At 62.5% G+C, this 222,922-nt stretch carries 196 protein-coding genes, 3 tRNA genes and 2 pseudogenes; 97 read left to right on the top strand and 104 right to left on the bottom strand.

Translation table 11 applies throughout. The features are described from left to right. The 4 genes from aceF to PC358_RS24685 form a co-directional block, all read left to right on the top strand. Positions 1-1,146: dihydrolipoyllysine-residue acetyltransferase (aceF, locus tag PC358_RS24670; protein ID WP_033703121.1), on the top strand; the 1,146-nt coding region annotated here is incomplete at its 5' end. 314 nt (positions 1,147-1,460) lie between these two features. Then, positions 1,461-4,151: a sensor domain-containing protein gene (locus PC358_RS24675; RefSeq protein ID WP_033703122.1), complete on the top strand. Its 2,691-nt coding sequence runs from the start codon at positions 1,461-1,463 to the stop codon at positions 4,149-4,151. Positions 4,152-4,253: 102 nt separating this feature from the next. Then, complete coding sequence (gene msrA, locus PC358_RS24680; protein ID WP_033703123.1) at positions 4,254-4,922, top strand: peptide-methionine (S)-S-oxide reductase MsrA; 669 nt, start codon at positions 4,254-4,256, stop codon at positions 4,920-4,922. Positions 4,923-4,925: 3 nt separating this feature from the next. Continuing rightward, the gene (locus tag PC358_RS24685) at positions 4,926-5,549 is read left to right on the top strand and encodes a glutathione S-transferase (RefSeq protein ID WP_033703124.1); all 624 of its coding nucleotides are present in this window, start codon (positions 4,926-4,928) and stop codon (positions 5,547-5,549) included. A gap of 187 nt (positions 5,550-5,736) precedes the next feature. Here the strand turns inward: PC358_RS24685 and creD are convergent, their stop codons facing one another. From creD to rloA2, 4 genes are all read right to left on the bottom strand, one after another. Beyond that, positions 5,737-7,065 (bottom strand): cell envelope integrity protein CreD, encoded by a 1,329-nt coding sequence (gene creD / locus PC358_RS24690; protein ID WP_033703125.1) that lies wholly within the window; start codon positions 7,063-7,065, stop codon positions 5,737-5,739. A gap of 100 nt (positions 7,066-7,165) precedes the next feature. Further along, positions 7,166-8,599, bottom strand: a complete 1,434-nt coding sequence (gene creC / locus PC358_RS24695; protein ID WP_033703126.1) for a two-component system sensor histidine kinase CreC — start codon at positions 8,597-8,599, stop codon at positions 7,166-7,168. After that, positions 8,599-9,279: a two-component system response regulator CreB gene (creB, locus tag PC358_RS24700; RefSeq protein WP_033703127.1), complete on the bottom strand. Its 681-nt coding sequence runs from the start codon at positions 9,277-9,279 to the stop codon at positions 8,599-8,601. Before creB ends, creC begins: the two co-directional genes overlap by 1 nt. 177 nt (positions 9,280-9,456) lie before the next feature. Further along, on the bottom strand, positions 9,457-9,957 hold the full coding sequence (gene rloA2, locus PC358_RS24705) for a retropepsin-like aspartic peptidase RloA2 (RefSeq protein ID WP_033703128.1): 501 nt from the start codon (positions 9,955-9,957) through the stop codon (positions 9,457-9,459). Between the two features lie 182 nt (positions 9,958-10,139). Between rloA2 and PC358_RS24710 the strand changes: the two genes are divergently transcribed. The 3 genes from PC358_RS24710 (at position 10,140) to PC358_RS28505 (ending at position 13,423) form a co-directional block, all read left to right on the top strand. After that, positions 10,140-11,030 carry an acyltransferase gene (locus PC358_RS24710; protein WP_033703129.1) on the top strand — a complete coding sequence of 297 codons (891 nt, stop codon included), beginning with the start codon at positions 10,140-10,142 and terminating at the stop codon, positions 11,028-11,030. Positions 11,031-11,243: 213 nt separating this feature from the next. After that, positions 11,244-12,614 carry an APC family permease gene (locus PC358_RS24715; RefSeq protein WP_033703130.1) on the top strand — a complete coding sequence of 457 codons (1,371 nt, stop codon included), beginning with the start codon at positions 11,244-11,246 and terminating at the stop codon, positions 12,612-12,614. Between the two features lie 65 nt (positions 12,615-12,679). Further along, the gene (locus PC358_RS28505) at positions 12,680-13,423 is read left to right on the top strand and encodes an RHS repeat-associated core domain-containing protein (protein WP_077068767.1); all 744 of its coding nucleotides are present in this window, start codon (positions 12,680-12,682) and stop codon (positions 13,421-13,423) included. Positions 13,424-13,461: 38 nt separating this feature from the next. Here PC358_RS28505 and PC358_RS24720 read toward each other — a convergent pair whose 3' ends face one another. The 3 genes from PC358_RS24720 to PC358_RS24730 all read right to left on the bottom strand — a co-directional run bounded on the left by PC358_RS24720 (position 13,462) and on the right by PC358_RS24730 (position 14,727). After that, on the bottom strand, positions 13,462-14,037 hold the full coding sequence (locus PC358_RS24720) for a DUF2780 domain-containing protein (RefSeq protein ID WP_033703132.1): 576 nt from the start codon (positions 14,035-14,037) through the stop codon (positions 13,462-13,464). Between the two features lie 152 nt (positions 14,038-14,189). Beyond that, positions 14,190-14,462 carry a DUF3077 domain-containing protein gene (locus PC358_RS24725; protein WP_033703134.1) on the bottom strand — a complete coding sequence of 91 codons (273 nt, stop codon included), beginning with the start codon at positions 14,460-14,462 and terminating at the stop codon, positions 14,190-14,192. Positions 14,463-14,478: 16 nt separating this feature from the next. Next, positions 14,479-14,727 carry a hypothetical protein gene (locus tag PC358_RS24730; protein WP_033703136.1) on the bottom strand — a complete coding sequence of 83 codons (249 nt, stop codon included), beginning with the start codon at positions 14,725-14,727 and terminating at the stop codon, positions 14,479-14,481. 413 nt (positions 14,728-15,140) lie between these two features. Between PC358_RS24730 and PC358_RS26690 the strand changes: the two genes are divergently transcribed. Both PC358_RS26690 and PC358_RS28510 read left to right on the top strand, forming a co-directional pair. Continuing rightward, positions 15,141-16,058, top strand: a complete 918-nt coding sequence (locus tag PC358_RS26690) for an RHS repeat-associated core domain-containing protein (RefSeq protein WP_050506180.1) — start codon at positions 15,141-15,143, stop codon at positions 16,056-16,058. Between the two features lie 72 nt (positions 16,059-16,130). Beyond that, complete coding sequence (locus PC358_RS28510) at positions 16,131-17,075, top strand: RHS repeat-associated core domain-containing protein (RefSeq protein ID WP_420847913.1); 945 nt, start codon at positions 16,131-16,133, stop codon at positions 17,073-17,075. 100 nt (positions 17,076-17,175) lie between these two features. On the opposite strand, the gene fdhA is transcribed toward PC358_RS28510, so the two are convergent. Next, positions 17,176-18,375 (bottom strand): formaldehyde dehydrogenase, glutathione-independent, encoded by a 1,200-nt coding sequence (gene fdhA, locus PC358_RS24745; protein ID WP_033703138.1) that lies wholly within the window; start codon positions 18,373-18,375, stop codon positions 17,176-17,178. 388 nt (positions 18,376-18,763) lie between these two features. Between fdhA and PC358_RS24750 the strand changes: the two genes are divergently transcribed. Further along, on the top strand, positions 18,764-19,201 hold the full coding sequence (locus PC358_RS24750) for a hypothetical protein (RefSeq protein WP_033703140.1): 438 nt from the start codon (positions 18,764-18,766) through the stop codon (positions 19,199-19,201). 55 nt (positions 19,202-19,256) lie between these two features. On the opposite strand, the gene purU is transcribed toward PC358_RS24750, so the two are convergent. The 6 genes from purU to PC358_RS24780 form a co-directional block, all read right to left on the bottom strand. Continuing rightward, on the bottom strand, positions 19,257-20,114 hold the full coding sequence (gene purU / locus PC358_RS24755; RefSeq protein ID WP_033703141.1) for a formyltetrahydrofolate deformylase: 858 nt from the start codon (positions 20,112-20,114) through the stop codon (positions 19,257-19,259). A gap of 10 nt (positions 20,115-20,124) precedes the next feature. After that, positions 20,125-20,757, bottom strand: coding sequence for a sarcosine oxidase subunit gamma (locus PC358_RS24760; RefSeq protein ID WP_033703142.1), 633 nt, complete (start codon positions 20,755-20,757; stop codon positions 20,125-20,127). Positions 20,758-20,940: 183 nt separating this feature from the next. After that, positions 20,941-23,958, bottom strand: coding sequence for a sarcosine oxidase subunit alpha (locus PC358_RS24765; RefSeq protein ID WP_033703143.1), 3,018 nt, complete (start codon positions 23,956-23,958; stop codon positions 20,941-20,943). Then, positions 23,955-24,290, bottom strand: coding sequence for a sarcosine oxidase subunit delta (locus PC358_RS24770; protein WP_027594307.1), 336 nt, complete (start codon positions 24,288-24,290; stop codon positions 23,955-23,957). The genes PC358_RS24765 and PC358_RS24770 overlap by 4 nt, the downstream gene beginning before the upstream one ends. Positions 24,291-24,304: 14 nt before the next feature. Then, positions 24,305-25,555 (bottom strand): sarcosine oxidase subunit beta family protein, encoded by a 1,251-nt coding sequence (locus PC358_RS24775; protein WP_008089646.1) that lies wholly within the window; start codon positions 25,553-25,555, stop codon positions 24,305-24,307. 15 nt (positions 25,556-25,570) lie between these two features. After that, positions 25,571-26,824: a serine hydroxymethyltransferase gene (locus PC358_RS24780; RefSeq protein ID WP_033703144.1), complete on the bottom strand. Its 1,254-nt coding sequence runs from the start codon at positions 26,822-26,824 to the stop codon at positions 25,571-25,573. A gap of 320 nt (positions 26,825-27,144) precedes the next feature. Here PC358_RS24780 and PC358_RS24785 point away from each other — a divergent pair, with 320 nt between their 5' ends. Further along, the gene (locus PC358_RS24785) at positions 27,145-28,185 is read left to right on the top strand and encodes a threonine aldolase family protein (protein ID WP_033703145.1); all 1,041 of its coding nucleotides are present in this window, start codon (positions 27,145-27,147) and stop codon (positions 28,183-28,185) included. A gap of 84 nt (positions 28,186-28,269) precedes the next feature. Here PC358_RS24785 and PC358_RS24790 read toward each other — a convergent pair whose 3' ends face one another. From PC358_RS24790 to PC358_RS24800, 3 genes are all read right to left on the bottom strand, one after another. Beyond that, the gene (locus PC358_RS24790) at positions 28,270-30,207 is read right to left on the bottom strand and encodes a methyl-accepting chemotaxis protein (RefSeq protein ID WP_033703146.1); all 1,938 of its coding nucleotides are present in this window, start codon (positions 30,205-30,207) and stop codon (positions 28,270-28,272) included. Between the two features lie 121 nt (positions 30,208-30,328). Then, positions 30,329-30,631, bottom strand: a complete 303-nt coding sequence (locus tag PC358_RS24795; protein ID WP_033703147.1) for a cell division protein ZapA — start codon at positions 30,629-30,631, stop codon at positions 30,329-30,331. Then, positions 30,628-30,858, bottom strand: a complete 231-nt coding sequence (locus PC358_RS24800; protein ID WP_033703149.1) for a hypothetical protein — start codon at positions 30,856-30,858, stop codon at positions 30,628-30,630. The genes PC358_RS24795 and PC358_RS24800 overlap by 4 nt, the downstream gene beginning before the upstream one ends. A 285-nt stretch (positions 30,859-31,143) precedes the next feature. Here PC358_RS24800 and PC358_RS28515 point away from each other — a divergent pair. The 3 genes and pseudogenes from PC358_RS28515 to PC358_RS24810 all read left to right on the top strand — a co-directional run. Continuing rightward, positions 31,144-31,899, top strand: a pseudogene (locus PC358_RS28515) (MCP four helix bundle domain-containing protein); the annotation flags it as partial. Further along, positions 31,891-32,754 (top strand): methyl-accepting chemotaxis protein, encoded by an 864-nt coding sequence (locus PC358_RS28520; RefSeq protein WP_371925455.1) that lies wholly within the window; start codon positions 31,891-31,893, stop codon positions 32,752-32,754. The pseudogene PC358_RS28515 and the gene PC358_RS28520, both read left to right, overlap by 9 nt. Before the next feature lie 440 nt (positions 32,755-33,194). Then, positions 33,195-33,650, top strand: coding sequence for an REP-associated tyrosine transposase (locus tag PC358_RS24810; RefSeq protein WP_033703151.1), 456 nt, complete (start codon positions 33,195-33,197; stop codon positions 33,648-33,650). 81 nt (positions 33,651-33,731) lie between these two features. Here the strand turns inward: PC358_RS24810 and gbcB are convergent, their stop codons facing one another. Next, positions 33,732-34,832: a glycine-betaine demethylase subunit GbcB gene (gbcB, locus tag PC358_RS24815; protein ID WP_033703152.1), complete on the bottom strand. Its 1,101-nt coding sequence runs from the start codon at positions 34,830-34,832 to the stop codon at positions 33,732-33,734. A gap of 295 nt (positions 34,833-35,127) precedes the next feature. On the opposite strand from gbcB, the gene gbcA reads away from it, so the two are divergent. Beyond that, complete coding sequence (gene gbcA, locus PC358_RS24820; protein WP_033703154.1) at positions 35,128-36,420, top strand: glycine-betaine demethylase subunit GbcA; 1,293 nt, start codon at positions 35,128-35,130, stop codon at positions 36,418-36,420. Positions 36,421-36,428: 8 nt separating this feature from the next. Here the strand turns inward: gbcA and PC358_RS27610 are convergent, their stop codons facing one another. Continuing rightward, the gene (locus PC358_RS27610) at positions 36,429-37,253 is read right to left on the bottom strand and encodes an RHS repeat-associated core domain-containing protein (protein ID WP_081874772.1); all 825 of its coding nucleotides are present in this window, start codon (positions 37,251-37,253) and stop codon (positions 36,429-36,431) included. Positions 37,254-37,749: 496 nt separating this feature from the next. Between PC358_RS27610 and PC358_RS24825 the strand changes: the two genes are divergently transcribed. Further along, the gene (locus PC358_RS24825) at positions 37,750-37,968 is read left to right on the top strand and encodes a cold shock domain-containing protein (protein WP_033703155.1); all 219 of its coding nucleotides are present in this window, start codon (positions 37,750-37,752) and stop codon (positions 37,966-37,968) included. A gap of 61 nt (positions 37,969-38,029) precedes the next feature. Here PC358_RS24825 and etfB read toward each other — a convergent pair whose 3' ends face one another. From etfB to PC358_RS24855, 6 genes are all read right to left on the bottom strand, one after another. After that, entirely contained in the window at positions 38,030-38,800 is a 771-nt protein-coding gene (gene etfB / locus PC358_RS24830) for an electron transfer flavoprotein subunit beta (RefSeq protein ID WP_033703156.1), read from the bottom strand. 10 nt (positions 38,801-38,810) lie between these two features. Then, positions 38,811-40,043, bottom strand: a complete 1,233-nt coding sequence (gene etfA, locus PC358_RS24835; RefSeq protein WP_033703157.1) for an electron transfer flavoprotein subunit alpha — start codon at positions 40,041-40,043, stop codon at positions 38,811-38,813. Next, positions 40,043-41,995, bottom strand: a complete 1,953-nt coding sequence (gene dgcB / locus PC358_RS24840) for a dimethylglycine demethylation protein DgcB (RefSeq protein WP_033703158.1) — start codon at positions 41,993-41,995, stop codon at positions 40,043-40,045. Before dgcB ends, etfA begins: the two co-directional genes overlap by 1 nt. Positions 41,996-42,203: 208 nt before the next feature. Continuing rightward, positions 42,204-44,264: a dimethylglycine demethylation protein DgcA gene (gene dgcA / locus PC358_RS24845; RefSeq protein ID WP_033703159.1), complete on the bottom strand. Its 2,061-nt coding sequence runs from the start codon at positions 44,262-44,264 to the stop codon at positions 42,204-42,206. A gap of 15 nt (positions 44,265-44,279) precedes the next feature. Further along, positions 44,280-44,810, bottom strand: a complete 531-nt coding sequence (locus PC358_RS24850; RefSeq protein ID WP_033703161.1) for a DUF5943 domain-containing protein — start codon at positions 44,808-44,810, stop codon at positions 44,280-44,282. A gap of 76 nt (positions 44,811-44,886) precedes the next feature. Then, positions 44,887-45,864, bottom strand: a complete 978-nt coding sequence (locus tag PC358_RS24855; protein WP_033703163.1) for a dipeptidase — start codon at positions 45,862-45,864, stop codon at positions 44,887-44,889. A 296-nt stretch (positions 45,865-46,160) separates the two neighbouring features. On the opposite strand from PC358_RS24855, the gene PC358_RS24860 reads away from it, so the two are divergent. After that, entirely contained in the window at positions 46,161-46,562 is a 402-nt protein-coding gene (locus PC358_RS24860) for a lysozyme inhibitor LprI family protein (RefSeq protein ID WP_033703164.1), read from the top strand. Between the two features lie 116 nt (positions 46,563-46,678). Here PC358_RS24860 and PC358_RS24865 read toward each other — a convergent pair whose 3' ends face one another. After that, entirely contained in the window at positions 46,679-47,623 is a 945-nt protein-coding gene (locus tag PC358_RS24865; RefSeq protein ID WP_033703165.1) for a GlxA family transcriptional regulator, read from the bottom strand. A gap of 146 nt (positions 47,624-47,769) precedes the next feature. On the opposite strand from PC358_RS24865, the gene choX reads away from it, so the two are divergent. The 4 genes from choX (at position 47,770) to PC358_RS24885 (ending at position 51,212) form a co-directional block, all read left to right on the top strand. Then, positions 47,770-48,714 (top strand): choline ABC transporter substrate-binding protein, encoded by a 945-nt coding sequence (gene choX, locus PC358_RS24870; RefSeq protein WP_033703167.1) that lies wholly within the window; start codon positions 47,770-47,772, stop codon positions 48,712-48,714. A 121-nt stretch (positions 48,715-48,835) separates the two neighbouring features. Beyond that, the gene (gene cdhC, locus PC358_RS24875) at positions 48,836-49,720 is read left to right on the top strand and encodes a 3-dehydrocarnitine:acetyl-CoA trimethylamine transferase CdhC (protein WP_033703168.1); all 885 of its coding nucleotides are present in this window, start codon (positions 48,836-48,838) and stop codon (positions 49,718-49,720) included. A gap of 18 nt (positions 49,721-49,738) precedes the next feature. Then, positions 49,739-50,704 (top strand): L-carnitine dehydrogenase, encoded by a 966-nt coding sequence (locus tag PC358_RS24880; RefSeq protein WP_033703169.1) that lies wholly within the window; start codon positions 49,739-49,741, stop codon positions 50,702-50,704. A gap of 10 nt (positions 50,705-50,714) precedes the next feature. After that, positions 50,715-51,212 carry a thioesterase family protein gene (locus tag PC358_RS24885; protein WP_033703170.1) on the top strand — a complete coding sequence of 166 codons (498 nt, stop codon included), beginning with the start codon at positions 50,715-50,717 and terminating at the stop codon, positions 51,210-51,212. Here the strand turns inward: PC358_RS24885 and PC358_RS24890 are convergent. Together PC358_RS24890 and PC358_RS24895 are read right to left on the bottom strand one after the other, a co-directional pair. Continuing rightward, positions 51,190-51,378, bottom strand: coding sequence for a hypothetical protein (locus tag PC358_RS24890; protein WP_033703172.1), 189 nt, complete (start codon positions 51,376-51,378; stop codon positions 51,190-51,192). The two genes, PC358_RS24885 and PC358_RS24890, sit on opposite strands and share 23 nt — an antisense overlap. A gap of 4 nt (positions 51,379-51,382) precedes the next feature. Beyond that, positions 51,383-52,738, bottom strand: a complete 1,356-nt coding sequence (locus PC358_RS24895) for a zinc-dependent metalloprotease family protein (RefSeq protein WP_050506182.1) — start codon at positions 52,736-52,738, stop codon at positions 51,383-51,385. 381 nt (positions 52,739-53,119) lie between these two features. Here PC358_RS24895 and PC358_RS27615 point away from each other — a divergent pair, with 381 nt between their 5' ends. Beyond that, complete coding sequence (locus PC358_RS27615; RefSeq protein ID WP_033703173.1) at positions 53,120-53,377, top strand: hypothetical protein; 258 nt, start codon at positions 53,120-53,122, stop codon at positions 53,375-53,377. 67 nt (positions 53,378-53,444) lie between these two features. Here the strand turns inward: PC358_RS27615 and gbdR are convergent, their stop codons facing one another. After that, a complete protein-coding gene (gene gbdR, locus PC358_RS24905; RefSeq protein WP_033703174.1) occupies positions 53,445-54,551 on the bottom strand; it encodes a choline metabolism transcriptional regulator GbdR in 1,107 nt (368 codons plus the stop codon). A 393-nt stretch (positions 54,552-54,944) separates the two neighbouring features. Beyond that, on the bottom strand, positions 54,945-56,321 hold the full coding sequence (locus tag PC358_RS24910; RefSeq protein WP_033703175.1) for an L-serine ammonia-lyase: 1,377 nt from the start codon (positions 56,319-56,321) through the stop codon (positions 54,945-54,947). Between the two features lie 453 nt (positions 56,322-56,774). On the opposite strand from PC358_RS24910, the gene PC358_RS24915 reads away from it, so the two are divergent. From PC358_RS24915 to choV, 3 genes are all read left to right on the top strand, one after another. Continuing rightward, complete coding sequence (locus tag PC358_RS24915) at positions 56,775-57,722, top strand: choline ABC transporter substrate-binding protein (protein WP_033703176.1); 948 nt, start codon at positions 56,775-56,777, stop codon at positions 57,720-57,722. An 81-nt stretch (positions 57,723-57,803) separates the two neighbouring features. After that, positions 57,804-58,652, top strand: coding sequence for a choline ABC transporter permease subunit (choW, locus tag PC358_RS24920; protein ID WP_177326490.1), 849 nt, complete (start codon positions 57,804-57,806; stop codon positions 58,650-58,652). Continuing rightward, positions 58,649-59,827, top strand: coding sequence for a choline ABC transporter ATP-binding protein (choV, locus tag PC358_RS24925; protein WP_033703178.1), 1,179 nt, complete (start codon positions 58,649-58,651; stop codon positions 59,825-59,827). Before choW ends, choV begins: the two co-directional genes overlap by 4 nt. A gap of 127 nt (positions 59,828-59,954) precedes the next feature. Here the strand turns inward: choV and hisF are convergent, their stop codons facing one another. From hisF to PC358_RS24955, 6 genes are all read right to left on the bottom strand, one after another. Beyond that, on the bottom strand, positions 59,955-60,725 hold the full coding sequence (gene hisF / locus PC358_RS24930) for an imidazole glycerol phosphate synthase subunit HisF (RefSeq protein ID WP_033703179.1): 771 nt from the start codon (positions 60,723-60,725) through the stop codon (positions 59,955-59,957). Positions 60,726-60,836: 111 nt separating this feature from the next. Further along, a complete protein-coding gene (gene hisA / locus PC358_RS24935) occupies positions 60,837-61,568 on the bottom strand; it encodes a 1-(5-phosphoribosyl)-5-[(5-phosphoribosylamino)methylideneamino]imidazole-4-carboxamide isomerase (RefSeq protein WP_033703180.1) in 732 nt (243 codons plus the stop codon). 27 nt (positions 61,569-61,595) lie between these two features. Then, complete coding sequence (locus tag PC358_RS24940; protein WP_033703181.1) at positions 61,596-61,856, bottom strand: DUF2164 domain-containing protein; 261 nt, start codon at positions 61,854-61,856, stop codon at positions 61,596-61,598. Then, positions 61,857-62,495 (bottom strand): imidazole glycerol phosphate synthase subunit HisH, encoded by a 639-nt coding sequence (gene hisH / locus PC358_RS24945; RefSeq protein WP_033703182.1) that lies wholly within the window; start codon positions 62,493-62,495, stop codon positions 61,857-61,859. Then, the gene (hisB, locus tag PC358_RS24950; RefSeq protein ID WP_033703340.1) at positions 62,496-63,089 is read right to left on the bottom strand and encodes an imidazoleglycerol-phosphate dehydratase HisB; all 594 of its coding nucleotides are present in this window, start codon (positions 63,087-63,089) and stop codon (positions 62,496-62,498) included. It lies immediately after the preceding gene. Positions 63,090-63,259: 170 nt separating this feature from the next. Continuing rightward, complete coding sequence (locus PC358_RS24955; protein WP_033703183.1) at positions 63,260-64,921, bottom strand: OFA family MFS transporter; 1,662 nt, start codon at positions 64,919-64,921, stop codon at positions 63,260-63,262. 330 nt (positions 64,922-65,251) lie between these two features. Here PC358_RS24955 and PC358_RS24960 point away from each other — a divergent pair, with 330 nt between their 5' ends. The 5 genes from PC358_RS24960 to ppk2 all read left to right on the top strand — a co-directional run bounded on the left by PC358_RS24960 (position 65,252) and on the right by ppk2 (position 70,274). Next, positions 65,252-67,501, top strand: a complete 2,250-nt coding sequence (locus PC358_RS24960) for an AsmA family protein (RefSeq protein ID WP_033703184.1) — start codon at positions 65,252-65,254, stop codon at positions 67,499-67,501. Next, complete coding sequence (gene mutY / locus PC358_RS24965) at positions 67,498-68,565, top strand: A/G-specific adenine glycosylase (protein WP_033703185.1); 1,068 nt, start codon at positions 67,498-67,500, stop codon at positions 68,563-68,565. Before PC358_RS24960 ends, mutY begins: the two co-directional genes overlap by 4 nt. Next, positions 68,562-68,834, top strand: a complete 273-nt coding sequence (locus PC358_RS24970; RefSeq protein ID WP_033703186.1) for an oxidative damage protection protein — start codon at positions 68,562-68,564, stop codon at positions 68,832-68,834. The genes mutY and PC358_RS24970 overlap by 4 nt, the downstream gene beginning before the upstream one ends. A 90-nt stretch (positions 68,835-68,924) precedes the next feature. Further along, positions 68,925-69,000, top strand: a tRNA-Phe gene (locus PC358_RS24975). Positions 69,001-69,293: 293 nt separating this feature from the next. Beyond that, positions 69,294-70,274, top strand: a complete 981-nt coding sequence (ppk2, locus tag PC358_RS24980; protein WP_033703187.1) for a polyphosphate kinase 2 — start codon at positions 69,294-69,296, stop codon at positions 70,272-70,274. 9 nt (positions 70,275-70,283) lie between these two features. Here the strand turns inward: ppk2 and PC358_RS24985 are convergent, their stop codons facing one another. Continuing rightward, positions 70,284-70,817 carry a hypothetical protein gene (locus PC358_RS24985; RefSeq protein WP_050506183.1) on the bottom strand — a complete coding sequence of 178 codons (534 nt, stop codon included), beginning with the start codon at positions 70,815-70,817 and terminating at the stop codon, positions 70,284-70,286. A 129-nt stretch (positions 70,818-70,946) separates the two neighbouring features. Here PC358_RS24985 and PC358_RS24990 point away from each other — a divergent pair, with 129 nt between their 5' ends. Continuing rightward, entirely contained in the window at positions 70,947-71,384 is a 438-nt protein-coding gene (locus PC358_RS24990; RefSeq protein WP_033703188.1) for a hypothetical protein, read from the top strand. A gap of 75 nt (positions 71,385-71,459) precedes the next feature. On the opposite strand, the gene gabP is transcribed toward PC358_RS24990, so the two are convergent. Then, positions 71,460-72,845: a GABA permease gene (gene gabP / locus PC358_RS24995; RefSeq protein ID WP_033703189.1), complete on the bottom strand. Its 1,386-nt coding sequence runs from the start codon at positions 72,843-72,845 to the stop codon at positions 71,460-71,462. Positions 72,846-73,483: 638 nt separating this feature from the next. Between gabP and PC358_RS25000 the strand changes: the two genes are divergently transcribed. From PC358_RS25000 to PC358_RS25020, 5 genes are all read left to right on the top strand, one after another. After that, the gene (locus PC358_RS25000) at positions 73,484-74,257 is read left to right on the top strand and encodes an ABC transporter ATP-binding protein (protein WP_027917578.1); all 774 of its coding nucleotides are present in this window, start codon (positions 73,484-73,486) and stop codon (positions 74,255-74,257) included. A gap of 13 nt (positions 74,258-74,270) precedes the next feature. Then, positions 74,271-75,032, top strand: a complete 762-nt coding sequence (locus tag PC358_RS25005; RefSeq protein WP_033703190.1) for an ABC transporter substrate-binding protein — start codon at positions 74,271-74,273, stop codon at positions 75,030-75,032. Between the two features lie 55 nt (positions 75,033-75,087). After that, positions 75,088-75,783: an ABC transporter permease gene (locus PC358_RS25010; protein ID WP_033703191.1), complete on the top strand. Its 696-nt coding sequence runs from the start codon at positions 75,088-75,090 to the stop codon at positions 75,781-75,783. Further along, positions 75,780-76,469, top strand: coding sequence for an ABC transporter permease (locus PC358_RS25015; RefSeq protein WP_033703192.1), 690 nt, complete (start codon positions 75,780-75,782; stop codon positions 76,467-76,469). The genes PC358_RS25010 and PC358_RS25015 overlap by 4 nt, the downstream gene beginning before the upstream one ends. A 97-nt stretch (positions 76,470-76,566) precedes the next feature. Beyond that, a complete protein-coding gene (locus PC358_RS25020; RefSeq protein ID WP_033703193.1) occupies positions 76,567-77,778 on the top strand; it encodes a methyltransferase in 1,212 nt (403 codons plus the stop codon). 236 nt (positions 77,779-78,014) lie between these two features. Here the strand turns inward: PC358_RS25020 and PC358_RS25025 are convergent. Next, positions 78,015-78,285: pseudogene (locus tag PC358_RS25025) on the bottom strand (DUF3077 domain-containing protein). After that, on the bottom strand, positions 78,282-78,548 hold the full coding sequence (locus tag PC358_RS25030; RefSeq protein ID WP_033703194.1) for a hypothetical protein: 267 nt from the start codon (positions 78,546-78,548) through the stop codon (positions 78,282-78,284). The pseudogene PC358_RS25025 and the gene PC358_RS25030 overlap by 4 nt, the downstream one beginning before the upstream one ends. A 648-nt stretch (positions 78,549-79,196) precedes the next feature. Between PC358_RS25030 and PC358_RS25035 the strand changes: the two genes are divergently transcribed. From PC358_RS25035 to PC358_RS25045, 3 genes are all read left to right on the top strand, one after another. Continuing rightward, the gene (locus PC358_RS25035; RefSeq protein WP_033703195.1) at positions 79,197-79,445 is read left to right on the top strand and encodes a hypothetical protein; all 249 of its coding nucleotides are present in this window, start codon (positions 79,197-79,199) and stop codon (positions 79,443-79,445) included. 98 nt (positions 79,446-79,543) lie between these two features. Further along, positions 79,544-79,619 (top strand) — tRNA-Thr (locus tag PC358_RS25040). Between the two features lie 163 nt (positions 79,620-79,782). Beyond that, positions 79,783-81,102 carry a tyrosine-type recombinase/integrase gene (locus tag PC358_RS25045; RefSeq protein WP_033703196.1) on the top strand — a complete coding sequence of 440 codons (1,320 nt, stop codon included), beginning with the start codon at positions 79,783-79,785 and terminating at the stop codon, positions 81,100-81,102. 916 nt (positions 81,103-82,018) lie between these two features. Here PC358_RS25045 and PC358_RS25050 read toward each other — a convergent pair. Beyond that, a protein-coding gene (locus PC358_RS25050) for an IS5 family transposase (protein ID WP_156056807.1) occupies positions 82,019-82,875 on the bottom strand; the annotation gives its coding sequence in 2 pieces (ribosomal slippage) (positions 82,019-82,531 and positions 82,534-82,875; 855 coding nt in all). Positions 82,876-83,466: 591 nt separating this feature from the next. On the opposite strand from PC358_RS25050, the gene PC358_RS25060 reads away from it, so the two are divergent. From PC358_RS25060 to PC358_RS25065, 3 genes are all read left to right on the top strand, one after another. Then, positions 83,467-86,052 (top strand): TIR domain-containing protein, encoded by a 2,586-nt coding sequence (locus PC358_RS25060; RefSeq protein ID WP_033703199.1) that lies wholly within the window; start codon positions 83,467-83,469, stop codon positions 86,050-86,052. Next, positions 86,049-86,933: a DUF4231 domain-containing protein gene (locus tag PC358_RS27485; protein WP_077068772.1), complete on the top strand. Its 885-nt coding sequence runs from the start codon at positions 86,049-86,051 to the stop codon at positions 86,931-86,933. Before PC358_RS25060 ends, PC358_RS27485 begins: the two co-directional genes overlap by 4 nt. Positions 86,934-87,345: 412 nt before the next feature. After that, positions 87,346-87,660, top strand: coding sequence for a hypothetical protein (locus PC358_RS25065; RefSeq protein ID WP_033703201.1), 315 nt, complete (start codon positions 87,346-87,348; stop codon positions 87,658-87,660). A gap of 137 nt (positions 87,661-87,797) precedes the next feature. Here PC358_RS25065 and PC358_RS25070 read toward each other — a convergent pair whose 3' ends face one another. Beyond that, on the bottom strand, positions 87,798-88,250 hold the full coding sequence (locus PC358_RS25070) for a DUF2442 domain-containing protein (RefSeq protein WP_033703203.1): 453 nt from the start codon (positions 88,248-88,250) through the stop codon (positions 87,798-87,800). Between the two features lie 207 nt (positions 88,251-88,457). Here PC358_RS25070 and PC358_RS25075 point away from each other — a divergent pair, with 207 nt between their 5' ends. After that, the gene (locus PC358_RS25075) at positions 88,458-88,664 is read left to right on the top strand and encodes a DUF3079 domain-containing protein (protein WP_033703342.1); all 207 of its coding nucleotides are present in this window, start codon (positions 88,458-88,460) and stop codon (positions 88,662-88,664) included. 117 nt (positions 88,665-88,781) lie between these two features. On the opposite strand, the gene PC358_RS25080 is transcribed toward PC358_RS25075, so the two are convergent. Then, on the bottom strand, positions 88,782-91,079 hold the full coding sequence (locus tag PC358_RS25080; RefSeq protein WP_033703205.1) for a TonB-dependent siderophore receptor: 2,298 nt from the start codon (positions 91,077-91,079) through the stop codon (positions 88,782-88,784). A gap of 140 nt (positions 91,080-91,219) precedes the next feature. On the opposite strand from PC358_RS25080, the gene PC358_RS25085 reads away from it, so the two are divergent. The 3 genes from PC358_RS25085 (at position 91,220) to PC358_RS25095 (ending at position 95,111) form a co-directional block, all read left to right on the top strand. Then, positions 91,220-91,939: a response regulator gene (locus PC358_RS25085; protein WP_033703206.1), complete on the top strand. Its 720-nt coding sequence runs from the start codon at positions 91,220-91,222 to the stop codon at positions 91,937-91,939. Then, positions 91,932-93,308: an ATP-binding protein gene (locus tag PC358_RS25090; RefSeq protein ID WP_033703207.1), complete on the top strand. Its 1,377-nt coding sequence runs from the start codon at positions 91,932-91,934 to the stop codon at positions 93,306-93,308. The genes PC358_RS25085 and PC358_RS25090 overlap by 8 nt, the downstream gene beginning before the upstream one ends. 141 nt (positions 93,309-93,449) lie before the next feature. Continuing rightward, positions 93,450-95,111 carry an FMN-binding glutamate synthase family protein gene (locus PC358_RS25095; protein ID WP_033703208.1) on the top strand — a complete coding sequence of 554 codons (1,662 nt, stop codon included), beginning with the start codon at positions 93,450-93,452 and terminating at the stop codon, positions 95,109-95,111. 142 nt (positions 95,112-95,253) lie between these two features. Here the strand turns inward: PC358_RS25095 and PC358_RS25100 are convergent, their stop codons facing one another. Then, the gene (locus PC358_RS25100; RefSeq protein WP_033703209.1) at positions 95,254-96,573 is read right to left on the bottom strand and encodes an OprD family porin; all 1,320 of its coding nucleotides are present in this window, start codon (positions 96,571-96,573) and stop codon (positions 95,254-95,256) included. 471 nt (positions 96,574-97,044) lie between these two features. Here PC358_RS25100 and PC358_RS25105 point away from each other — a divergent pair, with 471 nt between their 5' ends. After that, complete coding sequence (locus PC358_RS25105; protein ID WP_033703210.1) at positions 97,045-99,132, top strand: TonB-dependent receptor; 2,088 nt, start codon at positions 97,045-97,047, stop codon at positions 99,130-99,132. 51 nt (positions 99,133-99,183) lie between these two features. On the opposite strand, the gene PC358_RS28200 is transcribed toward PC358_RS25105, so the two are convergent. Continuing rightward, on the bottom strand, positions 99,184-99,381 hold the full coding sequence (locus PC358_RS28200) for a hypothetical protein (protein WP_077068774.1): 198 nt from the start codon (positions 99,379-99,381) through the stop codon (positions 99,184-99,186). 184 nt (positions 99,382-99,565) lie between these two features. Then, the gene (gene aguA / locus PC358_RS25110; protein ID WP_033703211.1) at positions 99,566-100,672 is read right to left on the bottom strand and encodes an agmatine deiminase; all 1,107 of its coding nucleotides are present in this window, start codon (positions 100,670-100,672) and stop codon (positions 99,566-99,568) included. A gap of 303 nt (positions 100,673-100,975) precedes the next feature. Between aguA and rfbB the strand changes: the two genes are divergently transcribed. Genes rfbB through PC358_RS25145 form a run of 7 tightly spaced genes read left to right on the top strand, consistent with a single transcriptional unit; the run spans position 100,976 to position 108,040 of the window. Beyond that, positions 100,976-102,058, top strand: a complete 1,083-nt coding sequence (gene rfbB, locus PC358_RS25115; RefSeq protein ID WP_033703212.1) for a dTDP-glucose 4,6-dehydratase — start codon at positions 100,976-100,978, stop codon at positions 102,056-102,058. Beyond that, on the top strand, positions 102,055-102,930 hold the full coding sequence (rfbA, locus tag PC358_RS25120) for a glucose-1-phosphate thymidylyltransferase RfbA (protein WP_033703213.1): 876 nt from the start codon (positions 102,055-102,057) through the stop codon (positions 102,928-102,930). Before rfbB ends, rfbA begins: the two co-directional genes overlap by 4 nt. Then, positions 102,927-103,472 (top strand): dTDP-4-dehydrorhamnose 3,5-epimerase, encoded by a 546-nt coding sequence (gene rfbC / locus PC358_RS25125; RefSeq protein ID WP_033703214.1) that lies wholly within the window; start codon positions 102,927-102,929, stop codon positions 103,470-103,472. Before rfbA ends, rfbC begins: the two co-directional genes overlap by 4 nt. Next, the gene (rfbD, locus tag PC358_RS25130; protein ID WP_033703215.1) at positions 103,469-104,329 is read left to right on the top strand and encodes a dTDP-4-dehydrorhamnose reductase; all 861 of its coding nucleotides are present in this window, start codon (positions 103,469-103,471) and stop codon (positions 104,327-104,329) included. Before rfbC ends, rfbD begins: the two co-directional genes overlap by 4 nt. A 38-nt stretch (positions 104,330-104,367) precedes the next feature. Then, a complete protein-coding gene (locus PC358_RS25135; protein WP_033703216.1) occupies positions 104,368-106,182 on the top strand; it encodes a sensor histidine kinase in 1,815 nt (604 codons plus the stop codon). Beyond that, complete coding sequence (locus tag PC358_RS25140) at positions 106,179-107,588, top strand: sigma-54-dependent transcriptional regulator (RefSeq protein WP_033703218.1); 1,410 nt, start codon at positions 106,179-106,181, stop codon at positions 107,586-107,588. Before PC358_RS25135 ends, PC358_RS25140 begins: the two co-directional genes overlap by 4 nt. Continuing rightward, positions 107,585-108,040: a thioesterase domain-containing protein gene (locus PC358_RS25145; RefSeq protein ID WP_033703219.1), complete on the top strand. Its 456-nt coding sequence runs from the start codon at positions 107,585-107,587 to the stop codon at positions 108,038-108,040. Before PC358_RS25140 ends, PC358_RS25145 begins: the two co-directional genes overlap by 4 nt. A 15-nt stretch (positions 108,041-108,055) precedes the next feature. Here PC358_RS25145 and cysQ read toward each other — a convergent pair whose 3' ends face one another. Both cysQ and nudE read right to left on the bottom strand, forming a co-directional pair. Further along, complete coding sequence (cysQ, locus tag PC358_RS25150; RefSeq protein WP_033703220.1) at positions 108,056-108,892, bottom strand: 3'(2'),5'-bisphosphate nucleotidase CysQ; 837 nt, start codon at positions 108,890-108,892, stop codon at positions 108,056-108,058. Next, positions 108,889-109,455, bottom strand: a complete 567-nt coding sequence (gene nudE, locus PC358_RS25155; RefSeq protein ID WP_033703221.1) for an ADP compounds hydrolase NudE — start codon at positions 109,453-109,455, stop codon at positions 108,889-108,891. The genes cysQ and nudE overlap by 4 nt, the downstream gene beginning before the upstream one ends. Positions 109,456-109,519: 64 nt before the next feature. Between nudE and yrfG the strand changes: the two genes are divergently transcribed. After that, complete coding sequence (yrfG, locus tag PC358_RS25160; RefSeq protein WP_033703223.1) at positions 109,520-110,182, top strand: GMP/IMP nucleotidase; 663 nt, start codon at positions 109,520-109,522, stop codon at positions 110,180-110,182. A gap of 107 nt (positions 110,183-110,289) precedes the next feature. On the opposite strand, the gene lysM is transcribed toward yrfG, so the two are convergent. Beyond that, positions 110,290-110,730 (bottom strand): peptidoglycan-binding protein LysM, encoded by a 441-nt coding sequence (gene lysM / locus PC358_RS25165; protein WP_033703224.1) that lies wholly within the window; start codon positions 110,728-110,730, stop codon positions 110,290-110,292. A gap of 175 nt (positions 110,731-110,905) precedes the next feature. Between lysM and fdhD the strand changes: the two genes are divergently transcribed. From fdhD to PC358_RS25180, 3 genes are all read left to right on the top strand, one after another. Next, positions 110,906-111,736 carry a formate dehydrogenase accessory sulfurtransferase FdhD gene (fdhD, locus tag PC358_RS25170; RefSeq protein WP_033703225.1) on the top strand — a complete coding sequence of 277 codons (831 nt, stop codon included), beginning with the start codon at positions 110,906-110,908 and terminating at the stop codon, positions 111,734-111,736. Between the two features lie 5 nt (positions 111,737-111,741). Then, the gene (locus tag PC358_RS25175; protein ID WP_033703226.1) at positions 111,742-114,087 is read left to right on the top strand and encodes an FdhF/YdeP family oxidoreductase; all 2,346 of its coding nucleotides are present in this window, start codon (positions 111,742-111,744) and stop codon (positions 114,085-114,087) included. Between the two features lie 216 nt (positions 114,088-114,303). Continuing rightward, positions 114,304-114,783 (top strand): glycine zipper domain-containing protein, encoded by a 480-nt coding sequence (locus tag PC358_RS25180; protein WP_033703227.1) that lies wholly within the window; start codon positions 114,304-114,306, stop codon positions 114,781-114,783. A gap of 55 nt (positions 114,784-114,838) precedes the next feature. Here PC358_RS25180 and PC358_RS25185 read toward each other — a convergent pair whose 3' ends face one another. The 3 genes from PC358_RS25185 to hslO all read right to left on the bottom strand — a co-directional run bounded on the left by PC358_RS25185 (position 114,839) and on the right by hslO (position 118,078). Further along, positions 114,839-115,279, bottom strand: coding sequence for an acyl-CoA thioesterase (locus PC358_RS25185; protein ID WP_033703228.1), 441 nt, complete (start codon positions 115,277-115,279; stop codon positions 114,839-114,841). A 178-nt stretch (positions 115,280-115,457) separates the two neighbouring features. Continuing rightward, the gene (locus PC358_RS25190; protein ID WP_033703229.1) at positions 115,458-116,999 is read right to left on the bottom strand and encodes a phosphoenolpyruvate carboxykinase; all 1,542 of its coding nucleotides are present in this window, start codon (positions 116,997-116,999) and stop codon (positions 115,458-115,460) included. 179 nt (positions 117,000-117,178) lie between these two features. Then, entirely contained in the window at positions 117,179-118,078 is a 900-nt protein-coding gene (gene hslO / locus PC358_RS25195) for an Hsp33 family molecular chaperone HslO (RefSeq protein ID WP_033703231.1), read from the bottom strand. Between the two features lie 119 nt (positions 118,079-118,197). Between hslO and PC358_RS25200 the strand changes: the two genes are divergently transcribed. Further along, positions 118,198-118,992, top strand: a complete 795-nt coding sequence (locus PC358_RS25200) for a phosphatase PAP2 family protein (protein ID WP_033703232.1) — start codon at positions 118,198-118,200, stop codon at positions 118,990-118,992. A 26-nt stretch (positions 118,993-119,018) separates the two neighbouring features. Here the strand turns inward: PC358_RS25200 and PC358_RS25205 are convergent, their stop codons facing one another. Then, entirely contained in the window at positions 119,019-119,420 is a 402-nt protein-coding gene (locus PC358_RS25205; RefSeq protein WP_033703233.1) for an RNA-binding S4 domain-containing protein, read from the bottom strand. 109 nt (positions 119,421-119,529) lie between these two features. Here PC358_RS25205 and rimB point away from each other — a divergent pair, with 109 nt between their 5' ends. Next, positions 119,530-120,012 (top strand): retropepsin-like aspartic endopeptidase RimB, encoded by a 483-nt coding sequence (gene rimB, locus PC358_RS25210; protein ID WP_033703343.1) that lies wholly within the window; start codon positions 119,530-119,532, stop codon positions 120,010-120,012. After that, on the top strand, positions 120,009-120,914 hold the full coding sequence (gene rimK, locus PC358_RS25215; protein WP_012316721.1) for a 30S ribosomal protein S6--L-glutamate ligase: 906 nt from the start codon (positions 120,009-120,011) through the stop codon (positions 120,912-120,914). Before rimB ends, rimK begins: the two co-directional genes overlap by 4 nt. A 113-nt stretch (positions 120,915-121,027) precedes the next feature. Here the strand turns inward: rimK and PC358_RS25220 are convergent, their stop codons facing one another. Next, positions 121,028-122,341, bottom strand: a complete 1,314-nt coding sequence (locus PC358_RS25220) for an ATP-binding protein (RefSeq protein WP_033703234.1) — start codon at positions 122,339-122,341, stop codon at positions 121,028-121,030. 13 nt (positions 122,342-122,354) lie between these two features. Beyond that, positions 122,355-123,095, bottom strand: a complete 741-nt coding sequence (gene ompR, locus PC358_RS25225) for an osmolarity response regulator transcription factor OmpR (protein WP_033703235.1) — start codon at positions 123,093-123,095, stop codon at positions 122,355-122,357. Positions 123,096-123,322: 227 nt separating this feature from the next. Between ompR and PC358_RS25230 the strand changes: the two genes are divergently transcribed. The 5 genes from PC358_RS25230 (at position 123,323) to PC358_RS25250 (ending at position 133,630) form a co-directional block, all read left to right on the top strand. Continuing rightward, positions 123,323-125,647 carry a Tex family protein gene (locus PC358_RS25230; protein ID WP_033703236.1) on the top strand — a complete coding sequence of 775 codons (2,325 nt, stop codon included), beginning with the start codon at positions 123,323-123,325 and terminating at the stop codon, positions 125,645-125,647. Beyond that, positions 125,647-126,030 carry a PaaI family thioesterase gene (locus tag PC358_RS25235; RefSeq protein WP_050506185.1) on the top strand — a complete coding sequence of 128 codons (384 nt, stop codon included), beginning with the start codon at positions 125,647-125,649 and terminating at the stop codon, positions 126,028-126,030. Before PC358_RS25230 ends, PC358_RS25235 begins: the two co-directional genes overlap by 1 nt. A gap of 153 nt (positions 126,031-126,183) precedes the next feature. Further along, the gene (gene gshA, locus PC358_RS25240) at positions 126,184-127,761 is read left to right on the top strand and encodes a glutamate--cysteine ligase (protein WP_077068775.1); all 1,578 of its coding nucleotides are present in this window, start codon (positions 126,184-126,186) and stop codon (positions 127,759-127,761) included. After that, on the top strand, positions 127,761-128,396 hold the full coding sequence (locus tag PC358_RS25245) for a TetR/AcrR family transcriptional regulator (RefSeq protein WP_033703238.1): 636 nt from the start codon (positions 127,761-127,763) through the stop codon (positions 128,394-128,396). Before gshA ends, PC358_RS25245 begins: the two co-directional genes overlap by 1 nt. 86 nt (positions 128,397-128,482) lie before the next feature. Further along, positions 128,483-133,630, top strand: a complete 5,148-nt coding sequence (locus PC358_RS25250) for a dermonecrotic toxin domain-containing protein (RefSeq protein WP_033703239.1) — start codon at positions 128,483-128,485, stop codon at positions 133,628-133,630. Positions 133,631-133,708: 78 nt separating this feature from the next. Here the strand turns inward: PC358_RS25250 and PC358_RS25255 are convergent, their stop codons facing one another. The 8 genes from PC358_RS25255 to PC358_RS25290 all read right to left on the bottom strand — a co-directional run bounded on the left by PC358_RS25255 (position 133,709) and on the right by PC358_RS25290 (position 140,791). Continuing rightward, a complete protein-coding gene (locus PC358_RS25255) occupies positions 133,709-133,924 on the bottom strand; it encodes a TOBE domain-containing protein (protein WP_008095172.1) in 216 nt (71 codons plus the stop codon). Between the two features lie 44 nt (positions 133,925-133,968). Next, complete coding sequence (gene ssuB / locus PC358_RS25260) at positions 133,969-134,781, bottom strand: aliphatic sulfonates ABC transporter ATP-binding protein (protein ID WP_033703240.1); 813 nt, start codon at positions 134,779-134,781, stop codon at positions 133,969-133,971. After that, positions 134,778-135,575 (bottom strand): aliphatic sulfonate ABC transporter permease SsuC, encoded by a 798-nt coding sequence (gene ssuC / locus PC358_RS25265; protein WP_033703241.1) that lies wholly within the window; start codon positions 135,573-135,575, stop codon positions 134,778-134,780. Before ssuC ends, ssuB begins: the two co-directional genes overlap by 4 nt. Positions 135,576-135,585: 10 nt before the next feature. Beyond that, positions 135,586-136,734, bottom strand: a complete 1,149-nt coding sequence (gene ssuD / locus PC358_RS25270; protein ID WP_033703242.1) for an FMNH2-dependent alkanesulfonate monooxygenase — start codon at positions 136,732-136,734, stop codon at positions 135,586-135,588. A 60-nt stretch (positions 136,735-136,794) separates the two neighbouring features. Beyond that, a complete protein-coding gene (locus PC358_RS25275; RefSeq protein ID WP_033703243.1) occupies positions 136,795-137,760 on the bottom strand; it encodes a sulfonate ABC transporter substrate-binding protein in 966 nt (321 codons plus the stop codon). Positions 137,761-137,844: 84 nt separating this feature from the next. Next, positions 137,845-138,438: an NADPH-dependent FMN reductase gene (gene ssuE, locus PC358_RS25280; protein ID WP_033703244.1), complete on the bottom strand. Its 594-nt coding sequence runs from the start codon at positions 138,436-138,438 to the stop codon at positions 137,845-137,847. A gap of 220 nt (positions 138,439-138,658) precedes the next feature. Then, positions 138,659-139,297 carry a peroxiredoxin gene (locus PC358_RS25285; protein ID WP_033703245.1) on the bottom strand — a complete coding sequence of 213 codons (639 nt, stop codon included), beginning with the start codon at positions 139,295-139,297 and terminating at the stop codon, positions 138,659-138,661. Between the two features lie 165 nt (positions 139,298-139,462). Continuing rightward, positions 139,463-140,791 (bottom strand): OprD family porin, encoded by a 1,329-nt coding sequence (locus PC358_RS25290; protein ID WP_033703246.1) that lies wholly within the window; start codon positions 140,789-140,791, stop codon positions 139,463-139,465. A gap of 514 nt (positions 140,792-141,305) precedes the next feature. Between PC358_RS25290 and tauA the strand changes: the two genes are divergently transcribed. From tauA to tauD, 4 genes are read left to right on the top strand one after another with little or no spacing between them, the layout of a single operon-like run. After that, positions 141,306-142,277, top strand: coding sequence for a taurine ABC transporter substrate-binding protein (gene tauA / locus PC358_RS25295; RefSeq protein ID WP_033703247.1), 972 nt, complete (start codon positions 141,306-141,308; stop codon positions 142,275-142,277). A 13-nt stretch (positions 142,278-142,290) separates the two neighbouring features. Further along, on the top strand, positions 142,291-143,079 hold the full coding sequence (gene tauB, locus PC358_RS25300; RefSeq protein WP_033703248.1) for a taurine ABC transporter ATP-binding subunit: 789 nt from the start codon (positions 142,291-142,293) through the stop codon (positions 143,077-143,079). Beyond that, entirely contained in the window at positions 143,076-143,915 is an 840-nt protein-coding gene (gene tauC / locus PC358_RS25305) for a taurine ABC transporter permease TauC (protein WP_033703249.1), read from the top strand. Before tauB ends, tauC begins: the two co-directional genes overlap by 4 nt. Positions 143,916-143,958: 43 nt before the next feature. After that, entirely contained in the window at positions 143,959-144,792 is an 834-nt protein-coding gene (tauD, locus tag PC358_RS25310; protein ID WP_033703251.1) for a taurine dioxygenase, read from the top strand. Positions 144,793-144,913: 121 nt separating this feature from the next. On the opposite strand, the gene betT is transcribed toward tauD, so the two are convergent. Together betT and epsC are read right to left on the bottom strand one after the other, a co-directional pair. Further along, positions 144,914-146,875, bottom strand: coding sequence for a choline transporter BetT (betT, locus tag PC358_RS25315; protein WP_167334472.1), 1,962 nt, complete (start codon positions 146,873-146,875; stop codon positions 144,914-144,916). A 333-nt stretch (positions 146,876-147,208) separates the two neighbouring features. After that, positions 147,209-148,141, bottom strand: coding sequence for a serine O-acetyltransferase EpsC (epsC, locus tag PC358_RS25325; RefSeq protein WP_033703256.1), 933 nt, complete (start codon positions 148,139-148,141; stop codon positions 147,209-147,211). Between the two features lie 271 nt (positions 148,142-148,412). On the opposite strand from epsC, the gene tcyJ reads away from it, so the two are divergent. From tcyJ to PC358_RS25370, 9 genes are all read left to right on the top strand, one after another. Further along, positions 148,413-149,207 carry a cystine ABC transporter substrate-binding protein gene (gene tcyJ / locus PC358_RS25330; RefSeq protein ID WP_033703257.1) on the top strand — a complete coding sequence of 265 codons (795 nt, stop codon included), beginning with the start codon at positions 148,413-148,415 and terminating at the stop codon, positions 149,205-149,207. Then, complete coding sequence (tcyL, locus tag PC358_RS25335) at positions 149,204-149,872, top strand: cystine ABC transporter permease (protein WP_033703258.1); 669 nt, start codon at positions 149,204-149,206, stop codon at positions 149,870-149,872. The genes tcyJ and tcyL overlap by 4 nt, the downstream gene beginning before the upstream one ends. A 2-nt stretch (positions 149,873-149,874) precedes the next feature. Beyond that, positions 149,875-150,633, top strand: coding sequence for an L-cystine ABC transporter ATP-binding protein TcyN (gene tcyN / locus PC358_RS25340; RefSeq protein WP_033703260.1), 759 nt, complete (start codon positions 149,875-149,877; stop codon positions 150,631-150,633). Between the two features lie 265 nt (positions 150,634-150,898). After that, positions 150,899-152,140, top strand: coding sequence for an SfnB family sulfur acquisition oxidoreductase (locus tag PC358_RS25345; protein ID WP_033703261.1), 1,242 nt, complete (start codon positions 150,899-150,901; stop codon positions 152,138-152,140). 139 nt (positions 152,141-152,279) lie between these two features. Continuing rightward, positions 152,280-153,461, top strand: coding sequence for an SfnB family sulfur acquisition oxidoreductase (locus tag PC358_RS25350; RefSeq protein WP_033703262.1), 1,182 nt, complete (start codon positions 152,280-152,282; stop codon positions 153,459-153,461). Continuing rightward, on the top strand, positions 153,461-154,852 hold the full coding sequence (locus PC358_RS25355) for an LLM class flavin-dependent oxidoreductase (protein WP_033703263.1): 1,392 nt from the start codon (positions 153,461-153,463) through the stop codon (positions 154,850-154,852). Before PC358_RS25350 ends, PC358_RS25355 begins: the two co-directional genes overlap by 1 nt. After that, positions 154,845-155,645, top strand: coding sequence for a MetQ/NlpA family ABC transporter substrate-binding protein (locus PC358_RS25360; RefSeq protein ID WP_033703264.1), 801 nt, complete (start codon positions 154,845-154,847; stop codon positions 155,643-155,645). Before PC358_RS25355 ends, PC358_RS25360 begins: the two co-directional genes overlap by 8 nt. Before the next feature lies 1 nt (position 155,646). Continuing rightward, positions 155,647-156,756, top strand: a complete 1,110-nt coding sequence (locus PC358_RS25365) for a methionine ABC transporter ATP-binding protein (protein ID WP_033703265.1) — start codon at positions 155,647-155,649, stop codon at positions 156,754-156,756. Then, a complete protein-coding gene (locus PC358_RS25370) occupies positions 156,746-157,390 on the top strand; it encodes a methionine ABC transporter permease (protein WP_033703266.1) in 645 nt (214 codons plus the stop codon). The genes PC358_RS25365 and PC358_RS25370 overlap by 11 nt, the downstream gene beginning before the upstream one ends. A gap of 48 nt (positions 157,391-157,438) precedes the next feature. Here PC358_RS25370 and dibA read toward each other — a convergent pair whose 3' ends face one another. Then, a complete protein-coding gene (gene dibA, locus PC358_RS25375; RefSeq protein WP_033703267.1) occupies positions 157,439-159,334 on the bottom strand; it encodes a phosphodiesterase DibA in 1,896 nt (631 codons plus the stop codon). A gap of 147 nt (positions 159,335-159,481) precedes the next feature. Between dibA and desA the strand changes: the two genes are divergently transcribed. The 3 genes from desA (at position 159,482) to PC358_RS27495 (ending at position 162,502) form a co-directional block, all read left to right on the top strand. Then, a complete protein-coding gene (gene desA / locus PC358_RS25380; RefSeq protein WP_033703268.1) occupies positions 159,482-160,666 on the top strand; it encodes a delta-9 fatty acid desaturase DesA in 1,185 nt (394 codons plus the stop codon). A gap of 100 nt (positions 160,667-160,766) precedes the next feature. Next, positions 160,767-161,798, top strand: a complete 1,032-nt coding sequence (locus tag PC358_RS25385; protein ID WP_033703269.1) for a GGDEF domain-containing protein — start codon at positions 160,767-160,769, stop codon at positions 161,796-161,798. A 248-nt stretch (positions 161,799-162,046) separates the two neighbouring features. Beyond that, entirely contained in the window at positions 162,047-162,502 is a 456-nt protein-coding gene (locus tag PC358_RS27495; protein ID WP_077068776.1) for a type II toxin-antitoxin system PemK/MazF family toxin, read from the top strand. A gap of 174 nt (positions 162,503-162,676) precedes the next feature. On the opposite strand, the gene PC358_RS25395 is transcribed toward PC358_RS27495, so the two are convergent. The 5 genes from PC358_RS25395 to PC358_RS25415 form a co-directional block, all read right to left on the bottom strand. Then, positions 162,677-163,939: a response regulator gene (locus PC358_RS25395; protein ID WP_033703272.1), complete on the bottom strand. Its 1,263-nt coding sequence runs from the start codon at positions 163,937-163,939 to the stop codon at positions 162,677-162,679. A gap of 136 nt (positions 163,940-164,075) precedes the next feature. Further along, the gene (gene gabT, locus PC358_RS25400) at positions 164,076-165,353 is read right to left on the bottom strand and encodes a 4-aminobutyrate--2-oxoglutarate transaminase (protein ID WP_033703273.1); all 1,278 of its coding nucleotides are present in this window, start codon (positions 165,351-165,353) and stop codon (positions 164,076-164,078) included. 182 nt (positions 165,354-165,535) lie between these two features. Continuing rightward, positions 165,536-166,978 (bottom strand): NADP-dependent succinate-semialdehyde dehydrogenase, encoded by a 1,443-nt coding sequence (gene gabD / locus PC358_RS25405; protein ID WP_027595154.1) that lies wholly within the window; start codon positions 166,976-166,978, stop codon positions 165,536-165,538. A gap of 340 nt (positions 166,979-167,318) precedes the next feature. Continuing rightward, positions 167,319-168,995, bottom strand: coding sequence for an aryl-sulfate sulfotransferase (locus PC358_RS25410; RefSeq protein ID WP_033703274.1), 1,677 nt, complete (start codon positions 168,993-168,995; stop codon positions 167,319-167,321). A 17-nt stretch (positions 168,996-169,012) separates the two neighbouring features. Then, the gene (locus tag PC358_RS25415; RefSeq protein ID WP_033703275.1) at positions 169,013-171,349 is read right to left on the bottom strand and encodes a TonB-dependent receptor; all 2,337 of its coding nucleotides are present in this window, start codon (positions 171,347-171,349) and stop codon (positions 169,013-169,015) included. A gap of 193 nt (positions 171,350-171,542) precedes the next feature. Here PC358_RS25415 and PC358_RS25420 point away from each other — a divergent pair, with 193 nt between their 5' ends. Continuing rightward, positions 171,543-172,457 carry a LysR family transcriptional regulator gene (locus tag PC358_RS25420; RefSeq protein WP_033703276.1) on the top strand — a complete coding sequence of 305 codons (915 nt, stop codon included), beginning with the start codon at positions 171,543-171,545 and terminating at the stop codon, positions 172,455-172,457. A 77-nt stretch (positions 172,458-172,534) separates the two neighbouring features. Here PC358_RS25420 and PC358_RS25425 read toward each other — a convergent pair whose 3' ends face one another. Beyond that, entirely contained in the window at positions 172,535-173,440 is a 906-nt protein-coding gene (locus PC358_RS25425; protein WP_033703278.1) for a TauD/TfdA dioxygenase family protein, read from the bottom strand. 36 nt (positions 173,441-173,476) lie between these two features. Then, the gene (locus PC358_RS25430) at positions 173,477-174,514 is read right to left on the bottom strand and encodes an ABC transporter substrate-binding protein (protein WP_033703279.1); all 1,038 of its coding nucleotides are present in this window, start codon (positions 174,512-174,514) and stop codon (positions 173,477-173,479) included. A 296-nt stretch (positions 174,515-174,810) separates the two neighbouring features. Here PC358_RS25430 and PC358_RS25435 point away from each other — a divergent pair, with 296 nt between their 5' ends. The 4 genes from PC358_RS25435 to PC358_RS25450 all read left to right on the top strand — a co-directional run bounded on the left by PC358_RS25435 (position 174,811) and on the right by PC358_RS25450 (position 179,335). Next, complete coding sequence (locus PC358_RS25435; protein WP_241380714.1) at positions 174,811-176,406, top strand: ABC transporter permease; 1,596 nt, start codon at positions 174,811-174,813, stop codon at positions 176,404-176,406. Then, positions 176,403-177,266 carry an ABC transporter ATP-binding protein gene (locus PC358_RS25440; RefSeq protein ID WP_050506186.1) on the top strand — a complete coding sequence of 288 codons (864 nt, stop codon included), beginning with the start codon at positions 176,403-176,405 and terminating at the stop codon, positions 177,264-177,266. Before PC358_RS25435 ends, PC358_RS25440 begins: the two co-directional genes overlap by 4 nt. A gap of 100 nt (positions 177,267-177,366) precedes the next feature. Continuing rightward, positions 177,367-177,443: transfer RNA gene (locus tag PC358_RS25445), tRNA-Arg, on the top strand. A gap of 161 nt (positions 177,444-177,604) precedes the next feature. Beyond that, positions 177,605-179,335, top strand: coding sequence for a dipeptidase (locus tag PC358_RS25450; RefSeq protein WP_033703280.1), 1,731 nt, complete (start codon positions 177,605-177,607; stop codon positions 179,333-179,335). Between the two features lie 39 nt (positions 179,336-179,374). Here PC358_RS25450 and PC358_RS25455 read toward each other — a convergent pair whose 3' ends face one another. From PC358_RS25455 to PC358_RS25465, 3 genes are read right to left on the bottom strand one after another with little or no spacing between them, the layout of a single operon-like run. Then, positions 179,375-180,208 (bottom strand): hypothetical protein, encoded by an 834-nt coding sequence (locus tag PC358_RS25455; protein WP_033703282.1) that lies wholly within the window; start codon positions 180,206-180,208, stop codon positions 179,375-179,377. Further along, positions 180,205-181,821 (bottom strand): hypothetical protein, encoded by a 1,617-nt coding sequence (locus tag PC358_RS25460; protein WP_033703283.1) that lies wholly within the window; start codon positions 181,819-181,821, stop codon positions 180,205-180,207. The genes PC358_RS25455 and PC358_RS25460 overlap by 4 nt, the downstream gene beginning before the upstream one ends. Positions 181,822-181,843: 22 nt before the next feature. Beyond that, positions 181,844-183,394: an OmpA family protein gene (locus PC358_RS25465; RefSeq protein ID WP_033703284.1), complete on the bottom strand. Its 1,551-nt coding sequence runs from the start codon at positions 183,392-183,394 to the stop codon at positions 181,844-181,846. Between the two features lie 254 nt (positions 183,395-183,648). On the opposite strand from PC358_RS25465, the gene PC358_RS25470 reads away from it, so the two are divergent. Continuing rightward, positions 183,649-184,086: a CBS domain-containing protein gene (locus PC358_RS25470; RefSeq protein ID WP_033703285.1), complete on the top strand. Its 438-nt coding sequence runs from the start codon at positions 183,649-183,651 to the stop codon at positions 184,084-184,086. Positions 184,087-184,092: 6 nt separating this feature from the next. Here the strand turns inward: PC358_RS25470 and PC358_RS25475 are convergent, their stop codons facing one another. The 3 genes from PC358_RS25475 to PC358_RS25485 form a co-directional block, all read right to left on the bottom strand. Further along, positions 184,093-184,731, bottom strand: a complete 639-nt coding sequence (locus tag PC358_RS25475) for a hypothetical protein (protein ID WP_033703287.1) — start codon at positions 184,729-184,731, stop codon at positions 184,093-184,095. A gap of 69 nt (positions 184,732-184,800) precedes the next feature. After that, positions 184,801-185,043 carry a DUF2789 domain-containing protein gene (locus PC358_RS25480; RefSeq protein ID WP_033703288.1) on the bottom strand — a complete coding sequence of 81 codons (243 nt, stop codon included), beginning with the start codon at positions 185,041-185,043 and terminating at the stop codon, positions 184,801-184,803. A 61-nt stretch (positions 185,044-185,104) separates the two neighbouring features. After that, complete coding sequence (locus PC358_RS25485; RefSeq protein WP_033703289.1) at positions 185,105-185,563, bottom strand: aminoacyl-tRNA deacylase; 459 nt, start codon at positions 185,561-185,563, stop codon at positions 185,105-185,107. 97 nt (positions 185,564-185,660) lie between these two features. On the opposite strand from PC358_RS25485, the gene PC358_RS25490 reads away from it, so the two are divergent. Further along, positions 185,661-187,001 carry an NfeD family protein gene (locus PC358_RS25490; RefSeq protein WP_033703290.1) on the top strand — a complete coding sequence of 447 codons (1,341 nt, stop codon included), beginning with the start codon at positions 185,661-185,663 and terminating at the stop codon, positions 186,999-187,001. Between the two features lie 2 nt (positions 187,002-187,003). Further along, positions 187,004-187,756 carry a slipin family protein gene (locus PC358_RS25495; RefSeq protein ID WP_027595137.1) on the top strand — a complete coding sequence of 251 codons (753 nt, stop codon included), beginning with the start codon at positions 187,004-187,006 and terminating at the stop codon, positions 187,754-187,756. A gap of 69 nt (positions 187,757-187,825) precedes the next feature. On the opposite strand, the gene PC358_RS25500 is transcribed toward PC358_RS25495, so the two are convergent. The 3 genes from PC358_RS25500 to PC358_RS25510 form a co-directional block, all read right to left on the bottom strand. After that, positions 187,826-188,458 (bottom strand): LysE family transporter, encoded by a 633-nt coding sequence (locus PC358_RS25500; RefSeq protein ID WP_033703291.1) that lies wholly within the window; start codon positions 188,456-188,458, stop codon positions 187,826-187,828. A 124-nt stretch (positions 188,459-188,582) separates the two neighbouring features. Further along, entirely contained in the window at positions 188,583-189,170 is a 588-nt protein-coding gene (locus tag PC358_RS25505) for a mechanosensitive ion channel family protein (protein ID WP_033703292.1), read from the bottom strand. Next, positions 189,170-191,080: an ATP-binding cassette domain-containing protein gene (locus tag PC358_RS25510; protein WP_033703293.1), complete on the bottom strand. Its 1,911-nt coding sequence runs from the start codon at positions 191,078-191,080 to the stop codon at positions 189,170-189,172. Before PC358_RS25510 ends, PC358_RS25505 begins: the two co-directional genes overlap by 1 nt. Before the next feature lie 50 nt (positions 191,081-191,130). On the opposite strand from PC358_RS25510, the gene PC358_RS25515 reads away from it, so the two are divergent. Continuing rightward, positions 191,131-191,613 (top strand): TIGR02444 family protein, encoded by a 483-nt coding sequence (locus PC358_RS25515; RefSeq protein ID WP_033703294.1) that lies wholly within the window; start codon positions 191,131-191,133, stop codon positions 191,611-191,613. Here PC358_RS25515 and PC358_RS25520 read toward each other — a convergent pair. Continuing rightward, on the bottom strand, positions 191,589-192,644 hold the full coding sequence (locus PC358_RS25520; RefSeq protein WP_033703295.1) for an AlgP family protein: 1,056 nt from the start codon (positions 192,642-192,644) through the stop codon (positions 191,589-191,591). The two genes, PC358_RS25515 and PC358_RS25520, sit on opposite strands and share 25 nt — an antisense overlap. Positions 192,645-192,872: 228 nt before the next feature. On the opposite strand from PC358_RS25520, the gene PC358_RS25525 reads away from it, so the two are divergent. Further along, positions 192,873-193,523 (top strand): FKBP-type peptidyl-prolyl cis-trans isomerase, encoded by a 651-nt coding sequence (locus PC358_RS25525; RefSeq protein ID WP_033703297.1) that lies wholly within the window; start codon positions 192,873-192,875, stop codon positions 193,521-193,523. A 9-nt stretch (positions 193,524-193,532) separates the two neighbouring features. Here PC358_RS25525 and PC358_RS25530 read toward each other — a convergent pair whose 3' ends face one another. The 7 genes from PC358_RS25530 to PC358_RS25560 all read right to left on the bottom strand — a co-directional run bounded on the left by PC358_RS25530 (position 193,533) and on the right by PC358_RS25560 (position 200,056). Next, positions 193,533-194,003: an Rsd/AlgQ family anti-sigma factor gene (locus tag PC358_RS25530; RefSeq protein WP_033703299.1), complete on the bottom strand. Its 471-nt coding sequence runs from the start codon at positions 194,001-194,003 to the stop codon at positions 193,533-193,535. 231 nt (positions 194,004-194,234) lie between these two features. Then, positions 194,235-194,735 carry a disulfide bond formation protein B gene (locus PC358_RS25535; protein ID WP_033703301.1) on the bottom strand — a complete coding sequence of 167 codons (501 nt, stop codon included), beginning with the start codon at positions 194,733-194,735 and terminating at the stop codon, positions 194,235-194,237. A gap of 232 nt (positions 194,736-194,967) precedes the next feature. Continuing rightward, on the bottom strand, positions 194,968-196,206 hold the full coding sequence (locus PC358_RS25540; RefSeq protein ID WP_033703302.1) for a heme biosynthesis protein HemY: 1,239 nt from the start codon (positions 196,204-196,206) through the stop codon (positions 194,968-194,970). Further along, a complete protein-coding gene (locus PC358_RS28205; RefSeq protein ID WP_033703304.1) occupies positions 196,203-197,303 on the bottom strand; it encodes a uroporphyrinogen-III C-methyltransferase in 1,101 nt (366 codons plus the stop codon). Before PC358_RS28205 ends, PC358_RS25540 begins: the two co-directional genes overlap by 4 nt. A gap of 45 nt (positions 197,304-197,348) precedes the next feature. Beyond that, positions 197,349-198,116: a uroporphyrinogen-III synthase gene (locus PC358_RS28210; RefSeq protein ID WP_033703305.1), complete on the bottom strand. Its 768-nt coding sequence runs from the start codon at positions 198,114-198,116 to the stop codon at positions 197,349-197,351. Then, positions 198,113-199,054: a hydroxymethylbilane synthase gene (hemC, locus tag PC358_RS25555; RefSeq protein ID WP_033703306.1), complete on the bottom strand. Its 942-nt coding sequence runs from the start codon at positions 199,052-199,054 to the stop codon at positions 198,113-198,115. Before hemC ends, PC358_RS28210 begins: the two co-directional genes overlap by 4 nt. A 258-nt stretch (positions 199,055-199,312) precedes the next feature. Next, complete coding sequence (locus PC358_RS25560; protein ID WP_033703307.1) at positions 199,313-200,056, bottom strand: LytR/AlgR family response regulator transcription factor; 744 nt, start codon at positions 200,054-200,056, stop codon at positions 199,313-199,315. A 308-nt stretch (positions 200,057-200,364) separates the two neighbouring features. On the opposite strand from PC358_RS25560, the gene argH reads away from it, so the two are divergent. Continuing rightward, positions 200,365-201,759: an argininosuccinate lyase gene (gene argH, locus PC358_RS25565; RefSeq protein ID WP_033703309.1), complete on the top strand. Its 1,395-nt coding sequence runs from the start codon at positions 200,365-200,367 to the stop codon at positions 201,757-201,759. A gap of 115 nt (positions 201,760-201,874) precedes the next feature. Here the strand turns inward: argH and PC358_RS25570 are convergent, their stop codons facing one another. Beyond that, positions 201,875-202,537 (bottom strand): glutathione S-transferase, encoded by a 663-nt coding sequence (locus PC358_RS25570; protein WP_033703310.1) that lies wholly within the window; start codon positions 202,535-202,537, stop codon positions 201,875-201,877. A 147-nt stretch (positions 202,538-202,684) separates the two neighbouring features. Between PC358_RS25570 and PC358_RS25575 the strand changes: the two genes are divergently transcribed. Next, positions 202,685-202,984, top strand: a complete 300-nt coding sequence (locus PC358_RS25575) for a hypothetical protein (protein WP_033703311.1) — start codon at positions 202,685-202,687, stop codon at positions 202,982-202,984. 69 nt (positions 202,985-203,053) lie between these two features. Beyond that, positions 203,054-203,299, top strand: coding sequence for a TIGR02647 family protein (locus tag PC358_RS25580; protein WP_033703312.1), 246 nt, complete (start codon positions 203,054-203,056; stop codon positions 203,297-203,299). Between the two features lie 181 nt (positions 203,300-203,480). On the opposite strand, the gene PC358_RS25585 is transcribed toward PC358_RS25580, so the two are convergent. Further along, entirely contained in the window at positions 203,481-205,424 is a 1,944-nt protein-coding gene (locus PC358_RS25585) for a cytochrome c/FTR1 family iron permease (protein ID WP_033703313.1), read from the bottom strand. Between the two features lie 45 nt (positions 205,425-205,469). Between PC358_RS25585 and PC358_RS27815 the strand changes: the two genes are divergently transcribed. Next, entirely contained in the window at positions 205,470-205,745 is a 276-nt protein-coding gene (locus PC358_RS27815) for a hypothetical protein (protein ID WP_156056809.1), read from the top strand. A gap of 192 nt (positions 205,746-205,937) precedes the next feature. Here the strand turns inward: PC358_RS27815 and PC358_RS25590 are convergent, their stop codons facing one another. The 6 genes from PC358_RS25590 to PC358_RS25615 all read right to left on the bottom strand — a co-directional run bounded on the left by PC358_RS25590 (position 205,938) and on the right by PC358_RS25615 (position 211,944). Further along, complete coding sequence (locus PC358_RS25590; protein ID WP_033703314.1) at positions 205,938-207,359, bottom strand: efflux transporter outer membrane subunit; 1,422 nt, start codon at positions 207,357-207,359, stop codon at positions 205,938-205,940. Then, positions 207,356-208,231 (bottom strand): efflux RND transporter periplasmic adaptor subunit, encoded by an 876-nt coding sequence (locus PC358_RS25595; protein WP_033703315.1) that lies wholly within the window; start codon positions 208,229-208,231, stop codon positions 207,356-207,358. The genes PC358_RS25590 and PC358_RS25595 overlap by 4 nt, the downstream gene beginning before the upstream one ends. Then, entirely contained in the window at positions 208,228-208,440 is a 213-nt protein-coding gene (locus tag PC358_RS25600) for a DUF1656 domain-containing protein (protein WP_033703316.1), read from the bottom strand. Before PC358_RS25600 ends, PC358_RS25595 begins: the two co-directional genes overlap by 4 nt. Continuing rightward, complete coding sequence (locus tag PC358_RS25605) at positions 208,437-210,524, bottom strand: FUSC family protein (RefSeq protein ID WP_033703318.1); 2,088 nt, start codon at positions 210,522-210,524, stop codon at positions 208,437-208,439. The genes PC358_RS25600 and PC358_RS25605 overlap by 4 nt, the downstream gene beginning before the upstream one ends. Next, complete coding sequence (locus PC358_RS25610; RefSeq protein ID WP_033703319.1) at positions 210,521-210,973, bottom strand: MarR family winged helix-turn-helix transcriptional regulator; 453 nt, start codon at positions 210,971-210,973, stop codon at positions 210,521-210,523. Before PC358_RS25610 ends, PC358_RS25605 begins: the two co-directional genes overlap by 4 nt. 176 nt (positions 210,974-211,149) lie before the next feature. Next, complete coding sequence (locus tag PC358_RS25615) at positions 211,150-211,944, bottom strand: tetratricopeptide repeat protein (protein WP_033703320.1); 795 nt, start codon at positions 211,942-211,944, stop codon at positions 211,150-211,152. Positions 211,945-212,150: 206 nt separating this feature from the next. On the opposite strand from PC358_RS25615, the gene PC358_RS25620 reads away from it, so the two are divergent. Continuing rightward, complete coding sequence (locus PC358_RS25620) at positions 212,151-212,711, top strand: WYL domain-containing protein (RefSeq protein WP_033703321.1); 561 nt, start codon at positions 212,151-212,153, stop codon at positions 212,709-212,711. 75 nt (positions 212,712-212,786) lie between these two features. Here PC358_RS25620 and PC358_RS25625 read toward each other — a convergent pair whose 3' ends face one another. From PC358_RS25625 to PC358_RS25650, 6 genes are all read right to left on the bottom strand, one after another. Then, positions 212,787-213,650, bottom strand: coding sequence for an ABC transporter permease (locus tag PC358_RS25625; RefSeq protein WP_033703323.1), 864 nt, complete (start codon positions 213,648-213,650; stop codon positions 212,787-212,789). A 14-nt stretch (positions 213,651-213,664) separates the two neighbouring features. Continuing rightward, positions 213,665-214,528 carry an ABC transporter ATP-binding protein gene (locus PC358_RS25630; protein WP_033703325.1) on the bottom strand — a complete coding sequence of 288 codons (864 nt, stop codon included), beginning with the start codon at positions 214,526-214,528 and terminating at the stop codon, positions 213,665-213,667. A 6-nt stretch (positions 214,529-214,534) separates the two neighbouring features. Then, entirely contained in the window at positions 214,535-215,554 is a 1,020-nt protein-coding gene (locus PC358_RS25635; protein WP_033703326.1) for an ABC transporter substrate-binding protein, read from the bottom strand. Between the two features lie 18 nt (positions 215,555-215,572). Beyond that, positions 215,573-216,472 (bottom strand): TauD/TfdA dioxygenase family protein, encoded by a 900-nt coding sequence (locus tag PC358_RS25640; protein ID WP_033703328.1) that lies wholly within the window; start codon positions 216,470-216,472, stop codon positions 215,573-215,575. Between the two features lie 202 nt (positions 216,473-216,674). Next, on the bottom strand, positions 216,675-217,016 hold the full coding sequence (locus tag PC358_RS25645) for a hypothetical protein (RefSeq protein ID WP_033703347.1): 342 nt from the start codon (positions 217,014-217,016) through the stop codon (positions 216,675-216,677). 163 nt (positions 217,017-217,179) lie between these two features. After that, on the bottom strand, positions 217,180-222,922 hold a 5,743-nt coding region (locus tag PC358_RS25650), incomplete at its 5' end, for an immunoglobulin-like domain-containing protein (RefSeq protein ID WP_156056811.1).

Below are 222,922 nucleotides of genomic sequence, written 5' to 3' on the forward strand. Positions count from 1 at the left end.
CCCGCCGCTGGCGTGGTCAAGGAAGTGATCGCCAAGCTGGACGACGAAGTCGGCACCGGTGACCTGATCATCAAACTGGAAGTCGCGGGCGCCGCCCCGGCTGCTGCGCCAGCGCCTGCCGCTGCTGCACCGGCCAAGGCTGAGGCGGCAGCGGCCGCCGCACCGGCTGCCGCTGCCCCCGCTGCTGCCCCTGCACCGGTCGCTACCGCACCGGCTGCCGGCAACAACGCCAAGGTTCATGCAGGCCCCGCTGTTCGCCAGCTGGCCCGTGAGTTCGGTGTCGAGCTGGGCGCGGTTGCCGCGACCGGCCCGCACGGCCGTATCCTGAAAGAAGACGTGCAGGTTTACGTCAAGGCGATGATGCAGAAGGCCAAAGAAGCACCGGCAGCTGCCGGCGCGACTGGCGGCGCTGGCATCCCGCCGATCCCTGCCGTGGACTTCAGCAAGTTCGGCGAAGTGGAAGAAGTGGCCCTGACCCGCCTGATGCAGGTCGGTGCCGCCAACCTGCACCGCAGCTGGCTGAACGTGCCGCACGTCACCCAGTTCGACTCTGCCGACATCACCGAGCTGGAAGCCTTCCGCGTTGCGCAGAAGGCCGTGGCCGAGAAGGCTGGCGTCAAGCTGACCGTGCTGCCACTGCTGCTCAAGGCCTGCGCCTTCCTGCTCAAGGAACTGCCGGACTTCAACAGCTCGCTGGCACCAAGCGGCAAGGCCATCATCCGCAAGAAGTACGTGAACATCGGCTTTGCCGTGGACACCCCGGACGGCCTGCTGGTCCCTGTGATCAAGAACGTCGACCAGAAAAACCTGCTGCAACTGGCTGCCGAAGCCGCTGCACTGGCCGAGAAGGCGCGCACCAAAAAGCTGTCGGCCGACGACATGCAAGGCGCCTGCTTCACCATCTCCAGCCTCGGCCACATTGGCGGCACCGGCTTCACGCCGATCGTCAATGCGCCAGAGGTGGCGATCCTCGGTGTGTCCAAGGCAACCATGCAGCCGGTGTGGGATGGCAAAGCCTTCCAGCCGAAGCTGATGCTGCCGCTGTCGCTGTCCTACGATCACCGTGTGATCAACGGCGCTGCCGCCGCGCGCTTCACCAAGCGCCTGGGCGACGTGCTGGCGGATATCCGCACCCTGCTGCTGTAAGGCGGCAAGCTGCCCCTCGCAAGAGGGGCAGTACCCTTTTCGAGCTGCCACGCTCGTACCTCAACCCCGTCATTTGACGGGGCTTTTTTTTGTCCGCCGATAGGGTTGTGGCGTCTGTGAGATCGAGCGCCGCGCGGGCGGCGCTCGATCTCACAGACGCCAAAATTCTCAAGGCGAACTAACATTTCCGGCCAAACAGCCGATAACCCGTACACAGCATCACGCATGGCCGCTTGCCAGCCCTCGGGACATGATGCAACCTTGCCAGATACGCCGCCGCCCAGGCCGTGTCACCCTCTTCAAGCGAGTCTTCGATGAAAAGCCAACCCGATGCCGCCAGCCGTGTGGCGGCCGAGGTCGTCACGCAGCTACCCGTGCCCTCGCGGCTCGGCATGCTGCGTTTCGAAAGGCTCAACGAAGCCACCTGGGCAATGCTCTACCTCGACCCTGCCTGCGAGCGCCAGTTCGGCCTGCAGGCCGGCGAACTCTGTGCCCTCGTCGATGCGCCCTATGCCAGCCTGATGGAGCCCGAGGCCCGCTACAGGTTGCACGATGAAATCCAGTCGCAACTGGCCCGGCGCGGCTATTACCGGGTGCGCTACACCTTGCATGGCCCTGGTGCATCGCTGCGCCTGGTGGAAGCCGGCGAGGCCTACAGGCAGCACAATCGCCAACTGCTGCGCGGCTACCTGAGCGTGCTCGACGACCCGCCCGACGACGCCAACGACGCAGACCCCAGCGAGCTGGAGTCACGCAACACCCGCCTGCAGCTGGCCCTGCAACTCAACCAGCGCGCCCAGCAAGAACAGCTTGAACACCTGGAGCGGGTGCGTGGCCAGCAAGACCTCATCCTGCGCCTGGCCCGCCAGCGCTACAGTGCCGGGAACTCGCTGCTCGAAGCTGCCGAGCTGATCACCCAGAGCGCCTGCGAAATCTACAAGGTCGACAGCGCCAGCATCTGGCACCTGGAAGACCAGCGCCTGGAGCCGATCAGCGCCTGGTATCGCCACGAGCAGCAACACCGCCTGCCCGAAGCCATCGATGCCAGCCGCTTTCCCGACTACCTCGACGCCCTGCACGCCAGCCGCGCCATCGACGCCCACAACGCTAGCCACGACCCGCGCACCCGCGCCCTGACGCAAAGCCTGCGCCCCGACAACAAAGCCATGCTCGATGCCAGCGTGCGCGTCGATGGCCAGGTCATCGGCGTGTTGTGCCTGGAGCAGAGCGGCCAGCCGCGGGCCTGGCAGTCTGACGAAATCGCCTTTGCCGGTGAGCTGGCCGACCAGTTCGCCCAGGTCATCACCAACCACAACCGGCGCACGGCAGCCAGTGCCCTGCACCTGTTCCAGCGCGCCGTAGAGCAAAGCGCCAGCGCCTTTTTGCTGGTCAACCGCGATGGCGTGGTGGAGTACGTCAACCCAAGCTTCACCGCGATCACCCAATACAGCACCGACGAAGTCCAGGGCCGCCAACTGGCCGAACTGCCCGCCCTGGAAAACCTCAGCGAGCTGCTGTTCGATTCGCCGTCGAGCCTGGCCATGGGCAACAGTTGGCAGGGCGAATTCAAGAGCCGGCGTAAGAACCTCGAGCCCTACTGGGGCCAGCTGTCGATTTCCAAGGTGTATGGCGACAACCGCGAGCTGACCCACTACATCGGCATCTACGAAGATGTCACCCAGACCAAGCTGGCCCAGCAACGCATCGAACGCCTGGCCTACACCGACAACCTGACCAACCTGGGCAACCGCCCGGCCTTCATCCGCAGCCTCGACGAGCGCTTTGCCCGCAACGACGAGCATTCCATGTGCCTGCTGCTGGTGGACATCGACAACTTCAAGCGCATCAACGACAGCCTCGGCCACCAGACCGGCGACAAGCTGCTGGTCAGCCTCGCCCGCCGGTTGCGCAACAGCCTCAGCGCCGGCGGCATCCTGGCGCGCTTTGCCAGCAACGAGTTTGCCGTGCTGCTCGACGACACCCACCTGGAAGATGGCCAGGGCGTCGCCCAGCAATTGCTGCGCACCCTCGACAAACCGATGTTCGTCGACAACCAGCTGATCAACGTCACCGCCTCGGTGGGCCTGGCCTGCGCGCCATTGCATGGCATCGACCCGGCGAGCCTGATGAAAAACGCAGGCCTGGCCCTGCACAAGGCCAAAGCCAACGGCAAGCACCAGGTGCAGGTGTTTACCGAAGTGCTCAATGCCGAGGCCAGTTACAAGCTGTTCGTCGAGAACAACCTGCGCCGCGCCCTGACTCAGAACGAGCTGGAGGTGTTCTACCAGCCCAAGCTGTGCCTGCGCAGCGGCCGCCTGCTGGGGCTGGAGGCACTGCTGCGCTGGAATCACCCCGAGCGCGGCATGATCCGCCCGGACCAGTTCATCAGCGTGGCCGAGGAAACCGGCCTGATCATCCCCATCGGCAAGTGGGTGGTGCGCCAGGCGTGCCGCATGAGCCAACAGCTGCGCGAGGCCGGCATGGGCAACCTGCACGTGGCCATCAACCTGTCGCCCAAGCAGTTTTCCGACCCTGACCTGGTGGCGTCGATCAGCTCGATCATCAAGGAGGAGGCCCTGCCCCCGCACCTGCTGGAGCTGGAGCTGACCGAAGGCCTGCTGCTGGAAGCGACCGAAGACACCCACCGCCAGCTCGACGAGCTCAAGGCCCTGGGCCTGACTTTGGCCATGGACGACTTCGGCACGGGCTATTCGTCGTTGAGCTACCTGAAGAAGTTTCCGATCGACATCATCAAGATCGACCGCAGCTTCATCAACGAAATCCCCGACAACCAGGACGACATGGAGATCACCTCGGCGGTGGTGGCCATGGCCCATAACCTCAAGCTCAAGGTGGTGGCCGAGGGCATTGAGACCCCGGCGCAATTGGCGTTTCTGCGCCGGCACCGCTGCGATGTGGGCCAGGGCTATCTGTTCGATCGGCCGATTCCGGGGCGTGAGCTGGCCGAGAAACTCAAGCGCTATCCGCGCGGCCCGGTGGCCTGACAGCAGCGCCAACCTCGTGCACTATAGAGTCCATTCGGGCCCTTTCCCGGCCCACACTTATCTATCTGACAAACAGATATCTGAAAAAAAAGAGGAACGGCCATGGTCCTGCGTTCGGAAATCCTGGTGAACAAAAACGTCATGCCAACTGCGGAGCAGGCGCTGCCTGGCCGCGAAACCCCAATGTCCCTGCCCGAGTTCCACTATGTGTTCGAGGGCACGCCCCTGCTCGGCCCGTTCTTCGAAGGTGACATCGACTTCGCCATCTTCGGCCTGGGCTGCTTCTGGGGCGCCGAGCGCCGCTTCTGGCAGCGTGAAGGCGTGGTCAGCACCGTGGTCGGCTATGCCGGCGGCTTCACCCCCAACCCCACCTACGAAGAGGTCTGCTCGGGCCTGACCGGCCACACCGAAGTGGTGCTGGTGGTGTTCGACAAGAACAAGCTCAGCTACCGCGAGTTGCTGGCGATGTTCTGGGAACTGCACAACCCGACACAGGGCATGCGTCAGGGCAACGATGTCGGCACCCAGTACCGCTCGGCCATCTACTGCACCTCGCCGCAGCAGCTCGACGAAGCCAAGGCCAGCCGCAACGCCTTCCAGGCCGAGCTGAACAAGGCCGGTTTCGGCGAGATCACCACCGAGATCGACCAAGCGCCAACCGTGTACTTCGCCGAGGCCTACCACCAGCAGTACCTGGCCAAGAACCCGGGCGGCTACTGCGGTATCGGCGGTACCGGCGTGTGCCTGCCGCCCAGCCTGCAAGGCAACTGAACCATGGCCACGATGACGCTGTTCCACTCGCCGCTGTCGCCCTTCGTGCGCAAGGTCATGGTGGTGCTGCACGAGACCGGCCAGCTTGACCGCGTCACCCTGCAACCGGTGAACATCAGCCCGGTGAGCGGCGACGTGCAACTCAACCAGGGCAACCCGATCGGCAAGATCCCGGCCCTGCGCCTGGACGACGGCACGGTGCTGCACGACAGCCGGGTGATCTGCGAGTACCTGGACCTGCAGCATGTGGGCATGCCGTTGCTGCCGCGTGAAGGCTCGGCGCGCTGGCGGCGCATGACGCTGGTGTCGCAGGCCGATGCGATCATGGATGCGGCGGTGTCGTCGCGCTATGAGAGCTTCCTACGGCCTGAAGGCAAGCGCTGGGACGGCTGGCTTGAAGCGCAGGGCGAGAAGATCCGCCGCAGCCTGGCCAACCTGGAGCAGGAGCACCTCGCGGAGCTGATCTCGGGCTTTGATCTGGCGGCAATCGGTGTGGCGTGCGCACTGGGATACCTGGATTTGCGCCAGCCTGATTTTGGCTGGCGTGAGCGCCAGCCTGGGTTGGCGGCGTGGTATGCCGAGGTGGCCAAGCGGCCTTCGATGGTCGCCACAGCACCGACAGCCTGACAGGGCCATTCGCGGGGCAAGCCCGCTCCCACAGGTCCTTCACAGACCTTGAATACTGTGGGGGTCCTGTGGGAGCGGGCTTGCCCCGCGAATGGGCTGCAAAGCAGCCCCAAGCCTTACTTGGGTATCACAGGAAACAACTGCCCGACCCTGCGGGCCAACCAACGCCCGATTTCTCTATCCTCCCTCATGCCGCCCTCCCCACCCGTGCCCAGTCCAGCCGCCGGGTCAGCACCATGAACACGCCCAGCAAGCCAAAGCACAGTAGCGAGCCCATCAGCAGCGCATAGTCCTCGGCGCTGAGCAGCCCATAAAGCATCGCGTACAGCGCTGCCAACCCTGCTGCAAACCCCACCCCACGCCCGAGGCTGTGCAACACGTGGCTCAGGTAGAAGCCAATCAGCAACACACAGGCCGAAGCCGACAGCCCATACGCCGGGCCGAAGCCAATGTGCTCGGACAACGACAGCAACAGCAGGTAGAAGAACGCCAGCGCCACTCCCACCAGGATGTACTGCACCGGGTGCACGCTGAGGTTTTTCAACACCTCGAACAGGAAGAAGCCGGCAAAGGTCAGCGCGATGAACAACAGCGCATATTTGATCGCCCGCTCGCTCTTCAGGTACTGGTCCACTGGGTCGACGAAGCTCACGCCGAAGGTCCGCTCGCTGAAGTCCGTGCACTCCCCCACGCTGGCGCACTGGCGCAGGGCGTCTTCGAGGTTGGTGGCGAAGAACGACGTCTGCCAATGGGCACTGAAGCCCTGGGCATCGATGTCGCGACGGCTGGGCAGGTAGCTGCCGATGAAGCTTGGGTGCGGCCAGTTGGCGCGCAGGTCGACACTGCTGGTGCGGCCCACCGGCAATACCTGCAGCTGGCCAGTGCCCTGCAACGCCAGGTCGAAGCCATAGCTGAACTCGCGCGCCTGCAGGCCATCCAGCCCTGGCAGACTGGCATGCACGCCCGCGCGCATCCAGCTGAGCCCGGTGCCGGCTTCGAACGGCAATTTGCGCTCGTCGAAGGTCAGCTCCAGGCCGTTCTCGATGCCGCGGATGTCGCTGATGCCCACCACCAGGAAGGGTTTGTCGAACTGGTAGTCGTCAAAGTCCTTGTCGATGCCCCACCGCTCGGGCAGTTTGAAGCGGCCACTGATACGGCCCTTGGCGTGAAACAGCCGCGCCTGGTAGATACCGCGTGCGCGCAGCTCGGTCTCGACACCCAGGTCAGCGTCGAAGGTTTCCGGGAGGAAGTACAGGTGGCCGGCGACGGTGCTGGTCTCCTGGGTACGCTCGCCGTCCTTGTCGATCCAGCGCCGTTGGTACTTGCGATAGGGCACCACCAGCAGCGGGCCGCTGAGCTGCTGGTCGAAACTGGCGCTCTGGGCGATGTCCCGCACCACACTGTCACGCAGGCTCTGGCGCTCGTCGATAAGGCCGTTGATCAGCAGCAGGGGGATCAGCAACAGCAACATCAGCAGGGCAATCATGCCGAGCTTGAAACTCAAGGTCTTGTTCATGGGGCCTCCTATGGCAGTGGGCGCAGTGTCTGCGCCTTGCATGGAGGCTTTGGGGAGACTCTATGGAGATTGCGTGTTTTTGCGCGTAGCCCCAGCAACCTCAGCTGATACGCCGCATCGGCAGCCACAACCGCACCCGCACCCCGCCGTCAACGTTATCCACCGCCAACGTGCCGCCATGCAACTGCATCACCTCAGCCACAAAATTCAGCCCCAGCCCGGTACTCTTGCGCCCGCTGCCCGGCCGTGGCAGTGAGTAGAACCGCTCGCTGACCCGCCCGATGGCATACGCCGGGATAGCCTGCCCCTGGTTGAACAGGCTCAATGCCACGCGCCCGCCCTCGCGCTCCAGCTCGAACAACAGCGCCCCGCCCGCCGGGGTAAAGTCCAGCGCGTTATCGAGCAGGTTGGCCAGCGCCTGGCGCATCAGAAACGGATCGCACAACAACCGCAGCCCCACCGGCACCCGCTGTCGCACCTGCAAGCCAGCCCCTTCGATACGTGCCGCATGGGCCAGCAGCAGTTCGTCGACCAGCGATGCCAGCGCCACCTGCTGTTCGTCTTCCAGCGCCTGCATCTGCTCGACCCGCGCCAGGTTGAGCAGGCGCTCGATCATCTGTTGCAAGCGCTCGCTCTCCCGTTCGATGTTGCCCACAAAGCGCGCCCGCTGTTCGGCCGGCATCTCGCCCTGCAGCAACTCGGAAGCACCGCGAATGGCCGCCAGCGGGCTTTTCAGTTCGTGGGTCAGGGTATGCACGTAGCGCTCGACGTACGCTTTGCCTTCCAGTTGCGTACGCATGCGCTCCACCGCATTGGCCAGGTGCGCCAGCTCACCGCCCTTGTAGTGCGGCAGCGCCGCGCGTTCGCCTTCGCTGACGGCCTGGGCGTAGCGGGCCAGCCTGCGCAGCGAGCGCGCCAGCCACCACGACAGCGCGGCACCGATCAACAGGCCCAGGCCGATCAAGCCCAGGCCCAACGTCAGCAAGCGCTGCTCGGAGCGGTCGATGTAGGGTTGCAGCGAGCTGTTGGGCTTGGCCACGGTCACCACGCCGATGATCCGGCCGTCATCGATGATCGGCGCGGCCACGTGCATCACCGAGGTGCTTTCGTCATCAGCGACGCTGCGCGTGGAGCGGGCACCGTATTCGCCGCGCAGGGTGAGGTAGACATCGTTCCACTTCGAATAGTCCTTGCCCAGGCCTTCACCGCTGGAGTCGAGCAGGACGATGCCTTTGGCGTCGGTCACGTAGATGCGGTGGCTGACCTGGTTCTTCGCCAACCCCCAGATCTGCGCGCCCGGGCTACGCGAGCCGTAGGCCTTGAGCACTTCGGGCAGGCGGCTCTGGCCGAGGGTGCCGGCCTTGACGTCATCGTGCAGGATCTCCGCCAGCAGGTTGGCGGTGTCTACCAGGGTTTCCTCGGACGACTGGCGCACCACCGGGCGGATCTGCTCGCGCACTGTGTTGAGCAGAAAGTAGCCCGCCAGCCCGACGAACAGGAAGTACACCAGGAAGATCCGGATGCCCAGGCGCATCAGGCGTGATCCGGGCTGTAGCTGTAGCCCAGGCCGCGGTGGGTCTGGATCGGCTCTGCCGCGCTGGCCACCAGGCGCAACTTGGCGCGCAGGCTCTTGATATGGCTGTCGATGGTGCGCTCGTAGCCCACGTCGGAGGCCACCCCCAGGGCATCGAGCAATTGCTCGCGGCTGAATACCCGCTGGGGCTGCTCCAGCAGGCATTGCAGCAGTCGGAACTCATGGCGGGTCAGGGCCAGCGGCTGGTTGCGGTAGCTGATCTGCATGCGCAGGGTGTCGAGCTGGAACAGCGTTGCCGCAGCAGCAGGCTCAGCCCTTGGCGCCATGCGCTTGAGGATCGCCCGCACGCGCGCGGCCACCTCGCGCGGGCTGAAGGGTTTGACCACATAATCGTCGGCACCGATCTCCAGGCCTACGACTCGGTCGATTTCACCGTCGCGGGCGCTGAGGAACATCACCGGCACTTCGCTGAAGCGGCGTAGCTGGCGGCAGGTTTCGAAGCCACTGATATCGGGCAGGCCGATGTCGAGGATGATCAGGTCGGCCGGGCGCTGGCGTTGCTTATCGAGGGCCGCGCTGCCCAGGGTCACCCATTCGGTGCTGTGGCCATCGGCCTGCAGGGCGTAGACCAGCGTGTCGGCGATGGCGGCTTCGTCTTCGACGATGAGGATATGGGGCATGGTGCGCGGCCTGTGCAAATGTCGATGGCGACGCACTATTGTGTAGGAGCGGCCTTGCGTCGCGATAGGGGTGCGTAGCGGCCCCAGGTTTTCTGTAGTGGCATAAATCGCCGGGGCCGCTACGCAGCCCTATCGCGACGCAAGGCCGCTCCTACGATGGGCCAGTCAGGTTCCAGGTCAGCAGTCCGGTTTGCCAGCGGTAAACTTCTTGGCCGGGTTGACCGCCGCCTTGAACTCACGCAACGCCTTTGACCCGATCAACAGCGGGTAGTTGAAGCTGCTGCGGTCTACCAGGTTCACCTCAACGGTGCGCTTCTCATCACCCAGGCACAACTCCAGGTCCACCACCGGGCGCTTGGAGATTTCCGGCGGATCGCCTTCTTCCTCTTCGTCGGCACGGCCCTTGATCTTGCTGATGCGCGAGACCTTGTGCTCGTAGACCTTGCCGTCGGACTCCTTGGTCGCCAGACGGAAGCGCACCCACTCATCGCCATCGCGGGTGAACAGCTCGATGTCCTTGGCCGACAGCGATGCAGTGAAGGCGCCAGTGTCCATCTTGGCCTTCAGCGTTTCGCCGATTTCCGGCAGGGCAATGTTTTCGTAACGGCCATAAATCGTCGGCTCAGCGGCCATGACCGGCAAGGCAAACAGCGACAACAGGGCAAGCAGTGATTTCACGGGTTACGCTTCCTTGATTGCAGACAGTGCTTAGACTGCACACGTTGAATAGGTTCGTCGTTACAGGGTAATCAACACAATGTGAAACATTTGTACCCGCCGACGGGCACTGGAAATTTGGCGTGGGGCGCATCGCTGCTTATCATTGCCGACCGCGTTTATCTCACAACAAGAGTTTCTTTATGCGTCGCCTGCTGACCGGCATTCTCACAACCCTTCTGTTGCTGCTCAACACCGTGGTGTTGATCTGCCCGCTGCTGGTGTTTGCCCTGCTCAAGCTGGTGCTGCCGGGCCGTGGCCGCGACTACGCATCCGCCGCGGTGATGTGGGTGGCCGAAACCTGGTCGGAGATCGACAAAGCGATCTTTGCCCTGTGCATCCCCACCCAGTGGGACATCCGCGGCGTCGAGCGCCTGCGCAAGGACACCTCGTACCTGGCCGTGAGTAACCACCAGAGCTGGGTCGACATCCCCGCGCTGATCGAAAGCCTCAACCGCCGCACGCCGTTCTTCAAGTTCTTCCTCAAGAAGGAGCTGATCTGGGTACCGCTGCTGGGCCTGGCCTGGTGGGGGCTGGATTACCCGTTCATGAAGCGCTACAGCAAGGCGTTTCTGGACAAGCACCCCGAGCTCAAGGGCAAGGACCTGGAAATCACCAAAGCCGCCTGCGAGCTGTTCAAGCGCCAGCCGGTGACCGTGGTCAACTACCTCGAAGGCACACGCTTCACCGAGGCCAAGCGCCAAGAGCAGCAATCGCCTTACCGTCACCTGCTAAAGCCCAAGGCCGGGGGCGTGGCTTTTGTGCTGGCGGCGCTGGGCGAGCAGCTGGACGCGCTGCTGGACGTGACCATCGTTTACCCCGGCAACAAGGCGCCCGGCTTCTGGGACTTGCTCAATGGCAGCATTAGCCGGGTGATTATCGACATTCGAGTGCGTGAGCTGGACCCGGCATTGTGGGATGGGGATTATGAAAATGACCCGGCCTTCCGGCAGACCGTGCAGGCATGGGTGAACCAGCTGTGGCTGGAGAAGGATCAGCGGATCGAGCAGTTGCGTGGGGAATTGGCTAAGTAGTAAGCCTGGGCCGGCCTCTTCGCGGGGCAAGCCCGCTCCCACGGTCAGTGGTCGGCCTGTGGGAGCGGGCTTGCCCCGCGAAGACGCCCCCCCAGATAAACTCGATTAAAAGCCTGGCTAATAATCAGCATAAGGATTACTTCTTTGTCATCATCCCCATAAGTGGATAAAAATCGATCAAAGCACAATTACAAAAAATGCCTGGATCGATCAATGGCCAACCAACCTAGCTCCGCCCCCGCCCAGCTCCGCCGTGTCCTCGGCCTGCCCGCCCTGGTGTTTTTCGGCCTTGTCTACATGGTCCCGCTGACCATCTTCACCACCTACGGCATCGTCACCGAGCTCACCGGTGGCCGCACCGCTGGCGCCTACCTGGTCACGTTGCTGGCCATGTCGTTTACCGCCACGTCTTACAGCTACATGGTCAAGCGCTTCCCGGTCGCGGGTTCGGCGTACTCCTACACCAACATGGCCTTTGGCCCTAACGTGGGCTTTCTCGCCGGCTGGTCGCTGCTTCTCGATTACCTGTTCATCCCGATGATCAACTACCTGCTCATCGGCCTGTTCCTCAACATCGCCTTCCCCGCCATCCCAGCCTGGTCCCTGATCCTTGCCTCGGTCGCGCTGGTGACCGTGCTCAACGTGATCGGTATCCACTCGGTGGCCAAGGCCAGCAACCTCATCGTCGGCGCGCAGATCGTATTCATCGGGGTGTTCGTGGGGCTGTCTTGCCAGACCCTGGCCGGCCAGCCGGTGGACTTGCTGTCACCGCTGATGGGTGACGGCACCCAGCCTGGTTTTGGCCCGTTGATGGCCGGTGCTGCGGTACTGTGCCTGTCGTTCCTCGGTTTCGATGCTGTCTCGACCCTGGCCGAAGAATGCCGCGACGCCCGCCGCGACGTGCCACGGGCGATCATCCTGACCACGCTGTTTGCCGGCGTGCTGTTCACCGTACTGGCCTACGTCAGCCAGCTGGTGTTCCCGGGCAGCACCTTCGTCAATGCCGATGCGGCGGCGAACGAGGTGATGTTCAAGGCGGGCGGGCAGTTCCTGGCCAACTTCTTCACGGCTGCGTTCGTTGCCGGCAGCCTGGGTTCGGCGCTGGCCTCGCAGGCGGCGGTGTCGCGCATCCTGTTCACCATGGGACGTGACAAAGTGCTGCCACAGCGCACATTCGGGTATCTGTCGCCACGCTTCGGCACGCCAGTGTTCGCCATCCTGCTGGTGTCGGCGTTCTCGTTGCTGGCGCTGGTGATCGACCTGGCCACCCTCGCCTCGTTGATCAGCTTTGGCGCGCTGGTGGCGTTTTCGGCGGTGAACCTGGCAGTGGTGAAGACGCACCTGATGAACGACAGCGCGCAGCGTAACCTCAAAGGCTTGCTGTGCTATGGCGCGGTGCCGTTGGTGGGGTTGAGCTTGACCCTGTGGCTGTGGACCAGCTTGTCGGCGCTGACGTTGGTGATTGGGCTGTGCTGGTTTGCGTTAGGGCTGGCGTATCTGGCGGTGCTGACGGCTGGCTTCCGCCGCCCGGTGCGCTTGGTGGATTTTTCAGAAGCAGGGGAATCAGAAAGAATGACCTGGTAATTCTGCCAGTTGCTCGATCGCCGACACGACTGCAGGCTTTTAGCACCTCAGGAGTGCTAAAGGCCATGAGCATGAATACCTCATCGAATACCCGCGCCTACACCGTTTATGGATGGACGAACTGCGATCTCCCGGAGGTGCTGCTGGGCTTCAACGGCGAGTACCTCGACCCTCTTACTCACCATTACCCTTTGGGCAAGGGCCACCGTGCATTTTCTCCCAGGTTGATGCGGTTCTACTCACCGGACGTGCTTAGTCCCTTTGATAACGGTGGTCTGAATGCCTATGCCTACTGCGCAGGGGACCCAGCGAATCTTGTAGACCCTACAGGGCTGGCACCGACGACATACCGGTTTCCGGGCATACACTCCGTCACATCTCGAAAGCCTACTGCGCTAACCGCAAAGATCACGGCTGGCCAAAGACGACCCGCGCCAGGTTTGGCTGAAAGAAGGCCGCCTGATTACACCTGGGCTACAGCAAAAAAGCTTCAACAAGATGAGACAATCCCCCCCTACAGCAAAACCCCTAAGGAAAATCAGCGCACATTGAATCTCAACTTGGGACATCATGATACGACAACGCCACTGAGAGAAGCTGAGGCCAAAGAACTTCGACTAAAGCTTACACAGCAGGCGATGGTTGCTGATGAAGCACAGGCCGCCGGTCCGCGTGGTAATGATTACGCTGAATTCGGTGAAACGCTCGTAGCCGTTGAGGCTGTTATCAACTCCGTGGATTTGGGCCGAGTCGCAATAAACCATCGGCTGTACAATACGGCCTCACAGCTCCGGTCTATCAGACGCTAAAAGGGTAGGCTACATGAGGACCATTCAGCGCCTTCTGTTCACACCGACGGCTGGGCCAAGGGGGTAGGGTTAGTCCACAGGCTACCCAAATTCTGCAGCAACGACCCGGCAATCCCCTGCTGCCCCAGGTATTGCAGAATCAGCGGCGCAAACTGCCCGATCATGCCGGTGTCCATCCCAAGCGCCTTGAACGCACTGTCCAGGTCGCCGCGGTTCTCGACGTTGTTACCCAGCGCATTGCTCAGCGCCGAGTGGCTTTCGCTGTTCTTGCCCAGCATTTCACCCAGCCCACTCAACCCGCCCAGCGCATTGGCGCCCGACAGCAGGTCCAGCCCAGGCACCGCTTTGGTCAATTGGCCGTAATCGTCAGCGCTCAGGTTATTGCGCGCCAGCCCCAGCATCGCCCCTGCCCCGCCCACGGCCTGCTCCGGGGTGATGTTCAGTTCGCTGCCCAAAGTGTTGAGCAAATTGGCCTGCGCCTCGGGCGCCTGCACCTGGCCCTGCTGTTTCTGGTTCTGCATGGCCGACACGGCGTTGGCGGCGTCGCTGAGGTTGAAGGCGAACACCGGGCTTGCGGCCAGGGTCATCAGGGTTGCCAGGGTGAGAGCTTTCATCGGGAGGGACCTCGTAGGCCGGAATGGCCTGGGAAACGAGGCATTCGACTGAGAGATTGAAGGTTTGTTCCAGGCCGCAGATCGGGATCCTGTGGGAGCGGGCTTGCCCCGCGAAGGGCCGCACAGCGGCCCCCGCTAACAGACTGGCCCAGTCAGTGCCTTCTGTTCCGAGCAAGCTCGATGTCATCCATGATCGCCTTGGCAAACGCACTCAGGTAATCCGCAGCACCGAGCAGCTTATGGTCATCCTCCATATCCCCTTCGCGCACCAGGTGCTTGATGTACCCCAGCAGTACCGAAACCTGCTCATAGGCATGCTCGAACGGCACACCAGGCATCACCCGGAACAGATGGCTGGGCTGTTCACCAGCCTCGCAGAAGGTCTTGGCGCCCACCGTAACGTTTGCTTGTCTATCGTCGCTCATCGCACTACGCCCTCCTTCACATACGCGCCAGCGCGTGCTCGATCAACGCGTGGGCTGTATCGGCGGAATGGATTGCATTGGCCAGCATGTGCAGGCCCGGCTCACCGGTATGGATGCGGCGGTACTCGTCGACGGTTTCTGAGATACCCAGCAGCATCTCGCTGGCGACAGACAAGGCGTCGAGCGGAATCAAATCGGGGTGGATGGAGGAATAGAGGGTGTTGAACAGTTTAAGGCGGGGTGGATCGGGGACTATTTTGTTCATGATTCAACTCGATAGTGATGGGAAAGCCACCAACCTCGTTTCCACACGAATGGAGGCAGCTGAACGCGGGGTGGAAAACCGGTCATCGAGCAACCCGGTAGGCCAAACGGCCTCCCGCGCACAGCCGCCATAACGGCATGTCGATCGATGACTACCAGGGTTTCCACACCCCCATCGCTGAACCGTTCAGCGACCCAACGAGCCTACGGACCGGGGCTCACAGGGGCAATCAGACGCGATTCGACAGACTGCGTAGGGTATTTCCTGCGGATTCGTAGAGTAAGCAGGAAATGGCCCATAGCCATGTAGGCAATTTCCGCATACCTATCATTTTTGCCAGTAGCCAGCCGCTCCACTCCTGACCAATATCCTGTTATAGGCCCATCAGCGGTGACTGATAACAGGAGCGCTTCATGAAAAACCAGGCGAACGCTACACAGTTTTTCTACCGGAACGGAAAGCTCATCACCGTGCAAACAAACCAGAACCGTCGGGCGATCTTTCAGGCTAAGGGGATACCCCTTGCAGAACTGTGTAGTGAACACGCCAGGCTGCTGGCCACCGAAGAGAAAGGCTCCATATTGCAGACAGACACTAGGGAAGATGATTCTCTGGCCTACACAGCCTATGGCCACGCGTCAAACTTAAGCAGGCTGCAAACCTTGCTTGGTTTTAACGGCGAACCATTCGAGGCGGTGTCAGAAAACTATTTACTTGGCCCCGGCTACCATCGAAGCTTTAGCCCAAGGCTTATGCGTTTTCAGTCACCTGACGACCTCAGCCCATTCTACAAGGGGGGGCTTAATGCTTATACATATTGCGTTGGCGACCCGATTAATAATATAGACCCTTCTGGGAAATCCTTTGTGAAATGGTTAAAAAACACGTTTAGCCATAGAGTCGAAAGAAAAATATCACGCATAACGGCTTTCAACGAAAAAGTCAAAAATAGAAACGAAGCACTCAATGAGATCATTAACAATCCTCACTACCTCAAGAACAATAAGCCCGTACCGGCCACTTCTCAGAACCTTATGCACCTTGCCGAGATAAGCGCCAACATCAAAACAATGAAGAGCACTTTAAAATCTCCTACACCACTATCCACGAAGGATATCAATTACGCGCGAAAGCACAAAATGAGAATCAATATCTCAGACTCCAGATTGGAAGCTGAGTACTCAAACGCCCTAATCTTTATAGACAGTCTCAATCAAAATAATAGAATGTCTAATACATCAAAAGCCATTCGACAACCGCCTGAAAACCCTACGATAGGCGTCCCACCCGAGAGAAACAGGGACAGGTTTGGGTATAACCCTGACAATTGAGTTATTCAAACTTCCGCATAACATGCTAAAGGGATCGACGTCATGTTTAATTCCTTAAGTAACTCACTCTTCATGTACCGAGGCGGCAAGCTCGTTACCGTGAAGCAGGGCAAGCATCATCGCACCATCTTCCGCAGCGCGGAGATACCACTGGCCGAGCAGCAAAGGGGTGGCACGCCAGGCATCGGGCTACTGGCAACCGATGACAAGGGTTCCGTTCTCAAAGTGCAAGCCGAAGCCGATGTGGAGAATCACTATTACTCAGCCTATGGCGATGCCCCTACACTGCCTTCAGCTCTTACACTCTTGGGATTTAACAGCGAGCTCCTAGAGGCGAACCATCGCTGCCAAATGTTAGGCAATGGCTACCGAGCCTACAGCCCGCAGCTGATGCGCTTCCACTCGCCAGACAGTTGGGCGCCCTTCAATCAAGGTGGGATAAACGGCTACGCCTACTGCAGCGGGGACCCTGTTAACCGGTTCGATCCCAGCGGACACTTTTTTTTACATATCAGGCCCGCCCAGCATCCCATCCTGAAGCCTTCGAAACCCAATTTGCTTAAGCCGAGGCGACTCCCCATCGTGCGAAGCGTAAGGATTGATCACTACGAGTCGCTTACCAGGACGACCCTGAGGCCCGGGGGCAAAGGTGAAAATATGGTGACCACGGCTGAGACTTCGACTCGCAGAACACTCCGAACGACAGAAGTATTCGAGGTGCTTTCCGATCCACAGAGAAGCTCGGCAACCGTCCATGTGACCAGGACAAGCCTAGACAACTACCTCGCGATCAGTAATACCCTACAAAACGCACAAGCAGCTAATGCAATGAGTGCCCCACACAGCACTGTTAGCGCGGCATTCTTGAACAATCTCGAAAATAGCCGCATAGGGCTAACACTCGTTGGAGAAGCGTTATTCCGACGTGCCAATAACCCTCGTGACTTAACGGCCTACCCGCAAGGTCAGTTCAGGGTCAGTGCAGGTGCCTCTGAAATCAGGCGCACGACCAGATAACACAGTGCCCCTCCTATAGAGGGGCACTGTTTCATTGCAGCTAGTTTCTGGGCCTGTTCCGTGGCCACGGTGTGCTGGTCAAGAAGGACTGAATTGCGCGTCAGGCCGCACTGAACGTCTTGTGCGGATCAATCACAAACTTCTTCGGCACCCCAGCATCAAACTCGCCATACCCTTCCGGCGCCTGATCCAGGCTGATCACCTGCACGCCAACCACTTCAGCAATATTGATGCGATCCCACATGATCGCCTGCATCAGCTGGCGGTTGTACTTCATGGTGGGGGTCTGGCCGGTGTGGAAGCTGTGCGATTTCGCCCAGCCCAGGCCAAAGCGGATGCTCAGCGCGCCGATCTTGGCAGCGGCATCTACCGCGCCCGGGTCTTCGGTCACGTACAGCCCTGGGATACCGATGTTGCCGGCAACGCGGGTCACTTGCATCAGCGAGTTCAGCACAGTAGCCGGGGCTTCGTGCTTGGCACCTTCGTGGCCATGGCCGCGTGCCTCGAAGCCGACGGCGTCAACGGCGCAGTCCACTTCCGGCTCACCGAGGATATCGACGATCTGCTCGTGCAGCGGGGTGTCCTTGGACAGGTCGACCACTTCGAAGCCCTGCGACTTGGCGTGTGCCAGGCGCAATGGGTTGAGGTCGCCGACGATGACGCAGGCAGCGCCCAGCAGGCGGGCCGAGGCAGCTGCAGCCAGGCCGACCGGGCCGGCACCGGCAACGTAAACGGTACTGCCTGGGCCAACGCCGGCCGTCACAGCACCGTGGTAGCCAGTCGGCAGAATGTCGGACAGGCAGGTCAGGTCACGGATCTTTTCCATGGCCTTGTCGCGATCCGGCAGTTTCAGCAGGTTGAAGTCAGCGTACGGCACCAGCACGTATTCAGCCTGGCCGCCGGTCCAGTCGCCCATGTCGACATAGCCGTAGGCGCCACCGGCGCGGGCCGGGTTGACGGTGAGGCAGACGCCGGTGTGCATCTCTTTGCACGAGCGGCAGCGGCCGCAGGCGACGTTGAACGGTACCGACACCAGGTCGCCCTTTTTCAGGCGTTCGACGTCACGGCCCAACTCGACGATTTCACCGGTGATTTCGTGGCCCAGCACCAGGCCGACCTGGGCAGTGGTGCGGCCGCGGACCATGTGCTGGTCGGAGCCGCAGATGTTGGTGGAGACCACCTTGAGGATCACGCCGTGCTCGATCTTCTTGCCACGCGGGTCCTGCATTTTCGGGTAGTCGATATTGCGTACTTCGACCTTGCCGGCGCCGAGATATACCACTCCACGATTGCCAGACATGCTCTTACCTCGCTTGGTTTTTATTTATGCAGCGTTGGTTGAAGCGCCGCCATCCATGGGCGGCATGTGTTACTGGAATGCTGGAATTGTGGGCTTGATGGGCATGACGGCGCTGACTGGAAACGACAGAGAGATGCCTTTTTACGGCAGGCGCATTGAGGGAGCCCTTCGCAGGCAAGCTGTCAGCCAACAAGCGCCGACTTGCCAGCAGCTGCAAGTCATTTTTTACAGTCATGCCAAGCGGTTTCAGCGGGGCCACCTGGCATTTCTGCCAGTTGTGCAGCCATTGCGTTGGGACGAAAGTCACTGCTGCCCATTCGCATGCCTGAAACGGTAAGCGGAATGCCCACGGGCTGGCGGCTCCCCCTATAGCTTGGAGTAGCATTCTATGAAAATTGTCGTGAAGACCGATGAAGGTGTTTGTTATCCGAATACCGAACTGGCGCTGCAAATACGCACCGATGATGAAATTCAGGTCGCTTGGACGGACGAACATGCAACACGCTATACGATCGCTCCCGTACAACGGATCATCGTCCCTGAAACGGTTACCCTGGTGACCACCATGAGCCCTGGACGCAGCAGCAGCAAAAGCCAGCCTTTGAATATTGGCGAGCCGCCACTTTCAAACGTGGCACTGCACTTGCGAGCGTCGGACACATGGGAATATGTCCACGACGCGAACGCCATGAAAACGATGGCCACCTTGGCCAATAATGAAAAGTTCGAGTACAAGGGTGAGGCGTACACTGCCTACTTCAGGATTGCCCATCTATGGGTCGACAAAGACTGGTTCGTCTGGCAAATCATCGCTGACAAGCGCTGAATGCCCTGGCTGACAAGTGCAATCGCCGGCTTGCCGGCGATTGAACCCGACGCCACTACAAAACGACAGTCCTGTTGGCGTTCAGGAACACCCGTCGTTCAATGTGGTACCCCACCGCCCGCGCCAGCGTCAGGCATTCGATATCCCGTCCCTTGGCAATCAGGTCCTCGGGGTAATGGCTGTGGTCCACCACTTCGACGCCCTGGGCAATGATCGGCCCTTCGTCGAGGTCGTTGTTGATGTAGTGCGCCGTGGCGCCGACCATCTTCACGCCTTTGTTGTACGCCTGGTGGTAAGGCTTGGCGCCCTTGAACCCTGGCAACAGTGAGTGGTGAATATTGATCGCCCAGCCATCCAGGCGTCGGCACAGCTCGGGCGACAGCACCTGCATGTAGCGGGCAAGGATGACCAGCTCAGCGCCGGACGCCTCGATCACCTGCAACACCTTGCGCTCTTGCCCAGCCTTGTCGTTGGGGTCGAGTGCAAAGTGGTAATAGGGGATCTTGTGCCAGTGCGCCAGTGGCTCCAGGTCGGGGTGGTTGGACACCACCGCGACCACGTCCATGCTCAGTTGGCCAATGCGCTGGCGATACAGCAGGTCGTTCAGGCAGTGGTCGGCCTTGGACACCATGATCACCACCTTGGGGCGGTGGTTGGGCGCGGTCAGCTCGAAGGCCATGCCGAACGCTTCACTGCGCTCGGCGAGGCCGGCACGAAAGCCGACCTCGTCAAAATCGTCCGGCTGGCGGAATTCGACGCGAATGAAGAAGCGCCCCGACTGCCGGTCATCGAAGGAGTGGTGCTCCGTCACGTAGCAGCGCTGCTCGAAGAGGTAACGCGTCACCACGTCGACGGTACCGAGCATGCTCGGGCAGTCGGCGGTGAGAATCCAGGTATCCGGTGCCCGACTCATGTCTTTCTCCTTAGGCTTCGATGCTCAGACCGTATTCGGCCGAAGCGTCCTGCAGCCACAGCCACCAGTAATCGGCAAAGCTGCGGCGAATCACCAGTTCCCAGGTGTCTTCGGCGGTGCGGCGGATCACCAGTTGCGACTTGGCGAATACGGTGCCGACAGCCTTGCCCACCGGGAAGTTGTTCGGGTGCACATCATAGCTGGTGGACTTCATCAGCACTTCGCGCACATTCGGGCCGCGCAGTTCCAGCAGGCTCTGCCCACCGCTGACGTTGACCACCTGGATGTGCAGGCCTTCGAGGGCCGCGCGCAGTTTTTGCTCGACGGCGAACTCCTGGCCGCCCGGGACGATCAGCAGCCACTCGTCGGGGCCCATCCACTGCAGCGACATCTCGTTGTTGGCGACCACGGTCAGGGCGACCGGCAGCTCCAGGCCCAAGGCCTTGTGCACGCCTGCGGCAAAGGCCGGATCATGGCCGTCGCCGCGCAGGGTCAGGTGGCCGAGGAATTTCTTTTCACGCAGGGTCACACCTGCGTTCTTGCGGCCCTTGCCAACCAGGCTGGCCAGGTCGGCGTGGTGCAGCGGCGACTGGGCCTTGGCTTCGGCGCCGGGGTTTTGCTGGAAGACGTTGATAGCGCTCATTTCTTACCTGCCTTGAATTCTGTTGTCCGTAAGACCAGAGGTCAGATGCAATGCCCGAATGCTAATGGGGGCCCAGTGGGAGCGGGCTTGTCCCGCGAAGAGGGCGGTGAGGCCACCAGCGCATTCGCGGGGCAAGCCCGCTCCCACAAGGTTTGCATTCCAATTCAGGCCTACCGGTGGGCCTTAGACGTTCTGCCGCTCACCCTTCGGATCGAAGAACACCGAAGACACGATCTCCGCCTCGATCACGCTGCCGTCGGCCTGCGGCGAGAACACACGCTCGCCCATGCGCTTGAGGCCGCCCTTGACCACACCCATGGCGAACGAATAGCCCAGGGAGTTGGCTGCGTAGCTGGAGGTAACGTGGCCGACCATGTCCATCGGGATCGGTTGCTTGGGGTCGAACACCAGCTGAGCACCTTCCGGCAGCCACTGGGTCGGGTCCACAGGCTTGAGGCCGACCAGTTGCTTGCGGTTGTCGCGCAGGCAGTCTTCGCGGTTCATGCCACGCAGGCCGATCCACGAGAACGGCTTGTTGCGGCCCACGCACCAGCTCATGTTGAGGTCGTCCGGGTTCATCGAGCCGTCCGTGTCCTGGCCAACGATGATGAAGCCCTTCTCGGCACGCAGTACGTGCATGGTCTCGGTGCCATACGGGGTCAGGTTGTATTGCTTGCCTGCCTCGATGATCTTTTCCAGTACGCCCATGGCGTAGTTGGCCTGCACGTTGACTTCGTACGACAGCTCACCGGTGAACGAGATACGGAACACCCGGGCCGGTACGCCGCCAACAGTGCCTTCCTTCCAGGTCATGAACGGGAAGGCGTCCTTGTCCAGGTCGATGTCGTCGGTCAGCGCGCTCAGCAGCTTGCGGCTATTGGGGCCGGACAGGGTCATGGTCGCCCAGTGGTCGGTGACCGAGGTGAAGTACACCTTCATCTCTGGCCATTCGGTCTGGTGGTACAGCTCCAGCCACTGCAGCACACGGGCGGCGCCGCCGGTGGTGGTGGTCATGTAGAAGTGGTTGTCGCCAACGCAGGCAGTGACGCCGTCGTCGAAGACCATACCGTCTTCCTTGCACATCAGGCCGTAACGGGCCTTGCCCACGTCGAGCTTGGTCCAGGCGTTGCTGTAGATGCGGTTGAGGAACTCGCGTGCATCCGGGCCCTGGATGTCGATCTTGCCCAGGGTCGAGGCGTCGAGCAGGCCCACGCTGTCGCGCACAGCCTTGCACTCGCGGGCCACGGCGGCGTGGATGTCTTCACCGGCTTTGGGGAAGTACCACGGGCGCTTCCACTGGCCGACGTCTTCGAACTCGGCGCCGTTCTTCACGTGCCAGCCATGCAGGGCGGTGAAGCGCACAGGCTCGAACAGGTGGCCACAGTGCCGGCCCGCTACCGCACCGAAGGTCACCGGCGTGTAGTTCGGGCGGAACATGGTGGTGCCCATCTCCGGAATGGTGATGCCGATCGAACGGGCGGCGATGGCCAGGCCGTTGATGTTGCCCAGCTTGCCCTGGTCGGTACCGAAGCCCAGCGCGGTGTAGCGCTTGACGTGCTCGACCGACTCGAAGCCTTCACGGGTAGCCAGTTCGATACCGGCGGCGGTCACGTCGTTCTGCTGGTCGACGAACTGCTTCGGCCCCTTGGTGCCCTTGTCGTGCGGCACCTGGAACAGCGCCACGGTGGCCTCTTCCTTGCGTGCCACGGTTTTCGGCAGGGTGCCGGCAGTGGCCTTGAAGCCGGCTTCGGTGGCTGCGCGCACGCCGCCTTCGAAGCCGTCGGCAATCACATCACCGAGGGCATAGATGCCGTGGATACCGCCGACGCACACGCGTTTCTGCGGTGCATCACCCGGCACGAAGCCGAGGATGTCTTCACGCCATACCGGGCGACCGCCCAGGTGCGAAGCCAGGTGGACGATCGGGCTGTAGCCGCCGGAGGTAGCGATCAGGTCGCACTCAAGGGTTTCGCCAGGGCTGGTGACTTTATGTGCCTGCACGTCGATGGCGGCCACGCGGGCGCCGGTCACGTGCTTGCTGCCCTTGGCCTCGACCACGGCGCTGGAGGTGAGGATGCGGATGCCCTTGGCACGTGCTTCCTCGACCAGCGAACCGCGCGGGTTGTGGCGGGCGTCGGCGATGGCGACCACTTGCAGGCCAGCGTCGTGCCAGTCCAGCGCGGCGCGGTAGGCGTGGTCGTTGTTGGTCGACAGCACCAGCTTGCGGCCCGGGGCCACGCCGTAGCGGCGCACGTAGGTGGAGACAGCACCGGCCAGCATGTTGCCCGGCACGTCGTTGTTGCCGTACACCAGCGGGCGCTCGTGTGCGCCAGCGGCCAGTACCACACGGCCGGCACGCACACGGTGCACGCGGTGACGCACCTGGCCGATCGGGGCGCGGTCACCGAGGTGGTCGGTGAGGCGCTCGTGGATGGTCAGGAAGTTGTGGTCGTGGTAGCCGTTGACCGTGGCGCGTGGCAGCAGGGTCACTTCCGGCAGGCTTTCCAGCTCTTTGACGATGCTGCTCACCCACTCGGCGGCAGGCTTGCCGTCGAGGGTCTCGCGGCTGTCGAGCAGGCTGCCACCGAACTCTTCCTGCTCGTCGGCGAGGATCACCCGCGCACCGCTGCGGGCAGCGGCCAGGGCGGCAGCCAGGCCAGCAGGGCCAGCACCGACGATCAGCACGTCGCAGTGCTGGTTCATGTAGTCGTAGCTGTCCGGGTCGTTCTGCAGCGGTGCACGGCCAAGGCCTGCCGCCTTGCGGATGTACTTCTCGTAAGTCATCCAGAACGATTTCGGGTACATGAAGGTTTTGTAGTAGAAGCCCGGCGGCATCATGCTGCCGCCGACCTTGCCGAGGATGCCCATGACGTCATTGTTGACGTTCGGCCAGCCGTTGGTGCTGGTGGCGACCAGGCCGGCGTAAAGCGCCTGCTGGGTGGCACGCACGTTAGGGATCTGGGTGGCTTCGCTGGAGCCGATCTGCAGGATGGCGTTCGGCTCTTCGGTACCGGCGGCGATGATGCCGCGCGGGCGCGAGTACTTGAAGCTGCGGCCGACGATATCGACGCCGTTGGCCAGCAGCGCGGCGGCCAGGCTGTCACCGGCATAACCCTGGTAGGTCTTGCCGTTGAAGGTGAAGTTCAGGACCTTGCTGCGGTCGATACGGCCGCCGCTGGCGAGGCGATAGGTCTGGCTCATACTTTTTCCCCTTGGCCTTTGACGGTCGACGGTGCGCTGTTCTGCTTGCCGTTGGCGGTCACCTGCGGCTTCTCGCCAATCTTGTAGGTTTCCAGAATCTCGTAGGTCACGGTGTCACGGGTGACGTTGAAGTACTGACGGCAGCCGGCAACGTGGTCCCACAGTTCATGGTGAATACCGCGCGGGTTGTCGCGGAAGAACATGTAGGTGCCCCACTCTTCGTCGGAGCAGGCGGCAGGGTCCAGCGGGCGGGCGATGTGCGCCTGGCCGGAGGCGTGGAACTCTTCTTCGGAGCGCAGCTCGCCGCAGTGGGGACAGAAAATATGCAACATGACGGTGTCTCCGGTTAGTGGGCGACGGCGGCGGCGCCGTGTTCGTCGATCAGTGCGCCGTTGTAGAAACGGTCCATGGAGAACGGCGCAGCCAGCGGGTGCATCTCGCCTTTGGCCAGGCTTGCGGCAAAGACGTTGCCCGAACCCGGGGTCGCCTTGAAGCCGCCGGTGCCCCAGCCGCAGTTGAAGAACATGTTCTTGACCGGGGTCTTGGAGATGATCGGGCAGGCGTCCGGCGAGGTGTCGACGATGCCGCCCCACTGGCGGTTCATGCGTACGCGCGAGAGGTTGGGGAACATCTCGACGATCGCCTGCAGGGTGTGCTCGATCACCGGGTACGAACCGCGCTGGCCGTAGCCGACCCAGCCGTCGATACCGGCGCCGATCACCAGGTCGCCCTTGTCGGACTGGCTGATGTAGCCGTGCACCGCGTTGGACATGATCACGCTGTCGATGATCGGTTTGATCGGCTCGGACACCAGTGCTTGCAGCGGGTGCGATTCCAGCGGCAGGCGGAAGCCGGCCAGCTTGGCCATGTGCCCGGAGTTACCGGCAGTGACCACACCGACGCGCTTGGCGCCGATGAAGCCTTTGTTGGTTTCCACGCCGATGACCGCGCCGTTTTCCTTGCGGAAACCGATCACTTCGGTCTGCTGGATCAGGTCGACGCCCAGGGCATCGGCGGCACGGGCGTAACCCCAGGCCACGGCGTCGTGACGGGCGACGCCACCACGGCGCTGAACGGTAGCGCCGAGGATCGGGTAGCGGGTGTTCTTGGAGCAGTCCAGGTACGGGATTTCGGCTGCGACCTGGGCGGTGTTCAGCAGTTCGCCATCGACACCGTTGAGGCGGTTGGCACTGACGCGGCGCTCGGAGTCACGAATGTCCTGCAGGGTGTGGCACAGGTTGTAGACGCCGCGCTGAGAGAACATCACGTTGTAGTTGATGTCCTGGGACAGGCCTTCCCACAGTTTCATGGCGTGCTCGTACAGCTGCGCCGACTCGTCCCACAGGTAGTTGGACCGCACGATGGTGGTGTTACGGGCGGTGTTGCCGCCGCCCAGGTAACCTTTCTCGATCACCGCGACGTTGGTGATGCCGTGTTCCTTGGCCAGGTAGTAGGCCGTGGCCAGACCATGGCCGCCACCGCCGACGATGACCACGTCGTAGACCTTTTTAGGGGTCGGCGTGCGCCACATGCGCTGCCAGTTTTCGTGGTGGCTGAGGGAGTGCTTGAAGAGGCCGAAGCCCGAGTAGCGTTGCATGGTCGTTTACTCCACTCAGCGGTAAACAGGGAAGTCTGCGCACAGGGCGGCGACGTTCTTCGCCACATCGGCTTCAACGTCGGCATCACCGAGGTTGTCGAGGATGTCGCAGATCCAGCCAGCCAGGGCCACACACTGGGCGACTTTGAAGCCGCGGGTGGTGACAGCCGGGGTGCCGATGCGCAGGCCCGAGGTGACGAACGGTGACTGCGGGTCGTTGGGCACGGCGTTCTTGTTGACGGTGATGTGCTCTCGGCCCAGGGCGGCGGCGGCATCTTTACCGGTGAGGCCCTGGCGGATCAGGCTGACCAGGAACAGGTGGTTGTCGGTGCCGCCGGACACCACGTCGTAGCCGCGGTCGATGAACACCTGGGCCATGGCCTGGGCGTTTTCGATGACCTGCTGCTGGTAGCGCTTGAACTCAGGCTCCAGCGCTTCCTTGAAGCACACGGCCTTGGCGGCGATGACGTGCATCAGCGGGCCACCCTGGGCGCCGGGGAATACGGCAGCGTTGAGCTTCTTCTCGATCGCTTCGTTGGACTTGGCCAGGATCAGGCCGCCACGTGGACCGCGCAGGGTCTTGTGGGTGGTGGTGGTGACCACGTCGGCGTACGGCAGCGGGTTGGGGTACAGGCCAGCGGCAACCAGGCCGGCGACGTGGGCCATGTCGACGAACAGCAGCGCACCGACCTTGTCGGCGATGGCGCGAAAGCGTGGGAAGTCGAGGGTTTTGGAGTAGGCCGAGAAGCCGGCAACGATCATCTTTGGCTTGTGCTCGACCGCCAGGCGCTCGACTTCGTCGTAGTCGATCAGGCCGGTGTCGGTGTTGATGCCGTACTGCACAGCGTTATACAGCTTGCCCGAAGACGACACCTTGGCGCCGTGGGTCAGGTGGCCGCCGTGGGCCAGGCTCATGCCCAGGATGGTGTCACCGGCCTGCAGCAGGGCCAGGTAGACCGCGCCGTTGGCGGAAGAGCCAGAGTGCGGCTGGACGTTGGCGAAGTCGGCACCGAACAGCTGCTTGGCGCGCTCGATGGCCAGCGCTTCGACTTTGTCGACGTGCTCGCAGCCGCCGTAGTAGCGCTTGCCTGGGTAGCCTTCGGCGTATTTGTTGGTCAGGCCGCTGCCCTGGGCCTGCATGACGCGCTTGCTGGTGTAGTTCTCCGAGGCGATCAGCTCGATGTGATCTTCCTGGCGCTGTTCTTCGGCATTCATCGCCGCCAGCAGTGCGTCGTCGTAACCCTGGATCTGGTCTTGCTTGCTGAACATCTTGTTGTCTCCCGGCAGCGATCGTTTCTTGTCTGTAAGGCACTGTGGCCCTTTGTGGCGATGGTATGACTGGCCGGGGTGGGTCAGATGCCTGCGCACGCCTTGCAATGGCGCGTTTACGACATTGGCTTTGTGTTGCTGTTGCCGGCCGCTTCGCGGGGCAAGCCCGCTCCCACATTGATTGCTGTATGCAGGACTATTGTGGAAGCGGGCTTGCCCCGCGAAGAGGCCGACACAGATCCGACTGAAAGCAGGTTGTATAGGCAACTGCTGAATCGATGGTTTAGAGTGCAGTTCTGCGTCGTTCACAGGACCGTGTCATGACAGATAAGAGCCAACAATTCGCCAGCGACAACTATTCCGGCATCTGCCCCGAAGCCTGGGCCGCCATGGCCAAGGCCAACATGGGCCACGACCGCGCCTATGGCGACGACCAGTGGACCGAGCGGGCCGCCCAGTACTTTCGCGAGCTGTTCGAAACTGACTGCGAAGTGTTCTTCGCCTTCAACGGCACCGCCGCCAACTCCTTGGCCCTGGCCTCGCTGTGCCAGAGCTACCACAGCGTGATCTGCTCCGAGACCGCCCACGTCGAGACCGACGAATGCGGCGCGCCAGAGTTTTTCTCCAACGGCTCCAAGCTGCTGACGGCGGCCAGCGTCAACGGCAAGCTGACCCCGCAATCGATTCGTGAGGTCGCCCTCAAGCGCCAGGACATCCACTACCCCAAGCCACGCGTGGTGACCATCACCCAGGCCACCGAAGTGGGCACCGTGTACCGCCCCGATGAGCTCAAGGCGATCAGCGCCACCTGCAAGGAGCTGGGCCTGAACCTGCACATGGATGGCGCGCGCTTTACCAATGCCTGCGCGTTCCTCGGTTGCAGCCCGGCAGAGCTGACCTGGAAGGCCGGCGTCGATGTGCTGTGCTTTGGCGGCACCAAGAACGGCATGGCGGTGGGTGAGGCGATCCTGTTCTTCAATCGCGACCTGGCCGAGGACTTCGACTACCGCTGCAAGCAGGCCGGGCAACTCGCCTCGAAGATGCGCTTCTTGTCAGCGCCCTGGGTCGGGCTGCTGGAAGACGGCGCCTGGCTGCGCCATGGCAACCACGCCAACCACTGCGCACAGTTGCTGGCCTCGCTGGTGAGTGACTTGCCGGGGGTTGAGCTGATGTTCCCGGTGGAGGCCAACGGGGTGTTCCTGCAGATGCCAGAGCCTGCGATCGAGGCGTTGCGCGGCAAGGGCTGGCGCTTCTACACCTTTATTGGTAGCGGCGGGGCGCGGTTCATGTGCTCGTGGGACACCGAAGAGGAACGGGTGCGTGAGCTGGCGGCGGATATTCGCAGCATCATCACCGCCTGACAGGCCGCATTCGCGGGGCAAGCCCGCTCCCACAGCGCTGTACTTGTGGGAGCGGGCTTGCCCCGCGAAGAAGCCAACACCGATCTAGAGCCTGAACCCACCCATCTGCCGCGCCAGGTCATCGGCCAAACCACGCAAAGCCTGGCACTCCTCACGGCACCCTTGCACCTCAGCCGCCGTCTCCCGCGCCAGGTCGGAAATCCCCTGCACCGTGCGGTTGATCTCCTCAGTTACCGCCGACTGCTCTTCAGTCGCGGTGGCCACCTGATGGTTCATGTCACTGATATGTTCCACCTGATCGGTAATCGCCCCCAGTGACGCCCCGGTGCGCTGGCTCGATTCCACGCCACTGCCGGTCGCCTGCTGCCCCGCCTGCATCGAGCTCACCGCCGAACCCGCGCCCTGCTTCAGGCGTTGGATCATCTGCTGCACTTCATCGGTAGACAGCTGCGTGCGCCGCGCCAGCGTTCGCACTTCGTCGGCCACCACGGCAAAGCCGCGCCCCATTTCCCCTGCCCGCGCAGCCTCGATGGCCGCATTCAGCGCCAACAGGTTGGTTTGCTCGGAAATACTACGGATCACTGCTAGAACTTCATCGATCGAGGCGACTTCGTCGGCCAACTGCTCCACCGCATCCGCCGCCTTGCCGATATCCCCCGACATACCCTCGATGCCCTGAATCGAACGGCGCACCACTTCACGCGCCTGCAAGGCCTCATCACGCGCCGACTGCGAGGCCTGCGCCGCATCACCGGCATTGCGGGCAATGTCCTGCACCGTCAGCCCCATTTCGTGCACAGCGGTGGCCACCATCTCGGTCATTTCCTGCTGCCGTCCGGAACGTTCGGCGGTGTTGTCCACCACCTGGGTCACCTGCTCGACGGCCAGGTGCAGCCGTTCGGTGGTACGCAGCACCTCGCCGATCAACCCGCGCTGGCTGTCGAGAAAACGATTGAAGCCCCGCGCCAGGTCACCCAGCTCGTCCTGGCGCGAATCATCCAGGCGATGGCTGAGGTCACCGGCGCCACTGCCGATCTGCACCAGCGCGGCAGTGACCCGGCGGATAGGCCGCACCAGCCCACGTGCCAGCAACACCACCAGCAACAATGACAGCAGCGCCACGCCGCCACCGATCAACGTGGTCAGCCATACCGCCTGACGCATCTGCGCGTAGATCTCGGCCTCCGGCACCTCGGCGACCAAAGTCCAGTTCAGGTCGCGCAGTGGCAGGCCCAACGCCAGATAATCTTCGCCATCGCGCTGGAAGCGGCTGGTGCGCAGGCCCGGCTCACCATTCATCACCGCCTTGGCGGCGTGCGCATCGAGCTGATCGACCAGCTGGCGCTTGCCGCTGAAGGCGTTGTCCGGGTGCACCTGGATCAACCCATCGTTGCGCACCAGAAACACCTTGCCGTGCTCGCCAAAGCTGAAGTCATGGATCAGTTTCGACAGCTCGGCCATGCGCAGGCCCATGCCGGCGACGCCAACCAGCTTGCCGTCCTTTTCCACGCGATAGTCGATGAACAGCGCCAGCTCGCCGGTGGCACCGTCGATGTCGATATTGATCAGGCGCTCGGCGCCACTGTCGATGTAGCCGTAGAACCACTTGTCCTTGGGGTTGGCACGGCTGAGGGTGCGGTCCAGGCCATTCTCGTTGTAGTAATGGCCGGTTTCGGTAGCGGCGAACAACGTGGTGAAGGCCTTGTTGCGCTGTTTGGCGGCGTCGAGGTATTCGATGAAGCGCGGTGCTTGCGCAGGGTCTTCGCCCGCAGCAAGCCAGTCGCGCAGCAGGGTGTTGCCGGCAATGTCGGCCGCAGCCACCAGCGGCTGGCCGAGCATGCGCTCGATGTCGTTACGGATGGCTTCGACACTGGCCGGCAGCGCCGTGTCGACCAGGTAGCGTTCGGTCAGGCGGTTGAACGCCACCGTGAAGATGATCACCACTACCAGGATGCTCGCCAGCAGGGCCGCGCCCATGCTTGCGATCAATTGCCACTGGATGCTTCGCCGCCAGATACGCATGCCCTTGCTCCCCGCCAATTATTGTTTTGCGGGAAGTGTATACACTTACGTATCCAGTTATTCCAGTGATCTGGGACATTGCTTGGGGACCTTGGGGCCGCTGTGCGGCCCCAGGTGCCCATCAGGACTCGGCAATAGTCCGAACGATCGCGTCCACCGTGGCGTCGATCTGCGCCTGGGTGCGCGCAAGCGTCTGCTGATGCTCCTTCTGCAGCTCAACCTGCTTGGAGCACAGGTTCAGGGCAGCCAGCACCAGCAGTTTGTCGCCGATCAAGGTCGGGTACGAACGCTTGGTCTCGGCCAAGGCGGTGTTGAGCATTCGCACCGCCTGCGCCAAGGTTTCTTCCTGACCTTCAGGCGCCTTGATCGAATAGTCGCTGCCAAGGATCGACACGACATTGACCGGCTGCGCATTCAGGCTCATGCGTTGACGACACCCGCACTGGCGCGATCAACCAGCGCCTGGATGCGCGCGGCAGTGGCGCCGTTCTTTTCTTCCTGCTCCATCAGCGACAGCTGCAGGGTTTCGTTTTCTTCCTTGGCCTGGGCCAGTTGCTGGCCGAGGGTGGTGTTCTGCTCGGTGAGTTGAGCGTTTTTATGCATCAGGTCGCTGACCAGTTGCTCGATTTGATTCAGGGAGGCTTCAAGCATGGGGTCTATCTCAGGTTGTTGCAGAGGGCGCACACGATAAAGAAAAGTGTCGGCCCTCGCCATTAAATATCGGATTCTTAAGGTTTCTGCTGCGCAGATTGACAGGGTATCGGCCCGCTTGTTCCGACCTGGGTCAACCGCCGGTCAGGAAAAAGTTAGCGCGCTCACAAATTTCACCGGTCTCGCTCAAGACTGACCAGTCACGACCGATAGCCAGGCAAGTCATATTTCGTCGTGCTGTGTGCGACCCTCCCCTGCCTGGATCCCCCCATGTCCCTACGCAACATGAACATCGCCCCGCGCGCGCTGCTCGGCTTCGCGCTGATCGGCCTGCTGATGCTCGGCCTCGGCATTTTCTCGCTTATGCAGATGGGCAACATCCGCCAGGCGGGCGTCGCCATCGAGAGCATCAGCGTGCCCAGCATCAAGATGCTCGACGAACTTACCGCGCTGAACCTGCGCATGCGCACCCTCTCCTATCGGCTGCTGATCAACCGCGAGCCAGAGACCCAGCGCGACACCCTCAACCTGCTGGACCAACGCAACGCCCAGATCGACCGCGCCCGCCAGGCCTACCAGCCGATGATCGGCGCACCCGACGAGCAAGCGGCCTTCGACCAGTACAGCCAGTTGCTCAGTCAATACCGCCAGCTGGAGGCGCGCATGCGCAGCATGAGCCAGGCGGGCCGCACCGACGAGTTGCGCGACCTGCTCAACCGCGACCTGCTGGCCAACTCCGAGCAGATCAACAAGGTCATGGACACCCTGGTGCGCATCAACACCGACCAGACCCGTGCCACCAACGAAACCGCAGCCAGCCAGTATGCTGCCGCCTTCGCCCTGGTCATCGGCCTGTTGATCGCCGCCACCGTGCTGACGCTGCTGTGCGCGTTCCTGCTGACCCGCAGCATCGTCAAGCCGATCGAAGAAGCGCTGCAATGCGCCGAGCAGGTGGCCGACGGTGACCTGACCCACGTCATCCGTGCCGAAGGCACCGACGAAGCCGCCCGCCTGCTGCGCGCCATGGCCCGCATGCAAGACAAGCTGCGCGACACCCTGCAATTGATTGCCGGCTCCGCCACCCAGCTGGCGTCTGCAGCGGAAGAGCTCAATAGCGTCACCGACGAGAGCGCCCGTGGCCTGCAGCAACAGAACAACGAAATCGAACAGGCCGCCACTGCGGTCACCGAGATGACCAGCGCCGTGGAAGAAGTGGCGCGCAACGCGGTGAGCACCTCGCAGGCCTCGGGTGAAGCTAGCCGTTCGGCGGGCGACGGGCGCGACCTGGTGCTGGAAACCGTCGGCGCCATCGAGCGCATGAGCGGCGATGTGCAAGCCACTGCCACGCTGATCACCCACCTGGCCGAGCAATCGCGCGACATTGGCAAGGTGCTGGATGTGATCCGCGGCTTGGCCGACCAGACCAACCTGCTGGCGCTCAATGCCGCGATCGAAGCAGCCCGTGCCGGTGAGGCGGGCCGTGGCTTCGCCGTGGTGGCGGATGAAGTGCGGGCACTGGCCCATCGCACCCAGCAGTCGACCAGCGAAATCGAGCGGATGATCGGTAGCATCCAGGGCGGTACCGAGGAGGCGGTGGCGTCGATGCGTACCAGCACCGAACGCGCCGAGTCGACCCTGAACATCGCCCGTGGCGCGGGCATGGCGCTGGATACCATCGCCGGCGCGGTGGCGCAGATCAACGAGCGTAACCTGGTGATCGCCAGCGCGGCGGAAGAACAAGCACAGGTGGCGCGCGAGGTGGACCGCAACCTGGTGAATATCAATGATCTGTCGGTACAGAGTGCAACCGGGGCGCATCAGACCAGCGCGGCGAGTGCCGAGCTGTCACGGTTGGCGGTGGACTTGAACAACCTGGTGGCCCGCTTCCGCACCTGACAGTACTGGGGCCGCTTTGCGGCCCATTCGCACTCTCATGGCCTGCGGATAACCTGTGAGAGCAACTGCCTTGCTCAAAATTCTAAAACAGCCAGCCCCGTGGGAGCGGGCTTGTCCCGCGAACACGGGCGAAGCCCGTGCCATGCTCCGCGGTGCCTGCTTCGCGGGACAAGCCCACTTCCACAGGGATCATGCTACGCCTTGAGCCTGTGCTGTACTTCGACGCTTTGGCAGCTGCTGTTCTCGCCAGAGCATGCCTGTCCGGATCATCGCGTTAAGCTGCACGCCATGTACAACGAAGATACAAGCGGCGGTGCGGCGATCCGACTTGCCCCGCGAAAGGGCCAACACTGCCACCCAACATCCAGCAAACATTCCCCGCCGCACGCCACTGCCAGCTCACCTAATGTTCCTCTGAATCTTATTTCAGGGGGCATCACATGGAGCGTGCTCAATCCCATCTTCTGCGCCGTGGCCGTTGCTCTCAGCCTGGTGGGTTGTACTTGCTGACTACGGTAACCCATGAGCGCAAGCGGACCTTCACCCACCTTCATCTCGCCCGTGGCGTGATCCAGCAACTCAGACAGGCTGAGCTCGATGGGCATTGCCAATCCCTCGCGTGGGTGGTCATGCCGGACCATGTGCACTGGCTGATCGAGTTACGAAGCGGCACCTTGTGTCGCCTGATGCGCAGATTCAAGTCACGCAGCAGCCATGCGCTTTATCAGCGGGGCATGCGGCGCGAAAACATATGGCAGCAGGGCTACCAGGACCGAGCCTTGCGCCGGGAAGAAAGTGTGCTGCAGGTAGCGAGGTACATCGTTGCCAACCCCATCAGAGCAGGATTGGTTGACCGTGCGGGTGATTATCCGCATTGGGATGCAGTCTGGGTCTGATGCCATTCGCGGGGCAAGCCCGCTCCCACAGGCCTGTGGGAGCGGGTTTAGCTGTGAAGAATCCACACTCTTGAAGCTGGATCAGTAATCGATCCGCACATCTCCTTTAGGCACGCTGCAGCACGACAGGATGTAGCCCTCGGCCTCGTCTTCTTCGGTAATACCGCCGTTGTGCTCCATCTCCACTTCGCCGCCCAGCTTGAGCACCTTGCAGGTGCCGCATATGCCCATGCCGCAGGCCTTGGGGATCATCAGCCCGACCTTCGCCGCTGCCGCATGCACGGTCTCGCCCGGGGCAACGCGGATGCTCTTCTCGCTGCCGATGAACTCCACCAGGTTGAGGTCGGAGACATCCACTTCCGGCGCGTCGGCGGCCTGCTCGGCGTGCTCCACTGCATCGGCCTTGGCCTCTGCCGGCGTCGCGCCGAACGACTCCTCATGGTAGTTCTTCATGTCGAAGCCGACGGCTTCAAGCATGCGCTTGACCGCGCTCATGTACGGCGTCGGGCCGCAGCAGAACACCGTGCGCTCCATGTAGTCGGGCGCGATCAGCTCCATCAGCCGCTGGTTCAGGTACCCGCGGTAACCCGCCCAGGGCTCGCCCAGCCCGTGCTTCTCGCAAATGATGTGCAAGCTGAAGTTGGGGATGCGCGAGGCCATCTGCTCCAGCTCGCGGTGGAAGATGATGTCTTTCGGCGAACGGGCGCTGTGCACGAAGACCATGTCGACATTGGCGTTGGTGTCGTAAAACCAGCGCGCCATGGACATCACCGGGGTGATACCCACACCGCCCGAGAGGTACAGCACCTTGCCCGACGGGAAGTCGATGGCGTTGAACAACCCCACCGGGCCGTGCACCGGCAGCTCTGCGCCTTCGTGCATGGTGTCGTGCAGGTGGTTGGAGACATGCCCGCCTGGCACCCGCTTGACCGTGATCGAGAAGCTGTACGGCACCGACGGCGAACTGGAGATGGTGTAGGAACGCATCACCGGTTTGCCTTCGATCTCAAGTTCCAGGGTGACGAACTGCCCTGGCTTGAAGAAGAACATGATCGGTTGGTCGGCCATGAAGCAGAACGTGCGCACGTCCCAGGTCTCCTGGATGACCTTGACGCAGCGCACGATGTGGCGGCCGTTGGCCCAGGTCTGGGTGGTGACCGGATTGAGGAAGGTATCGGACATGTTCATCTCCAGCAGCCGACAATTGGCCTTTTTATGGCTGCGATAATGCGCAAGCTGAAGGCGACGTACATTCCTGCCTGCGACATCGGCGTACTTATCGCGACCAGCCCCATGCTACAAGGGCTAGGGCGTCGTAATTCAAATCGGCCATGTCGCCCATGGATACGGTTCATGACGCCTTCGGACGCACACTCCACGGCAAAAGAACACGCTGTTTTTTTTACGACAGCCTTGCGGCACCACAACAATGATTAGCCACCTTTTGCCGGCCGCACGCGGCCCCGAGGACCACACGATGGACGTCACCGCAACCCTGAGCCTGGGCGATCCACTGGAAGCAGCACGCAAGGCTACCGCCGAGATGCTGCAGACCCGCGAGCGAACCTACTCGCTGCCCCAGCCTTTCTACACCGACGAGCGTCTGTTCCAGATCGACATGCAGGAGATCTTCCACAAAGAGTGGCTGATCGCTGGCATGACTTGCGAGATTCCGGCCAAAGGCAACTTCATCACCCTGCAGATCGGCAAGAACCCGATCATCGTCATCCGTGGCGCCGAAGGTAAGGTGCATGCCTTCCACAACGTCTGCCGCCATCGCGGTTCGCGCCTGTGCACCAGCGACAAGGGCAAGGTGGCCAAGCTGGTCTGCCATTACCACCAGTGGACCTACGAGCTGGACGGTCGCCTGCTGTTCGCCGGCACCGAGATGGGCGCCGACTTCGACATGAAGGAATACGGCCTCAAGCCGGTGAACGTGAAGGTTGCGGGTGGTTACATCTTCATCAGCCTGGCGGAAAACCCGCCAGCCATCGACGAGTTCCTGGCCACTTTGGAGCATTACATGGAACCGTACGACATGGAGAACACCAAGATCGCGGTGCAGACCCAGTTGCTGGAAAAGGCCAACTGGAAGCTGGTACTGGAAAACAACCGCGAGTGCTACCACTGCAGCGGTTCGCACCCAGAGCTGCTGCAAACCCTGCTGGAGTGGGACGACACCAACGACCCACGCGCCAGCCAGGAATTCAAGGACCACGTGGCCGCCTCTGCCGCCGCCTGGGAAGCCGAGAAGATCCCGTACCTGCACAAGAGCCACGGGCTGCGTAACCGCATCGTGCGCATGCCGCTGCTCAAGGGCACCGTGTCGATGACCATGGACGGCAAGCAGGCCTGCCAGAAGCTGATGGGCCGCATCAAGAACCCGGACCTGGGTTCGATGCGCATCCTGCACCTGCCGCACTCGTGGAACCACTGCATGGGCGACCACCTGATCGTCTTCACCGTGTGGCCGATCAGCGCCCAGGAGACCCTGGTCACCACCAAGTGGCTGGTGCACAAGGATGCCGTCGAAGGCGTCGATTACGACCCGGAGCGCATGCGCAAGGTGTGGGACGCGACCAACGACCAAGACCGCCGCCTGGCCGAAGAGAACCAGCGCGGGATCAACTCCACGGCATACCAGCCAGGGCCTTATTCGAAGACCTATGAATTTGGCGTGGTGAACTTCATCGACTGGTACAGCCAGCGCGTGCTGGAGAACCTGGGGGCGGAGCCTGCGCCGTACTTGAAGGAAGTGCAGGCGCAGTAAGTATCCGTTCACGTGCGGCTAGTGGTGACCCCACTAGCTTGCTCACTGCCTGTTGCGTGTTGCGTCTTGCGTATTGCGCCTTGTCGTATGCTATTTCTCGATTCGGCAGACGGAGAAGCGGCGTCGGACGTCCATCTATTCATCCCGATCATCACAGGGGTACCCTGCAGCCATGGTTTCGCCTGAGCGAGGTCCCAAACCTCCTTTACCGACGTTCCCAGGGAAATCACGGTAAGGGTTGACAATGCCCATGTCTGCCAATCTTTTCCTGGCTCTACCAGGCGACTGATCCCCACTGCGATCCCTGCAACGGCACTGGCGCCACTGACCACCGAAAGCGCCCAATCACTTCGCGATGAGACAGGCAAGAGCCCTACCGTGTCGTTGACAGCGGCTGCTTGTAGGGCCATGCCTCGATGCGCCTGACGTGTTCGCCACATTGATCGAAGCTTCAGACCACTGGTGAAGAAACCCGTTAAGTTGGTAAGAATGCTGAGGATAGGAAACAGGTACTCACTGGCTTCCTGCCCTGTCGGATCGCGGTAGTTGATCGGGTCACCGAGGCAGTATGCATATGCGTTGAACCCACCCGCAGCGAACGGGCTGAGCCGATCTGGCGAGCGAAAGCGCATCAGTTGCGGGCTATAGGCACGATGCCCATTGCCCAGCAGGTAGCAGCCACTGGCTTGATCGAGGTGCGCATCAGAGAATGCCAGCCAAGGTCCAGCATCGGGTTGGAACCCAGCGTAGGGCGTATAGCGTCGATGCGGGGTAGCCTGCCCTCGCAGCACCGAGCGCTGGCGGTCAATTGCCAGCAGTGTGGTACCCGCCATTGCTACGCTCCCCAGGTCATTACCTGCCAGTACGTTAGCAAAGGGTACCTGTAGCGGTAACTGGCAAAAATGTCAGTTGCAGGGCAATGGTTTTCCACAGGCCAGGCGCCTACCTCGTCAGATCAATTTTTGATCAAAACTCTGCAAGCCTTGGCAGGCCTGGGCTGCAGCACTTCCCGAACAACTTGCCCACAGGTTGGCCAACAGACTTTGTGAGCAAGTCCGCCAATTCGCTTAAACACCCTGTGGGTAACTACACCAACCCCTTGAATTGCGGTATTTCTGAAAGCGTTTGCTGAAATTGATCATTATTTGTACGTATCGCTGCAAGGCCCGAAGCTATTGCGCTGCAGCGAAGCACGAACACTTTATCCACACCTTGGCGAACAGATTCCGGGGGTAAAACCCGGACCACCTGACATTTTTGCCAGTTTCCTCAAAACCCCGCTCATGATTGATTGAAAGCAATCATGATGGCAGCAGCACGAGGTCACTTATGCACAGTCGCCTGAAAGGCACTGTGAAGTGGTTCCATGAGGTGAATGGAGTAGGTGTAATAACGGCTGAGGACGGCAGTGGGGACTATTTCGTAGCGCGGTGTGCAATTCTGATGGTGGGCAGGGCGCGGCTACTGGAGGGGGAGCGGGTAAGCTTTGAACCCATAATCGATGGACTGGCCTTTTGGGCATTCAATGTTGCCGAGCTACAGCCTTGAAGGGCCTGTGGGCGCGCCACTCCCACAGGGCCCCTGCTGAATCAATGAGATTAAATGCACGTCAGCGTAGAACGCCTTCCTCAACCAGCAGCTTGAGAATCGCCTCGGCGCCTTCTTGCGGCGATACATCCTTGAGCACCTTGCCCCCGCCGCCGCTGGCCTTGGCCGTGGCCGCCTTCATCCGGTCGGCACCGCTCTTGGCCTTGATCACCTTCAGGCGCTTGGGCCGTGGGCGGGCAGGTTGCAGCTCAGCCTCGCCCAGCAGCTCGTCTTCGACAATGGCCACGTCATGCGCCGCCAGCACACCCCGCCGTGCCGGGCCGAAGGCACTCTGGCGCGGCTTGGGCGCTGCGTTATCCACAGTCGCCAGCAATGGCAGGCGGACCTTGAGGCGACGCCGCTGGCCCCGTGGTAGCGCTTGCAGCACCTGGGCGGTGCCGTTTTCGATGGACTCCACCTCTGCCAGGCCGACGATCAACGGCCAGCCCAGCTTCTCGGCCAGCAGAAACGGCAGCATGCCCGACCCTTCACCGGTTTCCGCCTGGCTGCCAGTCAGTACCAGCTGCGCGCCAGCATCGCGTAAATAGTCGCCGAGCACGCCCAATACATCCGCACCCGCCGGCTGTTCCAGCACGTCCAGGTGCTCCAGGCCCATGCCCAGGTAGGCGCGCAGCGCCTCTTCACGAGGGTCGCCGGCATGTACCACCTGCAAGTTATCCCCAGCCAGCTGCAGACCCAGCTCCACTGCACGCGCGTCCTGCTCGGCGCGGCGGGCGCGCCCGGAGCTTGGGTGGGCACCGATCGAAACCAGGCTGATGACTTTCGTACTCATGCTCGTGCCCTTATGCCGCGTCGCGCTGGCCGCCGCTGCGGTAGTTGTCCACAGCCTCGACCAGTGCCTGGAGAATTGCCGAACTGTCGCCAATCACCGACAGATCGGCCCGTTTGATCATGTCGCAACCCGGGTCCATGTTGATCGCCACCACTTTGTCGCAGGCGCCGATACCCTGCAGGTGCTGGATGGCGCCAGAGATACCCACCGCCACATAAACCCGCGCCGTGACCCAGGTACCGGTAGCCCCCACCTGGCGGTTGCGCGGCATGAAGCCGTCGTCCACCGCCACCCGCGAGGCGCCTTCGGTGGCACCGAGTGCCGCCGTGGCCTTGTGGTACAGGTCCCAGTCCTTGACGCCGTTGCCGCCCGAAACGATGAACTCCGCCTCGGCCATGGCGATGGTGGCCGGGTCGACCGCCACCGAGCCCAGGTCCTCGATACGCGACAGGCTGCGCACCACGCCTGTGGACAACTCCACCGGCAGCGCTTCGTGACGGGTTTCGCTGACCGGCTCGGCGCATTCCGCCGCCGCCAGGATCAAGCGCGGCACTGCACGCTGCAGGTCTTGCTGGCCGGCACCGGCGCGGCCGATGCACTGGCCATCCTTGACCTGCCACACCCGCGTCGCCGGGCGCTCGCCCAGGGCAGCGCCCAGGCGCCTGCCCAGCTCACCGCCACCGGTGCGGCTGTCGGGCAGCAGCCAGTGGCGCGGTGTGAACTGGTTATCCACAGCCCGCAAGCCTTGCACCAGTTGCTCTGGCGCGTAGCCTTCGAAAGCTTCGCCCTCGATGACCAGCAAGCGGTCGACACCGGCGTTGGCGAAGTTACTTTCCTTGTGCTCGCCAAACACGATCGCCAGCACCGCGCCGTCGCTGCCTGCCAGGCTGTGGGCCAGGCCGAGCAAGTCGCGGTCGTGGCTGCCGAGGCGGCCGCCGACCATGTCCGGCACCACGGCGATGTAGTACGCCGGCGCCGGCACCTGGTGCAGCGGCAGTTTCACTTCAGCCGCCGCCGTGCGCCGCCCGCCCACACCGGTGCCCTGCTGGGCGCCGCTGCGGTCGATACGCTTGATGCCAGCGGGGCCGATAAAGCCTGCGGCAATCGCGTGGGGGTTCTTGCGGATGACACCGTTTGGCCCCATCCAAGTGGTTTGTTGCGTCTGCATCGCCGCGTGCAGCGGATGCAGACGGTTACGGGCGATCCACTCGGCGCGTGGGTCGCGGCGGATGATGTCGCTCATCAGTGCACCTCCGCAGGTTCACGTTTGGCCGCTGGCGACTTGGCGTTCGCAGGGGCTTCGTCTTCGATCAGTACATCCGCTACCAACTCGGCCAGGTCCTTGATCTGTGGGCGCGGTTCGACCACACCTTCGAGCATGGCAGTGCACTGTGGGCAACCGACTGCCACCAGCTCGGCCTCGGTCTCACGGATGTCGTCCATGCGCATGTCGGGGATACGTTGCTTGCCCGGGATGTCGGTGATCGGCGCACCGCCGCCACCGCCGCAGCAACGGGAACGGAAGCCCGACCGCTGCATCTCGCGCACTTCGATGCCGAGCGCCTTGAGCACATCGCGCGGCGCCTCGTACTCGCCGTTGTAACGGCCCAGGTAGCACGGGTCGTGATAGGTCACGCTGCCGCCCTTGTGCTGGCCGAGGTTGAGCTTGTTGGCCGCGATCAGTTCGGCGATGTAGGTGCTGTGGTGCTGCACCTGGTACTCGCCGCCCAAGGCACCGTACTCGTTCTTCAGCACATGGAAGCTGTGCGGGTCGCAGGTGACGATGCGCTGGAAGCGGTACTTGGCCAGGGTCTGGATGTTGCGTTTGGCCAGTTGCTGGAAGGTCGCTTCATCGCCCAGGCGCCGCGCCACGTCACCGCTGTCGCGTTCTTCCAGGCCAAGCACGGCAAAGTCCACGCCCGAGGCCTTGAGCACTTTGACGAAGGCGCGCAGGGTGCGTTGGTTGCGCATGTCGAAGGCACCATCACCGACCCAGAACAGCACCTCGGTGGTGTTCACCTCCGACAGCAGTTTCAGGTTGAGGTCGGCCGCCCAGTTCATCCGCCCGCCAGGGGCGAAGCCGCCAGGGTTGTCGGTGGCGATCAGGTTGTCCAGCACCTCGGCGCCCTTGTTCGGGGTCGCGCCTTTTTCCAGGGTGAGGTGACGGCGCATGTCGACGATGGCATCGACGTGCTCGATCATCATCGGGCACTCCTCGACGCAGGCGCGGCAGGTGGTGCACGACCACAAGGTCTCGGCGTCGACCAGGCCGTTGACGATCGGCTGGTGCGGGTGGCCGCCATGCTCGCCAATAGGTTTGCCCGGGTAAGGGCTACCGGCAAACTTGGCGTCCGTGCCACCGGCCAGGCCGATGACCATGTCCTGGATGAGTTTTTTCGGGTTCAGCGGCTGGCCTGCGGCGTAGGCCGGGCACATGGCTTCACATTTACCGCACTGCACACAGGCATCGAAACCGAGCAGCTGGTTCCAGGTGAAGTCCACCGGTTTTTCCACACCCAGCGGTGCGTTCGGGTCTTCCAGGTCCAGCGGCTTGAGGCCGGTGGAGCGGCCGCCGCCGAAGCGCTCGGCACGGCGGTGCCAGGCCAGGTGCAGGGCACCGGCGAAGGCGTGTTTCATCGGGCCGCCCCAGGTCATGCCGAAGAACAGCTCCGACACGCCCCACAGCACACCCAGGCCCAGTACGCCGACCATCACCCAGCCACCGGTGTTGGCGGGCAGGATGCCGGCCACCGGCAAGGTGGCGACGAAGAAGCTCGCGGCGAACACCAACAGGCTTTTCGGCAGCCGCATCCACGGGCCCTTGGACAGGCGCGAAGGCGGGTTGAGGCGGCGTTTGAAGACAAACAACGCGCCTGTGAACATGATCACCGTCGCCACCAGCAAGGCGTAGCCGAGGATCTTGCTCTGCAGGCCGAAGCCGTGCACCAGGATCGCCAAGGCAGCCGACAGCACGAAGCCGCCCGCCGTGGCCACGTGGGTCTTGGACATGTACTTGTCGCGCTCGACCACGTGGTGCAGGTCCACCAGGTAGCGTCGCGGCATGGCCAGCAGGCCGCCGATCAGGTTGACCTTGGACGGCCGGCCACGCCGCCACATGCGCATACGGCGCAGGGCGCCGAGCACCGCCAGGCCAAGGGCAGCGAACAGCAGAATGGGTAGAAGGGTGTTCAACATGGGAGGCTCCCACAAACAGCTGAATTCTTGCGCCCCTCTCAAAGGTGGGCGCGGACCCCTGTAGGAGCGGCCTTGCGTCGCGAAAGGGCTGCGCAGCGGCCCCGGCAATGTGTAGCACTGCTAAATGCCAGGGCCGCTACGCGACCCTTTCGCGACGCAAGGCCGCTCCTACAGGGGGGCCAGTCCCGCCCCTACAGAGGCGGTGCGATCAGAAGTCCTTGCACAGGCGCAAGGCGTCGTAGATCGCCGCATGCACGTTGCGCTGGGCCACGCAGTCGCCGATGCGGTACAGCAGGTAGCCCTCGCCCGGCTGGCTGAGGATCGGCTGCGGCTTGATGGCGAACAGCGCCTCCACATCGATCTGGCCCTTGTTGCGCGAGCCTTCCTTCAGCGCGTAGTACAGTTCTTCATCAGGCCGCACGCCGTTCTCGATCACTACCTGGTCGACCACGCGCTCTTCCTTGGCACCGGTGTACTCGTTCTCCAGCACCGCCACCAGCTTGTCGCCTTCGCGGTAGACCTTTTCCAGCATCATGTCGCCGGTCATGATCACTTCTTTCGGGTACATGCTGCGGTAGTAGGTCGGGAAGGTCGTACCACCCATGGCCACACCCGGCTTGATGTCGTCGGTGACGATCTCGACCTGGCTGCCTTTGTCGGCAATGTAGTCCGCCGCCGACATGCCGGTGAACTCACAGATGGTGTCGTACACCAGCACGTTCTTGCCCGGCGCAACCTTGCCGTCGAGCACGTCCCAGCTGCTGACCACCAGCCCTTCGGCAGCGCCCCAGTGTTCGTTCTGCTCGACGAAAGGATGGCCGCCCACCGCCAGCACGATCACGTCCGGGCGCAGGTCCTGGATGGCGTCCACGCTGGCTGCGGTGCCCAGGCGCAGGTCGACCTTCAGCCGCGCCAGCTCTAGTTGGTACCAGCGGGTGATACCGGCGATCTGGTCACGTTGCGGTGCCTTGGCAGCAATGGTGATCTGCCCGCCGATCTGGTCTTTCTTCTCGAACAGGGTCACATCATGGCCACGCTCGGCAGCCACGCGGGCGGCTTCCATGCCGGCCGGGCCGGCGCCAACCACCACCACCTTGCGTTTGACGCCGGTGGTCTTCTCGATGATGTGCGGCACACCCATGTACTCACGGGAGGTCGCGGCGTTCTGGATGCACAGTACATCCAGGCCCTGGTACTGGCGGTCGATGCAGTAGTTGGCACCGACGCACTGTTTGATCTGGTCGATCTGGCCCATCTTGATCTTGGCGATCAGGTGCGGGTCGGCCATGTGCGCACGGGTCATGCCGACCATGTCCACGTAGCCGCCTTCGAGGATGCGCGTGGCCTGGTTCGGGTCCTTGATATTCTGCGCGTGCAGCACCGGGACCTTGACCACTTCCTTGATGCCGGCCGCCAGGTGCAGGAACGGCTCCGGCGGGTAGCTCATGTTAGGGATGACGTTGGCCAGGGTGTTGTGGGTGTCGCAACCCGAGCCGACCACGCCGATGAAGTCGAGCATGCCGGTGCCATCGTAGTAGGCGGCGATCTGCTTCATGTCCTCGTGGCTGAGGCCATCGGGGTGGAACTCGTCACCACACAGGCGCATGCCCACGCAGAAGTCGTCACCGACCTCGGCGCGCACGGCCTTGAGCACTTCAAGGCCGAATTTCATGCGGCCTTCGAAGGTACCGCCCCATTCGTCGGTACGCTTGTTGACCCGCGGGCTCCAGAACTGGTCGATCATGTGCTGGTGCACGGCCGACAGTTCGACGCCGTCCAGGCCGCCCTCTTTGGCACGCCGCGCAGCCTGCGCGTAGTTGCCGATGACGCGCCAGATCTCTTCCACCTCGATGGTCTTGCAGGTGGCGCGGTGCACCGGTTCACGGATACCCGACGGCGACATCAGGGTGGGCCAGTTGAAGCCGTCCCAGCGCGAGCGACGGCCCATGTGGGTAATCTGGATCATGATCTTGGCGCCATGCTTGTGCATGGCGTCGGCCAGGTTCTGGAAGTGCGGGATGATGCGGTCGGTCGACAGGTTGACCGACGCCCACCACTCCTGCGGGCTGTCGATGGCGACGACGGACGAGCCGCCGCAGATCGCCAGGCCGATGCCGCCCTTGGCCTTCTCTTCGTAATACTTCACATAGCGGTCGGTCGTCATGCCGCCGTCAGTGGCGTAGACCTCGGCGTGCGCGGTGCTGAGCACGCGGTTGCGGATGGTCAGTTTGCCGATCTGGATCGGCTGGAACATTGCTTCGAATGCCATGACGCTATCTCCGGCTTACAACGGCTTTGTAACGAACAGGCCATCTTCGTGGCCTTCTTCCGACCCGCCGTAGACCTGTTCGGCCACGGTGCGGATCTTGCTGCCGCGGGCAGCGAGAATCTGGTCCATTGCGCCGGCGAACCAGCCGGTGAACATGTAGTCGACCTTGCGGCCAACCTTGCCGTACACGTACACGAACGCCGAGTGCTTGAGCTTGACGCTGCAGGTGCCTTTGTCCAGGTCGATGTCCTGGATCTCGAACAGGCCCCAGCCACGCTGGGACAGCCGCTTCATGTAATGCTCGAACACCGCCACGCCTTCCAGGCCATGGCATTCGGCTTCTTTCTCGCACCAGTGCCAGGCGGACTTGTAGCCGGCCTTGTAGAGGATCTCGGCATAGGCGTCAGCGCCCAGCACTTCCTCGATGCCGATGTGGTTGTTGACGAAGAAATGGCGTGGCACGTACAGCATCGGCAAGGCGTCGCTGGTCCATACACCGGTCTCGGTGTCGACTTCGATTGGCAATTGCGGGGCGATCTTGGCCATGGAAACTCAACTCCATAAAATTTTTATTGGGATGCCCCGGCGTTGCTGGCAGGGGCTTTCAGGCTTGGAGAGCGGCTTACTCGCCCCAGACATCCTTGAGGACGTTTACCCAGTTCTCGCCCATGATCTTGCGCACCACACGCTCGGAGTGGCCGCGCTTGAGCAAGGTCTCGGTGAGGTTGGGGAACTCCCCGACGGTGCGAATGCCCAGCGGGTTGATGATCTTGCCGAAATTGGTCAGGCGACGGGCATAGCCCTTGTCGTGGGTCAGGTACTCGAAGAAGTCCTGGCCGTGGCCCTGGGTGAAGTCGGTGCCGATGCCGATGGCGTCTTCACCGACGATGTTCATGGTGTATTCGATGGCTTCGGCGTAGTCGTCGATGGTCGAATCGATGCCCTTGGCCAGGAACGGCGCGAACATGGTCACGCCGACGAAACCGCCGTGGTCGGCGATGAACTTCAGCTCTTCGTCCGACTTGTTGCGCGGGTGTTCTTTCAGGCCCGACGGCAGGCAATGGGAGTAGCAGACCGGCTTCTTCGATTCGAGGATGACCTCTTCGGAGGTCTTGGAGCCTACGTGGGACAGGTCGCACATGATGCCGACGCGGTTCATCTCGGCGACGATCTCGCGGCCGAAGCCCGACAGGCCACCGTCACGCTCGTAGCAACCGGTACCCACCAGGTTCTGGGTGTTGTAGCACATCTGCACGATGCCCACGCCCAGTTGCTTGAACACGTCCACGTAGGCGATCTGGTCTTCGAACGCGTGGGCGTTCTGGAAGCCGAAGAGGATGCCGGTCTTGCCCAGCTCTTTAGCCTTGCGGATGTCGGCGGTGGTGCGCACCGGCATGACCAGGTCACCGTTGTCGCGGATCAGCTTCTGGCTGGCGGCGATCTGGTCGACAGTGGCCTTGAAGCCTTCCCAGACCGACACCGTGCAGTTGGCCGCAGTCAGCCCGCCTTTGCGCATGTCCTCGAACAGTTCGCGATTCCATTTGGCAATGATCAGACCGTCGATGACGATGCTGTCGGCGTGAAGTTCTGCTGGGCTCATCAGGCTGTCCCCTTTTATTGACTGGGTTCTTGAGTGGTCCGCGCCTGAAGCATGTGCCGGCGCTTTGGGGCCAGCATATGCCTGCGGCCCGAGGCGCCCCGATGCAAAAACGACAGGGGGTTTGCCGAAAGCGTCAATGCGCGACAACAGGCGCTCTGCGGCGCTGTCTGGCGATGAGAGACAGTCTCGATAACGACATGTTCGAGGCTTTCATGAACATTTCGTCAGGGAGCTACCACGTCGCCTTCGGCTGAGCGAGAATCCCTGCGATTCGTCAGCCTGTTGAGGAGAAAAGGATGAAATCAATGGCATGGCTGGTACTGCTGGCCGTCGTTTCGGGCGCCCAGGCCGGTGAGGAAGAGAGCACCCCCTGCGACAACGTCGAGACCGACCAGCAGAGCTACGCGTGTGCGGCGTTCAACAAGCAGACCGCCGAGCGTGAGCTGAGGTCGGCTTACGATGACCTGACCCAGCGCATTCGCGACCAGTATGCCGACGAAGCCGACCAGGCCACCGCCTTGGTCGGGCGCATGGCGGCGGCAGAAACGCTGTGGGCACAGCTGCGCGATGCCGATTGCAAGGTCGAGACCTATGCCGAAAAGCCTGGCAGCAAAGCGTTCGAGGCAGCGTGGAATACCTGCGTGGCGCAGCGCAGTGATGACCGGTCGGAGTATTTGCAGTCCATTGGCCAGCAGTAAACCTGCACCGGCCTCATCTCGGGGCAAGCCCGCTCCCACAGGAGCTACGCGTCCCTTGGGACCATACCTATCCGTGGGAGCAGGCTTGCCCCGCGAAAAGGCCGGTATGACAACCCTCAAACCGCCCGGGCCAACCGATCCTCCCGCGGGCAGCGCTGGTACCGCGCGCGGTAACAGCGGGTAAAGTACGACGCCGACTCGAACCCGCACGCCACCCCCACCTCCAGCACGCTCATGTCGGTCTGGCGCAACAGCTGCCGCGCCTTGTCCAGCCGCAAGCGCAGGTAAAAGCCACTGGGCGTGTCATCCAGGTGCAGGCGAAACAGCCGCTCCAACTGGCGCCGCGTCACCTGCACGGTATCGGCCAGCAGTTGGGTATTGAGCGGCTGCTCGGTGTTGCGCTCCATCTCGCCGATCACCTTCACCAGCTTCTTGTTGCTGATGCCATAACGGCTGGCGATCTGCATGCGCTGGTGGTCCTGTCGCGGGCGGATACGCCCGAGCACGAACTGCTCCGACACCTGCACCGCCAACTCACTGCCGTGTGCCTGCCCAATCAGGTCGAGCATCAGGTCGATCGAGGCAGTGCCGCCGGCACAGGTGATACGCCGCCGGTCGATCTCGAACAGCTCCTGGGTCGCCTGCAGGCTCGGGTAGCGCTCCTTGAAGGCTTCCAGCGCCTCCCAGTGCACCGTGGCCCGGTGGCCGTCGAGCAGGCCGGCCTCGGCCAGCACCACCGCACCGGTATCGATACCGCCGAGGATGACCCCCTCGTGATCCAGACGGCGTAGCGCCTGCTGCAGTGGCGGGCCGAAGCAGGCCAACGGCTCGAAACCGGCGACGATCAGCACAATGGCGCCCGCCTCACCAGCGCCCAGCGCCGCATCGGCGTTCACCGACATCCCATTGCTGGCCTGCACCGCCCCACCGTCCAGGCTGAGCACGCACCAGCGATACAACGGGCCGCGAAAGCGGTTGGCCACGCGCAGCGGCTCCAGGGCACTGATGAAGCCCATCGCCGAGAACCCCGGCAGCAGCAGGAAGTGAACGGTATCCGCCATCGAATGCTCCACAAGAGAGGTGGTCGCCAGGGTGCAAGTGTTGGTCGCCAGGGTGCGATTTTCCACCCCGCGAGCGGCGTAGTTTAAGCAAACGGTCCGCAGAGGCCGCCCACCATAACAATATGCACTGCCGATGGAGAGCCACCATGCACAGCTTGATCCGCCGCAGCCTGTTGACCCTTGCCGTGAGCAGCATCGCCTCTACCCCGCTTTTTGCCGCCGAGCCCGCCGCCTGCCAGAACGTGCGCCTGGGCGTGGTCAACTGGACCGACGTCATCGCCACCAGCGCCATGGCCCAGGTGCTGCTCGACGGCCTGGGTTACCAGACCAAGCAGACCAGCGCATCGCAGCAGATCATCTTTGCCGGTATCCGCGACAAACGCCTGGATATGTTCCTGGGTTACTGGAACCCGATCATGACCCAGACCATCACCCCGTTCATCGACGCCAAGCAGGTGAAGGTGCTCGACAAGCCGAGCCTGGAAGATGCCCGGGCAACCCTGGCAGTGCCCAAATACCTGGCAGACAAGGGTTTGAAGACCTTCGCCGACATCCACAAGTACGAAAAGGAGCTGGGTGGAAAAATCTACGGCATCGAGCCGGGCTCGGGCGCCAATACCCAGATCAAGGCGATGATCGCCAAGAACCAGTTCGGCCTGGGCAAGTTCCAGCTGGTCGAGTCCAGCGAAGCCGGCATGCTCGCTGCGGTCGACCGCGCCGTGCGGCGCAAGGAGGCGGTGGTGTTTTTCGGCTGGGCGCCGCACCCGATGAACGTGAATATCGACATGGCCTACCTGGGTGAGAGCCAAGGCGCCCTCGGCCCTGACGAAGGCCGGGCCACGGTGTGGACGGTGACCGCGCCGGACTACGCCGAGCGCTGCCCCAACGCCCACCGCCTGCTGGCCAACCTGACGTTCAGCGCCGAGGACGAGAGCCGCATGATGCAACCGCTGCTCGACCACAAGGATGCACTGGCGTCGGCCCGCCAGTGGCTCAAGGACCACCCTGAAGACAAGGCCCGCTGGCTTGAGGGTGTGACCACCTTCGACGGCAAGCCGGCGGCGGACAACCTCAAGCTTACTGCCAACTGACAGGCCCATTCGCGGGGCAAGCCCGCTCCCACAGGATGTCCACTGAATCAGGGCCGCGCGCCTCCTGTGGGAGCGGGCTTGCCCCGCGAAAAAGCCAACACCGATCTCATAAGGAACCGCCATGAACCACGACGTCATCATCACCTGCGCCCTCACCGGCGCCGGCGACACCGCCTCGAAAAGCCACTTGGTCCCGGTCACCCCCAAACAGATCGCCGAGTCCGCCGTAGAAGCCGCAAAAGCCGGCGCCACCGTGGTCCACTGCCACGTCCGCGACCCGCAAACCGGTCGCTTCAGCCGCGACGTGAACCTCTACCGCGAAGTCATGGAACGCATCCGCGAAGCCGACGTGGACATCATCGTCAACCTCACCGCCGGCATGGGCGGCGACCTGGAAATCGGCCCGGGCGAATCGCCCATGGAATTTGGCCCTGGCACCGATCTGATCGGCCCGCTGGAACGCCTGGCCCATGTCGAAGCCCTGCTGCCGGAAATCTGCACGCTCGACTGCGGCACGCTCAACTTCGGCGATGGCAATTCCATTTATGTTTCCACCCCTGCGCAGCTGCGCGCTGGGGCCAAGCGCATTACCGAACTGGGCGTGAAGGCCGAACTGGAAATCTTCGACACCGGCCACCTGTGGTTCGCCAAGCAGATGATCAAGGAAGGCTTGCTCGAAGACCCGTTGTTCCAGCTGTGCCTGGGCATCCCGTGGGGTGCACCGGCAGACACCACGACCATGAAGGCCATGGTCGACAACCTGCCCGCCAACGTCACTTGGGCCGGCTTCGGCATCGGCCGCATGCAGATGCCGATGGCGGCCCAGGCCGTGCTGCTCGGCGGCAACGTGCGCGTTGGGCTGGAAGACAACCTGTACCTGGACCGCGGCGTACTGGCCAGCAACGGCCAACTGGTCGAGCGCGCGGTGGAGATCATCTCCCGCCTCGGCGCCCGTGTCCTGACCCCGGCCGAGGGCCGGGCAAAAATGAACCTCGAACGCCGCTGACCCCCTCTGGAGACCGATATGCCATTCATCACCAAGATCAACACCTTCGCCGCCCTGGGCAGTGGCGTGATCGGCAGCGGCTGGGTTGCCCGCGCCCTCGCCCACGGGCTCGATGTGGTCGCCTGGGACCCGGCACCGGGCGCCGAACAGGCCCTGCGCCAACGCATCGCCAACGCCTGGCCGGCGCTGGAAAAACAAGGCCTGGCACCGGGTGCATCGCAAGATCGATTGAAGTTCGTCAGCACCATCGAGGCGTGCGTGCGCGATGCCGATTTCATCCAGGAAAGCGCCCCAGAACGCCTGGACCTCAAGCTCGACCTGCACGCCAAGATCAGCGCGGCGGCCAAGCCGAACGCGATCATCGGCTCCAGTACTTCGGGGCTGCTGCCCAGCGAATTCTATGAGTCCTCGACCCACCCCGAACGTTGCGTGGTCGGCCACCCGTTCAACCCGGTGTACCTGCTGCCATTGGTAGAAATCGTCGGTGGCCGCGACACCGCGCCAGAGGCGATCGAGGCAGCGAAAACCATCTACACCGCCCTGGGCATGCGCCCGCTGCATGTGCGCAAGGAAGTGCCCGGCTTTATCGCCGACCGCCTGCTCGAAGCGCTGTGGCGCGAGGCGCTGCACCTGGTCAACGACGGCGTGGCGACCACCGGCGAGATCGACGATGCCATCCGCTTTGGCGCCGGCCTGCGCTGGTCGTTCATGGGCACCTTCCTCACCTACACCCTGGCCGGTGGCGACGCCGGCATGCGTCACTTCATGGCCCAGTTCGGCCCCGCCCTGCAACTGCCGTGGACCTACCTGCCGGCACCGGAGCTGACCGACAAACTGATCGACGATGTAGTGGACGGTACCTCGGAGCAGTTAGGCGAGCGCAGCATCGCCGCGCTGGAGCGCTATCGTGATGACACCCTGCTGGCGGTGCTGGAGGCAGTGAAGACCAGCAAGGCCGCACATGGCATGGCCTTTGGCGATTGAGGAGCAAGCAATGCCCGCACTGATCACCTACCGCACCCCAGTCCAGGAGGACTGGGTCGATTACAACGGGCACCTGCGCGATGCCTATTACCTGTTGATCTTCAGCTATGCCACCGATGCGCTGATGGAGCGTATTGGCCTGGACGCCGATGCGCGAGACCAAAGTGGGCATTCATTGTTCACCCTCGAAGCGCACATCAATTACCTGCATGAGGTAAAGCTCGGCAGCGAAGTGTGGGTGCAGACGCAGATCATCGGCTTCGATAAAAAGCGCCTGCACCTCTATCACAGCCTGCATCGCTCAGGGTTCGACGAGGCGCTGGCAGCCAGCGAACAGATGCTGCTGCACGTGGACTTGGCCGGGCCGAAATCCGCACCCTTTACAGAACTCAGCATTAGCTTGCTGCAGACGCTGGACGCGCAACAGCAGGATCTCCCCGCAGCCGAGTTCGCGGGCCGTATCATGCGCTTGCCAGGCAACCCACTTACTGCAGCTCCACCTGCTTGATCTGCCGGGTCAGGCTATTTCGATGCGGTTTCATCTCCATACCGGCAGGCAGGTCGATGGCGGCCGCCGACACTCCGTAGATATTGAAGTCGCCTGCGTAGGTATGGCTGATGTAGGTATGGCGAGCGAAAGTGTTGCCTAAGTAAAGGGTTTTTTGCGGGCCCATGTTCTCAATGCGTGCCGACCAGACCTTGTGATTCCAGCTTGCCCCACAGACGTTCTCTATCAAGGTAACCCGTGACGCGCACGGCGTTTGCTGGCGGGTAGAAGTTCTCGACAACCTCTCTGCGCTCGTTGAAGCGACGGGCGACATCATGGTTTGCCGCTGTTCCCAGAGGAATGCCCTGATAGGTCAAGCGTGGGTTGGAGTGATAGGCAATACGCGGGCAGGAGCCACCCGAACAGTCATAGGACATTTGCGTACGAAAGCGCGGCGTGCCGGTGTACCGGTAGCCGTACATGTAGGGCGGAGCACCTGCACTGTCACCCTCTTCCCAGTTGTGCGTAGCGCCCAAATTGTGTCCCATTTCATGCGCCAATGAGCCTAGGCAGGAAACAAGCGAATGGGCGTTAGCCTTGAATGCCGGCCGCCACGCCACACCACACACCGACGATACAGTGGAATATTGGACAACCAGATCCGCCCCCAACCTTTCCCGCTCGCTCAGCACCCGGTCAGAATAGGGCTTGGCGGTACGGATATCCCCCAACTGCTGAGTATGGGTTCTCCCGGCCTCGTCGTAGTCGCCATCGTAGTAGCCCGCCAACTGATACGTGATCTGCACGTCACTGTTTTTCATGTATTGATTGGCATTGTTCAGCGCTTGGGCCAATTCAGCTTTGTAGTTGGGGTTTCTGGCCCGCCTCTGATTGGTCGTGAGGAACAGCACTCGAATCGTGCTGTGTGCTGATTGTGCAACCCTGCCTGCGGTGTTATCGCGGGCTGACGCCTTGGAGTCCACCAAGGGTTCCGCCTCAGGCGGCAGTTTGGTCTCATCTACTTGTATCAGTGCATGCAGCCCAGGGCTGATAGAAGTGAGCCGATAGCGCTTGCCTTCAACCACCACGTCCCCCACCAGCTTATCGCCCTCACGCACGAGCGACAGGTAGTAGAACGGATCATTGTCGATCTCGGATGCCGCAGTCGGATGCGCCTGCTTCCACGCCGACGGTTTGTATCCCACCCAGCCATCGATCCCTGGCGTGATGGTGGTGAAGTCGCGCAAGTTGAACTGTGCCTTCTTTCCATCAGGCAGGCTGACCGCCAGTACTTTTGTCTCTTTACTCACCAGCGCCGTATCGGCCTTTACCAAGGTGATTTCAGCATTCGCAGTGTCAGCCAAAAGCGTGGCCAAGGCACCCGTGGCGGTGCTCTGCAACGTCTTGCGGTCCTGGGTGGGTTCAAGGGTGAACAGCTGAGGAGCTGCGCTGATGGGTGCATTGAACGTCGGTTTCGATGCGGAACACCCCCACACCACAAACAACGCTGAAGCTACCAGACACGTTTTCCAGATCGCCTTTTTCATATTTTCCGCTCCTGTGCAAGCCCATCCGCCACAGCAGAGCAAAACGACAAGGTCTTCGTCATCTGGCAGAAATGTCAGGTGTATGGATGAACAGGGGCAAGAAACGGATTAAAAAACAAAAAAATAACCCCGGAAAGCCGTGAGCATCCGGGGCCAAGAGCGAGCAACATCCACTGTGAACGAGCGAGGGTGACCAAACCCTCCGTTGCGGTAGATGGCTTGAGTGTGCGCACTTCATGGCGGGGAGATTTAGCCGTAAACGACCTGTTCTTAGCCAAAGCAGTCATGCCGACATTCTGTGGTTGCGGCCCTGTCGCAGGGGACACAGAATCGGTCGTAAATCACAGCAGCACTCTCTTAGCGATAAAAGGGACAACAGCCATGATGCATGCGGATTTGATTGATCAGGACGACCTCGCCGGCCACTTGCGCGCGCGCGGTTTCGAGATTCCCGCCGGGGCCAGTGCCGAGCAGGCTTGCGAGGCGGTGGTGCGCGGTTTGACCGAGCCTAATGCACGGGCGCTGAAGGGCATGGTCGAGCAGATGTATACCGGGAGCGCGACGATCCTGCCGGCGGTGCGCCAGGCGATCGATAAACAGCTATTGCCAGCCTTGGCGAGCTTCAACAACCGGGGCTGAAACATCACTTTGCAGGGTCTCTACCGGCCCCTTCGCGGCGATTCGACGCGAAGGGGCCGGTGCCGTATCAGAGCCTTACACTGGCAAACGTCGACTCGTTGCGCGCCTGGCTCAAAGCCGCCAACGGGCCGCTATGCGGTGCCAAGGTCAAGGCCTGCGGGATCGGCATCATCGCTACCTGCTGGGCCGTGTTGGAGCCCACGCGCTCATCACGCGGCGGGATGCCAAAGTACTCGCGGTAGCACTTGGAGAAGTGCGGCGTGGAGACAAAGCCGCACACCGAAGCCACTTCGATGATCGACATCGGCGTCTGCTTGAGCAACTGCCGTGCGCGGATCAGGCGCAGCTTCAGGTAGTAGCGCGACGGCGAGCAGTGCAGGTACTTCTGGAACAGCCGCTCGAGCTGGCGCCGCGACACCGCCACATACACCGCCAATTCGTCGAGGTCGATCGGCTCCTCGAGGTTGGCCTCCATCAGCGCGACGATTTCCTGCAGCTTCGGCTGGTTGGTGCCGAGCATGTGCTTGAGCGGCACACGCTGGTGATCCTGCTCGTTGCGAATGCGCTCGTAGACGAACATCTCGGAAATCGCCGCCGACAGCTCACGGCCGTGATCGCGGCTGATCAGGTGCAGCATCATGTCCAGCGGCGCGGTGCCGCCAGAGCTGGTGAAGCGGTTACGGTCGAGGGTGAACAAACGGGTGCTCATGTTCACCCGCGGGTAGGCCTCCTGCATGGCCGCCAGGCATTCCCAGTGCACGCTGCAATCGAAACCGTCGAGCAGCCCGGCGCAGGCCAGTGCCCAACTGCCGGTGCACACGGCGCCCAGGCGACGCGACTGACGGGCCTGCGCCTGTAGCCAGGTGACGTGTTCACGGGTGACGGTGCGCTGGATGCCGACGCCACCGCAGACGATCACCGTGTCGATTGGCGGTGCGCTGTGCATGGCCGCATCGGGGGTGATCTGCAGGCCATCGCTGGCCCAGACCTGGCCGCCATCGACGGTCAGGGTGTGCCAGCGGTAAAGCTCGCGGCCAGAAAGCTGGTTGGCCATGCGCAGCGGCTCGACGGCCGATGCCAGGGAAATGAGGGTGAAGTTGTCCAGTAGAAGAAACCCGATGGACTGGGGGGCTGTGCGGTTCTGGGTTGGGGTCCCGGAGGTGTACGACGTCATCGCGATTTCTCCTCACACAAATGCAGGGTGTGCCTCAGGCGGGCACTGATTTCTTGTTATGGCCCCTGTTTCGTGTTGCAGGGGCTTGTAACCAAACACAACGCAAACGCCGTGCCGGAACTTGAACGGCTATCCGAAAAAACCTGAAAACGACGCCTTCATCAGGCAAATCAGGCCCTTCGATCACGCCGGTCAAACTTCCAGAACCGGCGTACTAGGCGTGCTACGTGTAACTGCTGAGCACTTTGGTGACAGATGCCCCGGGGGTTGCCCAGAAACGACACTCTTAAGTGTCACCGACAATGCCCACACTCATCGCGACATCTGACGGCCGGTCATACACAAACGCCCCATAACGGGGCGTCGTGCTGCCATCAGAGCGAGATTAGCGCATCAGCATTCGATCGCGCTGACGGCCAGGCCGCCACGCGAAGTCTCTTTGTACTTGTCGTGCATGTCGGCGCCCGTATCGCGCATGGTGCGGATCACCTGGTCGAGCGAAATGAAGTGTTCGCCGTCGCCGCGCAGGGCCATCTGCACCGCGTTGATTGCCTTCACCGCAGCAATCGCGTTGCGCTCGATGCACGGCACCTGCACCAGGCCACCGACCGGGTCGCAGGTCAGCCCAAGGTTGTGTTCCAGGGCGATTTCGGCGGCGTTTTCCAGTTGTGCCGGCGTGGCCCCCAACACTTGGGCAAGGCCTGCAGCAGCCATGGCGCACGCCGAACCGACCTCGCCCTGGCAGCCGACTTCGGCACCGGAAATCGAAGCGTTCTTCTTGCACAGGATGCCCACCGCTGCGGCCCCGAGGAAGAAGTCGGTCACACTCGACTCATCCACCGCATCACTGAAGCGCATGTAGTAGTGCAACACTGCCGGGATGATGCCGGCCGCCCCGTTGGTAGGCGCGGTGACCATGCGCCCGCCGGCGGCGTTCTCTTCGTTGACCGCCAGGGCGAACAGGTTGACCCACTCCATGGCGCTCAGCGTCGAGCCGATTACATTCGGTTTGCCGACCTCCTGCAAACTGCGGTGCAGCTTGGCGGCGCGGCGGCGTACGTTGAGGCCACCGGGCAGCGTGCCTTCGTACTTCAAGCCGTTGCTGACGCAGTCCTGCATGGCTTGCCAGAGCGTGCGCAGGCCGGCGTGGATCTCTGCCTCGGTGCGCCAGACCTTCTCGTTGGCCATCATCAATTGCGACACGCTGAGGTCGTTTTGCTTGCACAGCCGCAGCAGCTCGTCGGCGCTGTTGAAATCGTAAGGCAACACCGTCTGGTCGGCATCCAGCACGCCACTGGCGGCCTGGGCGGCATCCACCACGAAACCGCCACCTACCGAGTAGTAGGTGTCACGGTGCAGCTCGCCCTGCGCGCCCTCGGCGACCAGGGTCATGGCATTGGGGTGGTACGGCAGGTTCTCGTCCAGCAGCAGCATGTCGCGGGCCCAGACGAACTCGATGGGCAGCCGGCCGTCCAGCAGCAGGATGTTGGTTTCGCGCAGGTCGGCAATGCGTGGGACGATCTGGGTCGGGTCGATGGCGTCAGGCCAGTCGCCCATCAGGCCCATGATGGTGGCGTTGTCGGTGCCGTGGCCGATGCCGGTGGCCGAGAGTGAACCGTAGAGCCGCACCTCGATGCGCTTGACCTGTTCCAGTTCGCCGCGCTCACGCAGCCCCTGGACAAACAGAGCGCCAGCACGCATGGGGCCGACGGTGTGGGAGCTGGAAGGCCCGACACCGATCTTGAACAGGTCGAACACGCTGATGGCCATTGTCGAATCACCTCTTGCTGGGCTTGTCTCTGCGCGCCATGCGCAGGGCGGGGCAACTGCTAGGCTGAAGCTGCGAGCCGCCATGAATGCACGCATCATCGGGCTTTTGCCTACCCCCTCGCCGTCTGCAACCGACGTACTTTTGTCCAGCTGCGCCGCGCTGTTTTTACCTGAGGTGCTGCCACCATTACGCCGCTTTCCAGTGGCCGGGTGACGCAAAAACGCGGCCGAGGGGGTGGAAAAATCCATATGCGACATCGCCCGTACTGGATACGACCCGTTGCGTACTGGATACGACCCCACCAGTAGGCGATTGCCCGGCGCTGGAGGATTATCGAAAGCGACTCGTAAAGCACGGCCACGCAACCTGCCCTCTGCAGGCCTGGTCGACCGGACCTTCAGAAAGCCCGGCGACCCATGCGAACCCGAAGACAAAATCTCAGGAGTCCATCCATGAAAGGTTCACCCTCGCTGTTGCTGGTTGCGTTGTTGTCCGCACCGATACTGGCCCAGGCCGCCGAGCCTGAGCAGTGCCAGACGGTACGTTTTTCCGATGTCGGCTGGACCGACATCACCGTGACGACAGCCACCACAAGCGTTGTGCTCGAAGCCCTGGGTTACAAGACCCACACCACCATGATCTCGGTACCGGTGACCTACAAGTCGCTGGCCACCGGCAAGGACCTGGACGTGTTTCTCGGCAACTGGATGCCGACCATGGAGAACGACATCAAGCAGTACCGCGACGCCGGCACCGTCGAGACCGTGCGCGCCAACCTGGAAAACGCCAAGTACACCCTGGCCGTACCCCAGGCGCTGTACGACAAGGGCCTGAAGGATTTTGCCGACATCCCCAAGTTCAAGCAGGAACTGGACGGCAAGATCTACGGCATCGAACCGGGCAACGACGGCAACCGCACCATCCAGAGCATGATCGACAAGAACGCCTTCGGCCTGAAGGACGCCGGTTTCAAGATCGTGCAATCCAGCGAAGCAGGCATGCTGTCGCAGGTTGACCGGGCGCAGAAACGTGGCGAGTCGTTGGTGTTCCTGGGCTGGGAACCGCACCCGATGAACACCCGCTTCAAGATGCAGTACCTGACCGGCGGGGACGACTACTTTGGCCCCGATTTCGGCAAGGCAACCGTATTGACCAACACCCGCAAGGGCTACGTGCAGGAATGCAGCAACGTTGGCCAACTGCTCAAGAACCTGTCGTTCGAGCTCAAGGATGAAAGCACCATGATGGGCTATGTCCTGGACGACAAGATGAAACCCGAAGCAGCCGCCAAGAAGTGGCTCAAAGACAACCCCGGCAAGCTGGATACCTGGCTGGCCGGCGTGACCACCGTTGATGGCAAACCCGGCCTTGAGGCGGCCAAGGCCAAGCTCGCGCAATAACGAACCACGCAATAGCGCTACCTCGGGGCGGGACCGTGCCCGCCCCGGACTGATTTCAATCTTTGCAGGTGGAAGCTCGCTATCATGCTTATCGATCAGAAAATACCCCTGGGCCAGTACATCGCGTCGTTCGTCGAATGGCTGACCCAGAATGGCGCCGATTATTTCGACGCCATCGCGCAAGGCCTGGAGTTCATGATTCATGGCGTCACCAGCGCCCTGACCTGGTTCAACCCATTCGTCCTCATCGCCCTGTTCGCCGCCCTGGCGCACCTCATCCAGCGCAAGTGGGCGCTGACCGCATTCGTCGCCCTGTCGTTCCTGCTGATCCTCAACCTGGGCTACTGGCAGGAGACCATGGAAACCCTGGCGCAGGTGACATTCGCCACGGTGGTCTGCGTGGCCTTCGGTGTGCCGCTGGGCATCCTCGCCGCGCATAAACCGATGTTCTATACCGCCATGCGCCCGGTGCTCGACCTGATGCAGACGGTGCCAACCTTCGTTTACCTGATCCCGACCCTGACCCTGTTCGGCCTGGGCGTGGTCCCGGGGCTGATCTCGACGGTGGTGTTCGCCATTGCCGCGCCGATTCGCCTCACCTACCTGGGCATCTGCGATGTGCCACAAGAGCTGCTCGACGCCGGCAAGGCCTTTGGCTGCTCGCGTCGCCAGCTGCTGACCCGCATCGAACTGCCGCACGCGATGCCGAGCATCGCCGCCGGTGTGACCCAGTGCATCATGCTGTCGCTGTCGATGGTGGTGATCGCGGCCCTGGTGGGCGCCGATGGCCTGGGCAAACCTGTGGTCAACGCACTGAACACCGCCGATATCTCCCTGGGCTTCGAAGCGGGCCTGGCGATCGTGCTGCTGGCGATCATGCTCGACCGTATCTGCAAGCAACCGGAAGTCACGGTAAGGGGTGAAGCATGAGCATCATTCGTTTCGAAGACGTCGACGTCATCTTCTCCAATAAACCGCGCGAGGCACTTTCGCTGCTCGACCAGGGCAAGACCCGTGAGCAGATCCTCAAGCAGACCGGCCTGGTGGTGGGTGTCGAAAAAGCCAACCTGGACATCGAGAAAGGCGAGATCTGCGTGCTCATGGGCTTGTCCGGTTCGGGCAAGTCGAGCCTGCTGCGCTGCATCAACGGCCTGAACACCGTCAGCCGCGGCAAGCTGTTCGTCGAGCATGAAGGCAAGCACATCGACATTGCCCACTGCACCCCGGCAGAGCTGAAGATGATGCGCACCAAGCGCATCGCCATGGTGTTCCAGAAGTTCGCCCTGATGCCCTGGCTGACCGTGCGCGAGAACATCAGCTTTGGCCTGGAGATGCAGGGCCGCCCAGAGAAGGAGCGGCGCAAGCTGGTTGACGAGAAGCTCGAACTGGTGGGCCTGACCCAATGGCGCAACAAGAAGCCCGATGAGCTGTCGGGTGGCATGCAGCAGCGTGTGGGCCTGGCCCGGGCGCTGGCGATGGATGCCGACATCCTGCTGATGGACGAACCGTTCTCGGCGCTCGACCCGCTGATCCGCCAGGGCCTGCAGGACGAACTGCTGGAGCTGCAACGCAAGCTGAACAAGACCATCGTGTTCGTCAGCCACGACCTGGACGAAGCGCTGAAACTGGGCAGCCGTATCGCGATCATGAAGGACGGCCGGATCATCCAGTACAGCAAGCCCGAGGAGATCGTGCTCAACCCCGCGGACGACTATGTGCGCACCTTCGTTGCCCACACCAACCCGCTCAACGTGCTGTGCGGGCGCAGCCTGATGCGCAGCCTGGACAACTGCAAACGGGTCAATGGGTCGGTGTGCCTGGACCCGGGTATCGACTCATGGCTGGACATTGGCGAAGGCGGCTTGCTCAAACGTGCACGCCAAGGCCAGAACGGCCTGGATATGCAGAATTGGGCGCCAGGGCAGAATGTAGAACTGCTGGAGCGCAGGCCTACGGTGGTGCACGCCGATATCGGCATGCGTGAGGCGCTGCAGATTCGTTATCAGACGGGCAACAAGCTGGTGCTGCAGGATAACGACAAGGTGGTGGGGATTCTTGGGGATACCGAGCTTTATCACGCGTTGTTGGGCAAGAACCACGGGTGATGCTGTTGGGGCCGCTGTGCGGCCCTTTCGCGACGCAAGGCCGCGCCTACAGGGACTGCGCTGCTCATGAACCTGTGGGAGCGGGCTTGCCCCGCGAATGGGCTGCAAAGCAGCCCCAATCAATGGATCAGCGAACGACGATCCCGCGCGAAGCCATGTAGGCCTTGGCCTCCGGCACCGTGTACTCGCCAAAGTGGAAGATACTGGCCGCCAGCACCGCACTGGCATGCCCTTCCACAATCCCGTCAGCCAGGTGCTGCAGGTTACCCACCCCACCCGAAGCAATCACCGGAATCCCCAGCGCATCGCTGATGGCCCGGGTAACCCCCAGGTCAAAGCCGTTCTTCATGCCGTCCTGGTCCATGCTGGTCAGCAGGATCTCGCCGGCACCCAGGCCTTCCATCTTCTTCGCCCACTCCACGGCATCCAACCCGGTCGGCTTGCGCCCGCCGTGGGTGAAGATTTCCCAGCGCGGTGCTTCACCGGGTGCGGACACCTTCTTGGCATCGATGGCGACCACGATGCACTGCGAACCGAAACGGTCTGCCGCCTCGCCCACGAACTCCGGGTTGAACACTGCGGCGGTGTTGATCGAGACCTTGTCGGCACCGGCGTTGAGCAGGTTACGGATGTCCTGCACAGTGCGCACGCCACCGCCCACGGTCAGCGGGATGAACACCTGGCTGGCCATGCGCTCGACGGTATGCAGCGTGGTATCGCGGCCATCGACGCTGGCGGTGATGTCGAGGAAGGTGATTTCGTCGGCACCCTGCTCGTTGTAGCGACGGGCGATTTCCACCGGGTCGCCGGCATCACGGATGTTCTCGAACTTGACGCCCTTGACCACACGGCCGTTGTCCACGTCCAGGCAAGGGATGATGCGTTTAGCTAAAGCCATGACTTCTCCTGGAACGGCAGCTTCAAGCTTCGAGCTTCAAGCTGCAAGAGAACAGCCTATCGCGGTCTGGCCTTTCTCTTGCGGCTTACAGCTTACAGCTTGCCGCTGCTCTTAATAGTTGTCGCAGAAGGCCTGGGCCTCGGCGACATCGAGGGTGCCTTCGTAGATGGCACGGCCGGTGATGGCGCCGATGATGCCTGGGGCCTTGGCGTCCAGCAGGGCCTTGATATCGCCCAGGTTGTGGATGCCGCCGGACGCGATCACCGGAATGCGCGTGGCTTCGGCCAGGGCTTTGGTGAAGGGCACGTTGCAGCCCTGCATCATGCCGTCCTTGGCGATGTCGGTATAGACGATCGCCGACACACCATCGGCCTCGAAGCGCTTGGCCAGGTCGATGACCTGAACAGTGCTGACTTCAGCCCAGCCGTCGGTGGCAACGAAGCCGTCCTTGGCGTCCAGGCCAACGATGACCTTGCCCGGGAACGCCTTGCAGGCCTCGGCAACGAACGCTGGCTGCTTGACCGCCTTGGTGCCGATGATGACGTAGCTGACACCCGCCTTGACGTAGTGCTCGATGGTTTCCAGCGAGCGGATGCCGCCGCCGATCTGGATCGGCAGGGTCGGGTAACGCTTGGCGATGGCGGTCACCACTTCGCCGTTGACCGGCTGGCCTTCGAAGGCGCCGTTGAGGTCGACCAGGTGCAGGCGGCGGCAGCCACCCTCGACCCACTTGGCGGCCATGCTCACCGGGTCGTCGGAAAATACCGTGGAGTCTTCCATGCGGCCCTGGCGCAGGCGCACGCAAGCACCGTCCTTCAGATCGATAGCGGGGATAATCAGCATCTTGGGAACCTGTCTATTTGTTGGGTTTCAGGGCTTCTCGAGTGCCCACAGGTCGCTCTCGATGCTCTCGAACCGCTCCTTGAGGTGCAGCTGAACATCGGCAATCGCCCTGTTGTAGTAATGGGGTGCAATCTCTTTGCTGAACAGGTCGAGGACCTCGGCCACTTCGAACGAGCCCAGCTGCAACTCGAAACGGTCTTCGAGAAAGCGCTTGAGGGTGTCGAGCGCCTCGCGCTCCTGCTCGGCGGCCAGGGTGATGACCGGGGCCTTGGTCTTCGCTCTGCTCATTTACCAGCGCCCGTCCCAGGCGACGAAGTTCTGCAGCAACTGCAGGCCATGGGTATGGCTCTTCTCCGGGTGGAACTGCACGGCAAAGCGCGAACCGTCGGCCAGCGCGGCGGCGAAGTCGACGCCATAGTGGCCGCGACCGACCACCTGGGCCGGCTTGCCAGCATCGATGTAGTAGCTGTGCACGAAGTAGAAGCGCGCGCGGTCAGGGATGTCGTGCCACAACGGGTGATGGATGGTCTGGCTGACTTCGTTCCAGCCCATGTGCGGCACCTTCAGGTGCTCGCCATCTTCTTGCAGGCCCTTGCCGAAGAAACGCACCTGGCCGGGGAACAGGCCGATGCAGTCGACGCCGTTGTTTTCTTCGCTGTGTTCGAGCAGCGCTTGCATGCCGACACAGATGCCCAGGAACGGGCGGTCCTGGCTGACCTCGCGCACCAGGCTGTCAAAGCCCAGGCGGCGGATTTCGGCCATGCAGTCGCGTATCGCACCCACGCCAGGGAACACCACACGGTCGGCCTCGCGGATCACCGCAGCGTCGCTGGTAACCAGGACTTTGCCAGCACCGACGTGCTCGAGTGCCTTGGCCACCGAGTGCAGGTTGCCCATGCCATAGTCGATTACGGCTACCGTTTGCATTTACAGGCATCCCTTGGTGGAAGGCATCTGCCCGGCCATGCGCTCGTCCAGCTCCACGGCCATGCGCAGGGCGCGACCGAAGGCCTTGAACACGGTCTCGATCTGGTGGTGAGTGTTGTGGCCACGCAGGTTGTCGATGTGCAGGCTCACCAAGGCGTGGTTGACGAAGCCCTGGAAGAACTCCTGGAACAGGTCGACATCGAAGCCGCCGACGCTGGCGCGGGTGTACGGCACATGCATCTGCAGGCCTGGGCGGCCGGAAAAATCGATGACCACGCGCGACAGCGCTTCATCCAGCGGGACATAGGCGTGGCCGTAGCGGCGGATGCCTTTCTTGTCACCGATGGCCTGGGCGAATGCCTGGCCCAGGGTGATACCGACGTCTTCGACGGTATGGTGATCGTCGATGTGCAGGTCACCCTTGCACTCGATGTCCAGATCGATCAGCCCATGCCGGGCGATCTGGTCGAGCATGTGTTCAAGGAAAGGCACACCGATATCAAATCGGGCCTTGCCGCTGCCATCTAGGTTGATCGAGGCCTTTACCTGGGTTTCCAGGGTATTGCGCTCGACGGAAGCCTTACGTTCGACCATCACCAGCTCCGCAAAATCATTGGGCGAAAAGGGTTCCATTATAGGCCCAGAACGCGCCAGCTTGAAACGCGGATGACATATGGCAGGGCAAGCAATTGCGGGGGCCGGATGCTGTTACAGGTCTATACAAGCAGGGATCCTGGGGCTGCTTTGCAGCCCCAGGCCCACCCTCAATGGAACAGCACAGCCGTCTTCTGCAGGGTAATCCACACGCCCCACGCCAACGGCACTACCACCGCCGCCCAAGCCAGCAGTACCCACGGCAAGCTCCCGGGCGCCGCATGCCACTCCAGCGACCGCGCACCCTCGGCGCCCTTGTCATGGCTCAACGCACGTTCGGCAGCCAGTTGCGCGTCGCTCATGAAGTACTTGTCTGCCACCGGCCGAATCAGCATGTTGCAGATGAACCCCAGCACCAGCAGCCCAGAGAGGATGTAAAGGGTCATGTCGTAAGCCGCCGCCCGTTCCACGCCCGCCGCCAGCTGAGACTCACGCAGGTAGGTGATCAGCACCGGCCCAAGCACACCCGCCGCCGCCCAGGCGGTCAGCAGGCGCCCATGAATCGCACCGACCATCTGTGTGCCGAACAGGTCGGCCAGGTACGCCGGCACCGTGGCAAAGCCACCGCCGTACATCGACAGGATGATGCAGAACGCCGCCACGAACAGCGCCACGTTGCCCAGGTGGCCCATGTTCGGCACCAGGCTGTAGAGGCCAACGCCCAGGGCGAAGAAGGCGAAGTAGGTGTTTTTGCGCCCGATGTAGTCAGAGAACGATGCCCAGAAGAAGCGCCCGCCGATGTTGAACAGGCTCAGCAAGCCGGTGAAACCTGCGGCGATCGCTGCAATCTGCGCCAGCTGCGCGGCATTCAACTCGCTGAAACGCAGCTCGTTGCCCAGCAACTTGCCGGCGAACACTTCCTGCAACAGCGGCGACGCCATGCCGAGAATACCGATGCCCGCCGAGACGTTCAGGCACAGCACCAACCACACCAGTGCGAACTGCGGGGTTTTCCAGGCAACGCTGACGTGCACATGGCGGTCGGTGACCATGCCATTGCCGGCCTTTTTCGCCGGCGCCGTCCAGCCCTCGGGCTTCCAGCCGGTCGGTGGCACGCGGTAACCCAGCGCGCCCGCCGACATGAACACGAAGTAGATCGCCGCCATGACCACGAAGCTCTGCCATACGCCAACATCCTGCGCGCTGCCGAAGTGGCCCATCAGCGCGGTCGCCAGCGGTGCACCTACCATCGCGCCGCCGCCGAAGCCCATGATCGCCATACCGGTGGCCATGCCGCGTTTGTCCGGGAACCACTTGATCAGGGTCGAGACCGGCGAGATGTAACCCAGGCCCAGGCCGATACCGCCAATCACGCCTGAGCCCAGCCACATCAGCCACAGCTGATGGGTCTTCACGCCAATCGCCGAAATCAGCATACCGCCGCACCAGCACACAGCCGATACCAGCCCGGCCTTGCGCGGCCCGGCGTGTTCCAGCCAGCCACCCAGCACCGCCGCCGAGCAACCGAGGAACACGAAGAACAGCGTGTAGATCCAGCTCAGCATCGAAATCGGCCAGTCACACTCGGCACTGAACAGGCGGGCGATGAAGCCCATGTCGGCCGAGCAGGCGAGCGGGGCGGTGATGCCGATGGCTTGCGACAGCGGCAACCAGAACACCGAAAAGCCGTAGGCCATGCCGATACACAAGTGGATAGCCAGGGCCGCCGGTGGCACCAGCCAGCGGTTGAAGCCCGGGCGGGCGATGATGCGCTCCTTAGACAGGAAGCTCGGCGCGCCGGCCAAGGTGCCCGCCGTGACGGTACTGCTCATGGGTTTGATCCTTTGTTATTGGGCCTGGACTGGGCAAGCGAACCGCGACAATGGGTCGCGGGCACACAAAAAACGGCGCAAGGTTACCAGTATCAGGTGGCATGAAAGCAATCTGATATCGTGGATTTTTCAGTCGCTGAAACGGTACGAGCGGGCTCGCCCAATCCTGTGGGAGCGGGCTGCCTCCGCGAAGAGGCAGGCTGACGAAAGCCGCACAATCTGAGCCATTCGTAGGTAAATGCCCTGTATCTCTTGTCGGATACGCAGATATAAGCACTGCGGCGCTATACTCTGCCGCTGAATTTCAAACTGGACTACAAGGACTCGCCCATGAAAGCGTTCGGCAAAATCCTGGGACTGGGGCTTCTCGGGTTGCTGCTGATCATCGTGGCGCTGGGCTTCGCCCTGACCCACCTCTTCGATCCCAACGACTATAAAGACGAGATTCGCCAGCTGGCGCGCGACAAGGCTCATGTCGAGCTGACCCTCAACGGTGATATCGGCTGGAGCCTGTTCCCGTGGCTGGGCCTGGAGCTGCACGAAGCAAGCATCGCAACCTTGAACAAGCCCAAGGAGCCGTTTGCCGACCTGCAGATGCTCGGTTTGTCGGTGCGTGTGCTGCCGCTGCTGCGCCGCGAGGTGCAGATGAGCGATGTGCGCGTCGAAGGCCTGAACCTGACCCTGGCCCGTGACGAACACGGCCACGGCAACTGGGAAGACATCGGCAAGCCATTGCCGGCTCAGAACGACGCGCCGGCCACCACACCGGCCCAGCCGTCGACCGAGCAGGCACCGGCACAAGCCGAAAGCGGCAGCGAGCGTGCGGTCAAACTCGACATCGACAGCCTGACCGTGAACAACGCCCGCGTGCAGTACACCGATGCCAAGAGTGGGCAAAGCTACAGCGCCGAAAGCATCCAGCTGAGCACCGGCCCGGTCCACGAAGGGGCGAACATTGCGCTCAAGGCCAGTGCATTCCTGAGTGCCAGCCAGCCGAACATCAAGGCACGCACCGAGCTTGCCGGCGAGCTGCGTTTCGATCGCAAGCTCAAGCGCTACAACTTCGAAGACATGCGCTTGTCGGGCGAAACCTCGGGCGAACCGCTGGCCGGCAAGACCGTGACCTTCGCCGCCCAGGGCCAACTGCTGGTCGACCTGGCGGCCAATGTGGCCTCGTGGAACGGCCTGAAAATCTCGGCCAACCAGCTGCGTGCGCTGGGCGAGCTGAACCTGCGCGAGCTGGACAAGGCACCGCAACTGAGCGGCGGCCTGTCCATCGCCCAGTTCGACCTGCGCAGCTTCCTCGACGGCGTCGGCCACCCGCTGCCCGCCACCAACGACCCGGCTGCCTTCACCAAGCTGGAACTGGTCACCCGCCTGCAGGGCACACCAAACAGCCTGGCCCTGGCCGACCTGGCGGTGAAGCTGGACGACAGCACCTTCACCGGCCGCGTAGCCGTCGAAGACTTCGCCAAGCAAGCCCTGCGCCTGCAACTCAAGGCCGATACCTTCGACGCCGACCGCTACCTGCCGGCCAAGAGCGAAGAAGCCAAGGGCGCTACCGCCGCCCGCCAGGCCGAGGTCAAGCAACAGGAAGCCAGCGCCGTGGCCGGTGCCGGCAGCTCACCGCTGCCCAACGCCCCGACCCAGGTCGCCTGGAGTGACGACAAGCTGCTGCCGGTGGACCGCCTGCGCGCCCTCGACCTGCAGGCCGACCTGGCATTCGGCGCGCTGACCCTGGACAAACTGCCCATTCAGGACGCCCAGCTCAAGGCCACCGGCCAAGGCGGCCTGGTGACCCTGCAGACCCTGCGCGGCGAGCTGTACAACGGCACCTTCGAGGCCAAGGGCACTGTCGATGTACGCCCCGCCGTGCCGCAGCTTGGCGTCAGTACCAAGATCGACCGGGTACCGGTGGAGCACTTCATCAAGACCGAGGGCAAGGAGCAGACGCCACCGGTCAAGGGCCTGCTGACCCTGACCAGCGACCTGACCGCCACCGGCAACAGCCAGAAGGCACTGGTCGATACCCTCAATGGCAACGCCAACTTCACCATCAACGACGGCGTGCTGGTCAATGCCAACCTGGAACAGCAACTGTGCCAGGCCATCGCCACGCTCAACCGCAAAGCGCTCAGCGGCGAGCCGCGCGGCAAGGACACGCCCTTCCAGGAACTGCGCGGCAGCCTGGTGGTGCGCAATGGCGTAGCCAGCAACCCAGACCTCAAGGCACGCATCCCGGGCCTGACCGTCAACGGCCACGGCGACGTCGACCTGCGCGTACTGGGCATGGACTACAACGTTGGCGTGATCGTCGAGGGCGACCAGCGTGCCATGCCGGACCCGGCCTGCCAGGTCAACCAGCGCTATGTCGGTGTTGAAGTGCCGCTGCGCTGCCGCGGCCCACTGGAGCTTGGCGCCAAGGCCTGCCGCCTGGACCAGGATGGCCTGGGCAAGGTCGCCGCGAAACTGGCCGGCAACCGCCTGAAAGACAAGATCGATGAAAAACTCGAAGAGAAACTCGGAGACAAAGTGAGCCCGGAAGTAAAAGACGCGCTCAAGGGGCTGTTCAAGCGATGAGCCCCGAGCAGTTCTCCAGCGCCGTGCTGGACTGGTATGACGAGCACGGCCGACACGACCTGCCCTGGCAACAGGGCATCACCCCATACCGGGTGTGGGTGTCGGAAATCATGCTGCAGCAGACCCAGGTCAGCACCGTGCTCAACTACTTCGACCGCTTCATGCAGGCCCTGCCCACCGTGCAGGCGCTGGCCGAGGCGCCGGAGGACGAGGTGCTGCACCTGTGGACGGGCCTGGGCTATTACACCCGCGCCCGCAACCTGCAAAAGGCCGCGAAGATCGTCGTCGAGCAGCATGGCGGCGAGTTTCCGCGCAGCGTCGAGCAACTGACCGAACTGCCGGGCATCGGCCGCTCCACCGCCGGTGCCATCGCCAGCATCAGCATGGGCATCCGCGCGCCGATCCTGGACGGCAACGTCAAGCGCGTGTTGGCCCGCTACACCGCCCAGGCCGGCTACCCTGGCGAGCCCAAGGTGGCCAACCAGCTGTGGGCCAGCGCCGAGCGCTTCACCCCGCTGACACGCGCCAACCACTACACCCAGGCGATGATGGACATGGGCGCCACGCTGTGTACCCGCAGCAAGCCCAGCTGCCTGATCTGCCCGCTGCAGCGTGGCTGCGAAGCGCACCTGCACGGCGAAGAAACCCGCTACCCAGAGCCCAAGCCACGCAAGGCGCTGCCGCAACGCCGGACGCTGATGCCACTGCTGGCCAACCACGAAGGCGCGATCCTGCTATACCGTCGCCCTTCCAGCGGCCTGTGGGGCGGTTTGTGGAGCCTGCCGGAGCTTGAGAACATCGAGCAGCTCGACGACCTCGCCTACCAGCACGGCCTGCGCCTGGCTGGCAGCCAGGCCCTGGATGGCCTGACCCACACCTTCAGCCATTTCCAGCTGGCGATCGAACCTTGGCTGGTACGGGTCGACCCGGTCGGCCAGCACGTGGCCGAGCCCGACTGGCTCTGGTATAACCTCGCCACCCCGCCGCGCCTGGGCCTCGCCGCCCCGGTCAAGAAATTGCTCAAACGCGCGGCCGACGAACTGATTGCAGGAGACGCCCGATGACCCGCACCGTGATGTGCCGCAAGTACAAAGAAGAACTCCCAGGCCTGGAGCGCCCGCCCTACCCCGGCGCCAAGGGCCAGGACATCTTCGATCACATCTCGCAGAAGGCCTGGGCCGACTGGCAGAAGCACCAGACCATGCTGATCAACGAAAAGCGCCTGAACATGATGAATGGCGAGGACCGCAAGTTCCTCCAGGCCGAAATGGACAAGTTTTTCGCCGGCGAAGATTATGCCCAGGCGGAAGGCTACGTTCCGCCGGCCGAATGACCCCAGAAAACGTAAGCGACGGAATTAATTTAAAATTTTTTCAAAAAGTCGTTGACGGACGGTCTGGAAATCTATTTAATTCACCTCGTCGCCCAGATAGCTCAGTCGGTAGAGCAGAGGATTGAAAATCCTCGTGTCGGCGGTTCGACTCCGTCTCTGGGCACCACCTTCAGCTTCTGGTGGTTGCAAAGTTACCCGAAGCGACAACAAGAAACCCGCCAAGTGCGGGTTTTTTGTTGTCTGCGATTTTTGTGTCAGGATCGGCTCGCGAGCCTCGAAAGTTTGGGATGCCGGGTTTGTCATGGCATCTGTAGCGCTCGATCTCACAGGCGCAGAAAATTCTAGGGGAACGTGCATATCACAACCCGCCACCACCGCCACGTTGACCAACATCAAAAAGCCACCCATCGCTCACCCTTAAAATGCCAGGTGGACATTCGACTACCCGCAAGGACTTCCATGAGCGAAGAATCCACCCTCCTGCTCCCCACCCCCAGCGAACCCACCCCCACTGCGCCGCGCCCGCGCCGGCCACGTCAGCGCAAGCCCGAACCCGCGATTACCCGGATCAGCCAGCAACCCGCCGCACTTGAAGTGGCCACGGCACCCAAAGGCAGCAACGAAGACAGCACCCGCGCACGCTTGCCTGCCAGCTACCCGTATCGCACCCGCCTGCACCGCCAGGAATACGAGAAGACCAAGCATGCCCTGCAGATCGAACTGCTGAAGGTGCAGAGCTGGGTAAAAGAAACCGGCCAGCGCGTGGTGATTCTGTTCGAAGGCCGCGACGCGGCGGGCAAAGGCGGCACCATCAAGCGTTTCATGGAGCACCTCAACCCGCGCGGCGCGCGGATCGTCGCGCTGGAGAAGCCTTCCGAACAAGAGAAAGGCCAGTGGTACTTCCAGCGCTACATCCAGCACCTGCCGACGGCGGGTGAAATGGTCTTCTTCGACCGCTCCTGGTACAACCGCGCCGGGGTCGAGAAGGTGATGGACTTCTGCACCCCGCTGCAGTACCTGGAGTTCATGCGCCAGGCACCCGACCTTGAGCGCATGCTGTGCAACAGCGGCATCCTGCTGTTCAAGTACTGGTTCTCGGTGAACCGCGAGGAACAGCTACGGCGCTTCATCTCACGCCGCGACGACCCGCTCAAGCACTGGAAGCTGTCGCCCATCGACATCAAGTCGCTGGATAAGTGGGACGACTACACCGCAGCCAAGGAGGCGATGTTCTTCCATACCGATACGGCCGATGCGCCATGGACGGTGATCAAGTCCGATGACAAGAAGCGCGCACGCATCAACTGCATCCGCCACTTCCTGCATTCGCTGGATTACCCGGGCAAGGACTCGGCTGTGGCACATGCCCCGGACCCCATGCTGGTAGGGCGCGCATCACGCGACTTCGAAGAGGACGAGACGCCAGCCACCGCCCACTGAAAGGGGCAATCAGAAGTTGGCCATGGCGCTGCAGTATTCAGCCTTGGTGGTCTTCACCGGCTGCTCTACGCCCAGCTGGCGCAGCTCGACGCCACAAGCGTTGTAGCCGCGCACCACCACTTCGTAATCGGCGCCTTTTTGCGGCACGAAATAGAACATGCCCAGGCAGTTGGTGACGCTGTTGTAGCTACTGCGCCCGCCGTCGAGAAAGTGCAAGGTGAACGGTTTGCCGGCCGGCACCAGCACTTCGCTGACCGCATCGCCCGCCGCCACAGGGGCGCTGGCAGGCATGCCCAGGGTTTCGCCATTGCGGTCGGCGAAGCCCTCCTTGGGCACTGCAATCACCCCTGCCCCGGGGCTGTACCAGTCGACGCAATCCTTGCCCGGCACAGCGCGCACCATGCCATCGGCAATCACCCGCAGGCGTGCGGTATCGCCCGACGTCGGCGAGCCATACGGGGTGTTGAACGACTTGACGGCGGCAATGTTGCCGCAGCCGGACAGCGCCACAGCCAGCAGGCCAAGCGAGATCGCTGTTTTCATCCGTGAATTCCTCATGAGTGGGTACCGGACATCCGGCAACCTGCCTAGGACCCTCGCTTGCCGCTTGGGTTTCGCAGGCAAGTACGATTCAATACGCGCACTTTTTCAGGCACCCCCAAGGACCTACCCATGGCCACCCCTACCAAGCAACAGAAACGCGCCAAACGCGCCGCCAGCAAGGCCAAGCAGAACCGCATGGTGCGCAGCGGCCAGACGGTCAAAGCCAGCGCCGGTGACAGCGCCAGCATCGAGCAGGTGTTCAACAAGGCCATGGAGTCGGACAGCTACAAAGAGCTGTTCGACAAGATGAAGGCGGCACAGGAAACCAGCCTGGTCGCGATGATCTCGGTGTTCCTGGTCGACCCGCTGCTGACCCTGGTACTCAAAGGCCACAAAGAAGAGCACGCCACCGACTACATCGTGCTGGTGTTCACCGCCTACCGCACCTGGCTCGATGGCGCCGACGAAGACACCACCATGGCCTGGCTGGAAAGCGACGCGTTCCAGGAAGCCTATATCACCGCTTCCGAAGTGGTGGCCAAGCAACAGCAGAAGCTGTACGGCTGACCTGCGAAAAGGCCAGACAAACAAAAAGGCCGCACCCAACACAGGGCGCGGCCTTTTCATTCATAGCAGCGCAGATCAGTTATCCAGCGCCACCCGCCCAGCCGCTTCGCGCTTGCGATGCACCAGCAGCCCTGCGGCCACCACACCAATGCTCAGCAAGGCAGTCGCGATGATCTCGGCACGGTGATCTTCACGCAGCCCCATCACCACCAGCACCGCAATGATGAAGGCAATGGTCGCCCAGGTCAGGCCCGGGAACAGCCACATCTTGAAGTCAATCTTCTCGCCACGCGCTTCACGCTGGCTGCGCATGCGCAGTTGCGAAACAGCGATCACCAGGTACACCAGCAGCGCGATGGCGCCGGAGCTGGCCAGCAGGAACTCGAACACCTGGGCCGGCGCAACGAAGTTGGCGAACACGCAGAGGAAGGCCGCGGCAGTGGACAACAGTACCGCCCAGTGCGGGGTGCCCGCCTTGGTGGTGCGCTGTGCAACAGCCGGCGCATCGCCACGTTTGCTCAGCGAGAACAGCATGCGCGAAGAGGTGTACAGCGCCGAGTTGAGGCAACTGGTCACGGCGATCAGCACGACGATGTCGACGATCAGCTTGGCATTCGGCACGCCGATGCGGCTCAGCACGGTCTGGTAGGAACCCAGTTCCGCCAGGGCCGGGTCGTTCCACGGCACCAGCGCCACGACCAGGAAGATCGACACCAGGTAGAACAGACAGATACGCCAGATCACCGAGTTGGTGGCGCGGCTGATCTGCTTGCCCGGGTCCTTGGACTCGGCAGCGGCGATGGTGACGATTTCGGTGCCCATGAACGAGAACATGGTGGTCAGCATGGCGGCCAGCACCGCGCCCAAGCCGTTGGGCATGAAGCCCTGGGTGTCGAACAGGTGGCTGACACCGCTCACCTGGCTGCCCGGCGCCAGGCCGAACATGGCCACGCAGCCCACCACGATGAAGCCGATGATCGCCAGCACCTTGAGCAGGGCGAACCAGAATTCGAACTCGCCGTAGTTCTTCACGCTGCACAAGTTGGTCAGGGTCAGCACCAGCGTGATGATCAAGGAGAAGGCCCACAGATCAACAGCAGGGAACCAGGCATGCAGAATGGCTGCGGCCGCGTTGGCTTCCAGCGGGATCACCAGCACCCAGAACCACCAGTACAGCCAGCCGATGGTGAAGCCGGCCCAACGCCCGATGGCGCGGTCGGCATACGTCGAGAAGGAGCCCGTGTCAGGCGAGGCAATGGCCATTTCGCCCAGCATGCGCATGACCAGCACCACCAGCGTACCGGCAGCCGCGTAGGCCATCAGTACGGCGGGCCCTGCGGCCGCAATGGCGTGGCCGGAACCCACGAACAGACCGGCGCCAATTACGCCAGCGATGGACAGCATGGTGACATGCCGCGATTTGAGCCCCTGAGCGAGGTCGTTGGAATTGTTACCGCTCATAAAACTACCTTTGTAAGGAGTGGACCACGCCGACTACGGGAACGAAGCGCGCCTGGGGTTGTTTAGGCGTCGCTGCAATCGGCGGTTTCCCAGTGGCAATAAGCGAGCCAGTTGCTGAATGCATTCGTCAGAAATCTCTGGCAACCATTAAGGGCGCGGCTTGCAGGGCTTTCGGCCATGCTTTGACCGAAAGGTCGCCAAAACCACCTTCCAAGTCGGGATTACGGAAATACCCACTTACAAACGCACCAAAGGTGCTCCCAGGTAACACCTTTGCACCGTTGCAATGCAAAAAAGTACAACCTCAAGGTACAACCCATTACCCACGTTCACCCTTTTGCAGGTAAACCGATTACCAACCCTGTGCCGGCGGGTTTACCCGCGAATGGTCCAAAACCGCTTCCAAGAGCGGGCCAAAGCTGGCACCATCGCGCCTTTTTTCATCAAGGCTCTGGTGTTGGGCTAGACCTTCGCGGTCATCCTCGCGACGTTGCACTGCAGCGATGCGACAATCTGCCCCGACAGCGACCCGAGCCCCTAGCGACCCTGTTGGCCGCCTAATGCCGCTATGCTAGCTTGGCGCACGCCAGGAAGGCCGCCAACAGCTGGGAACGCACCCGAACACATGAGGACCGCACATGGCCCAGGCCACGCCCGCGCTGGAAATCCGCAATCTGCACAAACGCTACGGCGAGCAGGAAATTCTCAAGGGCATTTCGCTGACCGCGCGCGATGGTGACGTGATCTCCATCCTGGGGTCGTCCGGTTCCGGCAAGTCCACTTTGCTGCGCTGCATCAACCTGCTCGAAAACCCGCACCAGGGCGAAATCCTGGTCGCCGGCGAATCGCTCAAGCTCAAGGCCGCCAAAAACGGTGACCTGATCGCCGCCGACAACCGCCAGATCAACCGCCTGCGCAGCGAGATCGGCTTCGTCTTCCAGAACTTCAACCTGTGGCCGCACATGTCGATCCTCGACAACATCATCGAGGCCCCGCGCCGCGTGCTCGGCCAAAGCAAGGCCGAGGCCATCGAAGCCGCAGAAGCCTTGCTGAACAAGGTTGGCATCTACGACAAGCGCCACAGCTACCCCGCCCAGCTTTCCGGTGGCCAGCAACAGCGCGCCGCCATTGCCCGTACCTTGGCCATGAGGCCCAAGGTCATCCTGTTCGACGAGCCGACCTCGGCGCTCGATCCGGAAATGGTCCAGGAAGTGCTAAACGTTATCCGCGCATTGGCCGAAGAAGGCCGTACCATGCTGCTGGTGACGCACGAGATGAACTTTGCCCGCCAGGTGTCCAGTGAAGTGGTTTTCCTGCACCAGGGCCTGGTTGAAGAGCAAGGATCGCCGCAGCAGGTCTTCGAGAACCCGACCTCGGCGCGTTGCAAGCAATTCATGTCCAGCCACCGCTAACGGAGCAACACGAATGCAGACCTATAAGAAATTCCTCCTGGCCGCTGCCGCCACCCTGGTGTTCTCGGCAAATGCCATGGCAGCCGAAAAACTCAAAATGGGCATCGAGGCGGCCTACCCGCCGTTCAACAACAAGGATGCCAGCGGCCAGGTGGTCGGCTTTGACAAAGACATCGGCGACGCACTGTGCGCCAAGATGAAAGTCGAATGCGAAGTGGTCACCTCTGACTGGGACGGCATCATCCCGGCGTTGAACGCCAAGAAGTTCGACTTCCTGATCTCCTCACTGTCGATCACCGACGAGCGCAAGCAGGCCGTCGACTTCACCGACCCGTACTACTCGAACAAGCAGCAGTTCATCGCACCGAAAAACGTCGACTTCAAGACCGACCGCGCCTCGCTCAAGGGCAAGACCATCGGTACCCAGCGCGCCACCCAGGCCGCGACCTGGCTGGACGACAACGGCGGCATGGACAACGAGTTCAAGGTCAACCTGTACGATGGCCAGGAAAACGCCTACCTGGACCTGACCTCCGGCCGCCTCGACGCCATCCTCGCCGACAAGTACGCCAACTACGACTGGCTGAAGTCTGCCGCTGGCAAAAACTTCGAGTTCAAAGGCGAACCGGTGAACGACAGCGACAAGGTCGGCATTGCCGTACGCAAAGGTGACGATGAGCTGCGTAACAAGCTCAATGCCGCACTGAAGGAAATTGTCGCCGACGGCACCTACAAAAAGATCAACGACAAGTACTTCCCGTTCAGCATCTATTGATTCGCCCCGACCGGCACGCCCTTGCGGCGTGCCGGTCCCTAGAACGACCCTACCCATGAATATCGACCTGCACGGATTCGGTCCGGCCCTGGCGGCTGGCACCTTGATGACCGTAAAACTGGCGCTCTGCGCCTTGCTGCTGGGGCTGGTCCTGGGCCTGCTCGGTGCCCTGGCCAAGACTTCCCCGGTCAAGCCGCTGCAATGGCTTGGCGGCTTCTACTCGACCCTGGTTCGCGGCGTGCCCGAACTGCTCTGGGTCCTGCTTATCTATTTCGGCACCGTCGGCCTGATGAACAGCATCGGCGAAGCGCTCAACATGCCGGGCCTTGAGCTCAGCGCCTTCGCTGCCGGCGTCATCGCCCTCGGCCTGTGCTTCGGCGCCTACGCCACCGAGGTGTTCCGCGGCGCCATCCTGGCGATCCCCAAGGGCCACCGTGAGGCGGGCCTGGCACTGGGCTTGTCCAAGGCGCGCATCCTCTCGCGCATCATCCTGCCGCAGATGTGGCGCATCGCCCTGCCCGGCCTGGGCAACCTGTTCATGATCCTGATGAAGGACACCGCGCTGGTATCGGTCATCGGCCTTGAAGAAATCATGCGCCACGCGCAAATCGGCGTGACCATGACCAAGGAGCCGTTCACCTTCTACATGGTTGCGGCCTGCATCTACCTGGGCTTGACCGTCGTCGCCATGACCGGCATGTACTTCATGGAAAAACGCGCCGCTCGCGGCTTTGCGAGGGCCGAACAATGAATTGGGAAGTCATCATCAAATGGCTGCCACGCCTGGCCCAGGGTGCGACCCTGACCCTGGAGCTGGTGGCCATTGCCGTGGTTGCCGGGTTGATCCTGGCCATCCCGCTGGGCATTGCCCGCTCATCGCGGCACTGGTACGTGCGCGCCGTGCCGTTCAGCTACATCTTCTTCTTCCGCGGTACGCCGTTGCTGGTGCAGCTGTTCCTGGTCTACTACGGCCTGGCCCAGTTCGAGGCGGTGCGCAGCAGTGCATTGTGGCCTTACCTGCGCGATCCGTTCTGGTGCACCGTGCTGACCATGACCCTGCACACGGCCGCCTATATCGCCGAGATTCTGCGCGGTGCGCTACAGTCGATCCCCAAGGGTGAGATCGAAGCGGCACGGGCACTGGGCATGTCGCGCGCCAAGACCCTGATCTACATCATGCTGCCGCGCGCCACGCGGATCGGCCTGCCGGCCTACAGCAACGAGGTGATCCTGATGCTCAAGGCCAGCGCGCTGGCCAGTACCGTCACCCTGCTGGAGCTGACCGGCATGGCGCGTACCATCATCGCCCGGACCTACCTGCCGGTGGAGATCTTCTTTGCCGCCGGGGTGTTTTACCTGGTTATCTCGTTTGTCCTGGTACAGGGCTTCAAACTGCTGGAGCGCTGGTTGCGGGTAGACGCCTGCCAAGGGCGCTAGACCTCACCCCCCGTTCCCACAGGCCAACGTCTTCCTGTAGGAGCGGGCTTGCCCGCGAAGGGCTGCAAAGCAGCCCCACCCCCTGCCGACCACAATCATGACCCCACCCCCCATCCCCCACCGCCAGCACCTAAGCGACCGCTTCAAGGCTCTCGACCAATTCCTGATCGAGCACCAGCACCTGTGGAAACCCAGGCCCTTCACCGCGCTGCGCCTGGACTGGGAAGCCGAACACCCCGAACTCTCCGCCCACCTGCGCCAATGCAGCCTGAGCGACGCCGAAGCCGAGCGGGTGACGCAAGGCATGCCCGCCCCCTTCCCCCAACTGGCCCAACAAGCCCAGCAACTCTGCACCCTCGACACACTCCCGGACGCTGGCCTGCCAGCCGCCGCCCACCGCCTCGACGTTGGCGTGCCCGGCCGCAAGTGGCAGCAGATCGAAGCCTTCACCCGCCGGCTGGCCTTCAACGCGCCAACCCGGCACTGGCTGGACTGGTGCTCTGGTAAAGGCCACCTCGGCCGTCGCCTGCTGCAACCCGGCCAGTACCTGACCTGCCTGGAATACGACCCCGAGCTCGTCACCGCGGGCCAGGCGCTGAGCGACCACCACCACCTGCCTGCACACCATATCCATCAGGATGTCATGGCCGCAGACAGTGCCGGCCACCTGGATAGCGACAAGACCGTGGTCGCCCTGCACGCCTGCGGCGACCTGCACGTACGCCTTCTGCACCTGGCCAGCGAGCAAGGCTGCCGGCAAATGGCCGTGGCCCCTTGCTGCTATAACCGCATCCAGGCCCAGCAGTACCAGGCGTTATCCACCGCCGCGCAAGCCTCCAGCCTGCACTTGTCGCTGGACGACCTGGGCTTGCCGTTGAGTGAAACCGTCACCGCGGGCGCCCGCGTGCGTCGCCAACGCGACACCTCGATGGCCCGCCGCCTGGGCTTCGATCTGCTGCAACGCCAGCAGCGCCAGTGTGATGATTACTTGCCCACCCCCTCGCTGCCGGTGGCCTGGCTGGACAAGCCTTTCGAGGCGTACTGCCGGGGCCTGGCCGAGCTCAAGCACGCGCCCCTGAGCGGCACCCCCGACTGGGCTGCCCTGGAAGCCGCCGGCTGGCAGCGCCTGGCCGAAGTGCGCAACCTGGAACGTGTGCGCAACCTGTTCCGCCGCCCGCTGGAACTGTGGCTGGTACTCGACCGTGCGCTGTTTCTGGAAGAACAGGGTTATGCCGTACGCCTCGGGTTGTTCTGTGACTACCCACTCACCCCGCGCAACATCCTCATCCTGGCAGAACGCGACCGTTAGCCGCAGCACAACCTGTGGATAACTCTGTGCACAAGCTTTTGATGAATGGTTGGATCCAAGCGCTATTTCAAGCGTTTGGCTTATTCCTTCGTACAGCTCACGGCCAGCAAAAACAGGCGTTTGCGCAAAGACCAGCGGTGTAGCAGCTCGGCATGCCTTTCGCGCAAGTTGGCAATGCTACTTGTGCATAAACTTTTCTTGTGCCCCCGCCTGGGGCCGCAAAGCGGCCCTGTGGGTCAGCGGAATTTGTTCTTGGCCAACTCGATATCGTTCATCAATGCCTTGGCCATCGCCGTCAGGTAATCGGCCGCACCCAACAGCTTGTGGTCGTCTTCCATATCACCCTCCCTGAGCAGATGCTTGATGTAGCAGCAGCACAGAGACCTGTTCATAGGCATCATCGATCGCAATACCGGGCTGCACCCGCAAAAGGCCAACGGGTGGGTCGCCGACGTCCAGGAAGGTTTCCAGGCCGGCTGTGGTGATGGGCTTGGGGCTATCGTTCATGCGATTTCCCCCTCCGCGCTCATGCGTTCACTGGCGTGCTGCAGCAATATCGCTGCCGACTCGGCGGCCTGAGCTGTGTGGGCCAGCCGGCTAATGCCGGGTTCGCCGGCGTGGGCGCAGCAGTGTTCGTCGAGGGTTTGGGCCACAGCGCGGATGAGCTCGCGGGCCTGGGTGAGTGCGTCGTGTGGGGAGATGTCGCTGTGGATAGAGAAGTAGGGGGTGTGGATGAGTGGGCGTGGTGGGTCGGGGACGATCTTGATCATGGCGTAACTCCTTATTCACGGAAGGAACTGCCACTAAATCTTTCTCACGGATTTAGGTGGCAGCCATACGCGGGGTGAGAAACCGAGTGAATAAGGAAAGCCCCGGCCAGACCGAAGTCTGCCCGCGTACAGCCACCATTTGGGTGACGCTCATTCGTGGTCGGGTTCTCACACCCGGTCGCCGAAGCGACCCAGAAACGGTATCCGTGAGGCATTTCCCCGACAACAGCGATACTTCAGCAGCGCGCGTAGGATAGGTCTGAAGCATGCAAACCCCGAAGCATTTGGTTTCAGGTTCAGAAATGCCCTACAGCTGATAGCTGCCTTGATTGTAGGAGCGGCCTTGCGTCGCGAAAGGGCTGCGAAGCAGCCCCAGGTTTTCGAACCAACGCAGGTATCGACGTTTGTTCACACATTGCTGGGGCTGCTTCGCAGCCCTTTCGCGACGCAAGGCCGCTCCTACACACACACGCACGCGCGACGGTTGAAGACGGTCGATCAGCGCCCGCAAAGCTCGCACTGCACACCTCCCCACGGTGTATCATTCACCCCCAAATCATTAAAAAGAGACGTCGCGCGCTGCCCGCCAGCCCCGCGACCTTCTGGCGTTGCGCCAGAACCGACAATGGACTAACGGACTTCCTCATCGTGACCCAAGCCAAACCCCTAGCCCTGTTGACCTTCGCCATGGCCCTGACCGCCTGCGCCAGCGACACCCCAAGCCACCCTTCCAGCCACCTGGGCTGGGACACCCCTGGCATGCAACTGGGCGGCGACAGAGGCCTGCCCCTGCGCGTCGAGAGCCCTTGCCGCAAGCGCGGCTGCGACAACGACAAGCTGTTCTTCAACCCCGGCAAAACCGAACCAAGCGTCAACACGATACACCGCGGCTGGTAAGAAAAATCTCCTTTTAAGCCGGTGACTTAGGTCATTTGCAAACAATCGCAAGGAAGTGGTTTACAGGCGCCAAACGATCGTTATAATGACGCCCCATTGCCGGTATAGCTCAGATGGTAGAGCAACTGACTTGTAATCAGTAGGTCCCGGGTTCGATTCCTGGTGCCGGCACCATTCAAGGTTCCATAGAAAGCTTTCAAAATCTCTGGAACCCCCGAAAAACCCGCCTTCTGGCGGGTTTTTTCGTTTTGGCGTTCCGTCGGATTCCGTGAGTAGCCAGCGCTAATAAGGGTAGTTTTAAGGATAGAGGTCCGTTTCGATATCGGAGACTACCCTTATGGCCCGCACCACTGCCCCGCTTACAGACACCGCCTGTCGCACGGCAAAGCCCAGAGAGCGCGAGTACAAGCTCTTCGACGGCGACGGTCTTTACCTGCTTGTGCAACCCAACGGCCGCAAAGGCTGGCGGCTCAGGTACGTGAAACCCGATGGCCGCGAAGGCCTGACCGCCCTCGGCAGCTACCCGGTGGTCGGGCTGGGCGACGCACGCCGCAAGCGCTTCGAGATCAAGCAGCAGCTCGCCAACGGCATAGATCCCATCCAGTACAAGCAACAAACCAAGACCCAAGCCGTGATCAACGGCCGCACCTTCGAAAGCGTTGCGCTCGACTGGCACGCCAGCATGGTGCCCAAGTGGGCGCCCGGCCACGCCAAGACTGTACTTAGCCGATTGAAGACTCACGTATTCCCTTTGATCGGTGCCAGAGCAATCGTTGAGTTGGACACCCACGACCTCATGCAGCCACTGGAAGCCGTGACGAAGCGCGGCACCATCGACGTGGCGCTCAGGATCAAGAATTACCTGCAAAGCATCATGCGTGAAGCCAAACGGCTGCGACTGATCACGGCGAACCCGGCTCACGACCTTGATGGCTCGATCAAGACACCACGGGTAACTCACCGACCCGCACTACCCTTATCGCGGCTGCCAGAGCTACTGGCATGCATTGAGGATTACAGAGGTCGCCCGCTCACGCGCCTCACGGTGATGCTGTCGTTGCATGTATTCGTACGCTCCAGTGAACTGCGCTTCGCCCGTTGGAATGAGTTCGACCTCAAGCGCGGCATCTGGGAGATCCCCGACACCCGCCCGGCGCTGGACGGAGTGCCCTTCTCCACAAGAGGTACGAAGATGGCCGGGGACATTCACGTTGTACCCTTATCGCCGCAGGCGGTGGCCTTGCTTGAGCAGATCCACGCGATCACCGGCAAGTTCGAGCTGGTGTTCGCGGGGGATGCCAAGCCATGGAAACCGATGTCCGAGAACACGGTGAATGCCGCGCTCAGGACGATGGGCTACGACACCAAGGTGGATATCTGCGGCCACGGGTTCCGAGCCATGGCGTGCAGTGCGCTGGTCGAGTCCGGGCTGTGGTCGGAGACGGCTATCGAGCGACAGATGAGCCACAAGGAACGCAACAACGTACGCGCCGCTTATACCCATAAGGCCGAGTTCCTCGAAGAGCGCCGGATGATCATGACCTGGTGGAGCCGGTTTCTGGATGCAAACCGCGAGGACCATGTGACGCCGCATGAGTTTGCCAAGCAGACGGGCGAGAACGTCACGCGCCTGCGCAGCGCCAAGAGGACCGAGTAACCCGCCGCACCACCACCTCAAACTCACTGTGAAGTTACCCACAGCATCCCATGAAGCTCCTCCACGCGGGTCCTTTCAAACGGGGCTGCAAAGCCGCCCCGTTTGAAAGGACCATACCTAAAAAAAAACTGCTGGCACAGCTCACGTCTGTGGAAAACCACTGATGCCCACCGGGGGATAGTTTTATCCACAGGTGCTAAATCACTGATATCGCGCTGCTTGACGAATATTGTCCACAAGCGTAGACCGGGAGTCGCAAGAGCTGTCGATGACAGCACCCCAGGTGACCCGAACCTTAAAGGTCACGCCGCTCCCGCGGTGGTTCACCCGCAAGTACGATTCGCGTCCGGCAGCTCGTACGGTCACTACCCATGTGATGGATGCCAACTCAATATCGTTGCCCCTGCGGCAACCACCCTACCCATCTGCTCAGCAGCAACCTATCCGCTTGGCCATTTCACGTGCGCCAACCAGCGCCCGTCTCTTTCACTGGAAAGAGACGGGCGCTCCTGACACTGCTGCAGCCCTGATCGCACATGGCTCAGCGGCAATTCCCCTCGTGACAATTGGCATGACAAACGCCGATGTCACCAGCAACAGCCATGCAGATGATGGTGCCGCAGACCAAAGGATGGACTGCACCTGACTGACAGTCAGGCATGCCCCGGTCATCGCATTGCTGCGTTCACCCGACTCAGGATCTCGCGGCACTGGTCTCGTCAGCCAATGCAGCCTCTACCCGCCCACCGGTTACGGTGCTCAGGAGGCCATATCATGAGATACCCTTGCTCCCGGACGTAAGGAGCCGCCAGTCCCGCGTTAGAGGACATCCCCACAGGTCGCAGGGACCTCGATCCCTGATAACACTCAACATTCTTGGCGGGATGACGTGGGGGCATATTTCTTCCTATGTGATCTAGGCTCTGTACGAAAAGAGATGTCGCAAACACCGCATGGAACAAGCCAGCGAGACCATAGCGGCATAACTTTTCGCGAGCTTGTCGAAGCGTGTCACGATGCGGCGATTCTCTTTCAGCCAGCCAAACATGCGCTCGATGATGTTGCGCTGTCGGTATTTGGGCCGATCAAACAGTCTGGGTAAGCCGGGCTTGGGTTTGCGTTTCATTGAGCGCAGCGGGATGACGGGCTGCATTCGATATTGGTCGCAGTAGCGGCGAAGCGCTTCGGCGTCGTAGCCTTTGTCGGCAAGCAGCCACTTGCAGCGCTTGCGCGGACGACCTCGTTGGCCTGCTGGAATGCTTACGTCGTCCAGCAGTGGCTGGGCGTAGCTAATGTCACTGGCTTGACCGCCAGAGAGGAGAAAACGCAGCGGTGTCCCGTTCGCGTCGCAGAGCATGTGGATCTTGGTGGTCAGTCCACCGCGACTGCGACCTAGAGCGTGATCGGCAGGCTCGTCAGGCCCCCTTTTTTCCCGGCGCCAGAAGAGGCTCGGGTGGCGCGTACAGCAGTTGAGTCGATCATCCAAGTTTGCAAATCGATCAAGCCTTGCTCATTCAATCTCAAGTGCAAGCGTTTGAGCATCTGATCGAATGTGCCGTGGTTTCGCCAACCCCGGAACCGTTGATACACCGTTGACCATGGGCCGAAGCGTTCCGGCATATCTCGCCACGCAGCGCCCGAGCAGAGTACCCAGAGCACGCCATCGAGCATCAGGCGGTCGCTCAGGCGGGGCCGCCCCCGACCATGGGTTTCAGTGAAGAGATCGGCGACCACAGTCCAGGCCTCATCCGAGAGTTCGTAACGCTTTGCCATCACAGAATTCCTTTCCGTAGATGGCCAAGAACCCTACAGAATTCCAGCTTCCGAAGAGCGTCGATTGGGTTTCTCGGGATTTCGTACAGAGCCTAGGCTACTTCAACACGGCAGTCATGCTCCATTAGATCGGGTTTTGCAATCAACCCCTCCGTGACATAAACGGGACAAGGAGGGGTTGAGTGCCCAACCGTCATCAATCACGGTGCTTTTTTTTATCACGCTGATAATGTCATACTGACAGCATTCCCTTTAAGCCCACCGGATGGGGCAGAAAATGGCATATCTATTCGCAGTGGATAGCGTAGGCGTGATGACAATAGTTTCAGCGATCATAGAAGCGCTCTATCAAGCCTGCCGAAAGCTTGAATTTCTCGAATACGACTTGCTGAATCATTTAGTCCGCACTGAACGTAATCAGACGGCCTCGTTCCGCACCATATCATACTTGCCTATAAAATCACTGCTGCAGGCAAGTTCTCTAAAACAAGCTTACAAACATTAGACTAAAGCCATAGAGGCTCTATTAGGAAACTCAAAGCCTTTCGAGCCATTGACAGTATAAAAACCGCTTTGTGAACAGGAAAAAAAATGGCTCCTTCAGTAAAAGTCTTTATCAGCTACAGCCATGAAGATCAAGAATTTCACGATAACCTTGTAAAATATCTAACCAATATGCAACGACAAGGTGAAATATCTACATGGACGGATAGGAAAATTACTGGAGGCAGTTCATGGCGAAATGAAATCGATAAAAACCTTGAGGCCGCAGATATTGTTTTACTGTTGGTTAGCCCTGATTTCATTCATTCCGAATACTGCTACGACAAAGAGATGGGTACAGCACTGGAGAGACATAAGTTAAAGCTCGCCAGAGTAATTCCGGTATACATCCGTGTCACAGATGTAAAAGGCTCAATTATAGAAGAGCTGCAAGGATTACCTACAGATAGAAAACCTGTAAACAAATGGCAAGATAAAGATGAAGCGTGGAAAAATGTAGTCGAAGGTTTACGTTCAGCAATCGCCGAATACTCAGAGGCTAGGCCGATGAATGAGTTAGTGACTAAGAATGATACAAAACCCGACTTCTCAGAACCCCATAAGCATTGGCTAGACGATACAGAAGTTACATTAGCGCACCGTGTTGTAGATAAGGTTAAGCTCAGCAAAATATACGTAGCGCCTGACCTTCTTGTTGTTAATAAGAATTTTACTAGCAAAATCAGAAGAAGCATAAACGCAAACTGCTTAATTAAAGACTCAGACTTATCTATTGTTGTCGGGGAAGAGCAAGCGGGGAAAACCTCTCTTGCAAAATTTCTATGCCGTCAAATTTATGAATCGGGCCGTCTAGCCGTTTATATAAATGGCTGCGAGGTGCGCTCTGCCAACATCAGCGCACTCATTGAGAAGCGCTTAGGCGAACAGTACACACTTACAGGCCAACTCAAAGATTCTTTGGCACAAAACATCACCATAATTATCGACGATATACATCTACACGGCCTAAACAAGAAACACTTCGACCAGCTAGTCTCCTCTTTAAAGTCTACATATTCTACGTTAGTATTTTTTGCTAAAGATACATTTAGATACGTAATGCCAGATTACGAAGAGCTGGAAATTTTCGACACCTACCAAATAAATGATTTCGGAAATTTCAAACGCGCCAAACTTATCGAGCGATGGGTCTCACTGGGTGTCGAGGAATCTCTGGATGAAGCAGAGATGTACAAAGAATGCGACGAAATAACTACAAAAATAAACTCAATTATACGAAAGAAGCTCATCCCATCGAAGCCCATCTTTATTCTATCTATACTTCAAATGCTTGAAGCTTATACATCGCAACGCCTGGACATGACATCACATGGCCACTGCTATCAAAGCTTAGTTTATCAAGCACTAGAAAGGATAGACATTAAGCAAAAAGAAATAGATAAATACATGAATGTAATGACTGAGTTCGCATGGGCTCAGTACAAGAATGAAGGAAAAGCCTTCACGACAAACGCCCTAGCGGAGTTTTATGATGGCTACGCGCAAGAGTATTTAAGCGTCGACCGCACCAAAGTGACTGAAGACCTCCATAAATGTAACATTTTATCCTCTAAGGAAAATCTAGTTTCATTTAAATATCCATACATATACTACTTCTTCGCAGCAAAAAAAATAGCTGACTCTTTCAGCAAAAGCGAACTTATAAAAACAGAGATTAAGAAGCTTCTAGAGGGCCTGCATCGGGAAGACTACGCGAACATCATAATCTTTATCACTCATCATACAAAGGAAAGCTGGATCCTAGATGAGATAGAAATGTGCCTAATGCAGCTATTCAGCGATCATACGCCGGCAACATTACAAGCTCAGGACACCGCATTCCTAGAAGAGTTTCTAAAAGAAATTCCAAAATTGGTGATTGAGGAAAGAAAGATTCAGGAAGAACGGGAAAAGCATCAACATTCATTAGAGGCTGAACAAGAAAACGAGATCGATATAACAGGCCCTCAACCTGAGGATCGCGATGATAATAGTCTGTTTGCAAACATCAATAAAGTTTTCAAAGGTTCGGAACTCATTGGGCAGATTGTACGAAACCGTCATGCATCTCTCAACAAATCGGAACTGTCGACTCTACTAAAAGAGTCATACAATTGCGGACTGAGATTCCTGCAATTCTTCATAGACATATCAGACATCGCAAAAGAAGAGGTAATACAAACAATTGCACAGCAAATTCGAGAAAATCCATCCCAAACTAATCTTGCAATTGAGAAGGAAGCACGAGGCGCATTTCTTCTCTTTACATATAGTGCCATCTATGCAGTGGTAAGAAAAATTGCTAGTTCTACAGGATGTGTAGAAGCAGAAGAGATTTACCGCGCCATCGAATCAGAAACACCAACACCGGCTATCAAACTTATAAACCAAGCGATAGAATTAGACTTCCATAAAAAAGTTGATCATGAGACACTCGAACGATTGGCAAATGAATTCAAAGGCAATATAGTCTGCGATCGAATATTGAAAGAGATTGTGATCCAGCACATATACATGTTCCCGGTTGAGTATCGAGATAAGCAAAAAATTTCTTCTTATCTGAGCCTCCCTATGGAAAAGCTGCAACTGCAAGATCTCGACAAAAGATCCAAGATGCTGGACAACAAAAAATGAGTATAGAATTTAATCCCCAATACCCTGCCATTCACAAGCAAGCCAGTAAAAGCTCATTTTTATACCAAAGGGCAAGCCGCGCCCTGTTAATAGCTAACCTTATTATTTTAGTCACAGCAGCAGGCGTTGATAGTTTTAAAATAGAGTGGCTGACCGGCCTATATCCCAAGACCATTCTTTTATCAATAAGTATTTTACTGGCGATAATCACAAAAAAACTCTCACTCGAAGAAAAGTGGTATGCCGCAAGATCCCTATCAGAAACAGTTAAAAGTCTAGTATGGCGCTACACAATGAGCGCGGCCCCTTTTAATAACTCTGGTGCGGGGCACCATCTTTTGCTACGGGAGCGTTTAGAGGCAGCATGCCTTGAAAGTAACAACCTAATTGGTTCGCGCAGATTCCATCTAGACGAAAATGATCTTTTACTCTCAAGCGTCAGTCATGCTGAACACATAGCGGCGGATAAATTCACCACCTACATCAAAAATAGGCTCAACCCCCAACTTAAATGGTATTCAGAAAAAGCAAAGCATAACGCTTTGATGTCTAAAGTCTTTTTTTCAGCATTTCTTATCTGTAATATACTTGCAGTTTCCTGCTCTGCTTGGCAAGAGACTGATACTAGCTCCACACTACCAATTACCGGCTTACTTATTGCGCTTTCAACAGCTCTCATTGGCTGGATCGAGTCGAAAAAATACAGCGAGCTTGCCGCAGCCTATTCACTAACTCACAGTGAAATCGAGCTTCTAAACTCAGACATTCATGACATTTCTAACCGAGAAAGTCTTTCTGCTTTTGTCAATGATGCAGAGTCGTTATTTTCACGTGAACATACTCAATGGGCGGCTAAACGTGGATATACCACAAAAATTTAAGTTCCAGCTTACTTCGTGCAGTGACCATGCCCCCGAATTGTTCACGGGATAGTTAAAGAGATAGCATTATTTTCATTGCGCAGAAAAAGTCATAACTATCAAACAATTAGAGGCAGCTTCGACTCCTGGTGCCGCACCATTCAGGCTCCATAGAAAACTCTCAAAAACTGGTGGGTTCCAACCGTTTCAGTTTGGGGATCAAGGTCACTTTAAAGAAAGTGAGTACCTTATGTCGCACCTGAGAGCCGCCTCAAAACCTACGAGGTCCCGGGCGGCACTGTCGATATGACCTCATGCAGCCCTTGGAATCGATCAAGCAGCGTGGAACGATAGACGGTGCTTTAGGGTTAGAGCTTCCCGCATAGCATCACGCACGAGGCAAAACGCCTTGGCGCAGAGAGGAAAAATTGACATGGATATCTCAACCGTACAAAGCATCAAGCTCGCGATTGTGGCGGCAACCGGACTGTCAAAAGACGCGCTGCATATCTATTTTGGCATGGCGGTCTATTTGACGATGATCGTTGGCACCCAACGATTCAGGCCATACTTTGGTTGGCTGGTTGTTTTACTCATTGCGTGTGCTGGCGAGTGGGTAGATCGGCGAGACGATATTGGCAGCTTCGGATACTGGCGCTGGCAGGCCAGCGCTCATGACGTTCTCAACACATTATTTTGGCCGACGGTGCTAACACTGCTTTGGCTTTTCAAGTGCCGCAGTAAATAAAGCGTACATCCGTAAGAATCTCGCAATCCGCTCTGGAGTTTAATTTTCGATCCAGACCCTCACCGCAAGGTGGGCCTTTGTTTGTGTGTTCGCTACCCCGCCGCGCAATTACCCCAGGGCGGAGCAAGCATGACCTATCAGGCTGCCTTCTGCTCCAACGTCTCCCAGCCCAAACAAGCCAACGCCAGTGTGCGTGGTACCGCTTCACGACCGCTACTGTAACGGCTGATACTGCGCGCACTGACGCCCAGCGCTTCGGCAGCCTGGTCGAGCGTCATCCGATGCCGCAGCCGCCAGCGAATGAATATCCGGGTGTTCTCATCCGGGGCGTTTTGGGCAAGCGCGTCCAGCAGTAGGGTGTCGGCACCGATCTGAATATCCAGCGCCGGCCATTCCACGGACCAGCCTCCATCCCCTAACGTTACGTCTTCGAACGCTTTGCGCTTAGCCAGTGGCGCCAAGCCCGGATACGCTTTAAGCGCGTCGCTCATATCCAGGGTAAACCGCTGCCCATTGGTAAAAGTCAGCTCAAGGCTAGCGCCCGACCGAGGCTGAACCGCCCGCAGGCGGGGACGTTTCATCGATGCCATTTCATCCACTCCTTCTTGTGTCAGATAGCGCCCCTATCACCTCCAGTCAGTGATACTGCTCGGACCGACTTTCGCGATCACATGCCGATCGCAGAAACGATAAGTTGAAACCTTACCGCAGACGCAGCCCGCCTTGATTTCAATCAAGGCTGAAAGCGCTGGAAGGCATAGCTTGGGCTCAGCACCCCACTTGCGAGAATGGACGCTATGGCCAAGAAATTCCCCACCAACCCCAGCCACCCTGAACGCATCTGCTGGGGGTGCGACCTGTATTGCCCCGCCAAAGCGCTGGCCTGCGGCAATGGAGCCGATCGCACTATGCATCCGGTGGAGTTGTTCGGGGAGGACTGGGACCGTATGGAGGACCGGTTGGACAAGCCGGTTCGCGAGGCTCAGCAGGCGCAATCCAACTGACCGCAGGGGGCCGCTTTGCGGCCCATCGCAGGCAAGCCAGCTCCTACACAAAACGCGCAACACCACAGGCACAGCGCTGGCCTGCGATGGGCTGCGCAGCAGCCCCAGGTGCCTCCGTCAGAACGCCGTACTCACCGTCAACGACAGGTTCCGCGGATCACCATAAATCGCCCCCGCGTAGAACCCGTAGCGGGTGTAGTAGTGCTTGTCGAACAGGTTATTGGCATTGAGGCTGACACTCGTATCGTCAGTCAGCTGGTACTTGGCCATGGCATTCCAGATCGCATACCCCGACCAGTTGACGTCGGTAGCACCTGTGCTAACACCATTGCTCGGCTGCCCAGCCGGGCTGGATACCGCGCGAATGTTGCTCTGCGCGGTCACCCCTGCGCCAAGGGTCAAGCGGTCCAGCGGGCCAGACAGCCGATACGTGGTCGAAGCCTTGAACAGGTGCGACGGGTCGCTGCGGCCATCACTGTCGATACGGCGGAAGTGCAGGTACGTGTAGCCCGCGTAAACGTTCCAGTTCGGGGTCAGTGCACCGGCGATTTCCAGGTCGATGCCGTCGGTTTCCTGGCCAGAGCCGGCTTTGTAGGCGTCGTTACCGGTCGGTGTGGTCAGGTCGCCGTCCAGCACGGCCTTGTTTTCCTGCTTGGTGCGGAAGTACGCCGCCGAGGCATTCAGGCGGCCATTGAACCATTCGCCCTTGATGCCGGTTTCGTAGCTTTGCCCGCGAATCGGCTCGACCTTGCTGCCGCTGCTGGTCTCGGCGGTCTGCGGGGTGAAGATGTCGGTGTAGCTGGCGTATAGCGAGTAGGTGTCGTTGAGGTCGTACACCGCGCCCAGGTAGGGGGTGACGATGCCGTTTTCTTCCTGGCTGGTGCGCACGCCGGCATTGCTGCGGGTGATTGCGGAGTAGTTGCTGGTGCGCACGCCGACGATCACCGACAGCGGGTCGGTGATGCTCAGGCGAGTAGCTGCATACATGCCCTGCAAGCGGGTGGTGGTCTTGCTGTGGCGGCCGGTGCGCGAGGCGATCATGTCGTAGTCGTCATCCACGCCATTGCGCCAGTCGGTCAGCGGGAAACCGTTGTTGGCGCGGAACTGGCAACCCAGCGCCGCAGCACTGACGCGGCCGTCGCTGACCATGTTGCAGGTGTATTCCGGTGACCAGGCCACGGTGCGGCTGTCGTTGTAACCGACCATCGCCTGATGGGTACGGCCGAACAGCTGGAACGGGCCGGACAGGTCGATCTGCGCCGACTGCTGGGTGGTGTCGCTGGCGCTGTGCAGGCCGTTGAGCACGGCGCCGCTGCCGTCCTGGTCCCAGTAGCCGCCGAAGGTGCCGCGGCCCGCCGAGTTGACCTTGGCCAGCCCGCGGTGGTTGAGGGCCTCGGCGGTGCTTTGGGCGGCCTTCAGGTCCAGCGTCCAGTCGTTGTCGAAGCGATGCTCGAGCGAGCCGAACGCCGTGCGGGTGGTGTACTCGCCAAAGCTCCAGCTGGGCACCACGTTGGTGCTGCGCGGCAGGTCGGTCTTGCTGCCGTCGCGGTACCAGATCGGGATGTTCGCACCCCAGCCGCCGCCGACGACCTTGTTGTATTCGTACTGGTAACCGGCACCCAGGGTGGTGGCGTCGTCGAGGTCAAATTCGAAGTTGGCCAGCGCAGCGCGGGCGCGCTCGGACTGGTGGTCGCGGAACGAGTTGGCGTCCTGCTGGGTCATCACAAACCGCGAACGCAGGCGGCCGTCCTCGGACAATGGCAGGTTCAGGTCGGCGCCCAAGCGGCGTTTGTCCCAGCTGCCGTAGGTCGCGTAAGCGCTGCCGCCGAAGGTCTTGGTCGGGGCCTTGCGGATCAGGTTGACGGTGGCCGAGGGGTCGCCGGTGCCGCCCAGCAGGCCGTTGGCGCCACGCACGATGTCGATGCGCTCGTACAGGTCCATGTTCAGCGCGTTACCACCGCCGCTGAAGTCGGAGCCACCCTGAAACTGCAGGCCATCGACCTTCCAGTTGCTGATCGAATAACCTCGCGCCCGGTAGTCGGTGCGCCCGCCGACTTCGGCTTTGCTGGCCGTCACCCCTGGCGTGGTTTCCAGCGCCTGCTCGATGGTGTGGATGGCGCGGTCGTCCATCTGCTGGCGGGTAATGGTGGTCACCGACTGCGGCGTTTGCCGCGGCGTCAGCTTGAGGCCGGTTGAACTGCGGCTACTCTCGACCGTGTACCCTAGCTGGCCGGCTTCATCGGCAGGCGCCAGCGCGCTGTCCTCGATCTGCGTGGCATCCAGCTCCAGTGGCTTGCTGTCGGCAGCCATGGCGCTGCCGCTGATGGCCGCGGCGATGAAGAAGGCGAGCGGGGTGAGGTGACTTGCGCCTCGGCCGATGGAAGAGAAGTCGTTCATGATGCTCCGAGGCTTCATTTGGGAAGGTTTCGTATTCGCAGATGATTTTTTGTTACGATTCTAGGGATCCGCCCTTGGGGCTCCAGCCCCGGCTTGTATGGGGATGTAATTGAACGTAACGAGCGCCTCCGGCCCTCACCGAACAGGTGTGTTTAGCAATGAGTACAACGCTGCTGGTTGTCGACGATGACGACGAAATCCGCGAACTTCTCTGTGATTACCTGACAGATGCCGGTTACACCGTACTGGCCGCCGCTGATGGCGAGCAGATGCGTGAGCAACTGGCTGCGCACAAAGTGGAGCTGGTGGTGCTGGACCTGATGCTGCCCGGCGAGGATGGCTTGAGCCTGTGCCGCCAGCTGCAAGCCACCCCTGGCCTGGCGGTGATCATGTTGTCTGCCAAAGGCAGCACGCTGGACCGCATCATTGGCCTTGAAGTGGGCGCGGACGACTACCTGGCCAAGCCCTTCGAGCCACGCGAGCTGATTGCCCGGATCAAGGCCGTGCTGCGTCGCCCCCAGCGCCTCGATACACCGGTGGCAAAACCGGCTGTCGAAGCGCAGCAATTTGCCGGTTTTCGCCTCGACCACGTGAAGCGCCTGCTCACCCGCCCGGACGGCGAGACACTGCCCCTGCCCCGCTCCGATTACCGCGTGCTGCGTGAGCTGCTTGAAGCCAACAACCGTGTGGTGTCGCGCGATCATCTGACCCGCAGTGCGTTCGGCCGTGACCACCTGCCCGATGACCGCTCGGTAGACATGTGCGTCAGCCGCCTGCGCCAGCAACTGCGCCGCGCGCCGGGCGCCGTCGCGCAGATCCTCACCATCCGCAACGAAGGCTACCTGCTGAGCCTCGCCCGCAGCGAGGCGGATGCCTGAGGTGCGCTGGCTCCGCCGGCTGTGGCCGCGCACGCTGTTTGGCCAACTGCTGCTGATCATGGTCAGCGGCACGCTGGTAATCCAACTGATGTCGAGCAGCATCTGGTTCGATGTGCGTTTCGCGCAGGTGCTCGAAGCCCCGGTGCGGCTGATCGCCGCCCGCAGCGCGCCCCTGATTGCCAAGGCCAACTGCCATGCCGGCGCAGTGCAGGCGCCAGCCCATTATCAGCTGCGCTGTGCCGAGGCCTTGCCCGCGCAAGAAGTGGACGAACGCAGGGGGCGCAAGCGCATCGAATTGCTGCTGCACCAGGCCCTCAAGTACGAGCTTGGCCATGCTGTGGACGTGCGCCTGATGAAGGTGCAACTGACTGACGAACTGGGCCAGCCGATTGTCTGGCGCAGCCTGTTCGGCTTGCGCACGGCCCAGGCGCATATTCAGTTTGCCGTGCCGCTGGCCGATGGGCATTGGCTGACCATCGATGGCCAGGAGCTGCAGGGCTGGAGTGGCGAGTCTGCCTGGGCGTTGATCAGCGACTACCTGCTGCGGGTATATGCCCTGCGTATCGTCGCCGTGCTGCTGGTGTGCCTGCTGGCGGTGCGCCTGTGCCTGCGCCCGCTGCAGCGCCTGGCGGACGCAGCGCGAGGGCTGGGCAGCAACCTGGAGCAGCCGCCCTTGGCGCTGGATGGGCCGCAGGAAGTGCGCCAGGCGGCGCAGGCTTTCAATGCGATGCAGCAACGGTTGATTGCGATGGTCAACGACAAGGCCTACTTCCTCGCCGCCGTTTCCCACGATTTGCGTACCCCGTTGACCCGCATGCGCCTGCGCCTGGAGCGCCTGCCAGACGATGAGCAGCGCGAACGGCTGCGGCAGAACATCACGCAGATGGACGACATGATCGGCCAGGTACTCGACTACCTGCGCGCCGGCGAGCAGCAGAACCTGCAACAGGTGGACCTGGACCAGCTGGTGGCGCGCCAGTGCGCAGACTTGGCCACCGCCAGTGAGCCGCTTCCCGTTGAGGGCCAGGCTGGCACCGTGCGGGTCGATGCCCTGCTGCTGCAGCGGTGCCTGCAGAACCTGCTGGTCAATGCCTTGCGCTATGGCAAAGACGTTTCGGTCACGCTAGAGCGCGCGGCCACGGGGGTTTTTATCCACATCGATGACTGCGGGCCGGGGATTGCACCCGGCTTGATGGCGACGGTTACCGACCCGTTCGTGCGGGGGGAAGGGTCGCGCAATCAGGCGTCTGGCGGGTATGGCTTGGGGTTGAGCATCGCCCAGCGCATCGCGGCCAGTCATGGCGGCGAGTTGCTGCTGTACAACCGCGACGGCGGCGGCTTGCGGGCCAGTGTGCAGTTGCCCGAATAACCTGCCATCACGGCCTTGCGTCGCGAAAGGGTCGCGCAGGGCAAACCTGCGATCAGGTAACAGTCTTTTACCGATTCACCAGGTTTTCCGCAGCCTGCCTTTGCCTATCCTAGGCCCGGTCATCCTGCCTGCGATGGACCCATGAAACATTCACTGCCCAGCCGCTACGCCTGCCTCGTCACCTGCCTGCTGTTCACCTTCGCCAGCCTGCCGCTACTGCCCCAACAGGCCTGGCTCTGGCCGTTCACCGTGCTCACCGCCCTGCTCAGCCTGGTCGGCCTCAATGACCTGCGCCAGAGCCACCATGCAGTGCGGCGCAACTACCCGATCCTGGGCAACATCCGCTACCTGATCGAAACCATCCGCCCGGAAATCCGCCAATACCTGATCGAAGGCGACGACGACAAGCTGCCGTTCTCCCGCTCCCAGCGCTCGCTGGTGTACGCCCGGGCCAAGAATGAAAGCGCCGAAAAAGCCTTTGGCACACTCAACGATGCCTACAAGCCGGGCTTCGAATTCATCAGCCATTCGATGCTGCCGGTGGCCACCCCCGACCCTGCTTCGTTCCGCATCGCCATCGGCGGGCGGCAATGCCGGCTGCCCTACTCGGCCTCGATTTTCAACATCTCGGCCATGAGCTTCGGCGCCCTCAGCGCCAACGCCATCGCTGCCCTCAACCAGGGCGCACGCCTGGGCCGCTTTGCCCATGACACCGGTGAAGGCAGCATCAGCCCTTACCACCGCGAACATGGTGGCGACCTGATCTGGGAGATCGGCAGCGGTTACTTTGGCTGCCGTACCGAAGAGGGCCTTTTCGACCCGCAACGCTTCGCCGAGCAAGCCCGCTCGGCGCAAGTGAAGATGATCGAGATCAAGCTCAGCCAGGGCGCCAAACCCGGCCACGGCGGCATCCTGCCAGGGCACAAGGTGAGCCCGGAAATCGCCGCGACCCGGGGCGTGCGCGAAGGCCAGGACTGCATTTCCCCGGCTGCGCACAGCGCCTTCCGCACGCCGGTCGAATTGCTCAAGTTCGTTGCCAGCCTGCGCGAACTGTCGGGCGGCAAGCCAGTGGGCTTCAAGTTCTGCCTGGGGCACCCGTGGGAGTTCATGGGCATTGCCAAAGCCATGCTGGCCACCGGCATCACCCCCGACTTCATCGTCGTCGACGGCAAGGAAGGCGGCACCGGCGCGGCACCACGCGAGTTCAGCGACAACATGGGCGTGCCCATGCGCGAAGGGCTGATGTTCGTGCACAACACCTTGGTCGGCCTGAACCTGCGTTCGAGCATCCGCATTGGCGCAGCGGGCAAGATCGTCAGCGCCTTCGATATCGCCAGCGTGCTGGCCATTGGTGCCGACTGGGTGAATTCGGCGCGCGGCTTCATGTTCGCCATCGGCTGCATCCAGTCGCAAAGCTGCCACACCAACAAGTGCCCGACCGGGGTTGCCACGCAAGACCCGTTACGCCAGCGCGCATTGGTGGTACCGGACAAGGCCCAACGCGTGGCCAGCTTTCATCGCAACACGCTGCACACCTTGGCCGAGATGCTGGCGGCCGCAGGGCTGGAGCACCCAAGCGAACTCAAGCCCAAGCACCTGGCACGGCGTGTCAGCGCCAGTGAAATCGGCTTGTTCTCGGATTTGCATACGTTTCTCAAGCCTGGCGAATTGCTCAGTGGCTCGATTGAAAGCGAGTTTTATGCGCGGATGTGGCGGATGGCGCGTAGCGACAGCTTTGCACCGGAGACGGGGGAAGTTGAAAAAGCAGCAGGGGTACGACGTAGACAGGCGGAGCCGGCTTGAAGGCTGGGGGCGCTTTGCGCCCCTTTCGCGGCACAAGGCCGCTCCCCCAGGGGTTGCGCCGGCCTTGAAGGTTTAGAGCCAGCCAGTGTGGGAGCGGCCTTGCGCCGCGATAGGGCTGCAAAGCAGCCCCAGCGGGATCAGATCAGAAGATGCTGATCGGGTACTCGACGAATACGCGGACTTCGTTGCCGTCGTCGTTGTAGCCGTTCTGCTGTACCGCATTGTTGGTACGCACGAACGAGCTACGCAGCTTGATCGACAGGTCCTTGGCCGGGCCGTCCTGAACCACGTAACGGATCTGGTTGAAGATCTCGCGCTCTTTACCTTCACCGAAACCTTGCGGGTTGGCGACGTTGCGGGTGTTGATGTTGTCACCCACCACGTAGGCCAGCTTGTAGGTCAGGCCCGGAACGCCATAGGCGCCGAAGTCCAGGCCGTAGCCCAGCTGCCAGGAGCGCTCGTCTTCGGCGTTGAAGTCGGACCAGTACGAGTTGGCCAGGTAGATGGTCGAACCACCGTCACCCACGCCACCGGCGTTCTGGTAGAAGCCGTAGTTGTAGCCGGTGCTGCCGGTGCTGCGCTGATGCGCGAGGGTGAACGAGTGGGCACCGTACGCGTAAGTGGCAGCCAGGCTCCAGATGGTGTTGGAGTCGCCGTTCAGGCCAGCGGCCTGGACGTACTGCTTGTCGATGTCCGACTTGTAGCCGTTGAAGTCCAGGGTCAGCGACTGGTCGCTGGCGATCGGGAAGACGTAGTTCAAGCCCAGGTAGTGCTTCTTCATCACGTCTTCGTTGTCTGCGGTGTACAGCGAAGCGGTGAAGTTGTCGGTGAACTTGTAGCTACCGCCGAAGACGTTGATCGACTTCAGGCCACCACCGTCACGACGCTCGGCGCTCTTGCGCGCTTCCTGGGTGAAGCGACCGGCGTTCAGCTCCAGGCCCTCGATCTCTTTCGAGGTCAGCAGGGTGCCGGTGAAGCTTTCTGGCAGCAGACGTGCATCGTCGTACTGCAGCACAGGCAGTGCCGGCATCTGGTCACCGTACTTCAGCACGGTGTTGGAGATGCGGAATTTCACGGCAGCGCCGCCACGGGCAAGGTTATGCGGCGAGCTGGCGTTGCCCTCGGCATTGGTGGTTTCGTGCGGTTTGAAGAAGTCGACGCCGCCACCACCGTTGTGGCCCTTGCCGCCGTCCAGACGCACGGCATACAGGCCGAATGCGTCGACGCCGACACCGACGGTGCCCTGGGTGAAACCGGAGGAGAAGTTGGCGATGACGCCTTGGCCCCATTCGATCTGGTCATCGGTACCGTGCTTCTTGTCACGGTTGATGTAGGCGTTGCGCAGCAGCACATTGGCGTGGCTGTCTTCGATGAAGCCCTTGCTGTCGGCCTGCTCATTGGCCTGTGCCTGGGTCGCGGCGATCATCGCCAAGGCGACCAGGCTGATCCTGGTTTTCAACATGTTATTTTCCTTATTTCTTAATCAAAAACGCTCTGCAATATGACGCCAGGAACCAACGCCCCTTCGTAGGTTCGACGCTATGCGGATCCAAACTGGAAGGCTTTGCCGGCAATCGCACGGTGGCCTTTAACAGCAGCATGGCCATGTCATGGCCAGCAGGCGTTGGCCGAATCCTAGCGGTGTGCGATTACAAATGTCAAAAAATCGTGAAATGCAGGTTGATATAACCAAAATAACCGGCAGGTCTGGTGCATTTCCATGCCTGTTCGCGCTATCGGTGGGCAATTTTTCTCTTGTCAGGTAAGTCAGCTGACGTTGTGGGAGCAATCTTGGGCCGGGGGATTATACAAAGTGCCTAGTTACAAAGTGATACATATGTAAAGACAACCCTTTACAAATACCCAAGCAACAGTAAATAGCAAGCATTACCATTCGCACCTTCTTTTCACCTGCCTCGGTCCGGATGTGTCCATGCTTGTACCCTGCCGCCTTTCCCCCCTGTCGCTGGGCCTGTCGCTGCTGTTCAGCGCCAGCCTCGCCAACGCCGCCACCACTACCCTGCCGGAACTGTCGGTCACCGCCGAAAGCGAGCGTGAACAGGACAACCCGCGGGTCAAGGAGGTGAGTACCGCGACGCGCACCTCGACGCCGGTGCGTTATGTACCCCAGGCCATCGACACGGTGAAAACCGCCAACGTGCTGGATTACGGCAGCAACACCTTGGGCAAGGCACTCGAGGGTATCCCCAACGTCAGCAGCGGCGCCGACACCCGTTTCGACAGCGTGCGCATCCGCGGCTTCGATGCCAGCAACGACTTCTATCTGGACGGTGTTCGCGATGACAGCCAGTACATTCGCGACCTCAACAACATCGAGCGTGTCGAAGTGCTCAAAGGGCCGGCCGCAGTGCTGTACGGCCGTGGCAGCCAGGGTGGCATCGTCAACCGCGTCAGCAAGGCGCCTGAGCACGGCCGCCGTTCGAGCATCGAGGCGCAAGGCGGCAGCCAAGACCTGCGCAGCCTGTACGCCGACCTGAGTGCCGACCCCAGCGACACCATCAGCCTGCGCCTGAACCTGGGCAACGAGGACAGCAACAGCTTCCGCGATGGCATCGATGGCAGCCGCCAACTGTTCGCGCCCTCGATGAGCTGGCAACTGACGCCGGACCTGAACTGGCTGGTGCAATACGAATACAGCCGCTACAACCGCACGCCCGACCGCGGCATCCCTGGCGTCAACGGCCGCCCGGCAGACGTAAGCCGCAGCACCACCTATGGCGATACCCAGCGCGACTACATCGACGACCGCGCCCAGTCGCTGCGCTCGCGGTTGAACTACCAGCTAAACGAAGCCTGGCAACTGCGCCACACCCTTGGCCTGTTCAAGCTCGACAGCGAGTTCGACAACACCTACGCCACGGGCTACAACGCCAGCAACAACACCGTCACCCGCCAGCGCTGGCAGCAAGACCTGAACACCCGCAACCTGTTCAACAACCTGGAAGCCGAGGGCGACTTCAACACCCTGGGGCTGGAGCACAAACTGCTGGTGGGCCTGGAGTTCGGCAGCCAACGGCGTGACCCGACCCTGTACACCGCCCCGACGGGTACGGTGCCGAGCCTGGACGTGGGCAACCCCAACCGTAACCTGCAGCACAATGGGCCGCTGCTGGTGTCGAGCAACAACCACACCGTAGTCGAAAGCCGTGGCCTGTACCTTCAGGACCAGGTCCGCCTGAACGATCAATGGCAAATCCTCGCGGGCGTGCGCTTCGACCAGTTCGAGGTGGAAACCACCAACAAGATCAAGGGCATTTCCGAGCCGCAGGACAGCAACACCACCAGCCCGCGCCTGGGTGTGGTGTATACGCCGTGGCGTGATCACTCGTTCTATGCGTCGTGGAGCAAGACCTTCTCGCCCGTGGGCGGTGGCCTGATCGGCATCACCCCGGGCGCGCCGGGCAACACCAACGACACCGGGCCAGAGATGACCCGGCAGAAGGAAATCGGGGTCAAGAGCGACTGGCTCGACCAACGCCTGACCACCACCCTCGCGGTGTATGAACTGGAGCTGTACAACCGCCGCACGCGTGACGCCAACAACCCGGAAATCATTGTACTCACCGGCTTGCAACGCTCGCGCGGCATCGAGCTGACCGCTACCGGCAACATCGTCGGCAACTGGTACGTGCGCGGGGGCATCGGCCTGCAGGATGCAACCATCGTCAAGGACAACAACAACCAGGAAGGCAACCGCATCAACGACGTGGCCAAGCGTAACGCCAGCCTGTTCGTGACCTGGAAGCCGGAGCTGGGCTGGTACGCCGAGACGGGGCTGACGCTGGTGGGTGACCGTTATGCCGACAACCAGAACACCACGGTAATGCCGGGGTATGGCCGCTGGGATGCGCTCGCCGGCTACCGCACGCACGATTGGGATGTGCGCGCGGCGTTGAACAACATTGCCGACAAGACCTACTACAGCTCGGCGACCAGCGCCGCGCAGATTCAACCGGGTGACCCGCGCAGCCTGGTGGTGACGAGCACTTACCGCTTCTGATGTTTACTGCCTGCACCGGTGTCAGGGCCGGTGCAGGCTAGCCCGATACGGTCAGTGCCACACCGCCATCAGCGCTTGCATCTCCGCTTCACTGATCAGCCCTTGGGGGTATCGCCCGGCAAGCAGACGTCGTGGGTCGGTCGTCCTGACCTGTTTGCTTCCATGGTGCTTCAACCACTGCGCCAGAACCTTGAGCGATTGATGATTCACTGCCGATGGGCACAAAGCCGACTCACTTGCTGCGTTCATTTCCACACGTACTCCCTTGCCCGTGAGCGGCTAATCTACGTAGGTATTGTTACAGATCCAAGCGCCCGGCCAAGCCGAGCTATCTCTTTGAAAAACAATACAAAACATATGCCATTCGCGGCGCCGGACGTCGCCTGGAAATAAAAAGCCCGTCAGATGACGGGCCTCTTCGTTCAGCGTGGTTTCAGCGCTTGAGCGGCGCGGGTTGCTGTTGGGTCAGGCAATGGATATTGCCCCCGCCCAGCAGCAGCTCACGGCCAGGGATCATCACCACCTCGTGGTCCGGGAAGATCTTGGCCAGGATCGCTCTGGCCTGGGCATCTGCAGGGTCATCGAAGCTGGGCGCGATGATGCCGCCGTTGACGATCAGGAAGTTCACATACGAGCCGGCCAGGCGTACCGACGGGTCGCGCTCCTGGCTACCGGCCACCTGGTCGACACCGTCACATTCTTCGGCGGTGGCATACAGCGGGCCCGGAATCGGCATCTTGTGCACCACGAACTCACGGCCTTTGGCATCGCGGGTGTTTTTCAGCACCTCCAGCGCGGCGTGGCAGCGTGCGTAGTTGGGGTCGTTGGAATCATCGGTCCAGGCCAGTAACACTTCACCTGGGCGCACGTAACAGCAGAAGTTGTCGACGTGGCCGTCGGTTTCGTCGTTGTACAGGCCGTCCGGCAGCCAGACCACGGTGTCGACCGCCAGGTGCTCGCGCAGCACCGCCTCGATCTGTTCGCGGCCCAGGTGCGGGTTGCGGTTGCGGTTGAGCAGGCATTCCTCGGTGGTGATCACGGTGCCTTCGCCGTCCACGTGGATCGAGCCACCTTCCAGCACGAAGCCCTCGGTCTGGTAGCGCTGGCAGCGCTCCATTTCCAGTACCTTGGCGGCCAGTTCCTCGTCACGGTTCCAGGGCGCGTAGAGGCCGCCCTCGAAACCGCCCCAGGCATTGAAGCCCCAGTCCACACCGCGCACTTCGCCGTGGTCGTTGATGACGAAGGTTGGGCCGGTATCGCGCACCCAGGCATCGTCATTGCTGATTTCCACCACGCGGATGTTCGGCAGGTCGAGTTGGCGACGGGCGTTTTCGTACTGGCCAGCGGAAACCCCCACGGTCACCGGCTCGAAGCGGGCGATGGCCTTGGCCAGCGTCACATGCGCAGCCTGCGCCGGTTTGCCACCCAGGCGCCAGTTGTCCGAACGCTCCGGCCAGACCATCCAGACCTGGGTCTGCGGCGCCCATTCAGCGGGCATATGGAAGCCGTCGGCACGGGGGGTGGAGTTGAGGGTTTTCATGGTTAACCTCTGCGTAGGCCCTGAGCCGATGTGCACTGGGGCGTTGGTAGTGTGTGTGTGTAGGAGCGGCCTTGCGTCGCGATGGGGCGCAAAGCGCCCCCGGCTATCGCAAATTTATAACCGATATATATCGGCATTAAAAGCAAAAAAACCTGCCTAAGAAAACCATTAAACCAATTATACCGATATCAATCGAAATAACCCCAAGCCTTCCCGCCAAACCCATGATATTTGTCTGCCACCACCCTAGCCGACGAGCTAGGCTGCATGCCATAGAACTTGGTTTTCCAGAGGCCACTTGAGATGCGCATACTCGTCACAGGCGGCGCCGGCTTCATTGGCTCGGCGCTGGTCCGCCACCTGATCGACAACACCGAACACGAAGTGCTCAACCTCGACAAGCTGACCTACGCCGGCAACCTCGAATCGCTGCAGAGCATCGCCAACAACACCCGATACGAATTCGTCCAGGCCGATATCGCCGACTCGGCAACCGTCAGCGCCGTGCTCGAACGCTTTCAGCCTGGGGCGATCATGCACCTGGCAGCCGAATCCCATGTGGACCGGTCGATCGACGGCCCGGCCGCGTTCATCCAGACCAACATCGTCGGCACTTACGCCCTGCTCGAAGCCACCCGCGCCTGGTGGAGCCAGCTGCCGGCCGAGCAGCGCCGTGCGTTCCGTTTTCACCATATCTCCACGGACGAAGTCTATGGCGACCTGCATGGCGCCAACGACCTGTTTCACGAGACCACGCCGTATGCGCCCAGCTCACCCTATTCGGCGAGCAAGGCCGCCTCGGACCACCTGGTGCGCGCCTGGCACCGCACCTACGGGCTGCCGGTGCTGATCACCAACTGCTCGAACAACTACGGCCCTTACCATTTCCCCGAAAAGCTGATCCCGCTGATGATCCTCAATGCCTTGGCCGGCAAGCCACTGCCGGTGTATGGCAATGGCCAGCAAGTACGTGACTGGCTGTTCGTCGAAGACCACGCCCGGGCGTTGCTTGAAGTAGTGAGCCACGGACAGGTCGGCGAAACGTACAATATCGGCGGCCACAACGAGCAGAAGAACCTCGACGTGGTGCACGCCATCTGCGCCCTGCTCGAAGAGCTGGCGCCGCAGCACCCGCAAGGCGTGGCCCGCTATGCAGACCTGATCAGCTACGTCCAGGACCGCCCCGGCCACGACCTGCGCTATGCCATCGATGCCAGCAAGATCGAACGGGAACTGGGCTGGGTACCGCAAGAAACCTTCGCCAGCGGGCTGCGCAAGACGGTGCAGTGGTACCTGGACAACCTGCAATGGTGCCGTCATGTCCAGGATGGCAGCTACCAGGGTGAACGCCTGGGCAATACCGACATCAAGGAGCTCATTGCATGACCAAGGGCATCGTCCTGGCCGGAGGATCCGGCACACGCCTGCACCCCATCACCCTTGGGGTCTCCAAGCAACTGCTGCCGATTTACGACAAACCGATGATCTACTACCCGATTTCGGTGCTGATGCTCGCCGATATCCGCGAAATCCTGCTGATCTCGACACCTCAGGACCTGCCCCAGTATCGCCAGCTGTTCGGCGACGGAAGCCAGTTCGGCATCCACATCAACTATGCCGAGCAGCCCTCGCCCGATGGCCTGGCCCAGGCATTTCTGATCGGCGAGCAGTTTATCGGCGATGACTCGGTGTGCCTCATTCTTGGCGACAACATCTTCCACGGCCAGAGCTTCACCGAACAGTTGCAGCGCGCGGTCAACCACCCGAGTGGCGCCACGGTATTCGGCTATTGGGTCAAGGACCCGGAGCGCTTCGGCGTGGTCGAGTTCGACGAGCAAGGCAATGCCCTGTCCATCGAAGAAAAGCCCCTCAAGCCCAAGTCCAGCTATGCGGTGACGGGCCTGTACTTCTACGACAACGACGTAATCGAAATTGCCAAGGGCATCCGCCCCTCCGAGCGGGGCGAACTTGAAATCACCGATGTCACCAATGCCTACCTCAAGCGCGGCGACCTGCGCGTGGAGCGCTTTGGCCGCGGCTTTGCCTGGCTCGATACCGGGACTCACGAGAGCCTGCTGGATGCCTCGCAATATGTGCAAACCATCGAGAATCGCCAGGGGCTGAAGGTGGCCTGCCTGGAAGAAATCGCCTTCAACAAGGGCTGGATCACCCGTGACCAGTTGCTGGCCAAGGCTGAAAAACTCAAAAAGACCGGTTACGGTCAGTACCTGGGCAAACTGGCTAACGAGTCTGCATGAACATCATCCCCACCGAGATCCCTGATGTACTGATCATCGAACCGACGGTATACGGTGACAGCCGAGGCTTCTTCTTCGAAGCCTTCAACGCCCGTGAGTTTGCCAAGCAGACCGGCGTTGCCGTGGACTTCGTCCAGGACAACCACTCCCGCTCCCTCAAGGGCGTGTTGCGCGGCCTGCACTATCAGGTAGAAAACACCCAAGGCAAACTGGTGCGCGTGGTACAGGGTGAGATCCGCGATATTGCCGTGGATGTGCGCAAGAGCTCGCCAACTTTCGGCCAGTGGGTTGCCGTGCACCTGTCGGCCGACAATCATCGCCAATTGTGGATTCCGCCTGGCTTTGCCCACGGTTTTGCGGTGGTCAGCGAAACGGCCGAGTTCCTCTACAAGACCACCGACTACTACAACCCAGGCGCCGACCGTTGCATCCGCTGGGACGACGCGCAGCTGGCCATCGACTGGCAACTCGAAGGGCCGCCGGTGCTGTCGGAAAAGGACAAGGTCGGCGTACCGCTGAGTGAGGCGCAACTGCTGCCATGAAGATTGTCGTATGTGGCCGTAACGGCCAGGTAGCCCAGGCGCTGCAGGCGCATCTGGTCGGCCTTGGCGAGCTTCACGTGCTCGGGCGCGAGCAACTGGACCTGGCCCAGCCCGAGGCCCTGCGTGGCCCGCTGCGCCAGCTGGCCCCCGACCTGATCATCAATGCGGGTGCCTACACGGCGGTCGACCAGGCCGAGCACGAGCCAGAGCGCGCCTTTGCGATCAATGCCCACGGCCCTGGCGTACTTGCCGAAGAAGCGGCACGGCTCGGCGCGCCGCTTATCCACTACTCCACCGACTACGTCTTCGACGGCAGCAAGGCCACGCCCTATACCGAACAAGACGCCCCCAACCCCCTGGGGGTCTACGGCCAAAGCAAACTTGCAGGCGAGCAGGCGATTGCCGCAGTGGCCGGCCAGCACTTGATCCTGCGTACCAGCTGGGTTTATTCGCTGTACGGGCGCAACTTTCTGCTGACCCTGCAGCGCCTGCTGCAAGAGAAGCCTCAACTGCGCATTGTCGACGATCAGATCGGCGCACCGACCTGGGCCGGTAGCATTGCCGCCAGCACCCGTGTATTGGTCGAACGTTGGCAGGCCGGGCAAGCGGGCGCCTGGGGCACCTACCACCTTACCGCGCAAGGCGAGACGTCCTGGTTCGGCTTCGCCCAGGCCATCGCCGAGCAACTCAAGGCCCAAGGCCTGCCCTGCGCCGAACTGCTGCCAATCCCGTCCAGCGACTACCCCACGCCGGCCCGCAGGCCGCTCAACTCACGCCTGGACTGCTCACGCCTGGCCCACGAATGGCACATCCGCCTGCCGCACTGGCAGCAGGCGCTGATCGACTGCCTCAAGTAGCGCATAATTGCGTCAGACTTTTCTGGCGCACTTACGTGATGATTGCAAAACCTACGCCCCCACGCCGTCCCCGCTGGCGCAGCCTGGCCCTGCTGGCCCTGTGCCTCGCACCGCTGCTGTGGCCGCTGCATCACCTGGCCGAGCGCTACTACCAGGAAGAACTGGCCTCACAGAACCGCCAGACCCTCGACCTGTACGTCGCCAACCTGCTCGGCACCCTGCACCGCTACGAAACCCTGCCGCAGATCCTCGGCGACCTGCCGGCCCTGCGCGGCGTGCTGGCTGACCCGTTCCGCCTGGAAGCGGTGACCAACGCCAACCGCCTGCTCAAGGGCATCGTCCAGCAGACCGGTGCCGAGGTCATGTACCTGATGGACGTCAGCGGCAACACCCTGGCCGCCTCCAACTGGGACAAGCACGACAGTTTCGTCGGCCGTAACTTCGCCTTCCGCCCTTACTTCAACGAGGCCATGGCCGGCCACCTGGGGCGTTTCTTCGGCCAGGGCACCACCTCGGCCAAGCGTGGCTACTTCTTTGCCGCAGCGGTGCGGGACCGCGAGCGCATCGTTGGCGTGCTGGTGGTCAAGGTCGACCTGGACCACACCGAAACCCTCTGGGGCCGCACCCCAGAGCAACTATTGCTGACCGACCATAACGGCGTGGTGATCCTGACCTCACGGCCCGACTGGCGCTTCCGTGCCACCCGCGCGCTGACCGAGGCCGAGCGCCAGGCGATCATCGCCATCCAGCCGTACCCGACCCAGGCCCCGCAGCCGCTGCTGCTCAGCCAGGATGCGTGGATCACCCAGACCCGCGACATCAAGGAAACCGGCTGGCAAGTCAGCATCCTCGCGCCACGCATGCTGGTCGACCGCTCGGTGCAGACGGTGATGGCCATCGGCGCCGGCACGCTGCTGGTGATGATGCTGCTGGCCGGCCTGGTGATGCAGCGGCGGCGCCACTACATCGACCGTATCGACTTCGAGGCCCGTGGCCGCCAAGAGCTGGAAAAGCGCGTGGCCGAACGTACCGCCGACCTCGAAGGCCTCAATACCCGCCTCAAAAGTGCCGTGCTGGAACGTGAAAATGCCCAGCAGGAAGCCGTGCGGGCCCAGGACGAACTGGTCCAGGCCGGCAAGCTGTCGGTGCTGGGCACCATGTCGGCGAGTATCAGCCACGAGCTCAACCAGCCGCTGGCGGCCATTCGCAGTTACGCCGAGAACGCCGAGATCTTGCTTGACCATCAACGCACCGACGACGCCCGCGGCAACCTCAAGCTGATCGGTGAACTGACCGGGCGCATGGCCTCTATCATCGCCCACCTGCGCGCCTTCGCCCGCCGCGACCGCCACGCCCCGGAGAGCGTGGCCCTGCAGCCGGCACTGGACGATGCCCTGGCCTTGCTGGCCAAGCGCCGCCGCGCGATGGCCGTCGAGCTGATCCGCGACCTGCCAGAGGCCACGTTGTGGGTACAGGCGGGCGAAACCCGCCTGCGCCAGGTACTGGGCAACTTGCTGGCCAACGCCCTCGACGCCCTGACCGAAAAGGCCAACCCGCGCCGTCTGTGGCTGAGTGCCGAACAGCGCGATGGCTACGTCTACCTGTTCATCCGCGACAACGGCCCTGGCTTCAGCCGCCAGGCGCTGGAGCATGCCAAGGAGCCGTTCTTCACCACCAAGACCCGCACCCAGGGCCTGGGCCTGGGGCTGGCCATCTGCGAAAGCCTGATGCGCGCGCTGGGCGGTGAACTGCTACTGGCCAACCACCCTGAAGGCGGCGCCTTGCTTACCCTGCAACTGCGCGTGGCCGCACCCGGCGCTACCCTGCCCAATTCGGAGGACCCCTCGGCATGACCCCCGAGACACTGATCGACAGCCAAGCCCAGGTCATTCTGGTCGACGACGACCCCCACCTGCGCCAAGCGCTGAGCCAGACCTTGGACCTTGCCGGGCTCAAGGTGGTGGCGCTGGCCGATGCCCAAGGCCTGGCCGAGCGTATCGAAGCCGACTGGCCCGGTGTGGTGGTCAGCGACATCCGCATGCCTGGCATCGATGGCCTGCAACTGCTGGAGCAACTGCACGGGCGCGACAGCGAGCTGCCGGTGCTGCTGATTACCGGCCACGGCGATGTGCCGTTGGCGGTACAGGCGATGCGCGCCGGTGCCTATGACTTCCTTGAAAAACCGTTTGCCAGCGACGCCCTGCTCGACAGCGTGCGCCGCGCCCTGGCCCTGCGCCGCCTGGTGCTGGACAACCGCAGCCTGCGCCTGGCCTTGAGCGACCGCCAGCAACTGGCCACGCGCCTGGTGGGCCAGTCGCCGTCGATGCTGCGCCTGCGCGAGCAGATCGGCGCCTTGGCAGGTACCCGCGCCGATGTGCTGATACTGGGTGAGACCGGTGCCGGCAAAGAGGTGGTGGCCCGCGCCCTGCACGACCTGTCCAGCCGCCGTGACGGGCCATTCGTGGCGATCAACGCCGGGGCACTGGCCGAGTCGGTGGTCGAGAGCGAGTTGTTCGGCCACGAACCTGGCGCCTTCACCGGTGCGCAGAAGCGGCGCATCGGCAAGTTCGAATTCGCCAATGGCGGCACGCTGTTTCTCGATGAAATCGAAAGCATGAGCCTGGATGTACAGGTCAAACTGCTGCGCATGTTGCAGGAGCGGGTGGTCGAGCGCCTGGGCGGCAACCAGCTGATCCCGCTGGATATCCGCATCATTGCTGCCACCAAGGAAGACCTGCGCCAGTCCGCCGACCAGGGGCGCTTCCGCGCCGACCTGTATTACCGCCTGAACGTGGCGCCGCTGCGCATACCCCCGCTGCGTGAGCGCGGTGACGACATCCTGGTGTTGTTCCAGCACTTCGCCGATGCCGCCAGCCAGCGCCACGGCTTGACGCCGCACACCCTGCAGCCCGCCCAGCGCGCCATGCTGCTGCGCCACGCCTGGCCTGGCAATGTGCGGGAGCTGCAGAACGCTGCCGAACGCTTTGCCCTGGGCCTTGAGCTTGCCCTCGACGGCCAGGCACCGGCTGCGGCAACGCCAGCGCCGGTGGTAGTGACCGGCAACCTCAGCGAACAGGTCGAGCAGTTCGAGCGCTCGCTGATTGCCGCCGAGCTTGGCCAACCACACAGCTCCATGCGCAGCCTGGCCGAGGCTCTGGGCATTCCACGCAAGACCTTGCATGACAAGCTGCGCAAGCACAGCCTCAGTTTTGACGGCGGCAGCGGCGGGCACGACGACCAGGAGGACAACCGTCCATGAGCACCGACAGCCAGTACCTGCAGGGCGTACTGCACAGCGACATCCCCCTCACGCGGGAAATGGGCCTGGAGGTCATCGACTGGCAGCAGCACACCCTGCGCCTGCAACTGCCGCTGGCGGCCAACGTCAACCACAAGAGCACCATGTTCGGCGGCAGCTTGTACTGCGCTGCGGTACTGGTGGGCTGGGGGTGGCTGCACCTGCGCCTGCGCGAGTTGGGCATCGATGACGGGCATATCGTCATCCAGGAGGGGCAGATCAGTTACCCGTTGCCGGTCACCGGTACGGCAGTGGCCCGCTGTGCGGCGCCGGATGAAAAGAGCTGGGCGCGCTTCGTGACGATGTACCAGCGCCGTGGGCGGGCGCGGCTGACGCTGGAGACTACCGTCAGCAATGCCGGCAGCGACGAACCGGCCGTGCAGTTCAGCGGGCAGTACGTTCTGCACCGCTGATTGCCTGCACGCACCCTAGTTGTTGTAGGCGCGGCGCGACAGGTCGATCAAGGCCTGGCGCCAGCTGGCAGCGCTGGGCAAGGCCAGGAAAAACGGGTTCAGCAGTGACTCACGCGGCGGATAGCGGAACGGCTGGCCGTCCAGCTCGATGACCTCGCCACCGGCACCTTCGACCACACCCTGCGCCGCAGCAGTGTCCCACTGCGAAGTCGGCGCCAGGCGCGGGTAGCAATCGGCGCTGCCTTCGGCCAGCAGGCAGAACTTCAGCGAGCTGCCGATATTGGCCAGTGCCAGGTCCCCCACCGCAGCCCCTAGCCCGGCCAGCAGCGCTTCTTGCTCCGGGCTGGAATGACGACGGCTGGCGACCACGGTGAAACGGCCATCGGCAGGCGGTGCATTGCGTACCTGGATCGGCTCGGCCGCTTCACCCGCCTCGGCACGCCAGGCACCCAACTGGCGGCCGCCAAAGTAACAGCGCCCGTTGGTCGGCATCGACACCACGCCAAACACCACCTCAGCATTGTCGATCAGCGCGATGTTGACCGTGAACTCTTCACTGCCTGCAATGAATTCCTTGGTACCGTCCAGCGGGTCGACCAGCCACCAACGGCTCCAGCCCTGGCGCTCGGCCAGCGATATGTCGCAGTCTTCTTCGGACAGCACCGGGATGTGCGGCGCCAGCGCCAGCAAGCCATCGGCAATGACCCGGTGCGCCGCCAGGTCTGCCGCAGTGACCGGTGAATCGTCGGCCTTGTTGCTGACCGCCACATCGGCGCGCCAGAACGGCAGAGTCGCCTGGCCCGCCACCTGGGCCAGCTTGACCACTTCGTGCATCAGCTGCAGGTCGTTCATAGCTCCAGCAGCCCCCGCTGGCTCAGCAGGTCGCGCGCCAGGTAAAGCGCCGCCAAGGCGCGGCCCTCGGTGAACTGCGGGTGCATGGCCAGGGCCGACAACTCGCGCAGGTTGACCTTGTCGACCCGCATCGGCTCCGGCTCATCGCCTTCAAGCTGCTCTTCATACAGGTCGGTCGCCAGCACCACCTGGATCTTCTGGCTCATGTAGCCAGGCGACAGCGACAGTTCGGTCAGGTGCTCCAGTTGCCGCGCCCCAAAACCGGCCTCTTCCTTGAGCTCCCGGTCTGCCGCCGCCAGCACGTCCTCGCCCGGTTCGATGAGGCCCTTGGGCAACGACAGCTCGTATTCGTCCGTGCCGCCGCAGTATTCCTCGACCAGCACAGCATGTTCGGCGTCGAGCATCGCCACGATCATCACCGCCCCGTAACCGTTGCCCCGGCCGACCAGGCGCTCGTAGGTGCGCTCGGCACCATTACTGAAGCGCAGTTGCACGGCCTCGACGCGGAACAGGCGGCTGCTGGCGACGATTTCGCGGTTGAGGACGGTGGGTTTCTGGCGCATGGGGCAGCTCCTTGGCGTGAACGGGTTACTATACCGTGGCTAGCCGACTGAACGAGAGTTTCCCATGTCTGTTCTTCCCTGGTCTGCCATCGATACCGTCCTGCTGGACATGGACGGCACGCTGCTCGACCTGCACTACGACAACCGATTCTGGCTGGAGCACCTGCCCCAGCGCTATGCCGAGCTGCATGGCGTCAGCCGGGCCATGGCAGAAATGGAGCTGCAGCCGCTGTTCGAGCGCAATGCTGGCACGCTCAACTGGTACTGCCTGGACTTCTGGAGCCGTGAGCTGAAGCTGCCGATCCGTGAGCTCAAGCGCGAGATCGCCGACCTGATCGCCCTGCGCCCGGATGCCGACACCTTCCTGGCCGCCATCCGCCAGGCGGGCAAGCGCGTGGTGATGATCACCAATGCCCACCGCGATTCGTTGTCACTGAAGTTGGAGCGGGTAGAACTGGCGCCGTACTTCGAGCGGCTGATCAGTTCGCATGACTATGGCTACCCCAAGGAAAGCCCACAGTTCTGGGATGCGTTGCAGGCGGATATCGGCTTCGACCCGGCGCGCAGCCTGTTTATCGACGACACCCTGGCCATTTTGCGCAGCGCACGGCAGTTTGGGGTCGGGCACTTGCTGGCAGTGAGGCAACCGGACAGCCAGGCAGCGCCGCGCGATACTCAGGAGTTTGCCGCGGTAGAGGATTACCGGGATTTGTTGTCGGGGCTTTGAGGGCCTCTTCGCGGGGCAAGCCCGCTCCCATAGGTAAGCAAAACCCTTGAGCATTGCAGGGTACCTGTGGGGGCGGGCTTGCCCCGCGAAAGAGCCAGCACGATCTATCAGTCCGGAATGCGCAACACCTGCCCCGGATAGATCTTGTCCGGGTGCGACAGCATCGGCTTGTTGGCCTCGAAGATCTTGTTGTACTGGTTGGCATTGCCATACACGACTACTGCAATGGCTGACAGCGTGTCACCCTTTTTCACGGTAACGAAACGCGCAGCCTGAACGACCGGCCCTGTTACGGTGATCTGATCATCAACGCTGGCCACACCGTTGATGTTGCCCGCCGCCAGAATGATCTTCTCTTTCTCCTCCTGGCTGGCAACCTCGCCTTTGAGGATGATCTTGTCGCCCTCTACAGTGGCGGTGATGTCCGGATTACCCAGGCCGACGCTTTCCACGTGCTTTTTCAACTGCTCCTCGGCATTGGCATTACCGGGGGTCAGCAGGTCGATCAACTTCTCGCCGGCTTCCTTCACGAAACTGAACAGGCTCATTGCGTTCTCCTTGTTGATAAAACCTCGGAGCCAGGAGTCTAGGCCAGGATTACCCGACCTGCCCCTGCCGCGACCAATCGACGCGGTCTATCAAGGCATAGACCCTAGCGATTAGACGAGACCGTCCCACAGGCCTAGGCTTGGGCTATCAAATCGCCGCCGGTAGCCAGCCCCGATGAACAGCAAACCTCCGGTCTGCGCGGCCTCATCGCCTTTGGCCTTGCCCGCCGCCAGCAACACCTACGATTATGCCCAGCTCGGCGACGCCGAGCGCGCCAGTACGCCCCTGGCCGAAGAAGTGGCCTTGGCCATTGCCTACAACGGCCTCAACCAAGCGGTGATGCTGGTCAGCCCTACCGACCTTGAAGACTTTGCCGTCGGCTTCAGCGTCGGCGCCGGGCTTGTCGAAGGCACCCACGAGATCTATGACCTCAAGCTGTCCGGCACCGGTTCGGCCCTGTACGCCGACCTGGAAATCTCCAGCCGGGCCTTCTGGAACCTGAAGAACCAGCGCCGCCAGCTGGCCGGCACTAGCGGCTGCGGCCTGTGCGGGGTCGAAGCACTCGAGCAGGCACTGCCCGAGCTGGCCGAACTGCCCGGTGCGCCCTTGCCGCCTGCGCACTGGCTGGCAGGCCTGCGTGGGCGTATCGACGCCTTCCAGCCGCTCGGCCAGCATTGCGGCGCGGTGCATGCGGCACTGTTCATGGACCGTAACGGCGAACTGCTGCTCGGCCGCGAAGACATCGGCCGGCACAACGCCCTCGACAAACTGATCGGAGCCCTGCTGCGCCAAGGCATCGACAGCACCGGCGGCCTGGCCATCGTCACCAGCCGCTGCAGCCTGGAACTGATCCAGAAGGTGCTGCGTGCCGGCATCCAGACCCTGGTCAGCCTCTCGGCACCCACCGGCCTGGCCCTGCAATGGGCGCGCAAGCACAACCTCAACCTCATTCACTTGCCCAAACACAGTGCACCGCGGGTCTACAGCCCAGCGGCGGAGTCGTAACAGCCGTGACCTCGTACCAGCCCCTCCCTGACAACGCCCCAGCCGCCCCCCCTCGCTACAAGCCCTACCACGGCCCCGCCGGAGGCTGGGGTGCGTTGCGCAGCGTGGCCAAGGCTTGGGTCGGCAGCGATAACGCGCTGAAGAACATCCGCGCGCTGCTCAAGACCAACCAGAACGGCGGCTTCGACTGCCCCGGCTGCGCCTGGGGCGATTCGCCGGAAAGCGGCATGGTCAAGTTCTGCGAGAACGGCGCCAAGGCGGTCAACTGGGAAGCCACCAAGCGCCGCGTGGACGCCGCCTTTTTCGCGCGCTACAGCGTCAGCGCGCTGCGCGAGCAGAGCGATTACTGGCTGGAGTACCAGGGGCGCCTGACCGAACCGATGGTCTACGACGCACAACAGGACCGCTACCAGCCCATCAGTTGGGATGCCGCCTTTGCCCTGATCGCCCGCGAACTGAACAACCTGGCCACCCCTGACCAGGCCGAGTTCTACACCTCGGGCCGGGCCAGCAACGAAGCCGCCTACCTCTACCAGCTGTTCGTGCGGGCCTACGGCACCAACAACTTCCCCGATTGCTCGAACATGTGCCACGAAGCCAGCGGCGTGGCCCTGGGGCAAAGCGTCGGCGTCGGCAAGGGCACGGTCACCTACGACGACTTCGAGCATGCCGATGCGATCTTCGTCTGGGGCCAGAACCCGGGCACCAACCACCCACGCATGCTCGACCCGCTGCGCGATGCGGTGAAACGCGGCGCCCAGGTGGTGTGCGTAAACCCCCTGAAAGAGCGTGGCCTGGAGCGTTTCCAGCACCCGCAGAACCCGCTGGAGATGTTGACCAACAGCGACCGGCCGACCAACACCGCGTTCTTCCGCCCGGCCCTTGGTGGCGATATGGCGCTGCTGCGCGGCATGGCCAAGTTCGTCCTGCAGTGGGAACGTGAGGCCCAGGCCAACGGCGAACCTGCCGTGTTCGACCACGCCTTCATCGCCGAGCATGGTCACGGCATCGATGACTACCTGGCAGTGGTCGATGCCACGCCGTGGGCGCATATCCAGACGCAATCCGGCCTGGCCCTGGCCGACATCGAGCTGGCCGCGCGCATGTATTGCCGTGGCAAGCGGGTGATCATGTGCTGGGCGATGGGCATCACCCAGCATCGCCATTCGGTGCCGACCATCCAGGAAATCGTCAACCTGCAGATGCTGCGCGGCAACATCGGCGCGCCAGGCGCCGGCCTGTGCCCGGTGCGTGGCCACAGCAACGTGCAGGGCGACCGCACCATGGGTATCAACGAGCGCCCGCCGCTGACACTGCTCGACGCCCTCGAGAAGCGCTTCAACTTCCCCGTGCCGCGGCACAATGGCCACAACACCGTCGAAGCCATCCACGCCATGCTCGACGGCCGTGCCAAGGTGTTCATCGGCTTGGGCGGCAACTTCGCCCAGGCCACGCCAGACACCGCGCGTACCGCGCAGGCGCTGCGCAACTGCGAGCTGACCGTGCACATCAGCACCAAACTCAACCGCAGCCACCTGGTGCACGGCAAGCAGGCACTGATCCTGCCGTGCCTGGGCCGTACCGATATCGACCTGCAGGCCGACGGGCCACAGGCGGTGACCGTGGAAGACTCGTTCAGCATGGTCCATGCCTCCAACGGCCAGTTGAAGCCGCTGACGACGCAGATGCGCTCGGAGCCTGCGGTGGTTGCCGGTATCGCTGCCGCCACCCTGGGCAAGCAGCCGGTCGACTGGCACTGGCTGGTTGCCGACTACGACCGCATCCGCGACCTGATCGGCGACACCATTGCCGGGTTCAGCGGCTTCAACCAGCGCCTGCGCGAGCCGGGTGGCTTCTACCTGGGCAACAGCGCCGCCAACCGCGAATGGCAGACCAGCACCGGGCGCGCCAATTTCAAGGCCAACTTGCTGCCGGACACCTTGCTTGATGAGCGCGTGCGGGCCAGCGGCCAATTGCCCGACCTGGTCATGCAGTCGATGCGTTCGCACGATCAGTACAACACCACCATCTATGGCCTGGATGATCGCTACCGAGGCGTGCGCGGCCAGCGTGAGGTGCTGTTCGTCAACGAGGCCGACATCATCCGCCTTGGCTTCCAGCCGGGGCAGAAGGTCGACATCGTCTCGTTGTGGGGGGATGAGCATGTGCGCCGTGTGCACGGCTTCACCTTGCTGGCCTTCGATATTCCGGCCGGGCAGGCGGCGGCCTATTATCCAGAGGTGAACCCGCTGGTGCCGTTGGAGAGCATTGGCGATGGCAGCCATACGCCGACGTCCAAATTCATTGCCATCAAGCTGGAACGTGCGCGGGACGACGGGCGTATTCTGTAGCGCTCGAAAGGCTTACGGCAAAAACGGAAAAGCCCTGTTCCGTAACGGTTCAGGGCTTTGTCATAAGTACCTCTGACAGCCAAAAAACAATAAAGTTTCACCTAGAAAACAGTAACTTAGAGAATTGTGTACAACTCGTGCTACTCGTCGGATTTCAATTGCCAGCCGCCCTCCAGAGCCTCAAATTCGCCTCGTCATCCTTATGAGGCTCTCTTGATGAAGAAGTACTCCTCGATTCTGTTGTTGTCTTTCAGCTTGCTCAGCGGCGTTGCCATGGCCGGTGGCAATACCGAGGCCGGCATTGGCGGCGCATTGGGTGGGGTACTCGGCTCCGTAGTGGGCAACTCCATCGGTGGTAGCACGGGCGGCGCTATTGGTGCCGGCCTGGGCGGCGCAGCCGGCGGTGCCCTGGGTGCCGACAAACGCCAGCGTGGCGAAGCCGCCATCGGTGGCGCGCTGGGCGCCGCAGGCGGCAACGTGGTTGGTCGCTCGGTGGGCGGCACCACCGGTAGCTATATTGGTGCGGCAGCCGGCGGCGGTGCCGGTGGCGCGCTGGGTAACTACATGGGCAACAAGGCCGACGACGACGAACGCCATGACGATCGCCGCTACCGCCGTAGCTACGACGACCGTCGTCACTATGACCGTGGCAACCATTACGGCCACCGCAAGCACAAGCGCCACTGGCGCCACTGATGCCTGAGGGCTTGGCCCTGGCAGCAAAAGCCCCGCCCCGCCCGGCGGGGCTTTTTTATGCCTGCGGGGCGAGCTGAAGGCCGCTGAGAATGGCCTGCAGTGCCTCAGGCAGCGGCACAGGCCGGCCGCTTGAGCGCTCGATGAACACCTGCACCACCGTCCCCGCCGCACACGCATCCCTTTCGCCAGGGCGATACAGCGCCAACCGGTATTCCACGGTACTGCCGGCCAACCGCGTCACCCCCAGGCCCACCTCAAGCACATCCGGAAAACCCGGCAGCGCGAAAAAGTCCGCAGCCGAACTGACCACGAACGCGGCCAGAGCACCTTCACGCAGGTCCAGCTCAGCTTGCTCGACGAGGAAGGCCTGGATGGCGGTTTCGAAAAAGCCATGCACGGTGGCACCGGCGATGTGGCCGTTCAGGTCGTTGTCCTGGGGGCGGGTGAGGATGGGATGGAAGTGGGCGAATGCACTGCGCTGTGGGGCTTCGGTCATCTGTCTGTCTCGCGAGGTCGCAATGGATGCTAACAGTGAAACAGAAAATCCAGACTGGAGGATGTCTTTACGTCCTTTTTGCGGGCAGCCCGCGAAAAGGCCATTAGTAATCGTGCAAAAGCATCAGGCACAAAAAAGCCGCCATCTCAGGCGGCTTTTCTTTACAGCTAACGACAGCTTACAGCTGTGGGCCAGCAGCCTTGATGGCGTCGGAAACTTCGAACTTCTTGAAGTTTTCGATGAACAGCTTGGCCAGGCCTTTGGCGGCCTCGTCGTAGGCAGCTTTGTCAGCCCAGTTGGTGCGCGGGTTGAGCAGCTCGGTATCAACGCCCGGAACGGTTTTTGGCACGTCCAGGTTGATGATGTCCAGGTGCTCGGTGTCGGCACCTACCAGCGCGCCGCTCTGGATCGCAGCGATCACCGCGCGGGTGGTCGGGATGCTGAAGCGCTTGCCAACGCCGTAGCCACCACCGGTCCAGCCGGTGTTGACCAGGTAGACCTTGGAGTTGAAGCCGTTGATGCGCTTGATCAGCAGCTCAGCGTACTCGCCAGCCGGGCGCGGGAAGAACGGCGCGCCGAAGCAGGTGGAGAAGGTCGACTTGATGCCGCCGCCCGAACCCATTTCGGTGGAACCGACCAGCGCGGTGTAACCGGACAGGAAGTGGTAGGCAGCCTGTTCGTTGTTCAGGATCGAAACCGGAGGCAGAACGCCGGTCAGGTCGCAGGTCAGGAAGATGACCGCGTTAGGCTCGCCGCCCAGGTTCGCTTCGGAACGCTTGGCAACGTGCTCCAGCGGGTAGGCCGCACGGCTGTTCTGGGTCAGGCTGACGTCGGTGTAGTCGGCGTGCTTGTTGGCGTCGAGCACGACGTTTTCCAGCACTGCACCATGCTTGATGGCTTTCCAGATGACCGGCTCGTTCTTCTCGGACAAGTCGATGCACTTGGCGTAGCAACCGCCTTCCATGTTGAAGACAACGCCTTCGCCCCAACCGTGCTCGTCGTCACCGATCAGGTAACGGCTTTCGTCGGCCGACAGGGTGGTCTTGCCAGTGCCGGACAGGCCGAAGAACAGGGTCACATCGCCTTCTTCGCCGATGTTGGCAGCGCAGTGCATTGGCAGCACGTCGGCAGCCGGCAGCAGGAAGTTCTGCACCGAGAACATGGCTTTCTTCATTTCACCGGCGTAACGCATGCCAGCGATCAGCACCTTCTTCTGGGCGAAGTTGATGATCACGCAGCCGTCGGAGTTGGTGCCGTCACGCTCAGGCTCGCAAACGAAGTTGGCGACGTTGAGGATCTGCCACTGGTCACGACCAGCCGGGTTGAACTGCTCAGGGTTGATGAACAGGCAACGGCCGAACAGGTTCTGCCAGGCAGTCTGGGTAGTCATCTTCACCGGCAGGTAGTGCTCGGCGGCCGCACCTACGTGAACGTAGGAAACGAAGTGATCCTGGGCGTTGTTGAACGCCTCGACGCGGTCCCACAGGGCATCGAACTTGTCGGCCGGGAACTTGCGGTTGATCGGGCCCCAGGAGATGGCAGCCTGGGTGGAAGGTTCTTCGACGATGAAACGGTCAGCCGGCGAACGGCCAGTGCGGTGACCGGTCTCGACCACCAGTGCGCCAGTATCGGCCAGCACGCCCTCACCGCGTTGCAGCGCTTCTTCTACCAGCTTATCGACGCTCAGGTCGGTGTACACGGTGTTGTTGGCTTGCGTCATGAGATACCCCATCCGGCCCGAGGCCGAGTGCTCCAAACGTTTTGTAGTTGTCTGTAAAAAACTACTACAGCGAAAAAAGTGGCCGGATTATGCCAGAAACGCCCAAAAAAAGTAGGCCCCTCCTGTCGTTACTGCGCTTTTGCGCAATTCGACAGCAGAATTCCCTGTAGTTAATCGTTTCAGTGCCGAGTTTCTGACGCCGTGTCTGTCCCGCCACCGGCAAACAGTTGCGCGACATCGCTTGCATCGAAGAAATAGCGCTCGTTGCAGAACTGGCAATCGATTTCCACCTTGCCACCGCACTCTTCGACCAACTGCTCGGCGTCGTGCTGGCCGAGGCTAACCAGCGCATTGCCGGAGCGCTCGCGCGAGCAACTGCAGTGGAAGCGCAGCGGCTCGATATCGAACAGGCGCACGGCGTCTTCATGGTAGAGGCGGTGCAGCAGGGTTTCGTTGTCCAGCACCCACTCTTCGGCTTTGAGCGTGCTGGCGAGGGCCGTTACATGCTGCCAGCTCTCGGCGCGCTCTTCTTCGTCGCGCTGGCGGTCTACCGGCAACTGTTGCAACAGCAGGCCGCGCGCCTTGCCGTCCTTGGCATCAAGCCAGAAACGGGTATTGAGCTGCTGCGACTGAACGAAGTAGTTGGTGAAGCATTCCGACAGGTTGGCGCCATCCAGGTCGACGGTACCCTGGTAACGCTGGCCTTTGACCGGGTCGATGGTCAGGGTCAGGTGGCCGTCGGGCATCAGCTGGGCCAAGGTCGCCTCTGCGCCGATCTGGTCCGCCTCGTAACGGGCAACGCCGCGAATCTCGCGATCACCGGAGCATTCCACCATCAGCAGCGGGATCGGCCCCTGGGAACGTGCCTGCAGGATCAGCAGGCCATCGAACTTCAGCGCGCCCACCAGCAATGCGGTGGCAGCCATCAGCTCACCGAGCAGCGCGGCCACAGGTTGGGGGTACGGGTGACGCGCCAGCACTTCGGCATAGCTGCGGTCGAGCCCCACCCACTCACCGCGGATATCGCGGTCGTCGAAGATGAAGCGTTGGGTGAAATCGGTATCCGGCAATTCGCTCATAGGTTCTGGCTATCTAAAAATGATGACAAAATGGTTACACGGGATTTCGAAACACTTGCGAAGCCCGTGACAGAGCGCTCACAAGGCGCTCCGATTCCTGTTGGCAATAGAGGTATCTTATGGACAATCGACCACTGTTCCAAGCAAGGTGGTCCTTGGGACCCTTGGCAGCCTGCACGCTGCTGCCCATCGCTCTACTGTGTTTCTGGTTATGGCCTATTGGCCAGATCCTGTGCCTGACTTTCGACGAATGGCTGTTTCACAGCCTCAATGCGCCGCTGGCCGACAACACCGCCTGGCGCTACATCTGGACCCTTGGCAGCCTGCGCCCGTTCGACATCGTGGTCGGGTTGATCCTGCTGGCAGTGCTGATCCGTGGCAACTGGGTGTTCAAAGCCTGCCAGGTGCGTGAGGCCTTTTTCGGCTTTTTGGTCACCCTGGTTCTATTAGTGGTGATTCGCGCGCTGTTTTCCAAGTGGGTCGATGCCGCTGGATGGCAACACAAGAGCCCGTCGATGATCTTCGATGACGTCGTGCACCTCAGTGACTACTACCCGAACCTGGAGGCTGCCTGGGAACTCAAGGACCGCTCCAGCAAGAGCTTCCCGGGTGATCACGCCTCGGTGTTGCTGATCTGGGCGTTGTTCATGAGCCTGTTCAGCCGGCGCCTGGTGCACTACCTGGTGGTCTGGGGGCTGGCGGTGGTGTTCATGCTGCCGCGTTTGGTGGCAGGCGCCCATTGGGGCCAGGATGACTACATCGGCGGGTTGCTGATGGCGATACTGGCGTTGGGGTGGAGCTGCTATACACCGTTGGCGGCCAAGGGCAGTGCGGCATTGATGCGCTGGACGGCGCCGCTGTTCCGGTTGGCAGCCAAGCTGCCGTTGGTCGGGCGGTTGGCTGTGGTTCGCTGATGCTTGGGGCCGCAATGCGGCCCCGTTCACTCGAAGCTGCCGTGCAGCTGATGAATCTGCCGCCGCTGTTTCTTGCTAGGCCGGCCGTCGGTGGTCACACCCATCGCACCGGCCTTGCGCAGCTCGGCAGCCTGTTCACGGCGCCGCACGCTCTCTTCGGTTTCGGCGTACAGCGCCTGCGCCTCCGGCGCCCCACGGCGCACTACCGACAGCGCCTTGACCACGACCGTACGCTCGTCGAACCCGGTACGCAGGACGAACTCATCGCCTACCCTCGGCTCCTTGCCTGGCTTGCAGCGCTCGCCCCGGCAATGCACCTTGCCACTCTCGATCGCCGCCTTGGCCAGCGCTCGGGTCTTGTAGAACCGCGCCGCCCACAGCCATTTGTCCAGGCGAACCTTGTCGTCTTCTTCCGCCTTGTGTGCCATCCCGTTACCTCGAATTCAGTCTTTCATCGAACTGTACTACCGTATCTTGCGGATGCAAAAAGTCCACGCCGTGCTTACAGTTCACCACCTTATCCCCTGGGTGCGCTTCGTGAAGACATTTGACCATTTGACTGTGATCGGCCTGCGCGAGTGGGTGGCCCTGCCCGACCTCGGGCTGGCCGGGCTGCGCGCCAAGATCGACACCGGGGCCAGCACCTCAAGCCTGCACGCCACCGAGGTGGAACCATTCGAGCGTGACGGCCAGCAGTGGGTCCGTTTTACCGCGCACCTGGGCTCGGTGGTTCAGTTGCGCCACCGCCGTTGCGAAGCCCCGCTGGTGACCATGAAGACTATCAAGAGCTCCAACGGCCATGCCCAGGCCCGTTATGTGATCCGCACTTCGCTGGCATTGGGCGATGCTGTATGGGAAGTGGAGTTCACCCTGGCTTGCCGCAAGGACATGCGCTACCGCCTGCTGCTCGGCTCCAAGGCACTTATTCACGGCCAACTGGTGGTCAACCCTGGCCTGAAGTACGTACAAGACAAACCGGCCTTTCCGGCCACCCTTTCCCCTGTCACAGGTGCTGCATGAAGATCGCTGTGCTGTCGCGCAATCCGCGTCTGTATTCCACCCGCCGCCTGGTCGAAGCCGGTACCCAGCGTGGCCACGAAATGGTGGTGATCGATACCCTGCGGGCCTACATGAACATCGCCAGCCACAAGCCGCAGATCCACTACCGGGGCAAGCCGCTGGAAGGCTTCGATGCGGTAATCCCGCGCATCGGTGCCTCGGTCACCTTTTACGGGTGCGCGGTATTGCGCCAGTTCGAAATGATGGGCGTGTACCCGCTCAACGAGTCGGTGGCCATCGCCCGCTCGCGCGACAAGCTGCGCTCGCTGCAGTTGCTGTCGCGGCGCGGCATCGGCCTGCCGATCACCGGCTTCGCCCACTCGCCCGACGACATCCCGGACTTGATCCAGATGGTCAATGGCGCCCCCCTGGTGATCAAGGTGCTCGAAGGCACCCAGGGCATCGGCGTGGTGCTGTGCGAGACTACCCAGGCGGCCGAGTCGGTGATCGAAGCCTTCATGGGCCTGAAGCAGAACATCATGGTGCAGGAATACATCAAGGAGGCCGGCGGTGCCGACATTCGCTGCTTCGTGGTGGGCGACAAGGTGATTGCCTCGATGAAGCGTCAGGCCAAGCCTGGGGAGTTTCGCTCCAACCTGCACCGGGGTGGGGTCGCCAGCCTGATCAAAATCACGCCTGAAGAGCGCATCACCGCTATTCGTGCGGCCAAGGTGATGGGTTTGAGCGTGGCGGGGGTAGACATTCTGCGCTCCAACCACGGGCCGTTGGTGATGGAGGTGAACTCGTCGCCGGGGCTGGAGGGGATCGAGGTGACCACCGGCAAGAACGTGGCCGGGATGATCATCGAACACCTGGAGAAGAACGGCGGGCCGAATCAGACCCGGACCAAGGGTAAGGGCTGAGATTCGGGGCTGCTTTGCAGCCCATCGCGACACAAGGCCGCTCCTACAGGGGATCGCGTAACCCTTGTAGGAGCGGCCTTGTGTCGCGATGGGCCGCAAAGCGGCCCCGGCAATCACACGGCATTACGCGGCAGCAAAAGCCCCAACGGCAACCTCACCCGCGCCTCGATCCCGCCACCGGACCGATTGCGCAGCTCGACATTGCCGCCATGCTGGGCCGCGATCCGCTTGACGATCGCCAGGCCCAACCCGGTGCCCTTGCCACCCCGGGCGCGGTCCCCACGAATGAACGGGTTGAAGATGGTCTCCAGCTCCGACTCGTCGATCCCCGTGCCCCGGTCCAGCACGCTGAGCACCACGTAAGGCGCGCTCTCGTCGCCCGAAACATAGGCGGCCACTTCGACCCCTTTGCCGGCATGGTGCAAGGCGTTGCCGATCAGGTTGCCCAGCATGCGCTTGAGCGAAACCCGGCGCAGCGGGAACGGCGGTATCGGCTCAAGGCACAGGCGTACCCGCTCGTGCGGCTGGTTGTACGGCGCCACCACTTCGCGCACCAGGTCGGCCAGGTCGACCTCCTCCACCGGCTCGTCACGGCCATCGCGGATGAACGCCAGGAACTGGTCGAGAATCGCGTCCATGTCCTCGATGTCGCGAACCATGTCATCGCTCAAGTCGTTGTCGCTGTCCAACAGCGAAAGCGACAGGCGCAGCCGCGTCAGCGGTGTACGCAGGTCGTGGGAAACCCCTGCCAGCATCAACTCACGCTCACGCCCTGCCTGCTCGACATCCTCGGCCATCTGGTTGAACGCGCGGTACACCTCGGTCATTTCGCTGGGAGTGTCGCTGATCGGCAAGCGCACGCTACGCCCCTGGCCCAGTTGCCGGGCGGCGAACACCAAGCGCTTGAGCGGCTGGTTCAGCTGGCGTACGAAAATCCAGGCCGACGCGGTGGACAGCAGGCCGATGGCCAGGAACCAGCCGAGCACGTTCCAGATCTTCTGCCCACGCAGCGGATGCGGGTACAACGGCACCTTGAGCCAGCCAGGGCCGAGGCTCGGCGCATTGACCCACAACGCCGGTGGCGCGTGGATGCGCAGACGTACCTCGGTGTCTTCGCCCAGCTCGGCCTGCATCTGCCGCTGGTAAATCTCGCTGTAAGGCCAGTGTTGCTCGCCTTCGGGTACCCCAGAGCCGGTCACCCGGATCAGCCCTGCGGCTTCGGCGATCTTGTCGCGGTTTTCTTCATCGGCAGCCCAATAGGCGCGCAAGGTCAGTGCCACACCATGGCTGTACTGACGGTCGACCAGCACATCCTCGTTCATCAGCAGATAAACGAGGGTCAGCGCCTTGGAAAACAGGACGACGATCAGCACCAGCCACAGCGTGCGGGCGAAGAAGCTTTGCGGAAACCACAGCGGCGTTTTCATCGACGGCAAGGCATCATTTGCCGGCGTTTCCGTCTGGTACGAAGACGTAGCCCACGCCCCAGACCGTCTGGATATAACGTGGCTTGGACGGGTCCGGCTCGATCATGCGGCGCAGGCGCGAGATCTGTACGTCGATGGAGCGCTCCAGGGCGTCCCATTCACGGCCACGGGCCAGGTTCATCAGCTTGTCGCGGGTCAGCGGTTCACGCGCATGCATGACCAGCGCCTTGAGCACGGCGAACTCACCGGTGGTGAGCATGTGCACTTCGTCGCCGCGTTTGAGCTCGCGGGTAGCCAGGGACAGCTCGTAATCACCGAAGGTGACCGATTCGTCCTCGCTGCCCGGGGCGCCGGGCACACTCGGCGCCTGGCGGCGCAGCACGGCTTTGACCCGGGCCATCAGCTCGTCGGGGTTGAACGGCTTACCCAGGTAATCGTCGGCGCCCAGCTCCAGCCCCTTGATGCGGCTGAGCTCGTCGCCCTTGGCGGTGAGCATGATGATCGGGATCTGGTTGTTCGACTGGCGCAGGCGCCTGCACGCGGTCAGGCCGTCCTCGCCAGGCAGCATCAGGTCGAGCACGACCAGGTTGAAGACCTCACGCGACAGCAGGCGGTCCATCTGCTCGGTATTGGGCACCGCGCGGGCACGGTAGCCCTTGCTGGTGAAGAAACGTTCCAGCAGGCTGCTCAGCCCGGGATCGTCGTCGACGATGAGAATCTTGTCACCTTCAGCGGTGTTTGCAGTGCCGGTCATGAATAACTCCTCTGGTATCGCCGCGCATTATGGCGTAGCCATTGCAACGCGTGCCGTGAGCATTGTTAGCAGATTTTTCCCCCAGCGCCAGTTCCGGGCCTCTCGGGCTGGCTTGGCGCCATCACCGCAAGCCGATCACGATGGGTATAATGCGCGGCTTTCATCCAGCGCCGTCAGGCTCCGAGCCCGCGCGCGGCCCCCGTATTCACAATTGTCAGGTGGTTTACATGGACAGCATCAACAGCCGTATCGCCGAGGAACTGGGCGTACGCCCACAACAGGTCGAAGCGGCCGTGGGCCTGTTGGACGAAGGCTCGACCGTGCCCTTCATCGCCCGTTACCGCAAGGAAGTGACCGGCAGCCTGGACGATACCCAGCTGCGCCACCTGGAAGAGCGCCTGCGCTACCTGCGCGAACTCGACGAGCGCCGCGCCAGCATCCTGTCCAGCATCGAGGAACAGGGCAAACTGACCCCGGAGCTGGCCCGCGAGATCAAGTTGGCCGACACCAAGACCCGCCTCGAAGACCTCTACCTGCCGTACAAGCAAAAGCGCCGCACCAAGGGCCAGATCGCCCTGGAAGCCGGCCTTGGCGAGCTGGCCGACGGCCTGTTCAACGACCCGCAGCTGGCCCCGGAAACCGAAGCGGCACGCTTCGTCGACGCCGAAAAAGGCGTGGCCGATGTCAAGGCGGCCCTGGAGGGCGCCAAATACATCCTCATGGAGCGCTTCGCCGAAGACGCCGCCCTGCTCGACAAGCTGCGCAACTTCCTCAAGCAGGAGGCGGTGCTCAGCGCCCGCGTGGTGGCCGGCAAGGAAGAAGAAGGCGCCAAGTTCCGCGACTACTTCGCCCATGACGAACTGCTGCGCAGCGCCCCGTCGCACCGTGCCCTGGCGATTTTCCGCGGGCGCAACGAAGGCATCCTCAGTGCCTCGTTGAAGGTCGGCGAAGAACTGCCCGGCACCCTGCACCCGTGCGAAGTCATGATCGGCGGCCACTTCGGCCTGGAAAACCGCAGCCGCCCGGCCGACAAGTGGCTGGCCGAGGTGGTGCGCTGGACTTGGAAGGTCAAGCTGTACACCCACCTGGAAACCGACCTGTTCGGTGAGCTGCGCGACAACGCCGAGGGTGAGGCGATCAACGTCTTCGCCCACAACCTGCACGACCTGTTGCTGGCCGCCCCGGCCGGGCCGCGCGCCACCCTGGGCCTGGACCCGGGCCTGCGCACCGGCTGCAAGATCGCCGTGGTCGATGCCACCGGCAAGCTGCTGGACACCGCCACCGTCTACCCGCACGCACCGCGAAACGACTGGGACCGCACCCTCTCCGTGCTGGCCGCCCTGTGCGCCAAGCACTCGGTGGAGCTGGTAGCAATCGGCAACGGCACCGCCAGCCGCGAGAGCGACAAGCTGGTGGCCGAACTGGTCAAGAAATACCCTGCCCTGAAGGTCACCAAGGTCATGGTCTCCGAGGCTGGCGCTTCGGTGTACTCGGCCTCGGAACTGGCCGCCCGCGAATTCCCGGACCTGGACGTGTCGATCCGCGGCGCTGTTTCCATCGCCCGCCGCCTGCAGGACCCGTTGGCCGAACTGGTGAAGATCGACCCGAAATCCATCGGCGTCGGCCAGTACCAGCATGACGTGTCCCAGCTCAAGCTGGCCCGCGGCCTGGACGCGGTGGTCGAGGACTGCGTGAACGCCGTGGGGGTGGACGTCAATACCGCCTCGGTGGCGCTGCTGACCCGTATCTCGGGCCTCAACGCAACCTTGGCGCAGAACATCGTGGCGCACCGAGACGCCAACGGCCCGTTCGCCACCCGCGCAGCGCTGAAAAAGGTCAGCCGCCTGGGTGAAAAAACCTTCGAACAGGCCGCCGGCTTCCTTCGTGTAATGAACGGTGACAACCCGCTCGACGCCTCTGCCGTGCACCCGGAAGCCTACCCGCTGGTGCAGCGCATCGCCGCCGGCACCGACCGCGATATCCGCTCGCTGATCGGCGACAGCAGCTTCCTCAAGCGCCTCGACCCGAAGAAGTTCACCGACGAAACCTTCGGCCTGCCGACCGTCACCGACATTCTCCAGGAGCTGGACAAGCCCGGCCGCGACCCACGCCCTGAGTTCAAGACCGCGACCTTCCAGGACGGCGTCGAAGACCTCAAGGACCTGGAGCCCGGCATGATCCTCGAAGGCGTGGTCACCAACGTCACCAACTTCGGCGCCTTCGTCGACATTGGCGTGCATCAGGACGGCCTGGTGCACATCTCGGCGCTGTCGGAAAAGTTCGTCAAGGACCCGCGTGAAGCGGTCAAGGCCGGCGACGTGGTCAAGGTCAAGGTCATGGAAGTGGACATCCCGCGCAAGCGTGTCGGCCTGTCCATGCGCATGGGCGATACCCCGGGCGAGAAGGTCGAAGGCAACCGGGGTGGCGGCCGTGGCAACGGTGGCAATCGCCAGCAGCAGGCGCCACGCCCGCGTGAAACCACCACCGCAGCCCCGGCCAACAATGCCATGGCCTCGTTGTTCGCCAACGCCAAGCAACTGAAGAAGAAGTGATGGACGTCCCGCGCGAATACGTCGAAAGCGCCTTCAGCCAGTTGCTCGGCTGCCGCCTGCAACGCCTGGACACCGGCATTGCCGAAGTGGCCCTGGCGCTTGCGCCGCAATTGCGCAACAGGGGGCAGAAACTGCACGGTGGGGCGATCTTCAGCCTGGTGGACATCGCCATGGGTCTGGCCTGCTCGGCCAGCCATGGCTTCGACCAGCAAAGCGTCACCATCGAATGCAAGATCAACTACATGCGCGCCGTCAGCGACGGCGAGGTCCTGTGCAGCGCCCGCGTATTGCACGCCGGGCGGCGCACACTGGTGGTCGACGCCGACGTAGTCCAAGGCGACAAGCTGGTGGCCAAAGCGCAAGGAACCTTCGCGGTTCTCTAGCTCACCAAGCACTATCTGCGGTATTTTCAGCAGTGCGCTGGCACTGCTGGAACCGCGTAAACCAGGCGACAACGCCAGTTCCTTTCTCCCTACCCTTGTAGACCGTTATCTCCACCCCCATATTGGGGCGACTGACGCGTGAAGGAATCCATCTTGAGCGACCTCCTCAACCGCCGCCTGAGCCTGCTCGGCGCCAATCTTCCCCTGCTCAAGCAGTGCCTGCACGGTATTGAGCGAGAATGCCTGCGCGTGACCGATGAAGGTCGCCTGGCCCAGACCCCGCACCCGGAAGCGTTGGGTTCGGCGCTGACCAATGAGCAGATCACTACCGATTATTCCGAGTCGCTGCTGGAGTTCATCACCCCGGCCCTCGCAGACCCGGCCCAGGTGTTGGAGAACCTCGAAGAGATCCACCGCTTCGTCTACACCAAGCTGGGTGACGAATACCTGTGGAGCCCGTCGATGCCCTGTGCGTTGCCGGCCGAGGAAGACATCCCGATCGCCGAATACGGCAGCTCCAACATCGGCAAGCTCAAGCACGTGTACCGCAAAGGCCTGGCCCTGCGCTACGGCCGCACCATGCAGTGCATCGCGGGCATCCATTACAACTTCTCGTTGCCAGAGGCGCTGTGGCCCTTGCTGCGCGCAAGTGAAGGCAGCGAAGAAGACGCGCGCGACTATCAGTCGTCGGCCTACATCGCGCTGATCCGCAACTTCCGCCGCTACAGCTGGCTGCTGATGTATCTGTTCGGCGCCTCGCCGACACTGGACAAAGGCTTCCTGCGTGGCCGCCCGCACCAACTCGAAGAGCTGGACGCCGACACCCTGTTCCTGCCCTACGCCACCAGCCTGCGCATGAGTGACCTGGGTTACCAGAGCAACGCCCAGGCCGGCCTCACACCCTGCTACAACAACCTGGCCAGCTACACCGACAGCCTGCGCAAGGCGGTGGGCACGCCCTACCCGCCCTACGTCGAGGTCGGTACCCACGTGGATGGCGAGTGGGTGCAACTGAACACCAACATCCTGCAGATCGAGAACGAGTACTACTCGAACATCCGCCCCAAGCGCGTCACCTACACCGGCGAGCGGCCGATCCAGGCCCTGACCTCTCGTGGCGTGCAGTACGTCGAAGTGCGCTGCCTGGACATCAACCCGTTCCTGCCCGTCGGCATCGACCTGCCCGAGGCGCGTTTCCTCGATGCATTCCTGCTGTTCTGCGCGCTTGAAGAAAGCCCGCAACTGGACAACGGCGAGTGCGGCCAGTGCACCAGCAACTTCCTGACCGTGGTCAAGGAAGGTCGCCGCCCTGGCCTGCAACTGCAGCGCGATGGCCAACCGATCGGTCTGCAGGCGTGGGCCGGCGAACTGATCACGCGCATTCGCGCGCTGGCGGACCTGCTCGACCAGGCACACGGCAGTGACGAGCACGCCAAGGCACTGGATGCCCAACAGGCCAAGGTCGACGACGCTTCGCTGACCCCATCGGCCCAAGTACTGGCGCGCATGACCGAACACGACGAGAGCTTTATCCAGTTCTCGCTGCGCCAGAGCCGTGTCCATGCCGAGAGCTTGCGCGAACAACCGTTGAGCAGCGCACGCCAGCAGGCCTTCGAAACGCTCGCCCGCGAGTCCCTGGCCAAGCAGAGCGAGCTTGAACAGACCGAAGTCGGCGACTTCGACCTGTTCGTCGGTGCCTACCAGGCCAGCATCCTGGCGATCAGCAACTGATGAGCCGCACCGCCTCCCTTCGCAAGCCGCGCGCCAGCAGCCAGGCCAGGATCGAAGCGATCCTGGCGGCGGCTCGCGAGCTTCTGGCAGAGCAAGGGGTCGCGGGGCTGTCGATCTACAGCGTTGCCGAACGGGCACAAATCCCGCCTTCGTCGGTGTATCACTTCTTCGCCAGCGTGCCCGCCTTGCTCGAGGCGTTGACCGCCGATGTGCATCGGGCCTTTCGCGAAGCCCTCAGCGCCCCCATCGACAGCGCTGCGTTCAATACCTGGCACCAACTGTCACGGCTGATCGAGCAGCGCATGCTCGGCATCTACAACGAAGACGCCGCAGCGCGCCAACTGATCCTTGCCCAGCATGGCCTGAGCGAAGTGGTGCAGGCTGACCGCCAGCATGACATGGAGCTGGGCGAGCTGATGCACAGGCTGTTCGACCAGCACTTCCAGCTGCCGACAATGCCGACCGATGTGGATGTGTTTGCCTTGGCCATGGAATTGAGCGACCGGGTGTATGCCCGCTCCATGCAGCTGCATGAACAGATCACCCCGCGTATGGCCGAGGAAGGCATGCGGGTATTCGAAGCGTATCTGGGGCTCTACCTGCCGCCGTTCCTGGGAAAACGCCACACACACTGAACGAGCAACATGTAACGCAGTTCGCCTCCGATCGAACGTTGAAATGGGCGCTCCTCTCCAGCACTCAGCCAACGTGGATCACGACCATGCCTCAATCTTTCGACTTGTCAGCCGACACCACGCCCATCGGCCTGGACGACTTCGCCAGCCCCCTGCCCCTGCCCACCACCCCCTGGATTATCGCCGGACGCGGTAATGCCCTCGGCAAGGCCGACCTGCGACGACGCCAGGCGGTCAAGGCACTGAATAGCGTGTTCAACCAGGCGCAGTTGCAGCCTTCGCCTGGGCACACCAGCTACTGGGACGCACGTATGCCCGGGCAGTCGATAGCACGCAGGGCCTTTGCCGAGCAGCAGTTGCACGCGCATTTCCAGAGCGCGCTGGAGCTCAACTACGGGCTTGACCGAATCGCAACGAAGGCCTGGAAGCTGGGCCAGCTGGACAGCAACAGCCGGTATGCGCAACTGCACTGGCATCAGCCAGGCATCCCCGTAGGGGCCTGCCCCACTGCGCTACTGATCACGCCCCCTGGCGATGACGAGCCCTGGCTGCTGTACCGGCCCGACGGCCACAACCCGGTACGCGCCTTCCACAGCGAAGCGGCCCTGCTGCAGTGGGCCCACGAGCATCGGGACCGCCTGTGGCGCACCCCGCCCACCGCGCTGGCCAGCGACAGCGACAGCACGTTCATCGCCGTCATCGCGCTCCCGGGTGATGGCTTCGCCGGCCTGCTGAACAGCCTGCTGACCGGCCAGGGCCTGCAACTGCAGGTCGAGCTGCCCGACGCATTGAGCGAGGAGCTGACTCGGCTGGTCAGTGCCGATGAAGCGTTGGCGGAGGACGAGGTGCATTTCGATTCACTCGACGAACGCTTGCCGCTCGGCTGGCGCAAGCAGCGCATCGACCGCCAGGAACAGCTGCTGGCCGCCTACCTGGGGAGCGATACCGGGCCAGGCTCTGCACGCCTGGCGGAGCTGCAGGCCCAGCAAGCGAAGCTCGATGCCCAGGACGCCCTACTGCAACAAGTGCTGGCTGCGCTTCCCGAGTCGCCCACGCCGGAAAGCTGGGGGCAAATGTACGGCGAAAACAGCAGGTTCGAACATCTCAGCCAGCACTTTGCAAAGGCCTTGCTGCTGGAGGCCGAGTTCCAACAACACTTGGGGGACCTGAGCGAATCTCGCCTGCAATGGGTTCGCCAACTGGTGGAGCGGCCAAACCCCAGCCTGCAACGGCAGGTCGTGCCCAGCGCTCTGAAACTGGTGGTGGGCCCTCGCAGTTGGGCCCTGACGGGCTTCATCACCCTCCGGGCGATACCCCAGGACGCCACGGGTGAAGCAGACAGCGCCTTGCTGCTCTACAAACCCGGGCACGACGGTGGCCTGGCCTGTTACCCGGACCAGGCCCAGCTGGCCGAACGACTGCTGAACACGTTGCAGGGCGCCTGGCCAGAAGTGCTGCTGGAAAGCGTCTGGCCGCAGGACATCGATGCGCTCCTTGAGCTGATCGACAGCGGCGAGCACACTCCAGCCCTGATCAGCGAACCCATCACCACCCACGCTTTCGATTACCTGGCCTCGACCCACCTGGCCCTGCTGACCCAGGCCGCCCCCTCCTCGCGCCTGCAACTGCGCTGGAAACTGGGCGCCAGCAACAACGCCGCCAGGATCCAGGCGTTCGAACGGCTGGCCGAGCGTAACCGCACTGCCAACCTGCACACCCGCCTGCATTCACTGAGCCACCTTGATGCGCCCCAGCGCGAGACACTGGCGGCGCAGTTCGACGCATTGCGCGTCAGCATGCTGGCTGCCAGCGGTTTACTGGCGAGGGACCTGCCTGAGCGCGGGGCGTTTTCACGCAACCTGATGAACGGGCACCTGCGCCAGTCACTCGGCCTGACGACGCTGCCCCAAGTCACCCTGGACATCGCCGACCGCACAGGCAAGCAGCGTATTCCGCTGCCGGAGTCCGGCTTCGCCAATGCCTACAAAGAGGTCACGACGTTCAGTGCCGAACGTAGCCACGTGCCCCTTGAGCAATTTCTGCTGTGGGCATTGGACGACGACCTGACCTTGCGCCTGGCCAACGCCAACATCGTAATCGAAGACACGACGGCGACGCCTGACCTGCAACAAAAGCTCAACCACAGCTACATTGCCAACCTGGTGCAGACACTGGATGTGGCTGGCGCCTACGAGCAGCAGATACGCGATACCTTCAAGGGCAACGCGGAGCAATCCGACTGGCAGGCACAATGGCGCCAGGAAACGCTCCGCAGGCCCTTCGAGCACCAGTTGAAGATCCTGCTGTTGAGCCGGCCCGATACCCTGGATGCATACGGCATGGAGGTATTCGAGCTGTTCTGCCGCGAACAGCAGGGCACCACGCTTACCCGCACCATCGATCACCACGCACTCGACCTGCGGCCTGGCGTAGCTGCGGACGGTAGCAGCGACCTCGTGACGCTTTCCGGCATCTTCCTGCTCAAACCAGCGAGCGGGCCGTGCCTGCTGTTGCTACCCGACGCCCCCAACGGCAAGGTCATCAGCCAGTACGAAAACAGCGAGCAGGCATGCCAGGCGCTGGAGGACATGGCCATCGACGAGGCCATGCGCACCTACCTCGCCAGCCGCCCGCTGGAAGGCGACACACGCACGCACCTGTCCTATATCAACCAGGCGCTGCTCAAGCGGTTCACCGGTTTCATCGGCGTGGGTAATGCCCGTTCAGAGCCGATCGCCCAGGTGCGAGCCAACCTGCAGATGGGCCGGCTGATCCTCGAACACCGCGCCTCGTCGCGCAGCCAGGTCGACCTGTACCTGGAAAGCGAGGCGATGCGCCACGGGCGGGTATACGACTACCTCAAACTGGCGCTGGGCTTCGTGCCCGGCGTAGGTACCGCGATTGCCCTCTACGATGGCTGGAGCGCCGCCAATGCCAGCGTCGAGGCATTTCTGCGGGGTGACCCTGGCGAGGGGGTCGAGCACCTGAACAGCGTGTTCCTGTCGTTGGTCGATGCGCTCTTCGATGTGGTGCCTGCCGCCTCTGTGTCGCGCTCGTCCACTGCACTTGCACGCACCCGCACCCACTTGCGCCAGCGCCTCGAAGGGTTGCGGCCCACCACCGTGACCCGCCGGGGGCGCACCGACCCCTTCAGCGGTTATGAAACCGAAGCGCCCTCGGGCCACTGGCGCGACCACCCCGAGGTTCACGGCAAGGGTGTCAACCGGCATGCCGAGACCGGCAACGACTTCATCGTCAGCCAGGGGCTGCACTATCAGGTCGAGTGGGACGCGACCTATCGCACCTGGCGCCTCAAGGGCAGCGCAGCACGCAGCTACAAGCAGCCTGTGAAGCTCGACGAGCTGGGCTCCTGGCAGCCCCACGGCAGCCTGAGTGGGCGTATCGTCGACGGTGGGCTGGCAGGCGGTGGCGCCTACCTCGGCAGGCTGTACCAGCAGGGCTGGCAGCACCTGCGCGGCTACCTTGGCCGGCAGCCCGCGTTGCTATCGCCTAGGCAGGTGGTGCAAGACATCGAAAATGGCCGCGTTGCACACCAAGCCCGTCTCACCGAAAAAGTCTCGGCCTGGAACACCGCACGCGGAGTTGGCCCCAATGGCCCTCAAGGCACACCGGCGCCGTTGCCCGCCATCAGGCAGGCGCTACAGGAGTCCATCGAGCAATTGGAAGCCTTCGTGACATTTCATGAGCAAAGCCTGGAGCGACTGCACAGAATCAAGCCACAGCTGGGTCGCCACTACCAAGGCATGCACAACCAAATGGCCTATAACCTGGGCAGGCAGCACCCCAGCTTGATCGTACAACTCAATCTGCGGATGCAGGATGAATACACCCGGATCAAACAGCTCGAACAAGCCAGCGACAACTCCTTTGAGCTCCTGCGGCAGATGAGGGGTGCTCAGGAGCGCTTCTGCCACACACTCGGCAAGCTGGAAGACGAATTCCATCGAGTGGCAAGGGTCACCCAAAAACTGCGCGGCAATGAGCTCACCGTGTACCAACAAACACTCGATAGACTGCAGATGCCGATGCACCCTCATGAGTACCGAACCGTAAGACTGGCCATCGAACTGAGCCACATCGTCCCGCTGCCAAGCCGGGCAAGCTATGACTACCTGTTGATGCAACGTCAGGTGAGGCAGGAAATCACCGACCTGAGGAGCCTGTTGTTCAGCCATCAAGATCTGGCGACTGCGGGCCTGAGCCGCACCCAGGAGCACCGTTTCCTGCGCCAGCTCAAAGACCGCTATCAGCGCTTTGGCAACTACATGACCAGTTGGCAGGACGACTTCCCTGATTACATCACACCGCAAAGCACCCAGCGAATGCGCCATTCGCTGGCCCAACTGATCGCCGAAGTCGAGGCAGGCATCGACGCCTCAGCCCCCATCACGCGAAAGCCAAACCGTCATCGCGGGCCGAGCAGGCCCCGTCTGTTCGAAACCGTGGACCAACAGTTGTTGATAGGCAGTGAGATCACCATCGACGGCCAGCCGCAGATGCAGGTCAGCAACAGACTGAACCAGGAAACACACATCACCTTCACCCGTACCGCCGATAACTTGTGGCAACCCAGAAGTGTGCAGCCTGCCGCGGCCGCAGCCGACCTGATGGTACTGGTGGCCGCCGCGCGCAAACGATTGGGCAATGTCGCCGCGCAGCAAGCCAAGCTACAGCAGTACAAGGCCCTGAACATGGCCCCTGCCAGCCTGCAAGACCTGGCCATTGGTTATGCCACGACGCTGGAGGATCTGGCGCGGGACATCGCCCGCCGGGGAGGGAGCGCGCTGACCGAGGCTCAGCGCCAGCTTACAGGCAGTGTCGAACAGGCTGCAGGCGAACTGCGCAGGGTGGGTCGGCAATTGCGCATAGACCAGACCAAAGCCACACAGCGCCCTGAGCCTGGTCATCTGGATTACCTGCAAAGCCAAGGTGAGGTGCGGATCGGTTGGTCACGCGTGCTGGAGCCGGCCAAGAACAGGCAGGGCCAACCTATCGAGTATCTGGAGGAGTACCGCATCGACGATGTGGCCACTAGCAGCCCTCTGTGGTATGCGCACTTCCACTTCAAGCGCAGGCCAGCACAAGGCTTTGCACGGCTCGAGGCCGGTCACATCAAGCTTGCCCACGAACGCAATCTGGGCGCGGGCGCCTGGCGCGGCGCCCTCACGGAAAGCCAGGCCAACAAACTGTTTGGCGGGTTGCGACCCGCTTAGGGCTGAAGGGTACGGGCCGCCTGGCGGCCCATTCGCGGATCAAGCCCGCGACTGGGTCGCACAGCGCCGCCACTGCCATTACAGCTTGGCGATGGACACTTCGGTGGATTTGACGAACGCGATCACTTCACTGCCCACCTGCAGCTCCAACTCTTTGACCGAGCGGGTGGTGATCACCGAAGTGACGATGCCGGAGGCAGTCTGTACGTCGATTTCCGACAGTACCGGGCCTTCGAGGATTTCTTTCACGGTGCCTTTGAACTGGTTGCGGACGTTGATGGCTTTGATAGTCATGGCTTGATTCCTTCTCTTTGGCTTCAGTGAGGTAAGTGGGTCATTCAGTGCGCCCAACGCAGTTGCGTGGGCAAAGGGGCTACAGGGTCCGGCTCGGGCGCAGTGCCCGGTACCGACAGAACACGGTTGAGCACTTCGCTTTCCAGCGCCGCCAGGCGGTGCGAACCCCGCGCCCTTGGCCGGGCCAGGTCAACAGTGAGGTCGAGCCCGACCTCGCCGTCTTCGATCAAAATCACCCGGTCAGCCACGGCAACCGCTTCGCTGACATCGTGGGTAACCAGCAACACGGTAAAACCGTGCTGACGCCAGAGGCGTTCGATCAGTTGCTGCATCTCGATACGGGTCAGCGCATCCAGGGCACCCAGCGGCTCATCGAGCAGCAACAGGCGAGGCTGGTGGATCAGTGCCCGGGCCAGCGCTACACGCTGCTTCTGGCCGCCGGAAAGTGCCGCCGGCCATTCATTGGCGCGGTCAGCCAGGCCAACCGCCTCCAATGCGTCCAGCGCACGCAGGCGCCAGTTGCCAGACAGGCCCAGGCCGACGTTGTCGATCACCTTCTTCCACGGCAGCAACCGAGCGTCCTGGAACATCAGCCGCGTTTCCTCGCGGGCTTCGGCCAACGGCGCGGCGCCGGCCAGCAGCTCACCGGCGCTTGGCTGGTCGAGCCCGGCCAGCAAGCGCAGCAAGGTGCTCTTGCCGCAACCGCTGCGGCCGACGATGGCGACGAACTGGCCGGCCGGGATGTGCAGGTCGATGCCTTTGAGCACTTCACGCTGGCCAAAGGTCTTGCGCAGGCCGTTGGATGCCAGGGGGATGCCACGCAGCAGGCGTGGCGGCTGTTCCTTGAGCACGGTCATGCGCCCTCCTTCCTGGCAACTTGATAAGCCGGGTGCCAGCGCAGCCAGACACGCTCCAGGCCGCGGGCGGCGAGGTCGGCCAACTTGCCAAGCACGGCATACAGAACGATGGCCAAAACCACCACGTCGGTCTGCAGGAACTCACGGGCGTTCATCGCCAGGTAACCGATGCCGGCATTGGCCGAAATGGTTTCTGCCACGATCAGGGTCAGCCACATGAAGCCCAGGGCAAAGCGCACGCCGACCAGAATCGAGGGCAGCGCACCGGGCAAGATCACCTGGCGGAACAGGCCGAAACCGGACAGGCCATAGCTGCGCGCCATCTCCACCAGCGCCGGGTCAACGTTGCGGATACCGTGGTAGGTGTTGAGGTAGATCGGGAACAGCGTGCCCAGGGCGACCAGGAAGATCTTTGCCGACTCGTCGATACCGAACCACAGGATCACCAGTGGGATCAGCGCCAGGTGCGGCACGTTGCGGATCATCTGCACCGAGCTGTCGAGCAGGCGTTCGCCCCAGTTCGACAGGCCAGTGATAAAGCCCAGCACCAGGCCGATGCTGCCGCCAATGACGAAACCAAGCCCGGCACGCCAGCCACTGATAGCCAGGTGGGTCCAGATCTCGCCGCTGCGCACCAGCTCGACACCCGCGCTGACCACCGCGCTGGGTGCCGGCAGGATGCGGGTCGACAGCCAGCCCGCGCTGACCGCCAACTGCCAGGCTGCCAGCAGCAGTACCGGCAGGGCCCACGGCGCCAGGCGCTGAGCCAGCGTGGAAGAAGTTGCACGACTCATGGTCCGGCCCTCAGCTCTGCGACACGGACTTGGGCAGGATGTCGTTGGCCACCATCTCGCCGAACGGGCTCACGTAACCACCGGCTTTCGGTTGCTCCGGGCGCTGCACGTCGAGATGCGGGAACAACAGCTCGGCCACGCGGTAGGACTCTTCCAGGTGTGGGTAACCCGAGAAGATGAACGTATCGATGCCCAGCTCGGCGTATTCCTTGACCCGGGCCGCCACGGTCGGGCCATCGCCGACCAACGCAGTACCGGCACCACCACGCACCAGGCCGACACCCGCCCACAGGTTGGGGCTGACTTCCAGGTTGTCGCGATTGCCGCCATGCAGGGCAGCCATGCGCTGCTGGCCAACCGAGTCGAAGCGCGCCAGCGAGGCCTGGGCACGGGCGATGGTGTCATCGTCCAGGTGCGAAATCAGGCGGTCGGCTGCGGCCCAGGCTTCTTCGTTGGTTTCACGCACGATCACGTGCAGGCGGATGCCAAAGCGTACTTCACGGCCTTGGCCGGCAGCCTTTTCGCGCACCTGGGCGATTTTTTCGGCCACGGCGGCAGGTGGCTCGCCCCAGGTCAGGTACAGCTCGACCTGCTCGGCAGCCAGGTCCTGGGCCGCTTCGGACGAACCGCCGAAATACAGCGGCGGGCGTGGTTGCTGAATCGGCGGGTACAGCAGCTTGGCACCCTTTACCTGAATGTGCTTGCCGTCGTAATCGACGCTTTCGCCTTCCAGCACCTTGCGCCAGATGCGAGTGAACTCGACCGAGGCTTCGTAGCGTTCTTCATGGCTCAGGTGCAGGCCGTCACCGGCCAGTTCGTCCGGGTCGCCCCCGGTCACCAGGTTGAACAGTGCACGGCCATTGGACAAGCGGTCCAGGGTCGCGGCCTGGCGCGCCGCCACGGTCGGCGAAATGATGCCGGGGCGCAGGGCAACCAGGAATTTCAGATGCTGGGTCACTGGAATCAGCGACGCCGCCACCAGCCAGGAATCCTCGCAAGAACGCCCGGTAGGGATCAGCACCCCACCAAAACCAAGGCGGTCGGCAGCTTGGGCAATCTGCTGCAGGTAGCCATGGTCGACTGCGCGCGCGCCGTCGGACGTGCCCAGGTACTTGCCGTCACCATGGGTCGGGAGGAACCAGAAAATGTTAAGGCTCATTGGAGTTGTCTCCTCAAGGGTGGCTCAAGCCGGAGCGGCGCCCCGGCGCAGGCAAATCAATCAAGGCGCACTGGCGACCTTGGCCGGGGGTGTCCAGATCACGTCCTTGATGCTCAGCGGCTTGGGAATAAGCTTGAGTGCCTGGAATGTGTCGGCGATCTTCTGTTGTGCGGCCACCACCTCAGGGGTGAGCGGCGCGGCGCCGTAGCCTTGGCGCTTGACCGAGGTCAGGGTGATGTCGGCAGGCAGCCCCAGCAGCGGTGCGACCTGGTCGGTGACTTCCTGCGGGTTGGCCTGGGACCACTCGCCCACAGCGCGCACTTGCTCGATCAAGGTGCTGATCACAGCCGGGTGCTGAGTGGCGTAGTCACGGGTGGCGAGGTAGAACTGATGGTTGTCGACCAGGCCCTTGCCGTCACGCAGGGTGCGTGCCTGCAGCTGCTGCTCGGCGGCAGCCTGGTAAGGGTCCCAGATCACCCAGGCATCGACGCTGCCGCGCTCGAACGCAGCACGGGCATCGGCTGGAGGCAGGTAGACCGGTTGGATGTCGCTGTACTTGAGGCCGGCGTCTTCCAGCGCACGCACCAGCAGGTAGTGAACGTTCGAGCCCTTGTTAAGCGCGACCTTCTTGCCTTTGAGTTCTTTCACCGACTGGATCGGCGAACCCTTGGCTACCAGGATCGCTTCGCTGTGCGGCGCAGGCGGCTCGTAGGCGACATAGAGCAGGTCGGCACCGGCGGCCTGGGCGAACACGGGCGGTGTTTCGCCGGTGACGCCGAAGTCGATGGAGCCGACGTTCAGCCCTTCGAGCAGCTGCGGGCCACCGGGGAATTCGGTCCATTGCACTTGCACGCCCTGTTCGGCCAGGCGCTTCTCCAGCGTGCCCTTGGCCTTGAGCAGCACCAGGGTGCCGTATTTCTGGTAACCGATGCGCAGGCTCTCTGCCTGGGCTTGGGTGATGGCGCCGAAGGACACAGCCGCCGCAAACAGGGCGACCAGACCACGACGCAAGAAGACTGTGCGCATGGCGCTCTCCTGTGCGAATAGGGTTCGGGTTGCACCTGCTTGCCTCGTTGACGGGCGAGTAAGGTGGTACAGCAGTAAGGCGGGTCAGATGCTCCAGCGGGCGCTGATCAGCCGTTCATTCAATACACCGGGCGCTACCGGCCGCGGCCGACGGGCCAGGGCAACATGGAACGTTTCCAGCGAGTCATGCAGACGTTCTTGCAGGGCGCTCGCCAGTTGGGCTGGCTTGCTGCCTTCTGCGTAGACGACCTGGCTGTCGTCGGCGAAGATCCCTTGCAGGGTCTCTTGCGCCTTGAGTGCCGACAGCACCGGTTTCAACGCGTAATCCACCGCCAGCATGTGGGCGATGCTGCCGCCGGTGGCAATTGGCAGCACGATCTTGTGCTCCAGGGCGCGCTCGGGCAGCAGGTCGAGCAACGTCTTCAGCGCACCGGCAAACGAGGCCTTGTACACCGGGGTGGCGACGATCAGGCCGTCGGCTTGAGCCACCAGTTGCTGAAAGTGCTGCACCTGCGGGCTGTCGAAGCGTGCATGCAGCAGGTCTTCGGCGGGGAAGTCACGGACCTGGAACGTCACCACTTCAACGCCGCGGTCCTGCAGCCACTGGCGCGAGCGCTCGAGCAGCACGCCAGAGCGTGAACGGGTACCAGGGCTACCACCGATTGAGACGACCAGCATTGCAGCGCTTCCTTGTGTTCTGTTGGAGTGACATTAACAGCCTGTTTATATATCTAGAAATCATATTTTTTCATTTGTTTATTCCTTATTGTTATTTAGATGGTTTGCGGTTTTGAGGCTGCTCTGCGGCCCCAAGCTGCACAAATCCCAGGCAAAAAAAAGGGCCGTCGAAACGGCCCGAAAAACCCTGCATGGCTAAGAGCAATACAACGAGGATCCTTTAACGATTAGGCTGCGGCGTCAGGCGCAGGTAGGGCTTCACCGCTCGATACCCTTTGGGGAAGCGCTGCTTGATCTCTTCCTCGTCTTTGAGCGAAGGCACGATCACCACCTCATCACCGTCCTGCCAGTTACCTGGCGTGGCGACCTTGTAGTTGTCGGTCAGCTGCAGCGAATCGATCACCCGCAAGATTTCGTTGAAGTTGCGCCCGGTACTGGCCGGGTAGGTAATGGTCAGGCGCACCTTCTTGTTCGGGTCGATGACGAACAGCGAGCGCACGGTCAGGGTGTCGTTCGCATTCGGGTGGATCAAATCGTACAGGTCGGAAACCTTGCGGTCGGCGTCGGCGATGATCGGGAAGTTGACCACGGTGTTCTGGGTCTCGTTGATGTCATCGATCCACTTGTGGTGCGAGTCGACCGGGTCCACCGACAGCGCGATGGCCTTGACCCCACGCTTGGCGAAGTCGTCCTTGAGCTTGGCGGTCAGGCCCAGTTCGGTGGTGCACACCGGGGTGAAGTCGGCCGGGTGAGAGAACAGCACACCCCAACTGTTGCCGAGCCACTCATGAAAACGGATCTTGCCTTCACTGGAATCCTGTTCGAAATCGGGGGCGATATCGCCGAGTTTGAGGCTCATGGGGTGCGGCTCCTGTGCTGTGTTCTGGCCTTGTGACGTTCAATGTGCCTGCATTCGGTTAAAAACAAAAAGAATAAATACTGATTTATTTATAACCTAATAGCATACGAAATTGCAGGCACAAAAAAGCCTCGCACTAGGCGAGGCTCCTTGTTCAGCTACGGCTTACAGGAAGTTGTAAGTGTAGTTGAAGATCAGACGGGTCTGATCCTGGTCAGCCAGGGAGCTGGTGCCAGTACCACGGTAGACACCGTGACGCAGGCTGGCGCCCAGGCCCTTGAAGGTGCCTTCCTGGATGACGTAGTCGACGCGGGCGTCACGTTCCCATTCGCTGAAGGTACCGTTGCCGTTGGCGTTCTTGCCGTCTTCACCTTTCAGGTAGGAGACCGAGGCTTTCAGGCCTGGCACGCCCAGACGCGCGAAGTCATACGAGTACTGACCGAAGGTGGTGTTTTCACCGGCCTTGGCGAACTGGTTGATCATGCTGTCGGTGAACAGGTAGAAGCTCGAACCACCGGCGCCTTCGTTGCGGCCATTGCCGTCAACCACGTTGCCTTGGTTCAGCCAGACGAAGCCACCGTCGTCATTGACGCGCTGGTGGCCCAGCATCAACGCATGGCCACCCAGGGTGTAGGTGAACATGGCGGTCCAGGTCTTGTTGTCGACCTCGCCAGCGTTCTTGGCATAACCGCCGTTGTTGCTGAAGCGGTAGCCGGCTTCACCGTTTTTGCCGTCGCTGCTGCTGTCGAAGTAGCGCAGGTCGGTCTTGAACGACTGGTCGTCAGCGATCTTGAACACGTGGGTCGCGCCCAGGAAGTGCTGCTTGTAGAAGTCTTCCAGGTTCGAGTAGTAGTACTGCAGGGTCAGGTCTGGAGTGAGCTTGTAGTCCAGGCCGCCGTAGCGGAACTTGTTGCTGTCCTGGGTAGCGCCCGCCACGGACAGGCCGGTACGGTTGCTCGAAGCACGGCCCATGGCGTGGGTCAGCTGACCGGCGTTGACGGTCAGGTTGTCGATTTCCTTCGACTGGATGGTGCCACCCTCGAAGGTCTGCGGCAGCAGACGACCATCGTTGGCAACCAGGATCGGCAGGTTCGGCGCCAGGGCGCTACCGTAGTGAACCTCGGTCTTGGAGAAGCGAGCCTTGGCGTTACCGCCCACGCGCGCCCACTGGCTCACAGCAGAGCCGTCGGTATCGCTGGGGAAGAAGCTGCTGTTGTCAGGGTGCTTGCCGCGGCCGCCATCCAGGTGAATACCCCACAGGGCCTGGACATCGACGCCGAAACCAACGGTGCCTTCGGTGAAACCGGACAGGTAGTCGAGCTTGAAGCCCTGACCAGACTCGCGGTTGTCAGCACCGCCGTCACGGTTGTCGTTGTTGAAGTACATGGTGCGCGAGCTGAGCGACAGTTTGCTGTCTTCAACGAAACCGGCAGCGCCTGCTTGTTGGGCGAGAACCCCCAGTGCCACGGCCAGAGCCAGGCTGGACTTGTACATGTTTTGCTCCTCTACGTTCTAATTCTTGTGTATCTCTGGCGGCGGGATCTGCTGCCCTGCTCACCGTGGATTGGCGATTTAGTCCCAAAGCGTGACCATGAAGTCAATCATTTCTAAACGTTTCGCGACTTTGGTCTAAGGCCACCTGCGCTACAGGATAATGACAATCCTATAAATCCAAAATGACCGTTTTATGAATTTGTAAGATTATTCCGGAATATATTAGGAACCTTTACTGCCATTTGTTGTAGCCAGGCGCAGCATTCATAACTTTCAGTTATTTGCAAACGTTTGCTCATAACCTAATTCCATCACGGTCTAAGGGTCAAAGAGCCTAGCAGTGCTCTCGGTTTTCGCCATGGCGACAGGTCACCTTCCATTGCCTGCTCGGGCCGCACCTGCCTTACAGCAATTGGCTCCTAAGCTAATTCTAAAAAGTTATTTATTTTCGATTTCTTAGATCATCTAGTCTTCTCGCCATCCATCACATCGATTGCCTGACGAGAGGTTCACCATGATCCCGCACGCTCCGCTGCGCCTGTTCGCCGCCCTGACTCTCGCCAGCACCAGCTGGTTGGCCCAGGCTGCTGACCTGACCGTGGCCTACCAGACCACAGTCGACCCGGCCAAAGTGGCCCAGGTCGATGGCGACTACGAAAAAGCCAGCAAGGCCAGCATCGACTGGCGCAAATTCGATAACGGCGCCGATGTGATCACCGCCGTGGCCAGCGGTGACGTGCAAATTGGCTACCTCGGCTCCAGCCCCCTGGCCGCCGCCGCCACCCGCAAGCTGCCGGTCGAAACCTTCCTGATCGCCACCCAGATTGGTGCTGGCGAAGCGCTGGTGGCGCGCGACACCATCAAGACGCCACAAGACCTGATCGGCAAGAAAGTCGCCGTGCCCTTCGTCTCCACCGGCCACTACAGCCTGTTGGCGGCGCTCAAGGCGTGGAACATCGACCCCACCAAGGTGCAGATCCTCAACCTCGCACCACCGGCCATCATTGCGGCCTGGAAGCGCGGTGACATCGACGCCACCTACGTCTGGGACCCGGCCCTGGGCGTGGCCAAGGAAAACGGCAAAGTGCTGATCACCTCGGGTGAACTGGCCGCAAAAGGCGCACCTACCTTCGACGCCTGGATCGTGCGCAAGGACTTCGCCGACAAGCACCCCGACGTGGTCAAGGCCTTCGCCAAGGTCACGCTCGACGCCTACGCCGACTACCGCAAAGACCCGCAAGCCTGGCTGGCCGACAAAGACAACGTGGCCAAGCTGGTCAAGCTGTCCGGCGCCAAGGCCAGCGATATCCCGGTACTGCTGGAAGGCAACGTCTACCCCTTGGCCGCAGACCAGGCCAACGCCCTGGGTGCGCCAACCACCAAAGCACTGACCGACACGGCTAACTTCCTCAAGCAGCAAGGCAAGGTCGACGCCGTGCTGCCGGACTACTCGCCGTACGTCAGCGCCAAGTTCCTGCCTAATTGACCCGGAGCCAGCCATGGCCTTGCTTGAACTGGAGCGCATCAGCGCACAGTACCCCGGCGCCAGCACCCCGGTGCTGGCCGACATCAACCTGAGCCTGGGGCCACGCCAACTGCTGGTGGCCTTGGGGCCGTCCGGCAGCGGCAAGACTTCGCTGCTCAACCTGATCGCCGGCTTCGTGGCCCCCAGCGGCGGACGCATCAGCCTGGACGGCGTGCCGGTCAAAGGCCCAGGCGCCGAACGCGGCGTGGTGTTCCAGGACGACGCCTTGCTGCCCTGGCAGAACGTGCTGGGCAACGTCGCCTTCGGCCTTGAGCTGGCCGGCGTGCCGCGCGCGCAACGTGAAGCCAAGGCCCGCGAGATGCTGGCCCTGGTCGACCTGGAAGGGTTCGCCGAGCGGCGCATCTGGCAATTGTCCGGTGGCCAGAAGCAGCGTGTGGGCCTTGCCCGCGCGCTGGCGGCCGACCCACGTGTACTGCTGATGGACGAACCGTTCGGCGCACTCGACGCGTTCACCCGCGAGCAGATGCAAGAGCTGCTGCTGCAGGTCTGGCAGCGCACCGCCAAGCCGGTGTTCCTGATTACTCACGACATCGAAGAAGCCGTATTCCTCGCCAGCGAGCTGGTGTTGCTGGCCCCCAATCCCGGCCGTGTGGTCGAGCGCCTGCAACTGGACTTCGGCCAGCGCTATGCCGCTGGCGAGTCGGCCCGGGCGATCAAGTCCGACCCACGCTTCATCGAAACCCGCGAGCATGTGCTGGCGCGGGTCTTCTCCCAACGCCAAAGCCTGCAGGAGCGCGCATGAGCAGCTTGGATCTGCCGGTCAACGGCAAGCACGATAGCCACACCCGGCCTGCCGAAAAGACACGCCGCCCGCTTTCCACCCGCTGGATCAGCACCCTGACCCTGGCCAGCCTGCTGCTGGTCTGGTGGCTGGTGACGGCAGCTGGCTGGATCGAGCCGCTGTTCCTGCCCTCGCCCGGCGACATCCTGGCCAGGGCCTGGACCCTGCTGACCCAAGGCTACATGGATGCCAGCCTGTGGCAGCACCTGGGCGCCAGCCTGGGCCGCATCGGCCTGGCCCTGGTGGCCGCGACCCTGACCGCCATTCCGGTCGGTATCGCCATCGGTTACAACCGCGTGGCGCGGGGCATTCTCGACCCGCTGATCGAGTTCTACCGCCCTATCCCGCCGCTGGCCTATCTGCCGCTCATCGTCATCTGGTGCGGCATTGGCGAGCTGTCGAAAGTGCTGCTGATCTACCTGGCGATCTTCGCCCCGATTGCCATCGCCACCGCTACCGGCGTGCGCACTGTCGACCCGACCAAGCTGCGCGCCGCGCAGTCGCTGGGCGCCAGCAAGGCGCAGTTGATCCGTCACGTGATCCTGCCCAGCGCATTGCCCGACATCCTCACCGGCATCCGTATCGGCCTGGGCGTGGGCTGGTCGACCCTGGTGGCCGCAGAACTGATCGCCGCCACCAGCGGCCTGGGCTTCATGGTGCAGTCGGCGGCGCAGTTCCTGGTCACCGACGTGGTGGTGCTGGGCATCCTGCTGATCGCCCTGATCGCCTTTGCCCTGGAGATGAGCCTGCGCGCCCTGCAACGCAAACTGGTGCCCTGGCACGGGCAAAGCCACTGACCACGCCGGCATTTCGGCGCCCATAGAACAGATCGAGACCGACATGAGCCTGACCATCACCCCTCTCAGCCCGGCGCTCGGCGCGCAGATCAGCGGCGTGGACATCAGCCGCGCTATCACCGCCGAGCAGCGCGATGCCATCGAACAGGCGTTGCTCAAGCATCAGGTGCTGTTTTTCCGCGAGCAACCGCTCAACCCGGAGCAGCAGGCCAGCTTCGCTGCCCGCTTTGGTGACCTGCACATCCACCCGATCTACCCCAACGTGCCCGAAACCCCGCAGGTGCTGGTACTCGACACGGCGGTCACCGACGTGCGCGACAATGCGGTATGGCACACCGACGTGACCTTTCTGCCGACCCCGGCCCTGGGCGCGGTACTCAGCGCCAAGCAGCTGCCGGCGTATGGCGGCGACACCCTGTGGGCCAGTGGTATTGCCGCGCTGGAAGCCTTGTCGGCGCCGTTGCGCGCGATGCTCGACGGGCTCACCGCTACCCACGACTTCACCAAGTCATTCCCGCTCGAACGGTTTGGCACAACGCCCGAAGACCTGGCGCGCTGGGAGGCGACACGGCGCAACAACCCGCCGCTGTCGCACCCGGTGATACGCACCCACCCGGTGAGCGGGCGCAAGGCGCTGTTCGTCAACGAGGGGTTCACCACGCGCATCAACGCGTTGAACGAGTATGAAAGCGAAGCGTTGCTCAAGCTGCTGTTCGCCCATGCGACACGGCCGGAGTTCAGCATTCGCTGGCGCTGGCAGGAAAATGATGTGGCGTTCTGGGACAACCGCGTGACCCAGCATTTTGCGGTGGATGATTACCGGCCTGAGCGGCGGGTGATGCACCGGGCGACGATCCTGGGGGATGCGCCGTTCTGAAAATTGATGGGGCCTGCACCGGCCTCTTCGCGGGGCAAGTCGGCTCGCCGCACCGCCGCTCCCACAAGTACCCCGCTGCTCTCAGGCATTGTGCGGAATCTGTGGGAGCGGCCCTTGGGGTCTAGCGGACCAGGTGCAGGTACTGCATGTGCCGCTCGTACTGGTCGAGGATGTCGTTGATGATCTGCTCCTTGCTGTAGCCCACCAGGTCGTAGTTCTGGCTGCCCTCGCTCAGGTGCACCTCCGCCCGGTAATAGCGGCGGTTTTTCAACTCCTGCGTACCCAGCCCACCCAATGCAAACGACGGCGTGAAATAGCCACGCATCTGCACCTGGTAGATGAACGGTTGCTCTTCACCATGGCCGATCTTCAGGCTGACGTTGTCATGGCTGGGGTCGTCCTGGGTAATCAGCACCAGGCCCTTCTGCTCGAACACTTCACGCACATCGGCAATCGCCGGGCGCACCACGTCGTCCATGAAGCGGTACACCTCATCACGCGACGGAAAGTGCACCGCCTGGCTCAGGCGCTGACGCCAGCCACCACGCCCGCGGCGTGACTGGGCGAACGGGGCCAACGAATGCATCTGCGCGATCTGCCGCTGGGACTCCAGGTAGAACGCCTTGTGCAGCCCCCACATCATGCACAGCAAGATCAGCGAGAACGGCAGCGAGGTCAGCACCACCGCCGACTTCAGCGAATCGATGCTGCCGGCAAACAGCAGTGCGCTGGTGATCAGCGCGGTCATCGCACCCCAGAAGATCCGCAACCAGTTAGGCCCGTCTTCATCCGGGTCACCGCCCTTGGCCGACAAGGTCGACAACACCACGGTGCCCGAGTCGGCCGAAGTGACGAAGAACACGAAACTGATGAACACCGTCGTCGCGATCACCGCCTTGCTCCAGGGATACGTTTCCAGCAGCAGGTACAGGCTCATCGACGGGTTATCCAGGGCAGACTGGCCAAGCGCGGTCATGCCGTGGTTGATGACCTGGTCCAGGGCGCTGTTGCCGAAGATCGACATCCACGCCAGGGTGAAGCCCAGGGGGATCAGCAACACGCCGAAGACGAATTCGCGGATGGTGCGGCCACGCGAGATGCGCGCAATGAACAAGCCCACGAAGGGCGCCCAGGCAATCCACCAGGCCCAGTAGAACACCGTCCAGCCGCCCAGCCAGTCGCGGTTTTCACCGTAGGCATAGACGTCGAAGCTCTTGCGTGGCAAGGCGCCGAGGTAATCACCCAGGTTCTGGATGAGCGTATTGAACAGGTGCTGGGTGGGGCCGGCGAACAGCACGAACAGCAGCAGGGCGCAGGCCAGGAACAGGTTGATGTCGCTCATCACCCGCACGCCCTTCTCCACCCCGGCGACCGCCACGGCCACCGCCGCACCCATCATCAAGGTGATCAGGGCCACCTGCACCCACTGGCTGTGGCTGATACCGAACAGGTAGTCGAGGCCGGCGTTCAGGTGCAACACGCCAAAGCCCATGTCGGCGCCCAGGCCAAACACCGTGGCAATGATGCCGAAGCCGTCCACCGCGTAGCCGATCGGCCCGTTGATACGTTTGCCGATCAGCGGGTACAGCGCCGAGCGCAGGGCCAGTGGCAGGTTATGCCGGTAGGCGAAGTAGGCCAGTGCCATGCCGACGAAGGCAAACACACCCCAGCCGTGCAGGCCCCAGTGCAGGAACAGGATCTGCATCGCCTGGCGCCCGGCCTCTGCCGTGCCCGCTTCGCCCTGGGGCGGCTGCAGCATGTGGGTCAGGGGTTCGGACACGCAGAAGAAGAACAGCGTGATGCTGATGCCGGCGGCAAACAGCATGCCGGCCCAGGACAGGTAGCTGAACTCGGGTTCGTCGTGGTCGGCACCGAGTTTGATCTTGCCGTAGCCGGACAAGGCGGTGACCACCACGAAGACCAGGTACAGCGTCATCGCCAGCATGTAGTACCAGCCGACCGTGTTGGCCGCCCAGTTCTGCGCCGCCAGCAACCAGTCGCCGGCAGCTTGCGGGTTGATGATGACCACCAGGCCGAAGAGAAGGATGAAGCTTGCCGCGAAATAGAACACCGGGGGGTTCATGCGGATCTTGCCATTGGCAAGGGATGGGTTCGGTGCACTCATCGGGCATGCACCTCGTCGAGTGACGAAAGGTTCGGAATGAACGGGTTCAGCAAAGGAATCCTCCTGTTGAACACCGGCAGCGGACCAGCGTTTATCATTGAACAAGCGTTCAAGTTAAACATGGATCGGGATTTGATGCGAACCGGGGTGCTGATCGGTTTATGCCTGTACCGTCCCTTTCGCGGGGCAAGCCCGCTCCCACAGGTGCCCCACCAGACCCGAGATTGGGGGGCTCATGTGGGGGCGGGCTGGCCCCGCGAAAGGGACGGCCAAGACCGTAGATAGCTTAGGTCAGTTCTTGTCCTGGCAATCGAGCTGCAGGTTCGCCTGGGTAATGTTGCTCTCGGCCGGCACGCTGCGGGTCAGCCACACGTTACCGCCAATGGTCGAGCCCTTGCCGATGGTAATGCGCCCCAGGATCGTCGCCCCCGCATAGATCACCACATCGTCCTCGACGATGGGGTGGCGCGGCAGGCCTTTGTGCAGCGTCCCCGACTCATCGCTGGGGAAGCGTTTGGCGCCCAGGGTGACTGCCTGGTAGATACGCACACGCTCGCCGATGATGGCCGTCTCGCCAATCACCACCCCAGTGCCATGGTCGATGAAGAAGCTCGGCCCGATCTGCGCCCCGGGGTGGATGTCGATACCGGTTGCCGAATGCGCCAGCTCCGAACTGATACGGGCCAGCAGCGGCAGGCCCGCCTGGTACAGATGGTGCGCCAAACGGTGATGGATGATCGCCAGAATGCCGGGGTAGCACAGCAGCACTTCGTCAACACTGCGCGCCGCCGGGTCGCCGTGGTAGGCGGCCAGCACGTCGGTGTCGAGCAGCACGCGCAAGTTGGGCAACGCCGCGGCAAAGGCCTGGATCAGGCGCAGGGCCTGGGCATCGACGGCTGCCAGGTCGCCCTGGCTTTGCCGGGCGGCGTAGCGCAGCTCCAGGCGGGCCTGGGCCAGTAACGCGGTCAAGGCGGCGTCCAGGGTGTGGCCTACGTAGAAATCCTCGCTCTCTTCACGCAGGTCAACCGGCCCCAGCCGCATGGGGAACAGCGCCCCGCACAACTGTTCGAGGACTTGCCGCATGGCCTCGCGAGAAGGCAGTTCGCGCCCACCCTGCTCGCCAATGCTGCGGCCATTGCGGCTGCGCCACTGCTCGCGGGCGCTGCGCAAACCACTGACGATGCTGTGCAGCTGCCAATGGGCGGATGTTGGTTGTTCGCTCACGGTGTTCTCCTGCCTGGGGCCAATCTGTCGTTATGCAAACCACTCTACGGCAAATCCATCCCTTGGAAAAAACAACGCTTTATTCCCTCCTGCGCTAAGTAGGGCATAAGCCGCGATGACGGCGCCAGCATCCTGGCCTAACCTCAAAGCTGACTTACATCGACAGAAAAACAAAAAAGGAATAATAAGATAATTTTTTATTATTTCCTGGCCTAAGCGGCCAACTCTATAGTCGCCACCCACCACTTCCACAACAAGCGCGGGGCCTGACATGTCGAAATTCGCCAAACCGCTACTCAACGCCAGCCTGGCCATCCTGCTGGGTGCCGGCCTGCTCAGCCAGGCGTTCGCAGGCGAGCAGTTGAAGACCATCCAGGAAAAGGGCGTGATCAACGTCGGCCTGGAAGGCACCTACCCGCCCTTCAGCTTCCAGGACGAAAACGGCAAGCTGAGCGGCTTCGAAGTCGAGCTTTCCGAGCTGCTGGCCAAGGAGCTGGGGGTCAAGGCCAAGGTTCAACCGACCAAATGGGATGGCATCCTCGCGGCACTGGAGTCCAAGCGGCTGGATGTGGTGATCAACCAGGTGACCATTTCCGAAGAGCGCAAGAAGAAGTACGACTTCTCCGAGCCCTACACCGTCTCTGGCATTCAGGCGCTGATCCTGAAGAAGAAGGCCGCACAGCTGAACATCAAGACCGCGCAGGACCTGGCAGGCAAGAAGGTCGGCGTGGGCCTGGGCACCAACTACGAACAATGGGTGAAGCAGGACGTGCCGAAAGCGGACGTGCGCACCTACGAGGATGACCCGAGCAAGTTCGCCGACCTGCGCAACGGCCGCATCGACGCCATCCTGATCGACCGCCTGGCCGCGTTGGAATACGCGCAAAAAGCCAAGGACACGGAACTGGCCGGTGACGCCTTCTCGCGTCTGGAAAGCGGCGTGGCCCTGCGCAAGGGCGAGCCTGAACTGCTGGCGGCAATCAACAAGGCCATCGACAAGCTCAAAGCCGACGGCACGTTGGCCAAGCTGTCGGAAAAATACTTCGGTGCTGATGTCACCAAATGATCGCTGAAAGCCTGCAACTCGTTGTCGATTCCACGCCCTTCCTGCTGAAGGGCGCGGGTTATACGGTGCTGCTCAGTGTCGGCGGCATGTTCTTCGGCCTGGTGCTGGGCTTTGCCCTGGCCCTGATGCGGCTGTCGAAGATCCTGCCGCTGGACTGGCTGGCACGCATCTACGTGTCGTTCTTCCGAGGCACGCCGCTGCTGGTGCAGCTGTTCGTGATCTACTTCGGCATGCCGCAGATCGGTATCGAACTCGACCCGATCCCGGCCTCGCTGATCGGCCTGTCGCTGAACATGGCCGCCTATATCTGCGAAATCCTGCGGGCGGCGATTTCCTCGATCGACCGTGGCCAGTGGGAGGCCGCCGCCAGCATTGGCATGACCCGCACCCAGGCCATGCGCCGGGCAATCCTGCCGCAGGCTTTACGCACAGCCTTGCCGCCGCTGGGCAACAGCTTCATCTCGCTGGTCAAGGACACTGCCCTGGCGGCGACTATTCAGGTGCCCGAGCTGTTCCGCCAGGCCCAGCTGATTACTGCGCGCACCTTCGAAGTCTTCACCATGTACCTGGCTGTGGCCGTTATCTACTGGATACTCTGCAGTATCCTCGCGCACTTCCAGAACCGCATGGAAGCGCGGGTCAACCAACATGACCAGGAGCACTGAGCATGATCGTAGTCAAGGGCCTGTCCAAGCAGTTCAAGGGCCAGACCGTGCTCAACGGCATCGACCTTACCGTGCAGCCAGGCGAAGTGGTCGCCATCATCGGCCCCAGCGGCTCTGGCAAGACCACCTTCCTGCGCTGCCTGAACCTGCTGGAAACCCCCGACGCGGGGCAGATCCAGATCGGCGCCATCAGCATCGATGCCAATCGCCCGCTGGGCGGTCAGCAAAGTGCGATCCGCCGGTTGCGTCAGCAGGCCGGGTTCGTGTTCCAGAACTTCAACCTGTTCCCGCACCGCACTGCCCTGGAGAACGTGATCGAGGGGCCGGTGATCGTCAAGAAAACGCCCCGCGACCAAGCCGTGGCGCTGGGGCGTAAGCTGTTGGCCAAGGTCGGCCTGGCGGGCAAGGAAGACGCCTACCCCCGGCGCCTGTCCGGTGGCCAGCAGCAGCGGGTAGCCATTGCCCGTGCCCTGGCCATGGAGCCTGAGGTGATCCTGTTCGACGAACCCACCTCGGCGCTCGACCCCGAGCTGGTCGGTGAAGTGCTCGCCACCATCCGCGGCCTCGCCGAAGAGAAGCGCACCATGATCATCGTCACCCACGAGATGGGCTTTGCGCGGGATGTGGCGAACCGAGTGATCTTCTTCGACAAGGGGGTGATCGTCGAGCAGGGCGAGGCCAAGGCGTTGTTTGCCGCGCCCAAGGAAGAACGTACTCGGCAGTTCTTGCGCAAGTTTCTCGGTACTGCGGCTTCCGAGTAAGCCTGCACCGGCCTCTTCGCGGGTTTGCCCGCGATAGGGCCGGCACACCCGCTGCACATCTCGACTTCTATATATATTCCAAAAGGTTAGTTCATAATCTTTTAATAAGCCATTAGGGTATATACACCGGACCACCGGACCAGCAAACGTCTGTCGCCATCAGCTGAAGCGACACAACTACTTTTGTGAGGTTAGGAATGGTCAGGATCACAATCACCCCAGTGCGTATCGCCAGGGCATTGAGTGCAGCCAAGGAGCGGTACTGATGTCCAGCCAGCCAAATACCCTTTTCCATAGCGACCTCGACAGCTCGCCCCTGCTGCTGCCAGCCAAGGTGCTGCGCAACGACGCCGAAGCCCTGCAAGCTGCTCGCGAGCTGGCCGATGTGGCCCGTGAGCAGGCCGCGCGCCGCGACCAGCAACGCAAGCTGCCATGGGCAGAGATCGAGCAGTTCACCCGCAGCGGCTTGGGCAGCATCAGCGTACCCAAGGCCCACGGCGGACCTGATGTCTCGTTCGAAACCGTCGCCGAAGTATTCCGCCTGATCAGTGCCGCCGACCCGGCCCTGGGGCAGATCCCGCAGAATCAGTTCGGCATGCTGCAGTTGCTGCGCCTGACGGCCACCGAGGCACAGCAGGCGGTGATCTTCCGCAGCGTGCTGGACGGCTGGCGCATCGGCAACGCCGGCCCCGAGCGCGGCACCAAAGACACCCTGACCCTGAAGGCGAAGATCACCCTCACGGGCGACGGCTATCGCATCAGTGGCGAAAAGTTCTACTCCACTGGTGCCTTGTTCGCCCACTGGGTGGCGGTCAAGGCGCTGGATGACGAGGGCCGCCAGCGCCTGGCCTTCGTCCGCCGTGGCAGCCCGGGCCTGCGCATCGTCGATGACTGGTCCGGGTTCGGCCAACGCACCACTGCCAGCGGCACCGTGCTGCTCGACCAGGTGCCGGTGGACGCGGAACTGGTGATCGACAACTGGCGCCAGCGTGACATCCCCAATATCCAGGGGGCAGCCTCGCAGTTGATCCAGGCCGCCATCGACGCCGGCATCGCCGAAGCAGCCATCGAAGAGGCCATCCGCTTTGTGCGGGAGAAGTCGCGGCCGTGGATCGAGGCCAAGGTCGAGCGCGCCAGCGACGACCCGTATGTGATTGCCGATATCGGCCGCCTCAAGCTTGAGCTGCACGCTGCCGAGGCGCTGCTGCGCAAGGCAGCGCGGGTACTCGATGAGGTCAATGCAACGCCAGTGGACGCAGCCGCTGCGGCCCGCGCGTCGATCGCCGTGGCCGAGGCCAAGGTGTTGACCACCGAAATCAGCCTGCAGGCCAGCGAGAAGCTGTTCGAGCTGGCCGGCAGCCGCGCCACCCTTGCCGAGTTCAACCTCGACCGCCACTGGCGCAATGCCCGGGTGCACACCCTGCATGACCCGGTGCGCTGGAAGTACCACGCGGTGGGGGCCTACCACCTCAACGGCACCCTGCCTGCTCGGCATTCCTGGATCTGATTTTTTTTGGCCCTGGGGGCTGCTGTGCAGCCCTTTCGCGACGCAAGGCCGCTCCTACAGACAGCCCCCGCCCCCTGTAGGAGCGGCCTTGCGTCGCGAAAGGGCCGCGAAGCGGCCCCAAAGGCCCCGGAGAAACACCATGACCACAAACATCATCACCCACGACACCCAAGCCCTGGCCATCGCCGAAGACATCGCCCAGCAACTGCGCCGCGACAGCGCCCTGCGCGACCGCGAGCGCCGCCTGCCCCTCGCCGAACTCGACCTGTTCACCCGCTCTGGCCTGTGGGCCATCAGCGTACCCAAGGCCTTCGGCGGCGCCGGTGTCTCCAACGTTACCCTGGCCAAGGTCATCGCCCGCATTGCCCAGGCCGACGCCTCGCTCGGGCAAATACCGCAAAACCATTTCTACGCCCTGGAAGTGCTGCGCGTAAACGGCAGCCCCGAGCAGCAACAGCGCCTGTACGCCGAAGTGCTGGCGGGCCGGCGCTTCGGCAATGCCTTGGCCGAGCTGGGCACGAAAACCGCCAACGACCGCACCACCCGCCTGACCCGAGATGGCGACGGCTTTCGTATCAATGGCCGCAAGTTCTACGCCACCGGCGCCCTTTACGCCCAGCGCATCCCCACCTCGGTGATCGACGAAGACGGCGTGCAGCAACTGGCCTTCGTCCCCGCCGACAGCCAGGGCCTGCAGGTGATCGACGACTGGAGCGGTTTTGGCCAGCGCACCACCGGCAGTGGCTCGGTGGTATTCGACAACGTGTGGGTGCGCACCGAAGACGTCGTGCCGTTCCAGAGCGCCTTCGAACGCCCGACCCCGGTCGGCCCACTGGCACAGATCCTCCACGCTGCCATCGACACCGGCATCGCCCGCGCCGCCTACGAGGATGCCCTGCACTTCGTGCGCACCCGCAGCCGCCCCTGGGTCGACTCGGGCCTGGACAAGGCCAGCGAAGACCCACTGAGCCTGAAGAGCTTCGGCCAGCTCGCAATCCGCCTGCACGCCACCGAAGCCCTGCTGGAACGCGCGGGCGAATACCTCGACCGCGCCCAGCAGGACAGCAGCGCCGACAACGTCGCCGCCGCCTCCATCGCCGTGGCCGAAGCACGCGCCATCAGCACCGAAATCTCCCTCGCCGCCGGTACCACGCTGTTCGAACTGGCCGGCAGCCAGGCCACCCTGGCCGAGCACAACCTCGACCGCCACTGGCGCAACGCCCGGGTGCACACCCTGCACGACCCGGTGCGCTGGAAGTACCACGCCATCGGCAACTACTACCTCAACAACGAAAACCCGCCGCGCCGGGGGACCATCTGATGGCCAAGCAGATGCTGCTCAATGCCTTCAACATGAACTGCATCGGGCATATCAACCATGGCCTGTGGACCCACCCACGGGACACCTCGACCCAGTACAAGACCCTCGCCTACTGGACCGACCTGGCCCGCCTGCTGGAACGGGGGCTGTTCGACGGGCTGTTCATCGCCGACATCGTCGGCACCTACGACATCTATGGCCAGTCGCTGGAGGTGACCCTCAAGGAGTCGATCCAGCTGCCGGTCAACGACCCCTTGCTGCTGGTTTCGGCCATGGCCGCAGTCACCCGCCACCTGGGCTTCGGCCTTACCGCCAACCTCACGTACGAAGCGCCCTACCTGTTCGCCCGCCGCCTCTCCACCCTCGACCACCTGAGTAATGGCCGGGTCGGCTGGAACATCGTCACCGGCTACCTCGACAGCGCTGCCCGCGCCATGGGCCTGGCGCAGCAACCCGAGCACGACCGCCGCTACGACCAGGCCGACGAATACCTGCAGGTGCTGTACAAACTGCTCGAAGGTAGCTGGGCCGACGATGCCGTGGTCGCCGACCGCGAGCAGCGCATCTACGCCCAGCCCGACAAGGTGCGCAAGGTCAGCCACCACGGCGAGTTCTACAACGTCGAGGGCTACCACCTGAGCGAACCGTCACCGCAGCGCACACCGGTGCTGTTCCAGGCGGGCAGCTCCACGCGTGGCCTGGCGTTCGCCGGCAACCATGCCGAATGCGTGTTCATCAGCGGCCAGGACAAAACCGCCACCCGCGCCCAGGTCGACAAGGTACGCGCCGCCGCCCAGGCAGCCGGCCGCGATCCGCAGGCCATCAAGGTGTTCATGGGCATCACGGTGATCGTCGCCGCCACCGAGCAACAGGCCCAGGCCAAGCATGCCGAGTACCTGCGTCATGCCAGCCCAGAGGCTGGCGTTGCGCACTTCGCCGCCTCCACCGGCATCGATTTTGCGGCCTATGGGCTGGACGAGCCGATCGGTTTCAGCAAGGGCAACGCCATTCAGTCGGCCACCCGCCAGCTGCAGGAAAACGCCTGGACCCGCCGCCGTCTGCTTGAGCAACACGCCCTGGGCGGCCGCTACGTGACCTTGGTCGGCACACCCGAGCAGGTCGCCGATGCGTTGATCGCCTGGCTCGACGAAACCGGGCTGGACGGCTTCAACCTGACCCGCACCGTCACCCCGGAAAGCTTTGAAGACTTCATCGACCTGGTCATCCCGCAACTGCAACAGCGTGGCCGTTACAAGACCGCCTACGCCGAAGGCACCCTGCGCGCGAAGCTGTTCGACACCGACCACCCGCACCTGCCCGCCAGCCACCCCGGCTCGGCCTACCGCTTCACCCCAACCCCTGCCCCGACTGGAGCCTTGCACCATGCTTGAGAAACTGTTCCGGCCCGTCGCGGCCATGGCCTTCACCCTCGGCCTGTGCGCCAGCGCGATCGCCGCCGAGCCCTTGAAGATCGGTACCACCTCAGCCTTCGCCATCCCACTGGAAACCGCCGTGGAAGAGGCTCACAAGCAGGGCCTGGAGGTCAAGCTGATCGAGTTCAGCGACTGGATCGCACCCAATGTCAGCCTCAACAGCGGCGACATCGACGTGAACTACTTCCAGCACATCCCGTTCCTGGAAAACGCCAAGGCCGCCGCAGGCTTCAACCTGGTGCCTTACGCGCCGGGCATCATCAACAACGTCGGCTTGTACGCCAAGCGATACAAAAGCTTCGCCGAGCTTCCCGAAGGCGCCAGCGTGGCCATCGCCAACGACCCGATCAACAGCGGCCGTGGCCTGCAGCTGCTGGCCAAGGCCGGGCTGATCACGCTCAAGCCGGGGGTCGGCTACAAGGCCACCGAGGACGACATCGTCGCCAACCCCAAGAAACTGAAGATTCTGCAGGTCGAGGCGGTGCAACTGGTGCGCGCCTATGACGACGCCGACCTGGTCCAGGGCTACCCGGCCTATATCCGCCTGGCCAACACCTTCGACGCCACCTCGGCGCTGCTGTTCGACGGCCTGGAAAACAAGGAGTACGTGATCCAGTTCGTCATCCGTCCGCAAAACAAGGACGACCCCCGCCTGGCCAAGTTCGTCGACATCTACCAGCACTCGCCCGCCGTGCGCGCGGCGTTGAACAAAGCCCACGGCAACCTCTACCAGGCCGGTTGGGAGGGCTGACATGAGCCAGGCCAGCGCACTCAGGGCGCCGACACCACAACCATTGCCGCCAACGGCCAAGGAACAGGCCCTGCGCCCCGAGGTCAATGAAGCCCATGTGCGCTTCATCGGCCTGGGCAAGACCTACCCTGGCCAGGCGCAGCCCGCCTTGCACGGCATCGACCTGAACATCCGCCGGGGTGAGATCTTCGGCATCATCGGCCGCAGCGGCGCCGGCAAGTCATCGCTGCTGCGTACCATCAACCGCCTGGAGCAGCCCAGCCAAGGCCGCGTGCTGATCGACCAGGTGGACATCGCGCCATTCGACGAGGAAAGCCTGGTCACGCTGCGCCGTCGCATCGGCATGATCTTTCAGCACTTCAACCTGATGTCGGCCAAGACCGTGTGGCAGAACGTCGAGCTGCCGCTGAAGGTGGCCGGGGTGCCCAAGGCCGAACGCCAACGCAAGGTCCGCGAACTGCTGGAGCTGGTTGGCCTGCAGGAAAAGCACCAGGTCTACCCGGCGCAGCTTTCCGGCGGGCAGAAGCAGCGGGTCGGTATTGCCCGGGCGCTGGTGCACGACCCCGAGATCCTCTTGTGCGACGAGGCCACATCGGCACTGGACCCCGAAACCACGGCCTCGATCCTGGAGCTGCTGCGCGACATCAACCAGCGCCTGGGCCTGACCATCGTACTGATCACCCATGAGATGGCGGTGATCCGTGATATCTGCCACCGCGTGGTGGTACTGGAGCGTGGCGAAGTGGTCGAACAGGGCGAGGTCTGGCGGGTATTCGGCGCGCCACGTCACGAGGTGACCCGCACCTTGCTCGCGCCGTTGCAGGCCAAGCTGCCGGCTAGCTTGCAGGCCAGCCTCAAAGCCAGCCCGGTGAGCCGCGACAGCGCCGTGGTACTCAAGCTGACCCTGCTCGGCGAGCCGGAGCTGTCTGCCCTGTTCAACGACCTGGGCGGGCGTGTACGCCTGCTGCAAGGGGGTGTTGAAACCATCGGTGAGCATGCGCTCGGGCAGTTGATCCTGTCGGTGCAGCACTCGCCACACGAAACCCACCAGTTGCTGGCGCGCGCCCGCCGTTGGGCCGAAGACGTGGAGGTATTGGGCCATGTGGTTTGATCGCCTGCTTGAAGGCTTGCTCGATACCCTGCTGATGGTCGGCGTGTCTTCGCTGATCGCCCTGTTGGTCGGGGTACCGATGGCGGTGCTGCTGGTCACCAGCGACAAAGGCGGGATATTCGAGGCGCGCCTGCTTAACCGGGTGCTGGGCGCGTTCGTCAACCTGTTCCGCTCGATCCCCTTTCTGATCCTGATGGTCGCGCTGATACCGTTCACCCGCCTGTTGGTCGGTACTACCTACGGCGTGTGGGCGGCCGTGGTGCCGCTGACCATCGCCGCCACACCCTTCTTTGCACGCATTGCCGAAGTGAGCTTGCGCGAAGTCGACCATGGCTTGGTGGAAGCCGCGCAAGCCATGGGCTGCCGGCGCTGGCACATCGTCTGGCATGTGCTGTTGCCCGAAGCGCTGCCGGGCATCGTCGGCGGGTTCACCATCACCCTGGTGACCTTGATCAACTCGTCGGCCATGGCCGGGGCGATTGGCGCCGGTGGGCTGGGGGATATTGCCTATCGCTATGGGTACCAGCGCTTTGACAGCCAGATCATGCTGACCGTGATTGCCATGCTGGTGGCGCTGGTGGCGGTGATTCAGCTGGGTGGGGATCGGTTGGCGAAGGGGTTGAACAAGCGGTGAGCCATTTGGGGGGCCGCTGTGCGGCCCCAAAATCTTACGGGCACCACCTCACTCCCAATCCAAATCCCCAGCCGGCACCGGCCGCCCAAACCAGTACCCCTGCCCCAACTGACACTGTTCCTGCAGCAAAAAGCTGGCCTGTTCCTGCTGCTCGATGCCCTCGGCATGCACCTGCATGCCCATGCTGCGGGCCAGGGCGATGATCACCCGCACAATCGCAATGTCATCGTCGTCATGCGGCAACCCGGCGACAAAACCCTGGTCGATCTTCAACTTCTGCACCGGCAAGCGCTTGAGGCGCAGCAGCGACGAATAGCCTGTACCGAAATCGTCGATCGCCAAGGTGACCCCCAGCTCACGCAAGCGATGCAGCTGCTCCAGCGCCACTTCCGGGTCTTCCATCACTGCGCTTTCGGTCACTTCCAGTTCGAGCAACGCCGGGTCAAGGCCGGTTTCGTGCAACACCTCGGCCACCTGCCGATACAGCGCGTGCTGGCCAAACAGACGGCTTGAGATATTCACCGCCACAAAGGCCATTTGCCGGCCTTCACGCTGCCACTGCACCATCTGCCGGCACGCCTGGCGCAGCACCCAGGCGTCGATCTCGGCAATCAGCCCGGTGCGTTCGGCGATCGGGATGAATTCGCTCGGGGGCACCAGGCCGCGTTGCGGATGCTGCCAGCGTACCAGCGTCTCGACCCCAACCCGCTTCGCCGTGGCCAGGTCGTGCACCGGCTGGAAGTACGCCCGCAATTCGTCCTGCTCCAGCGCCCGGCGCAGCTCCCCCGCGGTTTCCACCCGGTGCTGGGCGTGCGCGGTCAGCTCCTCGGTGTACAGCGCATAGCAGGCGCGCCCGCTGCTCTTGGCCTTGAACAGCGCCGAGTCGGCGTTACGCAGCAGCTGCTCGGCGCTCAAGGCATCGCTGGGGAACAGGCCGATGCCCACGCTGACACTGATGAACAGGCGATGCCCATCAAACACGAACGGCTCGCGCATACGCTCGATGATGCGCTGCGCCAGCTTGCCGGCCTGGCCGACCTGCTGGCAGTTCTCGGCCAGCACACCGAACTCGTCGCCGCCCAGGCGCGCCAGGGTCACACCGCTGCCCACCACCTCACCCAGGCGCTCGCCCACCAGCTTGAGCAACTGGTCGCCAATGGTGTGGCCAAGCCCGTCGTTGATGCTCTGGAAATGGTCCAGGTCGAGCAGCAGTAAGCCGCAACCGCGCTTGTTGGCTTGCGCCGTCACCAGTGCCTGTTCGACGCGGTCGGTGAACAGCAAGCGGTTGGGCAGGCCGGTCAGCGGGTCGTGATGCGCCAGGTAGGCCAGCTCTTGCTCGGTATGCTTGATCGCGCTGATGTCGCTGAACACCGCCACGTAATGGCTCAGCTCGCCGGCGTCATCGTGTATGGCACGGATGGTTTGCCATTGCGGGTAGATCTCGCCACTTTTGCGGCGGTTCCAGATCTCGCCGCTCCACTCGCCCTTCTCGGCCAGGGTGGCGAAGATCTGCTGATAGAACGCCACGCCATGGCGGCCCGACTTGAACTTGTTCGGGCGCTGGCCAACGACCTCGTCCTGCTGGTAGCCGGTGATGCGCATGAAGGCGCGGTTGACGTGCACGATCAAGCCTTGGCGGTCGGTCACCAGCACGCCTTCGAGGGTACTGTCGAACACCGCCGCCGCCATGCGCAGCCGCTCGCGGTCCTCGCCGCGCAGACGCACGCCGATGCCGATGAAATTCAGCAGCCGCGCGCGCGAAACGAAGATCAGCACCGCGCTGAACAACACCCAGATAACCACATTGATCTGCTGCCCCACGGTCAGCGCCAGCGGGTCGTCAGTCATACCCTGCAGCAGTACCTGGGCCAGCACCAGCCAGAGGATCGACAGCACCACATAGAGCGCTGCCATGCGCAAGGCGTCGCGAACGGAAACAGACATGTCGGGGGGAGTGGCCCTTGAACGAAGATCAGGCATTATAAAGGTTGAAACATGTCGTGACGTCCTATCTGAATGGGTGACTGGTTTTATTTCCCTGCCAAGGGATAATCATGCACTTCCCCTGTGTTCTCGAGGGTTTTAACACCTATGTGGTACAACGGCCTGCTCGACTTGTCGGCCTGGCAACTGGTCGGCATCACACTGCTGATGACCCATGTGACCATCGTCAGCGTCACGGTTTACCTGCATCGCTACTCCGCGCACCGGGCCTTGGAGCTCAATGGCGCGCTCAAGCACTTCTTCCGCTTCTGGCTGTGGCTGACCACGGCGCAGAACACCCGCGAGTGGACCGCCGTCCACCGCAAGCACCACGCCAAGTGCGAAACCCCGGACGACCCGCACAGCCCGGTTCACAAGGGCTTGAGCACGGTCCTGCGCAAAGGCGCCGAACTCTACCGCGAAGAGGCGCGCAACCCCGAAACCTTGCGCATCTACGGCAAGAACTGCCCGGACGACTGGATCGAGCGCAACCTCTACTCGCGCTACAAGCTGGGCGGCATTGCCCTGCTGGCAGTGATCGACCTGCTGCTGTTCGGCACCCTCGGCATCACCGTCTGGGCGGTGCAGATGATGTGGATTCCGTTCTGGGCTGCCGGTGTGGTCAACGGCCTTGGCCATGCGGTGGGCTACCGCAATTTCGAATGCCGTGACGCCGCCACCAACCTGGTGCCGTGGGGCATCGTCATCGGTGGCGAAGAGCTGCACAACAACCACCACACCTACCCCAACTCGGCCAAGCTCTCGGTCAAGCGCTGGGAGTTCGACATGGGCTGGGCCTGGATCCGCCTGTTCTGCATGTTGCGCCTGGCCAAGGTGCAGCGCGTGGCACCGATCGCCCACCGGGTAGAAGGCAAGGCCAACCTGGACATGGACACCGCCATGGCCATCCTCAACAACCGCTTCCAGATCATGGCCCAGTACCGCAAGCTGGTGATCGTCCCGCTGGTCCAGCAGGAACTGGCCAAAGTCGATGCGTCGGTACGCCACCGCTTCCGCCGCGCCAAGCGCCTGCTGTCGCGCGAGACCAGCCTGCTGGAGGACCGCCACCACGTACGCATCGAGTCGCTGCTCGCACACAGCCAGGCGCTCAAGGTCATCTACGAAAAGCGCCTGGCCTTGCAGCAAATCTGGGCGCGCACCAGCGCCAATGGCCACGACATGCTCGCCGCCATGAAGGACTGGGTGCACGAGGCCGAAGCCAGCGGTATTCACGCCCTGCACGACTTCGCCGCACAGCTCAAGACCTACTCCCTGCGCCCCACCGGCGCCTGAAGGCCATTGATCGGCACGCCCTGCTGTCAGGGTGTGCCGCTCGGAACTTCCCCCTCTGGTTTCGACTCCAACCCGGCACATCGCCCGCGTGGCGGGCCTGATGCCGGCCGCACGCTTCCTTGTCGAGACTCGCTCCGTGCACATGGCCAAAAAATTTCCAACATCGCTGCCCGGCACCCCACGTCCAGAAGCCGCCCAAACCTTGCTGGCCCTGCTTCACGCCCAAGGCGAAGTCGCGCGCCTGAGTGAGCGCGAACAGCTGTTCAGTTCATTGCTCGACAGCGTCAACGCCGTGCTTTGGGCGTTCGACTGGGAAGCCCGCCAGGTGCTGTACGTCAGCCCTGCCTACGAACGCATCTTTGGCCGCCCGGCCAGCCTGGTGCTGGCCGACTACAACGAGTGGCGCGACAGCATCTACCCCGACGACCTCGAATACGCCGAGCGCAGCCTGGCCCAGGTGCTGCTCAAAGGTTCGGTGGAAGACCGCGAGTACCGCATCCTCAATGCCGAAGGCCAGGTGCGCTGGCTGAGCGACAAGTGCTACATCAACCAGCAGCGCGAGGGCGAGCAGCGGGTGATCGTTGTCGGCATCGCCGAGGACATCACCGAGAAGAAGCAGCTTGAAGGCGAACTGCATCGCCTGGCCACCACCGACGTGCTGACCCAAAGCAGCAACCGCCGGCACTTCTTCGAATGCGCCCAACAGGCGTTCGAAAGCGCCCGCGAGGACGGCACGCCCCTGGCATTCCTGCTGCTGGATATCGACGACTTCAAGCAGGTCAATGACAGTTACGGCCACCAGGAAGGCGACCAGGTACTGCAGCGCATCGCTGACAGCGGCAAAGCCGTGCTACGCCGGGGCGACCAGTTCGGGCGTATTGGTGGCGAGGAGTTTGCGGCAGTGTTCCCTGGCTGCAATGCGCAGGTGGCAGAGCAGATTGCCGAGCGTTTGCAACGCGAGATCCAACGGCTGAGTTTCAGCCATGGCGATCACGAATATGGTGTGACCGTGAGCCAGGGGCTGACGGCGTTGAGCGACGAGGACGAGTCCCTGGACAGCCTGTTCGCCCGCGCCGATGCGGCGATGTACCGGGCCAAACGCCAGGGGAAGAACCAGATCGTACGGGGGTAGTTAGGTGAAATCTTTCTCGCCTGCGACACGCTCAGAGTCGCGATTGAAATTCCACAAAACAATACATAGATCGCTGTAGGAAACTTCTGAAAAACCAAGTCTATTAATATAACAACAAAAGTTCTTACAGTGATTCAGCGGTGTCGCGTGGGAAAAATCTAAAATTAATTCCTGAGCACCACTGAGCAAACAACTGCTTAATACCATGTGACATCATCAAGCCTGTCGTAAAGGTCTCTAGGTGACACATGGCTATCAAATTCGAGCCGAGGGTAGGGCAAATACTGGAATGCAATTATGGGGAGTACAGGATCGGTAGATCAGCAGCGGATCCCCCCTGCCTTTACGATTTCCGCTTGAAACCTGAAATGGTAAAAAATCGACTGGTGGTGGTCCTTAATGGCAAAATCGATTCCAACGCGTGCATTGTGGTGCCGCTCTCGTCCACAAGAGATGCCGGAAAGCTGAGTCGAGGGTGGCATGTAGAGATACCTGCACACCTGATTGAAGAGCTGCCTTACTTCAAACAACGAATCCGCTGGGCAAAATCTGACTTGGTGGCGCAAGTGAGCAGAGAGCGCTTGTTTAAACCCAGACAGATTGGGCGGGGTCATCTTGACCTGATACTGACTCGCGAAGTTGTGGAACATCTACAACGCGCCGTGATCAAAGTCATGAATGCAGCATCCTTACTCAAGATTTGACAACAACAGCCTTCTCGATTATCGTGCCCACGTAGCCCTTAGAGGCACTTAGCGTTTTATTCCCCTTGAGGGACCTGCAAAACCCAGCCTAGGCTGGGTTTTGTCATTTCAGGCAGACCCCGAACGGGTGCAAGCGTGAACCCAGAGGGCGGTTCATGCGGCTTTCTCATGATCTCAGGTATCCGCCCCATTTTCGTCCGCAGGTGATTCTTCACCCTGCGGCTTCACCTCAGGGTTTTCCACCTTGCGCAACCGGCTCAGCTCCGGCAAGCCGATCTTCAGCAGCCGCGCAGTCTTGTTACTGGCAACCGGCTCCAACCCATGACCCGCCGGCAGCCGCGACAATTGCCCGGCCAGGTTCATCGCCAGGATCTCCCGCGAATACACGCCACCGCCCAGTTGGTAAACCGCCGCGATCAATTCGCGCAGCGCCAGTGGCAAGCGCCAGCGCGTGCGCAATGCCGAACCAAACGCTGCGCCGTATTCATCCAGTGACTGCTGCACCCTGCCCTCGTCCAGCTCCCCACCGGCCAGGCGCCACTCCTGCAGGCAACGCAACACCGCCAGGTCACCCAGGCAGTGCAGCAGCCCCGCGCAGTAGCAACGCCCTTCGTCCAGTTCGAGCCTGCGCGCCAGGCTGCGACCGTATTCGGCACAGTGCAGCGAGAGGTTCCAGTAGTGGGCCGCATGCTGCGCCAGCAGCGGGTCACTCAGCCGTGCGCTGCGCTTGAGCGTCATGCCCAGGATCAGGTTCATGCTCTGGGTACTGCCAAGCTTGTTCAACGCCTGCAGCAAGGTCTGCACGGGCGCATCGCGGTGCAGGGCAGCGCTGTTGGCGGCGGCGATCAGCACCGCAGTGACCTGCGGGTCGTTGCGCACTTCCTCCTCGAGCACCTTCAGGTTCAGGCCCTGGGGGTTCAGCGCCCGCTTGATCGCCACCTGCACATCGGCCAGCAGCGGCCCACCATCGGCGGTAGCGCGGCGCTGTTCCAGGTAACCAGGCAGGCTGGCACCCGGCTGCAAGTGCGGCACCGGGCAGGCGATTTCCTCGCCCACGGCCAGCAGCAGCTCTTCAAGACGCTTGCGCAGGTTTTCCAGGTTCAGTGGCTTGCTCAGATAAGCCGTGGGGTGCAACGGCAACGCCTCGCGCACACTGGCGCTGTCGCTGCGGTTGCTCATCAGAATGAACGGCAACCCAGGGCCCTTGGCGCGCACCTTGCGCAGCAGGTCGAGGCCATCGACGCCGGCCAGCTCACGCGCAGCGATGATCAGGTCGGGCTTGCTCGATAGCGCGGTCAGTGCCTGCGAGCCGTCGGCGCAGACCTGCAGCCGGGCATCGCAACGCACGCTGAGCAGCATCTCCTTGAGCATGTCACGCACCCACGGGTCGCCTTCGACTATCAATACGCAAGGTGGGGTGGGGTCTACAGCGCTCATGGCCAACTCCTGAATATCCCTGACACGCAATCCGTCGCAGCTTCCTGGGCAAGTCCTGCGTCAACCATAGCGCCCCTCAGGTTTTCTGGGCACAAAAAAAACCCGCCGAAGCGGGTTTTTTCAGAAGCGCGTCACATTAGGCGAGTTCAGCGAAGCACTCTTCGATGATGGCCAGGCCTTTGTCCAGCAGCGCGTCTTCGGCGGTCAGCGGGACCAGGATACGCAGGACGTTGCCGTAGGTGCCGCACGACAGCAGGATCAGACCCTTGTCACGTGCCTTGGCAACTACTTGGCCAACGGCAGCGGCATTCGGGGTGTGAGTGCCTTTCTCGAAGACTTCGACAGCAATCATCGAGCCCATACCACGGATGTCACCGATGATCGGGTTTTTGTCCTGGATCTTGCGCAGGCCGGCAACCAGGTGCTCGCCAACGGCCTTGCTGCGGTCCAGCAGTTTTTCTTCTTCGAACACTTGGATCACGGCCAGGGCCGCGGCGCAAGCGATCGGCGAACCGGCGTAGGTGCCGCCCAGGCCACCTGGGGCGATGGCGTCCATGTACTCGGCCTTGCCGCACACACCGGCCAGCGGGAAGCCGCCAGCGATCGACTTGGCGAAGGTGGTCAGGTCAGGCGCGACGCCCATCTGCTCCATGGCGAAGAAGGTGCCAGTACGGCCAGCGCCGGTCTGTACTTCGTCGGCGATCAGCAGGATGCCGTGCTGGTCGCACAGGGCGCGCAGGCGCTGCATCAGCTCTTTCGGCGCCGGCAGGAAGCCACCTTCACCCTGAACAGGCTCCAGGATGATCGCGGCGATGTCCTTAGGCTCGGCATCGTTCTTGAAGATGCGCTCGACCGAAGCGATGGCGTCGTCGACGCTCACACCGTGCAGTTCGTTCGGGAACAGTGCGCGGAAGATGCCGCCTGGCATCAGTCCCATGCCAGCGGAGTACGGCACAACCTTGCCGGTCAGGCCCAGGGTCATCATGGTACGGCCGTGGTAAGCGCCGGTGAAGGCGATCACGCCAGCACGGCCAGTGGCCGCACGGGCGATCTTGACGGCGTTTTCAACGGCTTCGGAGCCGGTGGTGACCAGCAGGGTCTTCTTGTCGAAGTTGCCTGGGACCAGCTTGTTGATCTTCTCGCACAGCTCTACGTAGGGTTCGTAGGCCAGCACCTGGAAGCAGGTGTGGCTGACTTTGGTCAGCTGTTCTTGCACAGCTGCAACCACTTTCGGGTGCAGGTGGCCGGTGTTCAGTACAGCGATGCCGCCGGCGAAGTCGATCAGTTCGCGGCCTTCAACGTCGATCACGGTCGAGTTCTTCGCGGTATCAACGAAGATCGGGTGAATTTGGCCGACGCCACGTGGGACGGCAGCTACACGGCGTTGCATCAAGGATTCGTTGGTCTTGCTCATAATGCCCTCATTGCGCCGATCGGAATGGCGCTTTTATTCGGGGGTGGCTGGGAGTGCTCGCGCACAGTATTCGTTGATCGACTGCCGTGAACGCCCTGGCCACCAGGTATTGCATGTAAAAAAGGCCAGCGAGACGTCGCTCTCGCGCCCCGCTGGCAGAGGTAAAGCCTTTTAACCGGTGATCAGACGCTGATGCACAGGTATTTGATTTCGAGGTAGTCCTCGATACCGTATTTGGAACCTTCGCGGCCCAGGCCCGAAGCCTTGATGCCGCCGAACGGCGCGACTTCGTTGGAGATCAGGCCGGTGTTGATGCCGACCATGCCGTATTCCAGGGCCTCGGCAACACGGAACACACGGCTCATGTCACGGGCGTAGAAGTACGAAGCCAGGCCGAACTCGGTGTCGTTGGACATGGCGATGACTTCGGCTTCGTCCTGGAAGCGGAACAGCGGCGCCAACGGGCCGAAGGTCTCTTCCTTGGCGACAGCAGCAGTCTTCGGCACGTTGACCAGGATGGTCGGCTCGAAGAAGTTGCCTTCGATCAGCTTGCCACCGGCCAGCACCTTGGCGCCTTTGGCGACCGCGTCTTCGATGTGCTCCTGGACCTTGGCGACAGCCTTGCCGTCGATCAGCGGGCCGGTGGTGGTGCCGTCTTCCAGACCGTTACCGATCTTCAGCTTGGCCACTGCGGCGGCCAGCTTCTCGGCGAACGCGTCGTACACGCCGTCCTGCACGTAGATACGGTTGGCGCAGACGCAGGTCTGGCCGTTGTTGCGGTACTTGGAGATGATCGCGCCCTCGACGGCCTTGTCCAGGTCGGCGTCGTCGAACACGATGAACGGGGCGTTGCCGCCCAGCTCCAGGGAAACCTTCTTGATGTCCTTGGCGCATTCTTGCATCAGCTGGCGACCGATTTCGGTCGAGCCGGTGAAGGACAGTTTGCGTACCAGGGAGTTGCCGGTCAGCTCGCCGCCGACTTCGCCAGCGCTGCCGGTGACGACGCTCAGCACGCCAGCCGGAATACCGGCACGGTGAGCCAGCTCGACCAGGGCCAGGGCGGAGTACGGGGTCTGCGAAGCAGGCTTGAGCACCATGGTGCAGCCCGCGGCCAGGGCCGGGCCGGCTTTACGGGTGATCATCGCCGCCGGGAAGTTCCACGGGGTAATGGCCGCGGTAACGCCGATTGGCTGCTTGATGACGATCAGGCGCTTGTCGGGCTGGTGGCCCGGGATGGTGTCACCGTAGACGCGCTTGGCTTCTTCGGCGAACCACTCGATGAACGAGGCCGCGTAGGCGATTTCGCCCTTGGCTTCGGCCAGTGGCTTGCCTTGCTCGGTGGTCATCAGGCGAGCCAGGTCATCCTGGTTCTCGATCATCAGTTCGAACCAACGACGCAGCTTGGCCGAACGCTCTTTGGCGGTCAGGGCACGCCAGGCCGGCAGGGCCTTGTCGGCGGCTTCGATGGCGCGGCGGGTTTCCGCGGTGCCCATCTTCGGCACGGTACCGATGACTTCGCCGGTGGCCGGGTTGGTCACCTTGATGGTCTGGCCATTGTCCGCATCCAGCCACTCACCATTGATATAGGCTTGCTGGCGGAACAACTGAGCGTCTTTGAGCTGCATGTCGGCTTCCCGAATTGTTGATTGTTGAAAAGCGCCCAAAGCAGGGCATCGAGCGTTTGAAATCTCAAACGAATGCTAAGCGGCTGCTGGGGTGTAGGACAATAGGCTGTTCGAAAAAAAGAACGAATGGTTGAACAGCCCATCTGAAATCGCCCGCAGAACGGCCGCTACAGGGTAGACGATCGGGCGGGGAGAAATGTGAAAGGGGGGTGTTTGGCGTGAGATTTTCAGCGCCTGTGAGATCGAGCGCCGCGCGGGCGGCGCTCGATTTGCGCCCCACCTCAAAACCCAAGGCAAGCGCCCGAAAGCCACACCTCTCTGATCACAAAACGATCAAACCTCAAAACGCCGTGGCCAAGTCGATCACCAACGCCCGATACCCCACGCTCCCCGGCTGGCGGCTGTGCACCTTCAACTCCACCAGCACCTCCTGCGTCCCACGCCGTACCTCGTTCAGCACCGTAGTGGTCAGTTTCTCTGGCGTGAGGAAATTCACCGAAGCCGAGTAAATGAACTGGGTATCGGTCTCGGGCCGGTACGCCACCACTGACGTCACCGGGCTGTACCACTCGTCACCGCGCTGCTTGCCGTACTCCCACACCTGCTCGACCGTGCCCTTGGCCTCGTCGACCTTGTATTCCACCGCGCGGCTGTAGTTGCCGGTCAGTTTGGTCGGGGCAAAGTCACGCCCCCAGCCGTTGTCGAACACGGTCAAGGTGCCTTTGCCGGTCAGCCAGGCCGTGTGCTGGGTCCACGACCAGTCAAAGCCCTCGCTTTCAACCGGCGTCAGCACCTTGTCCCGCAGCCGCTGCGGCCAGCCTTGGGGCGCGGCGAGGATCCACTTCACCGCCTTGTCGCGGCCAATCTTCACCACCCCTTGATGGCGTGCTGAAACGATGATGCTGTCGTCATCTGCGTCGTAATCGATGGCATTGACGTGCGCCCAGTTGCGCCCCGTACCCACCCCAGGGGTGTCGCCGAACGGCAGGTCGCCTTCGGCCAGCTCGTTGGCCAGCCGGTCGTCCTGCTTCTGCACCCCGTCGGGCAGCTGGATCGCAGCCTTGCCAAGGGTTTCCAGCAGGTCACCACGGTACGGGTCGAGGATCTGGTTCAGGTCCCAGAAGTCCAGTACATCCCCCGCCTCGTTGACCTCGATGATGTGGTCGCGGATCGAGCGCACGCGCTTGCCGTCCGGGCGGCGGTAGTCGCTGGTGCCCACCCGCAGCAGGTAGCTGCCGTTGGCGGTCTCGCGGATTTCGTGGGAGAAGTCGGCAAACTTGTCCGGCAAGCTGCGTTGCCAGATACGTCGGCCGAGCAGGTCGTACTTGGAGTAGGTCTGGCCCTGGCCCCAGATCAACTTGCCATCGCGGGTCTGCTGGAAGCCCATGGTGCCACCCAGGCCGTCACGGCGGTTGGAATCGTGGATCTGCTCGATGTCCAGGTACCAGCGCACGTCGCCATTAGTGTCAGCGATCCAGTTGTTGCCCACCTGGTCCCACTCGGCCGCCCCCCCCAGGCCATTCCACTTGAAGGCCCGGCCACCGGGGATATCACCCTGCAGGTGGTTGAACAGGTACAGGCGCTGCTCGAAGCCTGGCGCGACCTTGACCGGCTCGACCTCAGGCAACGCCGCAGTCTGCCTGGCCACCACCGGCAGACGCACCGCCGGCGCGTAGACCTGATAACGCTCGCGGATGCGCTCGCCGTCGAGCTTGTAGGTCACTTCCACCTGGTTGACGTAGTCGGGGTAAAGGCCGAACACCGGGATGCCGCCATAGGTCCAGAGCGAGCGGTCGGACACCTCGTAGGCGATATCCACGCCCCGCTCGCCCCGGCCCAGCACCCGCACATGGGCCGCGCTCAGTGCGCGCCCGCCGTCGCGGATGATGGCCGTCAGCGGGGCCAGGCGGTACGGGTTGACCAGCACATCGCCCAACAGTGCCGCATCGGGTGCAGGGACCTTGGCGGTGAGGCAGGCGCCTTCAGGCAGTGCGGGGGTTTCGGTTTTGGCATTCATGGCAAAGCTCCTTGTGCTCAGAAGTCGTAACGGGCGGTGGCGCCGAAGGTGCGAGGCGTGCCGAGTACCCCGGCATAGCCACCGTTGGCGGAGTTCCACAGGCTGGTGAAGTAGGTCTTGTCGCCGGCGTTTTTCACCCACAGCGACAGGTCGAGCACGCCGTCGCCCTGGTCCAGGCGCACGCCGGTGGACAGGTTGACCAGCGCGTAACTGGGGATCTGGCCGAAATCGGAATCGTCGATGGTGCCCACCGCCCTGGAGCGGAAGGCATAGCTGGCGGTGACATAGGGCTCGATGCGCTCGGCCAACTGCCACTTGTACTGGGCATTGAGGTTGGCGATGTACTTGGAGGCGCCGACCACCTGGTGGCCCGACAGGTCGCAGGTAGCGGTGGCATTGGCCAGGCTGACCTCTGGCGGGCATGGCGCATCGTCGTACTCGGTGTAGCGCACGTCGTTCCATGAGCCGTTGAAGTTGACCGTGAGGCCGCGCACCGGCAGCGCCGTGGCCTCGAACTCCAGGCCCCGCGAACGCACGCGCCCGGCGTTGGCCAGGTACTGCACGCGGTTGACCTGGTCATACACGTTGGCCTGGTAGCCATGCACTTCGGCCCAGAACAGGTTGGCGTTGAGCTGCAGGCGATCGTCGAACAGCGTGCTCTTGACCCCGACCTCGGCATTGTTAACCCGCTCGGTCCCCACCAGCAGCGAGTCAGTGCCCAGGCGCGGCGCGGCGCCGACGGTCAGGTTGATACCACCGGACTTCTCACCGTGGGTCAGGGTGGCGTAGCCCAGTACCTGGTCGTTGAAGCGGTAACTCAGGCCAAGCAGGCCAGAGGGGCTGAAGCTGTACTGGTTGAGGTCGCCCGAGTCATAGGCGCCCACCCGGCCCTGACGCGCCGCTGCTGCCGCGCCGGTGACCGCCGCGCCGCCGGTTGGTGCATCGCGGGTCACCCAGGCACTCTTCTCTTCGTAGGTGCCGCGGATGCCGGCGGTGAAGTCGAGGCGGTCGGTGACGTGCCAGGTGCCCTGGGCGAACAGCGCATAGCTGTCGGTGTCGATGTGCCCGTCACCCAAGGTGTTGACGTTGTTCAGGGCACCAGCCGGAGTGAGGTTCCAGGTATCTGCCTGGGGGCCGTAGTAAGTGAACGATGTGTTGTCCAGGTCCTGCTTGAAGTAGTACGCGCCCAGCACGTAGTCGAAGGCGCCACCGGTGGGCGAAGCCAGGCGAATTTCCTGCGAATACTGCTTGTCGCGCACCGACACCCCGGCGCTGTAGAACACCGGCACGTCCAGGCCATCGTCGTTGCGCGGGGTGAAGTCCCACCAGCGGTAGGCGGTAATCGACGTCAGGGTGAAATCATTGGGCAGGGTCCAGTTGGCCTCTACCGAGGTGCCCCCCTGGAACACCGTTACCTGCTGGTCGGCGTCGAAATTGACCTTGCGGTCCTTGCCCGACACCAGTGTCGCGCCGGCCTGGGCGGCCAGGCTCTCGTAGCGGTTGACGCCATTGAGGGTGGGGCCAGTGCTGTACAGGCTGAGGATGCCGTTGTTGGAGTCTTCTTCGTTGTACTCGCCGATCCAGCGCAGGTTGAAGGTTTCGCTGGGCTTGAACAGCAGTTGGGTGCGAAAGCCCTGGCGCTTGCCGCCGTTGAGGTCGTCGCCGTTGTGGATGTTTTTCACATAGCCATCGTCTTCGCTGCGGTAAGCGCTGATGCGCCCGGCCAAGGTGTCGCTGATCGGCCCCGAGAAGCTGCCTTGGGTCTGCAGGTAACCGTCCTCACCGATGGACTGCTGAATGCTGCCCTCGCGGTGGAAGGTCGGCTTGCGCGTGGTGATGTTGAGCACGCCGGCGGTGGTGTTCTTGCCGAACAGCGTGCCTTGCGGGCCGCGCAGCACTTCAAGCTGCTCGACATCCAGCAGGTCGAATACCGCCATGCCGGGGCGGCCGAGGTAGACGTTGTCCAGGTAGATGCCAACGCTGCCTTCCAGGCCATCGCTGGCCGGGTTGTTGCCCAGGCCACGAATCGAGATGCTCGACTGACGCGCATGCACATAAGCGACGTTGGTGCTCGGCACCAGCTGCTGCAGGTCCTGCACGCGGTAGATGCGCTGGGTTTCCAGGGTTTCGCTGTTCAGCACGCTGATCGGTGTAGGCACGCTTTGCGCGGTTTCCTCACGCCGGCGGGCGTTGACGGTAACAGTGCCAAGTTTGGCTTCCTGCTCCACGGCGGGGGCGGTAGTGGCAGGCGTTTCGGCGAAGCTGCCACTGGATGCCGCCAGCAGCACGCCGGCGGCCAGGGGTTGCAGGGTGAACCGCGATGCGCGCGCAGGCCAACGGGAAACTCGGGACATGCTGATGCTCCTTGAGGCATGGGCCCTGGGCGAGCATTTCCGTTGGCGGAACCGAATCGCGGTCAGTCGGGCTTATATTCTTTTAAGTGATATAAATATTTGTAATTCATATTTAGTGGAATAAGTAAGACCCTTTATAAGGGGACTCACCCTTGTCAGCAATTGCATTTGACCGAAGGTTTTAATGTAGAAAATGCATATCGATCTCCGTCAGCTGCGCCACTACATTGCCCTGGTCGAGCACCGCAGCTTCGTGGCTGCGGCGGCCGCGGTTAACCTCTCGCAATCGGCCTTCAGCCGCAGCATCCAGACCCTTGAGCACAACATCGGCTGCCGACTGGTAGACCGCGCCAGCAAAGAGCTGGCCCCCACCCGCCAAGGCTTGCTGGTGCTGGAACATTCGCGCCGGCTGGTGCACGGGGCGCACAACCTGGTCAACGAGATCCACCAGTTCAACGGTGCCACCACCGGTGTGGTGCGCTTCGGCTCCGGCCCCGCGCCGGCCGGGGGCTTGGTGCCGCGGGCGGTGGCGCGTTTCGTGGCTGAATACCCGGCGGCGCGCACGTGTTTTCAGGTGGATAACTGGCAGGCGCTGAACCGTCGGCTGATTGCCGAAGAGATCGAATTCTTTGTCGCCGACACGCGCCAGTTCGAGTCAGACCCGGATTACCGCGTGCACAAGCTGACGCCGCAGCGCTGGCACTTCTGCTGCCGCGCCGGGCACCCGCTGACCACCCGCCCGGCCGTGCAGGCACGGGACCTGTTCGAGTACCCGCTGGCCACCACCTTGCGCCCACCGAACATTCGCAAGATCCTCAGCGACCTCAGCGGGCGACAGGACTTTCTGCCCTCGGTGGAATGCGAACACGGCTATGCGCTGCTCAACGTGGTGATGCATTCGGACACCATCGGCATTGCCTGCAATGCCAACCTGCGGCCGTATCAGCGGGATGGGGGACTGGTGGCGCTGAAGCTTGCAGACCTGGCGCCGGAGCAGGAAGAGGCGTTCTATACCCGCTATGGGGTGGTGAGCCGAGTGGGGTATGGGCTGTCGCCGTTGGCGCAGGGGTTGGTCAGTCAGTTGATTGCCTGTGATACAGAGGTATGACCGGCATACCCCTGTAGGCGCGGCCTTGCCGGGTCGCCTGACCGGTCGGAAAGGGCCGCAAAGCGGCCCCAACAGGCTCACCCCTTCCGCGTGGTGCGGCTCAGTTGCCCATCCACCCCAACCGGCACCTCACCCGCCAAGGTGACCCGCCGCACGATCCGCGGCTGGGTGCCGTAGTCATCCACCGCATAATGCTGGGTCGCGCGGTTGTCCCAAATCGCCACATCCCCCGCTTGCCAGCGCCAGCGCACGGTATTTTCCAAACGCGTGACATGCCCTTGCAGCACCGCATACAGGTGCTGTGAGTCGGCCAGCGAATACCCTTTGATGCGTTTCACGAAGTGCCCCAGTTGCAGCGCCCGCTCACCGCTGATCGGGTGCACGCGCACCACCGGGTGCTCGGTCTCGTACACCGTCGAGGTGAACACCTTGCGATAGCGCTCAAGCTTGGCCGGGTCGACGTCAGGTTTGATGGATGCGTAGTCGTATTCGTTGCTGTGCACCGCCCACAGCTTGTCAGCCAGCTCGCGCAGCGGCTCGGGCAGCTCCTGGTAGGCTGCCGCCGTGTTGGCCCAGACGGTATCGCCACCGGACGTCGGCGCCACCACGCTGCGCAGGACCGAAGCCTTGGGGTAGGCATCGACGAAAGTCACATCGGTGTGCCAGGAATTGGCCCGCTGGCCCTCGGCACCGTCAAGCTGCAGCAGGTAGCTGGTGCCATCTACCACCGGCACCGTGGGGTGCGCGACCGGCTCGCCAAGCAGCTTGGCGAAGCCTTCCTGGCTCTGGTCGTCCAGGTGCGTCTGGCCACGGAAGAAGATCACCTTGTGCTGGACCAAGGCGGCCTGAATGGCCTCTACAGTGGCGGCATCCAGGTCGGCAGAAAGCTTCAACCCGCGGATCTCGGCGCCGATACGGCCGGCAACCGGGTGAATATCGAGTTCAAGGGCGAGTGGCGCGGTGGCCAGGGCGGCATTGCTCATGGTCGTGGTCCTTACGGTTGTTGTCGGTTCAGAAGGTCAGCGGGCGGCCTGCACGGCCTGTTGCTGTTGCAGTGCGGCGTCGAGAAAACGTGGTTCGACCCAGTCGGCAACCTGGAAGCCGCGGCGGATCAGGCGCTCCTTGGCAGCCAGGTCGACGCCCTGCTGCAGCTGGGCCAGAAAGTCGGCGTCCAGGCGTGGGTCGAAGTAATGCGCGAGGCTTTCCTGGGCCAGGTCGTCGCTGAGAATGCTGCGCGGCCAGCTGGCGTTATTCGCCACCAGGTCGACGTAGGCATCACGGTTGTGTTCGTCGCGCAGCCACTCGGTGGCCTGTTCCTGGGCATTGACCAGGCGCTGCACCAGGTCGGGGTGCTGGCGGATGAACGCGCCGGTACCCAGCAGTACCGCCTGGGTGCTGCCGGCGCCTTGCAGGTCACGCGAACTGACGGGCAGTTCGACCAAGCCGCGTTCACGCAGCGAGAGCAGGTTGGACAGGCCCCAGGTGGCGTCGATCTGCTTGGCGGCCAGTGCGGCGTTGGCGGCGTTGAAGTCCAGGTTGATCACCTTCAGGTCACGCTCGGACAACCCCTGGCTGGCCAGCGCGCTGGCGAACGACAGCTGGTTGGCGGTACCGCGGAACACCGCCACGCGCTTGCCCTTGAGGTCGTGCAGGGTGTTGATGCCAGACCCCGGCACCACACCCAGGTAGCTTTTCACCCCACGCACACCGGCCGACAGCACGCGGGTATCCAGGCCATTGGCCTTGCCGACGATCGCAGCCAGGTCGCCCAGGTAGGCGAAGTCGGCCTGGCCGTTGGCCAACGCCTCATTCACCACCGGGCCCGCGCCCTTGAAGAAGTGCCAGTCGATGCGGATGCCATCCTTGGCGAACTCCTTCTCTAGAAGTTGCTGGTCACGCAACACATCGACCACGCCGCCGGCACTGTGCTTGCTGCCTGCGCTCAGGTCGGGGACGGCGATGCGGATGCTCTCTGGCTTGGCCGATTCAAGCGCGTGAGCGTTGAGGGTGAAGACCAGCCCAAGGGCGGTGATCAGGTGGCGGATGGGGGTGTTCATGGCAAGGCTCCTTGGCAGGCTGCCACCGACGATGGCCGGCGCTTTGGGCAGAAGCTAGGCGGGACTGGTTAGAACATACAAAGATCAAAACTTCATTTTTTAGTAACCAGAAGGCATAAACCAAGCGGTGTGCGGGGCCGCGGAGGGCTTGCGGAGAACGCATGGAAAATATGAGGAAAACGCAACGGCAGAGGGCTTCCGTAGGCGGGGTGTGCGTGTTCTTATCTCTTGAAATGCGCACTGATTAATTTTTTATTCCATTAGTGCATAACGTGAAAACGCTTTGAGAGATGGCGATGAATGGAATTCTGAATTGGGGGCGGGGGCGGCGTCGGGGGCCGCTGCGCAGCCCTTTCGCGACGCAAGGCCGCTCCTACAAGGGCGCATACCTTTCGTGGGTATTGCCGGGGGTGATCGCGCTGTTGTGGGGGATCGCCAGCCAGCAACACTGGATGAGCGAGCAGATACTGCCGGCGCCGGCGCTGGTGTGGCAGAGCGCGGTGGAGTTTGGTTCGGGGGAGCTTTGGGGGCACCTGTGGATAAGTTTGCAGCGGCTGTTCTGGGGGTTGGCGGTCGGTATTGCCAGCGGGCTGCTGCTGGGCACCTGGCTGGGGTCGTCGCGGCGGGCACAGACGCTGGTGCTGCCGACCTTCGTGGCGCTGGCGCAAATCCCGACCCTGGCCTGGATTCCGCTGTTCATGCTGTTCTTCGGCATCGGCGAGTTGCTCAAGCTGGTGGTGTTGGTAAAAGCCGTGGTGGTTCCTGTCACCCTGCACACCTTGGTTGGCGTGCGCGATGCCCAGCCCAAACTGCGTGAAGCCGCAGCGGCCCTGCGCCTGCCACGCCACTTGTGGTTCCTGCGCCTGCTGCTGCCTGCCGCCCTGCCCGCCTTTCTGACTGGCGTACGCCTGGCCCTGGCCACCGGCTGGACGTCGTTGCTGGCCGTGGAGCTGCTGGCCTCCAGCGAAGGCATCGGCTACCTGATGGTGTGGGGCCGGCAACTGTTCATGCTCGACCTGGTGTTGCTCTGCATCCTGGTCATCGGCCTGGTCGGAGCGCTGATGGAGCAAGGCTTCTCGCGCCTGGAGAAACGCCTGTTGTTCTGGCCGCAACCCGCCACCGGCGAGCAACAGCGCGGCCCCATCCCCAAGGGTTGGCAGAGCCTGCTGCTGCCGGCCGCGCTGCTGGCCCTGTGGCAGGCCAGCAGCAGCCTTGGCTGGATCGACCAGAACATTCTCACCTCGCCCCTGGGCGTGCTGCGGACCCTGTTCAGCGGGCTGGCGGACGGCACGCTGACAGAGGCGTTGCTGCTGAGCCTGCAACGTACCCTGAGCGGCCTGGCCCTTGGCGGCGGCGCGGGCTTGCTGGTGGGCGTGCTGCTCGGGCTTTCACACCATGCCGAACGCGTGTTCGGGCCAAGCCTGACCGCCGTGCGCCAGGTGGCGTTGTTCGCCTGGGTGCCGCTGCTCACCGCCTGGTTCGGCCTGGGCGAAGGCGCCAAGACCGTGTTTGTGGCCCTGGCTGCGTTCTTCCCGCTGCTGATCGCTACCCAGCGTGGTATCGCCGGGCTGTCGCCACAGTTGGACGAGGCGGCCCGAACCTTGCGCCTGGGCCTGCTGCAACGCCTGTGTCGGCTGGTGCTGCCGGGCGCCGCACCGGCGATTTTTGCCGGCCTGCGCCTGTCGCTGATCTATGCCTGGCTGGGCACCATCGGCGCGGAATACTTCATGCCCTCAGACGGCGGCATCGCCAGCCTGATGATCGGTGCGCAACAGCTGTTTCGCATGGACCAGGTGATGGCTGCCATGGTCTTGATCGGCCTGGTCGGCGCCCTGCTCAGCACCCTCGGACAACGCCTCGAATCGCGCGCCACGCGCTGGAGAACTGCATGAACGCCTTCAACACCTCGCACCTGCCCGCCGCCAACCAGGCCGACGTCTCCCCGCCGCTGGTCAGCTTCGAGGGGGTCGGTAAAGTCTTCAGCGTCGATGGCCAACCGTTCGAGGCCATCCGCGATTTCAACCTGGCGATCAACCAAGGCGAGTTCATCGCCATCGTGGGTGCGTCCGGCTGCGGCAAGTCCACCCTGCTGCGCCTGCTGGTCGGGCTCGACACCGACTACAGCGGCAGCATCCGCGTCGATGGGCAGCCGGTCAGGGGCATCGGTGGCGAGCGCGGCATCGTGTTTCAGGAACACCGCCTGTTCCCTTGGCTGACGGTGGAGCAGAACATCGCCCTGGGGCTGGTCAACGAGTTGCTCACCCAGGGCGAACGCGCCAGGCGGGTGCATGAGTTCGTTTTGCTGGTCGGGCTCAGCGGGTTCGAATCGGCTTACCCACACCAGCTTTCCGGTGGCATGGCCCAGCGCGTCGCGATTGCCCGCGGGTTGGTGGCAAGCCCGCGTATTCTGCTGCTCGACGAGCCTTTCGGTGCCCTCGATGCACTGACCCGCCAGCAACTGCAGGATGAACTGCTGGCGATTCGTGAACGCGCCGGCATCACCACCCTGTTGGTGACGCACGATGCCGAGGAGGCGACGTACCTGGCTGACCGGGTGGTGGTGCTGGAACCACGGCCGGGGCGGATCAAGTCGGTGGTCGAGATTGATCTGCCGCACCCGCGGCTGCGTACGGGCGTGGCATTGCATGGGCTGCGCGAAAAGGTGCTGCACCAGATCACCGGTGACGGTGGTTACCTGCCGCAACCGGCGCGCCGGGTCGAAGGGCTGCGGCCTGAACTGATTGCGCTATGAATGGCTAGCGCGCGCTGCCACAGGATCACCCCGGGGAAAAACAGCCACAGATCAAGGCGATGGACGCAACCGAAACAGATGGGTATCATGCGTGCGCGTTGCACTCGTAGCTCAGCTGGATAGAGTACTGCCCTCCGAAGGCAGGGGTCGTGGGTTCGAATCCCGCCGAGTGCGCCATCTTCGAAAGCCCTGGGATTATTCCCGGGGCTTTTTCGTTTGTGCGACATGTCGCGTTTCTGGTACTCCCGTACCGCAGAGCATTGGTGTTAGCGTGGGCACCTTCCCGTTTTTCGAACGGGTACCTCCCTACAACGATTCGCGAAGGAATGCGCGCACCCATGCACCTGAAAAAACTCACCGCAACCTCACTGCTGCTGGCCAGTATCGGCCTGTTCAGCGTGCCGGCCCAGGCCAACCTCTCCCAGCAACAATCTGCGGCCATCATCAAGGCCTACGACGGCACCGACCCTGCGGACTTCAAGCAGTTCATCGGCAAGCTCAACGGCAGCGACCTGGCCAAGGCCGACAACCTCGGCGATACGCTGAGCGCCTACCTGGCCAACAAACCCCTGGCCGTCGAACAGCAAAACGAGATCAACCGCCTGCTGGGCCTGTATACCCGCATCAAGTACGGCAAGGCCGCCACCGAAACCCTGCGTGAACTGGTGGCCATCCCCACCTTCAGCGTCGACGGTGTGCCGCAGCACGAGAACCCGCAATTCCTGAAGATCGCCGACAAGATCAAAGCCCTGGCCGAAGGCTTTGGCCTGACGTTCCGCAATGTCGACAACCGGGTCTACGAGATCACCCTCGGCGAAGGCAAGGAAGTGGTCGGCATCCATGCCCACGCCGATGTGGTGCCGGTCAACCCGGACAACTGGAAGCTGGACGATGGCACCCGCCTCGACCCGTTCAAGGTCACCCTGGTAGGTGACCGCATGTACGGCCGTGGCACCGAAGACGACAAGAACGGCATCGTCGTGGCGCTGTATGCACTGAAGGTGGCCAAGGACGAAAACCTGCCCCTGGCCCGGCAGCTGAAACTGCTGGTGGACACCACCGAAGAGACCAGCGGGGATGCCATCCCCTACTACTTCGAGCGCAACCCGACGCCCGACTACAACCTGGCGCTCGATGGCGGCTACCCGGTGGTGATAGCCGAGAAGGGCTACGGCACGGTGATGGCCAGCTTCGACAAACGCGCCGCCAGCGGCCAGGGCGCTGAAATCACCCACCTCACCGGCGGCCTGGCCACCAACCAGATCCCCACCACCTCGGTAGCCACCCTGGCCAGCGACAAGCCGGCTGAACTGGCAGCAAGCCTGAACAAGGCCGGTGCCGAGTACGTGAAGGGCAATGGCGGTGACTTCAAGATCGACGCCAAGGTGGCCGGCAAGGACGTGCTGCTGACCGTCACCGGCGTCTCGGCCCACTCTTCGGAGCCCGAGTCTGGGGTCAACCCGGTGGCGCGCATGCTGGTGTTCATCGATGGCCTGGGCCAACAGGTGCCGCTCAAGCACAACCAGTTCACCGACGCCGCTCGCTATGCCAACGACAACTGGGGCCTGGACTACCTGGGCAAGAAGCTGGGCGTAGGCTTCGAAGATGCGTTCATGGGCCCGCTGACCGCCTCGCTGACCTTCGTCGGCGTGGATGACAAGGGGCTGAAACTGGCGGTGAACCTGCGCATCCCGAAAGGCAAGCCGGTCGCCACGATCAAGCAGGAACTGGTAGCCAGACTGGGCAAATGGACCAGCACCAGCCATGTCCCGGTCGCCTTCGACTACAGCCTCGACGAGCCGATGTTCCGCAACCCGGAAGGCGAATGGGTCAAGGCCCTGCTGGCCGTGGCCAGCGAAAACCTGGGCATGAAACATGAGTTCGGCACCTCGGCGGGTGCCACCTCGGTGCATGACCTGCCCAACGGCGTGCAATTCGGCCTGGCCATGCCTGATGTGAAGTACACCGGGCATAACGACAACGAGTTCAAGACCGTGGAGCAGTTCATGCTGGATCTGCAGGTAGTGAGCGAGATGGTCGCGCGCATCGGGCAGATGCCGAAGCTGTAAGCAAGCGCACTGGGGCCGCAGCGCGGCCCCAGTGTCTGATTACCGAAGGTCGGTGCTCAGGCTCGGTGTACCAAAGCCTTCCAGCGTCGCGTTGGACGCATTCAGGTACTGCGCCCAGAAGTTGTTCAGCGCATCCATGGTCTTGCCGGAACGGTAGGCATGCTTCACCGCGTCGGTGACCAGGCCTGCGCCAGACACATACACCCGTGCACCCTGCAGGTCCGCATACAGCCCCTTGCTTTGCGCAAGCTTGAGCTCGCTGGCGACATCCAGCTGCTTGATCTGATTGGCGGCGTAGAAGCTGGTGTAGTCGGAATGCTCGAGCATGTCCGAAATCAGGTACACCACCCGCTCCTGGACACCCTGCTCCTTGCCCATGTCTTCACCCACGCGGCGCAGCGTGTTCATGATCTCGCTCTTGGGGATGTCCTGGCGGGCTTCACGCAGGCCTTTCACGAACAAGCCGCCAAAGCCTGCCTGAAAGGCTTTTTTCTGGGTCGCCAGGCACTGGTCCAGGCCACGCAGTTTGCGCATGTTCACATCGTCACGCACCTCGCCCTGCAACGGCATGTCCAGCTCGCCGGCATACACCAGGCGCTGATACTCACCCGGCAGGAACGCCGAGAAGGTATACAGCCTGACGCGATCGCCCGGCTGCACGAACCGGTCGATCTGGCCCCAGCTGCTGCGCTGCAGGTCTTCAGGCATCGGGATGGTCTGATCGATGATCACCACCAGCTCGCGGCCGGTCCCTGCTGGCTTGATATCGGCCAGGCCGTTGCGCGTGTAGCAGCTCTGCAGGTCGTTGCGTTCGGCGGCCAGCGCTGCACACGGCAGCGCCAGCGCAAGGATCAGGGCCTTGGCAAGCCTCATGACAGCATGCCCTCCTTGTTCGCCGGGAACAGGCCAAGCGCCTTCAGCGCCTGCTGTTGCTCGCGGATATCACGCAGTTGCGCCTCACTGACATTCAGCGCACGGCTGGCGGCAGCCAGGCTTTCTTCCGGCAGGCCGGTGACATCGTGGAAGTCCGACGCCTTGATAGCGGCCGGCTCGACCACTGCCGCAACTGGGGCAGCTGGGGCAGCTGGGGCAACGGCAGGCCGGGGCTCGACCGGCGCTGCTGCGACGGCGACCGCAGCTGGCGCTGGCGCTGGCGCAACGGCTTCAACGGGCCGAACTGGCTTTTCCGGCTTCTCCGAGATTTTGTCTGCCTTGTGCTCGACGAAACTCAGGAAATTGCGGCGGGCGGTATTTTCCCCGTCCAACGCAGTCAGCACGTTGGCATCGGTGTGATCGCGGCTGGACAACAAGGTCTGCAGGCGACGCAGCTTGTCATCGGCATGGCTGGCGATGGCCGAACGCTGCTGATCCATTGCATCGAGCATCTCTTCGGAGGTGGCGTACTTGTGGGTACGCTGCCAGGCGGTATGCGAGTGCGTACCGGCGAAGAAGTAGCGGCTCGCCAACCACAGGCTGATGCCTTGAATCGCCACGTAGATCAGCGACAGCATCACATAGGTGGTCAGGCTGGCCTTGCGGATCGCCTGCATCTTGTCGTCGATGGTGGCGTTATCCGCTTCATCGTTGATGGCCTGGGACTCTGCCGGCAGGTCGAATGGCGACCCTGCAGTGCTGCTTTGCGAGGACGCTTCGGCACGCATGCCGTTGACCATTTCGGTCTCGATGCTGTCCAGGGTGGCCGAACGGATGACGAAGGCGCCGATGGCCATGGCAACCACGAACACACCACAAGTGATCAACCAGAAGAACTTGCGCGTGACGTTGGCGTTTACATCCTTTACGCGGGCCAGCAGCTGCTCGTAGTCAGGCTTGTCCGAGTCGTCGAACGAGTCTTCCAGGTTGATCGCTTTGTTGGATTTCAGGGAGCGGGAGCGCTTGGAGGGCTCTTCACCTTGCCACCAGTGGCGGGCGCGGGCGACCAGGCTGTTGTGGTGCAACGCGTGCCCGGCGGCTTCGGCAAGAAACGCCGAGGCGACGGCCAGCAGGATCGCCACAAAAGCGGTCAGCCAATGACGGTCGTTGGTGGAGGCATCCATGTTCACCCAGCCGGCGACCACATAGGCGAAGCCCATGGCCTCGACCACCACCAACATCAGTACTACCGCCAATACCCACCACGGGCGCGCAGAACGCCCGGCCTCACCAGCCTTGGACAGGTAATCGAGGTAGGCGCTGTAGGCGTTCGCGTCCTTGGCGTACAGCTTGAATTTTTTGTTGTACACGTTCGCCAGGTTGACTTCGTGGTTGATCCAGCCGTCACCGTCGACCGAAGCTGGCTTGCGCGACAAGCGCGCCACCGTGCCGATCAAGGGGAAGCTGTGCCAGACACGGATCAGAAAGTAGGACACCTCTTCCCAGTAGTTACGCACGATCACCGCCGTGATCAGCAGCGAAAGCAGGCCAGCGGAAAGCAACTGATTAGCGAGAATCAGCGATTTGAGTGCAGCAAGCGAAAAGTCTTCCATTCAGGACGTCCTTGACGGGGATTTATTTTTTGGCCGGGATCGGCTTGTAGGAAGCGACATACGCGTCACTGCCGGCGGCATAGAACAAGGCACCCTCGTTGACTTCGGCGTTGCCTTTGCTGAACACGATATCCATGCAGGAAATCGAGGCCTGGGCATCACTGGCGAAGACCCGGTACAGCACTTCGCTTTCGCCTTCATAGGTGTTGGCCACGGCGTTCATCGTCCGCGTCTTGTGCTGGGTGGGCAGCTTGTAGTCTTCGACCAGCTGAAGGATCGGCTGGCGATCGACCCGGGCGTTCTCGCGCAAGATCGAGACCGGCGACACGGTCACCAGGTGCCCGTTGACCAGGTTGGCCCAGACACGGTTGTTGTAGCCCGGCAGATAGTCCTTGGTGGCGCGCCGCTGCAAGGGCTGGTCATTGGCCATGCTCAGCACTTCACCGGCATTGCGTGGCCGGTCGGCTTCGCAGCTGGACATCGGCATCTGCGCCGCGTAGGCGCTGCTGATCAGCGTGAAACCGCTCTGTTTCGGCTTGATGTTCTGGGCCATGGTCCAGTTGTAGCTGGCAACCGGCGTACCCGCGAAATCGACTTGCGGTCGTGCGCCAGCAACGGCCTTGGCAGTGCTGGTGCTGGTGCTGGTGCTGGTGCTGGTGCTGGTCGCGGCAGGCGTACGCTGCGCCGTGGTGGCTTTGGTCGGCGCAGGCTTGCTGCTCGCTTGCGCCGTGGTGGCCGCCTGACGGGGCTTGGCGGCGGTCGAGGTGCCGTAGTGCAGGTAGCGGGTGTTGCTCGCTTCGGCCTGGGCACGCATTACCAGGGCCTGTTCGTTTGCCAGCTCGACGATTTCCACGCGGCGGTTCTTGCCACGCAGCAGCGGGTCGCTGTTGTCGGCGATCGGGCGCGATGCCCCGGCCCCTTGGTAGTAGATCGCGCCGGCCGGGATGCCGGCCTGCAGCATGACCTTGCCGACCGTCTTGGCGCGGCGCTCGGACAGCTTCTGGTTGAACTCGGCATTACCCACCGCATCGCTGTGGCCAACGATCAGCAGGCGACGTGCTTGCGCCTCCTTGGCGGCAGCCTGCTTGTCGCTGGCCGCAGGCTTGGCATACATCTGCGCCAGCTTGGCCACGGCCCGCTGGCCGCTTGCGGTCAGTTGGTCGGAACCGGTGGCGAACATGCCGGTGTCCTCGATCTGAGTCACCAGGCCTGCCTGTTCAGGCACCGCCGTTACCACGGCGGCCGAGGCGACCGTCAACTGCTCGGTGGTGATCTTCAGGTTTTCTTCCTTGGCGATGCGGTCAAGCTCCTGCAGGCGGGACTGCCACACATAACCGACGACGCAACCCAAGGCGCCGCCAGCTGCGGCGCCGGGCAAGATGCCGTCCTTGCCTTTGAGGGCATAACCGGCAGCCCCCCCGGCCACGGCCCCGACACCACAGAGCACTGGCAGGCCGTAGTCCTTGCCAATGTCTTTTACAGTCTTGGAAATACTCTCCCTCTGTTGGCTGCTGCAACCGGCAGCGATCATGAAGGCGCAGCTTAGCGCTGTAAGGCGAAACATACTTTGCATTGCGGCTCCTTGCCGAACGAGGTCTAGATGATGGCAACTTGACATGCATTGTCACAGATTATTGGGAACATTGCCGCCCCCAGGAAGGTCGCCAGCACACTATATCTGGCCTGCCTCCTGCGCGAAGTACGCAATCGGCTCAACCATGACGTTTTTCAATCGCCTCCATGCCGTTTCCTGCATTGCCGTGCAGAGCGCCGTGCCGGATGCTTTATTTACTTGGAGACAACGCTTTTTCCACCGCAGAGGCCCGTATGAAAAACGTCGAACAAATCCTCAAAACCAAGTCGAAACACCAGACCGTTTACACCATCGGCCCTGACGACTCGGTGCTGGAGGCCCTCAAGCTGCTCGCGGAGAAGAATATCGGCGCACTGCCGGTGGTGGAGAACAACCAGGTGGTGGGCATCGTCAGCGAACGCGATTACGCCCGCAAGCTGGTGCTCAAGGGCCGTTCGTCAGCAGCAACACCGGTGCGCGAGATCATGAGTGCCCCGGTAATCACGGTCGAACCCAAGCACAACCTGGAATACTGCATGAACCAGATGACCAACCTGCATTTGCGTCACCTGCCGGTGGTCAGCAACGGCGAGCTGCTCGGCCTGTTGTCGATCGGCGACCTGGTAAAGGAAACCATTGCCGAGCAGGCCAACCTGATCCTGCAGCTGGAGCAGTACATCCGCGGCGAATGAACCGCGTCAATGGTAGGCGCGCTCCAGTTCGTCCAGTTGATGGTCGAAGCTGCGCAGGCGCGCCGACCAGGTATACACCAGCACTTCAAGGTCGCGATTGAGCACTGCGGTGGTACCGTTGCCGGTACAGGTGGGCTCGCCCAGGTCGAGCTGGTAGCGCTCACGGGCCATGGCCGCCGCCACACTGGATAAGTCCCGCGCGTTGGCCAGCCAATGGTGTTGATGATCGTGGATTTCGCGGTCGAGCGCCCGGCACTGGCGCTTGAGGGCATCCAGGCTCTGCTCCAGGGGCGTGCCCTTGAGCTCGCCCATGACCTCTTCGAACGTACGCCCGGAATGCCAGTAGCTACCCCAGAAATAGCGGTCGAACACCGTTTCGACCCGGCGCAGGGCCACCTTGGTGTTCCAGATGGTCAGCAACGTTCGCCCCTGAATCACTTCGCGCTTGTTCAGGTGCAAGTGCTGCCAGGCGATCCAGGTCAGCGCCACCAGCGCAACCGCCACGGTGACCGCGGCGGCGGCGTAGAGAAACTGCACCGCCTGGTTCATCTGTTGCGTCTGCCTGATGCCATAGAAGTAACTGGCCGTCAGCGTGCCCAGGATCGTCACGGAGCACCAGAAGCCTGGTGCGTAGGGATCTTTCATCGCGCTATCCCCTTATTGTTTTCCTGAGCATAGCAACGGCCAATCACTCGTCAGGTGCCGCTCGGCGCTTTATTTTCGGGGGCGACGTAACGCTTCGTTGAGTTGGTCAAAGGGCACCGCCCAATCGGCATCTTCATTGATGCTGTCCTTCAGGAAATTGCGCTGGGCGTCGGTCCAGAACGGGGCATCCACCAGCTTGATCTCGTTTTGCAGCGGTGAATGGCTGGTGATGAATTGATCGATACTCAAGGCATCTTCAGGCAAGCCCAGCTGTTTGAAAAGGTCTGCAAATGGGTGGGTAGGTGCTTCCATGGTTCCTCCTGAAAGCCGGCCAGGCCGTCCACGACGCCCGCCCGGCATTGGTTTGAGAACATCAGCACAGCTCACGCACTTCGGCGTGCGGTACCAGCTTCATGAACTGCTCCATGCTCATGTGGATCAGGTGATCGTGGTCACCTGCCTCCAGGTAGACATCACCTTGGCGGGTAAGGGTCGGGTCGAGCATCATTTTTATCGCGTAGGCATCGCCAAGCGCCGGTACCGCGCCCCGTTCGCAATCACCGAACAGGCTCGGCAAGCCGCTTTCGCGGGTCAGTTGCCAGGCGCCGGACATGCGTACCTTGCTCATGTCCAGGTGCCGGTTGGCCGGTAGCACGGCCATGATGTAGTTGCCATGCCGGTCATCGAGCATCACCGACTTGGCGACCCGCTCGGCGGGTACGCCGGCCGTGCGGGCCGATTCCAGGCTGGTGGCCGAATGTGGATGGGGAATGATGTCGTAGTCGCAGTTGGCCTTGTCCAGGCGAGCCTGCAGCGTCTTTGCCATGCGCATGATGCACCTCCGCAGTTACCCCCAATCTTCAATTTTAGGCCTTGGGCCGCCAGCCATGACTAAACTTGTGTAATAGAGGCGAACGAGGTGACGACAGGTGGCCGCTCGCTGGTGGCGCTGGCTGTTGCTGTTGATGCTGCTCGGGTTGACGCCGAGCGGCCAGGCCGCGCCCGGAGCGGTCTGGGTGTTGAGCATCGACGATGCCATCGGCCCGGCCAGTGCAGACTACCTGGTGCGCAGCCTGGACCAGGCCCAGGCGCAGGGCGCGCAACTGGTGGTCATTCGCATGGATACGCCCGGCGGCCTGGACAGCGCCATGCGCCAGATGATCAAGGCAATACTCGCCAGCCCCGTGCCAGTTGCAAGCTTCGTCGCCCCCAGCGGGGCGCGGGCTGCCAGTGCTGGCACCTATATCCTCTATGCCAGCCATGTTGCAGCCATGGCCCCAGGGACCAACCTGGGGGCTGCCACACCGGTGCAGATCGGCGGCGCCCCCAAGGACGACAAGGCCAGGCCCGGTGACGATGAGCAAACCCTCGCCCGCAAACAGGTCAATGACGCCGCCGCCTACATACGGGGCCTGGCGCAGATGCGCGGGCGCAATGCCGATTGGGCGGAGAAGGCGGTGCGTGAAGCGGTCAGCCTGTCAGCCAGCGAGGCCATGCAGCTGAAGGTGATCGACTGGGTGGCGAACGACCTGCCAGACCTGCTGCGCCAGCTCGATGGCAAGACGCTGGAGGTTGCCGGCCAACCACGGCAACTGCACACCCGCGATGCCAGCCTGGTCGAGCACCTGCCGGACTGGCGCACGCGCTTGCTGGCGGTGATCACCAACCCCAGCGTGGCGCTGATGCTGATCATGGTCGGCGTGTACGGCCTGCTGTTCGAGTTCATGAGCCCTGGCTCCGCCGTTGGCGGCGTGATCGGCGGCATCTGCCTGCTGTTGGCGCTGTATGCCCTGCAGTTGCTGCCGGTGAGCTACGCCGGGGTCGCGCTGATTTTGCTTGGGCTGGCCTTCATGATCGCCGAAGCGTTCTTGCCCAGCTTCGGCGTGGTCGGTTTTGGCGGCATCGTTGCGTTCGTGGTCGGTGCGGTCATCTTGATGGATACCGATGCCCCCGGCTTTGGCATCCCCTTGGCGTTCATCGCCAGCCTGGCGCTGCTTTCGGCGCTGTTCATCGGTGGCGTGCTGGGCATGGCGCTGAAAACGCGCAAACGCGCCTTGGTCAGCGGTGATGCCGGGCTGGTCGGCAGCCTGGTCACCGTCACCCAGGTGCTGGCAGACAACCCGTACTGCGGCTCGGTACAGGCGCAGGGCGAACAGTGGCAGGTACAGTGCGCGACGCCACTGCAACCTGGCCAACACGTGCGCGTCATGGCGCGTCGCGGCGTGATGCTGGAGGTAAGCGCCGCTGCACCTTCGGCGCAAGGAGAATGACGATGTTCATGCAATTGGGTTTCGGCGCCCTGCTGATGCTGCTGGGCGTGCTGTTGCTGTCGGCGTTCCGTATCTTGCGAGAGTACGAGCGCGGCGTGGTGTTCCAGCTGGGGCGCTTCTGGCAGGTCAAAGGGCCGGGGCTGATCTTGCTGATCCCGGTCATCCAGCAGATGGTCCGGGTAGACCTGCGCACGGTCGTGCTGGATGTGCCGCCGCAGGATGTGATCACCCGCGACAACGTCTCGGTAAAGGTCAATGCGGTGCTGTACTTCCGCGTGCTCGACCCGCAAAAAGCCATCATTCAGGTCGAGGACTTTCTCGTCGCCACCAGCCAACTGGCCCAGACCACCCTGCGCGCAGTGCTCGGCAAGCACGAACTGGACGAGCTGCTGGCCGAACGCGAGCAGCTCAACGCCGACATACGCCAAGTGCTGGATGCGCAAACCGATGCCTGGGGCATCAAAGTGGCCAATGTCGAGATCAAGCACGTCGACCTCAATGAATCGATGGTGCGTGCCATCGCACGCCAAGCCGAGGCCGAACGTGAACGGCGGGCCAAGGTGATCCATGCCGAAGGGGAATTGCAGGCGTCCGAGAAACTGATGCAGGCGGCGCAGATGCTCAGCAAGGAGCCGGGGGCCATGCAATTGCGCTATATGCAGACGCTGGGGGCGATAGCCGGGGACAAGAGCTCGACCATCGTGTTTCCGCTGCCGTTGGATTTGCTCAAGGGGTTTGTGGAAAAACCGAAATAGCGGCGGTGCGGCGATCCGACTTGCCCCGCGAACACCGGCGAAGCCGGTGCCATCACTCGCGGGCTTTTTTCAGATAGGCGCGCGGCGCAGGGTCGCCAGGAAGGTCGCCGCGCCGAGGAACAACCCGGCAAAGGTACGGTTCAGCCGCTTCTGCTGCTTGGGCGTACGCAGCAGGCGCAGCACGCGCGAAGCCAGGCCGGTGTAACCCGCCATCACCAGCATGTCGACGGTGATCATGGTCACGGTGATTGCCACGTACTGCGGCAGCAGCGCTTCATGGGGATTGATGAACTGCGGCAGCACCGCCAGCATGAACACCAAGGCCTTGGGGTTGCTGACGTTGACCAGAAAACCACGGAACACCAGGCTCAGCGGTTTGCCGATGGGGCGTACGGCAGGCTCGTCACTCATGTCCATCGGCAACGCACGCCATTGCTTGTAGGCGAGGTACACCAGGTAGGCGACGCCAAACCACTTGATGATCGTGAAGGCAGTGGCGGACGCAGCAAGGATGGCGCCGACGCCGGCGGCAATGATGGCGATCTGCACAATCAGGCCAATCTGCAGGCCCAGGGCGTTCCAGTAACCGCGCCAGAAACCGTACTGCAGGCCGCTGGACATCGAGGCAATCGCCCCGGCCCCCGGTGAAAGGCTGATCACCCAACACGCAGCAAAGAAGCCCAACCACACTTCCATCGACATCACACACCTCGCTCGAACATATGTTGCAAAACGTTAAGCTAAGGTGTTGGTGAAAAAATAACCAGCGATTTTTTGAGTGTGTGCGGGGGTTGTAGCGGCCTCTTTGCTGGCCAATGTCAGGGGGTCAGTCAGACTCGCTCGACAAGTCCCTGTTCAGGCCCTGCACTTCAGCCCCCCGCCAGCGCCGCACCGACTTCTGGAAGAACTGGCTGTTGGGCACTTGCACCAGCGCCCCGCCCGCCTCGGGCAATTCCATCAGCGTGGTGAACAGCAGGTTGATGGCTATGACCCGGCCTTTGACCCCAGGCTTGTCCAGGGTATCGACCAACTCCACCACATCGCCGATGCGAAACGGCCCGACGGTGAAGATCAACACTGCGCACAGCAGGTTGGAAAGCACGCTCCACATGGCGAAGAAGGCCACCGCGGCCACCGCGACGAAACCGGACAGCGCCGTCCACAGCACCGTCGCAGAAACCCCCATGCGCTCCAGCACGAACAGCAGTGCGCTGCCCATGATCAACCAGCGCAGGCTGCCACGCACCGGCACCAGCAACTCCGGCGGCAATGGATAACGCTGGCCCAGACGGCTGAGGCCACGGGCGATGACGCGCTGCAGCACGAAGGCGGCGGCCAGGATCAGCAGAATCTGCAACCCCAGCCAGAAGGTATCCATCCATTGCCCCGGCAGCAGCGAGCGCAACTCCTCCATCAGGACAGCGCCTCGAGCTCGGCCTGCATGCTTTCGAGGGTTTCCAAGGCTTCCATCCAGCCCTCTTCCAGCTCGCCTTCACGCTGCTTGAGCTTGCTCTGGCGGGCCAGCAGGTCACGCAGTTCATCCTTGCGCGCCGCCTCGTAGACGCCACTGTCACCCAGCGCGGTCTCGATCTCGGCCAGCTGGCCGTGCACTTGGTTGAGCTCGGCCTCCAGCTTGTCGGCCGCTTTCTTGTGCGGTGCCAACTGCTGACGCAAGGCCGCTGCCGCCTGGCGCTGGGCCTTCTTGTCAGTCTTGTCCGGGTTGGCTGGGGCGTTGCTGGCCGGCGCACTGCGCTGACGGTAGTCGAGCAGCCAGCGGCTGTAGTCTTCCAGGTCGCCATCGAAGGTACCGACCTTGCCGTCGGCCACCAGCAGGAAGTCGTCGGTGGTGCTCTTGAGCAGGTGACGGTCGTGGGAAACCACCACCACGGCACCGGCGAACTCCTGCAGGGCCATGGTCAGGGCCAGGCGCATTTCCAGGTCGAGGTGGTTGGTCGGTTCGTCCAGCAGCAACAGGTTCGGCCGCTCCCAGGCGATCAGCGCCAGGGCCAGCCGGGCCTTCTCGCCGCCGGAGAAATTCACCACCGGTTCGTCGACACGGTTGCCATGAAAATCGAAGCCGCCGAGGAAGTCGCGCAACGTCTGCTCGCGCTCTGTGGGGGCAATGCGCTGCAGGTGAAGCAGCGGGCTGGCCTTGTCGTCCAGGGAGTCGAGCTGGTGCTGGGCAAAATAACCCACGGCCAGGTTCTCGCCACGGACCAGGCGCCCCGACAGCGGTGCCAGCTCGCCAGCGAGGTTCTTGATCAGGGTCGACTTGCCCGCACCATTGGGGCCGAGCAGGCCGATGCGCGCACCCGGCACCAGCTGCAGCTTGACCTTCTCCAGGATGGCTTTGTCGCCATAGCCCAGACAGCCCTCGGACATGTCCAGCAGCGGGCTGGAAATTTTCTGCGATTCGCGGAAGACGAAATCGAACGGCGAATCGACATGCGCCGCCGACAGTTCTTCCATACGTTCCAGGGCCTTGATTCGGCTCTGTGCCTGGCGGGCCTTGGTGGCTTGCGCCTTGAAGCGGGCGATGTACTTTTCCATGTGCGCGCGCTGGGCCTGCTGCTTCTCGTAGGCTTGCTGCTGTTGCGCCAGGCGCTCGGCACGGGTGCGCTCGAACGCGCTGTAACCGCCCTTGTACAGGTTGAGCTTGCGCTGCTCGACGTGCAGCACGTGGTCGACCACAGCATCGAGGAAATCGCGGTCGTGGGAAATCAGCAGCAAGGTGCCGGGGTAACCCTTGAGCCAGTCTTCCAGCCAGAGGATCGCATCCAGGTCCAGGTGGTTGGTGGGCTCATCGAGCAGCAGCAGGTCGGACGGGCACATCAGCGCCTGCGCCAGGCTCAGACGCATCCGCCAGCCACCGGAGAAGTCACCGACACGGCGGTCCATCTGCTCGTTGGTGAAACCCAGGCCTGCCAGCAGCTTGCGCGCGCGGGCATCGGCGGTATAGCCGTCGGCACTTTCCAGCTCACTGTGCAGGCGGGCCAGGGCGGTGCCGTCATGCGCCGTTTCGGCTACGGCAAGCTCGGCCTGCACCTTGCGCAGGCGCACGTCGCCATCGAGCACATAGTCCACGGCCAAGCGGTCGAGGGTGTCGACCTCCTGGCGCATGTGGGCTATGCGCCAGTCGCCGGGCAGCTGGCAGTCGCCGGAATCGGGCGAAAGCTCACCGCGCAGCAAGGCGAACAGGCTGGATTTTCCGGCGCCGTTGGCGCCGATCAAACCGGCCTTGTGGCCGGCGTGCAAGGTCATCTCGGCGCCTTCTAGCAAGCGCTGCGGACCACGCTGTAAAGTGAGGTTGGATAGTCTGATCATGATGGTCGCGGAGTCTACCAGCTTCCTCGGCCCGTAGCGTGAGTGGAATCATGTGCACCGACCTGTGGAATCACGCCTTGGCCTTGTATGCCAGGCCCGGCGTGGAAGAGGCCTGCCTTGGCGTGCAAGCGCTGGGCGGCGACGTTTGCCTGTTGCTCTGTGCGACCTGGCTGCAAGCACGCGGCGTGGCCGTGACTGAGCAGCGCGCGCAAGCCCTGGTTGATATCGCCGAACCTTGGCAGCGTGAGGTGGTGGCCCCGTTACGTGGCCTGCGTCAACAATGGCGCACGGCAGCGCGCAACGATGCGCTGTTGGCGGCATTGCGTGAGCAGGTAAAGGGGCTGGAATTGCAGGCCGAGAAGACCTTGCTGGCACGCTTGCAGGCGCTTTCGCAACAGTGGCCCGCAGACTCTCACGAGCCCACGGACGACTGGCTGGCCCGGCTAGCGCCGGACCAGGCCCGAGAACACCGCGCGCTGCATCAATTGCGCGTCGCGGCGGCAGCGCTTCAGGAGGCCGAAGACGGCGCCTGAGCCGGGGTGCTGGCAGGTGCCGAAGCGGCCGGGGCCGGGGCGGCCGAATTGGTCGCGGCAGCAGGCGTGCTGGTGGCAGCCGTGGCCGGCTTGGTTTCGGCTGGCTTGGCGGCCGCTGGCTTGGCTGCAGCTGGCTTGGCGGCTGCTCTCACCGCCGGTTTTGCAGCGGGTTTGGCGGCTGGTTTGGCGGCGGCACGCGCGGGTGCCTTGGCGGCAACGGCCGGTTTCGCTGCAGGCTTGGCCGCTGCTGTTTTAGCCGGGGCTTTGGCAGCGGCGGGTTTGGCTGCAGGCTTGGCGGGTGCCTTGGCAGCAGCTGGCTTAGCTGCGGGTTTGGCAGCAGCAGCCTTGGCCGGGGCTTTGGCAGCAGCTGGCTTGGCTGCGGGTTTGGCAGCAGCAGCCTTGGCCGGAGCTTTGCCAGCGGCTGGTTTGGCGGCTGGCTTGGCCGCAGGCTTGGCGGCGGCGGTTTTGGCTGGCGCCTTGGCGGCAGCGGGTTTAGCGGCAGCTTTGGCTGGCGCCTTGGCAGTGGCGGCTTTGGCGGCTGGCTTGGCGGCGGTGCGAGCGGCTGGCTTGGTAGCGGCGGCTTTCGCCGGTGCTTTGGCAGCGGCCGGTTTTGCAGCCTTGGCGGCTACGGCGCGCTGGTCCAGTGCTTTGCTGGCGGCTTCACGCACCTTGCCCACACCCTGGGCCAGCTTCAGGCTGTCCTGGGCATCACGTTTGAGTTGCTGGATATAGGTGCGGGTCTGGGTCTGGCGGTCCTTGAGCGAGTCGAGCAACCCTTCAAGTTCACCAATGGCTTTCTGGGCCTTGGACTGCGCCTTGGCTTTACCTGCCTTGGCCGCGTCCTGCATTTTCAGGCGACCATTGTGCAGTTTCTCTTGTGCCTTGCCCCGTTGCTTTTCCAACTTGGCCAGCAGTTTTTCCGCATCAGCCAGCGCTTGCGAGCAGGCATCTTCCAAATGTTCGAGCAGGCTGCCCGAAAGTTGCTGGAGCAGGTGCAACGGCGTACTTACTGGCTTCTTTTTGGCCGACATGGTTTACCTCCTGGCTGACGAGATTGCGGCTCATACTATGCTTCTGCTGCTACCGCCGCTAGGGCATGTTGACAGTAATATTTACGCCGCGTTGCATGCCTGGGCAAAGTTGTTATCTTGCAGCTCCGTGAAAGTGTAGTTGCTGAATTAAGCGTTGCTCATATTTGGCTGATACTGGCCCACCCCGATGTTGGCTGTAACGGCCCGCTCATTGCGCAGGAACTGCCCATGCCTCGTTTTCTTGTTTTAGGTTTGTGCCTGGTGGCGCCCTTTGCCCTGGCCAATGCGGACGACCACGACCTGGCTTACAGCCTGGGCGCCAGCCTGGGCGAGCGCTTGCGCACCGAGATGCCTGGCTTGCAACTGGACGCCTTGGTCGAAGGCCTGCGCCAGTCCTATCAAGGGCAGCCGCTGAAGCTCGACAAGGCACGCATGCAGGCCGTACTGCAGCAGCATGAGGCGCAGGCAGACAGCACGGCGGAGCAGGCCGAGGCAGACAAGCTCAAGGCGGTGGAAACACGCTTCATGGCCAACGAGCGGGCACGGGCCGGTGTGCATGAGCTACCCGAAGGCGTGCTCTACAGCGAACTGCAAAGTGGCGCCGGGGCACAGCCCAAAGCGGGGGGCAAGGTACAGGTTCGTTACGTAGGCAGGTTGCCGGACGGCTCGGTGTTCGATCAGAACCAACAGCCGCAGTGGTTCAGCCTGGGCTCGGTGATCGAGGGGTGGCAGGTGGCCTTGCCTCGGATGCATGCAGGCGCCAAATGGCGCCTGGTGATTCCGTCGGCACAAGCCTACGGCGCAGAGGGCGCGGGTGACCTGATCGCACCCTATACGCCTTTGGTATTCGAGATCGAACTGCTGGCAGTTGGCGACTGACGCCAAGCCTCAGGCTTCGACTGCGCCCTCTTCCTTGTGCGCGTTGTGCAGCACCTCGATCAGGCAATCTTCCAGCTCGAAGCGCTCGTGCAGCAGGCCACCCAGCTTGGCCAGTTTTTCGGCGAAGCGCTCAGGGTCCTTGCACTCGCCCTTCTCGCAATGGTCATTGAATGCCAGGGCGATCTGGGTACTGTCATCGATACGTGGGTTGATCTGTGTGGCCAGTTCAAGGCCACGCGTATCACCGAAGGCCTTGGCTTCGCTGACCAACTGTTCGCTGACCTCGAAGTGCCAGGCCGACACGTAGTCGACCAGGACCGCACAGAAATCGCGGTTCTTGTCCTTGTCGGCGAAGGCCGGCTTGGCGTCGCGCAACGCGCGGAAAGCCTGCACCAGCTCCTGGCGCTCCAAAAGCCAACGGTCGATCAGCTTATGAACCCCGCCCCAGCGTTCCTGGGCGTTCTGACAACTATCGAGCATGGCGATCTCTTCCCTTCTGGGTAGATGCCGCTGCACCTCGCACCACGACCGCGCAGCACAAAGGTGACATCAGCAGGACGGCATCGAGCAGTTGTATTTTCGGTATGCGTGCTGGGAGATTATTCCCGCGCGTGCTGACCATCAAGGTACTCAGCAGACAAAGTTCATACAAGTGTTTAATACCCCCTGGCAACGCCATTGGTCGCGATGGCGCCCCAGGCGTGCGCCAGGTCAAGTACCGGCCAGGGTGCGGAAACGATACGCCAGCAGGTGGCTCAAGGGCAGCGCAGCCAGCAACAGGAACGCCAACAGGCTCCATTCAGGCAGCGTCAGGTCGAAAAAACTCCAGGTCAGCGAGTGGCAATCCGGCCCACCCAGCAGTAACTGCCGGGCAGCCTCGCGCCAGGATTGCTCGAACACCCGCCAGATCGGCGCCGGGCATACATGGACCGCCCCACTCGCCCCTTGCAGCCAGACATGCCGGGCGGCCAGCAGCGCCCCCGTCAGCGAGCAGGCCAGCAGCGCCCGCGTGTAACCGCGGCTGGTCGAAGGCGCCTGTACCACTGCGCCCAGGCAAAGCATCGCGTACAGGCCCAACAGCAGGCGCTGGGTGAAGCACAACGGGCACGGTATCAGCCCCAGCGTATATTCCAGGTAATAGGACCCGACCAGCACCGCCAACGAGGCCAGGCAGGCAGGGACAAAGAAAGTGCGTAAACGGGCCGGCAGCATGGGCAATGGTGGTCCCGGGGAATGAAGTGGCTTGAAACGGTAGAGGAAACAACCGCTTTGTTTCAAGGCACTACAGGGACGACAAGTCGCTGAATAGCAAAGGAAGTTTCCATTCTGTAAGTAGGAAACGTCTTAAGAAGTGGATTGCAGATCTAACTTACATTGCCAGACAAGTTACCCAGCCCCTGAATCCGCACTTCGGCGCGGGCTCAGGGGTGGCTCAGGCAAAGGTTCAGGCGCGTACGGCTTCTGGCAACGGCAGCGCCAACAGACGCTCATCCAGCAAACCAAGGCCTTCCTGGAACAGTTGGTTGCTGCGCTCGGTCTCGCCAAGGCCGGCGAGCAGGCGGGCCAGCTCGGCGCAGGTTTCCGGGTTGCGTTGCATCCGCAAGCTGCTTTCCAGATAGTCACGCGCCTTGCCCCACAGGCGGTTCTGCAAGCTCAGGCGGCCGAGGGTCAGCAACAGGCTCGGGTCTTGAGGGTTGGCTTTAAGCCAGCCTTCGGCAGCCTGTAGCTGACGTGCCGGGTCATCACCGCGCACCAGGCCATACAAACGGGCCAGGTGGCTTTCGTATTCGCGCTTGAGGGCGGTGCGCAACACCTGCTCCGCCTCGCCCTGGGCGCCCACCTGCCGCAGTTGCTCGGCATAGGCCAGCACCAGTTGCGGTTCCTGGCGCTGGGCGGCGGTAAGCTGTTGCCAGGCGCGCTCCAAGGCCTGACGCGCACTTTGCGCATCTTCGCCCCGGGTCGTCGCCAGGCTCAGGTTCTGGCCCCAGGCGCGTTTTTCCAGTTCGGCGAGCTCATCGGCCGGCAGCACCTTGCCCTTGCGCAGCTCAGGCAGCAGACGAATCAGCGCCGACCAGTCGCCGCGCCCCAGGTGCAGGCGCTGCAGCAGGCGCAGTACCTGGCCGTTGTGCGGGTGTCGCTCGTGCATGACCAGCAGGGTTTCCAGGGCGCCGTCGGTATCACCGCGGTCCATCTGCAACTGGGCATGGGTCAGGGCAATGGCAAGCTCGGCCTGCGGCTGACGCTCCAGAGCACGCTCGAGCAACTGGTCGCTGTCTGCCGTGCGGCCTTGCTCGTTGGCCGCGCGGGCGGCACCGAGGTAGTACAGCAAGGGTTGGCGCTCGGCTTCGGCGGCGCGGTGCAGATGGCGTTGGGCGCTGGCCCAGCGGCCCTCGGCGAGGTCCAACTGGCCTTGCTCGATGGCCACCCGGATGCGACGGCTGCGGTTGCGTCGCGACCACGGGTTGACCACACCACTGGAGGTCAGCACCAGGCCGACCAGGTAGCGCAGCAACCAGAGCACGGCGATTACGGCGATCAGCCCGGCCAACGCCGCCCACAGTCCCGACTGGTAACGGAAGCTGCCATAGGAGATCAACACATAGCCACTGTGCTTGGCCACCGCGATACCCAGCGCGGCGGCGATCACGATCGCCAGCACGGCCAGCAGGTAGACCCGCTTCATGGTTTGCCCCCTTCACCCTCGGCCGGCAGGTGACGGCGCTGGATGTAGGCCTGCACCGAGGCCAGGCTCTCGCTCAGGTCAGGGGTGACGACAGACACCGGCTGCTCGGCCAGGGCGTTGAGGCTGTCGAGCATGGCCTTGCTCTGCGGGTTGTCGGCGTTGAAGTTGGCCAACAGCACAGAGCGCGCATCATCCAGCGCCTGGGTGTAGACCTTGGCCTCGCCGTTGAGCGCCGCCCACTGGGCCTGCTCGATGGTCAGGCTGAGGGCCAGGCGCAACTGGTTGAGCGACTGCCCGGCCAGCAGCGGCCGCACGTTGTCATCGGCATTGAAGTCGATCTGGAAGTACTTGGAGATTTCCGCCCACCACTGCGACCAGCGACTGGCGCCATCGCCGTCGGCAGTCAGCGCGCCGAGGGCATCGGCGTTGCTGTCGAACTCGGGCGACTGGGCGCTGAGTTGCTGCACCAGTTCACGTTGCGCGGCCAGCTTGAGGTACAGGCCGGTGCGGTCGGGTTGCTGGGTGCTGTTGAGCGTTGCCAGGCTGCGTGCCAATTGCTCGCGGGCGGCGAAGGCGCCTGGGTCGCTCTGCTCGCGCAGGATTTCGTCGGCGCCTTCGACCAGCGCCTTGGCACTGGTGATGTCTTGCAGGGCCGAGAGGCGCAGGGTGGCCAGGCGCAGCAAGTGCTCGGCCTCTGCCAGGCGCCATTCCTTGCGGCTTTCGCCAAGCACGGTTTCCAGGCGCTGGCTGAGGCGCTGCTGGTCGCCTTGCAGCTGCGAGACCAGCCGGCGGCGGTCTTCCAGCTCGCTGGCGGCCGGCAGGCTGGCCAACTGTGCACTGATCTGCTGCTCACGCTGCTGCAGCGCTTCGGCGCGCTGGTTCAGCGCTTCAAGGTGCTGCCCTTGGTTTAACTCGTTGCCTTGCAGTTGACGCACCTGCCAGACACCCCAGCCACCTATTGCGACCCCGGCCGCTCCCAGCAGCAGGGCCAGTGCTGCCAGACCACTGCCGGAGCGCTTGGCAGGTGGGGCGGTGACGGGGTCCGCCGGCGTCTGGGCCGACGGCTGATCATTATTGGACAAGACAGTTTCGCTCACGTATCCATCCTTTGCATGGGGGCGCTTGGCGTTCAGCTTAGCGCCTTAAGAGGCAGGTGCAGCGCGGCGCTGCACAGCTGCCAGCAAGGCCGTGGCACTGGCGCCACGGCAATCCACAACCTGTTGGGCCCCGGCGGCCCTGGCCTGCTCGGCAACCCGCGGGCTCGGCACGAACAGCGGCAGACGCGCTACCTGCGGCCAATCGGCGCCGGCCATCTGCTGCAAGTGTTCAAAGCCCTGCCCACTGCTGACCACCAGGCCATTGAGGCGTTCCGCTTCGATGCGACGCATCAAGGCGCCCGCCGGGTATTCCGGCAGGCTGCGACGATACAGTTCCAGATAATCGACACTAGCACCTTGCTCTGCAAGACGCTCTGCCAGCAGTTCGCGACCTCCGACGCCGCGGACGATCAAGACACGCGGCGCAGGCACGCCGATAGCCTCGCGCAGGGCCGCCAGCGCGAGCAAGGCTTCACTGTCGTCACCTTGCGCTGGGCAGGCCACCTCAAGGCCCGCGCCCTGCAGCACCGCTGCGGTCGCCTCGCCCACCGTGAACCAGCCTTGAGCCGGTGGCTGTAGCCCGGCCTGGTCCAGCCGTTCGAGCAGCAACCTGGCTGCCGGCTTGCTGACCACGATGATTGCCTGAAAGCCCTGCAGCCCAGCCAGCAACTGGCGTTGCCGCTCGTCCACGGCGACAGCGTCTATCGCCAGCAGCGGCAGACAACTGCTAGCCACCCCCGCCGCCGCCAGCCGTCGCGCCAGTGCTGTGCAGTCATCGGCGGGCCGGGTCAGCAACAGGCGCCAATCACTCACGGGTGCCCGGCCTCGCCATAGACTTCCTTGAGGATGGCTTCGGCGCCCTGGCCCAGCAGGTCTTCAGCAACCTGCACGCCCAACGCCTCAGCCGCTGCGCGCGGCGCCCGGGCGTCGGCCACCAGCAAGGTGCCACCGCTGGGCTGGCCGACCAGGCCACGCAGCCACAGCTGGTCGCCTTCAAGTACCGCGTAGCAGGCGATCGGCACCTGGCAGCCGCCATTGAGGTGTTTGTTCAATGCCCGTTCGGCCACCACCCGGTCGGCGGTGTCGAGATGGTGCAGTGGCGCCAGCAGCGCATGGATTTCGCTGTCAGCGCTGCGGCATTCGATGCCCACCGCGCCTTGGCCGCCCGCTGGCAGGCTGTCGTCGACGCTGATGCTGGAGGTGATGCGGTCTTCGAAACCGAGGCGGATCAAGCCGGCCGCAGCGAGGATGATCGCGTCATATTCGCCGGCATCGAGCTTGGCCAGGCGGGTATTGACGTTGCCCCGCAGGAAGCGGATTTCGAGGTCCGGGCGGCGCGCCAGCAACTGGGCCTGACGGCGCAGGCTGGAGGTACCGACGATGCTGCCGGCGGGCAAGGCTTCAAGGCTTTCGAAACGGTTGGAAACGAACGCATCGCGCGGGTCTTCGCGCTCGCAGATGCAATACAGGCCCAGGCCTTCGGGGAAGTCCATGGGCACATCCTTCATCGAATGCACGGCGATGTCGGCTTCGTTGTCCAGCAGGGCGGTTTCAAGCTCTTTGACGAACAGGCCCTTGCCGCCGATTTTCGCCAGCGGCGCGTCGAGCAGCTTGTCACCGCGGCTGACCATGGGCACCAGGGTCACGATCAGCCCAGGGTGAGCCTGCTCGAGGCGGGCTTTGACGTATTCGGCCTGCCACAGGGCCAAGGCACTTTTACGGGTGGCAATGCGGATTTCGCGAGTGGACATGGAACGCCCCGATGCAGAGAAATACCGCCGATGATAACAGCTCCGATGGCATCGCTAGCAGATACGGGTCAAAGGCGGTGCGGTGGGGGTGGCTGTTGTGTTTGTGCCCACGGATGTCTGTTTGTAGGAGCGGCCTTGCGTCGCGAAAGGGCCGCGAAGCGGCCCCGGCAATCTGGGCGGCGAAGCTGAAAACCTGGGGCTGCTGCGCAACCCTTTCGCGACGCAAGGCCGCTCCTACAACACGCAGCGCACGGCGGGTCAGAGCGTCTGCATCATCTTGCGCACGCCAGCCACGTGGCGCCGGCTGACGGTCAGCGCATCACCGTCAAGGCCCTTGAGAAACAGCTGAAAATGCCCCAGCGGCGTGCGCTGCAGGCGTTCGATACGTTCGCGGGCCACCAGCGCGTTGCGATGGATGCGCACAAAGCGATCGCCAAATTCATCTTCCAGGGCCTTGAGCGGCTCATCGAGCAGCACTTCCCCGGTCTCGTGGCGCAAGGTCACGTATTTGTGGTCAGCAATGAAATAGATGACCTGGGGCAACGGAATCAGCTCGATGCCTTTTCGCGTTCGCGCGCTGATATGGCTGCGCGGGCCTCCGCCTTCATTGGCAGGCCGGGTAAGCGCCGCCAACTGGGCGCGGTTGGGCTTCTCGGCCTTGCGCAAGGCATCACGCAGCGCCTGGGGCTGGAAGGGTTTGGTCACATGGCTGAGGGTGCTGTCCTTGAAAGCCTCGGTGCCGTATTCGTCGTCGCCGGTGCAAAACACCACCGACGGCGGCGCCTCGCGTTCGCACAGGCGAGCGGCAACCTGCAGGCCATCCAGGCCGGGCATGCCGATGTCGAGCAGGACGACATCAGGCTTGAGGCTTTCAATCAGCGCCAGGGCTTCCTCGCCGTTGGTGGCGCTAGGCTCCAGCACGGTGTAACCCTCCAGTTCGCCGAGCAGCCTACTGAGGCGTTCACGGCCTTGGGGTTCGTCATCAACGATCAGGACATTCATAATTGCGCTGGATTCCTGAATGAGTCTCGCACAGGTATAGCGTAGACAGATGTGGTTCGAGCGACACTGCGGTCACGCTCTAGACCGGTGCGATGGCCAAAGATTCACTCGGCCGGCAGATTCACTGCCAGTCCTCTGTCCAACTGTAGACGGTCCATGGAACACTGCCGTTCAATCCTGCAAATCCTTGTGTGCGTGTCTGCCTGCCGTTTTCGGGTCATTTCTCTCGACCGGCGCCCTGCGGCAGCAAGCCCAACCCTGCTATCATCGTTGCCACTTTTTCGTTCACGCCTGCAATGAGTGAATCCATGAGCACCGACAAGACCAATCAGTCCTGGGGCGGCCGCTTCAGTGAGCCCGTCGACGCCTTCGTCGCCCGTTTCACCGCTTCGGTCGATTTCGACAAGCGCCTGTACCGCCACGACATCATGGGTTCGATCGCCCACGCCACCATGTTGGCGCAGGTCGGCGTGCTCAGCGATGCCGAGCGCGACACCATCATCGATGGCCTGAAGACCATCCAGGGCGAAATCGAGGCCGGCAACTTCGACTGGCGCGTCGAGCTTGAAGACGTGCACATGAACATCGAGGCACGCCTGACCGATCGCATCGGCATCACCGGTAAAAAACTGCACACCGGCCGTAGCCGAAACGACCAGGTGGCCACCGACATCCGCCTGTGGCTGCGCGACGAGATCGACCTGATCCTGGCCGAAATCACCCGCTTGCAAAAGGGCCTGCTGGAGCAGGCCGAGCGTGAAGCCGACACCATCATGCCCGGCTTCACCCACCTGCAGACGGCCCAGCCGGTCACCTTCGGCCACCACCTGCTGGCCTGGTTCGAAATGCTCAGCCGCGACTACGAGCGCCTGGTCGACTGCCGCAAGCGCACCAACCGCATGCCCCTGGGCAGCGCCGCGCTGGCAGGCACCACCTACCCGATCGACCGCGAGCTCACCTGCAAGCTGCTGGGCTTCGAGGACGTGTCTGGCAACTCGCTGGACGGCGTTTCCGACCGCGACTTCGCCATCGAATTCTGCGCTGCCGCGAGCATCGCCATGATGCACCTGTCGCGCTTCTCCGAAGAGCTGGTGCTGTGGACCAGCGCGCAGTTCCAGTTCATCGACCTGCCTGATCGCTTCTGCACCGGCAGCTCGATCATGCCGCAGAAAAAGAACCCGGACGTACCGGAGCTGGTACGTGGCAAGAGCGGCCGCGTGTTCGGCGCGCTGACCGGCCTGCTGACCCTGATGAAAGGCCAACCGCTGGCCTACAACAAGGACAACCAGGAAGACAAGGAACCGCTGTTCGACGCCGCCGATACCCTGCGCGACTCGCTGCGTGCCTTTGCCGACATGATCCCCGCGGTCAAGCCCAAGCACGCGATCATGCGCGAAGCGGCCCTGCGTGGCTTCTCGACTGCCACCGACCTTGCCGACTACCTGGTACGCCGTGGCCTGCCGTTCCGTGATTGCCACGAAATCGTCGGCCATGCCGTGAAGTATGGTGTGGACACCGGCAAGGACCTGGCCGAGATGAGCCTGGAAGAACTGCGCCAGTTCAGCGACCAGATCGAGCAGGACGTGTTCGCCGTGCTGACCCTGGAAGGCTCGGTCAATGCCCGTGACCACATTGGTGGTACCGCGCCGGCGCAAGTGCGTGCGGCGGTGGTACGCGGCCAAGCCTTGCTGGCTTCGCGCTAAGACCATGGCGAGGGCTTTGCCCTCGTTCGCGGGGCAAGCCCGCCCCCACAGAGAAACCGCTAACTCATTGATTTAACGGAACCCTGTGGGGGCAGGCTTGACGCTTGTGCAAACCTCAGCGCTTGCCGCTGCGAATCATCTCCATGAAGGCCGGCATCGACGCCTCCTTGTCTGCCAAAATCCGCGCCATGTGCGGGTTCTCGCCCATTCGCTGCAACAATGCCTTCGCCTGCGGGAAATCCGCCAGGAAGTCGACGTTCAGCACCTTCTTGCCCACCGCGTAAGCCAGGTCGACCGAGAAGCAGAACATCAGGTCGGCAATCGTCAGCTGCTCACCCGCCACATACGGCGCGAAGCGACCATTGCGCTTGAGCGTGGCAAAGCCCGCCAACAGGTCGGCCCGCGCGCGCTCCTTGATCAACGGCTCTACCGCCATGCCAAAGAACGACTCGGCGTAGCAGGTGCGTGCCGGCAGCTCGATGTACAACTCGATTTCTTTCAGCAGCTCGCGCACCTTGGCCTGCTCGAACGGGTCCGCAGGCAACAGCGCTTTGCCGCCCTGGGTCTGCTCGATGTAGTCGAGAATCACACTGGTCTCGCTGAGGAAGCCGTGTTCGGTTTCCAGCACTGGTACCTTGCCCCGTGGGCTGACTTCCAGTGCATGCGGCGCCTGGCCGCCATAGAAGGTGACCTCCTCGAAAGGCAGGCCTTTTTCCAGGAGTGCCAGCTTGACCATGTTGTAGTAGTTGCTGACTGAGAATCCGTGAAGCTTGAGCATGGGGTAACAGCCTCCAGGCCGTATGGGGATGGCCCGGCTTTTATAGCCCCTCAGCCTGCGCCTGACCAGCGTCATGCACCCGGTCAATGACCGGACATTGCCGCCACAGGCGTGGCAAACTGTATGCCCAATCACAGGAGTACCGCCATGAGCGAGCCCACCGACATCGACAATGACGACGAAGCCTTCGCCGAGGCAACGCTGACCCAGGCCATCGAGAACCAGATCGAAAGCGACGAGCCGCCAGCGGCCAAGGCCACCTTCAACAAACTCACCCTGGTTGGCTATGCGCGCGAGGAAATCCTCAACCTGATGGCCCATGTGCTGGCCTTCGAGATCGACAACATGCTGGTGGAAGACCGCGCGTTCAACAGCGAATGGTATGAAAACGCCCTGCGTGCCCTGCCCGAGCTGCCACCTGAGATGGATCAAGGCGACGACGAATAACCCGACTACACTCGAAGGTCAGGCACCCATGAAGGTGCCGCCATCCTCGTCTGGAAGTCAGGAGTCGCCATGTCCTTTACCCCCGAGCTGATCGATGAACTGGAAGTACTTGCGCTGTTCAAGCACGACAGCAGCCAGGAAGGCATCAAGATAAACAGCCAAGCCCCCACTAAACTCATCGCGGCAGCTAAACGCCTGCACGAAAAAGGGCTGACCGATCAACCCGATGGTGGCTACCTGACCAGCCTGGGTCATGACGCCGTCGAAAGTGTGCAACTGCTGCAGAACATTCTCAAGGCGCCACAACCGGCCTGACAGACTGCCGCAATCCTTGTGGGAGCGGCCTTGCCGGGGCGCCGGACCGGTCGGAAAGGGCCGCAACGCGGCCCCGGCAATTTGTGCAGCACTGCTGAAATCCTGGGGCCGCGTTGCGGCCCTTTCCGACCGGTCCGGCGCCCCGGCAAGGCCGCGCCTACAGGGGGTTTACACACCTTTGCTAGTTGGCCGCCGCCCTGCGTTTCTCTGCCAGCCACGAGCGCCCGTACAGGAACACGATGGCCAGCAAGGCCACTGCCTGCGCTGCCAGCGAATAGGCATCGGCATGAATGCCCAGCCAGTCAAACTCGAAGAACGCCACCGGCCGCGTGCCCAGCACCCCGGCTTCCTGCAGCGCCTTCACGCCATGCCCGGCGAACACCACCGACAGCGCGCACAGCAGCGCGGCGTTGATGCTGAAGAACAGCGACAGCGGCAGCTTGGCCGAGCCGCGCAGAATCACCCACGCCAATCCCACCAGCAGCACCAATGCCGTGGCGCCCCCCGCTAGCACGGCTTGATGCCCGGAAGGCCCGGCCTGCAGCCACAGGGTCTCGTAGAACAGGATCACTTCGAACAGTTCGCGGTACACCGAGAAGAACGCCAGCATGGCAAAGCCGAAGCGCCCGCCACCACTGACCAGGCTGCTCTTGATGTAGTCCTGCCAGGCAGCGGCGTGGCGGCGGTCGTGCATCCACACCCCGAGCCACAGCACCATGACCGCAGCAAACAGCGCTGTGCAGCCTTCCAGCAGCTCGCGCTGGGCACCGCCGACGTCGATCACGTAAGCCGCCAAGGCCCAGGTGGCAAAACCTGCGACCAGCGCCAGGCCCCAACCGACGTTGACGCTGCGCACCGCCGACTGCTGGCCGGTGTTGCGCAGGAAGGCGAGGATCGCCGCCAGCACCAGAATCGCTTCAAGGCCTTCGCGCAGCAGAATCAACAAACCGGAGATATAGCTCAGCGACCAGCTCAGGCCATCACTGCCCAACAGCTTGGCGGCCTGGTCGAGCTTAGCCTTGGCTTCGGCCAGCCGTTGCTCGGCCTGGGCCACAGGTAAGCCGTCCTGCAGGGACTGGCGGTAAGCCATGAGGGTTTTTTCGGTGTCCTTGCGCGCCTGGGTGTCGATGTTGTCCAGCGAGCTTTCCACCAGCTCGAAGCCTTCCAGGTAAGCGGCTACCGACAGGTCATAGGCCTGGTCGTGATCGCCCTCGCGGTAGGCCGCCAGGCTTTTGTCCAGGGTGCTGGCGGTGTATTCGAGCAACTGCGCCGGGCCGCGTTTGGCTTGCGGCGGCTGGGCACGCTGGGCGCGGAACGCCGCTACTGCATCGGCGCCTTCGTTGGCCGCGACTTCGGCCGGGGTCTGGCGCGCCAGGTCTGCCAGGTTCCAGGCTTTATCGCCCTTGGCCGCCTCGGGGTTGGCAGTGAAGCTGGCCACAAAGGCGGCCACGTCCCAGCGCTGACGCTCGTCGAGCTGGTCGGCGAACGATGGCATCTCGGTACCTTCGATGCCCAGGCCGAGGGTGTTGTACAGGTCGAACAGGCTCAGCTGGTCTAGCCGCTCGACACTGCGCAGGTTGGCTGGAGGCGGCTCCAGGCCAACGCCGGCTGGGCCATCGCCGGCGCCGCTATCGCCATGGCAGATCGCGCAGTTCTGCGCGTACAGCGAAGCCCCACGGGCCGGGTCCGGAGTAATCACCGGGGCCTGGCTGACCTCGTAGGCCACCGCCAGGCGTGCGCCCAACTGACGGGCCTGACGGGCTACAGCGGCGCCGTCCTGACGCTGGTCGATGGCTTGGCGCAACGCCTGCACGCCCTGTACCAGGGCGGCTTGTTCGGCATGCGCCGGCAGGTTCTTGACCAGGTCGGCCAGGACCGCGCTGAACTCCTGTTGCTCGCGGTACTCGCCCTCGTCGATCACCTTGCCTTCGCGCACGGTCGGCGGGTAGTCGGCGCCCATGTAGTCGAGCAAGTGCAGGGCCTTGGTAGCTTCGGCAGGGGCTTCGGCCAACGCCAGGGTGCTGCACAGCGCCAGCATTGGGCCCAGCAGTAAAGCAGGCAGCCAGGCAAGCAGACGGGAATGGGTATTCATGGCCAGTCTCGGAGGGAATGCGAAAGAGAACATTGTTCACTTCCACTCTTCTTCTCTCAAGGTGTGCGGGCAGATTTCATGAAAAATCTTGTGACAAAACAGGAGGGGATTGATCGTGAAATGAAAGCGCTTTTGATCCACCAAGCACTATGCCGTGCTGGAGCATTGGACAATGGCTTACTGCTGCCCATGTCAGTAGCTATTCAGGTGGCGGATACAGGGTTGCAGGCGGAACAGGTCGAAGGTTTCCTCGCCTGCGGTGGAAGACGCTCTGGGCTCGTCGCGCATCTGTCGTGCCTCGCTTCAGGCGATGGCGCGGGAGTGGTCGCACAGGGCGTTGATCATTGCGCATAGCAGGCAGGGCGGTGGTGGTCTGTTCCACGGTCAGGGTCAGGGCGCGGATCAGCAGGCCGCAGGTTTCAGGTTCGGAAATGTCTTACGGCTTCAAGGTGTTCACCGTGAGAGTTTCAGCGCCCTTGAGATCGAGCGCGCGGCGCTCGATCTCAAGGGCGCCGCGGCTCTGTCGTCAAACCCTACCCACAACCCTCAAGGCTTGCCACCACCCCCCTTCCACCCCCCACCCAACGCCAGAAACACCCCAATCTGCCCCATCGCCACCTGGCTATTCGCCGCCGCCAACTGCGCCCGCATATCGGTATACGTCCGCGTCGCCTGCAAATCCGCCAGGAACGACTCACGCCCAGCCTGGTAATACCGATGCGTCTGGTCTGCCGCTTCCTTGGCCGACTGCTCCGCCTCGGCCAGAGCATCACGCCGGTCCAGCAAGGCGCTGTACTGCGCCAATCGGGTCTGGGTCTCGCGAATGGCGTTCAGCACCACACCATCAAAATGCGCCAGCGCCGCCTGGGTCGAGGCTTCGGCCATGCGGATGCGGGCACGGGTGCCATTGGTCGGGATGCTCCAATTGATCTGCGGGCCAAAGCCCCAGCGGTTGGTGGCCGGCTCGCCAAGGTTCTCGAGAATACCAATGGTGCCGACCTGGGCGCCGATGCTGATATCCGGGTACAGCGCGCCGGTGGCCACGCCGATGTTGGCGGTAGCCGCCGCCAGTTGGCGTTCGGCCTGGCGCACATCGGGGCGGCGCTTGAGCAACGCGGCGCCGTCGCCCACCGGGACCAACTGAGCCAGGTGCGGCAGCTCGGCGCAGTCGGCGGTGCCGGCAGGCAATTGCTCAACTGGTTTTGCCAGCAGTGCAGCCAGGGTATACAGGCCGGTCTCGCGCTCGGCCTTGAAGCGCGGCAACTCGGCGCGCAACGATTTGAACTGGGTCTGCGAGCGGGTGACCTGGGTTTCATCGCCACGGCCGGCATCGCGCAGGCGTTGGTTCAGCTTCACGCCTTGCTCCTGCAAGTCCAGCGACTCGCGGGCAATGTGGTATTCCTCGTTGGCCGAGCACACTTGGGTGTAGGCCTTGACCACATCGGCCACCAGGGTGATGCGCGCGGTGTCTGCGGCAGCTTGCACCGCGTCGGCGTTGGCCTTGGCCGCTTCGGTGCCGCGCTTGAACGTGCCCCACAGGTCAAACTGGTAGGAGGCGCTGATGATGGCCTCACCGATATTGGCCACGGGCACCTTCTCAGGCAGCAGGAAGGCCTCGCCGGACTCCTGCAAGCGCTGCGCGCCGGCCTTGATGCCACCGCTGAAGCCGCCCTGCGATTCGGCCACTTCAACCTGCGCACGGGCCTTGGCAATGTTGGCTGCGGCCACGCGCAGCTCGGTATTGGCGCTCAATGCCTGGCGTACCAGTGCGTTGAGGCGCTGATCCTGGTACAGCTGCCACCAGTCTTCAGGTACCGGCGCCGACACCACACTGTCGGCATCCTGGCGCAGCGGGCCGTTGAGGTCGCTGCGCTGCACGGCCGCGTCTTTCGGCACTTCATAGTCCGGGCCAACCAGGGCACAGGCACCGAGGGACAAGGCCATGCCCACCAGCATCAGGCGTTTCATGGGCGCTTGTCCTCGATGATCGATACCGTGGCGGTGCGCCCGGCGATCATGCGGAAGTCTTCCGGCACTTCATCGAAAGCGATACGCACCGGAATCCGCTGGGCCAGGCGCACCCAGCTGAAGGCCGGGTTGACGTTGGGCAACAGGTTGGCGCCGCTGCTGCGGTCGCGGTCTTCGATACCGGCGGCGAAGCTTTGCACGTGGCCGCGCAGGCGGGTGTTGTCGCCCATCACGCGGATGTCCACGGCATCGCCGATATGGATGCCTCCGAGCTTGGTTTCTTCGAAGTAGCCATCGACGTGGTACGAGGCGCTGTCGACCACCGACAGTACCGGGCGGCCGGCGGTGACGAACTCATGGTTACGCGGGGCGCGGTCGTTGAGGTAGCCGTCCACGGGGCTGCGCACCACCGAGCGGTCGAGGTTGAGCTGGGCAGTATCGACCGCCACCTGCGCCTCGTTGACCGCCGAGCGGGCGCGGGCCTCGCGGGACTGGCTCTCTTCCAGCTGCTCGGCCGCCACCAGGTTGCCCAGTTTGCGGTTACGGCGCGTTTCACGGGCGGCCTGGGCCAGGGTTTCCTCGCGCTCGGCCAGGGTTGCCTGTGCCTGGCGCAGGGCCAGGCTGAAGCGGTCTTGGTCGATGGTGAACAGCACGTCGCCGCGCTTGACCACCTGGTTGTCACGCACCTCGACCTTCTGGATCAGCCCGGACACATCCGGGGCGATCTGGATCACGTCGGCGCGGATATGGCCGTCGCGGGTCCAGGGGGCGAACAGGTAGTACACCACCATCTGCCAGACGAGCACGGCGGCGAAACTCACGACCAGCAAGGTCAGGACCACACGGCCCAGGGTCAGCAAAGGTTTTTTCATGGCAGCATCAGGTTTCGGCAAAAGTGGTCGACCGCGCCCAGCATCACGGCGTAGAGGGCAACGTTGAACAAGGCCCGGTGCCAGACCAGGCGGTAAAAGTGCAGGCGCACCAGTACAGCGTGCACGCCCAGGAACAACAGGTAGGTGAACAACATCATCACCAACAGCGTGGGCAGAAACACCCCGCTGATATCCAGATCACCGATCACAGTGGGGCTCCATCGATGCCGGGGGGCAGTTGCGGTTGTTCGGTGGGTTCGAGCATCACTTCGACACCGGGCAGCAAGGCCAGGCGCAGGCCGCTCAAGGCGTGCAGCAGGTGCACACGGGCATCGCCGCGGTCGTTGTGATCGTCCAGCGCCAGCCCTTGCCGCGCACGCTCCATGTTGCGCAACAGCGCCGCCGGGGCGTGCAGGCGCTGGTTGGCGCGCAGGCAGGCGGCGTAGTGGGCGCCGACTTCTTCGATGACCAAAGCCAGGCGCTCGCGGGCCTGCGGGTTGGCGCGTGGCAGGTAGGCCAGCAGGTCGAGCAGGTTCAGGCCCACGCGCAGGTCACGCAGCGCCACACCGCTGTCCTGGCCGGTCTGCGACAAGCGTGGCAGGTGCTGCATCAGGCGGTCGAGCATCTGTACGCCCACCTGGCGGTGTTCGGCCAATGTCGCGGGCTGGGTCATTTCGACGATATCGCGCCAGGCGAAGCGGGTCATGCGCTTGGCCGCCAGTTCCACGCCGAACGGGCGTAGCAGCAAGGTCCAGATGAAGGCGAACAGCAGCCCCACCGGGCCTGCCAGGTTGGCGTTGATGAAGGTCAGGAAGTCCGCATCATAGACGCCCTGGATGCTGATGAAGGTGGCGGTGTTGACGATGGTCAGCAAAGTACCGAGGTAGAAACGCGGCTGCACGGTCAGCGTGCCGACGCAAATGAACGGCACCGCAAAGGCCAGCACCAGCATCGGGAAGTCGTGCAGGTTGGGCAGCACCAGGAACAGGTAGACGCTGGAGAAGATCACCGACATCAGTGTCCAGAAGAAGAACCGGTAGATCTGCGGCGCCGGGTCGTCCATCGCGGCAAAGAAGCTGCACGCCACGGCGGCGAGGATGACCGCACTGCCACCGTCGTTCCAGCCGAGCAGAATCCACAGGCCACTGGCGACAATGATCGCGGTAACCGTGGAAAACACCGAGTAGAGCATCAGGCCACGGTCAAAGAACGGCGTCAGCCGGCCCAGGCGCCAGTGGCGGTAGGCGGCGCGCCAGGGCGTGGCGTCGTCCTTGCGCAAGGCGTGCTGGAGGGTGCAGCAGTCTTGCCAGAGGTCGACCCATTCGGTCAGGCGATACAGGGCGTTGGACAGCAGCAGGCCGGCGCGCTGGTCCAGGGCGGTGGCGCTGGGTTGCAGGCGGGTGATCTGCTCGTGCAATGCGGTCCAGGGGGCCAGGGAGGCATCATCAGCGGTGCCTTTGAGCCATTCGCGGGCCTCGGCCAGCAGCGGTTGCAGCTGGGCGAACTGGGCCGGCGCACGGCCTTCGAGGGCGACCAGGGCGTCGTCCAGGGCGTCGATCACCGGCAGCAGGTGGATCATGCGCCCACGCAGTTCACTGGCGTTTTTCAGGGTGTGGGGGCCGGCACCTTCGTGGCCGAGCTGGCCGATCATCATTTCCAGGGTATTGAACGTGGCCACCATCGAGACGCGCATGCTGCCGACCTTGTCGGCGGCAACGTCGCGGGCCAGGTAGGTGTCGCTGTAGCGGATCGCCTCGGCGAACCAGTTGCCGGTCGAGCCGACCACCACCGGGGCCAGGCGCCGCGGCCAGAAGATTGCGCCGACCACCGCCGCGCAGACGATGCCCAGGCAGATTTCCTGGGCCCGCGACGAGGCCACATCGAACACCGCCGTAGGGTTGTCGACCACCGCCAGGGCAATCATCGGCAGGGTGTAGCCGGCCAGCATCAGCACGTAGTTGTTGGCCGTGCGCAGGTTCAGCGAGAGGAACAGCAAGGTGCCGGTCCACAAGGCGATGGCCACGCTCAGCAACAGCGGCGACTGCACCAGCGGTGGCACCAGCAATACCGCCCCGCCGGCACCGAGCAATGTGCCCAGGGCGCGGTACAGGGCCTTGGAGCTGGTGGGGCCGACGAACGGGCTGGAGACGATATAGACGGTCGCCATCGCCCAGTAAGGGCGTGGCAGCTGCATGAGCAGGGCAATGTACAGGGCGATCATCGACGCGCCGAAGGTGCGCACGCCGTAGAACCAATCGCGGGCCGGGGGCACCGAGCTGAAGAATCCGTTCATGCTGCCCCGCCTGGTGTGCCGAGGCCGACGGCTTCGAAGGCGCGCAGTACGCGCAAGGTGGCCTCCAGGTCGGCCTGGTCGATGCCCTGCAGCACATCACGGCGCAGGCGCACCAGCTCGGCTTCGATGGACTCGGCCAGGGCGCGGCCTTCGGCGGTCAGGCTCAGGGCCTTGGCGCGGCGGTCCAGAGGGTCCTCGCTGCGGCACACCAGCCCGGCTTTGCACAGTTGGTCGAGCAAGCGCACCAACGACGGGCTTTCGAGGCCGGCGGCCTGGGCCACCGCCACCTGATGCACGCCGTCGCCCAGGCGCACGATCATCAGCAACGGCGCGGCGCAGGCTTCGGAGATGCCGTAGCTGGTGAGGGCCGCATGGCAGATGCGCCGCCAATGGCGTGCGGCAACCACCATGCCGCTGCTGACTTGCAGGCGCAGGAGATCAAGGGTCATGAAAGGAACCAAGGATATTCATAGTTTGCTAACTATCAATATACGCCTGGCCCTCCCCCTGTCGTCAACAGCGGGCGACGGATAGCGTCGATGAATGGTTGTTCATGTAATGCCCTTTCGCGGCGCAAAGCCGCCCCCACAAGGGGCTGCACTTTGCCGCGAATATGAGGCAACGGTCAGGGCTGCACCTGGTCTTCCAGCTTCATCGTCAGCGCCAGCGTGCTGCCCATCTGCACTGCCCGGTCGCGCCATTCCAGGTACCGTGTGCCGTCGCGGCTGCTGAAATGCACCGCCAGCTCCTCGGCCGCCTGCATCACGCCCGCCGCAGCCGCCAGTTCCAGCCAATACAGCGCGCCTTTGATATCGGCTTCGACGTGCAGGCCATGCATCAGCCGATAACCGACTTCAAACCGGCATCGCGCTTCGCCCCGCTGGGCGCCGCGCTGAAACCACTGGTAGGCCTCTACCAGGTCGACCTGCCAGTCCAGGTCGCCATCGCACACTTCCTCTTCATACAAGTCACCGAGCGCAGCGGCAGCATGCAAAATGCCGCGGTCGAATGCCTGCCGATAACACTCGGCCGCCTGCACGTACGATGCCTCGATGCCTTTGCCGAAATAGTGCTGCTGGCCCAGGTTGAACCAGGCCGCGGCGTTGCCCTGCAAGGCCGCCATGCGCAGCAGGTGGCCGGCCAGCACCGTGTCGGCACGCCAGTACTTGCCATTGAGCCAGATCCAGCCGAGGTCATTGAGTGCCGCTACGCTGCCTTGCAACGCCTGGCGGCGCAGGTCGGCATACACCACCTGCAAATCGCTGGCCTCATCCAGGCGGCTGACCAACAGCGACCGCTGGCTGGGCAACCCGACCCCGGCAAACAACCGATGACGCCTCCCCGCAGGGGCTGGTGGGGCGATGACCCGCTCTGGCAGAAGACGGGCGAGCAGCGAATGGATATTGCTGGCAGCAGACATGTTCATCCTCATTGAACGACACACAACCCCAACCTCAGCTGTGATGAGGCGTGATTCTGCGTGACGTCACGACAAAACCTGTCGCGAACGATTCGGCACGAGGCAACCAAATGCGACTTCCTTGATCTGAGCAGGCTGTGGCCAATTGCCATGCCCCGCTCGTGCCGCCATCCTATTGCGGCAAGCCTAGACAAGGACGTTATCTTTTGCCGTTCGCCACCACTCGCGCCACCCTCAGCCGTCAGTGGGCGCTGCTGCGCCAGCTGCCCAGCCGCTCCCCAGGCATCACCAGCGCCGAGCTGGTCTGGCGCCTGCGTGATGTGGGCTTCAATGTCAGCAAACGCACGGTTGAGCGCGACCTCAACGAGTTGTCGCTGATTTTTCCGCTGGAGCGCAATGACAAGAGCATACCGTTCGGCTGGCACTGGTCGTCGACTGCCGTGGGTGAGCTGCGCGGCAATTTCGACCTGTTGACCTACCTGCGCGGTGACGCGCTGCAGCCGGCCCAGGGCGAGGGGGTGGAGCTGGTGGCGCGGATCAGTGACACATTGGCGCGGCAGCTGCGCGAGACGCCACTAAGCACCGACATGCAGCTGACCGCGCAGGAGCATGGGCATCGGGTACGTGCCACGGTGAGCGATGGCTGGCCGTTGCGCTGGTGGCTGCTGAGCCAGGGGGATGGGGTAGTGGTGGAGCAACCGGAAGGGCTGCGCGAAGAGATTGGCAAGATGCTGAGCAATGCGGCTGCCCAGTACCAGAACCCATAACCTGTACCGGCCTCTGCGTGGCGGTTCGGCACCCCGATAACCCCGCCCCCACAGCAGCCGGTGCAGGCTTGCCTGCTAGCGCTGCATGCCCCAACGCCGCACCGTCAGCCGCTCCAGGGTATTGAACACCAACCCTTCGACCAGCAAACCGATCAGGATCACCACGGCCAGCCCGGCGAACACCTTGTCGGTGTACAGCTCGTTGCGGTTCTGGAAGATGTACCAACCCAGGCCGCCCTTGCCACTGCTGGCGCCAAACACCAGCTCGGCGGCAATCAGGGTACGCCAGGCAAACGCCCAGCCGATCTTCAACCCCGACAGGATCGACGGCAAGGCCGCCGGAACCAGGATATGCAACACCAGGCGCAGGCCCTTCAGGCCATAGTTGCGGCCGGCCATGCGCAGGGTTTCGGACACCCCGAGAAAGCCCGCGTAGGTGTTCAGCGCCAGCGCCCACAGCACCGAGTGCACCAGCACGAAGATCAGGCTGTTGTCGCCCAGGCCGAACCACAGCAGCGCCAGCGGCAGCAAGGCGATTGCTGGCAGGGGGTTGAACATGGAGGTCAAGGTGCCCAGCAGGTCACGACCGAGCTGGGTCGACACCGCCAGGCTGGTCAATCCAAAGGCCAGCACGATGCCCAGCACGTAGCCCTTGAGCAAGATCACCAGCGACACGCCGACCTTGGCCGGCAGTTCACCGCTGATCAGGCCATCCCATAGCGCAGCGGACGTTTGCAGAAAGCTCGGCAGCAGCAGGTCGTTGCCTTGATAGCGGGCTGCGGCCTCCCAAAGCGCGGCGATCACAACCAGGATGACCGCCTTGCGCAGCCAGCCGTGCTGCCACAAACGCTGGGCCAATGGCAGTTGGCGTTCCAGAGGCACACTGCGCAGCGGCTCCAGCTGCACCTCGTATTCCTGACGTACAGGGGTAGTGGTCATGGCTGAAGCTCCTGTCAGTAGGCGATACGGATATCGTTGAAGCCGAGTTCGTCGGCTTGCTCGGGCGTTTGGGCCTCATCGAACAGCAGCCGATGAATGCGGCGGGCACTGGCCTGGAAATCCGCTGCGCCCAGGCTGCCAAGATCGTACTGATGGCTGTGCACCTCGGCCCGCACCCGCCCCGGGTGCGGCGACAGCAGCAAGATGCGGTTGCCGACCACCAGCGCCTCTTCGATGGAGTGGGTGACGAACAGCAAGGTGAAACGCACCTCTTCCCACAGCAGCAGCAGCTCTTCCTGCATCTTGCGCCGGGTCAGCGCGTCGAGCGCGGCGAACGGTTCGTCCATCAGCAGAATCTTCGGCTGGGTGGCCAAGGCCCGGGCAATCGCCACGCGCGCCTTCATGCCGCCAGACAGGGTGTGGGGATAGGCATCGGCAAACGCCGCCAGGCCAACCTTGTCCAGGTAATGCAGGGCCCGTTCCTCGGCCTCGGCGCGCTTGAGCTGGCCCGAGACCAGCAGCGGGAACATGACGTTCTGCTTTACCGTCTTCCAGGGCGGTAGCTGGTCGAACTCCTGAAACACCACGATACGGTCCGGCCCTGGGCCTTTGACGGGCTTGCCCTGCAGCAGAATCTGCCCTTCCTGGGGGTTGATGAACCCGGCCACGGCCTTGAGCAAGGTGGACTTGCCGCAGCCCGAAGGCCCCAGCAAGACGAAACGGTCGGCACGGTCAACTTCGAAGCTGACCTGGTGGGTGGCCCGCACCACGCGCTGCGCGGTTCGGTATTCGAGGCTGAGGTTATCCACCTTGAGCAAGGGTGGCGTGGCGACACGGCTCAGGTTGCTGGCCGCGTGGCCTGGCAATGGGGCGGTCATGATCGATCAGCTCCCCTGCAGCGGGCGTTCATCCTGGAAGAAGTAATCCTTCCACGACTCAGGCTTGTGCTTGATGGCGCCGACCCGATAAAGGAAGTCTGCCAGCTTGTAGGTGTTCTTCGGCGTGACGGTGAACTCGTACTGCGGGTTGTCGATCAGCTTGATCAGCACGTCGCGGTCGATCTTGGCCTTGGTCACGCGGATGTAGGTATCGGCAGCAGCAGCCTTGTCCTTCTGTGCAAAGTCCGCAGCCTCGGCCAGGGCGTCGACGAAGGCCTTGTAGGTCTTGGGGTTTTCGTTGCGGAATTTTTCGGTGGCGAACAGCAGGGTCGGCGAGTTGGGGCCGAGCAGGTCGTAGCTGTTGAGCACGACGTGCACGTCCTTGTTGGCCAACGCCTGGTCCTGGAACGGCGGGTTGGAGAAGTGCCCGTTAAGCTCGGTGCCACCGGCGATCAATGCGGCCGTGGCATCGGGGTGCGGTACGGCCAGGGTGTACTTGTCGAGGCGGTTGTAGTGCTTGTCGCCCCACTGCTGGGCTGCGGCGTATTGGAGGAAGCGCGACTGCACGGAGACGCCTACCGCCGGCACGGCGATGCGGTCTTTCTCGGAGATGTCGGCGATGGTCTTCACGTTGGGGTTGCTGCTGACCAGGTAATACGGGAAGTTGCCAAGCGAGGCGACGGCCTTGACGTTCTGCCGGCCCTTGGTACGGTCCCAGACGGTCAGCAGTGGACCAACGCCGGCGCCGGCGATGTCCACCGAGCCGGACAGCAGCGCATCGTTGATGGCTGCACCGCCAGAAAGCTGGGCCCAATCGACTTTGATGTCGATGCCCTGCTCCTTGCCGTGCTTCTCGATCAAGTGCTGGTCACGCACCACGTTCAGCAGCAGGTAGACGATGCCGAACTGTTCGGCGATGCGGATCTCGCCTTCGGCCTGGGCCACGGCAGGGGCCGCCAGGCTGCCGACGACCAGGCTCGCGCCCAGGCCGATGCTTGCCGCCAGGCGGCTGATGGATTTGCGCATGATGTGTTTCCTCAGTCGTCAGAACGGGGCATCGCCCTGGATGGTGGTGCGGTACAGCTTGCGCCGCAGGTGCGCGGGGCAGCCGGTGGCGAGGTGGATCAGCGAGCGGTTGTCCCAGAACACCAGGTCGTGGGGCTGCCACTGATGGCGGTAGATGTTCTGTTCGAGCACGCTCAGGGCATACAGCTGTTGCAGCACGTCGTGGCTTTCATCCGCTGGCAGGCCGACGATGCGGGTGGTGAAGCCTTCACTGACGAACAGCGCCTTGCGGCCGTTTTCCGGGTGGGTACGTACCACCGGGTGGATGACTTCCTGCACCTGGGCCAACTGCTCGGCGCTCAGGGTCGGGCGCCAGTTGCCCTCGAACTTGGTTTCGGAATAACGCGCCGTGTAGGAATGAGCGGCCGCGCGGCCCTCGATCACGGTGCGCAGGGCTTCGGGTACGGCGTCCCAGGCCTTGTGCATGTCGGCGAACAGGGTATCGCCGCCCTCGCTGGGCAGTTCCTGGGCATGCAGCATGGAACCGAGGCTGGGGAGCGTCTTGTACGACAGGTCCGAATGCCAGAACTTGCCAGCATCACCCAGGCCAATGTTGTGGCCATCTTCGATGATGTTGGAAACGATCAGGATCTCGGGGTGCCCGGCCAGCAGAAACTGTTTGAGCACATGGATCTGCAGCTCGCCGAAGCGGCGGCTGAAGCTGATTTGCTGTTCAGGGGTGATGCGCTGGTCGCGGAACACCAGTACATGGTGATCGAGGTGGGCACGATGAATGCGGGTGAAATCCTCGGCGTTGACGGGTTTGCCAAGGTCAAGGCCAATGATCTCGGCCCCGACGGCACCGGAGAACGGGCGGATTTCAAAGTGTTGCGGCTGGGCGCTGTCGATGGACGACAAGGCGTTCGAGGCGGCGGACATGGTTCACTCCCACGCAGTGCGCGACGTCAAAGTACGCGCAACGATCAGAAACGCACGGGGATTTCCCGTGTGGGTTCAAGTCGTGCGGCGCATCGATTGGTCGACGGGTACGCAGTGGGAGTGACTATAAAGTCATAAGAAGGATATTTTAAATACCTTTATTGAATAACCATATCACCGAGGATCGGGGGCTGATCCAGTATCAGATCAACCCGCCCTGCTCTTCTTCATCGATCAGGTTGTTCAAGCTGCCGAGCGCCTTGCGCGCCTTGGAACGATTGAGCAACTTGGCCTGTGCCCCGGCAGGCAGGTCGGTGATGCTGAAGACGCCCTTGGCGGTCAGCACATCGATCAAGTCCTCGAGCACGCGGATCATGTCCAGGTCGCTTTGCTTGAGCTGCTTGAGGCTGTTTTCCACTTCGTCATCGCCGAACCATTCCTGGATTTCGGCATTGTCGGCGGGGAGTATCTCGCTGAACCCTTCGTATGAAGCGGCTTCTACCCGCAGCAACTGGCCGGTGGCGTCGCGTTGCACGTAGAACATGGCGGTGTCCCTCGTCACGTTGATTCCTTGTTGGTAGACAGCAGCATAGGCAAAGATTTCCGGGCGCGCAGGCCCGGCGCAGGAGTATGCGCTGTCACGGGAAGGCAGGAAAGAGCCGGCGCCCACCCGGGCGGTCATACAGACCGCCCGGGTGGGCTGGGCATCAGCTGTCCTTGTTGTCGATACGGATGGTCGGGTCGCCACCGCTGATCAACGAGTTGATCGAGGTATTGGACCAGTTCACCCCTTCCAGCTTGATCGTCACATCGGCGTTGGCCAGGCCACCGGCGGCGTTGAGCTTGCCTTCGCTGCTGACCTGCAGCGTCGAGGAGCCGTCCACCGTGGTGATCTTCAGGTAGTTGTCGATGGTGCTGCCCTTCTCGAACTGAAGCAGATCCTTCAGGTCGATACGGTCGCCTTCGGCCACCTTGAAGTCCTTGATCACGTCATTGCCGAGGTCGCCCGACTTCCACACGAAGGTGTCGGCACCGCTACCGCCGATGAGGATATCGTCGCCCTGGCCACCGATCAGGATGTCCTTGCCAGTACCACCCAGGAGGATGTCGTTACCTCTGCCACCATCGAGGGTGTCATCGCCGCCTTGGCCGAAGAGGATATCGTTGCCATTGCCGCCCGACAGGAAGTCCTTGCCGTCGTTGGCGCCGGAGATATCGAACTCGGTGTAGTGCTCGGTGATGTACTGGTGAACGTTGTTGGTGGTGATGGCACTGGCCTCGACACCGCTCTTCTGCGCAACGTACGCCTGCAGGGCCTGGTAGCCCTCGCTGACGACACCGTTGAGGCTGATCAGGTCACCGAAGATGATGTCGTTGCCGTTGCCGCCATCGACCTTGTCGGCGCCTGGCAGAGTCGCCTCGGAATGCCCGAGGATCGCGCTGGCCAGGTTGGATGGGTCGATATTGGCCTGCGGCTTGCCGGCGCTGTCGTATGGCTTCAGGTCGGTCAGGCTGACATCGTTGTTCAAACCAATTGCCTGGACCTTGCTTACGCCGTTAGTCCCGCCCAACAGGGCGAAGCTGGCAGAGGTGTTGTTCGCCGAATCCCAGTAGTTCCAGGAATCGGCATAACCGGTACCGCCCAGGCCGGAGAACTCGTAGGTGCCATCCCCTTGAGCATGAATCGTCCCGACAGTGCGGGTGGAATCAAGCACCAGGCTGCCCCAACGGTTTTCTGTGTAGGTCAGCACTTTGAGGGTGCCTTCGCTATTGATTTCAACTTTGTGCGTTGCGTCGGCCCAGACACTGAAGGTGTCACCCACCTTGTAGTTGTTGACGTTGACCACGTCATCCAGGTACTTGCCGCCGCTCCACAGGCGGTAATTGGTCGTCTCATTGGCCTGGTAATAGGTCGGCTTACCGTCGGTGATGAAGTAGGTCAGGTTCTCCGCGCTGCTGTTACCGGTAGCCATGGTGCTCTTGAAGAAGTTGGCCGTGGTCTTGAACACATCCTCATAGTTGGTACCACCGCCGTAGCTTGAACCACCCACCATTGAGTCCAGCACCGCCTGAAGCTTGGCCAGTGCGTCGGTATCGGCAAGGTTGACCGCCACGTTCTTGTTTACCTGGGTGTCGAAGTCGGCGATGAAGATATTCACCGTCCCCGAGGTATCCGAGCCCAGGCTGGCTTTCAGCGTCTGGAATACCGCAGCCAACTGCGCCTTGGCGGCATTGACGGACTGGGTGCTCATACTGCCCGAGCTGTCGACCATGAAGGCAATGTTGTAGTTCTTGCCCGCCACCACGTTCAGGCCAGCGACGTCGGCGACGATGATGTCGTTGCCTTCGCTGCCATTGATGGTGTCATCACCCGAGGTGCCCACCGTGGCCTTGTAGTTGGCGCCGTAGACAGTCACCGGGATCTTGCCGGTGATGCTGTCCGAGCCGCCGAGGCTTTCGGTGGCGGTCGATGTGACGGTGATGTCGAACGAGCCCTTGTAGTAGGCCGGCGGGGTCAGTGTCAGGCCGCTGAGTTTCCAGCCTGTCACGTCCACCGGCGTGCCGCCGACAGTCACGGTGTGGCCCGCACCATCGCTCAGCACAGTCCCTTTCGGAATGCCGCTGAGGGTCACGCTCAAGGTCTCGGAGCCATCGGTGTCGGTCAGGTTGGTGGTGATGCCAACCAGTTTGACCGAGCCACCTTCCGGCCCTTCGTTAAGCTTGTAGCCGTCGTAGTAGCTTTGGCCATTGACGTTGTGCAGGTCGGACACGCCCAGGCCAGCGTTGGCCATCTCGGTCACGTTCTGGTACATCGGGATGTTGCTGCTGCTCAGGTCGGTGACAGCACCGGAGCCCACCTGGATGTTCAGGTCATAGCTACCAGGGCCAGACTGGTTGGCGTGGTACACCTCGATCGGGTAGTAGCCGCTGGACGTTGGGGTGAAGGTGCCGGAAATCTGGCCACCTGCGCCCCAAGTCGCGGTCACCACGGTCTTGCCACCAATGGTGACGACCATGCTGTCATCGGCGATGCCGCTGAAGGTGTAGGTCTTGCCGGCCTCCAGGAAGAGCAGGCCCGAGGTTTTCGAACCGCTGCCAGCCGTAACGCTGCCATCGGACTGCACGTTGGTGGTGGTGGCGCTGGAGGCGGCATTACCGGAGTTGGCAAACACCGTTTTCAGCGCATCGCCAGTGATGCCGTTGCCGTCGGTGCCCAGGCCTTTCAAGGTGGTCCAGACGTCCTTGGTCAGGCCTTTGGACTCGACATCGCTGCTGCCGAAGCTCAGGGTCGGTTTGTCGGCCACCGGGCTGATGTCGACCTTCATGGTCACTTCGCTGCCCGAGTTGGTGCCGTCGTTCGGCTTGTACTTGAACTGCGCGTAGTCAGCCTGCTTGTTGCCGACGCCCGAGCCGCCGTAGCCATCGGTGCCCGACTGGTTCAGCGTCGGGACGAACTTGAGGTACTTGCTGCCGATATCGGCCTGGCTGACCACCTGGCCCACGGTCACATCGACCCACGCGGTGCCGTTGAAGAACTTCAGGCTACCGTCGACCGGCAGCGAGGTGATGGTCACGAACAGGCCGGTGTTGCCATCGGCATCGGTGACCTTGAAGTCGTTCCAGGCGAACAGGTAGTCGGTGTCTTCCACGCCATTGACCGCACCGCCAGTGGAGACCGGCAGATGGTCGTTGTCGAGGATGTTGGTGGTAACGCTCGCCTTGCTGCCATCGACCTGCAAGTTCTCGAAGTTGCCACCGGTAGCGGTTTCGATCTTGACGGTGAAGTTTTCGGTACCCTCAACCAGCTTGTCGTCGAGGGTCTTGATATCGAACGTGGCGCTGCTGCTGTTGGCCGGGATCTTCACGGTGGTGACTGCGGTGTAATCCTGGCCGTTGGCGGTGCCGCTGTAGGTCAGGGTAACGGTGACTTCTGCCTTGGACGGGTTGCTCAGGGTCAGCGTGTAGCGGCCGGTTTCGCCTTCGGTCAACGAGGTGGTGCCGGTGATGCCGATGGTGGTCACATCGCCCTGGTTGCCAGTGCCTGGTGTACCAACACCTGGCTCGTCGTTGACCACGGTGGTGGCCGTGGTCTTGTCCAGCGTCAGCGCCTCGAACTTGCTGGCACCGGCGCCGCCTACCGACTGCAGAGACAGGCCGACAGAGGTCTGGCCGATGTAGGCGTCGTCTGGTGCAGCTACAGTGACGAAGCCCGTCGCACTGTTGGCCGGCACGTTGACGATGGTTTTGCCGTCGCTCAGGGTGAAGGTCAGCGCGCCGTGGTTGTTGATCGGCAGGCCGTCCTTGCTGGTCAGGGTCACGGTGTAGGTGATCACGCCGCCTTCGGTAACCGAAGGGGTAGCAGTCAGCTTGGCGATGACTTCGTTCTGAGTGTCCTTGATGTCCACCGAGGCCGAAGGCTTGCTCACGACCAGGTTCTCGAACTGACGGCCATCCGGCACGCTGGTGCCGGTGATGCTGACGGTCAGCGAACCGGCATCGACGTACACGTCTTCGCCTTGTGCGTCGTGGGTGAAGATGGCCGAGGTTTCGCCCTTCTTGATCACCACCGACTTGCCTTCGGTCAGCTGTACGGTCAGGTCCTGGTCCAGGGCCTGTTTGATACTGACGGTAAAGGTCGGCTTCTCGTTCTCGAAGACCGAGGCCTGGTTGGCAACGATGCTCAGTTCGACCTTGTCGCCCTGGTTGTTGCTGCCCGGGGTGCCCACGCCTGGCTCGTCGTTGACCGTGGTGGTGGCCGGGGCCTTGTCCAGGGTCAGGTTTTCGAACTTGCTGGCGCCGGCGCCGCCTACCGACTGCAGGGTCTGGCTGACGGAGCTCTGACCGATGTAGACGTTATCCGGTGCAGCGACGGTAGCCGTACCCACGGTGCCGTTGGCCGGCACAGTGATGACGGTCTTGCCATCGCTCAGGGTGAAGGTCAGCGCGCCGTGGTTGTTGACCGGCAGGCCATCCTTGCTGGTCAGGGTGACGGTGTAGACGATCGAGCCACCTTCGGTAACCGACTCGGTTGCCGTGAGCTTGGCGATGACTTCGTTCGAGGTGTCCTTGATGTCCACCGAGGCCGAAGGCTTGCTCACGACCAGGTTCTCGAACTGACGGCCATCCGGCACGCTGGTGCCGGTGATGCTGACGGTCAGCGAACCGGCATCGACGTACACGTCTTCGCCTTGTGCGTCGTGGGTGAAGATGGCCGATGTTTCGCCCTTCTTGATCACCACCGACTTGCCTTCGGTCAGCTGTACGGTCAGGTCCTGATCCAAGGCCTGTTTGATGCTGACGGTAAAGGTCGGCTTCTCGTTCTCGAAGACCGAGGCCTGGTTGGCAACGATGCTCGGTTCGACCTTGTCGCCCTGGTTACCGGTGCCCGGGGTGCCCGAGCCTGGTTCGTCGGTGACAGCGGTGCTGACTGGGGTCTTGTCCAGGACCAGGTTTTCGAACTTGCCAACATCGGCGCCATCAACCGAAGCGATCGACTTGATTACTGGGTCGTTGGTGCCGGTGTAGACGTTGTCCGGGGCAGCCACGGTGGTGAAACCGCTGGTGCTGTTGGCCGGGACGGTGATGACCGTGGTGCCATCGCTCAGGGTGAAGGTCAGCGCCGAATGTTTATCAATCGGCAGACCGTCTTTGTTGGTCAAGGTGATGGTGTAGGTGATCGCACCGCCCTCGGTGACCGAAGGAGTAGCGGTCAGTTTGGCCACCACGTCGTCGGTGGTGTCAGTGACTTTGACCGACGCGGCCCCACCCAGCTGCAGGTTCTCGAAGGCGCGACCGTCTACATCGACGGCGGACTTGATGCCCAGGCTGATTTCACCGGCGTCCTTATAGACGTCGTCGCCCTGTGCAGCGTGGCTGTACGGCGCGCTGGTTTCGCCGGCCTTGATGGTGACCTGAGCATTGTTGCTCAGGGTCACGACTAGGTCGTGCGCCAGGGCGGTGTTGATGTGCACAGTGAAGGTCGGTTTGACGTTTTCAGCGACCGAAACCTGGTCGGCAGTAATGGTGACTTTGACCAGATCGCCTTGGTTGCCTGGAGTACCCGGCTCGTCGGTGACAGCGGTGCTGACCGGAGTCTTGTCCAGAACCAGGTTCTCGAACTTGCCGACATCAGCGCCGTCGACGCTGGCGATCGATTTGATCACTGGATCGTTGGTGCCGGTGTAGACGTTGTCCGGAGCAGTGACAGTCACGAAGCCCGAAGTGCCATTGGCCGGCACGGTGATGACGGTGGTGCCGTCGCTCAAGGTGAAGGTCAGGGCCGAGTGCTTGTCGATCGGCAGACCGTCTTTGTTGGTCAAGGTGATGGTGTAGGTGATCACACCGCCTTCGGTGACCGAAGGAGTAGCGGTCAGCTTGGCCACCACGTCATCGGTGGTATCGGTGACTTTGACCGACGCCGCATCGCCCAGCTGCAGGTTCTCGAAGGCA

It is taken from the genome of Pseudomonas capeferrum (assembly GCF_000731675.1).
Classification (GTDB): domain Bacteria; phylum Pseudomonadota; class Gammaproteobacteria; order Pseudomonadales; family Pseudomonadaceae; genus Aquipseudomonas; species Aquipseudomonas capeferrum.

Coding starts and splice junctions, on each gene's coding strand:
- PC358_RS24675 (WP_033703122.1), top strand. CDS start 1,461: ATGAAAAGCCAACCCGATGCCGCCAGCCGTGTGGCGGCCGAGGTCGTC.
- msrA (WP_033703123.1), top strand. CDS start 4,254: ATGGTCCTGCGTTCGGAAATCCTGGTGAACAAAAACGTCATGCCAACT.
- PC358_RS24685 (WP_033703124.1), top strand. CDS start 4,926: ATGGCCACGATGACGCTGTTCCACTCGCCGCTGTCGCCCTTCGTGCGC.
- creD (WP_033703125.1), bottom strand. CDS start 7,065: ATGAACAAGACCTTGAGTTTCAAGCTCGGCATGATTGCCCTGCTGATG.
- creC (WP_033703126.1), bottom strand. CDS start 8,599: ATGCGCCTGGGCATCCGGATCTTCCTGGTGTACTTCCTGTTCGTCGGG.
- creB (WP_033703127.1), bottom strand. CDS start 9,279: ATGCCCCATATCCTCATCGTCGAAGACGAAGCCGCCATCGCCGACACG.
- PC358_RS24710 (WP_033703129.1), top strand. CDS start 10,140: ATGCGTCGCCTGCTGACCGGCATTCTCACAACCCTTCTGTTGCTGCTC.
- PC358_RS24715 (WP_033703130.1), top strand. CDS start 11,244: ATGGCCAACCAACCTAGCTCCGCCCCCGCCCAGCTCCGCCGTGTCCTC.
- PC358_RS28505 (WP_077068767.1), top strand. CDS start 12,680: ATGAGCATGAATACCTCATCGAATACCCGCGCCTACACCGTTTATGGA.
- PC358_RS24720 (WP_033703132.1), bottom strand. CDS start 14,037: ATGAAAGCTCTCACCCTGGCAACCCTGATGACCCTGGCCGCAAGCCCG.
- PC358_RS24725 (WP_033703134.1), bottom strand. CDS start 14,462: ATGAGCGACGATAGACAAGCAAACGTTACGGTGGGCGCCAAGACCTTC.
- PC358_RS24730 (WP_033703136.1), bottom strand. CDS start 14,727: ATGAACAAAATAGTCCCCGATCCACCCCGCCTTAAACTGTTCAACACC.
- PC358_RS26690 (WP_050506180.1), top strand. CDS start 15,141: ATGAAAAACCAGGCGAACGCTACACAGTTTTTCTACCGGAACGGAAAG.
- PC358_RS28510 (WP_420847913.1), top strand. CDS start 16,131: ATGTACCGAGGCGGCAAGCTCGTTACCGTGAAGCAGGGCAAGCATCAT.
- fdhA (WP_033703138.1), bottom strand. CDS start 18,375: ATGTCTGGCAATCGTGGAGTGGTATATCTCGGCGCCGGCAAGGTCGAA.
- PC358_RS24750 (WP_033703140.1), top strand. CDS start 18,764: ATGAAAATTGTCGTGAAGACCGATGAAGGTGTTTGTTATCCGAATACC.
- purU (WP_033703141.1), bottom strand. CDS start 20,114: ATGAGTCGGGCACCGGATACCTGGATTCTCACCGCCGACTGCCCGAGC.
- PC358_RS24760 (WP_033703142.1), bottom strand. CDS start 20,757: ATGAGCGCTATCAACGTCTTCCAGCAAAACCCCGGCGCCGAAGCCAAG.
- PC358_RS24765 (WP_033703143.1), bottom strand. CDS start 23,958: ATGAGCCAGACCTATCGCCTCGCCAGCGGCGGCCGTATCGACCGCAGC.
- PC358_RS24770 (WP_027594307.1), bottom strand. CDS start 24,290: ATGTTGCATATTTTCTGTCCCCACTGCGGCGAGCTGCGCTCCGAAGAA.
- PC358_RS24775 (WP_008089646.1), bottom strand. CDS start 25,555: ATGCAACGCTACTCGGGCTTCGGCCTCTTCAAGCACTCCCTCAGCCAC.
- PC358_RS24780 (WP_033703144.1), bottom strand. CDS start 26,824: ATGTTCAGCAAGCAAGACCAGATCCAGGGTTACGACGACGCACTGCTG.
- PC358_RS24785 (WP_033703145.1), top strand. CDS start 27,145: ATGACAGATAAGAGCCAACAATTCGCCAGCGACAACTATTCCGGCATC.
- PC358_RS24790 (WP_033703146.1), bottom strand. CDS start 30,207: ATGCGTATCTGGCGGCGAAGCATCCAGTGGCAATTGATCGCAAGCATG.
- PC358_RS24795 (WP_033703147.1), bottom strand. CDS start 30,631: ATGAGCCTGAATGCGCAGCCGGTCAATGTCGTGTCGATCCTTGGCAGC.
- PC358_RS24800 (WP_033703149.1), bottom strand. CDS start 30,858: ATGCTTGAAGCCTCCCTGAATCAAATCGAGCAACTGGTCAGCGACCTG.
- PC358_RS28520 (WP_371925455.1), top strand. CDS start 31,891: ATGCAAGACAAGCTGCGCGACACCCTGCAATTGATTGCCGGCTCCGCC.
- PC358_RS24810 (WP_033703151.1), top strand. CDS start 33,195: ATGGAGCGTGCTCAATCCCATCTTCTGCGCCGTGGCCGTTGCTCTCAG.
- gbcB (WP_033703152.1), bottom strand. CDS start 34,832: ATGTCCGATACCTTCCTCAATCCGGTCACCACCCAGACCTGGGCCAAC.
- gbcA (WP_033703154.1), top strand. CDS start 35,128: ATGGACGTCACCGCAACCCTGAGCCTGGGCGATCCACTGGAAGCAGCA.
- PC358_RS27610 (WP_081874772.1), bottom strand. CDS start 37,253: ATGGCGGGTACCACACTGCTGGCAATTGACCGCCAGCGCTCGGTGCTG.
- PC358_RS24825 (WP_033703155.1), top strand. CDS start 37,750: ATGCACAGTCGCCTGAAAGGCACTGTGAAGTGGTTCCATGAGGTGAAT.
- etfB (WP_033703156.1), bottom strand. CDS start 38,800: ATGAGTACGAAAGTCATCAGCCTGGTTTCGATCGGTGCCCACCCAAGC.
- etfA (WP_033703157.1), bottom strand. CDS start 40,043: ATGAGCGACATCATCCGCCGCGACCCACGCGCCGAGTGGATCGCCCGT.
- dgcB (WP_033703158.1), bottom strand. CDS start 41,995: ATGTTGAACACCCTTCTACCCATTCTGCTGTTCGCTGCCCTTGGCCTG.
- dgcA (WP_033703159.1), bottom strand. CDS start 44,264: ATGGCATTCGAAGCAATGTTCCAGCCGATCCAGATCGGCAAACTGACC.
- PC358_RS24850 (WP_033703161.1), bottom strand. CDS start 44,810: ATGGCCAAGATCGCCCCGCAATTGCCAATCGAAGTCGACACCGAGACC.
- PC358_RS24855 (WP_033703163.1), bottom strand. CDS start 45,864: ATGAGCCCAGCAGAACTTCACGCCGACAGCATCGTCATCGACGGTCTG.
- PC358_RS24860 (WP_033703164.1), top strand. CDS start 46,161: ATGAAATCAATGGCATGGCTGGTACTGCTGGCCGTCGTTTCGGGCGCC.
- PC358_RS24865 (WP_033703165.1), bottom strand. CDS start 47,623: ATGGCGGATACCGTTCACTTCCTGCTGCTGCCGGGGTTCTCGGCGATG.
- choX (WP_033703167.1), top strand. CDS start 47,770: ATGCACAGCTTGATCCGCCGCAGCCTGTTGACCCTTGCCGTGAGCAGC.
- cdhC (WP_033703168.1), top strand. CDS start 48,836: ATGAACCACGACGTCATCATCACCTGCGCCCTCACCGGCGCCGGCGAC.
- PC358_RS24880 (WP_033703169.1), top strand. CDS start 49,739: ATGCCATTCATCACCAAGATCAACACCTTCGCCGCCCTGGGCAGTGGC.
- PC358_RS24885 (WP_033703170.1), top strand. CDS start 50,715: ATGCCCGCACTGATCACCTACCGCACCCCAGTCCAGGAGGACTGGGTC.
- PC358_RS24890 (WP_033703172.1), bottom strand. CDS start 51,378: ATGGGCCCGCAAAAAACCCTTTACTTAGGCAACACTTTCGCTCGCCAT.
- PC358_RS24895 (WP_050506182.1), bottom strand. CDS start 52,738: ATGAAAAAGGCGATCTGGAAAACGTGTCTGGTAGCTTCAGCGTTGTTT.
- PC358_RS27615 (WP_033703173.1), top strand. CDS start 53,120: ATGATGCATGCGGATTTGATTGATCAGGACGACCTCGCCGGCCACTTG.
- gbdR (WP_033703174.1), bottom strand. CDS start 54,551: ATGACGTCGTACACCTCCGGGACCCCAACCCAGAACCGCACAGCCCCC.
- PC358_RS24910 (WP_033703175.1), bottom strand. CDS start 56,321: ATGGCCATCAGCGTGTTCGACCTGTTCAAGATCGGTGTCGGGCCTTCC.
- PC358_RS24915 (WP_033703176.1), top strand. CDS start 56,775: ATGAAAGGTTCACCCTCGCTGTTGCTGGTTGCGTTGTTGTCCGCACCG.
- choV (WP_033703178.1), top strand. CDS start 58,649: ATGAGCATCATTCGTTTCGAAGACGTCGACGTCATCTTCTCCAATAAA.
- hisF (WP_033703179.1), bottom strand. CDS start 60,725: ATGGCTTTAGCTAAACGCATCATCCCTTGCCTGGACGTGGACAACGGC.
- hisA (WP_033703180.1), bottom strand. CDS start 61,568: ATGCTGATTATCCCCGCTATCGATCTGAAGGACGGTGCTTGCGTGCGC.
- PC358_RS24940 (WP_033703181.1), bottom strand. CDS start 61,856: ATGAGCAGAGCGAAGACCAAGGCCCCGGTCATCACCCTGGCCGCCGAG.
- hisH (WP_033703182.1), bottom strand. CDS start 62,495: ATGCAAACGGTAGCCGTAATCGACTATGGCATGGGCAACCTGCACTCG.
- hisB (WP_033703340.1), bottom strand. CDS start 63,089: ATGGTCGAACGTAAGGCTTCCGTCGAGCGCAATACCCTGGAAACCCAG.
- PC358_RS24955 (WP_033703183.1), bottom strand. CDS start 64,921: ATGAGCAGTACCGTCACGGCGGGCACCTTGGCCGGCGCGCCGAGCTTC.
- PC358_RS24960 (WP_033703184.1), top strand. CDS start 65,252: ATGAAAGCGTTCGGCAAAATCCTGGGACTGGGGCTTCTCGGGTTGCTG.
- mutY (WP_033703185.1), top strand. CDS start 67,498: ATGAGCCCCGAGCAGTTCTCCAGCGCCGTGCTGGACTGGTATGACGAG.
- PC358_RS24970 (WP_033703186.1), top strand. CDS start 68,562: ATGACCCGCACCGTGATGTGCCGCAAGTACAAAGAAGAACTCCCAGGC.
- ppk2 (WP_033703187.1), top strand. CDS start 69,294: ATGAGCGAAGAATCCACCCTCCTGCTCCCCACCCCCAGCGAACCCACC.
- PC358_RS24985 (WP_050506183.1), bottom strand. CDS start 70,817: ATGAAAACAGCGATCTCGCTTGGCCTGCTGGCTGTGGCGCTGTCCGGC.
- PC358_RS24990 (WP_033703188.1), top strand. CDS start 70,947: ATGGCCACCCCTACCAAGCAACAGAAACGCGCCAAACGCGCCGCCAGC.
- gabP (WP_033703189.1), bottom strand. CDS start 72,845: ATGAGCGGTAACAATTCCAACGACCTCGCTCAGGGGCTCAAATCGCGG.
- PC358_RS25000 (WP_027917578.1), top strand. CDS start 73,484: ATGGCCCAGGCCACGCCCGCGCTGGAAATCCGCAATCTGCACAAACGC.
- PC358_RS25005 (WP_033703190.1), top strand. CDS start 74,271: ATGCAGACCTATAAGAAATTCCTCCTGGCCGCTGCCGCCACCCTGGTG.
- PC358_RS25010 (WP_033703191.1), top strand. CDS start 75,088: ATGAATATCGACCTGCACGGATTCGGTCCGGCCCTGGCGGCTGGCACC.
- PC358_RS25015 (WP_033703192.1), top strand. CDS start 75,780: ATGAATTGGGAAGTCATCATCAAATGGCTGCCACGCCTGGCCCAGGGT.
- PC358_RS25020 (WP_033703193.1), top strand. CDS start 76,567: ATGACCCCACCCCCCATCCCCCACCGCCAGCACCTAAGCGACCGCTTC.
- PC358_RS25030 (WP_033703194.1), bottom strand. CDS start 78,548: ATGATCAAGATCGTCCCCGACCCACCACGCCCACTCATCCACACCCCC.
- PC358_RS25045 (WP_033703196.1), top strand. CDS start 79,783: ATGGCCCGCACCACTGCCCCGCTTACAGACACCGCCTGTCGCACGGCA.
- PC358_RS25060 (WP_033703199.1), top strand. CDS start 83,467: ATGGCTCCTTCAGTAAAAGTCTTTATCAGCTACAGCCATGAAGATCAA.
- PC358_RS27485 (WP_077068772.1), top strand. CDS start 86,049: ATGAGTATAGAATTTAATCCCCAATACCCTGCCATTCACAAGCAAGCC.
- PC358_RS25065 (WP_033703201.1), top strand. CDS start 87,346: ATGGATATCTCAACCGTACAAAGCATCAAGCTCGCGATTGTGGCGGCA.
- PC358_RS25070 (WP_033703203.1), bottom strand. CDS start 88,250: ATGGCATCGATGAAACGTCCCCGCCTGCGGGCGGTTCAGCCTCGGTCG.
- PC358_RS25075 (WP_033703342.1), top strand. CDS start 88,458: ATGGCCAAGAAATTCCCCACCAACCCCAGCCACCCTGAACGCATCTGC.
- PC358_RS25080 (WP_033703205.1), bottom strand. CDS start 91,079: ATGAAGCCTCGGAGCATCATGAACGACTTCTCTTCCATCGGCCGAGGC.
- PC358_RS25085 (WP_033703206.1), top strand. CDS start 91,220: ATGAGTACAACGCTGCTGGTTGTCGACGATGACGACGAAATCCGCGAA.
- PC358_RS25090 (WP_033703207.1), top strand. CDS start 91,932: ATGCCTGAGGTGCGCTGGCTCCGCCGGCTGTGGCCGCGCACGCTGTTT.
- PC358_RS25095 (WP_033703208.1), top strand. CDS start 93,450: ATGAAACATTCACTGCCCAGCCGCTACGCCTGCCTCGTCACCTGCCTG.
- PC358_RS25100 (WP_033703209.1), bottom strand. CDS start 96,573: ATGTTGAAAACCAGGATCAGCCTGGTCGCCTTGGCGATGATCGCCGCG.
- PC358_RS25105 (WP_033703210.1), top strand. CDS start 97,045: ATGCTTGTACCCTGCCGCCTTTCCCCCCTGTCGCTGGGCCTGTCGCTG.
- PC358_RS28200 (WP_077068774.1), bottom strand. CDS start 99,381: ATGAACGCAGCAAGTGAGTCGGCTTTGTGCCCATCGGCAGTGAATCAT.
- aguA (WP_033703211.1), bottom strand. CDS start 100,672: ATGAAAACCCTCAACTCCACCCCCCGTGCCGACGGCTTCCATATGCCC.
- rfbB (WP_033703212.1), top strand. CDS start 100,976: ATGCGCATACTCGTCACAGGCGGCGCCGGCTTCATTGGCTCGGCGCTG.
- rfbA (WP_033703213.1), top strand. CDS start 102,055: ATGACCAAGGGCATCGTCCTGGCCGGAGGATCCGGCACACGCCTGCAC.
- rfbC (WP_033703214.1), top strand. CDS start 102,927: ATGAACATCATCCCCACCGAGATCCCTGATGTACTGATCATCGAACCG.
- rfbD (WP_033703215.1), top strand. CDS start 103,469: ATGAAGATTGTCGTATGTGGCCGTAACGGCCAGGTAGCCCAGGCGCTG.
- PC358_RS25135 (WP_033703216.1), top strand. CDS start 104,368: ATGATTGCAAAACCTACGCCCCCACGCCGTCCCCGCTGGCGCAGCCTG.
- PC358_RS25140 (WP_033703218.1), top strand. CDS start 106,179: ATGACCCCCGAGACACTGATCGACAGCCAAGCCCAGGTCATTCTGGTC.
- PC358_RS25145 (WP_033703219.1), top strand. CDS start 107,585: ATGAGCACCGACAGCCAGTACCTGCAGGGCGTACTGCACAGCGACATC.
- cysQ (WP_033703220.1), bottom strand. CDS start 108,892: ATGAACGACCTGCAGCTGATGCACGAAGTGGTCAAGCTGGCCCAGGTG.
- nudE (WP_033703221.1), bottom strand. CDS start 109,455: ATGCGCCAGAAACCCACCGTCCTCAACCGCGAAATCGTCGCCAGCAGC.
- yrfG (WP_033703223.1), top strand. CDS start 109,520: ATGTCTGTTCTTCCCTGGTCTGCCATCGATACCGTCCTGCTGGACATG.
- lysM (WP_033703224.1), bottom strand. CDS start 110,730: ATGAGCCTGTTCAGTTTCGTGAAGGAAGCCGGCGAGAAGTTGATCGAC.
- fdhD (WP_033703225.1), top strand. CDS start 110,906: ATGAACAGCAAACCTCCGGTCTGCGCGGCCTCATCGCCTTTGGCCTTG.
- PC358_RS25180 (WP_033703227.1), top strand. CDS start 114,304: ATGAAGAAGTACTCCTCGATTCTGTTGTTGTCTTTCAGCTTGCTCAGC.
- PC358_RS25185 (WP_033703228.1), bottom strand. CDS start 115,279: ATGACCGAAGCCCCACAGCGCAGTGCATTCGCCCACTTCCATCCCATC.
- PC358_RS25190 (WP_033703229.1), bottom strand. CDS start 116,999: ATGACGCAAGCCAACAACACCGTGTACACCGACCTGAGCGTCGATAAG.
- hslO (WP_033703231.1), bottom strand. CDS start 118,078: ATGAGCGAATTGCCGGATACCGATTTCACCCAACGCTTCATCTTCGAC.
- PC358_RS25200 (WP_033703232.1), top strand. CDS start 118,198: ATGGACAATCGACCACTGTTCCAAGCAAGGTGGTCCTTGGGACCCTTG.
- PC358_RS25205 (WP_033703233.1), bottom strand. CDS start 119,420: ATGGCACACAAGGCGGAAGAAGACGACAAGGTTCGCCTGGACAAATGG.
- rimK (WP_012316721.1), top strand. CDS start 120,009: ATGAAGATCGCTGTGCTGTCGCGCAATCCGCGTCTGTATTCCACCCGC.
- PC358_RS25220 (WP_033703234.1), bottom strand. CDS start 122,341: ATGAAAACGCCGCTGTGGTTTCCGCAAAGCTTCTTCGCCCGCACGCTG.
- ompR (WP_033703235.1), bottom strand. CDS start 123,095: ATGACCGGCACTGCAAACACCGCTGAAGGTGACAAGATTCTCATCGTC.
- PC358_RS25230 (WP_033703236.1), top strand. CDS start 123,323: ATGGACAGCATCAACAGCCGTATCGCCGAGGAACTGGGCGTACGCCCA.
- PC358_RS25235 (WP_050506185.1), top strand. CDS start 125,647: ATGGACGTCCCGCGCGAATACGTCGAAAGCGCCTTCAGCCAGTTGCTC.
- PC358_RS25245 (WP_033703238.1), top strand. CDS start 127,761: ATGAGCCGCACCGCCTCCCTTCGCAAGCCGCGCGCCAGCAGCCAGGCC.
- PC358_RS25250 (WP_033703239.1), top strand. CDS start 128,483: ATGCCTCAATCTTTCGACTTGTCAGCCGACACCACGCCCATCGGCCTG.
- PC358_RS25255 (WP_008095172.1), bottom strand. CDS start 133,924: ATGACTATCAAAGCCATCAACGTCCGCAACCAGTTCAAAGGCACCGTG.
- ssuB (WP_033703240.1), bottom strand. CDS start 134,781: ATGACCGTGCTCAAGGAACAGCCGCCACGCCTGCTGCGTGGCATCCCC.
- ssuC (WP_033703241.1), bottom strand. CDS start 135,575: ATGAGTCGTGCAACTTCTTCCACGCTGGCTCAGCGCCTGGCGCCGTGG.
- ssuD (WP_033703242.1), bottom strand. CDS start 136,734: ATGAGCCTTAACATTTTCTGGTTCCTCCCGACCCATGGTGACGGCAAG.
- PC358_RS25275 (WP_033703243.1), bottom strand. CDS start 137,760: ATGCGCACAGTCTTCTTGCGTCGTGGTCTGGTCGCCCTGTTTGCGGCG.
- ssuE (WP_033703244.1), bottom strand. CDS start 138,438: ATGCTGGTCGTCTCAATCGGTGGTAGCCCTGGTACCCGTTCACGCTCT.
- PC358_RS25285 (WP_033703245.1), bottom strand. CDS start 139,297: ATGAGCCTCAAACTCGGCGATATCGCCCCCGATTTCGAACAGGATTCC.
- PC358_RS25290 (WP_033703246.1), bottom strand. CDS start 140,791: ATGTACAAGTCCAGCCTGGCTCTGGCCGTGGCACTGGGGGTTCTCGCC.
- tauA (WP_033703247.1), top strand. CDS start 141,306: ATGATCCCGCACGCTCCGCTGCGCCTGTTCGCCGCCCTGACTCTCGCC.
- tauB (WP_033703248.1), top strand. CDS start 142,291: ATGGCCTTGCTTGAACTGGAGCGCATCAGCGCACAGTACCCCGGCGCC.
- tauC (WP_033703249.1), top strand. CDS start 143,076: ATGAGCAGCTTGGATCTGCCGGTCAACGGCAAGCACGATAGCCACACC.
- tauD (WP_033703251.1), top strand. CDS start 143,959: ATGAGCCTGACCATCACCCCTCTCAGCCCGGCGCTCGGCGCGCAGATC.
- betT (WP_167334472.1), bottom strand. CDS start 146,875: ATGAACCCCCCGGTGTTCTATTTCGCGGCAAGCTTCATCCTTCTCTTC.
- tcyJ (WP_033703257.1), top strand. CDS start 148,413: ATGTCGAAATTCGCCAAACCGCTACTCAACGCCAGCCTGGCCATCCTG.
- tcyL (WP_033703258.1), top strand. CDS start 149,204: ATGATCGCTGAAAGCCTGCAACTCGTTGTCGATTCCACGCCCTTCCTG.
- tcyN (WP_033703260.1), top strand. CDS start 149,875: ATGATCGTAGTCAAGGGCCTGTCCAAGCAGTTCAAGGGCCAGACCGTG.
- PC358_RS25345 (WP_033703261.1), top strand. CDS start 150,899: ATGTCCAGCCAGCCAAATACCCTTTTCCATAGCGACCTCGACAGCTCG.
- PC358_RS25350 (WP_033703262.1), top strand. CDS start 152,280: ATGACCACAAACATCATCACCCACGACACCCAAGCCCTGGCCATCGCC.
- PC358_RS25355 (WP_033703263.1), top strand. CDS start 153,461: ATGGCCAAGCAGATGCTGCTCAATGCCTTCAACATGAACTGCATCGGG.
- PC358_RS25360 (WP_033703264.1), top strand. CDS start 154,845: ATGCTTGAGAAACTGTTCCGGCCCGTCGCGGCCATGGCCTTCACCCTC.
- PC358_RS25365 (WP_033703265.1), top strand. CDS start 155,647: ATGAGCCAGGCCAGCGCACTCAGGGCGCCGACACCACAACCATTGCCG.
- PC358_RS25370 (WP_033703266.1), top strand. CDS start 156,746: ATGTGGTTTGATCGCCTGCTTGAAGGCTTGCTCGATACCCTGCTGATG.
- dibA (WP_033703267.1), bottom strand. CDS start 159,334: ATGTCTGTTTCCGTTCGCGACGCCTTGCGCATGGCAGCGCTCTATGTG.
- desA (WP_033703268.1), top strand. CDS start 159,482: ATGTGGTACAACGGCCTGCTCGACTTGTCGGCCTGGCAACTGGTCGGC.
- PC358_RS25385 (WP_033703269.1), top strand. CDS start 160,767: ATGCCGGCCGCACGCTTCCTTGTCGAGACTCGCTCCGTGCACATGGCC.
- PC358_RS27495 (WP_077068776.1), top strand. CDS start 162,047: ATGGCTATCAAATTCGAGCCGAGGGTAGGGCAAATACTGGAATGCAAT.
- PC358_RS25395 (WP_033703272.1), bottom strand. CDS start 163,939: ATGAGCGCTGTAGACCCCACCCCACCTTGCGTATTGATAGTCGAAGGC.
- gabT (WP_033703273.1), bottom strand. CDS start 165,353: ATGAGCAAGACCAACGAATCCTTGATGCAACGCCGTGTAGCTGCCGTC.
- gabD (WP_027595154.1), bottom strand. CDS start 166,978: ATGCAGCTCAAAGACGCTCAGTTGTTCCGCCAGCAAGCCTATATCAAT.
- PC358_RS25410 (WP_033703274.1), bottom strand. CDS start 168,995: ATGAATGCCAAAACCGAAACCCCCGCACTGCCTGAAGGCGCCTGCCTC.
- PC358_RS25415 (WP_033703275.1), bottom strand. CDS start 171,349: ATGTCCCGAGTTTCCCGTTGGCCTGCGCGCGCATCGCGGTTCACCCTG.
- PC358_RS25420 (WP_033703276.1), top strand. CDS start 171,543: ATGCATATCGATCTCCGTCAGCTGCGCCACTACATTGCCCTGGTCGAG.
- PC358_RS25425 (WP_033703278.1), bottom strand. CDS start 173,440: ATGAGCAATGCCGCCCTGGCCACCGCGCCACTCGCCCTTGAACTCGAT.
- PC358_RS25430 (WP_033703279.1), bottom strand. CDS start 174,514: ATGAACACCCCCATCCGCCACCTGATCACCGCCCTTGGGCTGGTCTTC.
- PC358_RS25435 (WP_241380714.1), top strand. CDS start 174,811: ATGAATGGAATTCTGAATTGGGGGCGGGGGCGGCGTCGGGGGCCGCTG.
- PC358_RS25440 (WP_050506186.1), top strand. CDS start 176,403: ATGAACGCCTTCAACACCTCGCACCTGCCCGCCGCCAACCAGGCCGAC.
- PC358_RS25450 (WP_033703280.1), top strand. CDS start 177,605: ATGCACCTGAAAAAACTCACCGCAACCTCACTGCTGCTGGCCAGTATC.
- PC358_RS25455 (WP_033703282.1), bottom strand. CDS start 180,208: ATGAGGCTTGCCAAGGCCCTGATCCTTGCGCTGGCGCTGCCGTGTGCA.
- PC358_RS25460 (WP_033703283.1), bottom strand. CDS start 181,821: ATGGAAGACTTTTCGCTTGCTGCACTCAAATCGCTGATTCTCGCTAAT.
- PC358_RS25465 (WP_033703284.1), bottom strand. CDS start 183,394: ATGCAAAGTATGTTTCGCCTTACAGCGCTAAGCTGCGCCTTCATGATC.
- PC358_RS25470 (WP_033703285.1), top strand. CDS start 183,649: ATGAAAAACGTCGAACAAATCCTCAAAACCAAGTCGAAACACCAGACC.
- PC358_RS25475 (WP_033703287.1), bottom strand. CDS start 184,731: ATGAAAGATCCCTACGCACCAGGCTTCTGGTGCTCCGTGACGATCCTG.
- PC358_RS25480 (WP_033703288.1), bottom strand. CDS start 185,043: ATGGAAGCACCTACCCACCCATTTGCAGACCTTTTCAAACAGCTGGGC.
- PC358_RS25485 (WP_033703289.1), bottom strand. CDS start 185,563: ATGCGCATGGCAAAGACGCTGCAGGCTCGCCTGGACAAGGCCAACTGC.
- PC358_RS25495 (WP_027595137.1), top strand. CDS start 187,004: ATGTTCATGCAATTGGGTTTCGGCGCCCTGCTGATGCTGCTGGGCGTG.
- PC358_RS25500 (WP_033703291.1), bottom strand. CDS start 188,458: ATGTCGATGGAAGTGTGGTTGGGCTTCTTTGCTGCGTGTTGGGTGATC.
- PC358_RS25505 (WP_033703292.1), bottom strand. CDS start 189,170: ATGGAGGAGTTGCGCTCGCTGCTGCCGGGGCAATGGATGGATACCTTC.
- PC358_RS25510 (WP_033703293.1), bottom strand. CDS start 191,080: ATGATCAGACTATCCAACCTCACTTTACAGCGTGGTCCGCAGCGCTTG.
- PC358_RS25515 (WP_033703294.1), top strand. CDS start 191,131: ATGTGCACCGACCTGTGGAATCACGCCTTGGCCTTGTATGCCAGGCCC.
- PC358_RS25520 (WP_033703295.1), bottom strand. CDS start 192,644: ATGTCGGCCAAAAAGAAGCCAGTAAGTACGCCGTTGCACCTGCTCCAG.
- PC358_RS25525 (WP_033703297.1), top strand. CDS start 192,873: ATGCCTCGTTTTCTTGTTTTAGGTTTGTGCCTGGTGGCGCCCTTTGCC.
- PC358_RS25530 (WP_033703299.1), bottom strand. CDS start 194,003: ATGCTCGATAGTTGTCAGAACGCCCAGGAACGCTGGGGCGGGGTTCAT.
- PC358_RS25535 (WP_033703301.1), bottom strand. CDS start 194,735: ATGCTGCCGGCCCGTTTACGCACTTTCTTTGTCCCTGCCTGCCTGGCC.
- PC358_RS25540 (WP_033703302.1), bottom strand. CDS start 196,206: ATGAAGCGGGTCTACCTGCTGGCCGTGCTGGCGATCGTGATCGCCGCC.
- hemC (WP_033703306.1), bottom strand. CDS start 199,054: ATGTCCACTCGCGAAATCCGCATTGCCACCCGTAAAAGTGCCTTGGCC.
- PC358_RS25560 (WP_033703307.1), bottom strand. CDS start 200,056: ATGAATGTCCTGATCGTTGATGACGAACCCCAAGGCCGTGAACGCCTC.
- argH (WP_033703309.1), top strand. CDS start 200,365: ATGAGCACCGACAAGACCAATCAGTCCTGGGGCGGCCGCTTCAGTGAG.
- PC358_RS25570 (WP_033703310.1), bottom strand. CDS start 202,537: ATGCTCAAGCTTCACGGATTCTCAGTCAGCAACTACTACAACATGGTC.
- PC358_RS25575 (WP_033703311.1), top strand. CDS start 202,685: ATGAGCGAGCCCACCGACATCGACAATGACGACGAAGCCTTCGCCGAG.
- PC358_RS25580 (WP_033703312.1), top strand. CDS start 203,054: ATGTCCTTTACCCCCGAGCTGATCGATGAACTGGAAGTACTTGCGCTG.
- PC358_RS25585 (WP_033703313.1), bottom strand. CDS start 205,424: ATGTTCTCTTTCGCATTCCCTCCGAGACTGGCCATGAATACCCATTCC.
- PC358_RS27815 (WP_156056809.1), top strand. CDS start 205,470: ATGAAAAATCTTGTGACAAAACAGGAGGGGATTGATCGTGAAATGAAA.
- PC358_RS25590 (WP_033703314.1), bottom strand. CDS start 207,359: ATGAAACGCCTGATGCTGGTGGGCATGGCCTTGTCCCTCGGTGCCTGT.
- PC358_RS25595 (WP_033703315.1), bottom strand. CDS start 208,231: ATGAAAAAACCTTTGCTGACCCTGGGCCGTGTGGTCCTGACCTTGCTG.
- PC358_RS25605 (WP_033703318.1), bottom strand. CDS start 210,524: ATGAACGGATTCTTCAGCTCGGTGCCCCCGGCCCGCGATTGGTTCTAC.
- PC358_RS25610 (WP_033703319.1), bottom strand. CDS start 210,973: ATGACCCTTGATCTCCTGCGCCTGCAAGTCAGCAGCGGCATGGTGGTT.
- PC358_RS25615 (WP_033703320.1), bottom strand. CDS start 211,944: ATGTCTGCTGCCAGCAATATCCATTCGCTGCTCGCCCGTCTTCTGCCA.
- PC358_RS25625 (WP_033703323.1), bottom strand. CDS start 213,650: ATGACCACTACCCCTGTACGTCAGGAATACGAGGTGCAGCTGGAGCCG.
- PC358_RS25630 (WP_033703325.1), bottom strand. CDS start 214,528: ATGACCGCCCCATTGCCAGGCCACGCGGCCAGCAACCTGAGCCGTGTC.
- PC358_RS25635 (WP_033703326.1), bottom strand. CDS start 215,554: ATGCGCAAATCCATCAGCCGCCTGGCGGCAAGCATCGGCCTGGGCGCG.
- PC358_RS25640 (WP_033703328.1), bottom strand. CDS start 216,472: ATGTCCGCCGCCTCGAACGCCTTGTCGTCCATCGACAGCGCCCAGCCG.
- PC358_RS25645 (WP_033703347.1), bottom strand. CDS start 217,016: ATGTTCTACGTGCAACGCGACGCCACCGGCCAGTTGCTGCGGGTAGAA.